The sequence below is a fragment of the Streptomyces taklimakanensis genome (genome assembly GCF_009709575.1).
Taxonomy (GTDB): Bacteria; Actinomycetota; Actinomycetes; order Streptomycetales; family Streptomycetaceae; genus Streptomyces; species Streptomyces taklimakanensis.
The window spans coordinates 4919521-5145632 of sequence record NZ_WIXO01000001.1 but is presented as its reverse complement, the minus strand read 5'-3'; the positions used below and the strand labels follow the sequence as shown (position 1 = coordinate 5145632).

200 protein-coding genes, 1 pseudogene and 1 riboswitch (2 of these 202 only partly in view) are annotated in these 226112 nt (G+C 73.3%); of the genes and pseudogenes, 93 read left to right on the top strand and 108 right to left on the bottom strand.

Translation table 11 applies throughout. From position 1 onward, the window contains the following. Positions 1-1373: the 3' portion of a SulP family inorganic anion transporter gene (locus F0L17_RS22635; protein WP_155072493.1), read on the top strand. Its footprint begins 130 nt before the window's first position; the window shows 1373 of its 1503 coding nt (coding positions 131-1503); the start codon falls outside the window, past its left edge; its stop codon occupies positions 1371-1373. Positions 1374-1562: 189 nt separating this feature from the next. On the opposite strand, the gene F0L17_RS22630 is transcribed toward F0L17_RS22635, so the two are convergent. Next, positions 1563-1985, bottom strand: a complete 423-nt coding sequence (locus tag F0L17_RS22630) for an arsenate reductase ArsC (RefSeq protein WP_155072492.1) — start codon at positions 1983-1985, stop codon at positions 1563-1565. Positions 1986-2055: 70 nt separating this feature from the next. Between F0L17_RS22630 and F0L17_RS22625 the strand changes: the two genes are divergently transcribed. Both F0L17_RS22625 and arsB read left to right on the top strand, forming a co-directional pair. After that, complete coding sequence (locus tag F0L17_RS22625; RefSeq protein WP_155072491.1) at positions 2056-2370, top strand: ArsR/SmtB family transcription factor; 315 nt, start codon at positions 2056-2058, stop codon at positions 2368-2370. Next, positions 2367-3512: an ACR3 family arsenite efflux transporter gene (arsB, locus tag F0L17_RS22620; RefSeq protein WP_162466573.1), complete on the top strand. Its 1146-nt coding sequence runs from the start codon at positions 2367-2369 to the stop codon at positions 3510-3512. The genes F0L17_RS22625 and arsB overlap by 4 nt, the downstream gene beginning before the upstream one ends. Positions 3513-3518: 6 nt before the next feature. Here arsB and F0L17_RS22615 read toward each other — a convergent pair whose 3' ends face one another. Beyond that, entirely contained in the window at positions 3519-3992 is a 474-nt protein-coding gene (locus tag F0L17_RS22615; RefSeq protein WP_155074039.1) for a GNAT family N-acetyltransferase, read from the bottom strand. A gap of 115 nt (positions 3993-4107) precedes the next feature. Next, a complete protein-coding gene (locus F0L17_RS22610; RefSeq protein ID WP_155072490.1) occupies positions 4108-4467 on the bottom strand; it encodes an ArsR/SmtB family transcription factor in 360 nt (119 codons plus the stop codon). A 268-nt stretch (positions 4468-4735) separates the two neighbouring features. Between F0L17_RS22610 and F0L17_RS22605 the strand changes: the two genes are divergently transcribed. Further along, entirely contained in the window at positions 4736-6190 is a 1455-nt protein-coding gene (locus F0L17_RS22605) for an NAD(P)-binding domain-containing protein (RefSeq protein ID WP_162466880.1), read from the top strand. A 96-nt stretch (positions 6191-6286) separates the two neighbouring features. Here F0L17_RS22605 and ectB read toward each other — a convergent pair whose 3' ends face one another. Further along, complete coding sequence (ectB, locus tag F0L17_RS22600) at positions 6287-7555, bottom strand: diaminobutyrate--2-oxoglutarate transaminase (protein WP_155072488.1); 1269 nt, start codon at positions 7553-7555, stop codon at positions 6287-6289. Positions 7556-7620: 65 nt separating this feature from the next. Beyond that, positions 7621-8118 carry a diaminobutyrate acetyltransferase gene (ectA, locus tag F0L17_RS22595; RefSeq protein ID WP_155072487.1) on the bottom strand — a complete coding sequence of 166 codons (498 nt, stop codon included), beginning with the start codon at positions 8116-8118 and terminating at the stop codon, positions 7621-7623. Between the two features lie 650 nt (positions 8119-8768). Here ectA and F0L17_RS22590 point away from each other — a divergent pair. Both F0L17_RS22590 and F0L17_RS22585 read left to right on the top strand, forming a co-directional pair. Next, positions 8769-9662, top strand: a complete 894-nt coding sequence (locus F0L17_RS22590; protein WP_420802445.1) for a lysozyme — start codon at positions 8769-8771, stop codon at positions 9660-9662. Between the two features lie 145 nt (positions 9663-9807). Continuing rightward, a complete protein-coding gene (locus tag F0L17_RS22585; RefSeq protein ID WP_162466572.1) occupies positions 9808-10482 on the top strand; it encodes an N-acetylmuramoyl-L-alanine amidase in 675 nt (224 codons plus the stop codon). Positions 10483-10676: 194 nt separating this feature from the next. Here the strand turns inward: F0L17_RS22585 and F0L17_RS22580 are convergent, their stop codons facing one another. Beyond that, the gene (locus F0L17_RS22580; protein WP_155072485.1) at positions 10677-11843 is read right to left on the bottom strand and encodes a glycoside hydrolase family 12 protein; all 1167 of its coding nucleotides are present in this window, start codon (positions 11841-11843) and stop codon (positions 10677-10679) included. 412 nt (positions 11844-12255) lie between these two features. On the opposite strand from F0L17_RS22580, the gene F0L17_RS28130 reads away from it, so the two are divergent. The 4 genes from F0L17_RS28130 (at position 12256) to F0L17_RS22560 (ending at position 14383) form a co-directional block, all read left to right on the top strand. Further along, on the top strand, positions 12256-12642 hold the full coding sequence (locus F0L17_RS28130) for an anti-sigma factor antagonist (RefSeq protein ID WP_162466571.1): 387 nt from the start codon (positions 12256-12258) through the stop codon (positions 12640-12642). 214 nt (positions 12643-12856) lie between these two features. Further along, complete coding sequence (locus tag F0L17_RS22570; protein WP_162466570.1) at positions 12857-13171, top strand: anti-sigma factor antagonist; 315 nt, start codon at positions 12857-12859, stop codon at positions 13169-13171. 100 nt (positions 13172-13271) lie between these two features. Beyond that, positions 13272-13688: an ATP-binding protein gene (locus F0L17_RS22565; protein ID WP_155072482.1), complete on the top strand. Its 417-nt coding sequence runs from the start codon at positions 13272-13274 to the stop codon at positions 13686-13688. A 398-nt stretch (positions 13689-14086) separates the two neighbouring features. Continuing rightward, positions 14087-14383: a hypothetical protein gene (locus F0L17_RS22560; protein WP_155072481.1), complete on the top strand. Its 297-nt coding sequence runs from the start codon at positions 14087-14089 to the stop codon at positions 14381-14383. Positions 14384-14444: 61 nt separating this feature from the next. Here the strand turns inward: F0L17_RS22560 and F0L17_RS22555 are convergent, their stop codons facing one another. Further along, positions 14445-15005 (bottom strand): NAD(P)H-dependent oxidoreductase, encoded by a 561-nt coding sequence (locus F0L17_RS22555; RefSeq protein ID WP_155072480.1) that lies wholly within the window; start codon positions 15003-15005, stop codon positions 14445-14447. A 213-nt stretch (positions 15006-15218) separates the two neighbouring features. Between F0L17_RS22555 and F0L17_RS22550 the strand changes: the two genes are divergently transcribed. Then, positions 15219-15776, top strand: a complete 558-nt coding sequence (locus tag F0L17_RS22550) for a TetR/AcrR family transcriptional regulator (protein WP_155074037.1) — start codon at positions 15219-15221, stop codon at positions 15774-15776. Positions 15777-16039: 263 nt separating this feature from the next. Beyond that, positions 16040-16651, top strand: coding sequence for a response regulator transcription factor (locus F0L17_RS22545; RefSeq protein ID WP_155072479.1), 612 nt, complete (start codon positions 16040-16042; stop codon positions 16649-16651). Positions 16652-16673: 22 nt separating this feature from the next. Here the strand turns inward: F0L17_RS22545 and rfbB are convergent, their stop codons facing one another. From rfbB to F0L17_RS22470, 15 genes are all read right to left on the bottom strand, one after another. Further along, positions 16674-17750: a dTDP-glucose 4,6-dehydratase gene (gene rfbB / locus F0L17_RS22540; RefSeq protein WP_155072478.1), complete on the bottom strand. Its 1077-nt coding sequence runs from the start codon at positions 17748-17750 to the stop codon at positions 16674-16676. After that, positions 17747-18814 (bottom strand): glucose-1-phosphate thymidylyltransferase, encoded by a 1068-nt coding sequence (locus F0L17_RS22535; RefSeq protein ID WP_155072477.1) that lies wholly within the window; start codon positions 18812-18814, stop codon positions 17747-17749. Before F0L17_RS22535 ends, rfbB begins: the two co-directional genes overlap by 4 nt. Before the next feature lie 88 nt (positions 18815-18902). Continuing rightward, the gene (locus F0L17_RS22530; protein ID WP_155072476.1) at positions 18903-20201 is read right to left on the bottom strand and encodes a YcaO-like family protein; all 1299 of its coding nucleotides are present in this window, start codon (positions 20199-20201) and stop codon (positions 18903-18905) included. Continuing rightward, positions 20198-22777 carry a class III lanthionine synthetase LanKC gene (gene lanKC / locus F0L17_RS22525; protein ID WP_155072475.1) on the bottom strand — a complete coding sequence of 860 codons (2580 nt, stop codon included), beginning with the start codon at positions 22775-22777 and terminating at the stop codon, positions 20198-20200. The genes F0L17_RS22530 and lanKC overlap by 4 nt, the downstream gene beginning before the upstream one ends. Positions 22778-22891: 114 nt before the next feature. Beyond that, positions 22892-24589, bottom strand: coding sequence for a daptide biosynthesis intramembrane metalloprotease (gene mpaP / locus F0L17_RS22520; protein ID WP_238419534.1), 1698 nt, complete (start codon positions 24587-24589; stop codon positions 22892-22894). After that, positions 24586-25329: an ABC transporter permease gene (locus F0L17_RS22515; RefSeq protein WP_155072474.1), complete on the bottom strand. Its 744-nt coding sequence runs from the start codon at positions 25327-25329 to the stop codon at positions 24586-24588. The genes mpaP and F0L17_RS22515 overlap by 4 nt, the downstream gene beginning before the upstream one ends. Then, the gene (locus F0L17_RS22510) at positions 25322-26056 is read right to left on the bottom strand and encodes an ABC transporter ATP-binding protein (protein ID WP_155072473.1); all 735 of its coding nucleotides are present in this window, start codon (positions 26054-26056) and stop codon (positions 25322-25324) included. The genes F0L17_RS22515 and F0L17_RS22510 overlap by 8 nt, the downstream gene beginning before the upstream one ends. Next, positions 26053-26250, bottom strand: a complete 198-nt coding sequence (locus tag F0L17_RS22505) for a hypothetical protein (protein ID WP_155072472.1) — start codon at positions 26248-26250, stop codon at positions 26053-26055. The genes F0L17_RS22510 and F0L17_RS22505 overlap by 4 nt, the downstream gene beginning before the upstream one ends. Positions 26251-26470: 220 nt before the next feature. Then, positions 26471-26656, bottom strand: coding sequence for a daptide-type RiPP (locus F0L17_RS22500; RefSeq protein WP_155072471.1), 186 nt, complete (start codon positions 26654-26656; stop codon positions 26471-26473). A 101-nt stretch (positions 26657-26757) separates the two neighbouring features. Next, the gene (locus F0L17_RS22495; RefSeq protein ID WP_155072470.1) at positions 26758-26937 is read right to left on the bottom strand and encodes a daptide-type RiPP; all 180 of its coding nucleotides are present in this window, start codon (positions 26935-26937) and stop codon (positions 26758-26760) included. An 86-nt stretch (positions 26938-27023) separates the two neighbouring features. Beyond that, positions 27024-28217 carry a daptide-type RiPP biosynthesis dehydogenase gene (gene mpaC / locus F0L17_RS22490; RefSeq protein WP_155072469.1) on the bottom strand — a complete coding sequence of 398 codons (1194 nt, stop codon included), beginning with the start codon at positions 28215-28217 and terminating at the stop codon, positions 27024-27026. Further along, the gene (mpaD, locus tag F0L17_RS22485; RefSeq protein WP_155072468.1) at positions 28214-29521 is read right to left on the bottom strand and encodes a daptide-type RiPP biosynthesis aminotransferase; all 1308 of its coding nucleotides are present in this window, start codon (positions 29519-29521) and stop codon (positions 28214-28216) included. The genes mpaC and mpaD overlap by 4 nt, the downstream gene beginning before the upstream one ends. Continuing rightward, positions 29518-30348, bottom strand: a complete 831-nt coding sequence (gene mpaM, locus F0L17_RS22480; protein WP_155072467.1) for a daptide-type RiPP biosynthesis methyltransferase — start codon at positions 30346-30348, stop codon at positions 29518-29520. Before mpaM ends, mpaD begins: the two co-directional genes overlap by 4 nt. Then, a complete protein-coding gene (gene mpaB, locus F0L17_RS22475) occupies positions 30345-31544 on the bottom strand; it encodes a daptide biosynthesis RiPP recognition protein (RefSeq protein ID WP_202917917.1) in 1200 nt (399 codons plus the stop codon). The genes mpaM and mpaB overlap by 4 nt, the downstream gene beginning before the upstream one ends. Beyond that, a complete protein-coding gene (locus F0L17_RS22470) occupies positions 31525-32469 on the bottom strand; it encodes an LLM class flavin-dependent oxidoreductase (RefSeq protein WP_338018179.1) in 945 nt (314 codons plus the stop codon). Before F0L17_RS22470 ends, mpaB begins: the two co-directional genes overlap by 20 nt. 629 nt (positions 32470-33098) lie before the next feature. Here F0L17_RS22470 and F0L17_RS22465 point away from each other — a divergent pair. From F0L17_RS22465 to F0L17_RS22435, 7 genes are all read left to right on the top strand, one after another. Beyond that, positions 33099-34145 (top strand): glycosyltransferase, encoded by a 1047-nt coding sequence (locus F0L17_RS22465; RefSeq protein ID WP_155072465.1) that lies wholly within the window; start codon positions 33099-33101, stop codon positions 34143-34145. Continuing rightward, positions 34142-35542 (top strand): NDP-hexose 2,3-dehydratase family protein, encoded by a 1401-nt coding sequence (locus tag F0L17_RS22460; RefSeq protein WP_162466569.1) that lies wholly within the window; start codon positions 34142-34144, stop codon positions 35540-35542. Before F0L17_RS22465 ends, F0L17_RS22460 begins: the two co-directional genes overlap by 4 nt. Beyond that, positions 35539-36672 (top strand): NAD-dependent epimerase/dehydratase family protein, encoded by a 1134-nt coding sequence (locus F0L17_RS22455; RefSeq protein ID WP_162466568.1) that lies wholly within the window; start codon positions 35539-35541, stop codon positions 36670-36672. Before F0L17_RS22460 ends, F0L17_RS22455 begins: the two co-directional genes overlap by 4 nt. Next, entirely contained in the window at positions 36669-37778 is a 1110-nt protein-coding gene (locus F0L17_RS22450; RefSeq protein WP_162466567.1) for a DegT/DnrJ/EryC1/StrS family aminotransferase, read from the top strand. The genes F0L17_RS22455 and F0L17_RS22450 overlap by 4 nt, the downstream gene beginning before the upstream one ends. A gap of 11 nt (positions 37779-37789) precedes the next feature. Then, entirely contained in the window at positions 37790-38377 is a 588-nt protein-coding gene (locus F0L17_RS22445) for a dTDP-4-dehydrorhamnose 3,5-epimerase family protein (RefSeq protein WP_155072464.1), read from the top strand. Next, the gene (locus F0L17_RS22440; RefSeq protein ID WP_162466565.1) at positions 38374-39594 is read left to right on the top strand and encodes a methyltransferase domain-containing protein; all 1221 of its coding nucleotides are present in this window, start codon (positions 38374-38376) and stop codon (positions 39592-39594) included. The genes F0L17_RS22445 and F0L17_RS22440 overlap by 4 nt, the downstream gene beginning before the upstream one ends. A 256-nt stretch (positions 39595-39850) precedes the next feature. Further along, complete coding sequence (locus tag F0L17_RS22435; RefSeq protein ID WP_162466564.1) at positions 39851-40684, top strand: putative protein N(5)-glutamine methyltransferase; 834 nt, start codon at positions 39851-39853, stop codon at positions 40682-40684. Positions 40685-40834: 150 nt separating this feature from the next. Here F0L17_RS22435 and F0L17_RS22430 read toward each other — a convergent pair whose 3' ends face one another. From F0L17_RS22430 to F0L17_RS22420, 3 genes are all read right to left on the bottom strand, one after another. Beyond that, complete coding sequence (locus F0L17_RS22430) at positions 40835-43438, bottom strand: glycoside hydrolase family 9 protein (RefSeq protein WP_238420834.1); 2604 nt, start codon at positions 43436-43438, stop codon at positions 40835-40837. A gap of 354 nt (positions 43439-43792) precedes the next feature. Next, positions 43793-45052, bottom strand: a complete 1260-nt coding sequence (locus F0L17_RS22425; protein WP_155072463.1) for an NAD(P)-binding domain-containing protein — start codon at positions 45050-45052, stop codon at positions 43793-43795. Positions 45053-45069: 17 nt separating this feature from the next. Further along, positions 45070-46545 (bottom strand): carboxylate--amine ligase, encoded by a 1476-nt coding sequence (locus F0L17_RS22420; RefSeq protein WP_202917916.1) that lies wholly within the window; start codon positions 46543-46545, stop codon positions 45070-45072. Between the two features lie 258 nt (positions 46546-46803). Between F0L17_RS22420 and F0L17_RS22415 the strand changes: the two genes are divergently transcribed. Beyond that, on the top strand, positions 46804-47970 hold the full coding sequence (locus tag F0L17_RS22415) for a glycoside hydrolase family 26 protein (protein ID WP_155072462.1): 1167 nt from the start codon (positions 46804-46806) through the stop codon (positions 47968-47970). 89 nt (positions 47971-48059) lie between these two features. On the opposite strand, the gene F0L17_RS22410 is transcribed toward F0L17_RS22415, so the two are convergent. The 8 genes from F0L17_RS22410 to F0L17_RS22375 form a co-directional block, all read right to left on the bottom strand. Then, on the bottom strand, positions 48060-48899 hold the full coding sequence (locus F0L17_RS22410; protein WP_202917915.1) for a YveK family protein: 840 nt from the start codon (positions 48897-48899) through the stop codon (positions 48060-48062). A gap of 8 nt (positions 48900-48907) precedes the next feature. After that, entirely contained in the window at positions 48908-50173 is a 1266-nt protein-coding gene (locus F0L17_RS22405) for a glycosyltransferase (RefSeq protein ID WP_155072461.1), read from the bottom strand. A 52-nt stretch (positions 50174-50225) separates the two neighbouring features. Further along, entirely contained in the window at positions 50226-51056 is an 831-nt protein-coding gene (locus F0L17_RS22400; RefSeq protein WP_202917914.1) for a polysaccharide deacetylase family protein, read from the bottom strand. Then, a complete protein-coding gene (locus F0L17_RS22395) occupies positions 51046-52791 on the bottom strand; it encodes a lipid II flippase MurJ (protein WP_338018178.1) in 1746 nt (581 codons plus the stop codon). The genes F0L17_RS22400 and F0L17_RS22395 overlap by 11 nt, the downstream gene beginning before the upstream one ends. A gap of 32 nt (positions 52792-52823) precedes the next feature. Next, a complete protein-coding gene (locus F0L17_RS22390; protein WP_420802444.1) occupies positions 52824-54170 on the bottom strand; it encodes an O-antigen ligase family protein in 1347 nt (448 codons plus the stop codon). A gap of 151 nt (positions 54171-54321) precedes the next feature. Next, positions 54322-55878: an exopolysaccharide biosynthesis polyprenyl glycosylphosphotransferase gene (locus tag F0L17_RS22385; RefSeq protein ID WP_155072460.1), complete on the bottom strand. Its 1557-nt coding sequence runs from the start codon at positions 55876-55878 to the stop codon at positions 54322-54324. After that, positions 55875-57134: a glycosyltransferase gene (locus F0L17_RS22380; RefSeq protein WP_338018177.1), complete on the bottom strand. Its 1260-nt coding sequence runs from the start codon at positions 57132-57134 to the stop codon at positions 55875-55877. Before F0L17_RS22380 ends, F0L17_RS22385 begins: the two co-directional genes overlap by 4 nt. A gap of 88 nt (positions 57135-57222) precedes the next feature. Beyond that, positions 57223-58323: a DUF3344 domain-containing protein gene (locus tag F0L17_RS22375; RefSeq protein WP_202917913.1), complete on the bottom strand. Its 1101-nt coding sequence runs from the start codon at positions 58321-58323 to the stop codon at positions 57223-57225. Positions 58324-58601: 278 nt separating this feature from the next. Here F0L17_RS22375 and F0L17_RS22370 point away from each other — a divergent pair, with 278 nt between their 5' ends. Further along, on the top strand, positions 58602-58841 hold the full coding sequence (locus tag F0L17_RS22370) for a chaplin (RefSeq protein ID WP_155072459.1): 240 nt from the start codon (positions 58602-58604) through the stop codon (positions 58839-58841). Between the two features lie 177 nt (positions 58842-59018). On the opposite strand, the gene F0L17_RS22365 is transcribed toward F0L17_RS22370, so the two are convergent. Further along, positions 59019-59444 carry a hypothetical protein gene (locus F0L17_RS22365; protein ID WP_155072458.1) on the bottom strand — a complete coding sequence of 142 codons (426 nt, stop codon included), beginning with the start codon at positions 59442-59444 and terminating at the stop codon, positions 59019-59021. A gap of 116 nt (positions 59445-59560) precedes the next feature. Here F0L17_RS22365 and F0L17_RS22360 point away from each other — a divergent pair, with 116 nt between their 5' ends. Continuing rightward, positions 59561-60439, top strand: coding sequence for a DUF72 domain-containing protein (locus F0L17_RS22360; protein ID WP_155072457.1), 879 nt, complete (start codon positions 59561-59563; stop codon positions 60437-60439). A gap of 312 nt (positions 60440-60751) precedes the next feature. Beyond that, complete coding sequence (locus F0L17_RS22355) at positions 60752-62176, top strand: transglycosylase family protein (RefSeq protein ID WP_162466561.1); 1425 nt, start codon at positions 60752-60754, stop codon at positions 62174-62176. Positions 62177-62215: 39 nt separating this feature from the next. Here the strand turns inward: F0L17_RS22355 and F0L17_RS22350 are convergent, their stop codons facing one another. After that, the gene (locus F0L17_RS22350; RefSeq protein ID WP_162466560.1) at positions 62216-63757 is read right to left on the bottom strand and encodes an FAD-dependent oxidoreductase; all 1542 of its coding nucleotides are present in this window, start codon (positions 63755-63757) and stop codon (positions 62216-62218) included. After that, positions 63754-64428, bottom strand: coding sequence for a hypothetical protein (locus F0L17_RS27130; protein ID WP_202917912.1), 675 nt, complete (start codon positions 64426-64428; stop codon positions 63754-63756). Before F0L17_RS27130 ends, F0L17_RS22350 begins: the two co-directional genes overlap by 4 nt. A 304-nt stretch (positions 64429-64732) precedes the next feature. On the opposite strand from F0L17_RS27130, the gene F0L17_RS22340 reads away from it, so the two are divergent. After that, a complete protein-coding gene (locus tag F0L17_RS22340; protein ID WP_162466559.1) occupies positions 64733-65941 on the top strand; it encodes a hypothetical protein in 1209 nt (402 codons plus the stop codon). Between the two features lie 194 nt (positions 65942-66135). On the opposite strand, the gene F0L17_RS22335 is transcribed toward F0L17_RS22340, so the two are convergent. Further along, a complete protein-coding gene (locus tag F0L17_RS22335; protein WP_155072456.1) occupies positions 66136-66720 on the bottom strand; it encodes a hemerythrin domain-containing protein in 585 nt (194 codons plus the stop codon). A gap of 228 nt (positions 66721-66948) precedes the next feature. Here F0L17_RS22335 and F0L17_RS22330 point away from each other — a divergent pair, with 228 nt between their 5' ends. Next, positions 66949-68085 (top strand): carboxylate-amine ligase, encoded by a 1137-nt coding sequence (locus tag F0L17_RS22330; protein WP_338018176.1) that lies wholly within the window; start codon positions 66949-66951, stop codon positions 68083-68085. Then, positions 68082-69152, top strand: coding sequence for an iron-containing redox enzyme family protein (locus F0L17_RS22325; protein WP_155072455.1), 1071 nt, complete (start codon positions 68082-68084; stop codon positions 69150-69152). The genes F0L17_RS22330 and F0L17_RS22325 overlap by 4 nt, the downstream gene beginning before the upstream one ends. A gap of 88 nt (positions 69153-69240) precedes the next feature. On the opposite strand, the gene F0L17_RS22320 is transcribed toward F0L17_RS22325, so the two are convergent. Both F0L17_RS22320 and F0L17_RS22315 read right to left on the bottom strand, forming a co-directional pair. Continuing rightward, on the bottom strand, positions 69241-69486 hold the full coding sequence (locus F0L17_RS22320) for a CDGSH iron-sulfur domain-containing protein (protein WP_162466558.1): 246 nt from the start codon (positions 69484-69486) through the stop codon (positions 69241-69243). Further along, complete coding sequence (locus F0L17_RS22315; RefSeq protein ID WP_155072454.1) at positions 69470-70135, bottom strand: HemK2/MTQ2 family protein methyltransferase; 666 nt, start codon at positions 70133-70135, stop codon at positions 69470-69472. The genes F0L17_RS22320 and F0L17_RS22315 overlap by 17 nt, the downstream gene beginning before the upstream one ends. Positions 70136-70275: 140 nt before the next feature. Here F0L17_RS22315 and F0L17_RS22310 point away from each other — a divergent pair, with 140 nt between their 5' ends. Continuing rightward, the gene (locus F0L17_RS22310) at positions 70276-71457 is read left to right on the top strand and encodes a zinc-dependent alcohol dehydrogenase (RefSeq protein ID WP_155072453.1); all 1182 of its coding nucleotides are present in this window, start codon (positions 70276-70278) and stop codon (positions 71455-71457) included. Positions 71458-71543: 86 nt separating this feature from the next. On the opposite strand, the gene F0L17_RS22305 is transcribed toward F0L17_RS22310, so the two are convergent. Then, positions 71544-71867: a DUF6343 family protein gene (locus F0L17_RS22305; protein ID WP_155072452.1), complete on the bottom strand. Its 324-nt coding sequence runs from the start codon at positions 71865-71867 to the stop codon at positions 71544-71546. A gap of 184 nt (positions 71868-72051) precedes the next feature. On the opposite strand from F0L17_RS22305, the gene ggt reads away from it, so the two are divergent. After that, positions 72052-73974 carry a gamma-glutamyltransferase gene (ggt, locus tag F0L17_RS22300; protein WP_155072451.1) on the top strand — a complete coding sequence of 641 codons (1923 nt, stop codon included), beginning with the start codon at positions 72052-72054 and terminating at the stop codon, positions 73972-73974. A 113-nt stretch (positions 73975-74087) separates the two neighbouring features. Here ggt and mnhG read toward each other — a convergent pair whose 3' ends face one another. The 8 genes from mnhG to F0L17_RS22260 all read right to left on the bottom strand — a co-directional run bounded on the left by mnhG (position 74088) and on the right by F0L17_RS22260 (position 81152). Further along, positions 74088-74528, bottom strand: coding sequence for a monovalent cation/H(+) antiporter subunit G (gene mnhG / locus F0L17_RS22295; RefSeq protein ID WP_338018175.1), 441 nt, complete (start codon positions 74526-74528; stop codon positions 74088-74090). Further along, positions 74525-74791, bottom strand: coding sequence for a monovalent cation/H+ antiporter complex subunit F (locus F0L17_RS22290; protein ID WP_162466557.1), 267 nt, complete (start codon positions 74789-74791; stop codon positions 74525-74527). The genes mnhG and F0L17_RS22290 overlap by 4 nt, the downstream gene beginning before the upstream one ends. Next, on the bottom strand, positions 74788-75408 hold the full coding sequence (locus F0L17_RS22285; protein ID WP_155072450.1) for a Na+/H+ antiporter subunit E: 621 nt from the start codon (positions 75406-75408) through the stop codon (positions 74788-74790). Before F0L17_RS22285 ends, F0L17_RS22290 begins: the two co-directional genes overlap by 4 nt. Continuing rightward, positions 75405-76985: a Na+/H+ antiporter subunit D gene (locus F0L17_RS22280; protein ID WP_155072449.1), complete on the bottom strand. Its 1581-nt coding sequence runs from the start codon at positions 76983-76985 to the stop codon at positions 75405-75407. Before F0L17_RS22280 ends, F0L17_RS22285 begins: the two co-directional genes overlap by 4 nt. Then, positions 76982-77353: a Na(+)/H(+) antiporter subunit C gene (locus tag F0L17_RS22275; protein ID WP_155072448.1), complete on the bottom strand. Its 372-nt coding sequence runs from the start codon at positions 77351-77353 to the stop codon at positions 76982-76984. Before F0L17_RS22275 ends, F0L17_RS22280 begins: the two co-directional genes overlap by 4 nt. Next, positions 77350-80313 (bottom strand): Na+/H+ antiporter subunit A, encoded by a 2964-nt coding sequence (locus F0L17_RS22270; protein ID WP_162466556.1) that lies wholly within the window; start codon positions 80311-80313, stop codon positions 77350-77352. The genes F0L17_RS22275 and F0L17_RS22270 overlap by 4 nt, the downstream gene beginning before the upstream one ends. Positions 80314-80562: 249 nt before the next feature. Beyond that, the gene (locus tag F0L17_RS22265; protein WP_155072447.1) at positions 80563-80763 is read right to left on the bottom strand and encodes a DUF2180 family protein; all 201 of its coding nucleotides are present in this window, start codon (positions 80761-80763) and stop codon (positions 80563-80565) included. Further along, positions 80760-81152, bottom strand: a complete 393-nt coding sequence (locus F0L17_RS22260; protein ID WP_155072446.1) for a hypothetical protein — start codon at positions 81150-81152, stop codon at positions 80760-80762. The genes F0L17_RS22265 and F0L17_RS22260 overlap by 4 nt, the downstream gene beginning before the upstream one ends. A 367-nt stretch (positions 81153-81519) precedes the next feature. Here F0L17_RS22260 and F0L17_RS22255 point away from each other — a divergent pair, with 367 nt between their 5' ends. After that, positions 81520-82674, top strand: a complete 1155-nt coding sequence (locus tag F0L17_RS22255; RefSeq protein WP_338018174.1) for an NAD-dependent epimerase/dehydratase family protein — start codon at positions 81520-81522, stop codon at positions 82672-82674. A gap of 151 nt (positions 82675-82825) precedes the next feature. Here F0L17_RS22255 and F0L17_RS22250 read toward each other — a convergent pair whose 3' ends face one another. Both F0L17_RS22250 and F0L17_RS22245 read right to left on the bottom strand, forming a co-directional pair. Further along, positions 82826-83863 (bottom strand): polysaccharide pyruvyl transferase family protein, encoded by a 1038-nt coding sequence (locus F0L17_RS22250; RefSeq protein WP_155072445.1) that lies wholly within the window; start codon positions 83861-83863, stop codon positions 82826-82828. A gap of 14 nt (positions 83864-83877) precedes the next feature. Further along, positions 83878-84114 (bottom strand): DUF6480 family protein, encoded by a 237-nt coding sequence (locus F0L17_RS22245; RefSeq protein ID WP_155072444.1) that lies wholly within the window; start codon positions 84112-84114, stop codon positions 83878-83880. 68 nt (positions 84115-84182) lie between these two features. Between F0L17_RS22245 and F0L17_RS22240 the strand changes: the two genes are divergently transcribed. The 12 genes from F0L17_RS22240 (at position 84183) to F0L17_RS22185 (ending at position 97330) form a co-directional block, all read left to right on the top strand. Continuing rightward, positions 84183-85151 (top strand): UDP-glucuronic acid decarboxylase family protein, encoded by a 969-nt coding sequence (locus F0L17_RS22240; RefSeq protein ID WP_155072443.1) that lies wholly within the window; start codon positions 84183-84185, stop codon positions 85149-85151. Between the two features lie 226 nt (positions 85152-85377). Next, entirely contained in the window at positions 85378-87015 is a 1638-nt protein-coding gene (locus tag F0L17_RS22235; protein ID WP_155072442.1) for a carbamoyltransferase family protein, read from the top strand. Continuing rightward, on the top strand, positions 87012-88175 hold the full coding sequence (locus F0L17_RS22230; protein WP_155072441.1) for a glycosyltransferase family 2 protein: 1164 nt from the start codon (positions 87012-87014) through the stop codon (positions 88173-88175). The genes F0L17_RS22235 and F0L17_RS22230 overlap by 4 nt, the downstream gene beginning before the upstream one ends. Beyond that, positions 88172-88846 carry a D-glycero-alpha-D-manno-heptose-1,7-bisphosphate 7-phosphatase gene (locus F0L17_RS22225; protein WP_155072440.1) on the top strand — a complete coding sequence of 225 codons (675 nt, stop codon included), beginning with the start codon at positions 88172-88174 and terminating at the stop codon, positions 88844-88846. The genes F0L17_RS22230 and F0L17_RS22225 overlap by 4 nt, the downstream gene beginning before the upstream one ends. Beyond that, positions 88843-89955 (top strand): glycosyltransferase family 9 protein, encoded by a 1113-nt coding sequence (locus F0L17_RS22220; RefSeq protein WP_162466555.1) that lies wholly within the window; start codon positions 88843-88845, stop codon positions 89953-89955. The genes F0L17_RS22225 and F0L17_RS22220 overlap by 4 nt, the downstream gene beginning before the upstream one ends. Further along, positions 89952-90917: a glycosyltransferase gene (locus tag F0L17_RS22215; RefSeq protein ID WP_155072439.1), complete on the top strand. Its 966-nt coding sequence runs from the start codon at positions 89952-89954 to the stop codon at positions 90915-90917. The genes F0L17_RS22220 and F0L17_RS22215 overlap by 4 nt, the downstream gene beginning before the upstream one ends. Continuing rightward, complete coding sequence (locus F0L17_RS22210; RefSeq protein ID WP_155072438.1) at positions 90914-92149, top strand: glycosyltransferase; 1236 nt, start codon at positions 90914-90916, stop codon at positions 92147-92149. The genes F0L17_RS22215 and F0L17_RS22210 overlap by 4 nt, the downstream gene beginning before the upstream one ends. Beyond that, positions 92146-92940, top strand: coding sequence for a D-sedoheptulose-7-phosphate isomerase (locus F0L17_RS22205; RefSeq protein ID WP_155072437.1), 795 nt, complete (start codon positions 92146-92148; stop codon positions 92938-92940). The genes F0L17_RS22210 and F0L17_RS22205 overlap by 4 nt, the downstream gene beginning before the upstream one ends. Further along, positions 92937-94472: a D-glycero-beta-D-manno-heptose 1-phosphate adenylyltransferase gene (rfaE2, locus tag F0L17_RS22200; RefSeq protein ID WP_155072436.1), complete on the top strand. Its 1536-nt coding sequence runs from the start codon at positions 92937-92939 to the stop codon at positions 94470-94472. Before F0L17_RS22205 ends, rfaE2 begins: the two co-directional genes overlap by 4 nt. 53 nt (positions 94473-94525) lie before the next feature. Beyond that, positions 94526-95497: a glycosyltransferase family 9 protein gene (locus tag F0L17_RS22195; protein ID WP_338018173.1), complete on the top strand. Its 972-nt coding sequence runs from the start codon at positions 94526-94528 to the stop codon at positions 95495-95497. Further along, on the top strand, positions 95494-96372 hold the full coding sequence (locus tag F0L17_RS22190; protein WP_155072435.1) for a glycosyltransferase family 2 protein: 879 nt from the start codon (positions 95494-95496) through the stop codon (positions 96370-96372). The genes F0L17_RS22195 and F0L17_RS22190 overlap by 4 nt, the downstream gene beginning before the upstream one ends. 85 nt (positions 96373-96457) lie before the next feature. Then, positions 96458-97330: a glycosyltransferase family 2 protein gene (locus tag F0L17_RS22185; RefSeq protein WP_420802479.1), complete on the top strand. Its 873-nt coding sequence runs from the start codon at positions 96458-96460 to the stop codon at positions 97328-97330. A gap of 44 nt (positions 97331-97374) precedes the next feature. Here F0L17_RS22185 and F0L17_RS22180 read toward each other — a convergent pair whose 3' ends face one another. The 4 genes from F0L17_RS22180 to F0L17_RS22165 form a co-directional block, all read right to left on the bottom strand. Next, on the bottom strand, positions 97375-98124 hold the full coding sequence (locus F0L17_RS22180) for an ATP-binding cassette domain-containing protein (RefSeq protein WP_155072434.1): 750 nt from the start codon (positions 98122-98124) through the stop codon (positions 97375-97377). Beyond that, on the bottom strand, positions 98121-98708 hold the full coding sequence (locus F0L17_RS22175; RefSeq protein ID WP_155072433.1) for a hypothetical protein: 588 nt from the start codon (positions 98706-98708) through the stop codon (positions 98121-98123). The genes F0L17_RS22180 and F0L17_RS22175 overlap by 4 nt, the downstream gene beginning before the upstream one ends. Continuing rightward, positions 98708-99991, bottom strand: coding sequence for a magnesium transporter (locus F0L17_RS22170; RefSeq protein WP_202917910.1), 1284 nt, complete (start codon positions 99989-99991; stop codon positions 98708-98710). The genes F0L17_RS22175 and F0L17_RS22170 overlap by 1 nt, the downstream gene beginning before the upstream one ends. An 856-nt stretch (positions 99992-100847) precedes the next feature. Further along, positions 100848-101249: a ChaB family protein gene (locus F0L17_RS22165; protein WP_162466553.1), complete on the bottom strand. Its 402-nt coding sequence runs from the start codon at positions 101247-101249 to the stop codon at positions 100848-100850. A gap of 222 nt (positions 101250-101471) precedes the next feature. Between F0L17_RS22165 and F0L17_RS22160 the strand changes: the two genes are divergently transcribed. Then, complete coding sequence (locus F0L17_RS22160; RefSeq protein WP_155074011.1) at positions 101472-101906, top strand: DUF2267 domain-containing protein; 435 nt, start codon at positions 101472-101474, stop codon at positions 101904-101906. Positions 101907-102041: 135 nt separating this feature from the next. Here F0L17_RS22160 and F0L17_RS22155 read toward each other — a convergent pair whose 3' ends face one another. Beyond that, positions 102042-102389: a DUF8129 domain-containing protein gene (locus tag F0L17_RS22155; protein ID WP_155072432.1), complete on the bottom strand. Its 348-nt coding sequence runs from the start codon at positions 102387-102389 to the stop codon at positions 102042-102044. A 194-nt stretch (positions 102390-102583) separates the two neighbouring features. Between F0L17_RS22155 and F0L17_RS22150 the strand changes: the two genes are divergently transcribed. Continuing rightward, on the top strand, positions 102584-103399 hold the full coding sequence (locus tag F0L17_RS22150; RefSeq protein ID WP_155072431.1) for an SAM-dependent methyltransferase: 816 nt from the start codon (positions 102584-102586) through the stop codon (positions 103397-103399). 89 nt (positions 103400-103488) lie between these two features. After that, complete coding sequence (locus tag F0L17_RS22145; protein ID WP_338018284.1) at positions 103489-105588, top strand: putative bifunctional diguanylate cyclase/phosphodiesterase; 2100 nt, start codon at positions 103489-103491, stop codon at positions 105586-105588. A gap of 72 nt (positions 105589-105660) precedes the next feature. Here the strand turns inward: F0L17_RS22145 and F0L17_RS22140 are convergent, their stop codons facing one another. Together F0L17_RS22140 and soxR are read right to left on the bottom strand one after the other, a co-directional pair. Next, on the bottom strand, positions 105661-106005 hold the full coding sequence (locus tag F0L17_RS22140; protein ID WP_155072430.1) for a DUF3140 domain-containing protein: 345 nt from the start codon (positions 106003-106005) through the stop codon (positions 105661-105663). An 84-nt stretch (positions 106006-106089) separates the two neighbouring features. Further along, positions 106090-106596, bottom strand: a complete 507-nt coding sequence (gene soxR, locus F0L17_RS22135; RefSeq protein WP_155074009.1) for a redox-sensitive transcriptional activator SoxR — start codon at positions 106594-106596, stop codon at positions 106090-106092. A gap of 54 nt (positions 106597-106650) precedes the next feature. Between soxR and F0L17_RS22130 the strand changes: the two genes are divergently transcribed. From F0L17_RS22130 to F0L17_RS22090, 9 genes are all read left to right on the top strand, one after another. After that, a complete protein-coding gene (locus tag F0L17_RS22130; RefSeq protein ID WP_155072429.1) occupies positions 106651-107424 on the top strand; it encodes a thiamine pyrophosphate-dependent enzyme in 774 nt (257 codons plus the stop codon). Between the two features lie 100 nt (positions 107425-107524). Continuing rightward, entirely contained in the window at positions 107525-108454 is a 930-nt protein-coding gene (locus tag F0L17_RS22125; protein ID WP_162466552.1) for a transketolase family protein, read from the top strand. Between the two features lie 462 nt (positions 108455-108916). Further along, positions 108917-110062 carry a sensor histidine kinase gene (locus tag F0L17_RS22120; RefSeq protein WP_155072428.1) on the top strand — a complete coding sequence of 382 codons (1146 nt, stop codon included), beginning with the start codon at positions 108917-108919 and terminating at the stop codon, positions 110060-110062. A 2-nt stretch (positions 110063-110064) separates the two neighbouring features. Then, positions 110065-110466 carry a roadblock/LC7 domain-containing protein gene (locus F0L17_RS22115; protein WP_162466877.1) on the top strand — a complete coding sequence of 134 codons (402 nt, stop codon included), beginning with the start codon at positions 110065-110067 and terminating at the stop codon, positions 110464-110466. After that, entirely contained in the window at positions 110463-110834 is a 372-nt protein-coding gene (locus F0L17_RS22110; RefSeq protein WP_162466551.1) for a DUF742 domain-containing protein, read from the top strand. Before F0L17_RS22115 ends, F0L17_RS22110 begins: the two co-directional genes overlap by 4 nt. Continuing rightward, a complete protein-coding gene (locus F0L17_RS22105; RefSeq protein WP_202917909.1) occupies positions 110809-111399 on the top strand; it encodes a GTP-binding protein in 591 nt (196 codons plus the stop codon). The genes F0L17_RS22110 and F0L17_RS22105 overlap by 26 nt, the downstream gene beginning before the upstream one ends. Before the next feature lie 10 nt (positions 111400-111409). Then, positions 111410-112789: a cytochrome P450 gene (locus F0L17_RS22100; RefSeq protein WP_155072427.1), complete on the top strand. Its 1380-nt coding sequence runs from the start codon at positions 111410-111412 to the stop codon at positions 112787-112789. 108 nt (positions 112790-112897) lie between these two features. Beyond that, the gene (locus F0L17_RS22095) at positions 112898-114157 is read left to right on the top strand and encodes a cytochrome P450 (protein WP_338018172.1); all 1260 of its coding nucleotides are present in this window, start codon (positions 112898-112900) and stop codon (positions 114155-114157) included. Between the two features lie 48 nt (positions 114158-114205). Then, complete coding sequence (locus tag F0L17_RS22090) at positions 114206-115009, top strand: enoyl-CoA hydratase-related protein (RefSeq protein WP_162466550.1); 804 nt, start codon at positions 114206-114208, stop codon at positions 115007-115009. Positions 115010-115046: 37 nt separating this feature from the next. Here the strand turns inward: F0L17_RS22090 and F0L17_RS22085 are convergent, their stop codons facing one another. Next, positions 115047-115724, bottom strand: a complete 678-nt coding sequence (locus F0L17_RS22085; protein ID WP_155072426.1) for an alpha-ketoglutarate-dependent dioxygenase AlkB family protein — start codon at positions 115722-115724, stop codon at positions 115047-115049. A 162-nt stretch (positions 115725-115886) separates the two neighbouring features. Between F0L17_RS22085 and F0L17_RS22080 the strand changes: the two genes are divergently transcribed. Beyond that, on the top strand, positions 115887-116681 hold the full coding sequence (locus F0L17_RS22080) for a tyrosine-protein phosphatase (protein ID WP_162466549.1): 795 nt from the start codon (positions 115887-115889) through the stop codon (positions 116679-116681). 40 nt (positions 116682-116721) lie between these two features. Here the strand turns inward: F0L17_RS22080 and F0L17_RS22075 are convergent, their stop codons facing one another. The 11 genes from F0L17_RS22075 to F0L17_RS22025 all read right to left on the bottom strand — a co-directional run bounded on the left by F0L17_RS22075 (position 116722) and on the right by F0L17_RS22025 (position 129000). Then, the gene (locus tag F0L17_RS22075) at positions 116722-117801 is read right to left on the bottom strand and encodes a polyprenyl synthetase family protein (protein WP_420802443.1); all 1080 of its coding nucleotides are present in this window, start codon (positions 117799-117801) and stop codon (positions 116722-116724) included. A 28-nt stretch (positions 117802-117829) separates the two neighbouring features. After that, complete coding sequence (gene hpnE / locus F0L17_RS22070; RefSeq protein ID WP_162466548.1) at positions 117830-119284, bottom strand: hydroxysqualene dehydroxylase HpnE; 1455 nt, start codon at positions 119282-119284, stop codon at positions 117830-117832. Continuing rightward, positions 119281-120261, bottom strand: a complete 981-nt coding sequence (gene hpnD, locus F0L17_RS27770) for a presqualene diphosphate synthase HpnD (RefSeq protein WP_155072425.1) — start codon at positions 120259-120261, stop codon at positions 119281-119283. The genes hpnE and hpnD overlap by 4 nt, the downstream gene beginning before the upstream one ends. Further along, positions 120258-121181, bottom strand: coding sequence for a squalene synthase HpnC (hpnC, locus tag F0L17_RS22060; RefSeq protein WP_162466547.1), 924 nt, complete (start codon positions 121179-121181; stop codon positions 120258-120260). The genes hpnD and hpnC overlap by 4 nt, the downstream gene beginning before the upstream one ends. A 466-nt stretch (positions 121182-121647) precedes the next feature. Continuing rightward, positions 121648-122475, bottom strand: coding sequence for an ABC transporter ATP-binding protein (locus F0L17_RS22055; protein ID WP_155072423.1), 828 nt, complete (start codon positions 122473-122475; stop codon positions 121648-121650). Beyond that, positions 122462-123409, bottom strand: coding sequence for an ABC transporter permease (locus tag F0L17_RS22050; RefSeq protein WP_162466546.1), 948 nt, complete (start codon positions 123407-123409; stop codon positions 122462-122464). Before F0L17_RS22050 ends, F0L17_RS22055 begins: the two co-directional genes overlap by 14 nt. Before the next feature lie 111 nt (positions 123410-123520). Continuing rightward, positions 123521-124375 carry a glycosyltransferase family 2 protein gene (locus tag F0L17_RS22045; RefSeq protein WP_155073999.1) on the bottom strand — a complete coding sequence of 285 codons (855 nt, stop codon included), beginning with the start codon at positions 124373-124375 and terminating at the stop codon, positions 123521-123523. 138 nt (positions 124376-124513) lie between these two features. Continuing rightward, positions 124514-125299 carry a CDP-alcohol phosphatidyltransferase family protein gene (locus F0L17_RS22040; protein ID WP_155072421.1) on the bottom strand — a complete coding sequence of 262 codons (786 nt, stop codon included), beginning with the start codon at positions 125297-125299 and terminating at the stop codon, positions 124514-124516. Then, entirely contained in the window at positions 125277-126338 is a 1062-nt protein-coding gene (locus F0L17_RS22035; RefSeq protein WP_162466545.1) for an iron-containing alcohol dehydrogenase, read from the bottom strand. Before F0L17_RS22035 ends, F0L17_RS22040 begins: the two co-directional genes overlap by 23 nt. Beyond that, on the bottom strand, positions 126326-127075 hold the full coding sequence (locus F0L17_RS22030) for a phosphocholine cytidylyltransferase family protein (RefSeq protein WP_155072420.1): 750 nt from the start codon (positions 127073-127075) through the stop codon (positions 126326-126328). Before F0L17_RS22030 ends, F0L17_RS22035 begins: the two co-directional genes overlap by 13 nt. Further along, positions 127072-129000, bottom strand: coding sequence for a DUF5941 domain-containing protein (locus F0L17_RS22025; RefSeq protein ID WP_155072419.1), 1929 nt, complete (start codon positions 128998-129000; stop codon positions 127072-127074). The genes F0L17_RS22030 and F0L17_RS22025 overlap by 4 nt, the downstream gene beginning before the upstream one ends. Before the next feature lie 521 nt (positions 129001-129521). Here F0L17_RS22025 and F0L17_RS22020 point away from each other — a divergent pair. Both F0L17_RS22020 and idi read left to right on the top strand, forming a co-directional pair. Further along, positions 129522-130457: a cation diffusion facilitator family transporter gene (locus F0L17_RS22020; RefSeq protein ID WP_155072418.1), complete on the top strand. Its 936-nt coding sequence runs from the start codon at positions 129522-129524 to the stop codon at positions 130455-130457. Positions 130458-130593: 136 nt separating this feature from the next. Continuing rightward, on the top strand, positions 130594-131154 hold the full coding sequence (idi, locus tag F0L17_RS22015) for an isopentenyl-diphosphate Delta-isomerase (RefSeq protein WP_155072417.1): 561 nt from the start codon (positions 130594-130596) through the stop codon (positions 131152-131154). A 14-nt stretch (positions 131155-131168) separates the two neighbouring features. Here idi and F0L17_RS22010 read toward each other — a convergent pair whose 3' ends face one another. Then, entirely contained in the window at positions 131169-131711 is a 543-nt protein-coding gene (locus F0L17_RS22010; RefSeq protein ID WP_155072416.1) for an ATP-binding protein, read from the bottom strand. A 316-nt stretch (positions 131712-132027) separates the two neighbouring features. On the opposite strand from F0L17_RS22010, the gene F0L17_RS22005 reads away from it, so the two are divergent. The 6 genes from F0L17_RS22005 (at position 132028) to F0L17_RS21985 (ending at position 138747) form a co-directional block, all read left to right on the top strand. Continuing rightward, positions 132028-132810, top strand: coding sequence for an enoyl-CoA hydratase/isomerase family protein (locus F0L17_RS22005; RefSeq protein ID WP_155072415.1), 783 nt, complete (start codon positions 132028-132030; stop codon positions 132808-132810). 9 nt (positions 132811-132819) lie between these two features. Beyond that, on the top strand, positions 132820-133692 hold the full coding sequence (locus F0L17_RS22000; RefSeq protein WP_155072414.1) for an SCO6745 family protein: 873 nt from the start codon (positions 132820-132822) through the stop codon (positions 133690-133692). A 60-nt stretch (positions 133693-133752) separates the two neighbouring features. Then, positions 133753-133878, top strand: a complete 126-nt coding sequence (locus tag F0L17_RS28125) for an LPFR motif small protein (RefSeq protein WP_269846161.1) — start codon at positions 133753-133755, stop codon at positions 133876-133878. Between the two features lie 98 nt (positions 133879-133976). After that, positions 133977-136385, top strand: a complete 2409-nt coding sequence (locus F0L17_RS21995) for a Tex family protein (RefSeq protein WP_155073997.1) — start codon at positions 133977-133979, stop codon at positions 136383-136385. A gap of 215 nt (positions 136386-136600) precedes the next feature. Next, positions 136601-137581 carry an acyl-ACP desaturase gene (locus F0L17_RS21990; protein WP_155072413.1) on the top strand — a complete coding sequence of 327 codons (981 nt, stop codon included), beginning with the start codon at positions 136601-136603 and terminating at the stop codon, positions 137579-137581. A 206-nt stretch (positions 137582-137787) separates the two neighbouring features. Continuing rightward, positions 137788-138747, top strand: a complete 960-nt coding sequence (locus F0L17_RS21985; RefSeq protein ID WP_155072412.1) for a glycoside hydrolase family 16 protein — start codon at positions 137788-137790, stop codon at positions 138745-138747. Between the two features lie 98 nt (positions 138748-138845). On the opposite strand, the gene F0L17_RS21980 is transcribed toward F0L17_RS21985, so the two are convergent. Continuing rightward, complete coding sequence (locus F0L17_RS21980; protein ID WP_155073996.1) at positions 138846-140393, bottom strand: MDR family MFS transporter; 1548 nt, start codon at positions 140391-140393, stop codon at positions 138846-138848. Positions 140394-140542: 149 nt separating this feature from the next. Between F0L17_RS21980 and F0L17_RS21975 the strand changes: the two genes are divergently transcribed. After that, on the top strand, positions 140543-141142 hold the full coding sequence (locus tag F0L17_RS21975) for a TetR family transcriptional regulator (protein ID WP_155072411.1): 600 nt from the start codon (positions 140543-140545) through the stop codon (positions 141140-141142). 79 nt (positions 141143-141221) lie between these two features. On the opposite strand, the gene F0L17_RS21970 is transcribed toward F0L17_RS21975, so the two are convergent. Further along, positions 141222-141917 carry an ester cyclase gene (locus F0L17_RS21970; protein ID WP_155072410.1) on the bottom strand — a complete coding sequence of 232 codons (696 nt, stop codon included), beginning with the start codon at positions 141915-141917 and terminating at the stop codon, positions 141222-141224. 214 nt (positions 141918-142131) lie between these two features. Here F0L17_RS21970 and F0L17_RS21965 point away from each other — a divergent pair, with 214 nt between their 5' ends. Continuing rightward, positions 142132-142986 (top strand): DUF1206 domain-containing protein, encoded by an 855-nt coding sequence (locus F0L17_RS21965; RefSeq protein WP_155072409.1) that lies wholly within the window; start codon positions 142132-142134, stop codon positions 142984-142986. A 235-nt stretch (positions 142987-143221) separates the two neighbouring features. Continuing rightward, complete coding sequence (locus F0L17_RS21960; RefSeq protein WP_155072408.1) at positions 143222-144340, top strand: glycoside hydrolase family 43 protein; 1119 nt, start codon at positions 143222-143224, stop codon at positions 144338-144340. A gap of 26 nt (positions 144341-144366) precedes the next feature. Here the strand turns inward: F0L17_RS21960 and F0L17_RS21955 are convergent, their stop codons facing one another. Further along, on the bottom strand, positions 144367-145017 hold the full coding sequence (locus F0L17_RS21955) for a nucleoside/nucleotide kinase family protein (protein ID WP_155072407.1): 651 nt from the start codon (positions 145015-145017) through the stop codon (positions 144367-144369). Between the two features lie 341 nt (positions 145018-145358). On the opposite strand from F0L17_RS21955, the gene F0L17_RS21950 reads away from it, so the two are divergent. Continuing rightward, positions 145359-146975 (top strand): ABC-F family ATP-binding cassette domain-containing protein, encoded by a 1617-nt coding sequence (locus tag F0L17_RS21950; RefSeq protein WP_155072406.1) that lies wholly within the window; start codon positions 145359-145361, stop codon positions 146973-146975. A gap of 255 nt (positions 146976-147230) precedes the next feature. Here the strand turns inward: F0L17_RS21950 and F0L17_RS21945 are convergent, their stop codons facing one another. Beyond that, a complete protein-coding gene (locus F0L17_RS21945; RefSeq protein ID WP_238419529.1) occupies positions 147231-148457 on the bottom strand; it encodes a nitric oxide synthase oxygenase in 1227 nt (408 codons plus the stop codon). A 215-nt stretch (positions 148458-148672) separates the two neighbouring features. On the opposite strand from F0L17_RS21945, the gene F0L17_RS21940 reads away from it, so the two are divergent. Then, entirely contained in the window at positions 148673-149395 is a 723-nt protein-coding gene (locus F0L17_RS21940) for a MerR family transcriptional regulator (protein ID WP_155072405.1), read from the top strand. A 39-nt stretch (positions 149396-149434) separates the two neighbouring features. Here F0L17_RS21940 and F0L17_RS21935 read toward each other — a convergent pair whose 3' ends face one another. The 5 genes from F0L17_RS21935 to F0L17_RS21915 form a co-directional block, all read right to left on the bottom strand. Next, positions 149435-151609: a 3-hydroxyacyl-CoA dehydrogenase NAD-binding domain-containing protein gene (locus F0L17_RS21935; RefSeq protein WP_155072404.1), complete on the bottom strand. Its 2175-nt coding sequence runs from the start codon at positions 151607-151609 to the stop codon at positions 149435-149437. Between the two features lie 69 nt (positions 151610-151678). Continuing rightward, positions 151679-152893: an acetyl-CoA C-acetyltransferase gene (locus F0L17_RS21930; protein WP_162466544.1), complete on the bottom strand. Its 1215-nt coding sequence runs from the start codon at positions 152891-152893 to the stop codon at positions 151679-151681. Beyond that, entirely contained in the window at positions 152883-154097 is a 1215-nt protein-coding gene (locus F0L17_RS21925; RefSeq protein ID WP_155072403.1) for a CaiB/BaiF CoA transferase family protein, read from the bottom strand. Before F0L17_RS21925 ends, F0L17_RS21930 begins: the two co-directional genes overlap by 11 nt. 141 nt (positions 154098-154238) lie before the next feature. Continuing rightward, complete coding sequence (locus tag F0L17_RS21920; RefSeq protein ID WP_155072402.1) at positions 154239-154898, bottom strand: hypothetical protein; 660 nt, start codon at positions 154896-154898, stop codon at positions 154239-154241. Between the two features lie 515 nt (positions 154899-155413). Next, the gene (locus tag F0L17_RS21915; protein WP_202917908.1) at positions 155414-157114 is read right to left on the bottom strand and encodes a glucuronyl esterase domain-containing protein; all 1701 of its coding nucleotides are present in this window, start codon (positions 157112-157114) and stop codon (positions 155414-155416) included. Between the two features lie 531 nt (positions 157115-157645). On the opposite strand from F0L17_RS21915, the gene F0L17_RS21910 reads away from it, so the two are divergent. Beyond that, positions 157646-158836: a saccharopine dehydrogenase NADP-binding domain-containing protein gene (locus tag F0L17_RS21910; protein ID WP_162466543.1), complete on the top strand. Its 1191-nt coding sequence runs from the start codon at positions 157646-157648 to the stop codon at positions 158834-158836. Positions 158837-158978: 142 nt separating this feature from the next. Here the strand turns inward: F0L17_RS21910 and F0L17_RS21905 are convergent, their stop codons facing one another. After that, a complete protein-coding gene (locus tag F0L17_RS21905) occupies positions 158979-159383 on the bottom strand; it encodes a peptidase inhibitor family I36 protein (protein ID WP_238419527.1) in 405 nt (134 codons plus the stop codon). 105 nt (positions 159384-159488) lie between these two features. Beyond that, positions 159489-159644, bottom strand: coding sequence for a morphogenic membrane protein MmpA (gene mmpA, locus F0L17_RS21900; protein WP_155072400.1), 156 nt, complete (start codon positions 159642-159644; stop codon positions 159489-159491). A 158-nt stretch (positions 159645-159802) separates the two neighbouring features. Here mmpA and F0L17_RS21895 point away from each other — a divergent pair, with 158 nt between their 5' ends. Next, positions 159803-161206 carry a CoA transferase gene (locus F0L17_RS21895; protein ID WP_155072399.1) on the top strand — a complete coding sequence of 468 codons (1404 nt, stop codon included), beginning with the start codon at positions 159803-159805 and terminating at the stop codon, positions 161204-161206. A 21-nt stretch (positions 161207-161227) separates the two neighbouring features. On the opposite strand, the gene F0L17_RS21890 is transcribed toward F0L17_RS21895, so the two are convergent. Together F0L17_RS21890 and F0L17_RS21885 are read right to left on the bottom strand one after the other, a co-directional pair. Next, positions 161228-161899, bottom strand: coding sequence for a DUF1707 SHOCT-like domain-containing protein (locus F0L17_RS21890; RefSeq protein ID WP_155072398.1), 672 nt, complete (start codon positions 161897-161899; stop codon positions 161228-161230). Between the two features lie 68 nt (positions 161900-161967). Beyond that, a complete protein-coding gene (locus tag F0L17_RS21885) occupies positions 161968-163452 on the bottom strand; it encodes a glycine hydroxymethyltransferase (RefSeq protein ID WP_155072397.1) in 1485 nt (494 codons plus the stop codon). Positions 163453-163482: 30 nt separating this feature from the next. Next, positions 163483-163589: riboswitch (ZMP/ZTP riboswitch) on the bottom strand. A gap of 84 nt (positions 163590-163673) precedes the next feature. Here F0L17_RS21885 and F0L17_RS21880 point away from each other — a divergent pair. Together F0L17_RS21880 and F0L17_RS21875 are read left to right on the top strand one after the other, a co-directional pair. Beyond that, entirely contained in the window at positions 163674-163889 is a 216-nt protein-coding gene (locus F0L17_RS21880; protein ID WP_155072396.1) for a dodecin, read from the top strand. Positions 163890-164116: 227 nt separating this feature from the next. Further along, on the top strand, positions 164117-164485 hold the full coding sequence (locus F0L17_RS21875) for a GNAT family N-acetyltransferase (protein ID WP_155072395.1): 369 nt from the start codon (positions 164117-164119) through the stop codon (positions 164483-164485). 78 nt (positions 164486-164563) lie between these two features. On the opposite strand, the gene F0L17_RS21870 is transcribed toward F0L17_RS21875, so the two are convergent. Further along, positions 164564-165919, bottom strand: coding sequence for a glycoside hydrolase family 16 protein (locus tag F0L17_RS21870; protein ID WP_155072394.1), 1356 nt, complete (start codon positions 165917-165919; stop codon positions 164564-164566). Between the two features lie 526 nt (positions 165920-166445). On the opposite strand from F0L17_RS21870, the gene F0L17_RS21865 reads away from it, so the two are divergent. From F0L17_RS21865 to F0L17_RS21835, 7 genes are all read left to right on the top strand, one after another. Next, the gene (locus F0L17_RS21865; RefSeq protein ID WP_155072393.1) at positions 166446-167453 is read left to right on the top strand and encodes a LacI family DNA-binding transcriptional regulator; all 1008 of its coding nucleotides are present in this window, start codon (positions 166446-166448) and stop codon (positions 167451-167453) included. A gap of 198 nt (positions 167454-167651) precedes the next feature. Further along, positions 167652-169328: an ABC transporter substrate-binding protein gene (locus F0L17_RS21860; RefSeq protein WP_155072392.1), complete on the top strand. Its 1677-nt coding sequence runs from the start codon at positions 167652-167654 to the stop codon at positions 169326-169328. A 205-nt stretch (positions 169329-169533) separates the two neighbouring features. Continuing rightward, positions 169534-170712, top strand: a complete 1179-nt coding sequence (locus F0L17_RS21855; protein ID WP_155072391.1) for an ABC transporter ATP-binding protein — start codon at positions 169534-169536, stop codon at positions 170710-170712. Further along, a complete protein-coding gene (locus F0L17_RS21850) occupies positions 170709-171689 on the top strand; it encodes an ABC transporter permease subunit (RefSeq protein ID WP_162466542.1) in 981 nt (326 codons plus the stop codon). The genes F0L17_RS21855 and F0L17_RS21850 overlap by 4 nt, the downstream gene beginning before the upstream one ends. A 3-nt stretch (positions 171690-171692) precedes the next feature. After that, positions 171693-172790 (top strand): ABC transporter permease, encoded by a 1098-nt coding sequence (locus F0L17_RS21845; protein WP_155072390.1) that lies wholly within the window; start codon positions 171693-171695, stop codon positions 172788-172790. Then, on the top strand, positions 172787-173833 hold the full coding sequence (locus F0L17_RS21840; protein WP_155072389.1) for an ABC transporter ATP-binding protein: 1047 nt from the start codon (positions 172787-172789) through the stop codon (positions 173831-173833). The genes F0L17_RS21845 and F0L17_RS21840 overlap by 4 nt, the downstream gene beginning before the upstream one ends. After that, positions 173830-175269, top strand: a complete 1440-nt coding sequence (locus tag F0L17_RS21835) for a GH1 family beta-glucosidase (RefSeq protein ID WP_155072388.1) — start codon at positions 173830-173832, stop codon at positions 175267-175269. The genes F0L17_RS21840 and F0L17_RS21835 overlap by 4 nt, the downstream gene beginning before the upstream one ends. On the opposite strand, the gene F0L17_RS21830 is transcribed toward F0L17_RS21835, so the two are convergent. Next, positions 175248-176321 carry a lysophospholipid acyltransferase family protein gene (locus F0L17_RS21830; protein ID WP_338018171.1) on the bottom strand — a complete coding sequence of 358 codons (1074 nt, stop codon included), beginning with the start codon at positions 176319-176321 and terminating at the stop codon, positions 175248-175250. The genes F0L17_RS21835 and F0L17_RS21830 overlap by 22 nt on opposite strands. Beyond that, the gene (locus F0L17_RS21825; protein WP_338018170.1) at positions 176318-177175 is read right to left on the bottom strand and encodes a GNAT family N-acetyltransferase; all 858 of its coding nucleotides are present in this window, start codon (positions 177173-177175) and stop codon (positions 176318-176320) included. Before F0L17_RS21825 ends, F0L17_RS21830 begins: the two co-directional genes overlap by 4 nt. 322 nt (positions 177176-177497) lie before the next feature. On the opposite strand from F0L17_RS21825, the gene F0L17_RS21820 reads away from it, so the two are divergent. Both F0L17_RS21820 and F0L17_RS21815 read left to right on the top strand, forming a co-directional pair. Continuing rightward, positions 177498-178463: a DUF3048 domain-containing protein gene (locus tag F0L17_RS21820; RefSeq protein WP_155072386.1), complete on the top strand. Its 966-nt coding sequence runs from the start codon at positions 177498-177500 to the stop codon at positions 178461-178463. Positions 178464-178530: 67 nt separating this feature from the next. Then, a complete protein-coding gene (locus F0L17_RS21815; protein ID WP_155072385.1) occupies positions 178531-179367 on the top strand; it encodes an alpha/beta fold hydrolase in 837 nt (278 codons plus the stop codon). Positions 179368-179449: 82 nt separating this feature from the next. Here the strand turns inward: F0L17_RS21815 and F0L17_RS21810 are convergent, their stop codons facing one another. Then, on the bottom strand, positions 179450-180247 hold the full coding sequence (locus tag F0L17_RS21810; RefSeq protein WP_155072384.1) for a PaaX family transcriptional regulator C-terminal domain-containing protein: 798 nt from the start codon (positions 180245-180247) through the stop codon (positions 179450-179452). Between the two features lie 305 nt (positions 180248-180552). On the opposite strand from F0L17_RS21810, the gene F0L17_RS21805 reads away from it, so the two are divergent. After that, positions 180553-182226, top strand: a complete 1674-nt coding sequence (locus F0L17_RS21805) for an acyl-CoA dehydrogenase family protein (RefSeq protein WP_162466541.1) — start codon at positions 180553-180555, stop codon at positions 182224-182226. Between the two features lie 89 nt (positions 182227-182315). Here F0L17_RS21805 and F0L17_RS21800 read toward each other — a convergent pair whose 3' ends face one another. The 8 genes from F0L17_RS21800 to F0L17_RS21765 all read right to left on the bottom strand — a co-directional run bounded on the left by F0L17_RS21800 (position 182316) and on the right by F0L17_RS21765 (position 192316). Further along, complete coding sequence (locus tag F0L17_RS21800; RefSeq protein WP_162466540.1) at positions 182316-183155, bottom strand: endo alpha-1,4 polygalactosaminidase; 840 nt, start codon at positions 183153-183155, stop codon at positions 182316-182318. Further along, entirely contained in the window at positions 183152-183841 is a 690-nt protein-coding gene (locus F0L17_RS21795; RefSeq protein ID WP_162466539.1) for a spherulation-specific family 4 protein, read from the bottom strand. The genes F0L17_RS21800 and F0L17_RS21795 overlap by 4 nt, the downstream gene beginning before the upstream one ends. Beyond that, a complete protein-coding gene (locus tag F0L17_RS21790; protein WP_155072383.1) occupies positions 183838-184809 on the bottom strand; it encodes an NAD-dependent epimerase/dehydratase family protein in 972 nt (323 codons plus the stop codon). Before F0L17_RS21790 ends, F0L17_RS21795 begins: the two co-directional genes overlap by 4 nt. 9 nt (positions 184810-184818) lie before the next feature. Continuing rightward, positions 184819-185532, bottom strand: a complete 714-nt coding sequence (locus tag F0L17_RS21785) for a nucleotidyltransferase family protein (protein ID WP_155072382.1) — start codon at positions 185530-185532, stop codon at positions 184819-184821. 140 nt (positions 185533-185672) lie between these two features. Then, positions 185673-186710 (bottom strand): GDP-mannose 4,6-dehydratase, encoded by a 1038-nt coding sequence (locus tag F0L17_RS21780; RefSeq protein WP_155072381.1) that lies wholly within the window; start codon positions 186708-186710, stop codon positions 185673-185675. Positions 186711-186861: 151 nt separating this feature from the next. Continuing rightward, on the bottom strand, positions 186862-188379 hold the full coding sequence (locus F0L17_RS21775) for a hypothetical protein (RefSeq protein ID WP_155072380.1): 1518 nt from the start codon (positions 188377-188379) through the stop codon (positions 186862-186864). Further along, positions 188376-189899 carry a GT4 family glycosyltransferase PelF gene (pelF, locus tag F0L17_RS21770; protein WP_155072379.1) on the bottom strand — a complete coding sequence of 508 codons (1524 nt, stop codon included), beginning with the start codon at positions 189897-189899 and terminating at the stop codon, positions 188376-188378. The genes F0L17_RS21775 and pelF overlap by 4 nt, the downstream gene beginning before the upstream one ends. A gap of 110 nt (positions 189900-190009) precedes the next feature. Next, a complete protein-coding gene (locus F0L17_RS21765; protein ID WP_155072378.1) occupies positions 190010-192316 on the bottom strand; it encodes a hypothetical protein in 2307 nt (768 codons plus the stop codon). Positions 192317-192982: 666 nt separating this feature from the next. Between F0L17_RS21765 and F0L17_RS21760 the strand changes: the two genes are divergently transcribed. The 4 genes from F0L17_RS21760 (at position 192983) to F0L17_RS21745 (ending at position 195846) form a co-directional block, all read left to right on the top strand. Beyond that, entirely contained in the window at positions 192983-193441 is a 459-nt protein-coding gene (locus F0L17_RS21760) for an XRE family transcriptional regulator (RefSeq protein WP_155072377.1), read from the top strand. Continuing rightward, complete coding sequence (locus tag F0L17_RS21755) at positions 193438-193992, top strand: hypothetical protein (RefSeq protein WP_162466538.1); 555 nt, start codon at positions 193438-193440, stop codon at positions 193990-193992. Before F0L17_RS21760 ends, F0L17_RS21755 begins: the two co-directional genes overlap by 4 nt. Beyond that, the gene (locus tag F0L17_RS21750; protein WP_155072376.1) at positions 193989-195152 is read left to right on the top strand and encodes an MAB_1171c family putative transporter; all 1164 of its coding nucleotides are present in this window, start codon (positions 193989-193991) and stop codon (positions 195150-195152) included. Before F0L17_RS21755 ends, F0L17_RS21750 begins: the two co-directional genes overlap by 4 nt. A 331-nt stretch (positions 195153-195483) precedes the next feature. Continuing rightward, a complete protein-coding gene (locus F0L17_RS21745) occupies positions 195484-195846 on the top strand; it encodes a hypothetical protein (RefSeq protein ID WP_162466537.1) in 363 nt (120 codons plus the stop codon). 35 nt (positions 195847-195881) lie between these two features. Here F0L17_RS21745 and F0L17_RS21740 read toward each other — a convergent pair whose 3' ends face one another. Continuing rightward, positions 195882-196127 carry a WhiB family transcriptional regulator gene (locus F0L17_RS21740; protein ID WP_155072375.1) on the bottom strand — a complete coding sequence of 82 codons (246 nt, stop codon included), beginning with the start codon at positions 196125-196127 and terminating at the stop codon, positions 195882-195884. A gap of 361 nt (positions 196128-196488) precedes the next feature. Here F0L17_RS21740 and F0L17_RS21735 point away from each other — a divergent pair, with 361 nt between their 5' ends. The 4 genes from F0L17_RS21735 (at position 196489) to F0L17_RS26850 (ending at position 199773) form a co-directional block, all read left to right on the top strand. Continuing rightward, on the top strand, positions 196489-196971 hold the full coding sequence (locus tag F0L17_RS21735; protein ID WP_155072374.1) for a WapI family immunity protein: 483 nt from the start codon (positions 196489-196491) through the stop codon (positions 196969-196971). Between the two features lie 353 nt (positions 196972-197324). After that, a complete protein-coding gene (locus tag F0L17_RS21730) occupies positions 197325-197765 on the top strand; it encodes a WXG100 family type VII secretion target (RefSeq protein ID WP_338018169.1) in 441 nt (146 codons plus the stop codon). Further along, a complete protein-coding gene (locus F0L17_RS27765; RefSeq protein WP_238419525.1) occupies positions 197765-198979 on the top strand; it encodes a WXG100 family type VII secretion target in 1215 nt (404 codons plus the stop codon). Before F0L17_RS21730 ends, F0L17_RS27765 begins: the two co-directional genes overlap by 1 nt. Positions 198980-199047: 68 nt before the next feature. Continuing rightward, on the top strand, positions 199048-199773 hold the full coding sequence (locus F0L17_RS26850) for a contact-dependent growth inhibition system immunity protein (RefSeq protein ID WP_162466536.1): 726 nt from the start codon (positions 199048-199050) through the stop codon (positions 199771-199773). Between the two features lie 73 nt (positions 199774-199846). Here F0L17_RS26850 and F0L17_RS21715 read toward each other — a convergent pair whose 3' ends face one another. Together F0L17_RS21715 and brxD are read right to left on the bottom strand one after the other, a co-directional pair. Then, positions 199847-201979 (bottom strand): DEAD/DEAH box helicase, encoded by a 2133-nt coding sequence (locus F0L17_RS21715; RefSeq protein WP_155072373.1) that lies wholly within the window; start codon positions 201977-201979, stop codon positions 199847-199849. Continuing rightward, positions 201979-203319, bottom strand: a complete 1341-nt coding sequence (gene brxD, locus F0L17_RS21710; protein WP_162466535.1) for a BREX system ATP-binding protein BrxD — start codon at positions 203317-203319, stop codon at positions 201979-201981. The genes F0L17_RS21715 and brxD overlap by 1 nt, the downstream gene beginning before the upstream one ends. A gap of 422 nt (positions 203320-203741) precedes the next feature. On the opposite strand from brxD, the gene F0L17_RS21705 reads away from it, so the two are divergent. Then, positions 203742-205511 carry a hypothetical protein gene (locus F0L17_RS21705; RefSeq protein ID WP_155072372.1) on the top strand — a complete coding sequence of 590 codons (1770 nt, stop codon included), beginning with the start codon at positions 203742-203744 and terminating at the stop codon, positions 205509-205511. A gap of 344 nt (positions 205512-205855) precedes the next feature. Further along, the gene (locus F0L17_RS21700; RefSeq protein ID WP_155072371.1) at positions 205856-206071 is read left to right on the top strand and encodes a DUF397 domain-containing protein; all 216 of its coding nucleotides are present in this window, start codon (positions 205856-205858) and stop codon (positions 206069-206071) included. 56 nt (positions 206072-206127) lie between these two features. Here F0L17_RS21700 and pglZ read toward each other — a convergent pair whose 3' ends face one another. The 6 genes from pglZ to F0L17_RS21670 all read right to left on the bottom strand — a co-directional run bounded on the left by pglZ (position 206128) and on the right by F0L17_RS21670 (position 216541). Further along, on the bottom strand, positions 206128-209055 hold the full coding sequence (gene pglZ, locus F0L17_RS21695) for a BREX-2 system phosphatase PglZ (protein WP_155072370.1): 2928 nt from the start codon (positions 209053-209055) through the stop codon (positions 206128-206130). After that, on the bottom strand, positions 209052-212942 hold the full coding sequence (pglY, locus tag F0L17_RS21690) for a BREX-2 system ATPase PglY (protein WP_155072369.1): 3891 nt from the start codon (positions 212940-212942) through the stop codon (positions 209052-209054). The genes pglZ and pglY overlap by 4 nt, the downstream gene beginning before the upstream one ends. A 412-nt stretch (positions 212943-213354) precedes the next feature. Next, positions 213355-214011 (bottom strand): class I SAM-dependent methyltransferase, encoded by a 657-nt coding sequence (locus tag F0L17_RS21685; protein ID WP_155072368.1) that lies wholly within the window; start codon positions 214009-214011, stop codon positions 213355-213357. 313 nt (positions 214012-214324) lie between these two features. After that, positions 214325-215200: a hypothetical protein gene (locus F0L17_RS21680; RefSeq protein WP_155072367.1), complete on the bottom strand. Its 876-nt coding sequence runs from the start codon at positions 215198-215200 to the stop codon at positions 214325-214327. 310 nt (positions 215201-215510) lie between these two features. Further along, positions 215511-215714: a DUF397 domain-containing protein gene (locus F0L17_RS21675; protein WP_155072366.1), complete on the bottom strand. Its 204-nt coding sequence runs from the start codon at positions 215712-215714 to the stop codon at positions 215511-215513. Further along, on the bottom strand, positions 215711-216541 hold the full coding sequence (locus F0L17_RS21670) for a Scr1 family TA system antitoxin-like transcriptional regulator (protein ID WP_162466534.1): 831 nt from the start codon (positions 216539-216541) through the stop codon (positions 215711-215713). The genes F0L17_RS21675 and F0L17_RS21670 overlap by 4 nt, the downstream gene beginning before the upstream one ends. Before the next feature lie 227 nt (positions 216542-216768). On the opposite strand from F0L17_RS21670, the gene F0L17_RS21665 reads away from it, so the two are divergent. Beyond that, a complete protein-coding gene (locus F0L17_RS21665; RefSeq protein WP_155073983.1) occupies positions 216769-217293 on the top strand; it encodes an ATP-binding protein in 525 nt (174 codons plus the stop codon). Here F0L17_RS21665 and pglX read toward each other — a convergent pair. The 3 genes from pglX to F0L17_RS28370 form a co-directional block, all read right to left on the bottom strand. Continuing rightward, positions 217220-220822, bottom strand: a complete 3603-nt coding sequence (gene pglX / locus F0L17_RS21660; RefSeq protein ID WP_162466533.1) for a BREX-2 system adenine-specific DNA-methyltransferase PglX — start codon at positions 220820-220822, stop codon at positions 217220-217222. The two genes, F0L17_RS21665 and pglX, sit on opposite strands and share 74 nt — an antisense overlap. After that, a complete protein-coding gene (gene pglW / locus F0L17_RS21655) occupies positions 220819-225498 on the bottom strand; it encodes a BREX system serine/threonine kinase PglW (RefSeq protein ID WP_155072365.1) in 4680 nt (1559 codons plus the stop codon). Before pglW ends, pglX begins: the two co-directional genes overlap by 4 nt. A 173-nt stretch (positions 225499-225671) precedes the next feature. Further along, positions 225672-225764, bottom strand: a complete 93-nt coding sequence (locus tag F0L17_RS28370; RefSeq protein WP_338018167.1) for a DUF397 domain-containing protein — start codon at positions 225762-225764, stop codon at positions 225672-225674. Positions 225765-225788: 24 nt separating this feature from the next. Here F0L17_RS28370 and F0L17_RS21645 point away from each other — a divergent pair. Then, positions 225789-226028: pseudogene (locus tag F0L17_RS21645) on the top strand (transposase family protein); the annotation flags it as partial. A 42-nt stretch (positions 226029-226070) separates the two neighbouring features. On the opposite strand, the gene F0L17_RS21640 reads toward F0L17_RS21645, so the two are convergent. Further along, positions 226071-226112, bottom strand: the 3' end of a protein-coding gene (locus F0L17_RS21640; RefSeq protein WP_155072364.1) for an alpha/beta fold hydrolase. It continues 945 nt past the right edge of the window; the window shows 42 of its 987 coding nt (coding positions 946-987); the start codon falls outside the window, past its right edge; the stop codon is at positions 226071-226073.

The window sequence follows — 226112 nt, the reverse complement described above, 5'->3', positions numbered from 1 at the left end:
TCTCCTTCTCGATCATCGCCGGCGTCGATCCGGCCGTGGGCCTGTTCGCCTCCTTCACCATGGCCGTGGTGATCTCGATCGTGGGCGGTCGCAAGGCGATGATCTCCGCCGCCACCGGCGCCGTCGCCCTGGTCATCGCCCCGCTCAACCACGAGCACGGCCTGGGCCATCTGATCGCCGCCGTCATCCTCGGCGGCCTGATGCAGATCGCCCTGGGCGCGCTCGGGGTGGCCAAACTCATGCGGTTCGTGCCGCGCAGCGTGATGGTCGGCTTCGTCAACGCCCTGGCCATCCTGATCTTCATGGCACAGGTGCCCGAGATCACCGACGTGCCCTGGGCGGTCTACCCGCTGGTGACCGGCGGGCTGGCGCTGATGGTGCTCTTCCCCAAGGTCACCACGGTGGTGCCCGCCCCGCTGGTCTCCATCGTCGTCCTCACCGCCATCACCATCGCCGCCGGCATCGCGGTGCCCACCGTCGGCGACAAGGGCGAGCTTCCCTCGTCCCTGCCCACCCCCGGCCTGCCCGACGTGCCGTTCACGGTGGAGACCCTGACCACCATCGCCCCCTACGCCCTGGCCCTGGCCCTGGTGGGGCTGATGGAGTCGCTGATGACGGCCAAGCTGGTCGACGACATCACCGACACCCACTCGGGCAAGACCCGCGAGTCCATCGGCCAGGGCATCGCCAACGTCGTCACCGGCCTCTTCGGCGGCATGGGCGGCTGCGCGATGATCGGCCAGACCATGATCAACGTCAAGACCTCCGGCGCCCGCACCCGTCTGTCGACCTTCCTCGCCGGCGTCTTCCTGCTCATCCTGGTGGTCACCCTCGGCCCCGTCGTCTCCACCATCCCGATGGCCGCCCTGGTCGCGGTGATGATCCTGGTCTCCTTCGCCACCTTCGACTGGCACTCCATCGCACCGAAGACCCTCAGGCGGATGCCCGTCGGCGAGACCGCCGTGATGGCCGTCACCGTCGCCGTGGTGGTCGCCACCCACAACCTCGCCATCGGCGTCGTCGTCGGCGTCGTCACCGCCATGGTGATCTTCGCCAAGCGGGTCGCCCACCTCGCCGAGGTCTCCGCCGTCGTGGACCCCGACGGCACCCAGGCCGTCTACGCCGTCACCGGCGAACTGTTCTTCGCCTCCTCCAACGATCTGGTCTACCAGTTCGACTACGCCGGCGACCCCGACGACGTCGTCATCGACCTGTCCGACGCCCACATCTGGGACGCCTCCTCGGTGGCCGCGCTGGACGCGATCGAGACCAAGTACGCCGCCCGCGGCAAGAAGGTCACCATCGTCGGCCTGAACAAGCCCAGCGCCGCCATCCACGAACGGCTCGCCGGACAACTCGCCGACAGCCACTGACCCACGCCCCACGGGGAACGCCCCCGACCGCACCGGCCGTCCGGGCCCCGCGCCGACCCGGGCGGCCGGCGGCGTCCGCCGAGGACAAGAGGTCGGCGCGTCCGTCCGCGCGCCACGCCCACCTCGCCCGGGGGTGCCGCCGCGGACGCGGCCCGCTCCCGGTCGAACGGCCGGTCCGGACGGAGGTCCTCACGCCTCCGTCCGGACCGCCCCGGCGTCGATCTCGGCGATCAGTGCCTCGATGCGGGCCTTGATCTCGTCGCGGATGGGGCGGACGGCCGCCACGCCCTGTCCGGCCGGGTCGTCCAGCTTCCAGTCGAGGTAGCGCTTGCCGGGGAAGACCGGGCAGGTGTCGCCGCAGCCCATGGTGATCACGTAGTCGGACGCCTGGACGGCCTCGACGGTGAGCACCTTGGGGGTCTCGGCGGAGATGTCGATGCCGGCCTCCCGCATCGCCTCGACCGCGGCCGGGTTGACCTCGTCGGCCGGAGCGGAGCCGGCGGAGCGGACCTCGATCCGGTCCCCGGCCAGGTGGGTCAGCCAGGCGGCGGCCATCTGGGAGCGGCCGGCATTGTGGACGCAGACGAACAGCACGGACGGTTTCTCGGACATCACGGCTCTCTCTCACCTCTCGACGGAACCGGGATGGCATCACTCCCGGCTGATGTGAAATTATCAGCCCATGCTGACGTCAGTCGACACTGACCTGATCCGGGTGCTCGCCGATCCGCTCAGGATGCGCATCGTGACCCTGCTGGCCACCGAGACCCTGTGCACCACCCACCTGGTGGCCGAGACCGGGGCCAGGCAGACCAACCTCTCCAACCACCTGCGCGTCCTGCGGGAAGCCGGGGTCGTGGAGACCGAGCCGTGCGGCCGGTACACCTACTACCGGCTGCGCCCGGACGTCATCGAAGCCCTGGGCCGCTCCTTCACCGAGCTGGCCCGCACCGCCCGCACCACCCGCGCCGCCGAGACGAAGAGGGCCTGCCCGTGACCACCACCGACCCCACCCCCCGGCCCTCCGCCGCGGGACCCGCCACCGAAGACGCCTCGATCGTCGCCAAACTCTCCACCCTGGACCGGTTCCTGGCGGTGTGGATCCTGGCCGCCATGGCCGCCGGCCTCGGACTGGGCCGGCTGGTCCCCGGCCTGGGCGACGCCCTGAGCAAGGTCGAGATCGGCGGCATCTCGCTGCCCATCGCGCTCGGCCTGCTGGTCATGATGTACCCGGTGCTGGCCAAGGTCCGCTACGACAAACTCGACGCCGTCACCGGCGACAAGCGGCTCATGATCTCCTCCCTGGTGGTCAACTGGATCGTCGGCCCGGCCGTGATGTTCGCCCTGGCCTGGATCTTCCTGCCCGACCTGCCCGAGTACCGCACCGGACTGATCATCGTCGGCCTGGCCCGCTGCATCGCCATGGTCATCATCTGGAACGACCTGGCCTGCGGCGACCGCGAGGCCGCCGCCGTCCTGGTCGCTCTCAACAGCGTCTTCCAGGTCCTCGCCTTCGGCCTGCTGGGCTGGTTCTACCTCGACCTGCTGCCCGGTTGGCTCGGCCTGGGCGACGGCACGGCCCTGGACGTCTCCGCCTGGGAGATCGCCGCCAACGTCGCCGTCTTCCTCGGCGTCCCCCTGGCCGCCGGCTACCTCACCCGCCGCATCGGCGAGCAGAGGATGGGCCGCCGGAACTACGAGCAGCGCTTCCTGCCCAGGATCGGCCCCTGGGCCCTGTACGGGCTGCTGTTCACCATCGTGATCCTCTTCGCCCTCCAGGGGAGGACCATCACCTCCCAGCCACTCGACGTCGCCCGCATCGCCCTGCCGCTGCTGGTGTACTTCGCGCTGATGTTCTTCGGCACCTTCGCCCTGGGCAAGGCCATCGGCCTGGCCTACGAGCGCACCACCACCCTCGCCTTCACCGCCGCGGGCAACAACTTCGAACTGGCCATCGCGGTGGCCATCGCCACCTTCGGCGTCACCTCCGGCCAGGCCCTGGCCGGCGTCGTCGGCCCCCTCATCGAGGTCCCCGTCCTCATCGCCCTGGTCTACGTCGCCCTCGCCTGGCGGCGACGCTTCACCGACCGGTCGACCCCGGCCGCTTCCGGACGGGAGGGACGACGGGCCCGAGTGTGACGCGGATCAGCCGACGACGGGACTGCGGCGCTCGATCAACCACACGTCCCGCCACGTCCCGTGCAGCCGCCCCACCCGCTCACGAGTGCCGATCACCCGGAACCCGGCTCCTCGGTGCAGGGCGAGACTGCCGGTGTTCTCCGGGAAGACGCCGGCCTGGATCGTCCAGACGCCCGCCTGTTCGGTGGCGGTGATCAGTGCGTCCAGCAGGGCGCGGGCGACGCCCCGGCCGCGGTGGTCGGGGTGGACGTAGATCGAGTGCTCGACCACCCCGGCGTACGCCGCTCGGGCCGATACCGGGGAGACGGCCACCCAGCCGACGACCGTGTCGTCGGGCGCGAGGGCGACCAGGCGGTGCTCGGGCAGCTTCGTCCGGTCGAACTCCTCCCAGGAGGGCGCGGCGGTCTCGAAGGTGGCGTTGCCCTCGTCGATCCCGGCCTGGTAGATCGCCAGGACCTGCTCCGCGTGCTCGGGACGCATCGGGGCCAGGGTGAACGGGGTGGGCACGGGCTCTCCCACGGAGGAGTCGACGGGCGGACGGGGGGAATTCTGCCCGCCCGCCCGTGCGGCCCGCGCACCCGGGCCCGGTCGGGGATCAGGAAAGCGGGGCGAGCATGGCGGACATCGCCGCGACCACGGACGGGGCGACCCTGTAGTACACCCAGGTGCCGCGCCGCTCGGAGGTCAACAGCCCGGCCTCCTTGAGCTTCTTCAGGTGGTGGCTGACGGTGGGCTGGGAGACGCCCACGTCGGAGATGTCGCACACGCACGCCTCACCGCCCTCGTGTGAGGCGACCAGGGAGAACAGGCGCAGTCGCACCGGGTCGCCCAGCGCCTTGAACATCGCCGCGGTCCGCTCGGCCTCCTCGGCCGTCAGCGGGCGTTCGGTCAGCGGCGGGCAGCACGGGGCCACGTCCTCGGTCTCCAGGACCGGCAGCACCTTCGTGTTCGACATATGTCTATGTTGGCACGCGCCGACCGGCTCGACGAGGGGCGGAAGCGGCCGGTCGGTCCCGGGCCGCCACCAGGGCGGCCCCGCTCGCACGTTTCCGCCTCACCCCCTCCTCACCCGTGGTCGCGGCGCACGCCCCCGACCACCGGGGCGCCGACAGGCCCCCACCCCACCCATTGATTCGACATGCGTCTATGTTGACGGTCGTCAAAGCAAGTGTCATGCTGGCCGCACAAGCCATCGACGGATGTCGAAGCAGAAGGAGCCGACCGTGCACGCGTCCGCCACCACCGAACCGCCCGTCGTCGTGATCGGAGCCGGTCCCGTCGGCCTGGCCGCCGCCGCCCACCTGATCGACCGCGCCATCGAACCCCTGGTCCTGGAGGCCGGTCCCCGCGCGGCCGCCTCGGTGCGCGAGTGGAGCCACGTGCGGCTGTTCTCCACCTGGGGCGAGGTGATCGACCCGGTCGCCGAGAAACTGCTGGCTCCCACCGGCTGGACCAAGCCCGATCCGGCCGCCTACCCCTCCGGCGGCGACTGGGCCGAGCGCTATCTCCAGCCGCTGGCCGACGCCCTCGGCGAGAAGGTCCGCTACGGCGCCACCGTCACCGGCGTCTCCCGCGCCGGGCGCGACCGCGTCGTGGACGCCGACCGCGAGAGCCGGCCCTTCACCGTCCACCTCCGGTACGTCGACGGCCGCGAGGAACGCCTCCCGGCCCGCGCGGTCATCGACGCCTCCGGCACCTGGACCACTCCCGGCCCGGCCGGCGGCGACGGCCTGCCCGCACTCGGCGAGCGCGCGGCGGCCGACCGCATCGCCTACCGCGTCCCCGACCTCGCCGACCCGGCCGTCCGCGCCCGCTACGCCGGCCGCCGCACCGCCGTCATCGGGTCGGGCGCCTCCGCCTTCACCGCGCTCGCCTACCTGGCCGACCTCGCCCGCTCCGAGGACGGGAAGGGCACCCACGCCACCTGGATCCTGCGCCGCGGCATCTCCGGGAACACCTTCGGCGGCGGCGCCGCCGACCAGCTCCCCGCCCGCGGCGCGCTGGGGCTGGCCGCCAAGGCCGCCGTGGACGACGGTCACGCCGACGCGGTCACCGGCTTCCGCACCCGGGCGATCGAGCGCGACGGCGACGGACGCCTGGTGCCGGTCGGCGAGGGCGGTCGGCGCACCGAGCCGGTGGACCAGATCATCGTCCTCACCGGCTTCCGCCCCGACCTGTCCTTCCTGTCCGAGCTGCGCCTGGGCCTGGACGAGCGCCTCCAGGCACCGGTGGCGCTCGCCCCGCTGATCGACCCCAACGTCCACTCCTGCGGCACCGTCTACCCCCACGGCCACCGCGAGCTCTCCCACCCCGAGCGGGGCGTGTACCTGGTGGGCATGAAGTCCTACGGCCGCGCCCCGACCTTCCTGGCCATGACCGGCTACGAGCAGGTCCGCTCCACCGTCACCGCCCTCGCCGGGGACCTGGAGTCGGCCGACCGGGTGGAGCTGACCCTGCCCGAGACCGGGGTGTGCGGCGGCGCCGGACTCTTCGACACCCCCGAAGCGGCCGAGGACGGCGACCGGGCCGGCGCGGGCTGCTGCGGCGCCCCCGCGCCGGAGGTCGTCCGGCTCGGCGCCACCGCGACCGCCACGGCCCTGGCCACGGCCGAAGCCGCGCAGACCGACCGGAGCGCACCGGCCGACCGGACCCCGGCCGGCGGCTGCTGCGGCGCGTGACCGACCCCCACAGCAGCGGGGCCGCGACCGGATCGGGGGACCGGTCGCGGCCTCGCACCGCGTGCCCCGCCGCTCGGGACGGGGAGGGACACGTCCTCAGACCGTCTCGTCGACGGCTCGGGCCAGGACCCGCAGGCCCTCGTCCAGCTCCTCGGGGGTCGCGGTCAGCGGCGGGAGCAGCTTGACGACCTCGCTCTCGGGACCGGAGGTCTCGACGAGCAGGCCGAGCTCGAAGGCGCGGGAGCAGATCCGGGCGGCGTGCCCCCGGTCGGTGAAGGTCAACCCCCAGGCCAGGCCGCGGCCCCGGTACTCGGCGCCGCGCCGACGGTGTTCGGCGACGATCTCGCGCAACGCCTCCTCCACCTGACGGCCGCGGGCGAGGGTCTGCTCCTCGGTGCCGCCGTCCGCCCAGTAGGTCTCCAGCGCCGCGGTGGCGGTGACGAAGGCGGGGTTGTTGCCGCGGAAGGTGCCGTTGTGCTCGCCCGGCTCCCACACGTCCAGCTCGGGACGGAACAGCGTCAGGGCCATGGGCAGGCCGTAGCCGCTGATCGACTTCGACAGGACGACGACGTCGGGCACGATGCCGGCCTCCTCGAAGGAGAAGAAGGCCCCCGTGCGGCCGCAGCCCATCTGGACGTCGTCGACGATGAGCAGCATGTCCCAGCGGCGGCACAGCTCGGCCAGGGCGCGCAGCCACTCGGCGCGGGCGACGTTGATGCCGCCCTCGCCCTGCACGGTCTCCACGATCACCGCGGCCGGCCGGTTCAGGCCGGAGCCCGGGTCCCGCAGCAGCCGCTCGAACCACAGGAAGTCCTCGACCTTGCCGTCGAGGTAGTTGTCGAACGGCATCGGGGTGCCGTGCACCAGCGGCACGCCGGCGCCGGCGCGCTTGAAGGCGTTGCCGGTCACCGCCAGCGAGCCCAGCGACATGCCGTGGAAGGCGTTGGTGAAGGAGACGATCGCCTCCCGTCCCTTGACCTTGCGGGCCAGCTTCAGGGCGGCCTCGACGGCGTTGGTGCCGGTGGGGCCGGGGAACATCACCTTGTGGTCCAGCCCGCGCGGGGCCAGGATCGTCCGCTGGAAGGTCTCCAGGAACTCGCGCTTGGCGACGGTGTGCGTGTCCAGGCCGTGGGTGACGCCGTCGCGCTCCAGGTAGTCCAGCAGCGCGCGTTTGAGGACCGGGTTGTTGTGGCCGTAGTTCAACGAGCCGGCCCCGGCGAAGAAGTCGAGGTAGGCGTGGCCGTCCTCGTCGTGGAGGTGGCACCCCCGCGCGCTCTCGAAGACGGTGGGCCAGCCACGGCAGTAGCTGCGCACCTCCGATTCCAGGGTCTCGAAGACGGATGTGGCGACCGGGGTGGTGGCCATGGTGCACTCCTCGATGGGTGGGGGACGCCGGGCGGGCGGGCCGCCGGCGGGCCGGGCGGGGAAGGTCAGCGGAGCGGTCCGACGCGGTACAGCACCTCGGGTTCGTGGCCCTCCTCCGGGAACAGCGCGCCGTCGAAGAGGACCTCCCGCTCCAGGGCGGCTCCGTGCCGCCGGGCGAAGAGGGTGAACAGCCGGTCGGAGGCGGTGTTCCCGGGGGTGACGGTGGCCTCCAGGTGTCCGACGCCCCGGGCGCGCAGGCGGCGGACCAGGTGGTCCAGCATGGCGGCGGCCAGTCCACGCCCGCGGTGGTCCCCCTCCACCGCGATCTGCCAGACGACCACCGTGTCGGGTCGGTCGGGCCGCAGGTAACCGGTGGTGAAGCCGATCGGAGTGCCGTCGCCGCCGCGCGCCACCACGGAGGTGGCCGCGAAGTCCCGGAACAACAGCAGGTAGCTGTAGGGGGAGTTGAGGTCGAGCGTCCGGGAGTCGCGGGCGATCCGCCACACGGCGGCACCGTCCTCGATCCCGGGGGGCTCCAACAGGGGTTCCGTCTGCGTCGCCATGGATCACCTCCACCGTGCCCGGTGCCTCGCGGTCCCCGCCGTCCGGGAGCGAACGGGGCGGCGGCCGGGAGACGGGCGCGGGTCGCGCGGTTCGGGGAACCACCGGTCTCACGGGTGGTCGCCCGCCGTACCGGGAGGCGCCCCTCCCCGGGTGCGCTCCGGTGCGGGCGCTCCCCGTCCGGAACCCGTCCGGAACCGGTCCGGAGGAGCCTCCGCCTCCTTTCGGCCTCTCGCCGTGGGGGTTTCCGGCGCTTCCCGGTACCTCTGGAAAGCTACTCCTGCTGTATCCGAGCGACCACCGCAAAAATTTTCGTTTAGCGGGGCACAGGCCGGACGGGTCCGAAAACTCTTCCCTTCCGGGCCCGAGGGCGGAGGAGAAGAGTCACCCGAACGGAGCATCCACGGGGCGGAGCACCGGGCGCGGCCGTTCCCTCCGGCGACGCCGGAACGGTTCCGGTTTCCCGCGGTGAAAGTTCCCTCCGGGTGGGCCTCGTCCTCGCAGCTCACCCACGCCTCCGGAGGTCCAGACCACGGGGAGTGACCGGCAGGTCTTTACATCCCGCCCACCGCATGCGTCACTAATGACGCGTGCACGTCAACAACATCATTCGGACGTTCACCCACCCAGCACTCCCCCCGTCCCTCACGAAGTGCCTGGAGGAGCCATGCTCTCGCACAGACCCTCGACCCCCCGCCGCCCGAAGACCGTCCTGGCCGGAGTGCTCGGCGCGGTCCTGGCGCTGACGGCCGCCACGGCGGGCACCGCCGCCGCGGCGCCCCCGCCGGCCAAGGAACGCCTCACGCCCGGCACCGCGTACATGGGCGTGGGCCAACGCGTCCACGAGGGCACGGCGCCGGAGAACGGCCCTTCGCTGGGCGCGCAGGCGCACACCAGCGGCGTGCAGGGGATCGACGTATCGCACTGGCAGGGCTCCATCAACTGGTCCTCGGTGCGGAACTCGGGCATCCAGTTCGCCTGGATCAAGGCCACCGAGGGCACTTCCTACGAGGATCCGCGGTTCGGCGCCAACTACGTGGGCGCATACAACGCGGGCGTCATCCGCGGCGCGTACCACTTCGCGCTCCCCAACGTCTCCAGCGGCTCCGTCCAGGCGAACTTCTTCGCCTCCAACGGCGGCGCCTGGTCCCGGGACAACCTGACCCTGCCCGGGGTCCTGGACATCGAGCACAACCCCTACGGCGCGATGTGCTACGGCCTGTCCACCACCCAGATGCGCAGCTGGATCAACGACTTCTACACCACCTACAAGGCGCGCACCGGACGTGACGTGGTCATCTACACGACCGCGAGCTGGTGGAACACCTGCACCGGCAACTGGACCGGCATGTACAGCAAGAGCCCGCTGTGGGTGGCGCACTGGACCTCCAGCGAGACCCCGACCATCCCGAACGGCTTCCCCACCTGGACGGTGTGGCAGTACACCAGCACCGGCTCGGTCGGCGGTGTCTCCGGGAACGTCGACCGCAACAAGTTCAACGGCTCCAGGGACCGGCTGCTCGCCCTGGCCAACAACACACCGTGACACGTGACGGTGTGACGGCGTGACACCGCGTCCCGGCGGGGTCTCCCTCCCGCACGGGCACGGCACCGTAGGACGCCGCCCGGTGGGGCCGGCCGTGCGCCGGCCCCACCCCCTCCCCCACCCCGCACGGCCCCGAGGAGTGATCGTGACCGATCGAACCCCCCTCCGTCGCCGCCTGCTGCTCGCCGGGGCGGCCGGTCTCGCCGCCGCCACGGCCGCCGCCACCCTGCCCGGCACCGCGCGGGCCGCCACGTCCGGTGCCGCCGGGACCGTCGAACCCGACATCGACGGGACCGGGGTGTGGGGCGCGCGGGCGCCCGCCGGGAACGTGACCGTCCTGAACCGCCGGCCGAGCCGGCTCGTCGTCCACCACACGGTGAGCGGCAACACCTCCGACTTCTCCCGCGCCCGGGCCCACGCGCACGCCCACTGGGTCCAGGACCTGCACATGGACGACAACGGCTGGATCGACACCGGCTACCACTTCCTCGTCAGCCGGGGCGGCTGGATCACCGAGGGCCGGCACGGCAGTCTGCGGACCCTCCTCGGCGGGAACGGGCTCGTGCTCGGCGCCCACACCGCCGGACAGAACGACCAGGCGATCGGCATCGCCTGCGAGGGCTCCTACCACACCGGCGCCGTACCGCCACCGGCCCAGTGGGAGGTGTTGGTGGTGCTGTGCGCGTACGTGTGCGAGCGCTACGGCGTCCCGCCCTCGCGGATATACGGCCACAAGGACTTCGGCGACACCCTGTGCCCGGGGTCGATCCACGCCATGCTGCCACGCCTGCGCGACGAGGTGGCGGCGCAGTCGGGATAGGACGACCCGCCGCCCGCCCGGCGGCCCGGACGGACGGGCGGACGGGCGGACGGGCGGCGGACACGGCACACGGCGGCGGGGCCCGGACACGTCGAGCGTCCGGGCCCCGCCGCCCCCGTACGACGTCTCCGCCGCATCGTGGGGGCGTCCGAGCGGCCGGGGCCCGGGGCTCTCGCGCCGGGCCCCGGGGCGTGTCACCTCACCGCACAGTCGGTGCCGTTGAGCGCGAACCGGGTCGGCTCCTCGAAGGTGCCGCCCGGGTAGGTGCCCTGGAAGCCGAAGGACCGGGTGCCGCCCGGGGCGATGTGGGCGTTGTGGTCCGTCGGACGGGCCGTCACCGTCCCTCCGGAGGAGGTGACCGTCGCGTTCCAGGCGTTGGTGACCGACTGCCCGGCGGGCAGCGCGAAGGTCAGCTCCCAGCCGTCGACCGCGGTGGAGCCGGTGTTGCGGATGGTGGCGTCGGCGGTGAAGCCGCCCGGCCAGGAGTTGGTGGTGTAGGTGACCTCGCAGCTCCCGGGCTCCCCGCCGGAGGGCGGCTCCTCGCCGTCGTCACCGCCACCGTCACCGCCGCCGTCACCGCCACCGGTGTTGACGGCGGCGGAGAAGGAGTTCACGGCCAGGCCGGCGCCGTTCTGCCAGGGCTCGAAACCGGCCTGGATGCTGGTCAGGTACCAGGAGCGCTGCGCCATGCCGCGGGCGACCGTCTCGTCGACGAAGTCCATGACGTCGAAGCTCATGCTCCCGATCGCCGAGGGGGCGATGAAGGAGATGACGTCGTTGGTGCCGTTGCCGCCGGTCCACACCTCCCAGGTGCGGCCGCCGACGTTGGCGGTACCGACCCGCGAGCCGATGGGCTGGATCGGGCCCACCCGGTTCAGCCAGATCATGATCTCGGTGCGGTTGACCCCGTCGCGCTTGGGCTGCGGGTCCAGCCAGATGTCGTACGAGGCGTTGTAGACGGCGTCGTTCACGTAGCCGTAGGAGATGCTGCTGGGCGCGTCGGCGATCGAGTCGATCCGCATCGGCAGGTTGGTGCCCGGCGAGCAGTTGGTGTAGTGGCAGCCGTAGTAGACCGAGGGGTACGACTTGGGCGCCCCGTTGGTGGGGACGGAGCCGTCGGCCCGGGTGACCCGGAACCCGGTGCCGGTCACGTTGATGCACTGGGTGGCGCTGGTGCCCCAGCGGTTGTTCTGCGCCACGTACCGACCCTGGATGGTGGTGGTCCCGTACTGGTCGCAGATCTGCTCGTCGGCGACGGCCGACGGAGCCGTCGTCGCCAGCGCCGTCAGCGCGCCCGCGACCAGGAGCAGGATCGCGAGGACGGCGCGCAACCGGGGTAGGGCCCGTGAGGGGATCGTCATGGTGTCCCTTTCGACAGAAGCGGGGCGAGGAAGGGCTGGGAGCGCTCCCATTCCACTGCGCGGCGGACTCTAGGCGCATCTCGGGGACATGACAAGACGGGCCGCGTCATCGACCGGTCGTTCCGACCCTCCCCCGGAGACGCCGAGCCGCACGGCCGATCACACGAGCCGTTCCCGTTTCCCCCACGGCCTTCCCGGGCAGCCGTCCTGACTGCGGGACACCGGCGTTCGCCACGGCACGCCGCGCAGGGAGAGTGGGAGCCCGAATGCCACAGCAGGTCACAGCGTTCACGACGACCAGGGGACGCACCGCCGGAGGTCGATCCGACGCCCGACTCCCGGAAGCCGGGCTCCCCCGCCCCCTCCGGCCACCGCGACGCCCGACCCGCCGCCACCCGGAGGTACCGGCACCGTGACCGACGACCTACGGATCACCGTCGAACGGACCCACGGCCCCGCCACCCTGGTGGCCGTGGCCGGTGAACTCGACTACCACACCTCCCCCCGGCTGCGCTCGGACGCCCTGGCCCTGATCGAGGGCGACCGCCCCCACCTGGTGCTGGACCTGTCGGGGGTGTCCTTCTGCGACTCCTCCGGCCTGAGCGTCCTGATCGGCCTCTGGAACCGGGCACAGGCGATCGGTGGGTCGCTCGTCCTGTGCTCCGTCCCCGAGCGACTGATGCGGCTGATCCGGATGACCGGCCTGGACCAGGTGCTGTCCATCACCACCGCCGAGGACTGCCTGACCGACCACCCCGCGCCGGCCCGGGACGAGGGCCCGGCCGGCGACCCCCGCTGACGGCCGACCACCCGTCCACACGCTCCCCCGAAAGGGGAACCGGGAGCGAAGTGGTGGCGCCGTGGGCCCGGATGTGTGACGGTGGTGGGAGCCGCCCCGCCGACCGGCCGGGACGCGCCCTTCTCGCCCGCGCCGCCCGTCGCCCCTGCCCGCCGGCACGGGGCACCACCGGTCGGCGCGAGCCGATCCACCCCGGAAGGGGGGCGAGAGCCCCGTGCACTCCCTGTCCGTAGCCGTCGTCCGCAGACACGACACCGTCGTCCTCCGTCCCCACGGCGACGTCGACCACGACAGCGCACACTCCCTGACCGATGCCCTGAGGGAGTTGGAGCGGCGACCGCTGCGGGGACTGTCCGTGGATCTGTCACGGGTGTCCTTCATGGACTCCGCCGGACTGCACGCCCTCGTCTCCCTGGATCGCCACTGCCGGGACCGCGGCATCCGCCTCGTCCTGACCGGTGTCCCCGAACAGCCCGCCCGACTGCTGGACGTGGTGGGGCTGGCCGGGTTCTTCGCCATCCGCCGTTGACCGGCCGGGACGTCACGGCGGTGTCGGTGCGTCGGCGTATGGTGGTCACACCGGCGGGAAGACGTATGACGAGCACCGCTGTGTTGACTGGGGGCCGGCGATGGAATTGTTGAGCGAGGGGTTGGGCGCCCCTCACCTACGGGCCGACTTCGACGGACACCCCGGCACCATCGCTCGGGCGCGGGACGCCGCCGGCGCCTTCCTGACGTCCCTGGCCCGCTCCACGCCCCCCGCCCGCGAGCGCTCCCGCGACGATGTGCTGCTGGTGGTCTCCGAACTGGTCACCAACGCCGTACGGCACGCCCCGGGCCCGCTCACGCTGTGTCTGACGTTCGTCTCCGGCCTGATCCAGGTCACCGTCCGCGACACCAGCACCGACGCGCCCCGGCCGCGCCGGGCCGATCTGAACAGCGGCACGGGGGGCTTCGGCTGGTCCATCGTCGAACGCGTCGCCGAGCGATTCCAGGTCCGACCCCTGCCGGACGGCAAGGAGATCCACGCCTTCCTGCCCTGGTGAGGGGGCGGCGCCACGGCCGCCGGGGCGGAGCGTCGGACGGTTCGGCGGTGGCCGCGCCCCGTCCTCCCCCCTCGCCGGGAATTCCCCCTCGCCGGCGGGCTTCTCCGCCGAGCGACACGCGCGCATCATGGACATATGGCGTGAAAAGGAGATGGCGCCATGGGGAGGTCGGCCCACGGGCAGGTCGGGCGGGCGACGCCTTCCCTCCCGATCGCCTCGGAGCCCTCTCCACCTCACCGGGCCGGACCCCGCGCCCCGGTCACGTTCGGGCCCGGCCGGCGCCGGCCCGAGCCGGTGGGCCGCCCGCCGGAACGGACGGTTGCCGCACCCGCCACGACGGTCCCGCGGTGGAGGAGACGGGACGCAGGCCGGCCGGACACGGCGGAAGGAGCACCTTCATGACGTTCGTGCAGCTCATCGACTACGAGACGACACACGACGCGGAGATGTCGGCCCTCTGGGAGGAGTGGCTGCGACTGACCGAGGGCAAGCGGACCGTCACCCGCGAGGTGCACGGGCAGGACCGCGAGAACCCGACGCACTACGTGGACATCGTCGAGTTCCCCTCCTACGAGGAGGCGATGAGGAACAACGACCTGCCGGAGACGCGGCGCGTCTCCGAGCGGATCAGCGGTCTGTGCAGCAGCGGACCGCGATTCGTGAACCTCGACGTCGTCGAGGAGGTGACCGGGTAGGAACACCGCGGCGGGGCGCCTCCGGAACACGGGGGCGCCCCGCCGTCACGCGGGGTGGGGATCAGACGGCGGACGGCGCGGCGGCGGCCGCGACCTTGTCCAGGACCCCGACGAGCAGGTCGCCCACCTCGGCGTCGTCGGCCGGGTGGACCTCGGCGAAGCGCCCGGCGGAGTTCGGGATGGACAGCTTGACGTCCTCCAGGACGGTGCCGCCCGCGATGCCCACGGCCTTACGGGTCTCGTCCTGCGCCCACACGCCGCCGTACTGGCCCAGGGCGGTGCCGACCACGGCCACCGGCTTGCCCACCAGGGCGCCGGCGCCGTAGGGACGGGAGAGCCAGTCGATCGCGTTCTTCAGCACGGCCGGAATGGTGCCGTTGTACTCGGGCGAGAACAGCAGGAACGCGTCGGCGGCGGCCGCGGCCTCGCGCAGCCGCCGGGCGGCCTCCGGCACCAGGCCCTCGACGTCGATGTCCTCGTTGTAGAAGGGGACGTCGGCCAGCCCGTCGTACAGGGCCACATCGACCCCCTCGGGGGCGTGCTTGACGGCGGCCTCGGCGAGCTGACGGTTGTGGGAGCCGGAGCGGAGGCTGCCGACGAGACCGAGAATGCGGACGGACATGACGTCTCCAGGGGGATCGGGGGGGTGCCGAACAGACAAACGGACCGTGGTCCGAAAACTTTCTAACACGCCAACCGGACCACGGTCCATTTTCTTCCTCCCGCAAGTACCCTGGTGGGCGTGACGTCCATCGCATCGCTCGACGACGGGCAGGAACAGACAACGGTCCGGGAGACCACGACGACGCTCCCCCTGGCCGGGCAGACACCCCCCATGCGCGCGGACGCGGCCCGCAACCGGACCCGCCTGCTGGAGGCCGCCGCCCGGCTGGTGGCCGAGCACGGCCCGGAGCAGCTGACGATGGAGGCGGTCGCCACCGCGGCATCGGTCGGCAAGGGCACCGTCTTCCGGCGCTTCGGGGACCGCAACGGCCTGCTGATGGCCCTGCTCGACCACTCCGAGCGGCTCTACCAGGAGTCCTTCCTCTCCGGCCCCCCGCCCCTGGGCCCCGGGGCGCCTCCCGTCGAACGCCTCAAGGCGTTCGGCCTGGCCACGCTCGAACACCTGGCCGCCCACCGCGGACTGCTGCTGGAGGCGGAGCCGGAAGCGTGCGAACGGCACCTGGCTCCGCCCCGCCGCCTCCGGGTCGCCCACGTCGTCACCCTGTTGCGCGAGGCCGGCACCGACGGCGACGCCGAACTGCTCGCCCAGACCCTCACGGGCTACCTGGACGTGGCGCTCGTGCACCACCTCACCCGGCAGCGCGGGATGTCGTCAAAGCGCCTGGAGGCGGGCTGGCTGGACCTGGTGGCCCGGATCACCCGCGGCTGACCGGCCCCGCCGGGGCCGACGGCGGAACGACTCCGGGCCTCACGACCGGACCTCCCCTCTGCGGGCCCCCTCCCCCGGCGGCGACGTGCGCCCGACGCCCGCCCCCTGCCGTCGTGTCACGATCGAAACTGCGCACGGCTTCCCAAGCCCATAGGTGTAGGTTAACGTCTTGAAGAATCCGCTGCGGTGAGGGGATTGTCGGGGCGAATAACCCCGATCACACCGCGGACGGAACCTGCTAGACCAGAGCACATCGGGGAAAAATGACACGGGTCGCACTCGTCATCAACACGCCTTCGATCCGCCGAAGAATCATGGGGGTACTGAGTTCGACGGAATGGGAAGTGGTCGATTCACCGGCGAGTGTCCCGGAGGGACCCGCGCCCGCGGACGTGGTCGTCGCCGAGGTCGAGGCGCTGGGAAATGTGTCGGAAACGCGACCGATCGCCCTGGTCGACGGCGTCGACGACCCTTTCTGGCACTCACCGTTCCGGCACCGGGTCGCGGGAGTGGTGGGACGGGACGACCCGGACCACGAGTTCGTCACCGCCGTGCGGGAGGTACTCGGTGGACGGGGGTGGGTTTCTCCGGAACTGGCGTTGATGGTGTTGTGCGGGCCGCGGGATATTTCTCCGGTTTCACCGGGGGCGTCAATACTCGACGAGGCCAGACTGACCCAGCGGGAAAAGGACGTCGTCCTGTTGGTGGCCGAAGGATATTCCAACAATGAAATAGCCATGCGACTCTGCATCGGGGTCAGCACGGTGAAGTTCCACGTCTCCAACGCCCTGCGGAAACTCGAATGCCGGGACCGGGCGCACCTGGCGGTCGTCCTGCACAAGCGCGGTTCCGTGCCGTTGCGTCCCGTGGCCTGACTCCGCACGGCGCGGGTCCCCGTCACCGGTTCCACCCGGAGGAGGAGGGCGTCGCGGCCCCACCGGGCGCGCCGCTCCCCTCCTCCGTCCGGGCGGCCCCGCGCGCCTCCTCCCACCAGTCGCGGTGGTCGCGGTACCAGGCGACGGTCTCGGCCAGCCCGCGGGCGAAGTCCTCACGGGGGCGGTAGCCGAGCTCCTCCCGGGCCCGGGTCCAGTCGACGGAGTAGCGCAGGTCGTGGCCCTTGCGGTCGGCCACCCGCCTCACCCGTTCCCACCCGGCCCCACAGGCCTCCAGGAGGAGTCCGGTCAGTTCCCGGTTGGTGAGTTCGGTGCCGCCCCCGATGTTGTAGGTGCGGCCCGGACGGCCCCGGGTGCGGACCAGTTCCACGGCCCGGCAGTGGTCCTCCACGTGCAACCAGTCCCGGACGTTGCGCCCGTCGCCGTACAGCGGCACGTCCAACCCGTCGAGCAGCCGGGTCACGAAGCGGGGGATGAGCTTCTCGGGGTGCTGGTGCGGCCCGTAGTTGTTGGAGCAGCGGGTGACGCGCACGTCCAGGCCGTACGTGCGGTGGTAGGCCCGGGCCAGCAGGTCCGCGGAGGCCTTGGAGGCGGAGTAGGGGGAGTTGGGCGCCAGGGGCTGCTCCTCGTCCCAGGATCCTTCCGCGATGGAGCCGTACACCTCGTCGGTCGAGACGTGCACGAAGGGGCCGACGCCGTGCCGCACCGCGGCGTCGAGGAGCACCTGCGTACCGAGCGCGTTGGTCCGCACGAAGTCGGTTCCGCCCGCTATGGAGCGGTCCACGTGGGACTCGGCCGCGAAGTGCACCACCTGGTCGTGCCCGGCCAGCAGACCGTCCACCACGGCGGCGTCGCAGATGTCGCCGTGGACGAAGGTCAGGCGCGGGTCGTCCCGCACGGCGGCGAGGTTCCGCAGCGTGCCCGCGTAGGTCAGCTTGTCCAGCACCGTGACGGTGACGTCGGCGCGGTTCGGGGCGAGCAGGCCGCGGACGTAGGTGGAGCCGATGAAGCCGGCCCCACCCGTGACCAGGATCCTCGTGGGGCGGCTGGACCGGTCGGGCCGGTCGGACTGGGTGGTCATGCGCGGATCTGGACCTTGCTGTGGTCGCCGAGGAGGAGCCGGTGCGCGGCGGGGGTGGCCGGAGCGGGCGTGACGGTGGCCTCACGGCCGATGAGCGACGCCTCGATCCGTCCGACCCCGTCGATGCGGGCGCCCTGGAGGACGATCGAGTACTCGATCTCGCTGTCCACGACGCGGCAGTCCTCGGCGATGGAGGTGTACGGGCCGATGACGGAACCGACGACGGTGGCACCGGCGCCGATCGCCGCCGGCCCCATGATACGAGAACGGACGATCCGCGCCCCCGGCCCGACCACGACCGGGCCGACCAGCTCCGACTCCGCGTCCACGGTGCCCTCCACCCGGGTCTCGGCGGTCTCCAGCACCGAGCGGTTGACCTCCAGCATGTCGGCGACGTTGCCGGTGTCCTTCCAGTACCCGGTGATCCGGGTGCAGCGGACGTCGTGCCCGGAGTCGACGAGCCACTGCAGCGCGTCGGTGATCTCCAGCTCGCCACGGGCGGAGGGGGTGATGGCGCGGACCGCGGCGTGCACCGCGGGGGTGAACAGGTAGACGCCGACCAGCGCCAGATCGCTCTTGGGGTACCGCGGCTTCTCCTCCAGGGCCACCACCCGCCCGTCGGCGTCCAGTTCCACCACGCCGAACGCGGTCGGGTCGCTCACCCGGGTGAGGAGGATGCGGGCGTCGGGGCGCCGGCTCCGGAACTCCTCGACGAGCGGGGTGATGCCGCCGATGATGAAGTTGTCGCCCAGGTACATCACGAAGTCGTCGTCACCGAGCCAGTCGCGCGCGATCAGTACGGCGTGCGCGAGGCCCAGCGGCGCCTCCTGGGGGATGTAGGTGACGCGCAGACCGAACCGGGACCCGTCCCCGACCGCGGCGCGGATCTCGGGCGCGGTGGCGCCGACGATGACGCCGACCTCGGTGATCCCGGCCGCGGCGATGGACTCCAGTCCGTAGTAGAGGACCGGTTTGTTGGCGACCGGGACGAGCTGCTTCGCGGAGGTGTGGGTGATGGGGCGCAACCGCGTGCCGCTGCCGCCCGCCAGGACCAGGGCCTTCATACAGTGCCTCCTCCCGCTCCGGATTCCCGGCCCCCGGGGTGGGGAACGGCCGTGCGGAGGGTCGTGCCGAGGGGGGTGCCGTCGGTGTTCACGGCAGTGGGTGGGGTCGGCTCGGACACCGCGAGGCGGGTCCGGCCGGGCAGCCGGTGCGGGCCTGTGCCGTCCGCAGCCGGTGGGCGTTCCAGGTGAAGGGGTGGTCCTCCACCAGCCTGAGCGGCTGGTAGCCCACCGTGATCACCTTCATCGCGGCCCAGCCCATCTCCCGCAGCGGGGCGGGCAGTCGGTGGGTGAGGTCGACGGCGACCGGGTCGGCACCGTCCTCGACGAGGTACCGGACGATCTCCTCCGTCGGGACCTGGACACGGGGACGGGGCTCGCGGGTCCCGGTGAACCCCTCGACCCACTCGGAGACGCACCGGTGGCCGTCCTCGGAGGCCACGTACCGCAGCCTGTCGTCGTCGTTGGCGATGACCGCCGGGGCCCGGCCGCGCTCCCGGTCGTCCCAGGAGTTCACCACGACCGAGCGGATCTGGAGGGCCTCCTGAAGGGCCCCCAACATGCTCCACCACGGGTCGTCGGTGGCATTGCACCCCACGGTCGCCAGGGGGGCGGGGCGTTTCTCGTCCAGGACCACCCCCACGGAGCACGTGATGCCGGGCAGCCCGGTGGGCAGGTCGGCGACGAGGGGCACCAGACCGGCCTGTTCGGCCTTGCGCCACAGCGCCCGCAGGCTCCGCCGTCGGGCGTTCTCCTTCCCGCCCGGCACGTCACCGGCGGCGTCGAGGTCCACCCTCACCCGGGGCAGCCGCAGCCGCCGCTCCCAGGCGACGGTGAACGCGTCGCGCTCCACCGTCTCCAGCAGCGCCGAGCGCAGCGCCATCTCCGCCCCCTGTCCCGAGGCCGCTCCCGAGGGGCTGGGGTCGAAGGCGCCGGCCTCCGCCGAGTGGTCGGGGTAGTCCACCAGCGGGGCCGGGACCAGCACCTCGCCGTCGTCCCTCAAGCGGCGGGCGGGGTACCAGGTCAGGGGTTCGTCGACCGCGTCGGGATCGCCCAGTGCCACGTCGGGGCGGTGGAAGGGCAGGGCGCGGGAGCCGAGTTCGCGCAGGGTGCCGCGGACCGCGCCGGGCGGCGCGCCCCCCTCGGGGAAGAGGGCGTACCGCTCGACGGCCTCACCGACGCCGCGGGCCAGGGTGTCGGTGCGCGAGTGCCCGTACGCCCCGACCACCCGCGGGGTGAGGGCTTCACCGGGGCGCCGGTCGGCATGCCGCCCGGCGGCCATGCGGACGACGACCCGCCACATCAGGTCGACGGGCGGGGACGGCGGCCGGACCTCGAACAGTTCGGCCAGGCCGTTGTCCGGTCGGAGGGTGGCCAGGAAGTCGATCACGCGCCGGCTCCGTTCCCCCCGAAGAACGGCAGCCCGACGCCCTCTTCCCCGTGCGCGGCGCGCAGGGCCAGCAGGACTCCCGCCCCGCCGCCGGCGAGGTCGGCCGATATCCGCAGGGACTCGTGGCCGAGGAAGGCCGGCCGGTCCTCGTACCGCACGGTCTGGAGCGCGAAGTCCTCGGCGTGCCGGCGCAGCCGTCGGGCGTGCTCCTCCCCCTCGCCGTCGGCCGCTCCCAGGTGTCCCAGCGCCAGCACCGTGCCCGCGCGCCCGTGGAACAGCCCGCCCTGGGCGATGAAGTGGTGTCCCGCCAGGTCCCGGACGGTGTCCCGGGCCCGCGCCAGCTCCGGGTCCGGGCGGTGGCGGAGCAGGTCGTGCAGCACCATCCCGGTACCGGCGCATCCCATGCCGAGCAGCGGTGTCCGACCGGGCGCGTCCTCGGGCAGCGGGGCGTCGGGGACCCATCCCAGACGGGCGAGGTCGGTGCGCAGCGCGGTCTCGGCGTGCTCCAGGAGCGCGGTGTCCCCCGTCTCCTCGTACAGCCGCAGCAGCAACAGCGCGCCGCCGGCCGGGCCGCGCAGCAGTCCGAAGCGCGACGGCGCCCCCTCCCGCGGCGAGTCCGGCCCGGCGGCCCGGTCGGTGACGATGCACGCGGTCCGCAGGGCCCGGTCCAGCAGCCCGCGGTCGCCGGTGCGCCGGGCCAGGTGGAGCAGGGTGAGTCCGATACCGGGCACTCCGGTCAGCAGCGAGTCGTCGGCCCCCTCCAGGGCGGCGTCGTCGATCCGGGAGAGGTACTCCAGGGCCGTCTCCGTCCGGCCCAGTCGGTCCAGGGCCAGGGCCACGCCGCACAGCCCGTCGTAGCAGCCCGGACCGGGCCCGTCCAGCCGGTCGGTGGCCGCGACGAGCCAGTCGGCGTGTTCCTCGGGCACCGGCACACCGGCCTCCGCCAGGGACCACAGCACCCCGGCCGCCCCGTGGGCGAGGCTCACGCCGCCCTCGGGGATGAAGAACTGTTCCGGATCGCCGGGGAAGAGGCGGTCCTCCCGCTCCGGGGTGGCGCAGGCGAGGATGCCCTCGCCGATCGCGGCGCGCAGGGCGGGCCAGGCGTCCGGGTCGCCCGCGCGCCGGTCGCCGGACCCGGACGGTGCCGCGCCGGCCCCGGCCGGGGTAGGCGGGCTCCACAGGTCGGCCAGCACCCGGTCGGCGTAGTCGGCCGGGACCGGGAAGCGCGCGGTGACGGCGTCGATCAGATCGGCGGCCTTCCGCGGCCCCCAGGGCAGCAGGGAGGTCAGGGGGATGAAGACCGCCAGCCGCAGGCAGCCCAGGGCGTTGCGGTCGATGTCCTCTCCGGTGCAGCCCTCCGGCGCGGTGAACCCGGCCGCGCCCATGGCCTGGTGGGTCGCCTCCCGGGGCGGTCCGGCCGTCTCGAAGTCGATGAAGCCGACGGTGCCGTCGGGGCGGACGAGGATGTTGGAGGGGTGCAGGTCGCCGAAGACGACGCCCCGCTCGTGCATGGCCGCCACACCGCGCTCGACGTGGTCCAGGACGGTCGTGGCCCACGCGGCGTACTCGGCGTACTCCTCGGCGGACCGGCTGCCGCGCACCAGCGGGTTGCGGCGCAGCATCTCCTTGGCCAGCGGTTCCCCGCGGACGTACTCCCGCACCAGGAAGTAGTGCTCGCGCCCCTTGCGGAAGTCGATCAGGCGCGGGACGCAGTCCAGTCCGGCCAGCCGCCGCAGCGCCTCGTACTCCCTGCGCTGGCGGTACAGGGCGTCTCGACCCTCCACCAGGCCGGCGAACGGGCGGGCCTCCCGCAGCAGGACCTCCTCGCCCGTGCGGGTGTCCGTGCCGCGGTAGATGCCGCCGCCGTTGGAGAAGTGCAGGGCGCCGGTGACCCGGTAGGGGAAGTCCTCCAGGGTGCCCGCGTTGCGCGCGGCCACCGCCTCCTCCAGGCACGCGGGGATCGTCACCCACTGCGGCGGTCTGAAGCCCGGACCCCGGTGGTCGGGGACCAGGCGGCCCTGCGGGTCGGTGATGCAGTGCACCGTCTCGCCGGAGGGGGTCCGCGCGGTGCGCAGGACGAACCCGCCGTACCGCACGTACAGCGGGCCGGAGCGCCACCGCAGGTCGCTGAGGATGTAGGGGCCCTCCTCGCCGTCCAGGAGGTCGCCCAGCTCGCCGAGGATCCTCTCCAGGTGCTTCTCGTCCAGCGGGTAGACGGTGATGAACTTGCCGCTGGCGCTGCGGTCCCCGTACTTGCCGTTGCGGTGTTCCAGGACGGGCAGGCCGCGGAGGAACTTGAAGGCGACGCCGTCGGCGACGCAGTACTTCCAGGTGATGTCGAGGACGCGCTGCGCGTTCTCGGGGGTGGCGGAGACGTGGATCTTCCAGCCCTGCTCCGGCAGGACGAGGTCGGGCGGGTTGACCCCCACCCACTCGGTGTCCTGCCCGCGCGTCCAGCCCGGCGGCAGGTCCTCGTGGACCTGCCGGAAGGCGCCCTCGTCGGGGTTCACCCGGGCGGGCATGTCGAAGAACGGGCTGCCCGGCGGACAGAACCGCAGGTGCTTTCCTACGTCCATGGTGTCTACCCAACCCCCTGGTTCGTGTGCCGTGTCACGGCGACCGCGTGCCGGTGCGGTGTGCTGGTGCTCGTGTGTCGTGTGGTGGCGCCGCCGCCGGTGCGGGACGCCGGGTCAGCGCCAGGTGGGCGCCACGTAGGTGAGGAACAACCACTCCCCCACCGGACGGCTGCCGACCTCCACGTAGGCCATTCCGTAGTTCTCGGACGGGGCCTCCTCCGCGCGCAGCGGGAAACTCACCACCGGCATCGGCAGGTCGTCGACCTCCCGGACCGGCAGGAACGCCGACAGCGGCGCGGTCCCGCTCCGCGGGGTGCCGTCGGTGACGACCCCGGTGCCGACATCGGTGCGCAGCACGACGCCGCGCCGCTGGAGGCGGACCTCCGTGCCCTTCCCGATCACGTCCACGTCGCTGGTCTCGGCCAGCACCAGCTCGATCCGGTCGCCGTCCCGCACGAAACCGCCGACGACGGTGTACGGCACCTTGACGAACGCCGTCAGGGCGATCACGGCGGCGGCGATCAGGACCGAGACCACGCCCGTGCGCCAGGGTCGCGCCCCGGCCCGCCGGGCCTCCTCCAGCAGCCGCCGGGCGCCGAGGCCGAGGCGGTACAGCAGGTAGCAGACGGCCGCGACCACCAGCACCGTGCCCAGCACGCCCAGGCTCTGGAGGATGTCCGCCCACAGGGTGGCGGCGACGCCCACCAGGTAGAGCGGGAAGACCATGCAGACCAGCCCGAACGGGACGGCCCAGGGCAGCCGGGGGAGCTCGCGGGCGTAGGTGCCGCCGAACAGGACCCTGGCGACGGCGCGCCGCGCGTCGGTCATCGCCCGGTCCCGCAGGTGGGAGATGTCCAGGTGGCTCATCAGGGCCAGGTAGCCGTCGAACTTCACGAACGGCACCAGGTTGAGCACGCCGGAGACGTAGGTCGAGACGGCGAACACCACCATGGCGTCGTACAGCGTCGACGCCCCGCCGGCGCGGCCGACGACCAGCGCGGAGACGGCGGCGGTCCCGCCGACGACGAGTTGGACGACGATGCCCGCCAACGCGATGCGGGTGCGCTGTTCCCTGCGCGGGAGCCGCCAGCCGTCCGACACGTCGCAGAAGAAGGCGGGCGTCATGTAGAACAGCATGAAGCCCATGCGGCTGGGACGTCCGCCGTAGTAGGCCAGGGCCGCCCCGTGGCCCAGCTCGTGCAGTCCGGTGGTGGCGAACGTCGCGGCCGTGACCGCGAACAGGATGGCGATGGGCAGCGGCTCGCCCAGCGACCGCGCCAGCGCGGGGGTCTGCAGCGCCAGGGCGATCACTCCGCCCAGGGCCAGGACGGCGGCCGCCACGGCCCCGGCTGGGGTGGCCAACCGTCCGATCAGCGGCATCATCCGGTCCAGCAGCCACTGCGGCTTGAGGACGGTGAACTGCAGCGTCATGGGGGGCACGTACTTGAACCAGGTGCCCTTGGGGCGGTGCTCGCTCCCGTCGTCCAGCAGGCGCGTCCGCTGGAGCTGCGCCACGGCCTTCTCGACGTCGGAGGCCGTCCACGGCGCTCCCAGCCGCCGCGCCAGGCCCTCGTGGTCCCGCTCGCCGTCCAGGGCCTCCAACAGGCGGCCCATGTCCGCCCCGACCCGGAGGTACTTCTGGCCGGCCTGGACGATCCACGGGGTGCCGGCCTCGGCGGGCTCGTGCACCACGACGTGCGGCGCGAGCCGGGGGCGCAGGACGTACTCGGTGTCGGCGGGCGTCGCGGCCGGCGCGGAGCCACCGTCCCGGCCGCGACGTCCCCGGAGTACGAGGGGCTTGGTCGGGCTCATGTGACGTCCCGGGTGACGAGCCGTCTGCGGGCCGCGTAGCCCGCCAGCGCCAGCCAGCCGGTGATCACCAGGAGCGCCCACGGGATGGAGAGCGCCTCCTCCTTGCCGTCCCGGTACACCGAGCCCATGGAGATCTGCATGGTGAACCTGCCCACCTCGGGCAGCAGGGCGAACAGCGTCTCGTCCACGAAGAGCGTCACCACCAGCAGCGTGGCCACCGTGGCGGCCTGGTGGCGGATGACCCAGCCGAGCAGCACGCCCCAGGGCGCGGCCAGCACGATCACGGCGAAGACGCCCACCAGGGTGAGGGTCGCCTCCCGGGTCCACTCGGCCTCCAGGCCGAACATGCCGAAGAACGCCCACAGGGACAGGGGCGCGAGGAGCACGGCGAGCAGCGCGAACAGCACGCCCATGGCCGTACCCACGATCGTCTTGGCCAGCAGCAGCCGGGTCCGTCCCCCGCTGAGCAGCACCGACCGGTTGACGGCGCCGGTTCCGTACTCGCGGCTCACGAAGACACCGCCGAACAGCAGGGAGGCCAGCAGGACGGAGAACCAGGACCGGATCACCTCGGCGGTGGCCGCCGCGTTGTCGGTCATTCCCTCGGCGAGCTGATGGTCCGCGGTCGCGGTGGCGCCGCTGCTGCCCAGCAGGCCCATGAACACGGCGACCGCGGCCATGATCCACCAGGTGCGTCCGCTCCAGGCCTTGAGCCACTCGGCGCCCAACAGGTCACGCATCGTCGCCTCCTCCCGTCGACGAGCCGGCCAGTTCGAAGAAGCGGTCCTCCAAACTGCCGCGGTCCCCGGACACCAGGTCCTCGATGGGGCCGCTGTAGCGCAGCGTGCGCTGCAGGATCACCACGTCGTCCACGGTCTGCTCGACCTCCGCCAACAGGTGGCTGGAGAGCAGGATGGTGCGGCCCTCGTCGGCGAGGGAGCGCAGGAAGGTGCGCAGCCAGCGGATGCCCTCCGGGTCGAGGCCGTTGGCCGGCTCGTCGAGGACCAGCAGTTCGGGGTCGGCCAGCAGGGCGGCGGCCAGCGCGTGGCGCTGACGCATGCCGGTCGAGTAGCCGCCGATCTTCCGGTTCGCGCTGTCGGCGATCCCCACCTGTTCCAGCACCTCGTCGACCCGCTTCGCCGGCAGGCCCAGCATCCTGGCCCAGATCCGCAGGTCGCGGCGGCCGGTGGTGCCGGGTATCGGGGCGATGCCGTCCATGCTGACGCCGATCCGGTGCGCGGCGTCCGGCAGTTCGTCGTAGGGCTCCCCGAAGACGGTGGCCGTGCCCACGCTGGGCCGCGCGAGGCCCAGGAGCATCCGCAAGGTGGTGGTCTTGCCCGCGCCGTTGCGGCCGAGGAGCCCCACGATGCGGCCCGGCCGCACCTCGAAGGAGACGTCCTCCACCGCGGTGACCTCGCCGAAGCGTTTGGTGACGCCGTGGAAGGCGGCTACCGCTGCGGTGCTCAACGCTGCCCCGCGGCACGGTTGTTGAGGTGGATCTGGTGGGCGCACAGGAACAGCACGCCCACGCCCAGGCCCAGCAGGATCCACTGCGCCGCCCCGTCGAGCATGGCGCCGACGGGCATCAGGACCATCGCGATGAGCGCGAGGAGCATCGCGATCGACTTGTTCGACGGCTTTCCGGCTGTGGAGTCCGGCATGTGATTCTCCGTTTTCCGAGGTACGTGTCGTGGGGGGAGGGTCCGGTCCGAGCGGTTCGCCGCTGTCGCCGGCCGGGTTCCGCCCGGGCCCGGAGGGATTCTCCCGGTCCGGGCCCGGGCGTCGTCACGGTGTTCCCGCGACGGACGCCGGGAACACCGGGGCGGTGGGGTGCCGGGAGGACCGCCGAGGCGGCCCTCCCGACCCCCGGGCCCGAGGGGCTCAGGTGACGGCGATCGCGCCGACGCTGAGCGTGCTGACGGCCAGGCTGAAGGTCAGGCCGTCCTTGAAGCCGGTGTAGAAACCGGGGGCCTCCATGGCCTCCAGCTCCTGCATCCCCAGCTCCAGGGCGGGAACGGAGTTATCCTGCTTGGCCAGGGCCGCCGAGGACTCGACGATCGTCTGCATCTCTTCTCCTCCTTCCGCTGCGGTCGTAGGGGCGGTTCCGCCGGGCCGGCGCCCGGGCCGCGGTGCGTGCGGCCTGGGCGCCTCCGAGCCGGAGCACCGGCTCAGGTGATGGCGGCACCGCTGACGGCGACGTACACGCTCGCGTAGCCGATCGCGCTGGTGACGACGGTGCCGGTACCGAACCCGGCCCAGGTCGCCCAGCCGGGGGCCTCCATGGCCTCCAGCTCCTGCATGTCGAGCTCGAGCTCCGGGCCGAAGCCCGCGTCGATGGTTCCCTGCATTGCGTTCCCTCCTTCCAAGGGGTGATCCGCTTGTGGTCCTCCGGCCGCCCGATGGGGTCGGGAGCCGGAAGTCTGTGGTGGGCCGGTCAACAGGCGACCGGCTCCGGTTCGACGGCCGCGGCCAGGACCCGGCGCACGTCGGCGGCCCCCAGGTCGCCGAGCATCGGCAGCCCCGCGCCCCAGGCGCGCATCGTGCGCCGGACCGTGGCGGCCAGCGCCTCCTCGCCGACGGCGATCCGCCGCCGCACCAGCCAGGTGTCGAGCAGCGCGGTGACACCGGCGACCGGGTCGTCGGGCAGGGCGTCGGGGTCCGTCGCCCGCAGGGTCCGCCAGATCCGGTCGAGCCGGCGTGCCGACCCCCACCGTTCGTCCCCCTCCGCCGCGGCCCGCCACAGCGGGGGCAGCAGGGCGGCCACGGCGGTCATCTTGCGCACGCCCAGCTCCCAGGAGAGCTCGTTGGCCAGGTACCAGCCCTTGGCGCCGAACCGGTTGCGGCCCACGTTGGTCCAGCCCAGGTGGCTGAGGCCGCTGAGCTTGGCGATCTCCAGGCGGAGCCCGTCGCCGGGGGGACGGCCGGCCAGCCGGTCGTCGCGCACCCGGTGGCCCAGTTCGGCCAGCCGCCGGACCAGGACCTCGGTCAGGGCGTCCTCCGTGGGCAGGTCGTGGTGGTCGCCGATGTACAGGCTGACCAGTCGGAACAACGCCTCCAGCACGCCCTCGGCCAGGAGTTCGTCCGGCAGCGTGGCCGTGGCCAACGGGTCGATGACGGCGACGTCCGGGTGGAGCCCCTCGCCCAGGACCAGCCGTCTGCCCTGGGGGGTCGCCAGGCAGGCGGCTCCGCTCAGCTCGGCCCCGGTGCCGACCGTGGTGGGCACGGCGACCAGCGGAACGTCGTGCCCGGCCGCGGCGGGGAGCATGACCAGCCCGCCCCGCTGCGGCAGCGCGACCCGGGCGCGCTGGGCCGGGTCGCGCAGGACGACGGCCAGTTTGGCCTGGTCCAGCAGGGCGCCCCCGCCGACGCCGACCACCAGCTCCGCCTCGGCCAGCCGGTCCGCCAGCGCCAGCACGTCCTCCAGGTTCCCCGGCCCGCTGCGGACGACCGACTCGACCCGGCGACCGCCCTCCCGGAGCCGGGACCGCAGCCGTGCCGTCAACGCGCCGTCCGCGACCCGGGCGTCCGCCAGTACCGCCACGTTCCGCTCGGGACGGGTGGCGAGCCAGTCGTCGAGCCCGTCGCACCCGAACAGCGTCCGGGTCGGGCAGTGCCACGCCAGGCTCATCCGCGCGCTCCGGAGGGGACGGGCCGGTCGGGGGCGGCGGCGCGGGCGGCGAGGCCGGCGGCGTGGGCGGCGAGGCCGGCGCGCACCCGTTCCATCAGCTCCGCCAGGTCGGCCTCGGTGTAGGTCAGGGCGGGGAAGAGCTGGACGCAGTGCGGGCCCGGGTGCACGATGGCGCCCGCCTCCCTGATCGCGGCGACCACCTTCGGCACCTCGGCGTGGGGCAGTGGCGCCCCGTCGGGGCCCGCCAGCCGGACGGCCCGGAAGCACCCGACGCCGGTGGTCCCCGTCACCTCGGGACGCTCGGCGACCAGCGACTCCAGTTCCCGGTCGAGCCGCTCGGCCAGGTTCCGCCCCAGCGCCACGGCGTCCAGCCTGCGCATCTCCTCGATGGTGGCCAGGATCGCCGCGCAGGTCGCGGGGGCGCCCGCCTGGGTCTCGCCGTGGGTGAGCACCGTGCCGGGGCCGTCGAACGCCGCCGCCACCCCTCGGGAGACGACGACCGTCGCCGCCGCCATCGTGCCGTTGGTCAGCCCCTTGGAGGCCACCAGCAGATCGGGGGGTTCGGGCCAGCGCTGGGAGGCGAAGAGCGAACCGGTGCGGCCGAAGCCCGTGGCCACCTCGTCCGCGACCAGCAGGAAGCCGTGTTCCTCCCGCAGGCGCAGCAGTTCGGCGACGTACTCGGCCTCCAGCGGGATCGCGCCGGAGCCGAGGACGGGTTCGACGACGACCGCCGCGATCCGGTCGGCCTGCCGCCCCAGCAGCGTGGCCAGTTCGGCGGTGTCGTTCGGGGTGACGTGCCGTACCAGTCGCTGGTCCACCCCGTACACCGGCTGGCCCAGGTCCTCGCCGGTGAGGGCGAAGCTGCCGAAGGTCAGCCCGTGGTAGCCGCCGCGCAGCCCCACGACCACCTTGCGCCGGGGCTCGCCGCGCAGCGCGTGGTACAGCCGTGCCACCTTCATGACCAGGTCGTTGGCGGCCCCGCCGGAGGTGGAGAAGAGGACCCGTCCGTAGTGCTCGGCGCCGCACAGGTCGACCAGGGCGTCGGCGGCCTGCCGTGCGCAGGCGCTCTCGTAGCGGAAGAGCGTGAGGTAGGACGCCTCCCGCAGGGCGGTGGCGACGGCGTCGGCGATCGCGGGATTGCCGTAGCCGAGGTTGCAGTTCCACAGTCCGCTGGTGCCGCAGAGCAGTTCGCGCCCGTCGGCGAACCGGACCCTGACGCCCTCGGCCGAGACCGCGCACAGGCTGTCGTCGCCCTGGAGTTCGGGCGGCAGCAGGGAGGGCCACAGCGCCTGTCGCGTGCTCATCGCGCCACCTCCGCTTCCAGCAGTACGTCCTCGTGCCGCCCGCCGGTGGTCGGGAGCACGTGCCGGTCCCGTACCCGGAAGCCGGCCTCGGACAGTTCGTCCGTCAGCCGCCGGGCGGGCAGCACGGCGACGGTGGAGACCGCGGCGTACACCGGCCCCTCGTCCGGGCCGCCGGGGTCGGCGGGGAGGATGGTGACGGTGCGCGTGCCGGCCGCCGGGTCCCAGAACTCGTGCAGGTGGTAGGCCCGTCCGCCGGCGCCCACGCCGTCGATCCGGGTCTCCGTGGGGGTGTCCGCGCCAGAGGCCATGTCGACGGTCGACAGCAGGAAGGTCCCGCCGGGCGCCAGGTGGGCGCGCACCGAGCGGTAGAGCCCGGCCCGGCCGTCCTCGTCCAGCAGCGACACGGAGGTGGTGCCCAGGACGACCGATCCGAACGTGCGGCCCAGACAGAAGTCGCTCATGTCCGCCCGCACCGGTGTGCAGCGCTCCCGCAGCCGCGCGGGCGCCTCGGCCAACCGCGCGGCCAGCAGCTCCAGCATGGGGGCGGACAGCTCCAGCGCGGTGACCTCCCTGCCCGCGGCGAGCAGCGGCATCGTCAGCCGGCCGGAACCGGCGGCGAGTTCCAGGACCGGTCCACGGGTGCGGCGGACCAGGGTGACCAGCTCGCGCACCTCGAAGGTGTCGTGGCGGCACAGGTCGTCGTAGACGGGCGCGCCGAACTCGCCGTACACGTCGCACAGCACCACCCGGTCGCCGAGCCGGGCCAGTGTCCTGCCGGCCTCCCCGGGGACGGCGCGCGGCGCACCGTCGACGGTCCGCGCCGTCATCGCTCCGCCCCCGCCGGCTCCACCAGCCGCACGCCCGCACTCCCGAAGGAGGTCGCGACCTTGTCGAGCACCGCGCGGTCCGCGTAGGCGGCCGCCTCCCGCGCGGAGCCGCAGACCAGGAGGGCCTCGATCACCTTGGCCGCCTCGATGCCGACCTGGAAGAACCTGCCGCCGTCGGGGACGTGCACATAGGCCGCCTCCTCCGTCCACAGCAGCAGGGGCACCCGGACACCGGCCGCGTCGGCGGCGGTTCCGTCGGCGTCCCGTTCGGCGAGGGCCGGCGCCAGCCGTCCGCCGAAGCCGGAGACCCTCAGGCCCGCGACGCCGCGGGACCGCAGTTCGCGCACGGCGTCCAGGGCGGCCAGGTACCGGCCCGACCAGGGCCGTTCGGCGAGGGCGGCCAGGCGGGCCCGCTCGGGCACGGCCTCGGCCAGGCAGACGGCGCACGGGTGGGGGGAGTCGGCGTTGAGCCGCTCCCACTCGGCCTCCAGCGCGTCGAGGTCGAGGCCGTCGGCGACCTCGCCCAGCCGGCGCCCGCCGGGGGAGACGGAGATCCGGCCGTCCGCGGCCACGTACAGCCGGGTGCGCGGGCCGTCGCCGTCGGGTCCGGCGCCCAGGGCGGACACGTCGGCCAGCCGTACGGCCGGGTCGGTGGCGAAGGTCGCGAACTCGCCCTTCTCCCGGGCCCGGTCGGCGTCGGCCAGGTACGCCTGGAGGTCGGTCTCCTCGGTGATCCTCACCAGGGTCGGGCCGATCACCGACATGTACTCGCTGGTGCCGTAGTCCTGGACCTGCAGGAAGAAGGAGTCGCCGACGGAGAGTTCGTCGCCGGGTTCGGCCAGGGAGCCCTCGTACTCCAGGACGAGGGGGGTCGCCCCTCCCCCGGCGGGCGCGTCCGGCTCTGCGCCGTCCACCGCGCCGTCCACCGCGCCGTCCACCGTCTGCGGGACGAACACCGCGCTGTCGGCGTCGACGAGCCCGGAGGCGAGCAGGGGGCCGAGGTGGTCGGCGTTCTCCAGCACGACGGTGTGGACGTTCCGCTGCTCGCGCCGTCCGCCGCCGGGGCGCGTCCGGCCCGTCCCCCAGGACGCCAGATGCCGCTTCGCCCGGCTCATACGGCCCTGTTCCATCTTCCCGTCCTCCTCGTCACCGACTGTCCCGTCACGTGCCGTGCCGTCACCGGCCGCTGTCTTCACCGGCTGCTCCCTCCGCGTCGGCGACGGCCGCCAGGATCGCCTTGAGGTTGGACATCGCCACCTTCGGGCCGTGCAGGTTGTACACACCGGTCAGGTTGAGGACCAGTTCGTCCACCCCGGCGGCGCGGAACTCCGCGAACCGGCCGAGGAGTTCGTCCATGTCGCCGTGGAGGAAGCCGCCGCCCTCCACCAGCCGCTCGGCGCTCAGCACGGGATCGTCGGCCACGACCTCGATGCCCGCCTTGCCGAGCATGTCCACGTAGTGGGGGGCCGCCAGGTGCGCCGCGTTGCTCGCGAGGGCCACCTCGGCGGGCCCGTGCCCGGAGCGGCGCAGCGCGACCGGCACCATCGCCGTCAGGTGGGGCACCGGCCGGCCGGCCGCCGCCGCGCCCTCCCGCAGCGCGGGAAGCACCGTCTCCCGCAGGTGCTTCGCGGGGGTGAGCCAGGTGACGGCGGCGTCGGCGACCTCGCCGGCGAGCCGTGCCATGCCCGCCCGCAGCACTCCGAGGCCCACGCGCACCGGTGGCGCCGACGCCGGCGGGAGGGCTCCGTGGCAGGAGAAGTACTCGCCCTCGTGCCGCACGGTCCCGCCCGTCAGCAGCCCGCGCACGATCGTGAGGTACTCGCGGGACGCCGTCAGCGGACTGGCGTAGGGGAAACCCAGCAGACTCCGTTGGAAGGACTTCCCGCCGGGACCGAAGCCCGCCAGTACCGGCCGGCCCGTCGCCATGGCCAGCGAGCGCGCCTGTTGGGCGGCCTCGAAGGGGTGCCGCAACGGCATCAGGGTGACGCCCAGTCCGGTGGGGACGCGGAATCCCGCTCCGGCGGCGGCGGCGAACCCCTGGAAGGGCTCGACCATCATGGCCTGGCCCTGCCACAGTCGTTCGGCGTGCGTCCACTCGACCAGAGCGGCGTACGGCAACACCTGTTCCGGCCTTCTCGGCAGAAACGGTATGAGCACCGAATACTTCACGCGCCAACTCCCCCGAAAACGTGCGCGTCCGTGGAATACCCAGGACGCACCCGTACAACATTTCCACGGCCGGATCATCGACGCTCGAAGCGTCGCCGTTCTCGGACGGAACCGTGAACCGCACTCACCCGGCAGTCCTCCCCGGCGCCGAGCGCGATCGTCAATCTAGTCACGGTGCCTCAGGTTCCGCTCCCGTCCCGAGAACAGTTGTCCGCCCCCGTCCCGAGACGGGGAAAACGGCGCCCCGACCGGTTGTCCCCGCCCTGGGACGGAGCCGGTTGACACTGGTCAGCGCTTCGTTCACCCTGTTCGCGGGCGCCCCGTGGTGGGGCGGCTCGGCCCCGGGGGGCTCATCGGTGGGCCGGTACGGCGGCGTTGGACGGCGGTGTCGAACGGCGGCGTCGAACGGGGGCATCCCGGTTCCGTGCGTCCGCGGCACCGCGTCCGGTGCGCGGCGGGCGCATCGGCTCGACTCTCCATCACGCTGCCACGACTGTGCGCGGGCGAACTCCCTCGGCCCGGAAAGGTTGTCCCGGCCAGGAGAATTCACGAACCCACCGGCCGCACGAGAGGAATTGCCGATGCCCCGTTTCTCCGTCATCTGCCCGACCTACAACCGCGGTCCGGCGATTCTCTCCACCCTGGAATCCGTCCGGGCCCAGACGGTGGAGGACTGGGAGCTGATCGTGGCCTCCGACGGCAGTGACGACGACACGGACGAGGTGGTGGCCGAGGTCGCGGCGCGGGACGGCCGGGTCCGCCTGCTGCGCACCCCGCGCTTCGGGTTCCAGGCCGGGCCGACGAACCTGGCGCTCAAGGAGGTGTCGGGCGAGGTCGTCGCCTACCTCGACCACGACGACCGGTGGGATCCCCACCACCTCGCCCTGCTGGCCGAGGTGTTCGACGAGGGCGCCTCGTTCGCGGCCACCCGGGCGCGCAAGGTGACCGCGGCGGGCGAGGTCGTCTCCGTCGCGGACCCGCTGACCATGTGCTGGCACCCCGAACTCCAGTTGATGAACCCGCTGTTCGAGAACAGTTGCGCGGCGCACCGGGTGGAGCTGGCCGAACGGGTCGGCGGCTGGACGGAGTCCCCCATCGGGCTCGAGGACTGGGACCTGTGGGTGCGGCTGACGGACACGGGCGCCCGCTGCACCACCCTCCTGGACGTCTCCGTCAGCATGCTGGAGGACCCGAGCACCCGGCAGCACCGGCTGCCGTGCGCGTACGAGCACGAGATCGCGCGCTTCCCCGACGCGCGCGGCGCCCGCGCCGCCTACCGCGCCCTGACCCACCCGCGCCACTTCGAGGCCGGGTACGAGGCGGCGACCCGGGACCTGCTGGAGTGGTACGGGTCGCTGGCGGACCGCGGGGAACTGGTCTACCCGCGCGGCTGGCAGGGGGGCCGCGCGGCCCTGGAGCGGGCGGTGCGCCGGCACGTACGGGCGGTCCGCCCCGTCTGGCACAACCTGATCATCGAACCCCGGGACGGTCACCACGCGCTGGCCATGGTGCTGGGCACGATGTCCGCCGCGCACGCCGAGCGCTACAGCGCGTACTTCCGCCGGACCATGCGCCACCAGCAGGCGTTCTTCGAGGAGGTCCTGCCGGAGGGGAGCGTGCTGCGGTGAGGCTCCCTTCGGAACTCGACCGTCTGCTGAGGGAGGCGCGGGGCCGCGTGTACACGCGGACCGAGCGGGTTCCCCTCGCCGGTCTGGACGGCTGGCACGAGGATCCCGCGACCGGCTCGATCCGGCACCGCAGCGGCGGGTTCTTCTCCGTGGAGGGCGTGGGGGTGCGGCGCCCGGGGCACCCCGTGCCGCACTGGGAGCAGCCGATCATCAACCAGCCCGAGATCGGTCTCCTGGGGCTGCTGGTCAAGGACTTCGGCGGAGTGCCGCACTGCCTGGTCCAGCTCAAGGCCGAGCCGGGCAACCGCAACGGCATCCAGCTCTCGCCCACGGTGCAGGCGACGGCGAGCAACTACCGCCGGGTGCACGGTGGTTCGCCGGTGCCGTACCTGGAGTACTTCGCCGGCGCCTCCCCCGTCTCCCCCGCCTCCCCGCGTCGGCGCGTGGTGGCCGACGTCCGCCAGTCGGAACAGGGCGCGTGGTTCCTCCGCAAGAGGAACCGCAACATGGTCGTGGAGGTCACCGAGGAGGTCGAGGTCCGGGAGGGCTTCCTGTGGCTGACCCTGACCGAGCTGCACGGCCTGTTGGCCGTGGAGGACCTGGTCAACATGGACACCCGGTCGGTCCTGGCCTGCCTGCCGTCCGGTCCGGCGGTCGCGGCCGGGCCGGCCGCGACCGCCGGACCGGACGACTTCGCCGCCTCGGTGGTCCGCTCCGGCCGCGGCGATCCGCCCGCCCTGCACCCCACCGAGGCCGTGCTGAGCTGGATCACCGACGCCCGGGTGCGGACGGAGCTGGAGGTGCGGCCCCGACGGCTCGACGAACTGGCGCGGTGGCGGTACGACGAGGAGGGCGTCAGCCACGACAGCGGGCGGTTCTTCAGCGTCATCGGGGTGCGGGTGGAGGCCTCCGGCCGCGAGGTGAACGGCTGGAGCCAGCCGATGCTCGCCCCGCACGGCACCGGGATCGTGGCCTTCCTCGTCACCCGGGTGGCAGGAGTGCTGCACGTTCTGGCGCAGGTGCGCGCCGAGCCCGGGTACGCGGACGTCGCCGAGCTGGCGCCGACCGTGCAGTGCGTGCCGGAGAACTACGACGTCCTGCCGCCCGCCGCCCGTCCCGCCTTCCTGGACGACGTGCTGGGGGCCGACCCGGCGGACGTCCGCTTCGACACGGTGCTGTCGGAGGAGGGCGGGCGCTTCTACCACGCGCGCACCCGCCACCTGGTCGTGGAGACCCCGCACCTGCCCGAGCCCCCCGACTTCCGCTGGTTGACGCTGCGCCAGTTCTCCGACCTGCTGCGCCACAGCCACTACGTCAGCATGGAGGCCCGCAGCCTGCTGGCGTGCCTGCGTTCCCTGGCCGTGGCGGCGCGGGAACCGGACGGGGTGCCCTCGTGAGCCGCCCCGCGGAGCGTGCCCCGCGTCCGCTGGTCACCGTGCTCGGGGCCGCCGGCTTCATCGGTTCCGCCGTGACCGCCCTGTTGGCCCGGCGCCCCGTCCGGCTGCGTGCCGTCGTCCGCCGGCCGGTCGCCGTGCCCGGCCCGGGACCGGCCGAGCTGGAGGTCCGACCGGCCGACGTCACCGACCGCGCGGCCCTGGCCGACGCGGTGGCCGGCTCCGACGCGGTGATCCACCTCCTGGCGCACCGCGCGCCGAGCGGAAGCTGGCGGGTGCCGGAGGGCGACCGGACCGCCGAGCGGGTGAACGTCACCGTCATGCGCGACCTGGTCGACATCCTGGGGGCCGCGCGGGGCGACGGGCCGCCTCCGGTGGTCGTCTTCGCCGGCACCGTGGGCACCGACGGCGGCGCGGCCTCCGACGCGTCCGCCCCGGCCAACGCCTACCAGCGGCAGAAGCTCGCCGCCGAGGAGCTGTTGCACACCGCGTCGGCACGCGGCGCGCTGTGCGGGACGACACTGCGGCTGCCCACCGTCTTCGGTCCGCCGACGGCTCCCGGCCGCGAGGACCGGGGCGTGGTCACGGCCATGGCCCGCCGGGCGCTCGCGGGCGAGCCGCTGCCCCTGTGGCACGACGGCTCGGTGCGGCGGGACCTGCTGTACGTCCGGGACGCGGCGCGCGCCTTCGTGGCCGCGCTGGACCACGCCCCCGAACTCGCCGGCCGGGCCTGGACGGTGGGCACCGGTCACGGTGTGCCCGTCGGCGAGCTGTTCCGCACGATCGCCGCGCTCGTCGGTGCCCGCACCGGCCGCCCCCCGGTGCCGGTGGTCACCGTCGACCCGCCCGACTCCGCCGTCGGGGCGGACCTGCGCGGTGTGACGGCGGACCCGTCGGCGTTCCGCGCCGCCACCGGCTGGCGGCCCCTGGCACAGCCGCGGGCCGCGTTGGAGGAGACCGTGGCCGCGTTGGCCGCGGCGGACGGAACCGTCGCGTTGGCCGCGGCGGACGGAACTGCCGCGTTGGCCGCGGCGGACGGAACTGCCGCGTTGGCCGCGGCGGACGGAACCGCCGCGCCGGCCGCGGCGGACGGATCGTACGGGAACGCGTACGACGAGAGGAGCCAACTGTGACCACCCGTGTCTGGGACTACCGCGCGGAGTACCACCAGGAACGCGAGGACATCCTCGACGCCGTGGAGACGGTCTTCGAGTCCGGCCGGCTGATCCTCGGCGAGAGCGTGCGCGGCTTCGAGCGGGAGTTCGCCGCCTACCACGGTGTCGAGTGCTGCGTGGGGGTCGACAACGGCACCAACGCGGTCAAGCTGGCCCTCCAGGCGCTGGGCGTCGAAGCGGGCGACGAGGTGATCACGGTGTCCAACACCGCGGCGCCCACGGTGGTCGCCATCGACGCGATCGGCGCGGTCCCCGTCTTCGTGGACGTCCGCGAGGACACGTACCTGATGGACACCGACCTGGTCGAGGCGGCCGTCACCCCCCGCACCAAGGCCCTGCTGCCGGTCCACCTGTACGGCCAGTGCGTCGACATGGCGCCGCTGCGCGAGATCGCCGAGCGGCACGGGCTGGTGGTCCTGGAGGACTGCGCCCAGGCCCACGGCGCCCGCCACCACGGCCGGCTCGCCGGGACCATGGGCGACGCGGCCGCCTTCTCCTTCTACCCCACCAAGGTGCTCGGCGCCTACGGGGACGGCGGAGCCGTCATCACCCGTGACGAGGAGGTGGACCGGCGGCTGCGACGGCTGCGGTACTACGGCATGGAGGACCGCTACTACGTCGTCGAGACGCCGGGCCACAACAGCCGCCTGGACGAGGTGCAGGCCGAGATCCTGCGACGCAAGCTCACCCGGCTGGACCGGTACACCGCAGGCCGCCGGGCGATCGCCGACCGCTACGCCGAGGCGCTGGGCGACACGTCCCTGGTGCTGCCGCGGACGGCGGACGGCAACGAGCACGTCCACTACGTGTACGTGGTGCGGCACCCCCGGCGCGACGACATCCTGGCCGCCCTGCGGCACCACGGCATCGAGTTGAACGTCAGCTATCCCTGGCCGGTGCACACCATGTCCGGTTTCGCGCACCTGGGCTACGCCGAGGGGTCCCTGCCGGTCACCGAGGCCCTGGCGCGGGAGATCTTCTCCCTGCCGATGTACCCGTCGCTGTCGCCCGACGTCCAGGACGAGGTCGTCTCGGCCCTCCGCACGGTGTTGGCGGAGCTGTGAGGGTGCGGCGGATGGAGGTGGACGGCGCGCTGGAGTTCACTCCCGTCGTCCACCACGACGACCGCGGGCTGTTCGTCTCGCCCTTCCAGGAGACGGCCTTCGCCCGGGCGCAGGGGGGGCCGCTCTTCCCCGTGGCGCAGGCCAGCCACAGCAGGTCCCGACGCGGTGTGGTGCGGGGTGTGCACTTCACCTCCCCGCCCGCGAGCGTCGCCAAGTACGTCTCCTGTCCCCAGGGGGAGGTGCTGGACATCGTGGTGGACGTCCGGGAGGGCTCGCCGACGTTCGGCTACTGGGAGGCCGTGCGCCTGGACCAGCACACGTCGCGCGCCCTGTACCTGCCGCCCGGGGTGGGACACGCGTTCGTCGCCCTGCGGGACGACACCGTCGTGTCCTACCTGCTGTCCGCCGAGTACGTCGCCGAGCACGAACGGGCGATCTCCGTGTGGGACCCGCAGCTCGGCCTGCCGATCCCCACGGACACGGAACCGGTGCTGTCGGCCCGGGACCGGGCCGCACCCACTCTCGCCGAGGCCAGGGCGGCCGGGATCCTCCCCCGGTACACCCCTGGCACGACCCCTTCCGGAGGTAGGAGAACGTGACGACAAGCTGCCGTGTCTGCAAGGGTCCGGTGCGGGAGTTCCTGGACCTGGGGCGCCAGCCCCTGTCCGACGCGTTCCCCGTGCCCGGCCGTACCGAGGAGGAGTTCTTCTTCCAACTGGCGGTGGGCCGGTGCGAGGAGTGCACGATGGTGCAGCTCCTGGAGGAGGTGCCCCGGGAGCGGATGTTCCGCGAGGACTACCCCTACCACTCGTCCGGTTCGTCGGTGATGCGCGCGCACTTCGAGGAGACCGCGCGCCGGCTGTTGGCCACGGAGCTGAGCGGTGACGACCCGTTCGTCGTCGAGATCGGCTGCAACGACGGCGTCATGCTCGCCACCGTGAGCGAGGCGGGGGTGCGGCACCTGGGGGTAGACCCCTCCGGTGGGGTCGGCGAGGTCGCCCGCGACAAGGGCGTGCGGGTGCGCACCGCCTTCTTCGAGGAGTCCACGGCGCTGGACATCGCCGCCGGCGAGGGCCCGGCCGACGTCGTCTACGCCGCCAACACCATCTGCCACATCCCCTACCTGGAGTCCGTCTTCCGTGGGCTGGACGCCCTGCTGAAACCCACGGGAGTCTTCGTCTTCGAGGACCCCTACCTGGGCGACATCGTCCGGCGCACCTCCTACGACCAGATCTACGACGAGCACTTCTACCTGTTCACGGCCCGCTCGGTGCGTGCCATGGCGCGGGGCTTCGGCTACGAGCTGGTGGACGTCGAGCGTCTCCCCGTCCACGGCGGCGAGGTCCGCTACACCATCGCCCGCCGGGGCGCGCGCACCCCCTCGCCGGCCGTCGCCGAGCTGCTGGCGGAGGAGGAGCGCACCCGCCTGGCCGACCTCGACACCCTGCGGGGCTTCGCCTCCGCGGTGCGCCGCAACCGGGACGACCTGCTCGCCCTGCTGCGCCGGCTGCGCGACGAGGGGCGCCGCGTGGTGGCCTACGGGGCCACCGCGAAGAGCGCCACCGTCGCCAACTACTGCGGCATCGGACCGGAGCTGGTGTCCTTCGTCTGCGACACCACCCCGGCCAAACAGGGCCGTCTGACGCCCGGCTCGCACATCCCCGTCCGCGGCCCTGAGGCGTTCCGTGATCCCTATCCGGACTACGCGCTGCTGTTCGCGTGGAACCACGCCGAGGAGATCATGGCCAAGGAGGAGGGTTTCCGGGCGGCGGGCGGTCGCTGGATCCTCTACGTGCCCGACGTCCGCCTGGTCTGATCCGCGGCCCCTCCCGATCGGTGCGGTGCCCGGTCGGGAGGGGCCGTGTAGTGTTCGTCCTCCCCGATGTGGTGCGTGAGGAGGTGGGATCGATCAACGCCAGGTCAGGTCGGGCGCTCCCGTCCCACGGTCCCGTGAAGCCGGCGGTGTCGTCGCGCGGGTGACCGTGGGGGCGCCCTTCGGCTCTCCGGAGGCTCCCGTGTCACTCCCCGTTCCCTCGGCTTCCTCCCTTCCTTCCGTCTCCCCCCTCTCCCCCGTGGCCCCCTCGCCGTCCTTCCCCGCGCTGTCGGCCGTCGCCGCCGGGCTGCGTGCCGCCGGTTGCGTCTTCGCCGAGGACGAGGCACGGCTGGTCCTCTCCGCCGCCCGCACCCCGGACGACGTCGCCGCCATGGTGGAACGGCGTGCGGCCGGCCTGCCGTTGGAGCACGTCCTGGGCTGGGCGGAGTTCCGCGGGCTGCGGATCTCCGTCGGCGCCGGGGTGTTCGTACCGCGCCGCCGCACCGAGTTCCTCGCCGATCGAGCGGTGGCCGCCGCCCTCCGGGTGGTGCGGCGGGAGGGCCGTCCACCGGTGGTCGTCGATCTGTGCTGCGGCTCGGGCGCGGTCGGCGCGGCGCTCGCCGCGGCCGTGCGCCGGGCGGGTTCCCCCGTCGAACTGCACGCCGCCGACGTCGATCCCGAGGCGGTGCGCTGCGCCCGGCGCAACGTCGCCGACGTGGGCGGTCTGGTGCACGAAGGGGACCTGTACGGGCCGCTGCCCGTCGCGCTGCGCGGCCGCGTCGACGTCCTCGCCGTCAACGCCCCCTACGTGCCCACCGGGGAGATCGGCCTGTTGCCGGCGGAGGCCCGCGACCACGAGCCGGCGGTGGCGCTCGACGGCGGGTCGGACGGGCTGGACGTCCAGCGCCGGGTGATCGCGGGGGCGCCGGAGTGGTTGGCGGCGGACGGGACGCTGCTGGTGGAGACGGGACGCCGGCAGGCGCCGCTGACGGCGGAGGCGGTGGTCCGCGCCGGGTTGGTGCCGGAGGTGGCCGTCCACGAGGAGTTGGAGGCCACCGTCGTCGTCGGCGTCCGCCCGGCTCCCGAGCGGTGAGCCGGGGCGTGGCTCCCGGCGCCTCGATCCCGCGGCCGTCGCGCCGCTCGAAGACCGCCCGCGCCGTCCCGTGACGCGCCCCGGGGCCGGGACGTCCCGTCGGGATGTCCCGGCCCCGGGTGGGAGCCGTGGTCACGGCCGTGCGTCAGGTCACCGGACCGTGCACGCGCTCCCGTTCAGGGACACGGCGGTCGGGTTGGACGCCTGCCCGCCGGAGGTGCCGTTGAAGCCGAAGCTCACGGTGCCGTTCGTCGGGATGGTGCCGTTCCACTGGACGGGCTTGGCGACGACGTTCCGCCCCGTCTGGGTCACCTGGGCGTTCCATGCCTGGGTGATCCTCTGGTCGTCCGCGAAGGACCAGGTCAGCTCCCAGCCGTTGAGCGTGGTGGTGCCGGTGTTCTTCACCGTCACGTTGCTGCTGAAGCCACCGTTCCACCGGTGCGAGGTGTAGGTGACCTCGCAGGAGGCGTCCTCGCCCGGCTCCTCGCCCGGGTCCTCGCCGCCCTCGCCGCCCGAGCCGAGGTCGTCGGCGTAGGAGGCGATCCAGGCCAGCGGGGCGTTCCAGTTGATGGTGATCTCGTTGGTGGCCCAGGACTCGATGTCGTCGATGTAGCACATCGCCGGGGCGCAGCCCTGGAGCTTGTCCTGGGCGACCGGGTCCTGGATGTCGACGTTCGGGCCGCCGGCGACCGAGCCCGGGGCGGGGTTGGGCAGGTCGGGGTCGAGCTGGTTCGCCCAGAACCGGTGGTGCTGGTTGCGGGAGTCGCGCTCGCCGTAGCCGGTGACGTAGGACTGGTTGAGCGGGTTGCGGCCCAGCAGGTAGTCCAGACCGCGCAGCACCGCGTCGCGGTAGGCGGCCTCGCCGGTCAGGTCGTGCGCCGTGGCCAGGACGACCATGTTGTTGAGCACCTGGCTGTTGGAGCCCCACACGTAGTGGTTGTCCTGGGGGGCGTAGGGCACGCCGTAGGCGGCGCCGCGGGAGTCGGCGGCGTAGCCGTCGGCGGCCTCGGTGACCATCTCGCGCACCGCCCGGAGCTGGGCGTCGGTCAGGTCGTTGGGCACGGTGGCCAGGCTGAGCGCGCCCAGACCGGCGGTGGCGCCCCAGGAGAGTCCGCCGCGCGGGAAGACGGCGTCGGTGTCGCCGTGCAGCGGGGAGTTCAGGACCTCCTGGCGGTAGGTGTCCTCACCGGTGGTGACGAACAGCTCGGCCGCGGCCCAGTAGAACTCGTCGCGCACGTCGTTGTCGCTGTAGGCCCCGCCGCCGACGCCGTCGTTCGGGTCGGCGAGGATGTCCGGGTGTGCCTTGGCGGCGGCCCAGGCGGTCTCGGCGGCGTCCAGGCAGCGGGCGGCGAAGTCCGCGTCGTGGTCCTCGAAGAGACGGGCGCACTGGGCGGCGCCGGCGGCCACGTTCAAGGTGGCGGCCGTCGTCGGCGGGTGGAGTTCACGCGGCTGCGGATCCTGGTGCGGCAGCATCGGCAGCCCCGTCCACGCACGGTCGTGGATCTTGTGGTGCGCCATGCCGGCGAGCTCCTCGCCCTCGGGCACCATCATCCTCATCAGGAAGTCCATCTGCCAGCGGGCCTCGTCCAGGATGTCCGGGACGCCGTTGCCGCGCTCGGGCACCCGCAGCTCGCCGTCGCCGAGTTCGCCGCCGTCGGCGCCCTCGGCGGTCAGGGTGCGCTCGTAGGTGGACATCACCTGGGCGGCGGAGATGCCGCCGTTGACGACGTACTTGCCGTGGTCGCCGGCGTCGTACCAGCCGCCGGAGACGTCCAGGGTGTAGTCGCAGGTGTCCTGCCAGCAGGGGACCTCGGTGTCGCCCTGGTTGGGCGCGACGCCCACGTGGCCGGCGGGGCGGGCGTACTCCTCGCCGACGAGGTCGGCGTCGATCTCGATGCCGCTGCGGTTGTGGTAGAAGTACGCGAGCGCGTCCGAGCGCAGCGAGTCGTACAGGTCGTCGCCGATGGCGAAGGGCTCGCTGGTCTCACCGGCGATGGTGATCGTGTAGCCCTCTCCGGCCTCGGTGAAGTCGCCGAAGTCGAAGGTGTGGACGTTCTGCCGCGAGGTGGGGTCCACGCCCTTGGGGGTGGTGGTGCCGGACGCCCGCTCGGTGCCGTCGGCGTCCTTGAGCGTCCAGGTCAGGGCCGAGGTCTCCTCGGTGACGAAGGTGCCGTTCTTGGGACCCTCGGTGAGGTAGCCGACCTGGTTGACGCGCACGGGCGAGCCGGTGTCGGGCTCGTACACGGGCGGCTCGGCGCCGCCGGTCAGCGAGACGTCGTCCAGGCAGAAGGTGTACGCCTCGTCGCTGCCGCCGATCTGGAAGGCGAGCTGGGCGGCCTCGTGGTCGCCGCCGGAGGTGAACACGTGGGTGAGGGTGGTGGCCTCCTCGGTGACCTGGTCGGCCGAGGAGTGCTCGGTGGTCCACGGTTCGGTGGCCATCTGCACGTTGGTGCGGATGGTGATCGGCACCGTGGCGCTGGCGGTGAAGCTCAGCTCGTAGCCCTCGCCCGCGGCGAGCGGGATGCCGTTCTGCCCGACGATGGCGTCCCACGGGTTCTCGGTGCCCGCGGGTACCTCGGCGCAGAGACGGCCGTCCACGACCGAGCCGGGGCTGTTCTCCGTCCACCACCAGCCGGTGGTGTCGTCGGAGAAGTCGCCGTTGGTTATCAGCTCGGGGCCGTCGGCGGCCTCGGCGGCGAAGACGGGGGCGGACAGGGCTCCGGCCAACAGCCCGGCCGCGGCCAGTGCGCCCAGCGCGCGCCGTCTTCCACGACGGGGGCGGCCCGACGCCTGGGGCGGGTGGGACGGATGAGGTGTCACTGTTCGGTCCTTCCGGCGGGGTGTATCGGATGTGGACGACGCGACGGCATGACGTGACAGCGCCCCGACGGAGACTTGGGAGCGCTCCCATGCATCGTGGGGTGCATGACAGGAGGCGTCAAGACATGTGACACCACGAACGGTCGCCCCACACGCCTCCCCAAAGCCGCCCGCCCGACCCGCGACGCCCCGACGGGGCTTCGGCGGTCACCGCGCGGCGATCACCGCGCGGCGCGCCCCTCACCCGCCGGCTCCCCGCGAAAACCGCCCGCCCCTCACCGGACCGGATCAGCCCAGGGAGGCGGTGGCACGGGCTCGGGAGACCCGCCGGCTGCGGGGCACCACGGCGGAGCGGCGCCCCGCCGTACGCCGCAGCACACCGCGCACCAGGCGCTCCGCCGTGAACGCGGCCCCGTAGACGAAACGCATCGACGGGCCGAACGAGGGGGCGGTGAGCAGCCCCGCGAAGAACAGCCCCGACACCGAGGACTCGAAGCGGCCGTCCACCTCCGGCGCCCGGCTGGTCCCCGCCAGACGCAGGTGGTTGCGGACCGACGGGTCCAGCAGGTCCAGCCGCGCGACGTCCGGGACGAAACCGGTGGCGGCCACCACGTGGTCGGTGTCCAAGGTGGTGGCCCCCCGGGAGTTCTCCAGGGTCAGCCGTACGCCGCCGCCCGAGGGGACGGCCACCCGCAGCCGGTGCCCGAGCAGTACCGGAACCCTGCTCTCCACCCGGTCGCGCAGCCACCAGGCACCGGCCGGCCCCAACGCCGTGGCCGCGATCCGCGCCCGCGCGGAACCGGGCAGTCGACGCACCGCCCAGGGGGCCTCGGCCCACATCCAGCTCGGCCAGCCGGTGCCCAGCCCGCAGTGCGGGTCGCGCAGCGAACGCAGCAGGGGACGCTCCAGGGGCTGTGGCGGGGTGTTCCAGGCGACGCGGCCGGCGCGGGCCACCACCCGGGGGTGGGCGCCGCACTCGGCCAGCAGCGCGGCCGTCTCCAGGGCGGCCTGCCCGGCGCCGATCACCGTGACGTCCCGCCCCCGGAAGCCCGACAGGTCCCGGTGGTGGCTGCTGTGCGAGACCAGACCGCGGGGCAGGGCGCGCAGCGGCTCGGGGCGGTGGACGAACGGCATCACCCCGATCGCCAGGGCGACGGTCCTCGCCGCGATCAGCTCGCCGCCCTCGGTCTCCACCAAGAAGCCCTCGGCCCGCGGTCGTACGGCGGTGACCCGCTCCTCCTCCACCTTCGGTACGGCCGTCCGCCCGAACCACATCCCGTACTCGGTGAAGATGTCGATCGGCAGCGGCACGCCGTGCTCGGCCCGCAGTCCGTGGGAGGCGCAGTAGGCCGCCAGGGTGTGCTCGCCACAGGGGTCCGAGAGGTTGGACGCCCACGGCTCGGACTTCAGGAACATCCCCTCGGGCATGTGGTCGCGCCAGGAGGCCATGGGTCTGCCGAACGTGCGCAGCCTGAGCCCGGCGGCGGCCGCGTGGGAGGCGATCGACAGTCCGTAGGGGCCCGCGCCCACCACTACCAGGTCGTACATGGTCGGTTCCCGCTCTCTCATCGTCGTGGGGTCGTCGCGCCGTCGGGGTGTCCGCAGGCGTCGATCGGATCGGTGTGCCGCTCGGGCCGCTCGGGCCGCTCGGCGCGGAGGTCCCGCTCGACGGGTCCGGTCCCACCCTCCGAGCGCCACTGCCGGGACGGGCGCGGCATCCGCTCCCGCGAACGCCGCAACGCCTTCCGCCCGCCCTGCCCGAGCCAGGTGGCCGCCATGGCCAGGAACGGACCCGGGTCGTCGGCGGCGAACCAGGCGGTCTCGGTGTTCCGCCGCCTCCTCCACCGGACCCGCCCGCCCTCCTCGGGGTCCGTCCGGATCTCGGGCACGGCACGGGCGCGCCGGGCCGCGGTGAACGGCAGCGGGAGGGAGGACGGTTCGACCAGCGAGGACGCCAGGGCGTAGTTCTCCGCGCGGAAGACCCTGCCCAGGGCCGGCTCGGAGGGGGTGACGGGGCGTCCGGTGAGGTCCAGGTGCAGAGCCCGTACGACGTCCAGGCCGCGGCGGTCGGTGAAGAGCCTGAACTGCGCACCGGGGCGCGGGTTGAAGTCGAGCAGTCGGTAGCTGCCGGCGGCGGCGTCGTACCGGAAGTCCAGGTCGAGGATGCCTCGGTAGTCCAGGTGTTTGGCCAGCCGGTGGGCGGCCTCCTCCACGTCGGGGTTGGGCAGCCAGCGGCCGACGGCCGTCAGCCCGGCGCCCACCGGCCAGGAGCGGTCCTTGCGTCCCGCGCCGCCGACCAGACAGGCGGCCCCGTCGGCGTAACACCCGTGGAAGAACCAGTCGGTCCCCGGACCGCCGGGCACGCACCGCTGGAGGAGCAGCGGGCTGCCCGCCTCCCCGGTGCGCGCGTACAGGGCGCGCGCCTCCTCGGCCGAGCCGACCAGGGTGGTACTGCGCAGTCCGCTGCCCTGGGGCAGCAACCAGGGCCGGCTCCACTTGGCCACCAGCGGCAGCCCCAGCTCGCGCACCGCCTCCTCCACCTCCGCCACACCGCGCGGAACCACGGTCGGCGGGTGCGGGACGTCCAGCTCCCGGCAGAGCTCGGCGAGTTCGGCCTTGTCGGCCACCCGGCTCGGCAGTCCGGGCGGCTGGGCCGGCAACAGGAAACGGCCGGAGAGGCGCCCGGAGAGGCGGGCCGCCGCGATGGCGCCCATGTCGTCCATGGGGATCAGGACGGCCGGTCGCCCGATGCGGTCGGAGATCTGGCGGAGCGTCCGCTCCAGGCGTTCGTCCGAGGTTCCGTCGGCGTCGACCGTCTCGCCCGTGCGGTGCGTGCCGAACACGCCGTCGGCCGGCAGGTGGTGCCCCTGGTGCAGGTACCGGGAGCGGCCGATGGGGCTCAACGGGGACTCCACCACGGCGTGGACCTCGATCCCGGCGCGCCCCAGGGACCTGACGGCCCCCAACGTGCCGTGGTGGAAGGGATTCCGGTCGACCCGGAACAGCAGTGCGGGCACATCGGTGTCGAAAGGTGGCGGCATGTCAGCGGTCCTCGGTTTTTCCGTTGGTTTTCTCTGAGGTCTTGCCTTCGGCCTCGACAGGTATCGACTCATTGACTCTCCCGCCATCCGAGCATTTCCCCCCGCCCACTGGTCCGAGTGAGCGAGGAAAACAGCGAACGGGTTATCAGAAAGCAGTCGGGCAGCTCATTCGAGAGATTCTCCGATTAGTGTCGAGAAGAACTGGGGCAGGGCCGGGGAGGCGACGGACCGTTCCGGCGACGAAGTCGAGGAGGCACGATGCCCGGACGACACCGCAGACCGGGGAGAGGCGGGTGGCGCCGCGGACCGGCACCGCCCGCCCGCCGCCGCAAGCTGACGACCGCCTGCGTGGGGGCCGTCACGGCCGGGGCGCTCGTCGCGGGGGGCGCCATGGCCACCGACACCTTCACGGACGACCGGACCGGGGCGGCGCCCCCGAGGGCGTCGGTGCGCCACGTGGCCATGGGCGCCTTCCTGGGATCGGGCTCCGACGGGGCGCGGCGGATAGCCGGTCTGAGCAAGTGGCTCGGGGGCGCGGAGGTACGGGTGGGCCACACCTACCTGCCCGGGGACACCTGGGAGCGCATCGAGAGCGACCGGTACTTCCTGCGTCCCTGGGCCGAGTGGCGGCGCGCCGACCCCGACCGCCTGTTCGTGCTGAACGTGCCGATGCAGGCGCGCAACGAGGCCGGGATCTCCGACGGCGAGGTGCGCGAACTGCTCGCCCGGGGCGTCGACGGGCACTTCGACCACCACTTCCGGACGCTGGCCGGGCACCTCGTCGCCGAAGGACTGAACGACGCGGTGATCGTGTTGGGCTGGGAGATGAACGGCACCACCTACACCCACCGTTGCGCGCCCGACCCGCAGGCGTGGAAGACGTACTGGAGGCGCATCGTCGCCGCCATGCGGTCGGTCTCCGGACAGGAGTTCCGTTTCGATTTCGCCCCCAGTCGCGGAAGGGACGCGATCCCCTGGACCGAGTGCTACCCGGGCGACGACGTGGTGGACATCATCGGAATGGACTCCTACGACCAGCCGCCGGGCGAAACCTTCGACGACCAGGTGAACCAGCCCTACGGACTGAAACACCAGGTGGAATTCGCCGCCGAGCGCGGAAAACCCATTTCCTACCCCGAGTGGGGGTTGTTCCGCAGGGGTGACAACGCCGAGTACGTGCGGCGGATGCTGGAGTGGATCGGACGGCAGAGGCCGCTCTACCACACCATCAGCGACTACTGTCCGCACGGCGTCTGGCGGTGTTCGGAGAATCCGAGGTCCTCGGCCGTCTTCCGGGCGATGCTCTCGGCCGGCGGTCGCCCCGGACGCTTCCCCGAGTTCTGCCTCGACCTGGGCGACTGGCTGGGCGGCTGGTTCCGCGACCGCCGGGTCTGCGTCAGTTTCCCCCGGAACCGCGGGGCCTAGCCGCTCCGGGACGCGGACCGTTCCGTGGTCCAAAGCGGGCGCCGGCGGGGGACCGGTCCCCCGCCGGCGGGGCGCCGGTCCGTCGACCGTCACCGCGGGGACCGCCGGCCACCGCGCCTTTGGTCGTCCCGCTCCCGGCTCGCGCCGGCGGGCGCGCCGACCGACGCCGTCTCCGGCGCGGTGCGCCCCGCCGGCACCGGTTCGGGGCCGGCCTCCTCGGCGCTCCGGGGGTCACCGGTGCTCCCGGTGCCCGCGGTGTCCTCGGCGCTGCCCGCCGGTGCGGGCACCCCGGGGAAGGCCGGCTCCTCACGCCGTCCGCGCGGGGCGGCCAGGAGCACGAGACCGCCGGTGAGCCCCCCGGCACAGGCGCCCACGGCGGCGGCGAGCGGGAGCGAGGGCGAGGTGGGCTCGGTGGGGGCGACCGCCGGGGAGAACAGCGTCAGTCGCACTCCGGTGCTGGTGGTGGCCCGGTTGCCGGCCCTGGTCAGGGCGTCGGCCACCGCGTTGGAGACGTCGGCGGCGCGCTCGGGGCTCGGCGCGGAGCCGGTGATCTCCACCATGGGGGCGTCCGGGGAGGTGGCCGCCCGCACGGTGTCGCGCAGCCTCTCCACCGTCGTCCCGGCCTCGCTCCCCGCCTCGGCCAGGACGGCGCCGCCACCGGCGACGCGTCCGTACGCCTGGGCGAACCCGAGGGCCGTCGCCGAGTCCGTCGCGGCGCCCGGCACCACGGCCACGTAGCTGGTCGCGGTGTACTGGGGGGTGGCGAGCAGGCCGTACGCCGCCCCACCGGTCAGTCCCAGCAGGACGCCCAGGGCCGGTGGCCACCAGGAGGGCAGGGGAACGGGCCGGCGCCGGCCGAGGGCGCGGAGCCGTGCCAGGTGGGAGGGGCGGGGCTCGGAGCGGGGCGGGGGCGCGGGCGTCTTGCTCAAGGCGTTGCTCACCTCTTCGTCGTGGCGGTTGCCGAAACGGACGGGAACGGCGGGGGTGCCGCGGGAGTGGGCGGCGCGCCGGCGGTGCGCGCCGTCACCACGCGCCACGCGGCGGCGCGGGTGGCGGCGCGGACGGAGGCCCGTGCGGGGGCGCGCTCGTGGAGTTCCTCGTAGAGGGCCATGAGCCGGTCGGCGCTGCGGGCGACGTCGTAACGACGCACGGCCTCGCACACCGGGGCACGGCGTCTGCCGGCCGGCACCGACGACGGCTCCCGCAGCGCGGTGACCAGGCTCCGCACGTCCGGTGCGATCCGGCGCGCGCCGGGAGCGTGGTCGTGGGGCAGCTCGTCGATCGCCGGGCAGGTCACGTGGAGCACCGGCAGCCCGGCGGCCAACGCCTCCAGCACGGCCAGGCCGAAGGACTCCTCGACCGAGGGGGAGACGAACACGTCCATGGCGCTGAGCAGCCCGGGAATGTCCGGGGCGGCGCCGGGGTCGTCCCCCGCCGCCCCGCCGCACTCCCCCAGGAACCGGACGCGGTCGGCCACCCCGAGCCCGACGGCCAGCTCGCGCAGCCGGCCCCGTTCCGGGCCGTCCCCGGCCAGCACCAGGTGGGTGCCGGGCAGTTGGGCGACGGCCCGCACCGCGACGTCGAACCGCTTGCCGGGCACCAGCCGTCCCACCCCACCGACCACCAGGGAGTGGGCGGGCAGCCCCAGCCGGGTGCGCACGGACGCGCGCACCACGGGGTCGAAGCGGAACCGGGCGGCGTCGATGCCGTTGGGGATGACGCGGATCCGGGAGCCGGGGACGCCCCAACGGCGCAGTCGGGCGGCGACGGTGGTGGAGACCGCCACCGTCGCGGAGCCCAGGCGTTCGGTGGTCAGGTACAGGGCGCGGTTGCCCGGGGTGAGCGGGCGGCCCTCGATCATCCGCTCGCCGATGGAGTGCTCGGTGGCGACCACGGTCCGCGTCCCGGCCAGCCTGGCGGCGATCCGCCCGTAGACGCAGGCCCGGTACAGGTGGGTGTGGACGACGTCGTAGCGCCCGCCCCGGACGAGGTCCACCAGCCGGGGCAGGGCGGACAGGTCGCGGTTGCCGTGCATGCCCAGGTGGGTGACGGCCGTGCCGTCGGCCTCGATCCCGTCGGCGACCGCGCCGGGGTTGGTGAGGGTGACGACGTCGCAGCAGAGCGGCAGGTGCCGCAACAACAACCGGAGTTGCTGTTCGGCCCCGCCGGCGCCGAGACCGGTGATGACGTGCAGTACCCTCATCGGCCCTCCCCCGCCGTCGGCGCCGCGGCGGGGCGCCCCGCGGGTGTCTCCCTCACCGTCCGGCCCCGATCGGGAAGGGGCCGGCGGCCGGGGTGGTGGGCCCGCTGGGCAGGGCGCGCCGGCGCAGCGGGTGCAGCAGCCGCTTGGCGTGCAGCCGCCAGGAGGTGTCGGTCTCGCCGACGTGGACGCGGGGCAGGGCGTGCACCGACGTCAGCGGGCCGGGATCGATGGCGCAGGCGTACGCGTATCCCGCCGCGCGTACGGCCTTCACCACGCGGTGGTCGATCGTGCCGTAGGGGTAGCAGAAGCCCCGGACCGGCCGGCCGGTGATCTCCTCCAGGAGCAGGCGGCTGCCCTCGGTCTCCCGGTGCAGGGTGTCGTCGTCGGTGCCGGTGAGATCCAGGTGGAGCATCCCGTGGGAGCCGATCTCCATGCCGGCGCCGAGGGCGGCGCGGATCCCGGCCTCGGTCAACAGCGGCTTGCGGGGACCGAGCGGGTCCCACTCGTTGGTGCCGCCGAGCCTGCCGGGCAGGGCGAACACGGTCGCGGTGCAGCCGTGGTGGCGCAGCAGGGGGACGGCCTCCTCGATGAAGTCGGCGTAGCCGTCGTCGAAGGTCAGGCCCACCAGGTGGGCGCCCCGTCCGGCGGCGCGCTCGCGCAGCAGCTCGCCCACGCCCACGCCGCGCAGCCCGCGCCGGCGCAACCAACGCAGTTGGCGGCCCAGTCGTCCCGGCGAGACGGTGACGTTGTAGGGGTCCTCGGTGTGCTCGGCCACCGAGTGGTACATCAGCACCCAGGGGCGCACCGGGCGGTGCCGGGGCAGCGAGGCGGTCGCGGCGCCGGGAGCGGCGGGCGCGGGGACATGGGCCGGGTCAACGGACATGGCGGAACCTTCGTGTGACGGCGGTGAGCAACTGCGGTACCTCCGGGGCGCGGACGGCGAGCGCCGCGCCCGTGAAGGCGGCCGGGACGATCACGCCCCCGGCCAGGGCGGTGGGCAGCGGGGAGGGCAGCAGCGGCGCGGCGGCCCAACCGGCCGCGCCGGCGACGGCGGCGGCCAGGACCAGACGTCCGAGGCCGGCGGTCACCGCGCCCACCCGGATGGGCAGGACGCGGGTGCGCAGGCCGCCCAGGAGCAGCAGCGCGGTGGTGGTGATCCCGACGGCGTTGGCGGCCGCGATGCCGTGGACGCCCCAGCGCGGGGCGGCGAGCGCCCCCGCCGCGACGGTGAGCAGCAGCCCGACGGCCATCGCGCCGGCCGGGTACCAGGTGGGCCGGGAGGTGGAGAAGAACGGCCGCACCAGGGCGCCGGCCAGACAGTGGCCGAGCAGCCCGACCGCGTAGACGCGCATGACCGAGGCGGTGGCGGCGGTGTCGCCCGCGCCGAACGCGCCGCGCTGGAAGAGGAGTTCGACGATCTGGGGGGCGTAGGCGATGACGTACGCGGCACCGAGCAGCACCACCACGGCGGCCAGCAGCAGATCGCGTTCCACCCGCCGCCTGGCCCGCTCCGGTCGGCCGTCCGCCATGGCACGGGCGACCAGCGGGAAGGTGACCGTGCACAGCAGCAGGGAGAACGTCATGGGCAGTTGGGCGATCTTCTGCGCGTAGTTCAGGTGCGAGATGGCTCCGGGCGGCAGTTCGGAGGCCAGGAAGCGCTCGACGAGCACCTGGGACTGGCGGGAGAGGGCGAAGACGGCCACGGGCGCGAGCACGGCTCCGCCCACCAGGGCCGCGGCGGCGCTCGGGCCGGTACGGCGGCCTCCGCCGTGCCGCACCGTCCGTTCCCGCCGCCACCGGGGACGGCCGGTGCGGGCGGTGCGTTCGGTGCGGGCGGTGCGTTCGGTGCCGGACGCACCGGCGGACAGGTGCCGCCGGAAGGCCGGGAGTTGGACGAGGACCATCGCCAGGCTCCCCGCCGCCACCCCGAACGCGGCGGCGCGCACGCCCCACCGGGCGTACAGGGTCAGCATGGCGGCGATGACGACGAGGTTGTAGGAGAGGTAGATCGTCGCCGGCGGCACGAAGCTGCGGTGGGCGCGCAGGGCCGCGCTGAAGTACCCGGCGGTGCCGAAGCCCAGCACCGTCAGCGCGGTCAGCCGGGTGCACTCCACCGCCAGGGCGGGGTCGGCCAGTCCGGGCGCGAGGACGTCCACCAGGTGGGGCGCGAGGAGCGCGGCGACGCCGGCGGTGCCCGCCAGTGCCAACAGCAGCCGGGGGAGGGTGGCCGCGAGCAGGGCCCGCACCGGGTCGTCGGCGCCCGCGGACGCGTCGCCTCCTCCCTCGGTGCCGTCGGGGCGGGCGGCCGACGCGGCGCGGCGGGACAGGGCGAGGCTGAACGCCGGTACCAGCACCAGCGCCATGGCGTCCTCGATGAGGAGCGTGGCGGCGAACTCCGGGATCGTCCAGGAGACCAGGAAGGCGTCGGTGTCGCTGCCCGCACCGAAGAGGTGGGCGATGGTCTGGTCGCGCACGAGGCCGAAGAAGGAGCCCGCCGCGGTCAGTACGGCGGTGACGGCCGCTGCCCGGGCGACGAACCGCCCGCCCGGCGCGGGCTCCCGTGCCCCGGCGGGGGCGGGGGGCCCGGGACGCGTCGGACGGCCGGGCGACGGAGTCACCGTGGATGCCGTGGATGCCGTGGGTGCCGTGGTCACCGTCGACACACGTCCTTCCGGTGGAGGGTCGTGGCGGCCCCCTCGTCCGGCACCGCGGGCGACAGCGCCCACCAGGCGGCCAGTCCGAGGGCCAGGGCGGTCAGGACGGTGGAGGGGCCGCCGATGTCGGCGTAGAGGAAGTCGACGCAGACGAGGACGAGAAGGCCCACGGCGGCCAGTCCGCAGTCCGTCGCGGGGTCGGTGCCGTGGGGCGCGTCGCGCCGGGCGCGACGCGCCGCCGCCCGCGCGGCGCGCAGCCGCCGTACGCCCAGCACCAGCAGCGCCGCCCAGCCGCCGGTGAACGCGACGGCACCCACCGTGCCCTGCTCGGCGAGGAGGAGCAGGTACATGTTGTGCGGGGAGAGCAGCGGCTGGCGGTGGAAGGCGTGGCCGGCGCCGGCGGTGTCGCTCGCCGCGGAGAGGGCGAGGGAGGCGTGGGTGTCGCGGTGGTCGGGGAAGCCCTTGGGCCCCACCCCGGTGACCGGGTCCTCGCGCCACATCGCCAGGGCCGCGGCCCACATGGCGTAGCGGTCGGTGACCGACTGGTCGGGCGCCTCGGTGACCTCGGTGATGCTGCTCGCCCGCTCGGCGACGAGCTTCCCGCCCACCCCGACCCCGCCGACCAGCACGACGGCGGCGGCCGCCAGGACGGCCAGAACGCGCAGCGCCGTCCGCGCGCCCGCCAGGAACAGCACGGCGGTGCAGGCCACGGCGGTGGAGAGCCACGCCCCGCGGCTGAAGGAGAGGACCAGGGGGACCAGCAGGACGACGGCCGTCGCCGACGCGGCGATCCGCAGCCGGCGGGACGCACCGGGAGGCGGCGCCAGGCCCACCGCCAGGGCGACCACGACACCGCAGGAGACCGCCGAGGACATCCCCATGACGTCCAGCGGGCCGAAGGTGCCCACGGCCCGGATGTTCTCCCCCTGGTAGGAGGCGCCGGTTCCGGTGACGAACTGGTGGACGCCGACCGCGCCCTGGAACAGCGCGACCCCCACCAGGGCGGCCGCGAGCAGCCGGGCGTGCCGTCGCGAGCGCAGCGCGAGCAGCACGGCGAGCGGAACCAGGACGAAGACCTGGAGCAGCCGGACGAACCCGGCGAGCGAGGCGGCCGGGTCGCGGGACGCGACGGTGGCCAGGGCGAGCGCCACGGCGGGGGCCGCCGTCACGACGACGGCCGGGACGCCCAGCGGACGTCTCCGGGCGCGCAGGACCGACACGGCGCAGCAGCCCACCAGGACGGCCGACGCGACGTCCGCGACGGTGACGCCCCCGCCCCCGACCAGGTCGCCGGGGGTGCGGGCGGGGACGGGCACGCACACCAGCAGGGCGGTGGCGAGCACCAGCGGCACCGTCGGGTGTCCGGCCGCCGGCCCGCCGAACCGGCCGGCGCCCCTCCGCCCCGCGTCCCGTCCCGCCCGAGCCGTCGGGAGGGGACGGGGCACGGGGCGGGGGGAACGGGGAGCGGTGGTCGCCGTGGTGGCCTCGGTCACCTCAGCTGCCTCCGAGTCGGAAGAGGGAGCCGGCGGTGTGGAGCAGGATGCGGACGTCCTGCCACAGGGACCAGGTGTCGATGTAGTGGTTGTCGAACCGCGCGCGGTCCTCGATGGAGGTGTCGCCGCGCAGGCCGTGCACCTGGGCCAGCCCGGTGATCCCGGCGGGCATCCGGTGGCGGGCCGCGTAGCCGGGGTGGAGTCCGCTGAACCGCTGCACGAAGTAGGGGCGTTCGGGACGCGGACCGACCAGGCTCATGTCGCCGCGCAGGACGTTCCACAGTTGGGGCAGCTCGTCCAGCGAGGTGCGCCGCAGCAGGTGGCCGACCGTGCTCATCCGCCGGTCGTCGGCGACGTTCCAGCGCGTCGCCGACTCGTGTTCGTCGCGGGGGCGCAGGGTGCGGAACTTCAGCACGGTGAAGGGGCGCCCGCCCAGACCGATCCGCTCCTGACGGAAGATCACGCCGGGGCCGTCGGCGATCCGGACGGCGAGGGCGCAGGCCAGCAGCACGGGGGCGGCGAGCACCAGGGCCACGGCCGCGACCGCCACGTCCAACGCCCGCTTGCAGCGCAGTTCGACGGGGCGGCGTCGGGGGGCGGTGGCCAGCCGACGGCAGGCGAAGCCCCACAGGTGGTCGCCCTCCCGGGGCCGGGGGGCGCCGGCCGCGGAAGCGGCGGCGCCGCGGGCCGCCTCGCCGACGAGCCAGACCGTGCAGTCCAGGTCCTCGAAGAGCGGTACGAGCGCCGCGGTCTCCGGGTCGAGGGCCGGATCGCGGGTGAACACCGCGTCCCGCACGGCGTTCTGGATGACGGCGCGGACGATCTCCTCGTGCCGGGTGAGGACGGGGACGGGAACGGCAGGCCCCTCGACGGCCTCGTCCCCGGCCCCGGCCCCGGTTCCGGTGGTCTCGCCGGGCTCGACCATCCCGACCGGGCGCATCCCGTACTCGGACCGCTCCTGGAGCGCCGTGGTGATCCGACGTCCGGCCGGTCCGGTGCCCACCACCAGGGCGGAGCGCGGTCGGCGGCGTCCCACCAGCCGCCGGCCGAGGTGGACGGCGCCCCGCGCGGCGCAGGCCAGCAGCGTGTGGGCCGCCACGACGACCGGCAGGGTCGTCCATCCCAGCGCGCCGCCCGGGTGGAGGGCGGCGAGCACCGCCGCCGCCGCGCACCAGGCCGTCGCGGTGCGGCCGAGCAGGGCGGGCAGTTCGTCGAGTGCCGAGGCGGTCAGGGCGGTGCGGTACAGGCCGCCTCGGGCGTTGAGCGGCAGCAGGACGAGCGGCAGCAGGACGGCGAACAGTGCCAGGGCGAGGGGGTCCGGTCCCCCGCCGGACGGGGCGGCCGCCGGGACCGCCACCGTGAGCGCCACGAGACCGTCGGCGGCCACCAGCACGCCCACGGCGCGGCGGCGGTACGGGTTCCTCCTCGGGCGCGGTGGCAGGAGTCGGGACGCCGCGCCGCGCGGCGGGCCGACGACGTGGACGGCCGCGCGGGGTCTGGACTCCGGCGGGGGAAGGACCTGACTCGGGTTGGCTGTCCCGGCGTTCTCCGTGGTCATCGCCTGGTGCGCTCCCTGGAATCGGGGTGGGGAAGGACGGGCTGGTGGGTGAAGGGGTGGAGGGGGAGGTGGAACGGCGTGGCGGCGGGGCCCGCCGCGGGCGCCGCCGCCCGCTCGGCCAGCACCTCGCCGTACAGCTCCGCGACCCGTTCCGCCGTCCGCCGCACGTCGTGGGCGGCCACGACGTGGTCGCGGGACCGTCGCCCCAGCTCGTGCCGCAGCCGCGGGTCGACGAGCAGGGCGGTCAGCGCGTGGGCCAGCGCGGCGGGGTCCTCCGGCGGTACCGCGAAGTCGGCGGCGCGTCCCGGGGGGAGGCTCTCGGCCGCGCCGGTCACCTCGGTGACCACCACGGGGCGGCCACAGGCCATCGCCTCCAGCGGGACCAGCGCCATGCCCTCCCAGCGGGAGGGCAGCACGACCGCGTCGGCCGCCGCGTACCAGGGCGCCGTGTCCTCGACCGCCCCCGCGAACAGCACCCTGCCGCGGGCCGCGGCGCCCAGTTCGCGCCGCCGGGGGCCGTCGCCGACCAGGACCAGCCAGGCCTCGGGGACGCGGGCGGCGACCGAGGGCCAGGCCCGCAGCAGTACGTCCTGGCCCTTCTGGCGGCACAGCCGGCCGACGCAGACGACCAGGGGGGCGTGCGGGGGCACGCCGTCGAGCGCGGGGAGGGCGGCGCGGGCACGGGCGCGGGCCGCCTCGTCCGCCGGGCGGAAGCGGTCGGTGTCCACGCCGTTGCGGACCACCGCCCAGCGGGCGCGCACACCGGCCCGTACGCCGCGGCGGCGCTCGTCCTCGGCGACGCACAGCACACGGTCCGCCCACCGCGCGCCCAGCCGTTCCCAGGACCGGGCGAGGCGGGCGGCGGTCCCGTCGACGGCGTCGAAGGACCAGGCGTGCGGCTGGTGGACGGTGGGCACCCCGCCGCGCAGGGCGAGCCGGCCGGCCAGCCCGGCCTTGGCGCTGTGGGTGTGCACCAGGTCGGGTGCGACCCGCCGGACCAGCCGGGCGGCGCGCACGGTCTCGCCGCACAGGCCCGCTCCCGGCTCGCGCCGCGCGGACCAGTCGACCACTTCGGCGCCGGCCGCCGCGGCGGCGCGACCCAGCGTCCCGCCGGACGGACAGGCCACCACGGCGCGGACTCCCGCCGCGGTCTGGGCCCGCACCAGGTCGGTGACGACCCTGGCGACACCGCCCTCGACGGGCTGCGCCAGGTGCAGCACCGTGGTGGGGCACGCTTCTTCGTCGGTTCGAGGCACGCGGAACTCCCCTGTACGCCAACACACGGAACGGCTCGGTCTCGCGCCGGGGCCGCGACCGCGCCGGCCGCGGCCCCGTGCGGGTCGGTCAGCGGCGCGCGTCGACCTGGAGGAACAGGGCGCCCACCTGGTAGCCCTCGCTGCGGGTGGTGGTGAACCGGAACGTCACCGAGTCGCCGCCGCGCGCGAACGCGGGCGTGACGCCGTGGACGTCGGAGTCGTAGCCCAGGGTGTTGGGGTAGGACGGGAGACGGCCTGTGGTGGGGCGCCCGTGGTCGGTGATCGTGGAGTTGAAGGGGTCGTCGGCGGGGTTGGCCGCGTCGCGCACCCGGTACGCCGGGGAGCCTTCGACCCGCACCGTCATCGCCTCGCCGCTCCGGCCGCGGTCGCCGTCGTAGGCCACCACGCCCGCCGATCCGGTGGCTCCGGGGGCCACGGGCAGGTTCCGTACGGTGTGGCCGACCGACCGCCGGGCGGAGTGGAGCGGCTCGTAGCCGTCCACGAGGACCACGTGCCGCAGGGGCTCGTCGGGGTGCTCGTAGGCGGCCACCAGCGTCCAGCCGCCCCAGGCCCCCGCGGCGCTGTGGCCCTTGGCGACGTTGAGCTGGCCGACGGTGTAGGTGCCGCCGCCGGAGTGCGCGACGATGTGGGTGACGTCGGCCGAGGCGGAGTAGCCGTCCATGACGTCGGTGCGGCGGTGCCCGACGACGGTGTCGGCGAGGACCTCCTTGTACCGGCCGCCCTCCTCCGCGAGCAGCACCCGTCCGTTGTCCTGCGGGTCCTTCTGTTCGCCGACCCGGAGGTTGCCGCCCCAGTACAGCCTGGCGTGGGTGACGCGTGCCCCGGCGGGCAGACGCAGTTCGGCGCGGCTGGAGTTGTAGGTGTTGGGGTCGTCGTCGACGTCGACGTACGTCATCTCGTAGTCGCCGTTGTCCCCCGTCGCGGTGCCGCCGCGGGCCGCGGCGCAGGACGGCGCGGCGGCGGTGGCGGGCTCCAGACAGGTGGCGGCGGAGTTGGCGGCGCGCGCGACGCCACCGTGCAAGGTGGCGCGGTAGCGCTCCGCGAACGGGACGCGCGGCGCCTCGCCGGGAGCCGGCGCGGCCGCGGTCGGCGGCAGCGTCATCGCCAGGGTCGCTGACGCCAGGGCGCACAGCACTCCTCGGCCGGTGAGCCCCAGGGAAACACGCATGGATCTTCTCCGATCGACACCAACCAAGCCAACCAAACCGGAGCAAACCATGACAGACGGGCGAGCCCCCTCCGTGGGAGACGCGCGGGGGGTTGCGCCGAGTGTGTGATCGACAAGGGGGACACCGGGGCGGGGCGCCACCGGCACGGAGCCGTCCGGCCCAGGAAGAACGCCGGAACGGTGATCCGGATAAGCCTATCGAGTGATCATGCGTATCCGGTGTCCGCCGGTGTCGTTGGGACAGGGTGATCCACTCACGACCCGAAAGGAGAACGGCGATGAGCCGTATCGCCAAGGCCACCGCCCTCGCCGCCGTCGGCTGCACCATGGTCCTCGGTGGCGCGGGGATCGCGTCGGCCGACAGCGGTGCCAGGGGCACGGCCGTCGGTTCCCCTGGCGTCCTGAGCGGCAACGTGGTCCAGGTTCCGATCCACGTGCCGGTCAACGTCTGCGGCAACAGCATCAACGTCATCGGTGCGCTGAACCCGGCCTTCGGGAACATCTGCGTCAACCGCTGACCCACGACCTGCTCGGACGGCGGCGGAGCCCTTCCCCCGACCGTCGCCGTCCGGCGGGAACCGGCCCGGGGCCGGCGGAGCCTCCTCTCCGCCGGCCCCGGCTCCGTCCCCCTCCCGCCGCTCCCGGTCGTTCCTCCGCCCCACCGTGCGCGGGGCCGACCGGCTGCCAAAGGACGGTCAGGGGCCGCCCTCCTCCTTCTGCCGGCGCACCGCTTCCGGCTCCCCCGCCGCGTCACGGGGCAGATCGCCGCCCTTCGGCGGATCCACCTCCACCGGCGGGATCCAGGGACCGCGTTCCACCGTCTCGCCCGGCTGCATCCCGGCGGTCGGTCCCGCGGCGATCTCCGGCTGTTCCACGTCGTCACTGGCCACCGCGTGGGTGTCGCCCTTGCCCAGCGGGGACGGGGCGGGGTCCTCGGCGCTGCCGGGTTTCCAGTGGTCCTCGCCCGTCCCCATGTCCTCGCCGCTCTCGGGCAGTTCGTCGCCGGGGCCGTACGTGGCGTTCCCGGGGTTCCGGGTCCGCTCCGCCTCCTCCGCGATCTCGCGGGCCCGTCGTTCCCTGTCCGAACCGTCGCCCGTGGTGCCGATGTCCTCTCCGGCCATGGCCGCGCTCCTCTCCTGAGTGCTTCCGGGGCCCCGGGAGCCTCCGAGCGCTCCGGGACCCCCGCCGCCGGCGATCCGGGACGGATCCGGCGACGTCGCGCGGGTACCCCTCGGACATGGGAAGCATTCTGGTGGGCACCTGCTCGTGGACGGACTCCGCGCTGGTCGCCGGCGGTTGGTACCCCCCTTCCGCCAGGGGGGCCGAGGGCCGGCTCCGGCACTACGCCGGACGGTTCCCGCTGGTGGAGGTCGACGCCACCTACTACGGACTGCCCAGCAGACGCAACAGCGCACTGTGGGCGGAGCGCACGCCCCCCGGCTTCGTCTTCGACGTCAAGGCGTTCTCCCTGCTCACCGGTCACCCCACCCGGATCGGATCGCTGCCCGCGCCGCTGCGCCCGGCCGGGCCGCCGAACGCGCGGGTGCGGGCCGACTCGCTGCCGCCCACCACCGTGGACGAGGTGTGGCGGCGCTTCTCGGAGGCGCTGGAGCCGTTGCGGACGGCGGGACGGCTGGGCGCGGTGCTGACGCAGTTCCCGCCGACGCTCCGCCCCGGCCCCGCGGCGGAGGAGTTCGTGTCGGACTGTCTGGAACGCGCGGGCGCGCTCGGTCTGCGCACGGCGGTGGAGTTCCGGGACCCACGGTGGTACGCGTCCGAACGGCGCGCCGGCACGGCCGCGCTCGCCGAGCGGCACGGGGCCGCGCTGGTGGCGGTGGACACCGCCCGGGACCTGCCGTCCTCCGTGCCGCCGGTGGCCGTCGCGACCACACCGGAACTGTCGGTCGTCCGGTTCCACGGACGCAGCCCGCACTGGGGCACGGGCGGGAAGGAGGACGCCTACCGGCACCGCTACACCAAGGAGGAACTGACCGAGTGGGTTCCGCGGATCCGGGCTCTGGCGGAGCGGACCGGACGGGTCCACGTGCTGTTCAACAACTGCTGCGGCGACGCGGCGGTCTCCGCGGCCGAGGCCATGGAGGCGCTGCTGGGGTGAGGCGGCACGGACCGGACCGACGCACGACGGGGACCGGGCGGGGCACCACCGCGACGGAATCCCGAGTTCCTTTCCGTTTCCGGCCGTTTCTCCGGCTTCCCGCCGCTTCCCGTGGCGTTCTCTCCGTTTCCACGTCCCGTGCGCCTCCGTGCGCCGGGGCGCGCCGCCGCCCGGCTTCCCACCGTGAACGACAAAGGCCGACCCTTGCCGGAATGTGACGGGCGCGTCTATCTTTGGCGCGCTCGCCAACGGAATTCTCTGAATGCTCAACTGACGGAGCGCCGGCTTACGGCGTAAGGGGAGGGACCGGCCGTGGCCGGACGAGGACGTCATCGCCGCTACAAACCCAACGCGGTCTCGCGCGCATCGCTGTCCGTCACCGCGGGAGGCGCGGGAATCGCCCTCCCGTTGATCGGCGCCGGCGCCGCCCACGCCACGCCGGAGGAGATCTGGAACAAGGTCGCGGCCTGCGAGAGCAGCGGAAACTGGAATATCAACACCGGAAACGGTTTCTACGGCGGATTACAGTTCAAACAGAGCACCTGGCAGGAATTCGGCGGCACGGAGTACGCCCCGCGCGCCGACCTCGCCACCAAGGACGAGCAGGTGGCCGTCGCCGAGCGCGTCCTGGACGGCCAGGGCCCCACGGCCTGGCCGGTGTGTTCCACCCGGGCCGGGCTGACCTGGAAGCACCAGGGCACGGGGGCGCACACCGCTTCCCCGACCGTCGAACAGGCCGACGTTCCCCGTGGGACCCCCCGTACCGAGAAGGCCGCGGGGAAGACGAGCGGGAAGCACGCCGCCCCGGCCGCGAACGGATCGGAGGGGCCCGACGAACGCCCCGACGACTCGGCCCGGACACACGTGGTGGCCAGTGGCGACACGCTCTTCGGGATCGCCGACGACCACGACCTCCGCGGCGGATGGCAGTCCCTGTACGAGCGCAACCGCACGGTCGTGGGCGAGGACCCGGACCTGATCTTCCCCGGTCAGCGGCTCCGGCTGCAGGACGGCGGAGCGGCGCGGACGGAACCGGACCGACGGGCCGCCGCCGGTACGGAGGCCGAGACCAAGCCCCAGCCCAAGGCCGAACCGAAGGCCGAGCCGAAGGCCGAACCGAAGGCCGAACCGAAGGCCGAGGCCGAGCCCAAGGTCGAGGCGAAGCCCAAGGCCGAGACGAAGCCCAAGGCCGAGACGGAGGGAGCCCCCGAGCCCCGGGAGAAGATCCGCGCCCAGGCCGACGCCAAGCCCAAGCCCGAGGCCAAGCCCAAGCCCGAACCAAAGGCCGAACCGAAGGCCGAGGCCCGGTCGCAGGAGAAGGCGGCCTCACCGGTCTACACCGCGCCCGTCAGCGGCGTCGGCCCCAGCACCGCGTACCGGCAGTCGGGCGGCAGTTGGTCCAGCGGTTACCACACGGGCGTCGACTTCCCCGTGTCCACCGGCACCTCGGTGCAGGCCGTCGCTCGCGGACAGGTGGTCTCGGCCGGTTGGGGCGGCGCGTACGGGTACCAGGTCGTCGTCCGGCACACCGATGGCCGCTACAGCCAGTACGCCCACCTGTCCGCGATCTCGGTGCGGCCGGGACAGCAGGTCAACGCGGGCCAGCGGCTGGGACGTTCGGGCTCCACCGGCAACAGCACCGGCCCGCACCTGCACTTCGAGGTCCGCACCGGTCCCGGCTACGGCTCCGACATCGACCCGTTGGCCTACCTGCGGGGCAAGGGCGTCCGCATCTGAGTCCGCGGCGGCCGCCTCACCGGGCGGTGGGAGCGGTGGTCACCCGAGGTCGCGCGGCTCCAGCGGGCGGTTCGCCGGCCCCTGGAGCACCGTGCCGTCGGGCGCGAAGCGCGAACCGTGGCACGGGCACTCCCAGGCCCGCTCCGCGTGGTTGAAGTGCACCAGGCACCCCAGGTGCGTGCAGCGGGCGGAGACGGCGTGCAGCCGACCCTCGTCGTCGCGGTGCACGGCGCAGCGGCGTCCGCCGACCCGTACGACCGCGCCGCTGCCGGGGTCGATGTCGTCGGTGGAGTCGACGTGGGAGGGGCGCAGTCGGTCGCCGACGAAGTGCCTGGCCACGGTCGCCTGGAGCCCGAACAGTGAGGGCGCCTCGCGGAAGCCGGGCGTCCGCCGGGGGTCGTACAGCTTCGCCCAGGCCGGGAGTTCACCGCCGGTGGCGTACCGGGCCAGCAGCCGGCCCGCGAGCACACCGCTGCTCATCCCCCAGCCGCCGAAGCCGGTGGCGACGTAGGTGTGCCGCGCGCCGGGGTGGAAGGGGCCGATGTAGGGGACGCGGTCGGTGGTGCTGTTGTCCTGGGTGGCCCAGCGGTGCACGACGTGGGCGTCGGGGAAGCGCTCGGCCACCCAGGCCGCCAGTCGGGCGAAGCGCTCGGGGACGTCGGCGGTGCCGGGGAGGAACTTCTCGCCGGTGACGATGAGCAGCCGCCGGCCGTCGCCGTAGGGCGCGGTGCGCACCGAGCGGGTGTTGTCCTCCGGAGTGATGTACATGCCGGCCGGGTCCTGGTCGGCGGGGACGGCCGCGGCGACGACGAGTTCGCGGTGCGGTTCCAGGCGGGAGAAGAGCAGGGCCCGGTCGAAGACGGGGTAGTGGGTGGCGACGACGACGGCGCGCGCGGTGACGGTCGCGCCGTTCTCGGCGGTCACCTTGCACGGTTCGCCCTCCTCCAGGCCGACCACCCGGGTGCGCTCGGCGATCCGCCCGCCGCGCCGCACCAGGTCCTCGGCGAGGGCCAGCAGGTACTTGCGCGGGTGGAACTGGAGTTGGTCCTCCACCCGCACCGCGCCGCGCACCGGGAAGGGCAGTCCGGTCTCGGTCACGTAGGAGGCGGGCAGTCCGGCCTCGGCGGCGGCCTCGGCCTCGGCACGGACCTTGGCGTCCTGCTCCTCGGACTCGGCCCAGGTGTAGGCCGGGACACGCTCCAGCTCGCAGTCGACGCCCAACTCCTCGGCCGTGGCCGCCAGGTGCCCGATGGCGTCCTGTTGGGAGAGCGCGTACATCCGGGCGCCGTCGGCGCCGTGCTCGCGCCGCAGGTCGTCGTAGATCAGGGCGTGCTGGGCGGTCACCTTGGCGGTGGTGTGCCCCGTCACCCCGGCGGCGATCCGGTCGGCCTCCACGACGGTGACCCGGTGCCCGGCGCGGGCGATCTCCCAGGCGGTGCTCAGGCCTGCGATGCCGCCGCCGACGACCACCACGTCGGTGTCGGTCTCGCTGTCGGACTCCAGCGGCGGGTGGGTCACCGAGGGGGTGACGGGGGCGGTGGCCAGCCAGTACGACTCGTGGTCGGAGGGAAGTTCGCTCACCGGCCGCCACCCCTCTCCGGGCGCTCCGGGCGCTCCGGGCGCACGCCCGTCCCCTCGCCCTCTCCGGACTCCCCGACCTCGCCCACGCCCTCGGGCGGACCGGTCTGTTCCAGGTCGTCCTCTCCCCTGAGTTGGCCGATGTCGCGGTCCTCCTCGACGGTGTGGACGGCCGTCTCCTCCGGGCCCAGTCCCTCGGCCCGGGACTCGTGGGAGAACACGTCCTGGTTGGCGGGCCGGTCGTCGAGGGGGTCGTCGCTGAGCTGGCCGGTCTCCTGTTCCGGAGGGCCCGGGGACTCCCCCACGTCGGGCACCTCCTCGGCCAGCCGGTCGCCCAGGGGCTTGCCCTCGACCTGCTCGGAGTAGGTGGTGCCCCATTCCTCCGCGGCCACCGGACGCTCGCCGGGGACGGGCATCTGCTGCGGGTCGTTCATCCACTCCTGCTCGGGCATGCCGTCCTGCAGGTCGGGGATGCCCTCGTCCTCCGGCCGCCCGCCCGGGTCGTCCGCGCCGTCCAGCGCCGAGTCGCCGGGGCTGGGGCCGGTGGCGGGCTCGTCGTCGGGCGGCAGACCGGGGGTCTCGTCGTCGTTGACGGTGGCGCCCTCGTCCACCAGCTCGGGCCTGCTGTCGTCCGCTCCGGCGGTCCGGCTCCGGTCGGACCTCTCGTCGGCCATGGTCGGTCTCCTTCCGGGTTCCGGTGTCGGTCGTGTCGATGAGGGGGCGCACGCGTCGGCGATCCGGTCGCTTCCCATCGACCCGCCGGTACCCGCCGCCACCCGGCGGAAACGCGACCCGTGCCCCGGCCCGCGCGGCGAGGAGACGGTTTCGGGTGCGGGGGCGGGGGTACTTCGGCGGACCGCGTCCGGTGCCCGGCGGACGGAGGCGGACGGCGGACAGCGCCCTCGTCCCCGCACCGGACGCGCAGACGGCACACCCCTTTGGACGTCGTACCCGAGTGGCACGAGCAGGAGGACCCAGGTGACCTTCAATCCTCTGGAACACCGCGGCATTCCGCTGGACAGGCAGATCCGCAACTGGCGCGAGCTGGACGTCGAACCCGTCGATCCGAACCACACCGATCCCTACACCCGCTGCCGGATCATCACGATGAACGGCATCGAGGTCGAGGCGATCATGTTCAGCCACCACTTCGCCCGGGTCTGTCCGGACATGGAGGTGAAGCGGAAGCTCGCCGAGGTGCGCTACACGGAGCAGCAGCAGCAGAAGACCGTCAACTGGCTGCTCCCGGGGCTCTCCTCCGTCCTGGAGACGACGATCGCCTACGAACAGGTGGCCGTCGACCTGACCGCGTGGGTCGCCCGGATGGAGCCGGACCCGTACCTGAAGCAGGCGTACCAGTTCGGCGTCCTGGAGGACTTCGACCACCTGTACCGGTACTCGAACCTGTACGAGATGATCGAGCACCGCAAGGCGGAGAAGATCGTCGACCAGGTCACCGAGGTCATCCCGGGCCGGCCCACCAAGTACCACCACCGCCACCCGGCCGACAACGTCCGCGACCCCTACGACAAGGACCGGGCGAACCCGCTCTCCAAGCTGCACGCGCTGACGATCATGGCGGCCGAGCAGCAGACGATGAACTTCTACATGAACGTCGGCCCGCAGTACATGGAGCCGATCGCCCGGCAGCTCTACCAGGAGATCGGGCTCATCGAGGAGGAGCACGTCACCCACTACGAGTCGCTGGTCGACCCGGGCGAGACCTGGTGGGAGCGGCTGGTCAACCACGAGTACAACGAGTGCTACCTGTACTACTCGTTCATGCAGCAGGAGAGCGACCCGAAGGTCAAGGCCATCTGGGAGCTGCACCTGAACATGGAGCTGGAGCACCTGCGCATCGCCTGCGACCTGATGCGGCGGCACGACGGCCGCGAGCCGGAGGAGGTGCTGGCGCCCGAGCTGCCCAACGTGCTGACGTTCGAGCCCAACAAGGGCTACATCCGTGAGCTGCTGGCCACCCAGCTGGACCTGACCACACTGGGCGCCGGGTACGTGCGCGAGGCCCACGAGCGCTTCGAGCGGATGCAGGAGCAGATCCACGGCGGAGAGGCCCCGCCGAGCGAGCGGGTGATCGACCAGCACCGGGAGATGTTCGGCCACGAGTACCGGCTGAACACCGAGGGCGAGCACCCGGACCCGTCGCTGCGCGAGCACCAGCGGGCCTGACCTCCGCCCGGTCCGTCCTCCCTCCCGTCCCCGCCGCCGGGCCGCCGTCCCCCCGTGGGGCGACGGCCCGGTCGCACGTCCGGGGGCCGCGCCCGGTGCCCGGGGCGCGCGGCCGGTCCTCCTCCGCGCCGGGTGGGCGGCACCTCCCGCCCACCCGGCGCGGCACCTCCCGTCCACCCGACCCCTGGGGGGTCTCAGCTCTTGCCCATGGCCTTGCGCACGGCGTCACGGGCACGGTCGGCCACGGCGGCCATCGGGCCGACGGCCAGGTTCTCCGCGGCCGTCTCCGTCCCCGGGTGCGGGCGGGTGGGCGCGGTCGCCTCCGCCGCCTTCAGCGCCCGCGCCATGGCGCGCAGCCGCTCGGGTTCGGTGTCGCGCTCGATCTGGGCGAACTCGTAGCGCTCCTCCGCGCGGGCGTGCGACTCCACGTCGTGCCTCAGCGCCTCCAGCCGGGGCATGAACTCCGGATCGGCCGGGTCCATGTCCTCCATCTCCTTCAGGACCTCCTTGGCCTTCTTCTCCTCCGCCAGGCGGTCCTCCACCACGCCCTCACCGCCGTCGACGGCGCGTCGGGCGTAGGGGTGGACGACCTCCTCCTCGGCGGTCTCGTGCACCGCCAACATCCTCGTCAGACGGTGGAAGGCGTCGCGCCGCGCGTCTCCCTCGGCCGCCTCCACCTCGTCGAAGAGGTTGCGGATCTCGCCGTGTTGCCGCATGAGCAGCGCCACGACGTTGTCGTCGCCGCTGATCCCGCCCGTCGCCTTCCGCTCTTCCGCCATGTGGGATCCTTTCCTCGCGTGGACTGCGTGAACCGTCCGAGGGCCGCCCGGGCGCGCCGTCGCGCCGACCGGTGCCGTCCGGCGTCCCCTCGGCGCTCCGACCGTGTCCGCTCGGTCGCCGTTCGGTGCCGTTCGGTGTCGTTCGGTGCGGTCGCTCGCTGTACCCGCGGCCTCGCGGAGAAAACCCCGTTTCGTTTCACCGGGCGGGCCGGGGGTACCCACACTGCCGTGACCAGGGATGGAACCGCCGGGGGACTGACCATGGGGGTCGAGGAGGAATTCCTCCTGGCCGACCCGACCACCGCCCGTACCGTGCCCGGCGCGGAGGCGGTGCTGCGCCGCGCCCACCACGAGGCGTCCGCCACCGACGGCTCCGGCTACAAGGCGGAGTTCCTCACCAGCCAGGTGGAGTCCGCCACCGGGGTGTGCACCACGCTCGACGAGGTGCGCAGGGACCTCGCGGAGGACCGTGCCCGGCTGGTGGACGCCGCCCGGGGGGAGGGCCTGCTGCTGCTGTCGTCCGGAGCCGCCGTACTGAGCGAGGGGCGCCCCCCGGTCGCCGCGGGGGAGCGCTTCCGGCGCATCTCGGAGCTCTTCGCCGACATCGTGGACGACTACCAGGTGTGCGGCTGCCACGTCCACGTCGGCGTGCCCGACCGGGAGACCGCGGTCGCCGTGGTCAACCGGGTGCGCCGCTGGCTGCCGACGCTGCTGGCGCTGTCGGTGAACTCCCCCTTCTGCCAGGGACGCGACCGCGGCTACGCCAGTTGGCGCATGATGGAGCAACTGCGCTTCCCCGCCGCCGGCATGCCTCCCCGCTTCCCCGACGCCGCCTTCTACGACGCGGAGGTGGAGCGGCTGGTGTCCTACGGCGCGCTGATCGACGACCGGATGAGCTTCTGGCTGATGCGTCCCTCGCCGTGGTTGCCCACGGTCGAGTTCCGGGTCGCGGACGCGGCGGCCACCGTCGACGACGCGGTGCTCCAGGCCGCGCTCGGGCGGGCCCTGGTGCGCCGGGCCCTGGCGGATCTGGCGGCGGGAGTGCCGGAGCCGGAGCTGGACGACCGGGCGGCCAGGGCCGCGGTGTGGGCCGCGGCGCGGTACGGGCTGCGGGGCGACGGCATCGACCCGGTCACCCGCGCCCGCGTGCCGGCCGGCGAGTTGCTGGCGGCGCTGCTGCGGCACGTCGCGCCCGCGCTGGAGGAGACCGGCGACACCGAGGCCGTACGGCGGCTGCTGGAGACGGTGCGGGAGGAAGGCACCGGGGCCGATCGGCAGCGGCGCGCCTGGGCGCGGGGCGGCCCCCGGGCGGTGGTGGACCTGCTGGCCGCCCAGACCGACGCGAGGGAGCACAAGCGAGCATGACGACCACCACCGGTACGACCACCGGCACGGCCGACTCCGCGACCGGCGCCCCCTCGGGCGCCGTGACCGCCGAACTCCCCTCCCCCCGAGGAGAGTTGAGCGCCGCGGTGCTGAAGGCCCTGGCCGCCCCGCCGCCCGCGCGGCTGCCGTCGTCCCTGGGGGCGGCGCTGGAGGGGGCCGACCCGTACGGCGACGACCTCCAACTGGCCCTGTACGTCTGCTACGAGCTGCACTACCGGGGCTTCGCGGGCGTCTCCTCCGAGTGGGAGTGGGATCCGGACCTGCTGCGGCTGCGCGCCGGGCTGGAACGGGTCTTCCTGACCGCGCTGCGCCGCGACACCCGCACCGGAACCGACTCCGACACGGACGTCACCGCCGCGCTGGACCCGCTGCTGGTGGAGCCCGCCGAGGGCTGCGGCGTCTCGGACTTCCTGCTGCGCGAGGGCCGGTGGTGGCAGATGCGCGAGTACCTCGCGCACCGTTCGATCTACCACCTCAAGGAGGCCGACCCGCACGCCTGGGTCATCCCCCGCCTCGACGGTCAGGCCAAGGCGTCGCTGGTGGCGGTGGAGTACGACGAGTTCGGCGGGGGCCGCGGCGAGCGGGTGCACGCGCGCCTGTTCGCGGACCTGATGGCGGGCGCGGGCCTGGACCCGTCCTACCTGCGCTACCTCGACGACGTGCCCGCCCCGATCGTCGCCGGGGTGAACCTGATGTCGCTGTGCGGACTGCACCGGGCCCTGCGCGGCGCGCTGGTGGGTCACTTCGCGGCGGCCGAGATCAGCACCGCGCCCAGCGCCCGGAAGATGGCCAGGGCGCTGGAGCGGATGGGCGCCGAGGCGCGGTGCGTGCTGTTCTTCACCGAGCACATCGAGGCGGACGCCGTCCACGAGCAGGTGATGCGCCGGGACGTCATCGGGGACCTGTTGGCGCGCGAACCGGAGCTCGCCGCCGACGTGGTGTTCGGGATCCGGGCCACGGAACTGCTGGAGGGCCGCCTGGCGGACCACCTGCTGGGCGCCTGGCGCGCCGGCACCACCTCGCTGCGGCGCCCGCTGGACCCCTGACCGGAAGTCGTCCCCCGGGGACGCTTCCGACGCCTCCCCGTTCCTCCCGCCACCGCCGCGACCGGCGGTGGCGGGAGGAACGGGCCCGTCAGTCCCCGTCCGCGCCGGCGGTCCGGGTTCGGCGCTCCTTGCGGCGGTGGCTGGTGTCGCACCACGGGAAGCGCCGGCTCCGGCGGCAGGTGCACAGGGCGACCACGAAGCGGTCCGAGCGGACGGTGCGACCGTCGGGGAGATCGACCTCCACCGGGCCCTCCACCAACACCGGGCCCTCGGGATCGATCACCACGCGCCGGGCGACGCGGCCGTCCTCGGCGGGTTCAGGGACGGTCGGCACGGACCACCACCAGTTCCTCCGTACGCTGTCCGGGAGCTATCAGGCCCCGCTCCTCCAGCCAGGCGGCGCGCGAGCGCAGCACCGGGCCGAACGGGATGGTGGTGCGGGCCACCACCGAGGACTTCAGCCCCTCCGCGCGCAGCGACTCCAGCGTCGTCGGGACTCCGCACAGTTCGGAGTGGACCATCAGCAGGGTGCCGCCGGGCTCCAGCAGCGCCGGGGCGCGCGCGCAGAGCCGGTCCAGCACGGCGCGCCCGTCCGGGCCGCCGTCCCAGCACATCGCCGCCCCGCGGCGGGGCAGCTCCTCCCCGGGGGAGGGCACGTACGGGGGGTTGGCGAGCACCACGTCGAAACCCCGGCCGTCCCGCGCCTCGGCGACGGCGTCGGCGAGGTCGCCGCGCCGCACCGTCAGCGGCAACCGGTGCAGCCGCGCGTTGCAGCGCGCGGCCAGCACGGCCCTGGGCGAGGCGTCCAGCGCCACCGCTTCGGCGGCGCCCATCCGCAGGGCGGCCATGGCGAGCACTCCGGTGCCCGCGCACAGGTCCAGGACGCGGGCGCCGCGGGCCAGCGCGGCGTCCTCCAGCGCCTGCCGCAGCAACCAGGTGTCGTCCTGCGGTGCGTACACCCCGGGGGGCCTGAGCAGCAACATGCACACCGGATACCTCGTTCGTCGCTTCCCTAACGTCCTCCCTCCCCCGCGGACCCGCGTGGGGGCGTCGGATCCACCGTCCCCGACTAGCGGATCCGCTCCGGGGTACCCGTTCGGCCCCCTACCGGAGGTGAGGACAGATGAAGGCAGTGGTCTGGCACGGGCGGCGCGACGTACGGGTGGACGAGGTCCCCGATCCGACGGTGCGCGAGCCCACCGACGCGGTGGTGCGGATCACCTCGTCCGGGCTGTGCGGTTCGGACCTGCACCTGTACGACGTGCTGACCCCGTTCATGACCGAGGGCGACATCCTCGGCCACGAACCGATGGGGGTGGTGGAGGAGGTCGGCCCCGAGGTGACGAACCTGTCGCCCGGCGACCGGGTGGTGATGCCGTTCCAGATCGCCTGCGGCACCTGCTTCATGTGCTCGCAGGACCTCCAGACCCAGTGCGAGACGACCCAGAACCGCGAGTTCGGCACCGGTGGTTCCCTCTTCGGCTACACCAAGCTCTACGGGCGGGTGCCCGGCGGCCAGGCGCAGTACCTGCGGGTGCCGCAGGCGCAGTACGGGCCGATCAAGGTGCCCGAGGGGCCGCCGGACGACCGTTTCCTGTACCTGTCGGACGTGTTGCCCACGGCCTGGCAGGCGGTGGCGTACGCGGACGTCCCCAAGGGCGGCACGCTGACCGTGCTGGGGCTGGGGCCCATCGGCGACATGTGCTGCCGGATCGCCCTGCACCTGGGCGTGGAGAAGGTGATCGGCGTCGATCTGGTGCCCGACCGGCTGGAGCGGGCCCGGGCGCGCGGCGTGGACGTGCTGGACCTCACCGAGCACGACGACCTCGGCGACGTCGTCCGGGAGAAGACCGGCGGACGCGGCACCGACGCGGTGATCGACGCGGTGGGCATGGAGGCGCACGGCAGCGCGGTGGCCCAGGTGGCGCAGAAGTCGACCGGGCTGCTGCCGAAGAAGCTGGCCGAGAAGCTGATGACGACCGCCGGCGTGGACCGGCTGGCGGCCCTGCACCTGGCCATCGACGCGGTGCGGCGCGGCGGCACGATCTCGATCATCGGGGTCTACGGCGGGATGACCGATCCGCTGCCGATGCTCACCCTCTTCGACAAGCAGATCCAGTTGCGCATGGGCCAGGCCAACGTGCGGCGCTGGGTGCCGGAGATCATGCCGCTGCTGACGGACGAGGACGTGCTGGGCGTGGACGACTTCGCCACCCACCGGGTGCCCCTGGAGCAGGCGTCGGAGGCGTACGAGATGTTCCAGAAGAAGGCCGACGGCGCGGTGAAGGTCGTCCTGCGGCCCTGAGCCGGCCCGCCTCCCCCGGGCCCGGGGGCGTTCCCTTCCCTCCCGGGCCCGTCCGGGACGGGGTGGTGCGGGCGCCGACCGGACCCTCAGGGCCCGCGCCACCCCTCGTCGTCCTCCCGCCCCGACGGCCCCTCCCGTCGCCGGGCGCGCTCGCCCCTGCGCCGGAGAAGGACGACGACCAGGTCGATCAGGCCCAGCACCGCGAGGGCCGCGCAGATCCAGGCGACGGTGCGCAGCGAGTCCGGGCCGGGGGCCTCGTCCGGCTCGGCCCGGGACGCCCAGACGGCGAAGAACACCGTCGCGGCGAGGAAGACCGGGGTGTACAGGACGGACAGCAGCAGCCGCAGGCCGAGGGCGCTGCGGGCCGTCACGGGTTCGGTGCCGGTGCGCGACCGGCCGGGGATACGCATGTCACACCTCCGCTGGGCCGGCCCTGTCCGGTACCCCGGTGCGGTGCCCGTCATGCACCGCGCCGCCGCCCGCCACACCGCCGGCCGCCCGGCTCCGGCCGGCCGGCGCGGTGCCGTTGCCCCGGGCGCGGGCGGCTGTCAGGGTTTCGGCGTCCGAGCGTTCCCGGGAGACCACGGAGGCTCCATGCCCGTCCGATCGTCCCGCACCTCCTCCCGCCACCTCGTCCGCTCCCGCTTCCGCCGTCCCGCCGCTCCTCGCCCCACCGCCCCTCGCCCCGCGCGCCGTCGCGCCGGAGCCGTCGCGGTGGTCGCCTCGTCACTGCTTCCCCTGGCGGCGCCGTCCGCCGCCGAGGTCGACTCCGGCCGGAAGCCGCCCGCCAAGGCGCCCGTCGCCGTCGGGTACGGCGGGGCCGTCGCCAGTGTCGACCCGTACGCCTCGCACGCCGGTCTGGAGGTGCTGCGCGCGGGCGGCAACGCCGTGGACGCGGCCGTGGCCACCGCGGCGGCCCTCGGTGTCGTCGAGCCCTACTCGGCGGGGGTCGGAGGCGGCGGTTACCTCGTCGTCCACGACGCGCGCACCGGCGGGACGCACACGCTGGACGGCCGCGAGACCGCGCCCGCCGCGATGCGCCCGGACTCCTTCACCGACCCCGCCACCGGCGCCCCGATCCCCTTCCGGGACGCCGTCACCTCCGGCCTGTCGGTGGGCGTGCCGGGCACCCCGGCCACCTGGGAGAAGGCCCTGGCGGAGTGGGGCACGATCTCCCTGGCGAAGGCGCTGCGGCCCGCGGTCCGGCTGGCCGAGCGCGGCTTCGTCGTCGACGAGGAGTTCCGCGCGCAGACGGAACTCAACGAGGACCGCTTCCGGGACTTCACGCCCACCGCCGACCTGTTCCTGCCCGGCGGCGAACTCCCCGAGGTGGGGTCGGTGTTCCGCAACCCCGATCTGGCCGGCACCTACCGGCTGCTGGCCCGGGAGGGCACCGACGCGCTCTACCGGGGACGGCTGGGACGCGAGGTGGTGCGCACCGTCCGGCGTCCGCCCGTGGTGCCGGGCGCCGACCGCACCGTCCGGCCGGGCCTGATGGCCACCGGCGACCTGGACCGGTACCGCGCGCCGTACCGGAAGCCGACGAGGGTGGAGTACCGGGGCGTGGAGGTGTACTCCATGGCCCCCTCCTCCTCCGGCGGCACCACCGTCGGCGAGGCCCTCAACATCCTGGAGGAGTCCGACCCGGCCGGCATGGGCCGCGTCCAGACCCTCCACCACTACCTGGAGGCGAGCCGCCTGGCCTACGCCGACCGCGACCGGTGGGTGGGCGACCCGGCCTTCTCCGACGTACCGACCGAGGAGCTGCTGTCGCGGCGCTTCGCGCGGGAACGGGCCTGTCTGATCGACCCCGACCGCGCCATGACCGGCCCGGTCGCCCCCGCCGATCCGCGCGACCCGCGGTCCGGGGAGTGCGTGGCGGGCGAGGGCGGCGACGAACCGTACGAAGGCACCTCCACCACCCATCTGGTGACCGCGGACCGCTGGGGCACCGTGGTGTCGTACACGCTCACCATCGAGCAGACCGGCGGCTCGGCCATCACCGTGCCCGGCCGGGGCTTCCTGCTCAACAACGAGCTGACGGACTTCGACTTCACCCCCCTGTCCGAGGCGGTGGACGGCCCCAACCTGCCCGGTCCGGGCAAGCGACCGCGCAGCAGCATGGCTCCCACGATCGTGCTCCGGGACGGCCGGCCGCTGCTGGCGCTGGGGTCGCCGGGCGGCTCCACCATCATCACCACCGTGCTCCAGACCCTGGTGAACCGGCTCGACCTGGGCATGACGCTGCCCCGGGCGGTCGCCGCGCCCCGGTTGTCGCAGCGCAACACCGCCACCACGCAGGCGGAGCCGGAGTTCCTGGAATCGGCGGCCGAACGGGCCCCGCTGGAGCGACTGGGCCACCGGTTCGTCCCGCCGCCCGCCACCTTCACGCCGTCGCCGGAGATCGGGGCGGTCGCCGCGCTGGAGGTCCTGGCCGACGGGAGGCTGTTGGCCGTCGCCGAGCCCGAACGGCGCGGCGGGGGCTCGGCGATGGTGTCGCGTCCGACCCGGCGCTGAGGGTCCGGTCGGGCCTCCGGCGGGCCCGGGGAGCCGTCGCGGGTCCGAGCGGCGGGAGCCACGGTGTCCACCGGCACGGGCGTGGACGGGCGGCGTGGACGGGGCGCGGGCGGTCAGCCGGCGCGCCCTCCGTCCACGCCGCCCGCGTCCCCGCCCTCGTCCGTGCCGGTGCCGGTGTCGTCCGGATCGGCGGACGCCTCGGCGTCCGGGGAGGCCAGCCGATCGGCCAGTTCGTCGATGGTGAGGGTGTTCGGGTCGACCGCGCCCGTGCGGTAGGCGACCCGGCCGATGACCTGCCCGGCGACGGGCACGGTGAACAGTTGGAACAGGGCGATGAGCAGCAGCAGCCCGGCGTAGGGGAACGACACCCGCACGGCCGCGCCGACCAGGGTCAGCAGCACGCCGAGGGTCTGCGCCTTGGAGGAGGCGTGGAGTCGGGTGGGGATGTCGGGGAAGCGCACCAACCCCACCGCCCCCAGCAGGCAGAAGGCGGCTCCGGTCAGCAGCAGGACGGCCGACACCACCTCCAGCGCGGCATCCAGTGCCGGCCTCACCGCAGGTCCTCCCTCTCCTCGACGAGCCGCGCCGCCGTCATCGCCCCGATGAAGCCGAGCAGCGCCAGCACGATCAGCACCGGCACGAACATGGTGTACCGCCACACCGCGATGGCCACACAGATACCGGCGAGGACCAGCGTCACCAGGACCTCCACGGCCACGATCCGGTCCAGGACGCGCGGGCCGCGCACCAGGCGGACCAGGACCAGCAGCGCGGCGGCCGACAGCAGGGCCAGGGCGACGACACCGACCGCGCTCACCGGCGCCTCCCCTCTCCCTCTCCGCTTCCCTCCGGCCCGCCCGGTCCCCGGCCGAGCAGCCGCTGCCGCACCCCGGCGGTGCCGAGGGCCCGCGCCACCCGGCGCTCGGCACCCGCGACCTCACGGCGCCGCTTCCCGGCCTCCGCCACGTCGCGCACCGGCAGCGCGTGGACGTAGAACCGCCGTCGTCCGCGGTCGATCTCCAGCACCAGCGTGCCCGGCGTCAGCGTGGTCATGTGGGCCGTGGCGGTGATCAGCAGATCGGTGTCGACGTCCAGCCGCTGCTCCAGCACCGCCGCCCTGGCCCTCGGCCCGCGCAGCAGCGCCTCCCGGGCGACGGTGAGGGCCGAGACGACCAGGTCCGCCAACAGGTGCCCGGCCATCACGGCCACCCCCACCGGGTGGGCGGCCACCCGGTGGGTGATCGGGGGCAGCGGGAACAGCACCGTCACCGACACCGCCACCACCGCCCCGGCCAGCAGCACGACCGGTCCGACCGATCCCCACAGCACGATCCACAGCAGCCACAGCCACAGGAGCACCGGCCACCGGCGGGCGGTCTGCCGCAGCAGGCCGCCGGCCGGGGCACGGTGGGCGGAGGTGTCCGTCGGAGTCATCGGTTCTCCTGTTCCTCGCGGTCGGCGTCGGTTCCGACGTCGGCGGTTCCGTTCCCGGCCCCGGCCCCGTCCTCGGAGCGCGGCCCGAGGACGGCCTCCTGATAGGCGTCACGTTCGATCAGGTCCCGCGCGGCGCGCTCGCCGACCCGGGCCACCGGTCCGGCGCCCACCGCCACCAGCACGCCGATCAACACCGACCCGACGGTGGCGCCGACCATCAGCCGCACCCCCGCGCCACGCGGTCGCACGGCGGGCGGCCGTCCGGAGCCGGTGGCGAACACCGCTCGCCACACCCTGGCCATCGCGTACAGCGTCAGCAGACTGGTGAGCAGGGCCGCGGCCAACAGGGTGAAAGCGGCCGCCCCGCCCTGCTCCGCCCCGGCCTGGAGCAGGACGAGTTTGGCCACGAACCCGGACAGCGGTGGAATGCCGGAGAGGCTGAGCGCGGCGATCAGGAACACTCCGGCCAGCCATCCGGGCGGCGGCGCGGCCCGCGCCAGCCTCGGCAGCTTCGCGCTGCCGCTCCAGCCCACCACCAGCCCGGCGATCAGGAACAGCGCGGCCTGGACGGCGATGTGGTGCACGGCGTAGAGGACGGTGCCGGCCAGGCCGGTGACGGAGTAGAGGGAGAGCCCGAAGAGCATGTAGCCGATGTGGCCCACCAGCACGAAGGAGAGCAGCCGGTTGAGGTCCTGTTGGGCGACGGCGCCCAGCACTCCCACCAACAGGGTGACGGCGGCGGCCACCAGGAGCGGGGTCCAGGGCTCGGTGCGCGGGAAGAGGAGGGTCTGAGTGCGGACCATCGCGTACAGGCCGACCTTGGTCAGCAGGGCGGCGAGCACGGCGGTGATGGGCGCCGGGGCGGTGGGATAGCTGTCGGGCAGCCAGAAGTGCAACGGCACCATGGCCGCCTTGATCCCGAACACGATCAGCAGGAGCAGGCTGAACACGGTCCGCAGGCCCTCGGGGAGGTCGGGCACCCGGTTGCCCAGGTCGGCCAGGTTGACCGTGCCCGTGGCCCCGTAGATCAGCCCGACGGCGGTGAGGAAGAGCAGGGAGGAGAGCAGGCTGGTGATGGTGTAGGTCATCCCGGCCCGGATGCGGTTCTCGTCGGCGTCCAGGTTGATCAACACGTAGGAGGCGGCGAGCATCAGCTCGAAGGCCACGAAGAGGTTGAACAGGTCCCCGGCGAGGAACGCCAGGGAGACGCCCGCCGCCAGCAGCAGGTAGGACGGGTGGAAGGGCGCCTGCACGGTGCCCCGCCCCTCCGCCGAGCCCTGCCCCACGGCGAAGACCAGGACGGCGAGCGCCACCGCCAGCGCCACGGTCAGCAGCAGCGCGGAGAGCCTGTCGGCCACCACGGTGATGCCCGCCGGAGCCGGCCAGTCGCCGACGTCGAGGACCAGCGGGCCACGCCGGTCGGTGAGGAACAGCAGGGCGACGGCGTCCACCAGTACCGCGGTGAGCGCCCCGACGCCCAACAGGCGTTGCGCTCCGGGACTGCGCCACACGGTCAGGGAGAGGCCCGCCACCAGGACGGGCAGCAGGACGGGGGCGGTCAGCAGCCAGTCGATCATCGCCGCCCGGTCTCCTCTCCCAGCCTGCGGTCCTCGACGTCGTCACGGACCTCGTCGTCCCCCAGCAGCCGCCAGCTCCGGTAGACCATGGCGAGCAACAGGACGGTGATGCCGAAGGTGATGACGATCGCGGTGAGGGCCATGGCCTGGGGCAGTGGGTCCGCGAACGCGGCCGGGTCCTGTCCCTCCCCGGTGATCGGCGGTTCCCCCGGCGGTCCGGCGGCCAGCAGCACCAGCAGGTTGGCCCCGTGCCCGAGGACGAGGAAGCCGAACAGCAACCGGGTGAGGGAGCGTTGCAGCAGCAGGTGGAGACCGACGGCGAAGAGTCCGCCCACCACCACGGCCGTCGTCAGGTCCGGTGTCGTCATCGGTGGTCGCTCCCGTGGTCGTCGGACGTGGTGGGCGCTCGGCCGCCGGGCGCGCCGGCCGCCTCGGGCCGCGCGGAGGCCCCGCCGGGACCGGTGTCCTCGCGGACCGCCTCCCCGGCGGGCGCCTGCGCCGGCCCCACCGCGGACAGCAGCTTCAGGCAGACCCCGACGACCAACAGGTAGACCCCGGTGTCGAAGACCACGCTGGTGGCCACCTCGACGTGGCCGAGCACCGGCAGGTCCCGGCTCAGCGGCACGGTGGCCAGCGGCGATCCTCCGAAGAGGGCCGGGGCCAGCCCGGCGGCCGCGGCCAGGGCCAGCCCCGCCCCGGCGATGACGCGGGGGTCGACCGGTCCGGCGAACGCGGTGTCGGCCCGGCCGCCCACCAGGTAGCGCAGGGCGAAGGCCTGACCGGCCACCAGTCCTCCGGCGAAACCGCCCCCGGGGCGCAGGTGGCCCGAGTAGAGCAGGTAGACCGAGAGCACCAGGACGGCCGGGAACAGCACCCGGGTGACGACCTCCAGCAGCATCGAGCGGTCGTGGTCGGGCATCCTCTCCGCCTCCGGCAGCCACCGCTCCCGGGGCACGCCCCAACGGGCGGTGCTCGGATACCGGTCGGCGGCCGGGGGCCGGGCCCGGATGCCCTTCCTGGCCCCCGTGCCGGAGCCGTCGCTCGGCAGGGCGATCAGAGCGGCCACCCCGATGGCCGTCACCAGCAGCACGGAGATCTCGACGAGGGTGTCCATGGCCCGGAAGTCGACGATGATCGCGTTGACGACGTTGTGGGAGCCCGCCTCCTTGACGTGCTCGACGTAGTACGCCGACACCGCCGGATCCCGCCGGGCCGCGGAGGCGACCACGGCGAGCAGGCCGACGAGCGCACCGCCGGCCAGGGACAGCGTCAGCCGCAGCCGACGGGCCCGCCGCGAGCCGGGACGGGCGCCGAACTCGGCGGGCAGCCCGCGCAGCACCAGCACGATGATCACCAACGTCAGCGTCTCGACGAGGAACTGGGCGAGCGCCAGGTCCGGCGCCCCCTGCACCAGGAAGAACCCGGCCACCCCGTAGCCGACCGCACCGGCCAGCAGGGCGGCGGACAGCCTGCGGCGCACCCGGGCGAGGACGCCCGCGGCGGTCAGGACCACCACGCCCAGCGGCACCTGGACGGCGGAGGCCCACAGGGGCGGGGTGGGCAGCGGGGCGTCGCGCAGCAGCAGGGCGACGCCGGGCACCACCAGGACCGACACCAACAGCACGGTGAGGTAGGCGGGCAGGGAACCGACCTGGGTGCGGCGCGTGAACCACACCGCCGCCCCCTCCAGTCCGCCGCTCGCCCTCCGGTAGCCCTCCTGCGCGTCGGGGGCGCGGGGCGAGCGGTCGCGCAGCGCGGCCAGGGCGGGGCGCGCCGCGTGGAGGGCGAGACCGACGGCCAGGGCGGCGACGGAGAGCGCGAGGGCGGGGGTCACCCCGTGCCAGAGGGCGAGGTGGTAGGGCTTCTCGCCCTGGAGCGGCAACCGTTGGGCGTAGGGCTCGGTGAGGGCCTCGGTCCCGGGGTACCACACGCCCAGTGTCAAGGTGGCCGCCACCAGGACCACGATCGGCGCCGCCATGCCCGGGGCCCGGTCCCGGGAGGGGTCGCCGGCCGGGGTGGGGGCTACTCCCGGCCTGTTCCCGAAGGCGCCCCACAGGAACCGGGCCGCGTAGGTGACGGTGAGCGTCGAGCCCACGATCAGGGCGGCCAGGGTCCACCGCTCGCCCGTGCCCGCGCCGTGGCGGGCCGCCTCCCAGAAGGTGTCGAAGTACGCCTCGTGCCCCAGGTAGCCCGCCAGGGGCGGCAGCCCGGCCATGGAGGCGGCGGCGAGGGCGGCCAGAGCCAGCAGGACCGGTCTGCTGCGGCCCAACCCGCTCAGCCGGTCGATGTCGCGGGTGCCGGTGTGGTGTTCCACCAGCCCGGCGGTCATGAACAGCGCGGACTTGAAGGTGGCGTGCGCCAGCAGCATCACCTCGCCGGCGAGCGCGGCGTTGCGGGACCCGTAGCCGAACAGCACCAGCAGCAGGCCGAGTTCGCTGATGGTGCCGTACGCCAGGATCCGTTTGAGGTCGCTCTCCCACAGCGCGCGCCAGGCACCGAACAGCAGCGACACCAGGCCGAAGGCGAGGACGACGGGCCGCCAGGGGGCGACGTCGGCGAAGCCGGGCGCCAGTCGGGCCGTCAGGTAGACGCCGGCCTTGACCATGGCCGCCGCGTGGAGGTAGGCGCTCACCGTGGTCGGCGCCACCATCGCGGCGGGCAGCCAGCCGTGCAGGGGCATCTGGGCCGACTTGGTGAGGACGCCGACCAGGACGAGCACCACCGCCGCGGACACGTGACCGTCCGTCGGTGGGTCGGCGACCAGTTCCGAGATCCGGTAGGTACCGGCCGTCTCGCCCAGCATGACGAAGCCGAGCAGCATCGCCAGGCCGCCACCGGTGGTGACGATCAGGGCCTGTTGGGCGGCGGCGCGGTGCTCCTCGGTCCGGCCGCGGCCCGCGATGAGCAGGAACGACACCACGGTGGTCAGTTCCCAGAAGACGTACAGCAGCAGCAGGTTGTCGGCGGTGACCAGGCCGAGCATCGCCCCGGCGAAGGCGAGCAGGAGCGCGGACTCACGGCCGTGCCCCTCGGAGGTGTAGCGGGCTCCGTAGCACAGGACGGCGGCGCCGACGCCGCTGACGACACAGACCATCAGCAGCGAGAGCGCGTCCAGCCGCAGGACGACCTCCAGGCCCAGGGAGGGGGCCCAGTCGAAGTGCTCGACGGTCTCCTCGCCCTCCAGGACGGCGGGGGTGAGCGCCACGGCCCAGATCAGCGCGGCCGCCGGCACCAGCGCGGCGACCCACCACACGGCACGGCCGAGGCGCGGGGCGAGGGCGGGAAGGAGGGCGGCCACGGCGGCGTGAGCGGCGATCAGAACCAGCACGGACACTCCTGGGTTGGCCACGCGTGAGGGAACAGAGCGTACATAACGGTACGTATGCCGCGTGGCCGGTTGTCCGTCCGCGGCGCGGTCCCGCCTAGCCCGTCGGGGTGTTCGTGATCCCGGCCGGGGTCGGGACCGGGGTCGGGATCAGGGCTCTGGGGGGCTCGTGGGGCCGCCGGCCGCCGGCCGGGACGCCGGGCGACGGCGCGTCGGCCGGGCGGGGTGTCGGGCCGTCGTCCCGGCGGCCCGTCACCCCTCCGCCCGCGCGCACACCTCGCACAGCGCCCGACGGGCCTCGGGGTCCTGGGTGACCCGTCCCATGCCCCGGGGCTCGGTGACCGTCCGCGCCTCGATCCGAAGGTGGGTGGGGCACAGCCCGACGTGGCAGCGCGAGCACACCGCGACGGCCGGGGTGGCGCGGTCCTGGGTGTGGCACTCGTAGCAGTTCATGACAGTGGTCCGTTCTCGTCCAGCGCGCGACCCCGCAGCCCCAGCGACTCCTCCAGCTCACGGATGCGCGTGTCGAGCCGCTCGGCGCGCCGGGCGCGCTCGTACGGGGTGGGCGGCGGCCTCCTCGTGATCACCAGGGCGGCGCAGCGGTAGAAGAAGTACGTCGGCACCACGAGCGGCCAGGCCAGGCCGTACAGGAAGCCCGTCAGCGCGGCGCTCGACTGGCCCTGCTCACGGAAGCGTTGGACCGGGTCCTCGTCGGCGTGCCAGTCGCGTTCCACCTCGATGATCCGGGCGCGCTCCATGCCGTACGCCACCCGGGCGGTCACCAGAGCCGCCGCCAGATAGCCCAGTAACCCCAGAGACAGCGCCAGGAAACCGACCAGCATGCCGCACCATCCCTCCTTCCGCATCTCGCGCAGTACCCCCCGAGCGGGTGCGGAAACACCACCTGTGTGGGGGTTTGGACGATTCTCGTGGCCCGGTGGTGTCGTGCCCGCGGCACCGTCGCGCGCCCTCGTCCGGACCGTGTGAATGTCCGTTTTCCCGCCGACCGGGCGGGTACTCCGCGTCCCACCATCTCCGTGCCCGTCCCGCCCCGGGGACGGGCGGACCGAGCGGTACGGCGCCCGACGCCGCCCCGAGCGAGGAGGAACGCGTGAAGGTCGAGGAGCGGTACGAGGTCCCGCGACCGGCGGACGGGGGCCCGCCGGCAGGACGCCGGGCGACGGCACCGACCGGGCGGGGGGCCCGGTGGTGAGCGCCGCGACGGACGGCGCGGGCGGCGCCGCGCGCGCCGGCCTGCGGGTGGTGGTGCTGGGAGCCACCGGCAACGTCGGCACCGCGGTGGTGCGGAGGTTGGGCGACGACCCGCACATCGCCTCGGTGGTGGGCGTCGTCCGACGCGTCCCGTCGTGGACACCGCCGAAGACCGAGTGGGCGAGCGCCGACATCGGGGGCGGGGACGCGGGCGCGGCGGCCCGGAGCGACACCGAGGACCCGGCCGAGCGGGCCGTCGAGGAGCGGCTGACCGAGCTGTTCCGGGGCGCCGACGCCGTGGTCCACCTGGCCTGGCTGATGCAGCCCATGCGGGATCCGCTGGCCACGTGGCGCACCAATGTGCTGGGCACCCTCCGGGTGCTGCGGGCGGTGGCGGCGGCCGAGGTGCCGGCGCTGGTGTACGCCTCGTCGGTGGGCGCCTACGCCCCCGGCCCGCACGACCGCTTCGTGGACGAGTCGTGGCCGACCCACGGCGGCCGGCCGGACGCCGCGTACTGCCGGGAGAAGGCGTACGTGGAACGGCTGCTGGACGGCTTCGAGCACGACCACCCCGGAGTGCGGGTGGTGCGGATGCGTCCGGGCTTCCTCTTCCGGCGGGAGTCGGCCGGTGAGCAGCGGCGGCTGTTCGGCGGCCCCTTCGTGCCGCAGCGGCTGGTGCGGCCGGGCGTGGTGCCCGTCGTGCCGGACCTGCCGGGACTGCGCTTCCAGGCGCTGCACACCGAGGACGCGGCCGAGGCCTACCGGCTGGCGGTGCTCCGTCCGGTGCGCGGCGCCTTCAACCTCACCGCGGACCCGGTGGTGGACGCCTCCGTGCTGGCCGACGTGCTGGGCGCCCGGGTGGTGCGACTCCCGCCGGGGCCGGTGCGGGCGGCGGCGGGCGCCGCGTGGCGGCTGCGCCTGGTGCCCGCGCCGCCGGAGCTGTTGGACGCGTTCCTGCGGCTGCCGCTGATGGACCGGGGTCGGGCGGAGCGGGAGCTGGGCTGGACCCCGCGCCACTCGTCGGCCGAGGCCCTGCGGGAGCTGCTGCGCGGACTGCGCGAGGTGGCGGGCGGGCCGACCCCGCCGCTGGCGGCCACCACCGACGGCGGGCGGGCCCACGAGATCGCCACGGGCGTGGGCAGGCGGCCCTGAGACGGGCGCGGGAGGGGGGCGGTTCCCGGCCCGTGCGTCCGACCGTTCCCAAAGCCGCCCCGCCCGCGCCCGTCGCTCCCGCGCCGCATCGCCCACCGACGCGCGCCCCTTCGGGTTCGGGGCGTCTCTCTCGGGTCACGCCTCCCTCGGGTCACGCCTCCGTCGGAGCCGGCCCCGTTCGCGCGCCGGTGGGCATCGTCCGCAGGATCTCCACCAACGCCCCGCTCTGCTCCCATCCGGGGGCGTGCCGGAAAGCGTGCCTCCTGCGCCGCGCCGCCGCCCGGCCGGAGACCAGGCACCACCGCCACCAGCGGCCCAGTTCCCGCTCCGTCAGCCGTTCGGCGGGCACCAGGGCGGGCCACCGGTGGACGCGGGCCTGAGCGGTCACCTTCGCACCGCCGGCCACCGGGTCGACGGCCAGGGCCGGAACCCCGGCGCGCAGGGCCAGCACCAGGCCGTGCAGCCGATCGGTGACCACCACGTCGAGCCGGGCCAGGACGGACTGGAGCTGGTCCGGGGTGGCGCACAGCCGCCAGTCGTCACGGGCCAGCCGGGTGTCGAGCTCCACCCGGGCGCAGTCCAGGCCGGCCAACCAGCCGGTCACCCGTTCGGCGACCTCCCCGTGACGGCGACGGCCGCCGTACTCGCCCTGCCCGTGGGTGAGCACCACCCCGGCCACCGGGGTGGCGGACAGCGGCGGGGCGGCGGCGGCCAGGTCGGCGGTCGGGCGCGCGCCGTCCGCGTCGCGCGGCAGCACGCGGTGGAAGCCCCGCACGGCCGGCTCGTCGGGATCGATGACGGACACGCCGACCGCGACGCGCACGCAGTGGGCGTAGCGCTCGTGCAGGGCCGCCACCTGGGGGCCGTGCAGGGGACCGCAGACGAAGACCACATGGGTGTACCGCGCCGGGTCGGCGTCCTCCAGACTGAGCTCCCCCGGCCGGAACCCGGGGCTCCAGGCGGTCTCGTGGGGGATGCCGGAGTCCTCCAGTATCTCCTGGAGACGGTGCAGCGCCAGTACGTCACCGGCGGTCGCCTCACCGTGCAGGAAGCTGAACCAGCCGGTGAGCAGGGCCCGGGGCGCGGTGGGACCGCCCGGGGAGCCGGCGGCCGGAGCGGGGGCGTCCGTCCGCGGTGTCGTCGGTGTCGTGGGGGCCGTGGGGGCCGTGGGTGTTTTCCGTTCTGTCATGCGGGGACTCGGCCTCACAGTGCCACTGCGTAGGCGAGGAAGAACGCAGCGATGAGAACGACCAGGACCAGCAGCGCGATCATCGGGGCCGGCCCCCAGCCGCTCGGCGTGTTGGCGTTCTGGTCGGGAGCCCCCGCGGGGGTGCTGCTCTCGCCGGGCGGTGTCTCGCCCGGCGGTACTGAACTGCCGCCGTCGCCGCCTTCGAGGCCGGGAGTTCGACGGGGATCCGGATCCGGGTGCGATTCGCTCATGACCTTCGGGTACGCAGCGGACCGCTCCCTTACACCAACAAGAGGGAACCAAAGGGAAGAGGTTGCTGATGACGGGTGAACGTGACCGGCGGCGGGCCGTGGTGACCGGCGGCGCCGGGTTCGTGGGCTCGCACCTGTGCGAACGGCTGCTGACGGACGGCTGCGAGGTGGTGGCCGTGGACAACCTGCTCTCGGGCACCGAGAGCAATGTCGCGCATCTGCTCGGCCGGCCGGACTTCGCCTTCGTGCGACGGGACGTGTGCGCTCCGAACGCCCTGGCCGACCTGTCCGGCGGCCCGTTCGACCTGGTGTTCCACCTGGCCTGTCCCGCCTCCCCGGCCGACTACCTGCGGATGCCGCTGGAGACCCTGGAGACCGGCAGCAGCGGCACGCGCAACGCCCTGGAGCTGGCGGCCCGCGACGGTGCCCGGATGGTGCTGGCCTCCACCTCCGAGGTGTACGGCGACCCACAGGTCCATCCGCAGCGCGAGGACTACTGGGGGCACGTCAACCCCGTTGGCCCGCGCAGCGTCTACGACGAGGCCAAGCGGTACGCGGAGGCGCTGGTCACGGCGCACCGGCAGGTGCACGACACCGACACCGCGATCGTGCGGATCTTCAACTCCTACGGACCCCGGATGCGCGCGGGGGACGGACGGGCGGTGCCCACCTTCGTGCGGCAGGCCCTGGCGGGCGAACCGCTGACGGTGGCCGGGGACGGCGGCCAGACCCGCTCGCTGTGCTACGTCGACGACACCGTGGCGGGCATCGTGGCGCTCGCCGAGAGCGGTCTCACGGGCCCGGTCAACATCGGGGGCGAGGAGGAGACCACGGTTCTCGACATCGCCCGCCGGATCGTCAAGCTCACCGGCTCCGCGTCGCCGATCACCTTCGTCGAGCGCCCCGGCGACGACCCCGCCCGCCGCTGCCCGGACACCACCCTGGCCAGGGAGAAGCTGGGCTGGGAGCCGCGCGTGGGCTGGCAGGAGGGGCTGGAGCGGACCATCGAGTGGTTCGCTCGTCGCGTCGCCGCCTGAGCGCCCCCGCCGCGTGGATCCGGTGGATCCCGTGGATTCCGGGTACCCCCGTCGGGCCCCGGCACATGGCCGAAAACGGCCGCGTGCCGGGGCCCGCTCCGTCACTCTCGGGAGTCACTTCCCCCTTAAAGAGTCGACCAAGTGAGTTTGGTTCCACTGCGGTGGGCAACTACGGAGGCCACGGCATCTCCCCTGCCATCGGGACAACACGACGGAGGCACCCTTCATGCGCATCCTGGGCATCAACGCCGTCTTTCACGACCCGGCGGCGGCGCTCGTGATCGACGGCCGCACGGTCGCGGCGGCCGAGGAGGAGCGGTTCAGCAGGCGCAAGCACGGCAAGCGACCGGTGCCCTTCTCCGCGTGGGAGATGCCCGAGCTGTCAGCGGCCTGGTGTCTGAAACAAGCCGGCCTCACCCCCGCCGATCTGGACGCCGTCGCCTACTCCTTCGACCCCGACCTGGCGGCCCCGGCCGACTCCCTGGGGCTGAACGACCCGTGGGACCACCTGCGCCAGGAGTACGCCCGCCGGGCCCCCTCCTTCCTGGCCGAGGCGCTGCCGGGGCTGGACCCGTCGATCGTCCGCTTCGTCCCCCACCACATGGCGCACGCCGCCTCCGCCGGGATCGCCGGGCCGCACCGCGACACCGCCGTGCTGGTCCTCGACGGGCGCGGCGAGTCCGCCTCGCACCTGTCCGGCCGCTACCACGGCGACCAACTGGAGGTGCTGGCCGCGCAGCGGCTGCCGCACTCCCTCGGACTGGTCTACGAGGAGCTGACCGAACACCTGGGCTTCCTGCGCTCCAGCGACGAGTACAAGGTGATGGCGCTCGCCTCCTACGGCAAGCCGCGCTTCCTCCCCGAGCTGCGGCAGTGGGTGCACAGCGACGGGAAGGGCGGCTTCGCCGCCCACGGCGTGGAGTGGGCGGCGCTGGCTCCGGCCCGACGGCCGGGCACCGACTGGACCCAGGACCACGCCGACCTGGCCGCCAGCGCCCAGGCCGTCCTGGAGGAGACCCTGCTGGACCTCACCCGTTGGCTGCACGCCGAGGCCGGTGGTCGGGAGCTGACCATGGCCGGCGGCGTGGCGCTCAACTGCGTGGCCAACTCCCGGATCGCCGCCGAGGGCCCCTACGAGCGGGTGTGGGTGCAGCCGGCGGCCGGCGACGCGGGCACCGCGCTGGGCGCGGCCCTGCACCTGGCCGCCGCACACGACGAGTCGCCGCGGCCGATGCCCGGCGCCGACCTGGGTCGGGGCTGGTCGGACGAGGAGATCGAGGCTCTCCTGAAGGACGCGGCCGTCCCCTACGAGCGGCCGGCCGACATCGCCGAGGAGGTCGCCGAGGCGCTGGCCGCCGACGGCATCGTGGCCTGGTTCCAGGGCCGCAGCGAGTACGGGCCGCGGGCGCTGGGCCACCGCTCGCTGCTGGCCCACCCGGGCCGGGCGGAGAACCTGGACCGGCTCAACCGGGTCAAGGGGCGCGAGGAGTTCCGGCCGGTGGCCCCCATGGTCGCCGAACGCCGCGCGGCGGAGATCTTCGACGGGCCGGTGCCCAGCCCGTACATGCTGTTCGTGCACGACGTGGCCCGCGAGTGGCGGGACCGCATCCCGGCCGTGGTGCACGTCGACGGCACGGCCCGCATCCAGACCGTCGATCCCGGCTCCGAGCCGCTGGTGGCGCGGATGCTGGACGCCTTCGAGCGCCGCACCGGGCTGCCGGTGGTGGTCAACACCAGCCTCAACACCGCCGGGCGCCCGATGGTGGACTCCCCGCGCGACGCGTTGGAGTGCTTCGGTTCCTCGCCCGTGGACCTGCTGGCCATCGGCCCGTTCGCGGTCCGCCGCGGGAAGGCGTTCGCATGAGTGCCCCGCACACGACCGCCACCGACTACTCGGTGGTCATACCCACCGTCGGCCGTCCCTGCCTGGCCGACTGTCTGGCGACACTGGGCTCCTCGATCGGGCCCGAGCCACGCGAGATCGTGATCGTCGACGACCGGCCCCAGCCGGAGCCGCTCCGCGAGGGGCTGCCGCTGGAGGAGTTGGGGCCGCTGCGGGAGCGCGCCACGGTGGTGCAGACCGGCGGGCTCGGCCCGGCCGGCGCCCGCAACGTCGGATGGCGCCTGGTCACCGCGCCCTGGGTGGCCTTCCTCGACGACGACGTGCGGGTCGGCGCCCGCTGGCGCGAGTCCCTGGCCCGTGACCTGGCCGAGGCGGACCCCACCGTCGCCGGGGTGCAGGGCGTGCTGGACGTACCGCTGTCCACCGGGCGGCGGCCCACCGACTGGGAGCGCAACACCGCCGGGCTGGCCCGTGCCCAGTGGGCGACGGCCGACATGGCCTACCGCACCGAGGCGCTCAAGGCCGTCGACGGCTTCGACGAGCGCTTCCCCCGGGCCTTCCGGGAGGACGCCGACCTGGCGCTGCGGATGCTGGAGGACGGTTGGCGCATCCGGCGCGGCAGCCGGCTGACCACCCATCCGGTGCGGCCCGCCGACCGCTGGGTGTCGCTGCGGACGCAGCGGGGCAACGCCGACGACGCGCTGATGCTGCGGCTGCACGGCCCCACCTGGTGGCGGCGGGCCGCCGCGCCGAGGGGGCGCATCCGCCGCCACGCGGCCGTCACCGCCGCCGGCGTCTCGGCCCTCGTCCTGGCAGTGGCCGGGCGGCGCCGCGCCGCCGCCGTGGCCGGGGCGGGGTGGCTGTTGGGCACGGCCGAGTTCGCCTGGGCCCGGATCGCTCCGGGGCCCCGGACCCGCGAGGAGGTCACCACCATGGTGGCGACGAGCGCGCTGATACCGCCGTTGGCGGTCTACCACCGACTGGCCGGGACGCTGCGCCACCGCGGCGCCGCGCCGTGGAACGGCGCCGGCGCGACCGCCGTCGGCCCGGGGGCGGACGGCGAGGGCGGCGGCGCCGCGTCGGGGTCCGGCGCGGACGCCGACGCGGGCGACGGCGTCGGGGCGGGCGCCGCGAACGGGAGCGGGGCCGAGGGCCCCGCCGGGCGGGACGGTCGCGCATGACGGCGGGCACGACGGTGGTACGCGCGGTGCTCCTGGACCGGGACGGCACCCTCGTGGAGGACGTCCCCTACAACGGCGACCCCGACCTGGTGCGCCCGATGCCGGGCGCGGCCGAGGCGATGGAGCTGCTGCGCTCCCGGGGGGTGCCCACCGCCGTGGTCACCAACCAGTCCGGCATCGCCCGCGGGCTGATCGGCTGGAGCGACATGGGCCGGGTGCACGCCCGGATCGACGAGCTGCTCGGCCCGGTGAACGTCTGGGCCGTCTGCCCGCACGGCCCCGACGACGGCTGCGGCTGCCGCAAGCCCGCCCCCGGACTGGTGCTGGACGCCGCCCGACGGTTGGGGGTGGCCCCCGCCGAGTGCGTCGTCATCGGCGACATCGGCTCCGACATGGGCGCCGCGCGGGCCGCCGGCGCCCGCGGCGTGCTCGTCCCCACCCCCGTGACGCTCCCGGAGGAGGTCGAGGAGGCGCCGACCGTCGCCCCGGACCTGCTCACCGCGGTGTGCGTCGCCCTGGACGGTCCGCGGCCGGCGGACGGCCCCCCTCCGCCGCCGGACGCGGGCTGGGTGCCGGGCCGTGCCCGGGGACGGAACCGGGGCCGGACGTTGGTGTCCGCTCCCGCCGCCGACCTCCCACCCATCCGCACAACCGCCCGGAGGCCGTCGTGAGAGCACTGGTGGCACGCCTGGACAGCTTCGGTGACGTGTTGCTGGCCGGTCCGGCGGTACGGGCCGTGGCCGCGCGCGCCGAGCATGTGACGCTGCTGTGCGGACCGCGCGGCGCGCCCGCCGGCCGGATGCTGCCCGGGGTGGACGAGGTCCTGGTCTGGGACGCCCCCTGGGTGGGCTTCGACCCGCCTCCCACCGACCGTGCCGGAATCGACAAGGCCGTCGAGGAGATCGCGGCCCGGCGCTGCGACACCGCCCTGGTGCTGGCCTCGGCCCACCAGAGCCCCCTGCCGACCGCGCTGGTGCTGCGGATGGCGGGCGTGGGGCGCGTCGCCGCCGACAGCGTCCACTACCCCGGCTCCCTGCTGGACGTCCGCCACCGACGGGACCCGCACGCGCACGAGGCCGAGGCCGCCCTCGCCCTGGCCGAGGCGGCGGGCTTCCCCCTGCCGGCCGGCGACGACGGACGGCTGCGGGTGGTGCCGCCGCCGGACGCCGTCGAGGTGGCCGGTCCGCCGGGCTACGTCGTCCTGCATCCGGGGGCGAGCGTGCCGGCCCGCCGCTGGAGCCCCGGGCGGTCGGCCGAGGCGGTGTCCGCCCTGGCCGCGGCCGGGCACCGGGTGGTGGTCACCGGGGTGCCCGAGGAGCGCGAGCTGACCGCGTACGTGGCCGGGGCGGACGGGCTCGACCTGGGCGGACGCACCTCGCCGGAGCTTCTGGCCGGGGTGCTGGCGGGAGCGAAGGCCGTGGTCACCGGCAACACCGGGCCGGCCCATCTGGCCGCAGCCGTCGGAGCGCCGGTGGTCTCGCTCTTCTCTCCCGTCGTGCCCGCCGAGCGCTGGGCGCCCTTCCGGGTGCCGTTGGTGCTGTTGGGCGACCAGCGGGCGCCGTGTGCGGGCACCCGGGCCCGTACCTGCCCGGTCCCCGGGCACCCCTGTCTGGACCAGGTGACGCCGGAGGACGTGGTCGCTGCCGTGGAGAAGGTCGGTGCCGAAGGCGCCCGACAGAACACCGCTGCCGAAGGCGCCCGACAGAACACCGCCGCCGCCGAAGGCGGCCGTCGGGGACGTGGAGAGGCCGCCGGGAGCGGTCGGGAAGGAGCCGCATGAGGATTCTGCTGTGGCACGTGCACGGCTCGTGGACCACCGCGTTCGTCCGGGGACCGCACACCTACCTGGTGCCCGTCACCCCCGACCGGGGCCCCGACGGGCTGGGCCGCGCCGTCACCTTCGACTGGCCCGACAACGTGGTGGAGCTGACGCCCGAGCAGCTGCGGGAGACCGACGTCGACCTGGTGGTGCTCCAGCGCCCCCACGAACTCGCGCTCGCCGAGGAGTGGCTGGGCGGCAGGCGGCCGGGCCGCGACGTGCCCGCCGTCTACCTGGAGCACAACGCGCCGAACGGGAACGTGCCCGACACCCGTCATCCGATGGCCGACCGCACGGACCTGACGGTCGTCCACGTCACCCACTTCAACCGGCTGTTCTGGGACTGCGGGCGGGCGCCCACCACCGTCATCGAGCACGGGATCGTCGATCCCGGGCCGCTGTGGACGGGCGAGCTGGACCGGGCCGCGGTGGTGGTCAACGAGCCGTTGCGGCGCGGGCGCACCACCGGCACCGATCTGTTGCCGCTCTTCGCCGAGGCCGCCCCGTTGGACGTCTTCGGCATGCGGACCGAGCGGCTTCCCGAGCGGCTCGGCATCCCGCCGGAGCGCTGCCGCTGCCAGGACCTCCCCCAGCGGGACATGCACCGGGCCATGGCCAGGCGTCGGGTGTACGTGCACCCGATCCGCTGGACCTCGCTCGGTCTGTCCCTGCTGGAGGCCATGCACCTGGGCATGCCCGTGGTCGCCCTCGACACCACCGAGGCGTCCGAGGCCGTGCCCGAGGGAGCCGGGGTGCTCTCCAACCGGCTCGACGTACTGACCGACGCCGTCCGCGGCTTCGTCGCCGACCCCGCCCACGCACGGCACGTCGGCGAGCGGGCGCGGAGAGCGGCCCTGGCCCGTTACGGGCTGCCGCGCTTCCTGGACGACTGGGAGCGGCTGATCAAGGAGGTGGCCCGATGAGGATCGCCATGGTGTCCGAGCACGCGAGTCCGCTCGCCGAGCTCGGCGGCCCCGACGCGGGGGGACAGAACGTGTACGTCGCGCAGTTGTCGAAGGAGTTGGCCCGGCGCGGTCACGACGTCACCGTCCACACCCGCCGCGACTCCCCCGACCTGCCCGACCGGGTCCCCCTCGTGCCGGGCGTCACCGTCGAGCACGTGCCCGCCGGCCCGCCGCGTCCGGTGCCCAAGGACGACCTGCTGCCGCACATGCCCGCGTTCGGCGCCCACCTGGCGCGGCGGTGGGCCGGTCCGCGGCCGCACGTGGTGCACGCGCACTTCTGGATGTCGGGCCTGGCGGCGCTGGCCGGGGCGCACGGGTCGGGCGTCCCGGTCGTGCAGACGTTCCACGCGCTGGGCACCGTCAAGCGACGGCACCAGGGCGCGGACGACACCAGCCCGCCCGAGCGGATCGAGGCGGAGCGGCGGATCGGTCTGGAGTGCGACCGGATCCTGGCGACCTGCTCGGACGAGGTGTTCGAGCTGGGCGCCATGGGCGTGCCGCCGGAGCGGGCGTCGGTGGTGCCGTGCGGTGTGGACACCGAGGAGTTCGCCCCCTGCCCCGGTGGAGGGTCGGGGCGACGGGACCGGCACGGGGCCTCCGGGCACCGGCCGCGGTTGCTGGCCATCGGACGGCTGGTGCCGCGCAAGGGCTTCGACCAGGCCGTCGCGGCGCTGACCCGCGTCCCCGACGCCGAGTTGCTGATCGCCGGCGGCCCCGACGCCGCGCTGTTGGACGCCGATCCCGAGGCCGAGCGGCTGCGACGGCTGGCCCGGGAGTCGGGCGTCGCGGACCGGGTGCGGCTGTTGGGCGCCGTGCCGCACGAGCGGATGCCCGAGCTGATCCGCGGCGCCGATCTGGTGCTGTCCACGCCCCGGTACGAGCCGTTCGGCATCGTCCCGCTGGAGGCCATGGCCTGCGGGGTCCCGGTCGTCGCCACCGGTGTGGGCGGCCATCTGGACTCGGTGGCCGACCGGGTGACCGGGCGTCTGGTACCGCCCGGCGACCCCGACGCGCTCGCCCACGCCGTGAAGGAGCTGATCGGCTCGCCGGAGCTGCTGCGGCGCTACGGCGAGGCCGGACGGAAACGCGCCCTGGCCCGCTTCTCCTGGGAGCGGGTCGCCGACGGCGCGGAGCAGGTGTACGCCCAGGTGGTCTCCGGCCACCGCGTTCCCGCGGGGGCTGCCCGATGACGACTCCCAAGACCGCGTCCACGACCACGTCCGCGCCCCTCCCCGAGACCGTGTCCGGCGCCGCCGGACACGCCGCCGGGCTGCGGGACGCGGCGTCCCTCCTGCCGCCGGACGCCGTCGCCGGCCACTGCGACGAGCTGCTGCGCGCGCTGGCGCCCTTCCGCGACCAGGCGGGCACCGCCCAGCACTGGGGCGAGCGCCTGGCCCGGGTGCTGTCGGGCGGCGGGCGGCTGCTGGCGGCCGGGAACGGCGGCAGCGCCGCCCAGGCCCAGCACCTGACGGCCGAGCTGGTGGGCCGCTACCGCGACGACCGGCCGCCGTTCTCCGCCATCGCCCTGCACGCCGACACCTCCTCCACCACCGCCATCGCCAACGACTACGGCGTGGACGAGCTGTTCGCCCGCCAGGTGCGGGCCCACGGCCGGGAGGGCGACGTGCTGATGCTGCTGTCGACCAGCGGTGCCAGTGCCAACCTGCTGTCGGCCGCCGAGGCCGGGCGCGAGGCGGGCATGGCGGTGTGGGCGCTCACCGGTCCCGCCCCCAACCCGCTGGCGGCCGGCAGCGACGAGTCGCTGTGCGTCCGCGCGGACTCCACCGCGACGGTCCAGGAGCTGCACCTGGTCGCGGTGCACATGGTGTGTGCCGCCTTCGACGCGGCCCTGGAGGCCGCGGCGGACGGCGGACGGGCCGACCGGCCGGCGGGCGCGCGGAGGAGCGCGCCCGGGAGGGCCTCCGGAAGCGCCGGAAAGGCCGGCCGGACCGGTAAGGCCGGTAAGGGGGGCGCCGGATGACGCCGCCGACCCCGCCCACCCCACCGTTCCCGGCGCCGGACCCGGACGGACGGGGCCGGCGCTCCCCCGCCACCCCGCTGGTGGTCGTCGGGGACGCCCTGCTCGACCGCGACCTGGCCGGCCACGCCGAGCGGCTGGCCCCCGACGCCCCCGTGCCGGTGCTGGAGGACTGCGAGGAACGGCTGCGTCCGGGCGGTGCCGCCCTGGCCGCCTACGTGGCGGCGCTGGGCGGCCGCGAGGTCACCCTGGTGACCGCCCTGGGCGACGACCCGGCCGGTGCCCGGCTGCGCGAGCTGTTGTCCCCCTGGGTCACCGTGGCCGCGCTGCCGATGGAGGGCACCCTGTCGGAGAAGACCCGGGTGCTGGCCGGAGGCCGTCCGGTGGTCCGCATGGACCGCGGTGACGGACGGGCCGCGCCGGTCCCCGCCAAGGCGCTGCCCGGGGAGGTCCGCGCGGCGATCGGCACCGCCCGCGCCCTGCTGGTCTCCGACTACGGTCGGGGCACCGCGGACGTCGTGCGCGACCTGCTGGCCGAACGGGCCCTGCGGGTGCCGCTGGTGTGGGACCCGCACCCGCGCGGCCGGGAGCCGGTGCCCGGCACCCGGCTGGTGACCCCGACCGCGAAGGAGGCCCGTCTCTTCGCCGCCCGGCGGGCCGAGGCGGAAGCCGGGGCCAAAAGCGCGCCGAAGGGCGCGCGGCCCGCGTCCGGCGTCCCCTCCGGCGAGCCGGAGAACCTCCACACGGCGGCCCGGCTCGCGCGGGAGCTGGCCGACGCCTGGGGCGCGGCCTCGGTGGCCATCACCCTCGGCGAGCGCGGTGCCCTGCTCTCCTACGGCGACCACCCCCTGCTGGTGCCCGCCCCGGCCCGGCACAGCGGTGACTCCTGCGGCGCCGGCGACCAGTTCGCGGCCAGCGCCGCCGGGCTGCTCGCCGACGGGGCGCTGCCCGAGACGGCCGTGCGGGGCGCGGTGGCGGCCGCCACCGGCTACGTGGCGGCGGGCGGCGCGGGGGCGTTGGCCTTCCCCGACCGGGCCGCTCCCCCGCCGTCGGCCGACGAGGACGCCGAGCAGTTGGTGGCCCGGGTGCGGGCGGCGGGCGGCACCGTGGTGGCCACCGGCGGCTGCTTCGACCTGCTGCACGCCGGGCACGTCGGACTGCTCCAGGCGGCCCGGCGCACCGGTGACTGCCTGGTGGTCTGTCTGAACTCCGACGCGTCCGTGCGCCGCCGCAAGGGGCCCGGACGCCCCATCAACCCGCTGGCCGACCGCGTCCGGGTGCTGCGTGCCCTGGAGTGCGTGGACGCGGTGGCGGTGTTCGACGAGGACACCCCCGAGGAGCTGCTGAAGCGGCTGCGCCCGGACGTGTGGGTCAAGGGCGGCGACTACGCGCTCGCCGACCTGCCCGAGGCGTCGCTGGTGGAGAGCTGGGGCGGTCAGGCGGTGCTGTTGCCGTACCTGGACGGCCGGTCCAGCAGTCGGATCGCCGCCCGTGCGGCGGTGTCGGTCTCCGCGACCCGGGACGGAGCACGGTGAGCGGGCACGTGTCGAGGGGAGGGGACGGCGCGCGGGCGGGCACGCCCGGAGCGGTGAGCGTGCCGGTGAACGGTTCGGCGGGCGCTCCTCGACCGCCCCGGCTGCTGGTGCTGCGCGCGCTGGGCCTGGGCGACCTGCTGGCGGGGGTGCCCGCGCTGCGGGCGCTGCGCCGGGAGTTCCCGCGGTACGAGATCGTGCTCGCCGCTCCCCCGGAGCTGGCCGTCCCCGCCGAGTCGAGCGGTGCGGTGGACACCCTGCTGCCCGCCGCCGCGCCCGGCCGCGCCGTCCCGGAGATCACCAACTGGCAGGGGCCGCCGCCGCAGGTGGCCGTCGACCTGCACGGCAAGGGGCCGGAGAGCATGCGGGCCCTCCGGGCGCCGGCGCCGGACCGGTTGCTGGCCTTCGCCGCGCCCGACGGCCCCGAGTGGTACGCCGAGGAACACGAACGGGACCGCTGGTGCCGCTTCCTGGAGTGGTACGGCATCCCCGCCGACCCCTCCGACCTGCGGCTGCCGCCGCCCGCCGCGCCCTCCCCCGCCCCCGGTGCCGTGGTGCTCCACCCGGGCGCCGGTTCCCCGGCCCGGTGCTGGCCCGTGGAGCGGTACGCGGAGGTCGCCGTCGAGCTGCGGCGCGCCGGACGACACGTGGTGGCCACCGGCGGGCCGCGGGAGTACGAGTTGCTGGCACGGCTGGCCAAACTGGCCCGCCTCCCGGACTCCGACGTGTACGGCGCCCCGCCGATGGAGCGGCTGGCCGCGCTGGTGGCCGGGGCCTCGGCCGTGGTCAGCGGCGACACCGGGCCGGCCCATCTGGCGGTGGCCTACGGGAGCCCGTCCGTCACCCTCTTCGGCCCGGTCTCGCCCGAGCTGTGGGGGCCGCCGCCGTCGGAGCGCCACCAGGTGCTGTGGCACCCGGGGCCGCCCGGCGATCCCCACGGCCGACGTCCCGACCCGCGGTTGATGCGCGTCCGGCCGGAGGAGGTGCTGGCCGCGCTGTCGCGTCTGCCGGAGGTGCCCGCCGTATGAGCGGTCCGCCGATAGGGGTGGTCATAGCCACCCGCGATCGCGCCGACAGCCTCGTGCGGACCCTGCGCCGGCTGACGAGCCTGCCCGAGCGTCCGCCGATCCTGGTCGTCGACAACGCCTCGACCGATCACACCCGCACCATGGTGCGCACCCTCTTCCCGCAGGTGGCGCTGATGCCGCTGCCCGAGAACCGCGGCGCGCTCGCCCGCAACCTGGGGGTGTCGGCGATGGAGACCCCCTACGTGGCCTTCAGCGACGACGACTCCTGGTGGGCGCCGGGCTCGTTGGGCACGGCCGCCGACCTCATGGCGCGGCACCCCCGGCTGGGGCTGGTGGCGGCCTCCACCCGGGTGGGCCCGCAGGAGGAGCCCGACCCGCTCGACGAGGTCATGGCCGACTCGCCGCTGGGCGTGGCGGGCGATCTGCCCGGACCCCAGGTGCTGGGGTTCCTGGCCTGTGCCTCGGTGGTGCGGCGCTCGGCGTTCCTGGAGGTCGGGGGGTTCCATCCGCTGCTGTTCTTCGGCGCCGAGGAGACCCTGCTGGCCTACGACCTGTCCGCCCGGGGCTGGGGGGTCAGCCACTGCCCGGAGGTGGTGGCGCACCACCATCCGGACCCCGGGGCGGCCCGGCCCGGCCGCGACGTCCGGCAGCTCCGCAACGAGTTGCTCACCGTCTGGCTGCGCCGGCCGCTGCCGACGGTGGTGCGCCGCACCCGCGCGCTGGCCGCCGAGGCGCCGCGCGATCCGGCGGCCCGTCGCGCGCTGTTGGGGGCGTTGGCCCGGCTGCCCGCCGCGCTGCGCGCCCGCCGACCCCTGCCGCCGTACGTCGAGGAAGCCGCCCGCCGTCTGGAAGGACAGGACCACCGTGGCCCCTGAGTCCGAGACCGTTGAACCCGAGGCCGTCCGGGAGGAGGCCCCCGCCGTCCGGGGCCCCGACGAGCCCGACACCCGGGTCTCGGTCGTGGTGATCACCCACAACCGCCGGGAGGAGCTGCTGCGCACCCTCGGCCGGCTGGCCGAGCTGCCCGAACGTCCCCCGGTGTTCGTGGTCGACAACGCCTCGACGGACGGCACCTGCGACACCGTCGCCCGCGTCCACCCCTGGGTGCGGCTGCTGCGGGCGGAGCGGAACCTGGGGGCGGTGGGCCGCAACGTCGCGGTGGAGCGCGTCACCACGCCCTACGTGGCCTTCTGCGACGACGACTCCTGGTGGGAGCCGGGGTCGTTGGGCGCGGCCGCGGACCTGCTGGACGCGCGGCCGCGGCTGGCGGCGGTCACCGCGCGGATCGTGGTGGAGCCGGACGGCACCGAGGATCCGATCGTGGCCGAGCTGCGCCACTCGCCGCTGACCGGCCCCGCGTGGCTGCCCGGCCCGCCGCTGGGGTCGTTCCTCGCCGCGGCGACGGTGCTGCGCGCGGACGCCTTCCGCGAGGTGGGCGGTTTCTCACCGCGTCTGTGGCTGGGCGGCGAGGAGGAGCTGATGGCCACCGACCTGATGGCGCGCGGCTGGTGGTTGGCGTACGCGGAGGAGCTGACGGTGCACCACGCCCCCTCGGCCGCCCGGGACGCGACCGGGCGGCGGGAGGACGGGCTGCGCAACACCCTGTGGTTCGGCTGGCTGCGCCGGCCGCTGCCCGCCGCGGTGCGCCGCACCTGGTACCTGGCCCGTACGGTGCCGCGCGACGCGACGTCGGCGCGGGCCTTCGGGCGGGCCCTGGCGGGGCTGCCGTGGGTGTTGCGGGAGCGCCGGGTGGTGCCCCGTGAGGTGGAGGAGCGGCTTCGGCTGCTGGAGGCGGAACAGCGTCGCTCCACCGCCCGCCGGTACGTCGGCTGACGGGACCGAGGGTGCCGCGAGACCACCGCGAGATCGCCGCGAGGTCACCGCGCGCCGTCCAGTCGCATGAGGACGGAGTACGCCGACTCGGCCCGGCGGGCCGGTACGGCTTCGGGGTGCGCGTGGTCGAGGAAGCTCCGGGTCCCGCCGTGGTGGAGGATGTGACCGCGGTCCATGAGGGTGACGGTGTCGGCTTCGTCGGCGAGATCGGCGACGTCGTGCGTCGACATGAGCACCGGGGTCTTTGCCGCGATCTCCCTCAGCACGTCGCGGAAGACCGTGCGCTGGTGGGGGTCGAGCCCGGCCGTCGGCTCGTCCAGCAGGACGACGCGCGCGTCGTGGGCGAGGGCGCAGGCGATGCCGACACGGCGGAGTTGCCCCCCGGAGAGTCCGGCCGTCTTCCGTCCCGCCTGCTCGGCGAGGCCGACCCGGTCCAGGGCGGCCGCGGCGCGCTCCCAGGCGCGGGCGCGGCTCTCGCCCTTCAGCCAGGCGACGTACGCCACGTACTCGCGGGCGGTCAACTGCCGGGAGGTGGGCACCCGCTGCGGCAGCCAGGCGACGTGGCGACGGTACTCGCGGCTCGCGGAGGTGAGGTCCGAGCCGCTGAATCGGACCCTGCCCGCCTTCGGCTCGATCGTGCCGGCGAGGAGGGCCATGGTGGTGGACTTGCCCGCCCCGTTGGGGCCGAGCAGGATCGTCAGGCCCTGCCCGGGGACCTCGTAGGTGAGGCGGTTCAGGACGGGGCGGACCCAGCGGTGGTAGCCGAAGGTGACGCGGTCGAGCAGCAGAGTCATCGTTCGGTCCTTGGTGTGAGGCAGACGAGGGAGAGAACCCCGGCCAGGAAGACGGCGACGGCGCCCACGGCGGCGTGTGCGACACGGGCTTCCTCCGTGACGATCACCCAGGGGTAGGGGTCGTTGTGACCGCGCCCCCCGAGGAACATGGAGTGGATCATCCAGAAGACGGGGAGCAGGGTCGCGCGGTGTCCGAGCAGTGGCCAGGCGCCCAGGGCGAGTCCGCAGAAGAGCAGGTTGTTCCGCGCCGCCGTCCACATCGCTTCCGGGCCGAGGAAGGACATCGCCGAGGCCACCGCCGTCGCCAGGAGCGCGAAGCCGGACACCAGCGTGATGTCCCTCGCGTCGAGTCGGCGGACGGCGGACCGCTCCACCGAGGGCATCCGTCTTTCGAGGCAGACGATCAGGCCGATGGAGGGGATGAGGCAGAGGAAGTTGCTGAGCTCCGTCGCCATCGCGTAGTTCCCCAGGAACGAGGGGAAGACGAAGATCACGTTCAGGGTGAGCCCGATACCCAGGGCGAAACCGAGCAACACACCGGGCAGCAGGCCGAAGGCGCCCCGCCGGCGCAGCCACCAGATCATCACCGGCCTGCCCGGCAGGCCTGCCGAAGCCGCTCGGCGTACCGGTCTTCCTGCTCCCGAGGCGAAAGATCACTCACTCTGTCCGCCTCTGCGAGGAGTTGCCGCTTGCTCTGTCCCTGAGCGAACCCCTGGGTCTCCCGGGAGAGCCAGGCGAGGTACTCGCGCTCCACACCGATCGTCCGGGCGACCCAGAGGGTGTTGTGATGCAGGGTGTTCCAGTCCGGTTCCTCGCAGGGCATCCCGACGACGGCGATGGGGATGTTCTCCCGGAGGACCTCGTCCGCGTCGCCGGGCACGAGGTCGAGCGTCCAGTGTTCCCCATCGGTGTCGGTCTGCCGAACGTCGGCCACGGTGAGGTCGGTGATGCGGGTCGGCTTCTCGGCGATGATCCCCCCGGCCCGCAGTCGATCTGTCATCTCGGCGAGTCGGTCCTGAATCTCCCCGATGTGCTCGGCGCCGGCCGACGGCAGACAGACCTCGGGCCTGCTCCCCTCGCAGGTGACCGGGGCCAACCCCCTGGCGGCCGGGGCGATCGAACGCCAGTCCTTGGTGATGCCGTACGCGCCGAGCAGACCACCGGCCGCGATCGCGAGGGAAGCGACGACGGAGGCGACACGGACCCGCCGGGGCCCCGCCAGTACGACGCAGGCGAGTGCCAGGCAGACCGTCGGCAGAACCGCGGCTGCCGTCATGGCCGGTGAGTACGCCTCACCGAACCCCACCCAGGCGATGGACCCGGTGACATGGTGCGCCCAGTGGCTGTCCGTCCCCAAGGGGAAGCTGATGCCGACGAAGACGACCACGGCCACCAGCGGCGCGGCGTAGAGCGCGTGGAGTCGGCGTCCGATGACGAATCCGATGACCGCGTGCGCGGTGAGCAGGACGACGACGATCCCCATCAGGTGCAGCACGTACGGATCGGGAAGGACTCCGACCACCCACAGCCCACCCGCCATGACACCGGCGGTCGGGATCGACAGGGCCAGCACGGAGACGAGGACGGGCCGAACCGCGATGCGCCACGTGGCGCGTGCGGCGCCCAGGTCCCATGTGCCGAGGGACCGAAGCCGGGTCGCTTCCACCGCGGTCAGGGCCGCCACGGCCGCGGCGGCCATCGGGACCGGGGCGTGCACGGCGTACGACGCCGCCTGCCCGGGCCAGGGAACGGCGATGAGCCGTTCGATGTTCCGGGTGCTCGTGAGGAACACGTAGGCGAAGAAAAGGCCGATCACGGGGAATGCCGGCACGGCCGGATGCGTGCGCAGAGCGGCGGGGAAACGCATGGAGCCTCGCAGGGAGAGCAGAACCGGACCGCCGCGCGCACAGCGCGCGGCGGTCCGGCGTGATCGGTCGGCCTTGTCGTGTCCACATTGGCCTCGCCGGCCACTTCCGTGCAAGTTCCGTGCCCCGTACCGGGTTTCTCGGTTTCGAGGTGTCAGCTGTCGTAGGGCGGACCCGACCGGGTTTCCGTGCTCGTGCGTCCATTCCCCCGACGCAGTCGGCCCGGGGCGGCGTGCCGTACCTCCTGTCGTACCTCCGGTCGATCCGCCGCCGAAGCGCCGGCGCGCCACCGTTCGTGCTTCCCGCCTGGTGGCGGCCGGTGAGGCGAGAATCGTTGCGCTGTTCATCGAGCCATTGCCGGCAGTCGGCTCCTCGAACCGGACCGAGATTCGCCTTGCTCCACTCGGCCCCCGCACCCGTGGTGACCGTCAAAGCGGCGGTGGTTCCCGCGACGGCACAGGGGTTGCGCGGGCGCCACACCGACAGAGCGAATTCCCCCGTCTTCTCGGCCGTCGAGTTTCCCTGGAACCGGAGACCGAAATACCGGACGACCCTACCGGAACCGCCACCACCCACAGGAAGGAAGGAGTCGCGTGAAGTGCGGTTTCGCAGGGCCTTTGTCCCCCCTTGGCCGCCACGGCCCGACGCGGCCGGACCACGACGCCGGAATCACGCGACGGAGCGGTTCTTCCCCGTATTCGCGGAGACCTCGCGGGCCCCTTAGGACGCCGTCCGATGGATCGCACAGAAGTGGAATATAAATTCCGGATAGGCCGTCCCCGGCAGGTTCGTCGGCACGGCCGACACATGGCGGAGCCCACCACCCGGGTGGTGGGCTCCGCCATGTGTCGGACAGGGTCAGGAGCGCGCCTGCCGGGTCTCGGAGCGGTTCGCCTTGCGGATGGCCCTCAGCAGCTCGTCCTTGGTCATCCGGGAGCGGCCCCCGATGTCCAGGCGTCGGGCGATCGAGTACAGGTGTTCCTTGCTCGCGTTCTCGTCGACGCCCTCACCACTGCGCCCGCCCTTGCCGCGCGGACGTGCCGCCCGCTCGTCGGAGGGGCCCTTGCGGCCGCCCTCCTTGCGCTCCCAGTGGTCGCCCACCTTCTCGAACTTGTGCTTGAGGGCGCTGAAGGCGGTCTGGTGGGCGCGGCGTCCCTCCCCGTACTCCTCGACGGCGGAGTCGTGGGCCTTGATCCAGGTGCGTTGCGCCTCCTTGGGGGAGCGCTCCAGGGTCGAGGGGAGCTCCTTCCGTCCTGGCACGTTTCTCACCTCCGAATGGTCGGATCCGTAACGGATGCCCCGCTGTGCGACGCGGAAACGGGGGCGCCGACGGCGGTCCGGAACCGGCGGGGGAGGTGGAAACGGCAGGTGTCGGCACCCGGCACGGGGGTCACCCGTGGAAGGGCGGCGCCCCTCCGCCCGCGCCCGACGGCGGCGGGACGCCGCGGTGATCCCAGCGACCGAGGAGAGGTGCCGACGACCATGCGTTACGAGGAGCTGACCGGCCAGGTCCAGAAGCACGCCGACCTGCCCGACCGGCAGGCGGCGGAGCGGGCGCTGCGCGCCACGCTGGAGACCCTGGCCGAGCGGATGCCCGACGGGGTGGCCGACCACCTGGCCGCCCAACTGCCCGACGAGGCCGCCGAGTCGCTGCGCCGGGTGGTCGCCGAGCACGAGGCCTCGCCGCGGCAGCGGGAGCACGCTCGCACGCACGGCGAGGCCTTCGACCTGACCACCTTCGCCGGGCGGGTGGCCTGGCGCTCCAGGACGTCGGAGGACACGGCGGTGCGGGAGGCGACGGCCGTGTTGGAGGTGCTGGACGCCGCGGTCTCCCCGGAGCTGATGAACAAGGTGGGCCATGTCCTGCCGCCGGACATCCGCGAGCTGCTGCCGTCCGCCCGGGCCGAGGAGTCCTGATCCGGACCGGTCCCGTCCGCGACCTGGTCGCGGCGCCGGGACACCGGGACACGCCGAGCCGGGGGCGGACGGGTTCGTCCGCCCCCGGCTCGGGGTCCGCGCCCGGCCCGGGGACAGGGGGCCGGGCGGTCGGCCCTAGAAGCGGTCGCCCTTGGGCTTGGCCGCCTGGTCGGGAGTGCCGTGCGGCGGCGGGTGGTAGGGCTGCGGCGAGGTTGCGGGCGTGACGCGCGACCCGCCGGACTCGCCGGGCGGTCCCGCGGGGGGTTCGGCGCTTCCGGGGGACCGGGGGCTGCCCTCCTGGAGCTGGTGCAGACGGGCCGTCAGCAGGGTCACCATGTGTGCACGGTTGCCGTGTTCGCGTTCGTGACGGAGCAGCCGATCCAGATCCTCCTGCGAGAGGGACCGGATGCGGTGCTCCAGTTCCCCCGCGGACAGGTGGTCGTAGTCCGGGAACGGGAGTTCGCCGTGTTCGGTGTTGCTCATTCACCCCGGGTATCCGGTCGTGCTGGGCGAAAACCCGTCGGCCGCGACGATTATCCGGACGGAGGAACCGGGGCAAGCTATACGTAGCGGGTTGCCGCCGCAATGTCAGTCCCTCGTATCCGTGTACCTGTTCGTCTGGGATCAGTAGCCTCAGGAGTCCCAGTGTCATATTCAGCGACCAGTTGGAGACTTTGATGGAGCGTCCCGCCTGGGCTCCGCAGGGCATCGACCTGTCCGTGCCGAGCGTTTCCCGCATCTATGACTACTACCTGGGCGGATCGCACAACTTCGAGGCCGACCGCGAGGCGGCCCGGCGGGCCATGGAGGTGTTCCCGGGACTCCCGAAGATCATGCAGGCCAACCGGGCCTTCATGCGTCGGGCCGTCCGCTGGGCCGTGGACCAGGGGGTGACCCAGTTCCTGGACATCGGCTCGGGCATACCCACCTTCGGCAACGTCCACCAGGTCGCCCACGCCGCCAGCGGGGAGGCGAGGGTGGTCTACGTCGACAACGACCCGGTCGCCGTCGCGCACAGCCGGGCCGTGCTGGAGGGCGAGGAGCACCGCACCGGCGTCGTCTCCGCCGACTTCCGCACCCCCGGGGACATCCTCGGCCACGAGGAGGTCGGCCGGCTGCTCGACCTGAAGCGTCCGGTGGCCCTGCTGCTGGTGGCCCTGCTGCACTTCCTGGAGGACTCCGACGACCCGTGGGGGAAGGTCGCCGAACTGCGCGACGCCCTCGCCCCCGGCAGCCTGCTGGTCCTCACCCACGCTTCGGTCGAGGGCGGCCCGCGCAAGCCGGAGGAGGGCGCCGAGGTGGAGAACGTCTACCGTGACATCGGCTCGCCGCTGGTCCTGCGTTCCCGGCGCGCGGTGGAGCGCTTCTTCGACGGGTTCGAGCTGGTCGAACCCGGTCTGGTGGCCATGCCGGACTGGCGTCCGGACGGCCCGGCGGACCAGGAGGACCCGGTGGTCTTCACCGGATTCGCCGGGGTGGGACGAAAGGCGTGACCCCCTCGTCCCGGGGGCCCGCCTCCGACCACGCCCCCGCCCCGGGGGACCCCGGCGGGCGAGGCGACGGCCACCGCCGCTTCGCCCGCATCTGGAGCCGCGCGGTCTACCCCGCCACCGCCACCTCCATGACCCGCGCCGAGTTCGAGGAGTACCTCCTCCCCCGGGTGCGGGTGCTCGCCGAGGCGCTGCACGCCCGTCCCTTCGACCCCTCGCCCGGACGCGAGGTGGGGGCGGCGCTCGTCGAGGCGCACTGCACGGTTCCCGAGTCGCTGCCGCAGGTGCTCGGCGTGGTGGACGCCTACCTGCTGCTGTACTGCGGCGACCCGGCGGTGCTGCCCACCGAGGAGGGCCGGGCCCGCTGCGCACGGCTCCAACACGCCATCGCGGCCGGCTTCGCCCGTGCCCTGCAGGAGCGCACCCGCTGCGAGCAGGAGGCCCTCTCCCGGGCGGCGCTCGCCGCCCGGGACATCGCCGAGAAGGCCCTCCACGAGAGCGAGACCCGCTTCCGCGCGGTCTTCGAGGGAGCCGCGATCGGCATCGGGATCGCGGACATGGACGGCAACGTCCTCGACATCAACAACGCGCTCGCCCGGATGTTCGGCGGCTCCGAGCACCACGTGCGCAGCCGCCGGGTCTCCGACTGGGTGCACCCCGACGACGCGCCGGGCCTGTGGCGGATCCACGAGGAGTTGGTGCGCGGCGAGCGCGACCACTACCGGGCGGAGAAGCCGTACACGCGCAGCGACGGCACCGTGCTGTGGACCAACCTGACCGTCTCGCTGCTGCGCGCCCCCTCCGGCGAGCCCCGCTACATGCTGGCACTGATCGAGGACATCACCGAGCGCCGGCTGCTGAACCTGCGGCTGCGCTACGAGGCCACCCACGACGCGCTGACGGACCTGCCCAACCGCGCCCTGTTCTTCGAGCGTCTGGAGCACGTCCTGTCCTCCGAGTCCGACGTCTCCCGGATCGGGCTGTGCTACCTGGACGTGGACGGCTTCAAGACCGTCAACGACAGCCTGGGGCACACGGTGGGCGACCAGTTGCTGGTGCGGGTGGCCGAGCGGCTGCAGGGCTGTGTGACCTCCCAGCGCCACATGGTGGCGCGGATCGGCGGCGACGAGTTCGTCGCCCTGGTCAGCGACCCGGTGTCGCGCTCGGAGGTGACGGACCTGGCCCGACGGGCCCTGGAGGCGCTGGCCACCCCGATCCCGCTGGCCGGTCGCGAGCTGCCGGTGCGCGCCAGCATCGGCATCGTCGAGGGCCCGGTCGCCGAGCTGACCCCGGCCGAGGTGCTGCGCAGCGCCGACATCACCATGTACCGGGCCAAGGCCCTGGGCGGCAACCGCTACGAGTGGGCGGACCCCGATTCCGACGCGCTCACCATCAGCCGGCACACGTTGACCACCCACCTGCCCGCCGCGTTGGAGAACGAGGAGTTCTTCATCGAGTACCAGCCGCTGGTGCGGATGGAGGACGGCAGCGTGGAGGGCGCCGAGGCCCTGGTCCGCTGGGCCCATCCCCGCCACGGGGTGCTCGGTCCGGACCGTTTCATCCCACTGGCCGAGCACACCGGGCTGATCGTGCCGCTCGGCCGCTGGGTGCTGGAGCAGGCGGTGCGGCAGGCGTGCGAGTGGCAGGTGCGCGGCATCGGCGGGGCCAGACCGCTGCGGGTGAACGTCAACCTCTCACCCCGACAGCTACGTCACCCGGAACTGGTCTCCGAGACCGTGGCGGTACTGCGGGACGCCGGTCTGGATCCGTCCTCGCTCTGCCTGGAGGTCACCGAGAGCGCCCTGATCCGCGCCGACGACGCCGAGCTCAAGCCCTTACGACAGCTCGCCGACCTGGGGGTGCGGATCGCCCTGGACGACTTCGGCACCGGTTACTCCAACCTGGCCAGCCTGCGCAGGCTGCCCGCCGGCACGCTGAAGCTGGACCGGTCCTTCACCCGCGGTCTCCAACAGGACCCGGCCGACCCCGTCGACCTCCGGGTCGTCGAGGGCATCGTCTCCCTGGCCCACGTCCTCGGGCTGACCGTGACGGTGGAGGGCGTGGAGACCGCCTCCCAGGCGGAGCAGTTGCGGAAGCTGGGCTGCGACTCCGCCCAGGGCTGGTACTACGCCCGGCCCGGCCCGCCGGAGCACCTGTCGGACGTGACGATGCCCCTGGCGGCGGGGCAGTGAGACGGGCGGGGTCCCCCGGCCGCCCCCGCCCACCGGGGGCGGCCGGGAGACGCCCGCACGGGGCGGCCGGCGTCAGGCCGCCTTGACCGGGTCGTGGCCCAGGGACATCATCCGGTGCCGCCAGTCGGGGTCCCGCACCGCGTCCGCGACCCGCACGCGCTCGCGTTCGGCGGTCACGGTGTCCACCACCTCGCGCATCAGCGCGACGTCGTCGTCGGTGAGGTCCACGCGACGCTTGCGCAGGACGGCCAGCACGTGCCGCCCCCGGTCGTCACCCGCCTCCTCGGGCAGGTCCTCGCCACGTTCCCCGGCCGTGCTCGTCCTGAGCCAGGCCTCCAGCTCGTTCGACGTCATGTTGACCACGCCGTGGAACTCGTTCCACAGGGCGTCCAGCTCCAACTCGGAGATGTCGGCCATCGTTCGTCCTCCGGTCCGGCCTGCGGATGTCCTCCGCGCGAGTGCCCGGGCGCCGGCCGGGGAAACCCCCGGAAGGCGGTCGGGTCAGCGCTCCCCTCCCCCGGCACCGGCGGCGGACGCGTGGGCCTCGCCGGGCTCCGGCTTCTCCTCCTCCAGCAGGTAGCGGGCACCGGAACCGTGGGTGCCCGCGACGTCGCCCGGGTTGTACAGGGAGCACTTGCGCAGGCTGAGGCAGCCGCAGCCGATGCAACCGGTCAGCCGCTCCTTGAGCCGCTCCAGATCGGCGATCTGCCGGTCGATCCGCCGCTGCCAGGTACGGGCCACGGTGTTCCACTCGGCCGCCTTGGGGGCCCGGTCCGCGGGCAGCCGGTCCAGGGCGGCGCGGGCCTCCTCCAGGGAGAGGCCGACCCGTTGGGCGGCCCGCACGAAGGCGACCCGGCGCAGCGTCGGACGGGCGTACCGGCGCTGGTTCCCCGTGGTCCGCTCGGAGTGGATCAGCCCCATCTGCTCGTAGTAGCGCAGAGCGGAGGGAGCGAGCCCGGAGCGGGCGGCCAGCTCTCCGATGGTGAGTCGTCCGTCTCGGTCGGTCATGGTGCCGAGCATAGCGCTTGACTTCAAGGGCGCTTTAAGTCGCAACCTCTGCACATGACGATCACGACGACTCCCCGCCCCTTCCCGCCCGCGCCCGGCGGCGGACCCGGGTACGCCGACCTGCCGGCGCTGATGTCGCTGATGACCGGCGACGAGAAGCACGACGTGGCCGCCACCTCCGTCCTGGACGCCCTGTGGGTGCTCTACGACCGGGTGCTGCGGATCTCCCCCGACACCGTCGACGCCCCCGACCGGGACCGCTTCCTGCTCTCCAAGGGACACGGCCCGATGGCGTACTACGCCGTGCTCGCCGCCAAGGGGTTCGTCCCCGTCGAGTGGCTGTCCGGCTTCGGCTCCCACGACTCCCCGCTGGGCCACCATCCGGACCGGACCCTGGTGCCCGGCGTCGAGATCGGCAGCGGCTCGCTCGGGCACGGGCTGCCCCTGGCCGTGGGGACCGTGCTCGGGCTGCGCGCCCGGGGGGTGGCGGACGCCCGGGTGTGGGTGCTGACCGGTGACGCCGAGTCGGACGAGGGCAGCAACCACGAGGCGATCGAGTTCGCCGGCGCCCGCGGACTGGACCGGCTGCACGTCCTGGTGGTCGACAACTCCTCGGCCACCCACACCACACCCGGCGGTCTCGCGGCCCGCTTCGAGGTGGCGGGCTGGTCGACGGAGACGGTGGACGGCCGTGACCACGAGGCGTTGTACGCCGCGTACACCCGGCCGCACCCCGGCCGGCCACGCGCGGTGGTGGCCCGGGTCGAGCCCAAGCCCGGCGCCCGGCCCGCCTCCGCCCGACCCGCCTCCGCCCACCGTGGTGCCTGACGCTCCGCACCCGTCCGCCCCACCACCGCACCCACCGCACCCACCGCACCCACCGCACCCACCGCACCCACCACACCCACCGCACCGAGAGGGAAGTCCCGTGGACACCATGCGCGAACGCTTCGCCGCCGTCACCTCCCGACTCCTGGACGAGGACCCCCGGTTGGCCGTGGTCCTCGCCGACATCGGCGTGGACGGATTCCGCCGAGCCGCCGAACGCCACCCGAACCGGGTGGTCAACGTCGGCATCCGGGAACAGTTGCTGATCGGGGTGGGCGGCGGGCTGGCCCTGACGGGGATGCGCCCGGTGCTGCACACCTTCGCGTCCTTCCTGGTCGAGCGCCCCTTCGAGCAGGTGAAGCTGGACTTCGGCCACCAGGGCGTGGGCGGGGTGCTGGTGAGCGCCGGAGGTTCCTACGACCACCCCGCCGCCGGGTTCACCCACATGGCGCCCGGCGACGTGGCGCTGCTGGACACCCTGGACGGCTGGACCGTCCAGGTACCCGGCCATCCCGACGAGGCCGAGGTCCTGCTGCGGCACGCCTGCGCCGCCGGCGACGACAAGGTGTACGTGCGGCTCTCGACACAGGCCAACGCCCGCCCACGACCGGTCACCGGCTCCGGCTTCCTCCCCGTGCGGCACGGGCGCCCCGGCGCGCCGGCGGTGGTGGCCGTCGGCCCCCTGCTGGACTCCGTGCTCACCGCCACCGAGGGACTGGACGTCACCGTGCTGTACGCCGCCACCGTCCGTCCCTTCGACGGCGCGACGCTGCGGGCGGCCGTCGAGGGAGCGGACGCGGCCGAGGTCGTCCTCGTCGAGCCGTACCTGGCGGGCACCTCCACGGCCTCGGTCGCCGAGGCGCTCGTCGACGTGCCGCACCGCGTCCTGGGGTTGGGCACCGCGCGGGCCGAGACGCGCCGCTACGGGACGGTCGAGGAACACCTGGTGGACCACGGCCTGGACCCGAGGTCGCTGCGGGAGCGGATCACCGCCTTCGTCGGGCGTGCCGACCGGTCCGGTTCCGCGTGAGCGCGTCGCCGGATGTCCGCGACTTGCCGGAAAAACCCTACGTGAAAATCGTGGACGGATAGTTGAATCATCCTGACGATTTCTCCCCCGGACTCTCACGGGGCGCGTCCGTCCGATCCGAAACCGCCCCAGCGGCGATTAAAGGGTCGAAATCCGACGGTACGTCAGAAAGAACCTGACGGGCAATATTCCGGACAGATCACCCACTCCATGCCGTCAAACGCCGGCCAAAGCTTGGTGTTAAGATCACCGCGCCCACGGGTTCGGTGTCCGCGGACCGAAAAGCGGGCACGCAAGCACATTCGCCAGTAATATGCAACGAGGGGCTCACCGACTCGACATCCCTAGTAGCATCCGGATCGAGGAGCGTGAATCGGCCACCGTCACCCCGCATGCCCTCGACGTCTTTCCGCGTGCGGCTGCCGTCCGGTCCTCCCGTAGCCCCTTGTCAGAAGAGAGCTCATGACACAGCACTTGCAGGACCCCGTTTTCTGGATCCTGGTCACTGTAGCGCTCGCGGCCTCAGCGGTGATCGTCCTCGACAGACGGAAGGCCGCGCGACGCAGCGGCGAGTTAAGGGAACTCCAAGCCCACTGCACCGAACTGGAACAGCGGAAGGACGAGGCGGTCCGGGAGGCGCTGGAGGGCGCCGACGCCAGAACCGCCGCCGTGCTGAAGTCCGCCATGCGCACCCTCCAGGGTCTCGCGGGCGAGCAGCAGGTCATGCTGGACGCCCTCCAGCGGGAGTACGGCGGTCACCGCATCCTGCAGTCGCTGCTGGACGTCAACCACGCCAACGCCCAGTTCGCCCGGCGCGCCCAGGGCATCGCCGTGCTCTGCGGCGGCTTCTCCGGACGCCGCAAGGAGCCCGCCTCCGTCTACGACGTGGTGCGCAGCGCGCAGGGCCAGATCCGCCACTTCGAGCGCGTCAAGATCCGCTCCCAGAGCAGCTTCGCCGTCGTGCCCGGAGCCGTCAGCGGTGTGGCACTGGCCGTGGCCGAGCTGTTGGCCAACGCCGCGAGCTACTCGCCGCCCGGAACCACCATCGAGGTGAACCTCCAGCCCGTCCCCCGCGGATTGTGCATCGTCATCGACGACGCGGGCGTCGGCATGAGCGACGAGGAGAAGCGCAGGGCCTACGAGCTGTTCTCCGGCACCTACCGGCCCGACCTCTCCGACCTCGGCAACCCCCCGCAGTTCGGCTTCCCCGTGGTGGCCGAGCTGGCGAACCGCTTCGGTTTCAGCGTGGACGTCAGCTCCACCTCCCCCTACGGCGGCGTGCGAGCGGTCGTGCGCCTCCCCGAAGAACTCCTGACCACGGAGAACACCGAGCGGAGGAGCAGCCCGGCCGTGACCGCCACCCCCCAGGCCGCCGACGGTGGATCCAGGCCTTCCGGCCGCACCGCCAACGGCCTGCCCAAGAGGGCCGCGCGCCAAGCCCCGATAGCCGTCGTGCGGACGACCGAGGGCCGGGGCGCCGGCACCGACGTCTCCGGCGCCACCGAGCAGGACGGTCAGACGGCCGCCGCCCGGATGGCCGCGTTCCAGCGAGGCACGCAGACCGGCCGACGACCCGCCGCCGCGAATCACGAAGGAACAGAATCGTGATGATCACCCAGGATCTGTCATGGATGCTTGAGGACGTCCTCAACGTCCCCGGAGCGCGCCACGCGATCCTCCTCTCCGCCGACGGACTGCGCCGGGGGAAGACGGAGAACGTCAGCCCCGACCTGGCCGACACCGTGTCCGCCGCGATGAGCGCCCTGCAGTCCCTCAGTCGCACCACGGCCGAGTTCGCCGGCCCCGAACAGCCTGCGCAGTGGCGTCAGACGGTGGTGGAGTTCTCCCACGGCTGGGTCTTCCTCATCGCGGCCGGCGAGGGCGCCTACCTCGCCGTGTCCGCCGCGGCCGACGTCGACATGGGGGACATCACGTTCCGCATGCAGCAACTGGTGCAGCGACTCGGCAAGGAACTGACCTCACCGCCCCGCGAGATTGTCGACGACAAGTGACCGAAGAGTCGGACTTTGAACTGGTCGGCGAATTAGTACGCCCGTACGTGATGACGAGCGGCCGAGAACTCCCACCCGACCGCGAGTTCTCGGTGACGACATTGGTGACCGCCGTCGAGGGAGCCCTCGAAAGCAGGATTCTGGAGCCGGAGAGCCGCCGGATCCTGGAGTTGTGCTCGGGGGGGTTCCTCTCGGTCGTGGAGATCGCCGGACACACCGGACTCCCCCTGGGAGTGGTCCGTGTTCTCCTCGCCGACCTCGCGGAAGGCGGACTTGTCCACACCCGTGCGCCGGTGCCGATCGCCGAACGTGCCGACAGGAAACTCCTTGAGGATGTGCTGAATGGCCTCCGAACTCGTTTCGCATGACAACCTGTATGTGGGGGCTTCGGTACAGACCGCGGTGAAGATCCTCGTGGTCGGTCATTTCGGAGTCGGAAAGACGACGTTCGTCGGCAACATCTCCGAGATTCCACCGCTGCGCACGGAGGAGCTGATAACGCAGGCCAGCGTGGGGGTCGACGACCTGTCGAGCACCCCGGAGAAGACCACGACCACGGTCGCCATGGACTTCGGACGCCTGACCCTCAGCGAGTCGCTGGTCCTGTACCTGTTCGGCACCCCCGGCCAGGAACGCTTCAAACAACTGTGGGAGGACCTCTCCCTCGGCGCCCTGGGCGCGCTCGTGCTCGTCGATCCGGAGCGACTGGACGAGTCCTTCCCGGTGTTGGACCTGGTGGAGCAGTACGGCCTGCCGTACACGGTGGCCGTGAACCGCTTCGAGGGGGCACGGTCCTACTCCCTGGAGGAGATCCGGGAAGCCCTCAACCTCCCCGACGACACACCCGTCGTCCCCTGCGACGTCCGCGACCAGAAGTCCGCGGCCGACGCGCTGATCACCCTCGTGGGACACCTCCACTCCCGCCTCGACTAGGAGCGCAGACATGCAGCAGCACGCAGGAAGCCCGGAACCCCCGCCGGGCTGCCCCGCGCACGGCAGAGTTCCGCTGTACACCGCGGAGTTCGGAGCCGACCCGGAGAGCTACTACGCCCATCTGCGGCGGTTCGGTTCCAGCGCGCCGGTGGAGATGGCGCCCGGCGTGGAGGCCGAGTTGGTGACGAGCTACTCGGCCGCCCTGCGGATCCTCCAGGACCCGGGCACCTTCGTCCGCGACGCGCGACGCTGGCGCGCTCTGAACGAGGGCCGGGTGCCGGCCGACAGCCCCGCCCTGCCGATGATGGCGTACCGGCCGAACGCCCTGTTCTCCGACGGCGCCGACCACGCGCGGCTGCGACAGGCCGTGACCGACAGCCTGGCCACCGTGGACCCGCACCGGCTCGGCCGCCACGTCGAGCAGGTCGCCGACTACCTCATCAGCCGGTTCGCCGACCGGCCCGGGGGCCGGGCCGACCTGGTGACGGACTACGCGCAGCAGCTTCCCCTGCTGGTCTACAGCAACCTGTTCGGCTGCCCCGCCGACATCGGCGACCGGGTGATCTTCGGCATCTCGGGGATCTTCGAGGGCGTGGACGCCGAGAAGGCCAACGAGGTGCTGGCGACGGCGCTCTACGAGCTGGTGGCGCTCAAGCGGACCTCCCCCGGCGACGACGTCACCTCCCACATGATGCGGCACCCGGCCGGTCTCGACGACGACGAGATGGTCAACCAGCTCGTCACCCTGCTCTCGGGCGGGACGGCCCCCCTGATGTCCCTCATCAGCACCGGGTCCGCCCTCATGCTCGGCGACGAGAAGTACTCGGGGACCCAGTACACCACCGGGCTGTTGGTCGAGGACGCGGTCAACGAGGTGCTGTGGAAGTACGCTCCCATCGCCAACTACGCCGTCCACTACCCGGTGCAGGACGTGGAGCTGGACGGCAGGCTGCTGGAGGCCGACCAGCCGGTGGTGATCAGCTTCGCCGCGGCCAACACCGATCCCGCCCTGGTCGACGACACCGCCGCCCTCCGAGGCCGGGCGCACCTGGCGTTCGGCGCCGGCCCGCACGTCTGCCCGGCCAAGGACCCGGCCGTCCTGATCGCGGTCGCGGCCATCGAGAGGCTGCTCAACCGGGTGACGGACATCGACCTGGCCCTCGACCTCGCGGACCTGACCTGGCAGCCGACCCCGTGGAGCCGGACACCGGCCACGCTGCCGGTCCGCTTCACCCCGATATCGCCGTCCGCCCGACAGGCCACCGGTTCCTTCGGCTCCGTCTCCGCCACCGGTCCGGGTGACGGCGCGGCGGCGGCCGCGCGGAAGCAGGCCCAGCCGGGACGGGGCAATCGTTGGAGCACCTTCCTGGCATGGCTGAAAGGCATGTGACAGACGCAACACCGGCGGGTCGCTCCCGATCGCATGTGCGCATGAACGCATGGGTAGTCACGACAGGTTGCTTCCCAGTGATCATGAGCATGCGAAGGAGCCTCCGTCGTGGAGCCTGCGATAGCCCTGCCCGTCGACCGACGTCGCGCCGTGGTGTCGCTCCTCTCCCGGCTACGGACGTCGACCGGGCAGGCGAATCCTTTCCCCTATTACGCGCAACTGCGGTCGATGGGGGAGGTGGTGCCGGCTCCCTGGGGTGGGCACCTCGTCACCTCCTTCGAACTGTGCGACCGGTTACTGCGCGACAGGCAGTGGTTGGTCCCGGACGGCGCGTGGCGCGCCCGCCAGGGCGAGGCCACCCGTTGGAGCGCGGACTCCTCCCGTGAGATGAGCAAGACGCTGCCCGGACTCAACCCGCCGGAGCACACCCGCGTCCGCAGGGCGGCGGGCAACATGTTCGACCGCAGATCGCTGGAGGACATCCGGCTGTCGGTCGCGGAGGTCACCGAGGGGCTGCTCGACCGCCTCGTCGACCGCCTGACGGCGGACGGCGAGGCCGACTTCGGCGAACTGGTCAGCGAGGAGCTGCCGGTGATCGTCATCGGTCGCTGGCTGGGGCTGCCCTCCGCCGACTACCCCCGACTGCGCGAACTGACGCACGACCAGGTGTTCGCCCAGGAACTGCTCCCCTCCGCCAGCCAGTTGGCCCTCTCCGACGCCGCGACGGCCGAGCTGCGCGAGTACTTCACCGATCTGGTGCGGCAGCGGCGCCGCGCCCCCGGCGACGATCCCGTCTCCGGGTGGATCCGGGTCTGGGACGGGATCGAACCCGACCGGGGCGCCGCCGACGAGGCCGTCTACCACCTCTCCCTGTTCGTCCTGCTGGCCGCCCTGGAGACCACCTCGACCCTGCTGTCCACCGCGGTGCGGCTCCTCCTGGAACACCCCGGGCAGTGGGCGCGGCTCCGCGCGGCCCCCGAGCGGGTGCCCGCGGCGGTCGAGGAGGCCCTGCGCTACGACGCGCCCACCCACGTGGTGAGCCGGGTGGCGAGCCGGGACACCACCGTCGCCGGCGTCGAGGTCCGCGAGGACGAGATGGTGCACCTGATGGTGGGCGCCGCCAATCGGGACCCGGCCCACCACCTCGACCCCGAGGTGTTCGACGTGGGACGCAGGGCCACCCACCTGAGCTTCAGCGGCGGCATCCACTACTGCCTCGGTGCCCCCCTGGCCCGGCTGGAGGCCACCACGCTGCTGGAGGCCCTGCTCCGCCGGCTCCCCGACCTCCGTCTCGTCCGCGCGCCGGAGTGGGCCCCCCGAGTGGCCTTCCGCCGCATGCTGACCCTGCCGGTGACCACTCGTCCCTGACCCGCTCCCGGGGCCCGCGCCACCCGTGTCCCGACCATCTCGATTCCCGTGGAGGAATCAGTGACCACCTCCGTTCCCGGCCACCTCAAGACGGTCCTCGTCGAGCAGCGGGGTCCCGTCCTGAAGGTCCGTCTGAACAGCCCGGAGACGGGCAACACCCTCTCCGCCGACCTCCTGGACGAACTCCTCTCCGTCCTCGCCCCCCTGAACGACCGTCCGGAGACACGGGTGGTCGTCCTGTCCGGGGAGGGCGACGACTTCTGCCTGGGGGCGGACCGCGAGGAGTTCGCGGCGTCCCTGGGCACCGACCCCACGGGCGCCGAACTCCGGGCGATCATGGACCGGGCCCGGCGGGTCTGCGAGGCCCTGGACACCGCGAACGCGATCACCGTCGCACGCCTGCACGGCCGGGTCGTCGGCGCCGGTCTCGCGCTCGCGGTCTTCTGCGACCTGAGGGTCGGTGCCGACACCTGTCGCTTCCGGCTCCCCGAGGTCGCCCTCGGCGTGGCACCGGCGTGGGGCGGTGTCCTGCCCCGGCTGCTGAACGAGGCGGGCGCGGCCGCGGTCCGTGAACTGATCCTGACCTGCGCTCCCTTCGACGCGGCGCGGGCCCGGCGGATGTCCCTCCTCCACAAGGTGGTGCCGGCCGACGAACTGGACGCGGCCGTGGAGGCGTGGACCGGCCCGCTGCTGCGCCGCCCACCGGGCGCGCTGCCGCTGGCCAAGCACCTGCTCGGCGCCTACTCCCGGGGCGGGCGGCTGGCCGACGGCGGTCTCCTCGACGCACACCTGCTCTCCGCGACGGCGGCGGCGGCAGCGGGCGCCGCCGCTCGCGGGGGGACGTCGGGCTGACCCTCCCTCCGCGAGGGCGCCCCGCACCGTTTCCGTGTCACAGGGCCCGGACCGTCACGTTGAGCCGGCCCCGCAGGCCCGACTCCGGCGGTGCCGTGCCCGGCAGGGTGCGCGGGACCCCGTGGTGGGCGAGGCGGGAGGGGCCTCCGAAGACGAAGGCGTCGCCGCTGCGCAACTCGACGTCCCTCCAGGGCCGGCCGCGCCCCTCGGTGGTGCCGAACCGGAAGACGCAGGCGTCGCCGAGGCTGAACGAGACCACGGGGGCGTCCGTCCTCTCGTCCTCGTCGCGGTGCATCCCCATGCGGGCCCCGGCCCCGTAGAAGTTGACGAGGGCGACGTCGTAGCGGACGTCGCACGGCTCCCCGTAGGCCGCCTCCACCGCCCGCCGCGCCCACTCCCCCAGCCACCGGGGGAACGGCTTGACCGGCGCCCCGTCGCCGTCCACCACGGTGCGGGCGTAGCCGTAGGGGTACCAGTGCCACCCGAGGCAGACCTGGCGCACCGACATCTCGCCGCCCCGGGGCATCCGCACGGTGCGCAGCCCGGCGGGCGGACGGGCCCACCCGCGGCAGGCGTCCAGCAGCTCGCGCTGCTCGGCCGGTCCCAGGTGTCCGGGCAGGTGCACCGCTCCCGGCGCCGGTTCGGTCGCCGGGAACCGGAAGAGGCCCCCGTCCGTCGGCGCCCCCGTGCTCCCCGTGTTCCCCGTGGTCTCCATGGACCCCAGCATCCCACCGGGCCGGCTCCCGTTCCGGTTCCGTGGGGTTCCCGGCGGACGGCGGACCGCCGGTCGGGCGTCGATGTCGTATCGTCGCAGGAACCGGCTCGGGCCCGTCCGCCGCGGGCCGCGCACCGAGACCGCCGACCACGAGGAGTGTCCGTGACGTCCGAGACCGTCGAGCCCGTCCTGACCGGGGTGCGCAACTTCCGCGAGGTCGGTGGGGTGCCGACCGTCGACGGACGCCGGGTGCGGCAGGGCGTGCTCTACCGCAGCGGACACCTGGCGCACGCCACCGAGGAGGACGCCGCGTTCCTCTCCCGACTGGGGCTGCACACGGTCTTCGACTTCCGCAACTCCGCCGACCAGGCGCTGGAGGGCCCCGACGTGGAGCTGCCGGGCGTGCGGAACCTGAACATCCCGCTGTCGGACCCGGCCGAGGGCGCCGAGTTCTGGACGATGGTCCGCGAGGGCGACCTGGCGCAGTTGCGCGCCGCGCTCGGCGACGGGCAGGCGGCGGCCCGGATGGTCGCCACCTACCGCCTGATGGTCACCGAACGCACCGCCGAGCACGGCCGGGTGCTGCGCGAGCTGGCCCGCGGCAGCGTCCCCGCGTTGATGCACTGCGCGGCGGGCAAGGACCGGGCCGGACTGTCGATCGCCGTGACGCTGTTGGCCCTGGGCGTGGAGCGGGACGCGATCGAGGCCGACTACCTGGAGTCCAACTCCCCGCGGCACCGCTACCGCATCCACCGCTCCCCCGACGCCGCCGAGGGGCTCTCGCCGGAGGTCATGGAGCTGATCGGCCCCCTCTTCGAGGTCCGCCCCGCCTACCTGCACGCGGCCTTCGACACCATCGAGCGCGTCTGGGGCGGGACGGACGCCTACCTGGCCGAGGGGCTCGGCCTCACCCCGGAGCTCCGCGAGCGCCTGCGAGACCGCTTCCTGACGCCCTGACGCCCGACGGCGCGGGCGCGAGCGCGGAGGCGGGGGCTCCTCAGCCCTCGCGCACGACGACGAAGTCCGCGAGCGCCGCGAACCGGTCCCGCACGTCACCGGGCATGGCGACGCCCTCCAGCGCCTCCAGCGCGGTGGCGTGCCGGCGGCGTGCCTCCTGCGAGGTCCACTCGCGGCCCCCGGCCTCCTCGATCAGCGCGGCCCGGGTGGCGAACTCCTCCTCGCTGAAGTCCTCGAACTCCCGCTGGCTCTTGGTGGCGTCCGCGGCCAGCAGGTCGGCCAGTCGCCGGGCGGCCGGCCCACCGCCGGCCAGGGCGGCGACGACCGGCAGGGACTTCTTGCGCTGCCGCAGGTCGCTCCAGGTCCGTTTGCCGGTGGCCTCCGGGTCGCCCCAGATGCCCAGCAGGTCGTCGACGGCCTGGAAGGCCAGGCCCAGGTGGTAGCCGTACGCCTCCAGGGCGTCGGCGGTGGCGTCGTCGGCGCCGCCGAGCACCGCGCCGACGGAGCTGGCGCAGGCCAGCAGGGCCCCGGTCTTGTTGCCCTCCATCTCCAGGCACTCGGCGACGGTGACCTTCTCGCGGTGCTCGTAGGAGATGTCCTGGGCCTGTCCGTCGATGAGCTTGCGGCTGGCCAGGGTCAGGCGACGGGCGGCCCGCGCGGCCTCGGCGGTGCCCAGCTCCAGCAGCACCTCGCCCGCCAGGGCGAACAGGGCGTCGCCGACGAGGATCGCCTGCGCGGGGCCGTGCACCTTCCAGACGGTGTCGCGGTGGCGCCGCTGCTCGTCGCCGTCCATGAGGTCGTCGTGGAGGAGGGAGAAGTTGTGGACCAGTTCGACGGCGACCGCGCCGGGGACTCCGGTGGTGGGCTCGGCGCCGGCCGCCTCGGCCGACAACAGCGCGAGCGCGGGACGCACCGCCTTGCCGCCGTCGCCGACGGTCGGGCGTCCCTGGGCGTCGGTCCAGCCGAAGTGGTAGGCGGCGACGGCGTCCATGGGCGGGGCGAGTCGGGCCACGGCGGAGCGCAGCCCCGGCGTGGCGAGCGTGCGGCCGCGCTCCAGCAGCGCGATGACACCGGCGGTGTCGGTGGCCACGTCCGTCAGGGTCCTCGGGGCCGGGGTCACGGGGTCTCCTCTGCGTTTGTTGTCGTGCTCACGCCGCCTCCGGGAAGACGTCGTCGTGCGGGCGCCCGAGGGCGGCCAGCGCCTCCCGGGCTGCGGTCAACCCACTGCGCACGGCGCCCTCCATCGTCGCCGGCCAGCCGGTGGCGGTCCACGCCCCGGCCAGCCACACCCCGGGCGCACCGGTGCGGGCGGCGGGGCGCAGACGTCCGACGCCGGGCGCGGGGGCGAAGGTGGCGGTGCGCTCCCGGGTGACGAAGAAGTCGCGCACCCGGGCGCTCCGGGCCGCGGGCATCAGTCGGGCCAGTTCGGGAAGGTACCGCTCCCGCAGGACGGCGACCGGCCGGTCGATCTCCTCCCCCGCCGCGGACTGGGACACCGTCAGGTACTGACCGGCCGCCTCGCCCCGCGCTCCGCCCGGACCGCCCAGCCCGGACGCCTCGGTGCGGTCGAAGACCCACTGCACCGGGGTGCCGAGCGCGGCGAGGAAGGGCCGGTGCAGCACCTTGCGGTCGTAGACCACGTGGATGCCCAGGATGGGCGCGGTGCCGATGCGCAGCAGCCGCTCCGGCTCCGCCACCGCTCCCTCGGGCAGCAGTCGGTGGGCCTCCTTCTGGGGAACGGCGAGGACGACCGTGCCGGCCGTCAGCGTCTCGCCGCCCGCAAAGCCGCGTGCCCCGGTGTCCACCTCGACGCGCCAGGTGCCGTCCGGCTCCGGCCGCAGCGTCCGGGCGCGCCCCTGCCGCACCACGCGCACCCCGGCCTTCTCCAGCACGGCACCGGCGAGCGTGTCGTGCAGGTGCCCCAGCGGGACCCGGGACCAGCCGATGTCGGCGGCACCGGGCTCGGTGAGCAGCCCGGTGGTGAGGACCATCGCGGCCAGCCCGAGCGAGACGTCGGGGGCGCGGGCGTTGAGGGTGGCGACGCCGACGAGGTCCCACAGGGCCCGCACCGCGCGCGGCGACTGGCCGTGGCGACGCAGCCAGCCGGCGAAGTCCTGCCCGTCCAGGGCCGGGTCGTTCGGGTCGATCCGGCCCAGGCGCCTGAGGGCGAGCGCGGCCCGTCCGGCCCGGATCCGCTCGACCGGGGACAGGTGCGGATAGCTCGCCAGGGAGGCCGCCAGGTGCAGGGGGACGGGCAGGGCCGTCCGGCGCAACCGGCCCAGCCTGCGCCGCTCGACGTCGTAGACGGGGATGTCCAGACGCGGCTGGAGCGGGGCGAGGTCGCGCGCGCCGACGCGCTCCAGGAACCACCGGTAGGCGGTACAGCACCGCAGGTGGACGTGGTGGCCGTTGTCGACGGTCAACCCCCCCGCGCCGCCGGTGCGGTGGAAGGAGAAGGCCAGTCCGCCCAGCCGGGGCCGGGTCTCCACCAAGGTGGTGTCGAGCCCGGCGTCGGCCAGCCGCAGCGCCGCGGTGATGCCGGCCAGTCCGCCGCCGACGACGACGGCCCGGGAGCGGTCGGGCGCCTCCCCGGGGGCGCTCACCGCGCCTCCCCGGGGCCGACGGCCGGGCGGGCGGCCCGCCGGGTGTCGAGTCCGGACAGGCCGCGCAGGGCGACGTACGCCTTCTCCCGGGCGGGCAGGGAGACCCTGCCGCGCAGCACCGCGGCGGGGTCGCGGGCGATGCGGAACAGCAGGCGGTGGTAGATCCCCGCCATGGCCGCCGTGCAGGCCGCCGAGCGCCGGTCGAGCAGCGGCAGCAGCTTCAGCCCCTCGGCGAACAGGGCGCGGGCGCGCCGCACCTCGAAGCGGACCAGCCCGGTGAAGTCGGCGCCCGGCTCCGGAACGGCGCGGTCGAGGCCGCCGGTGCAACCGAACGCGGCCAGGTCCTCGCGGGGGAGGTAGACGCGGCCCCCGGCGGCGTCCTCGCGCACGTCGCGCAGGATGTTGGTCAGCTGGAGGGCCAGGCCCAGGGTGTCGGCGTAGTGGGCGGCGCGCCCGGTGTCGGGAGCGCCCGGCACGGTGCCGAAGACGCCGAGGGAGAGCCGCCCGATGGCGCCGGCGACGCAGCGGCAGTACTCCTTCAGCTCCTCCCAGGTCTCGTAGGTGCGGCCGCGGACGTCCATCAGGACGCCGTCGATCAGTTCGTCGAGCCCGTCGAGGGGGACGGGGAAGCGGCGCGCGGTGTCGGAGAGGGCGACGGCGACCGGGTCGGTGGCGTCCTCGGGGATCTTCCCGGCGCGGACGAGGTCGAGCAGCTCGCGGGTCTCCTCCAGCCGGGCCCGCTTGACGGCCGGGTCCAGCGGGCCGTCGCCGATGTCGTCCACGCGCCGGGAGAAGGCGTAGAGGGCGGACATCGCGCGGCGGCGGTCGGCGGGCAGCAGCCGGATGCCGTAGGCGAAGTTGCGGGCCTGCCGCGCGGTGACGGCCTCGCAGTAGCGGTAGGCGGCGAAGGACTGGGGGGTCAGGGGCGCGGGCCGCGTCGCCGGGCGCGCCGCGGCCCGTCGTGTCGTGCGGATCATCTCGCCCGCCCCAGGACCACGGCCGCCTCGCGCAGCACCCCGGTGCGGGTCGGGCGCGGGGTCGAGGCCAGGACGTCGTACCGGGCGGAGCGGACGGCGCGCAGGGCCGCCCGTCCGCCGCCGACGAACCCGGCGAGGAGGACTTTCAGCATCCCCGGGACACTCGCCACCAGCGGGACTCCTTCGTTCAGCAGTTCGTGTGCGCGTTCCGCCTCCCGGGCGACCAGCGCCCGCACCGAGGCGTTCGCCGTGGGAGCGGCGAGGTCGTCCTCGGTGACGCGGAAGCGTTCCAGGTCCTCGGCGGGAAGGTAGACGCGGTCGCGCAGCGTCAGGTCCTCGGCGACGTCCTGGAGGTGTTCGGTGATCTGCAGGGCGGTGCAGACGGCGTCCGAGCGGCGGACGCGTTCGGGGGTGGTGGTGCCGGTGACGGCCAGGACGAGCCGGCCGATGGGGTTGGCGGACAGTTCGCAGTAGCCCAGCAGTTCCTCCCAGGTGCCGTACCGGCGGACCTTCTGGTCCCTCCGGTTGGCCTCGACCAGGGCGAGGAACGGGTCGGGGGACAGGGCGTGGCGGCGCACGGTCGGCACCAGGGCGCGCAGCAGGGGGTGCCGGGGGCTCTCCTCCCCGTCCGCCCCCCGGCCGGCGGCGGCGCGGAAGACGCGGCCGAGGTCGGCCTCGAAGGCGTCGAGCAGGGCGGCCCGATCATCGGGGCCACCGGGAGGGACGCCGAGCGATTCGGCGTCCCGGTCGCCGGGGGCGAGATCGCCGTCGCCGATGTCGTCCAGGAGGCGGACGCAGCCGTACAGGGCCATGAGGTCGTCCCGCCAGGCGCGGGGCAGGAAGCGGGGGGCCACGGGGAAGTTCTCGCGGGCGGCCTTGTCGAGGACGGCGCGCGCCTCCGCGCCCGCCGGCGGGGTCACCGAGGACCGCCCACAGCCATCGCCGTCATCTCCGTGTCTCTCCAACCGACAGTCCGTCCCTCTCCACCGGTGGCGTCCGCGACCTCCGCGGCGCCCATGGCACGTGTGCCACCGGACGCGCCCGTGACACCCGGAGATCCGAAAGGACCCGCGGCACCGGACGCCCACGGCACGACGGTGCCGCTCGTACCGGACACCGTCGGAGCGCCCGCGGCGCGAACCATCCTATTTCGAGCTCGCCCGGAGGATGATCCGCTGATCGCCCGACCGGGGGCCGGGCCGCCGGTACGCCGGACGATCGCCGTCGGCGCCGGCTCAGCTTACGTCGTGCGCCGGTCCGCCCCGTCACTCGGGCACCCCGGGAACGTCCGACCGCGGCCCGGCGTTCCCGGACACGGCCCGGCCCCCGACGCCCGTCTTCGGGTGTCGGGGGCCGAACGCGGGACCGGCACCCGGGCCGGTCCGCCTACTTGCCGGTGAACTCCTCGTACGCCTTCATCACGGTCTCGGTCGGGCCGTCCATCCGCAGCTCGCCGCGCTCCAGCCACAGCACCCGGTCGCAGGTGTCCCGGATGGACTTGTTGTTGTGACTGACCAGGAAGACCGTCCCGGCCTCCTTGCGCAGCTCGCGGATGCGGGCCTCCGAGCGCTTCTGGAACTTCTTGTCGCCCGTCGCCAACGCCTCGTCGATCATCAACACGTCGTGGTCCTTGGCGGCGGCGATGGAGAACCGCAGCCGGGCCGCCATGCCGGAGGAGTACGTCCGCATCGGCAGGCTGATGAAGTCGCCCTTCTCGTTGATGCCGGAGAAGTCGACGATGTCCTGGTAGCGCTCCTCGACCTGGGCCTTGGTCATGCCCATCGCGAGGCCGCCCAGTATGACGTTGCGCTCGCCGGTCAGGTCGTTCATCAGCGCGGCGTTGACGCCCAACAGCGAGGGCTGGCCGTCGGTGTAGACCTTGCCGCGCTCGGCCGGCAGCAACCCCGCGATGGCCTTGAGCAGGGTGGACTTGCCCGAACCGTTGGAACCGATCAGACCGATCGCCTCGCCCCGGTAGGCGACGAAGCTCACGCCCTTGACCGCGCGCACCTCGCGCATGCCCGCCGGGGGCTTGCGGCGCAGGATGCGGTTCAGGGCCGCCGTGGCGCTGCCCCGTCCGCCGCCACCACCGTTGACGCGGTAGACGACGTGCAGGTCCTCCGCGATCACGGTCGGGATCCGGGGCTCCCCGGACTGCTCGCCGGCACCGTCCTGCCCGTTCTTCCGGGTGCTCTCGACCTCAGCCACGGCCATAACGCTCCTCCGCCTTCCAGAAGAACACGAATCCGCCGACGCCGACGAGGACGGCCCAGCCCGCGGCCAGCGCCCAGGAGTACGGCGGGAGGTCGGCGACGGTGTACCCGTCGATGAGCGCGAAGCGCATCAGGTCCATGAAGACGGCCGCCGGGTTGGCCTGGGCGGCCGTGATCAGCCACTCCGGAGCGCTGGTCCGGTCCCTGAGCATGTACTCCAGGGGGAACATCACGCCGGAGGCGTACATCCACGTGCGCATCACGAAGGGCATCAACTGGGCCAGGTCCGGGGTCTTGCTCCCCAGCCGGGCCATGATCATCGCCAGGCCCGTGTTGAAGACCAGTTGCAGGGCCAGGACCGGCACCACCAGCAGCCACGACAAGTCCGGAAAGTGCCGGAAGCCGAAGAGGATGACCACGAGGACGACCATCGAGTACAGCAGTTGCTGGAGCTGCTGGAGCGAGAAGGCGATGGGAAGCGAGGCCCTGGGGAAGTGCAGGGCCCTCACCAGTCCCAGGTTGCCGGAGATCGCCCGCACTCCGGAGAGGACCGAGGTCTGCGTGAAGGTGAACACGAAGACGCCCGTGACCAGGAAGGGGATGTAGTTCTCCTTGCCGCCCGGTGTCCCCTCACGGCCTCCCAGCAGGATGCCGAAGACGAAGAAGTACACCGCCGCGTTCAGCAAGGGAGTGGCGACCTGCCACAGCTGGCCGAGCTTGGCCTGACTGTACTGCGCCACGAGTTTGGCCTGGGAGAAGGCGAGGATGAAGTGCCGGCGCTCCCACAGTTGCCGTACGTATCCCGTCAGGGAGGGCCGTGCCCCGCTCACCGTCAGGCCGTACTTGGCCGCGAGTTCGGCCGGGGACAGGCCGTCGTCGGGTGAACGCGGGTGCTCGCTCGCCGCGATCGCACCGCCGTGCGTTGTCTCGCTCACGTTGAAACTTTCGTCCTCACAGTGCACAGCCGGGTCGGATTCGAGTGCAGCGGACTCCGGCCCCGTCACCGCCACCGGACCCGATGCCCTCACGGACAGAGCTTGTCAGATTCAGATGACGGGCGGTCGACCGAGTCGGGTCAGACGCCACACCGTACGCCACTTCATCGGTCGACGCGGACCGCACGGAGAGGTCCAGCCCTCCCGGAAGCCTCCCAGCCAGGCGCGCAGCGCGGGACGCGAGGGACGCCGGGCGAGGGTCAGCACCAGCCAGACCCCCAGGTAGAGGGGGATCAGCACGGCGGGGAGGTTGCGGCGGGCCAGCCAGACCCGGTTGCGGGCGACCATCCGGTGGTAGACCGCGTGGCGGCTGGGGAGGGTGGTGGGGTGGTGGAGCACCATGTCGGAGCGGTAGTCGATCATCCACCCGGCGTCCAGGGCCCGCCAGGCCAGGTCGGTCTCCTCGTGGGCGTAGAAGAACTCGTCCGGCAGCCCGCCGACCTCCTGGAAGACCTTGGTGCGCACCGCGTTGGCACCACCGAGGAAGGTCGTCACCCGTGAGGAGCGCATCGGGTCCGACGCCCGCAGCCTGGGCACGTGGCGGCGCTGGGTGACGCCGGTGTCCGGGTCGGCGATGCGGAAGCTGACGATGCCCAGCTCCGGGTCGGTCTCGAAGGCCCGCCGGACCAGTTCGGCGGTGTCGGTGTTCGGCAGCAGCCCGTCGTCGTCGAGGAAGAGCAGGACGTCCACCTCGCGCCCGCCCGGCCCGAACGCCTCGATGCCGACGTTGCGGCCGCCGGGGATGCCGAGGTTCTCCGGCAGCTCCACCGTCCGCACTCCGCCGGGCAGGTCCGGCAGCTCCGGCAGGGGGGCGCCGTTGCCGACGACCACGACCCGGATCGGATCGCCCTCCTGCTTGGCGACCGAGTCCAGCAGGGCGCGCAGTTCCTCGGGCCGGTTGCCCATGGTCAGCACGACGGCGCCCAGCGCCAACGGCCTGCGGGACCCGTCGAAGCCGCGGGGCGCCGCGCTCCGCTCGGTGCCCCCGTCCGTCTCCGGCGCGCCGTGCGTCCCGTCCGTCCGCGCCAACTCACTCACCGTCCCTCACCGCAGCCGGCTCGACGCCAGGATGGACACCAGGTGCAGCACCGTCTGCAGGACGGCGATCGCCGCCAGGACAGCGACGCCCAGACGGGTGAAGAACAGGTCGCCGCGGACCGCGTCCGCCACGGCCACCGCCAGGATCACCAAGGACGCCTCGACCCCGCCGACCAGTCGGTGGAACTTCAGCGCCGCGGCGGCCCGGCGGGCCAGCGCCAGCTTCGAGGAGCGGGGCACCGCCGCCTCGTCCTTGACGGCGGGCAGCCCGCTGCGGGAGCGGGCCACGTCCACCAGGTCCGTCTCGGCCTTGATCAGGATGGCGCCCAGCGCGGCCACCGTGCCCAGGAAGGCCCACAGCCACCCCGTGGCGGCCCCCTCGACGTGGAAGACGTCCGCGGCCCGTACGCCGAAGCCGACCAGGAGGGCGGCCTCGGCCAGGTAGTGGCCCACCCGGTCCAGGTAGACGCCGGTGATGGAGGTCTGCTTCCGCCAGCGGGCGACCTCGCCGTCCACGCAGTCCAGCAGCAGGTAGAGCTGGATCAGCAGGGCGGCGAGCACGGCCCCGACCGGGCCCGGCACCAGCAGGACCCCGCCGGCCGCCACGCCGGCGACGACCATCAGGTGGGTGAGCTGGTTGGGTGTGATCCGGGTGCCCACCAGGTGGCGGGTCCAGCGCAGCGAGATCTCCCGCATGTACAGGCGTCCGGCCCAGTGCTCGCCGCTGCGCCGGTCCTTCACCCCGGCGGGGTGCACGACCGGCCGGAGTTCAGCTACTGATGGCTTTGACATAGTCGCCGTACGCGTCCCTGATCTGGTCGGTGGACAGGTCCAGGTGCTCGATGATCGTGTAGCGCCCGGGCCGGGTCTGCGGCGCGTACTCCACCGCCCGCACGAACTCCTCCTCGCTGAAGCCGATCTCGCCGGGCAGCACGGGCAGGCCGTGGCGGCGCAGCACGTCGACGATCAGCAGCGTCTGCTCCTCGGCGCCGCGCAGGTGCATCGCGAAGGCGGCGCCGAGCCCGCACTGCTCGCCGTGGGCGGCGGCGCGCTTGGGGTAGAGGAGGTCGAAGGCGTGGTTGATCTCGTGGCAGGCGCCGGAGGCGGGGCGGCTGTCGCCGGCCACCGACATGGAGATGCCGGTGAGCACCAGCCCCTCGGCCAGCACGGTGAGGAACTCGTCGTCGCCGCAGCCGCCGGGGTGGCGCAGCACCGCCTCGCCGGCCTGGCGGGCCATGGCGGCGGCCAGCCCGTCGATCTGCTCGCCGGTCTCGCGGTGGGAGAGTTCCCAGTCGGCGACGGCGGAGATGTTGGAGATCACGTCGCCGACACCGGAGCGGACGAAGCGGATCGGGGCCTCGCGGATGACGTCGAGGTCGATGACGATCGCGATGGGGTTCGGCACGCCGTACGAGCCGCGGCCCGCGTCGTTGTCGAGCGTGGCCACCGGGGAGCACAGGCCGTCGTGACTGAGGTTGGTGGCGACGGCGACCAGCGGCAGGCCGATGCGGGCCGCGGCGAACTTGGCACAGTCGATGATCTTGCCGCCGCCCATCCCGACCACCGCGTCGTAGTGGCCGGACTTCATGGCGTCGGCCAGCTTGATCGCCTCGTCCAGGGTGCCGCCGCCGACCTCGTACCAGTCGGCGCTCGGCAGCGCGGGCGCGAACCGCTCGCGCAGGGCCGCGCCCGAACCGCCGCTGATGGCGATGGCGAGCTTGCCCGAGGCCGAGATGCGCTGGTCGACCAGGAGGGTGGCGAGGTCGTCCAGGGCACCGGGCCTGATGTCGACGACGACCGGCGACGGGATGAGCCGGGTCAGTACTGGCACGCGATCTCCCGCGCCTTGTTCAGGTCGTCGTGGTTGTCGATCTCCACCCACTTCACCTCGCCGATCGGGGCGACGTCGACGGTGCGGCCGCGGTCCACCAGCTCCTGGTAGCCGTCCTCGTAGTAGAGCTGCGGGTCGCGCTCGTAGGTGGCCTTCAGGGCGTCGGCCAGGTCGGCGGCGGCCTCGCCCTCGATGAGGGTCACGCCGATGTACTCGCCGGTGGCGTCGGCCGGGTCCATCAGCTTGGTGATGCGGCGCATCCCCCTGCCGGGCTCGGTGACGACCTTCATCTCCTCGTCGGCCAGCTTCTTGACCGTGTCGAGGGCGAGGATGATCCGCTTCCCGTCGCCGCGGGCGTCCAGGAGGGTCTGCTCGACGGAGACGGGGTGGACGGTGTCGCCGTTGGCCAGGATGACGCCCTCGGCGATGACCTCGCGGGCGCACCACAGGGAGTAGGCGTTGTTCCACTCCTCGGCCTTGTCGTTCTCCACCAGGTGGAGCGTGACGCCGTACTTCTTCTCCAGGGCGGCCTTGCGCTCGTACACGGCCTCCTTGCGGTACCCGACGACCACGGCGACGTCGGTGAGGCCGACCTCGCGGAAGTTCCCGAGGGTCAGGTCGAGCACGGTGGTCGTGCCCTGGCCCTCCGGGTCCACCGGCACCAGGGCCTTGGGGAGGGTGTCGGTGTAGGGGCGCAGACGCCGTCCGGCGCCGGCCGCCAGCACGAGGCCGATCATGCGGGTTCTCCTGTTTCGTCGTGTACGGCGGGTGCTTGGGAGGACACCCAGAAGCGGACGCTCTCGGTGACGACCGTGAGCGCCAGGGCCCCGGCCAGGACCGTGAGCGCGATCGTGAAGCCCTGCCCCGCGGCCCACAGGGCGGCGGCGGCCGTGACCACCGCGACACGTCCCTCGTGCCCGCCGATCGCCCGCACCAGCCGGCGCGGAGGGGCACCGGTGCCACCGCGGATGCGGTACACCGTGTCGTAGTGATGGTAGGCGACGGCCGCCACCAGCCCGAATGCGGCGGGCAGCGCGCCCTCCGCGTCCGCTCGGGCGGCCAGCACCAGCACCGTCGTGTACTCCGCCGCGCGGAAGAAGGGCGGCACCAACCAGTCCAGCGCGCCCTTCGGCGGCCGGGCGACGGCGATCCCCGCCAGGAGGACGTAACCGAGTGCGGCCGCGAGCGGCCAGGGGCCGCCCTCGGGCGTCCACAGCGCGCAGGCCACCAGCCCCGCCGTGCCGAGCAGGGCCGAGGCGGGGGCGGCGAACGCCGGGAGCCGGACGCGCCGGAAGGCCGCTGCCAGGCCCTCGGCGAGGGGGCCGGAGTCGGCCAGGTCGGCCAGGGCGCGGGCGGCGCGGTCGGTGCGGTCGGCCTTCCTGGCGAGCGAGCGCAGCACCCGTCCGGCCGTGGTGTAGCAGGCGGCGAACGCGCAGCCGGCCAACAGCACGGTGAAGGTGGTGCGGGGGGTGGTGAGGGCGGTGAGGACGGCGATCAGCGCCCAGCGCTCGCCGATCGGCAGCACGATCATGCGTCGCACCCAGACCGTCCAGCCGACGCTGTCGAGCCGTCCGGAGAGGGCGGCGGTGGGGCCGGTGTTGCCGCTCGCGTCGTGATTGGCCTCGTTGAAGGAGAAGTCCACCACGTGCCGGCAGGTCTGGAGGACCATCGCGCCCAGCGCCAGGGCCCACACGTCGTCGCCGCCGCGGGCCGCGCCCAGCGCCAGGCCCGCGTAGTACGCGTACTCCTTGGCCCGGTCGAAGGTGGCGTCCAGCCAGGCGCCGAGGGTGGAGTACCTCAGGGCGTAGCGGGCGAGCTGCCCGTCGGCGCAGTCCAGGACGAAGGAGGCGATCAGCAGCGCCCCGGCGGCGACGAAGCCGCCGCGCGTACCGGTGGCGGCGCAGGCGGCCGCGACCAGCGCGGTGAGCAGCGAGGCGGTGGTGACCTGGTTGGGGGTGAGTCCGCGTCGGGCGCACCAGCGGGCGATGTGGCGGGAGTAGGGGCTGACGAAGAAGGTGGTGAAGAAGCCGTCCCGGGACTTCACCGCCGAGCGCAGCCGCACGGACTCCTCGTCCACGGCCGCCACGGCCCGCCGGGCCTCCTCGCGGGCCGCCGCGTCGCCGGGCACGGTGGCCACGAGCACGCCCAGCTCGGGGCGGTGGACGTCGGGCGCCCCGGCGTCGGCCTCCAGGGCGGCGGCGACCCGGTCGGGCAGCCCCGTGGGGGGCGCGCCCGCCTCGTCCTCGGGGGCGTCGGTCCCGGTGGCTGCGGTGTCGGAGGCTGCGGTGGTGTCGGCGGTGTCGGTGGTGTCGGTGGCGGGGCCGGTCCCCGTCCGTCCGGCGGCGACCGGCGGCGTGCTCCGCCGCGCGGCGACCGCCAGGGCCCTGCGCAGGGCGGCGCGCGCCTCGGCGCGGACGGTGACGGCGCCCGGCACGGCGGCGGCGGGGAACCGGGGGTCGGTCAGGGCCAGCCGCAGGCTGTGCAGGTGTCCGACGAAGCGGGGATCGACGAGGGCGACGCGCTCGCCCACCGGAACGGCGGCCAGCGCCTCCTCCGCTTCGGCGGCGTCGTCCACCACCCGCACGTCGAAGCCCAGTGTCCGCAGGTCGCCCTCCAGGGGAGCCCCCGCGACCGGCGGACCGGTGAGAATGGCGGTCGACAAGAACGAACTCACTCCTTGGAAGGCCGGGCTGTCCGCGGCGCGGTCCGCGAGGCGGCGTCCGGGCAGCGGTCACCGTGCGCCATCACCCGTTCGGGGCGGGCGGCACGTGGCCAGAGGTTATCGGATCGCCGGAAGGGGCAGTTCACCCCGCATTCACCGGGGAGGGACCGTCCGGCCATCACGGAACACCACGAACCGCCACGGACCGCCACGGACCGCGGCCCAGCATCCTCGATCCGCCGGCCCCGCACAAGGACCGCCCCCCGGCCGCCCGCCTCCGCCGGGCGGTCGGGGGGAGCTGCCCAAGCGGGGGCCACGGCCCGGGGCGCATCGGTCGGCGGCGCCGCTCCGAAGGCGGGCCGCGCCCCTCGCCCCTTGTCCGCATGACGGGTGAATTCGCAGGTCAAGGGGATGACAACGGTGTTCAGTGCCGCGTTGCCCCATACCCCCCACCCGTAGTTCACTGGGGGGCGTCCGCACGGTCGGCCGCGAGATCGGTCGCGACACGGGAGGCATCACCGATGGGCGCAGGGCACAACCACGGCGGGCCGCGGCCCGCCGGGCCGGGAACGGCCGGGGCCGCGTATCGGGGGCGACTGCTCGCCGCGCTGGCGATCGCGGTCATCCTGCTGGTCTCCCAGGCCGTGGGCGCGGTGCTGACCGGCTCGCTGGCCCTGCTGGCGGACGCCGGACACGTGGCCGGCGACGTGATCGGGGTGGGCATGGCGCTGCTGGCCATCCACGTCGCCAACCGGCCCGGCGACGAGCGGCGCACCTTCGGCCTGGCGCGGGCCGAGATACTCGCCGCGTTGTTGAACTGCCTGCTCCTGCTCGGGGTCGGCGGCTACATCCTGGTGGAGGCCGTCGACCGGCTGCGGCACCCGACGGAGGTGCCGGGCGGGGCGACCGTCGCCTTCGGTGTGGTCGGCCTGGCCCTCAACGGGCTGTCCATGGCGCTGCTGATGCGTGGGCAGCGGGAGAGCCTGAACGTGCGCGGCGCCTTTCTGGAGGTGGCCGCGGACGCCCTGGGATCCCTGGCGGTGATCGTGGCGGCGCTGGTGATCGTCGTCACCGGCTGGGAGCGGGCCGACTCGATCGCCTCGCTGCTGATCGCGGTCCTGATCGTGCCGCGCACGGTGAAGCTGGCCCGCGAGGCGCTCGACGTGCTGTTGGAGGCCGCCCCCCGGAACGTGGACCTGGGCGAGGTTCGGGCGCACATCCTGGGCGTGCCCGGCGTGGCGGACCTGCACGACCTGCACGTGTGGACCATCACCTCCGGCATGCCGGTGCTCTCCGCGCACGTGGTGGTGGACCGGGAGACGCTGGAGTCGGCCGGCCACGACCGGATCCTGCGCGACCTCCACCGGTGCCTGGGCCGACACTTCGAGGTCGAGCACTGCACCTTCCAGTTGGAGCCGCACGGGCACGCGGCGCGCGAGCGCGGGCTGTGCCACTGACCCGACCGCGCCCCCGCCCCGGCCGCCCGACCGTCCGGGTGCCGACGAGCGGTGCCGTCCGACGTACGGCACACTGGTGGGCGAGGTCGGAACATCGGAGAACTGCCGTTCCGGCGCATTCTGGTGAAGGGCGGACATGACGAACAGCGCGGCGGGCCCGATCATGCTCGAACTGGTCGACGAGGACGGCACGACGATCGGGACCGCGGAGAAGCTGTCCGCCCACCGCGCCCCCGGGCGGCTGCACCGGGCCTTCTCGGTCTTCCTCCTCGACGACACCGGGCGGCTGCTGCTCCAGCGCAGGGCGCTGGGGAAGTACCACTCCCCCGGTGTGTGGTCCAACACCTGCTGCGGCCACCCCTACCCCGGCGAGCCGCCCTTCGCGGCCGCCGCGCGTCGGGTGGGCGAGGAGCTGGGCGTGTCGCCCTGGCTGATGCGGGAGGCGGGCACGGTGCGCTACAACCACCCGGATCCGGCCTCCGGTCTGGTGGAACAGGAGTACAACCACCTCTTCGCCGGGCTGGTGCGGGACACCCCGCGGCCGGATCCGGCGGAGATCGCCGAGACGGCGTTCGTGACGCCCGAGGAGCTGCTCAAGCGGCACGAGGCGGAGCCGTTCTCGGCCTGGTTCATGACGGTGCTGGACGCCGCCCGCGGTGGCATCCGCGAGGTGGTCGGGGGCGCCTCGGGCTGGTGAGTCCAGGGGCTCGGTCAGCCCACGCCGGGCACCGGCCCCGACGCCGGGGGCACGGGCGACGGCAGGGGCAGCGTGGCCCACACCACCTTCCCGCCGGACGCGGTCTGCTCCACCTCGCAGCTCCCTCCCACCTCGGCGACGGTGGCCTTGACCAGGAGCAGCCCGCGCCCTCCGAGGTGTTCCTGGGAGGGGGCGAAGGCCAGCGCGGCGGGGCGGTAGGGGTGGCCGTCCTCGACGCCGACGCGCACCCGGTCCGCGCCGACGGCGACCTCGACGCCGATCTCGGTCGAGAGCAGGGCCGCGTGCCGCACGGCGTTGGTGACCAGCTCCGACACGATCAGCATCAGCCCGTGGAGGACGTCGCCGGAGAGCGGGACGCGTCTGCGCAGGAGGAGGTCGCGCACGGCGTGGCGCACCTGGGGCACGGAGACATCGCGGACCGGGACGGTGAACCGCCAGGTGCCCTCGTACGGCCGGGGCCGCGCGAGCCGGCGGTCCGGCGCCGGCATCGGTGTCCGTCCGGCCTGTTCTGGGGAGACGTCCCCGCGGATCTCCATTGCCGCACCCCGTCCTCGGCTCTCGCCGGCCGCTCCCGCCCGGCCCGGTTGCCGGACCGGTTCTTCCGTCGAGTGTTGGCCCGCGGAGCGGGCGCTCCGGCCCGCTGACTGCAAGTCGGCACTTATCGATGGCAATTGACAGAAGACTTACGCCCCGTTTGCGGCCGTGACTGATCTTGCACGATCGGTTCTGCGGCCCCGGGAACTCCGCCGTCGCCCCGCCCCGAACCACCGTCGTCCGGCCGTCGTCCGGCCGTCGGTCCACCGCCGCACCCGCACGGCGCGCCCCGCACCGGCGGCGGCTACGATCCGGCCCATGCCCCAGGACACCGAGCCGGCCCTGCTCACCTCCGTCGAGGGCGGTGTGGCCACCCTCGTCATCCGCAATCCGGCCAAGCGCAACGCGATGACGCCCGCGATGTGGCGCCGGATGCCCGAGGTGCTGGGGCGGCTGGCCGGCGACCCCACCGTACGGGCCCTCGTCCTCACCGGCGAGGGCGACACCTTCTGCGCGGGCGCGGACATCTCCGCCCTGCGCGACGGAGGGGAGGAGTCGCGGGGGCTGGCGGTGGCCGCGGAGGAGGCACTGGCGGCCTTCCCCCGCCCCACCCTGGCGGCCGTGCGCGGTCACTGCGTGGGCGGCGGCTGCCAGCTCGCCGCCGCCTGCGACCTCCGCTTCGCCGCCGAGGGGGCCCTTTTCGGCATCACTCCCGCGAAGCTCGGCATCGTCTACGCGGCCTCCGCCACCCGGCGTCTGGTCTCCCTGGTGGGTCCGGCCACCGCCAAGTACCTGCTGTTCTCCGGCGAGTTGATCGGCACCGAGCGGGCCCTGCGCGCCGGCCTGGTCGACGAGGTGCTCCCGCGGGACGAACTCGACGGCAGGGTGGTGGAGTTCACCCGCCTGCTGGTGTCGCGCTCACAGCTCACGCAGGCGGCGGCCAAGGAGTTCGCGGACGGCCTCGCGCACGGTCCCGTCGCCCCGGAGCGGGTCGCCCACTGGGACCGCCGGGCCCGGGAGAGCGGCGAGACCGCCGAGGGGGTCGCCGCCTTCCTGGAGCGCCGCTCCCCGGCCTTCACCTGGCCCCTTACCGGCGGGTAACGTGCGGGCATGACGTCCCTTCCCGCACGCGCCGGACGACGCTGCCACAACGTCGTCAACCCCCTCCACTCGGCCGTCTACTTCACTCCCGACCTGGCCCGGGAGCTGGCCCCGTACGGCATCGAGGACCCGTCCGCGGTCTACTTCGCGGGACGCGCCGCCTCCCTGGGCCGGGTCGGCCCGGGAGTCGTCACCGCGACCTTCCACAACTTCCACCCCGATCTCGTCGCCCGCCACCTGCCGGGCGTGTGGGATTCGGCGTCGCCCGAGACGGTGCTCGAGGCGCGGCTGCGCGCCGCCGACTCGATGCTGCGTCGACTGCTGGGCGAGGAGGCGGTGGACTCGAAGGAGATGGCCGAGGCCGCCGGCCTGGCGCTGCGCGCCACCGAGGCGTGCTCCCGGCCGGGCCGCCCGCTGTACGCCTCCCTGGCCGACCTCCCGGTGCCCCAGGCGCCGCACCTGGCCCTGTGGCACGCGGCCTCGCTGCTGCGCGAGCACCGCGGCGACGCCCATGTGGCCGTCCTGCTGCACGCCGGGCTGGACCCGCTGGAGGCGCTGGTCAGCCACACCGCCGGCGGCCGCGGGATGAGTCCCGCGTGGGTGCTGGCCACCCGCGGTTGGAGCCGTCGGGACTGGGAGGCGACCCAGGAACGGCTGCGCGGACGCGGGCTGCTGGCCGGCGCCCCCTCGGGGGCCGAGCTGACCGAGGCCGGTGTCGCCCTGCGCAAGGAGTTGGAGGAGGAGACCGACCGGCTCGACTCCGCCCCGTACGAGCACCTGGGCGCGGCGGGCACCGAGCGACTGACCGAGCTGTGCGGCGCCTTCACCGGCGCGCTCCTGAGCGCGGGCGCCTTCCCGGCGGACGCGTTCGGAAGGGGCTGAGCGGAACGGCCCCGGCTCCGGGGGGGTTTACCCGGAACGTCGGCGGTCATCCGATATCACATGTTCCGAGCCATCGCAGACGCACTCCGTACCGTCGGCGGCGCCATCGCAACCGTGGTGACGCTGCCCTTCCGCCTCCTCGCCCGCCTCTTCGGCGGCGCTTCACACGCCGGCCGCCGCGTCTGACCGTCCGCCCGCCGGTGCGGCCTGCCAGAATGCGGGCTACCGGGGGAGCCCCAAGCACCGAGAAGGCGGAACGGATCGTGACACAGTCCATCGGAGAGATGCCCGTCGAGGAAACGGCACCGGCCGACCAGGCCGGAGCGGTCTCCGTCGAGGGCAGGATCGCCGAGGAACTCGGCGTACGGGAACGGCAGGTCAGGGCCGCCGTCGAACTGCTCGACGGCGGCTCGACCGTGCCGTTCGTCGCGCGCTACCGCAAGGAGGCCACCGGCGGCCTCGACGACGCGCAACTGCGCACGCTGGAGGAGCGGCTGCGCTACCTGCGGGAGCTGGAGGAGCGTCGGACGGCGATCCTGGAGTCCGTGCGCGCCCAGGGCAGGCTCGACGCGGAGTTGGAGGCCCGCATCCGGGCGGCCGACTCCAAGGCGCGCCTGGAGGACATCTACCTGCCGTACAAGCCCAAGCGGCGCACCAAGGCGCAGATCGCCCGCGAGGCGGGGCTGGAACCGCTGGCCGACGGCCTGCTGGCCGACCCGACCGTGGAACCGAGCGTTGCCGCCGCGGCGTTCGTGGCCCCGGACCGGGGCGTCGCGAACACCGCCGCCGCGCTGGAGGGCGCCCGCGCGATCCTCACCGAACGGTTCGCCGAGGACGCCGACCTGATCGGCGAGCTGCGCGAGCGGATGTGGCGACGCGGCCGGCTCGTGGCGAAGGTGCGGGAGGGCAAGGAGGAGCAGGGCGCCAAGTTCGCCGACTACTTCGACTTCTCCGAGCCCTTCACCGAACTGCCCTCGCACCGGGTGTTGGCGATGTTCCGCGGCGAGAAGGAGGAGGTGCTCGACCTCACCCTGGACCCGGAGCCGGAACCGGCGGACGAGACGGCGCCCGCGGGCCCCACCGAGTACGAGCGCGCCATCGCCCACCGGTTCGGCGTCCAGGACCGCGGCCGTCCCGCCGACAGATGGCTGACCGACACCGTGCGCTGGGCCTGGCGGACCCGTGTCCTGGTCCATCTGGGCATCGACCTGCGGCTTCGGCTGCGCACGGCCGCCGAGGACGAGGCGGTGGCGGTATTCGCCGCCAACCTGCGCGACCTGCTGCTGGCCGCCCCGGCCGGCACCCGCGCCACCATGGGTCTGGACCCGGGCTTCCGCACGGGTGTGAAGGTCGCCGTCGTCGACGCCACCGGCAAGGTCGCCGCCACCGACACGATCCACCCGCACGTCCCGCACAACCGCTGGAAGGAGTCGCTGGCGACCCTGGCCCGGCTGGCGCGGGAGCACCGGGTGGAGCTGATCGCCATCGGCAACGGCACCGCCTCCCGCGAGACGGACCGGCTGGCCGCCGAACTGTGCGCGGCGCACCCGGAGTTGAAGCTGACCAAGGTGATGGTCTCCGAGGCGGGCGCCTCGGTGTACTCCGCCTCCGCCTTCGCCTCCCGCGAACTGCCGGACCTGGACGTCTCGCTGCGCGGCGCGGTCTCCATCGCCCGCCGTCTCCAGGACCCGCTGGCCGAGCTGGTCAAGATCGACCCCAAGTCGATCGGCGTCGGCCAGTACCAGCACGACGTCTCCGAGGTGAAGCTGTCGCGCTCGCTGGACGCGGTCGTCGAGGACTGCGTGAACGGCGTCGGCGTGGACGTCAACACCGCTTCGGCGCCGCTGCTGTCGCGGGTGTCGGGCATCGGGCCGGGCCTGGCCGAGAACATCGTCGCCCACCGCGACGCCAACGGCCCCTTCCGCAGCCGCAAGGCGCTCAAGGACGTCCCCCGGCTCGGCCCCAAGGCCTACGAGCAGTGCGCGGGCTTCCTGCGCATCCGCGGCGGCGACGACCCGCTGGACGCCTCCGCCGTCCACCCCGAGGCGTACCCGGTGGTGCGCCGGATGGTGAAGACCACCGGCGAGGAGGTGGCGGCGCTCATCGGCAACACGACGGTGCTGCGCTCGCTGCGTCCGCAGGAGTTCGTGGACGACACCTTCGGCCTGCCCACGGTCACCGACATCCTGAAGGAGCTGGAGAAGCCCGGCCGCGACCCGCGTCCGGCCTTCCGCACGGCCACCTTCAAGGAGGGCGTGGAGAAGATCGGCGACCTGGCGCCGGGCATGGTCCTGGAGGGCGTGGTCACCAACGTCGCCGCGTTCGGCGCCTTCGTCGACATCGGTGTCCACCAGGACGGACTGGTCCACGTCTCGGCGATGTCGAAAGCGTTCGTGAAGGACCCGCGCGAGGTGGTCAAGTCCGGTGACGTCGTCAGGGTCAAGGTCCTGGACGTGGACGTGCCGCGCAAGCGGATCTCGCTGACGCTGCGGCTGGACGACGAGGCCGGTCCGGCCGCGGACGGCGGTCGCGACGGTCGCCCCGCGCGCGGGCGGCGCGGCGGCGCGCCGCGTCAGCGCACCGGCGAACGACGCGGCGAGGGAGGCCGGCGGGACGGCGGCGGACAGCGCCGCGCCCCCGCCCCGGCCAACAGCGAGATGGCCGAGGCGCTGCGCCGCGCGGGCCTGCTCTGAGGCGTTCCCACGGAGGCTCCCGCGGTGGCGGAACCGAACCGGGTCCGCCACCGCGGGAGCGCACCGGCAAGACCGTCGCCTCGTCGACGGCCGGACACGCACCGTTCGCGTCCGTCACCGGATCGATCTTGCCTCGTGCCGCCCCCATAACCTACGGTGTCGTAACCTACGACATCGTAGGTACGTTTCCCCGTCCCCTTCCCCGTGGAGCTCCCATGACCCTCGCCACCCCTCGTGTCTCCGGCTCGGCGCAGTGGACGGACGCCCGTCTGCTCCACGCCCTGGAGGAGGTGGTGGCGAAGGAACTCGACCGTCATCTGAAGGTCGCCAAGGACTGGATGCCGCACGAGTACGTGCCCTGGAGCGACGGCCGCAACTTCGACGGGCCGCTGGACGGCGAGCCCTGGGCCCCCGAGCAGTCCAAGGTCACCGACATCGGCCGCATCGCCCTGGTGGTGAATCTGCTGACCGAGGACAACCTCCCCAGCTACCACCACGAGATCGCCACCCTCTTCGGCCGTGACGGCGCCTGGGGCACCTGGGTCCACCGCTGGACCGCCGAGGAGGGGCGGCACGGCATCGTGATGCGCGACTACCTGCTGACCTCCCGCGCCGTGGACCCGGTGCAGTTGGAGAACTTCCGGATGGCCCACATGTCGGAGGGCTTCGAGTCCGACAACCGGCACTCGATGCTCCACTCGGTGGCCTACGTCGCCTTCCAGGAGCTGGCCACCCGCATCTCCCACCGCAACACCGGCCACCAGTCCGGCGATCCGGTCTGCGACCGCATGCTGGCGCGCATCGCCACCGACGAGAACCTGCACATGGTCTTCTACCGCAATCTGCTGCGGGCCGCCTTCGAGCTGGCTCCGGACCAGACGATGCGCGCGGTGCGCGACGTGGTGGTGGGCTTCCGGATGCCGGGCCACGGCATGCCCGGCTTCGAGCGGGCCGCCGCGCAGATGGCGATCGGTGGGATCTACAACCTGCGCATCCACCACGACGACGTGCTCCAGCCGGTGCTGCGCTTCCTGAAGGTCCTGGAGATCGACGGCCTCGGTCCCGAGGGGCTGCGCGCCCAGGAGGAGTTGGGGATGTACCTGGAGGGGTTGGACGGCGAGGCCCGCAAGCTCGACGAGCGCCTGGCCGCCCGTCGGGCCCGTATCGAGGCCCGCAAGGCGGCCGCCGGATCCTGATCCCTCCTCCGGTGATCCCTCCGGCTCCGCGCCGCGCCGCCCGGTTCCCGGCACCGCGGTCGGTATGGACCATTGACACGACGGCCTCCCCGGTCGATTCTGAGAGCGCTCTCTGACCGTCTGTCGCGCTCGGCCCCGATCCGACCTCCCCTCAGCAGGCCCTCGCGGCAGGCGGCTTCCGTACGAGCCCGCACCGGGAGAGATCCGTGCAGCAGACGCCACCCCCACCCTCCTCCCCGTCCCCCACCCGCCGCCGGCTCCGGCGGCTCCGGCGGCTCCGATGGCCCACGGCCGTCGTCGCCGCCGCCATGTCCGGCGTCCTCTTCGCCAACTCGGCCTCGGCCGCGCCCGTCACCGAGCACTGGACGGGCGATTCCCCCCACTTCTCGCAGACTTCCGCCTCCGGCGGCACCGTCGGCGTGGTGTCGATGGACGGCCCGCGCGACGGCCGGGCGCTCCGGCTCACCCTCGGCGCCCACCCCGGCGTCGGTCCGGGCAACGGCGTGGAGATCTCCAGCGACGACCGCACCTACCGCTACGGCACCTACGGCACCCGCATCAGAACGGCCGACTGCACCGGCCAGGGCCGCCTCGGCGTCGTCACCGGCACCTTCACCTACTCCACCGACCACGGGGACGACGACGGCGACGGACTGCCGGACAACCACGAGATCGACATCGAGGTGCTCTGCGCCCAACCCCACGTCGTCTGGCTGACCATCTGGACCGACTACGACGGCTCGGTGGCGCCGGGGCAGCCGATCCCCGTCCGCAAGATCTCCCGCGCGATCGACATGCGCACCGGACGGGTCCTGCACAACTGCTACATGGTCGTGCTCGGCGGCGCGTGCCAACCGGAGCAGCCGGGCGAGAACAGCCCCGCGAGCGTCACCCCCGTCCCGAACTTCGACTCCTCCACCCAGTTCCGCACCTTCATGTTCGACTGGCAGCCGGACTCGGTGACCTTCTGGGGCTACGACGACAACGGGCGGAAGAACGTCCTGTGGGACTACCGCGGTCCGGCGTCCCGCATCCCCGACAAGCCGTCGGCCTTCATGCAGAACGTCTGGCACACCAACGAGTGGGACCCGTTGGACGGCCCGGCCCGTGAACAGCCCCGGACCGACATCTCCGCCTACGTCGACTCCACCACGCTCCCCCGCTGACCCGGGCGGCCGGGAGGACGACGAGGGGGTCGGGCCCGGTGGGACCGTCCACCGGGCCCGACCCCGCGCTCCGTGCTCCGCGTTCCCGGGGCGCGGCGTCAGCCCGCCTTGACCGCCTCGGCCGACTCGCCCGAGGTGGCGGACGGCTCCAGGTCGACGCTGTCGCGCAGCTTCACGGGGGTGAGGAACGACGCGGCGATCACGCTCACCACGGCGATGGCGGTGGAGACCAGGAAGATGTGTCCGGTGGCCTCGCCGTAGGCGGTCCGGACGACCTCCCGCACCGCAGGCGGCATGCCCGCCAGGTCCAGCGTGGCCCCGCCGCCCGTGCCGCCGCCCGCGTCGATCCCCAGCCGGGCGAGACCGTCGGCGATGTCCGTCGCCACCTGGTTGGCCAGCACCGCGCCGAGCACCGAGACGCCCACGGTGCCGCCGAGGGAGCGGAAGAAGGTGATCGCTCCGCTGGCCGCGCCCAACTCGCTCAGCGGGACGGTGTTCTGGACGACGAGCACCAGGTTCTGCATCGACATGCCGACACCGGTGCCGACCGCGAACATGCCGAGGCCGACGACGACGAGGGAGGTGCGGTGGTCGATGGTCGCCAGCACCGTGAACCCCAGGGTGAGGACCACGGTGCCGGTGACGATGTACGGCTTGACGTGGCCGCTCCTGGAGACCATGCGTCCGGAGATCGAGGAGGAGAGCAGCACGCCCAGCATCATCGGGATGGTGAGCAGACCCGCCTCGGTGGGCGTGTGGCCGCGGCCGATCTGGAAGTACTGACCGAGGAAGACCGCCCCGCCGAACATGGCCATGCCGACGGCGAGGCTGGCGAGGATGGCCAGGGCCGGGTCGCGGCGCCTGACGGTGTGCAGCGGCACGATCGGCTGGGCGACCCTGGCCTCCACGACGACCGCGGCGGCCAGGAGCACCAGGCTGCCGCCGAGCATGGTCCCGGTCTGCCAGGAGATCCAGGCGAAGTCGCTGTCGACGAAGGTGACCCACAGCAGCAGCAGGCTGACGCCGGCGGCGATGAGGGAGGCGCCGGCGTAGTCGATCCGCACGTCGGGGCGGCGCTTCTCGGCCAGGTGCAGGGTGCGCGCGAGCATGACCATCGCCGGCAGGGTGAACGGGACGGCGATGAAGAAGCACCAGCGCCACCCCAGCCACGAGACGTCGGCGATGGCGCCGCCCAGCAGCGGTCCGCCGACGGTGGCGACGGCCATGACGCCGCCGAGGTAGCCGTTGTACCGGCCGCGTTCCTTGGGGCTGATCATCGCGCCGATGATCACCTGCACCAGGGTCTGGAGCGCGCCCATGCCCAGGCCCTGGACGGCGCGGAAGGCGATCAGCTGACCGGTGTCCTGGGCGAAACCGCAGCCCAGCGACGCGACGACGAAGATGCCGATCGCGATCTGGAGCAGCAGCTTCTTGCTGAACAGGTCGGCCAGCCGGCCCCAGATCGGGGTGGACGCCGTGGACGTCAGCAGCATCGCGGTGACGACCCAGGTGTACTGCGACTGGGAGCCCTGGAGCGAGCCGACGATCTGCGGGAGCGCCACCGACACGACGGTGCTGCTGGTCATCGCCACGAACAGCACCACGAGCAGTCCGCTCAGCGCTCGCATCACATGACGGTGGTCCATCGGCGCGGCCTCGGTGGGCGCGGCGGTGGGTGGTGCGCTCACGCGCGACCTCCGGGAGGGGTGGGACGGAAAGGACCCATCCACAATACATGCCCATCAGGCAAGTTTTCTCATTGGGAAATTTTTACCGTCCGTAGGATGATGGCCCCATGGAGAACACCGTGCGCACCGTGGGACTGCGCGAGCGCAAGAAGGCCGCCACCCGACAGGCGGTGCACGAGGCCGCACTGCGCCTGACCGTCGAGCACGGCTTCGACCAGGTCACGGTCGAAGCCGTCGCGGACGCGGCCGGGATCTCCCGCAGGACGTTCTCCAACTACTTCGCCGGCAAGGAGGACGCCCTCCTCTACGGCGAGGAGCAGCAGATCCACGCCCTCGTCCAGGCCGTGCGCGACCGCCCCGTCACCGAACCCGCCTGGGAGGCGCTGCGGGCCGCGCTGGAGACCCTGTCCCGGCGGGAGGATCCACCGAACCGCGAGTGGGCCGTCCGCACCCGCCTGGCCAAACGGCATCCCTCACTGTTGGCCCGGCAGCTCGCCAACCACGCCGCGCTCGAACGGGAACTCGCCCTCGCCCTCGCCGTCGCCGAGCGGCCCGGTCCGAAGGGAGTGCGGCCCCGGGTGTTGGCCGCGACCTTCCTCACCGCCGTCCGGATCGGCATGCACCTGTGGATCGAGGAGGAGCAGACGAGGGAACCCGCCGAGGTGATCGGCGAGATCCTCACCGAGATGGCGGCTCCGTTCGTCTGAGCTCTCCCGAGCCGGGCTCCCGGTGCCCCCGGCCGCGCGGGGTGCCGCCCCGTCCGTCACCGGGGGCGGGAGCGCGGTGTCACAGCCCCACGGCGCCGATCTGCCGCAGCAGACCGAGGTCGTCCCAGTTCCACCAACCCTCCGCGATCCTCCCGTTCTCGCAGCGGAAGGTGACGTGACCGGTGCCCTCGACCTCCCGGTCGGTGGGGGCCATCCCCTTGAACGGCCCGACGTGGCGGCCCGTGTAGGTCAGCCGCGCGCACACCAGGTCCCCTTCGGCGATCATGCTCTCGACGGTGATCGTGGGCCGGAACGCCTCCAGAACCTCCCGGTTCTCCTCCTTGGCCCGCGCGAGCCCGAGGCCGTAGGAGGAGAGGGCCGGATCGTGCTCCCGGTAGTCGGGGGTGCACAGCGCGTCCGCCACGTCGTAATTCCTGCGGTTGATCACCTCTTCGACGAAGGTGCGCGCCACACCGGTGTTGAGCTGCTCGTCCCGGGAGACGTCCAGGTCCGTGAAGGTGGGCGCCTCGTCGCAGACCTCCAGCACCTCCCGGAAGATCCGGTCCGTCTCGGGCAGCCGCGAGTTCCTCACCGCCTCCTCGTAGGAGGGGAACTCCACGATCTCCACCACGTGCGCGGAGTCGGAGCGGTCCCGGCCGACGATCGAGTGGGTCGCCGTGCGCTTGCCCTGGGTCGCCCTGACCCAGTTGTCCATCAGCCTGTCCAGCTTGTCGGCCTGGTGGGTCCTGCAGTCGATGACCTGGATGAACGTCATGATGTCGCTCCCCACTGGGGAATTCCGAGGCACTTCCAGGCTACGCCCGGCACGGGGCGCACACGATTCCCGCCGGAACCGTCCTCGCCCGGGACCGGACTCGGCCCCGGGCCGGGCGCGGGCACGGAACGGACGGATCCCGCCGTCGACATCCCGCCGTCGATCGTCGGGCGCCGGGTGCGTCGCTTCGCCCGCACGGGGCAGACGGCGCGGCATGAGGACACCGACACGGACACCGACACGGACATCGACGCGGACATCGGTCTCGGCCCGCCGAGGCGCCAGACGAGCCGCGAACAGTTCCGCCGCGGGCACCGCCGCCCGGTGGGGGCTGGTCGCCTACGGCGTGGTCCACCTGCTGATCGGCTTACTGGCCCTGCGGGTGGCCCTCGGCGACCCCGAGCGCCAGGCGGACAGCGGCGGCGCGTTGCGAGAGCTGGCGCGGCAGCCGTTCGGGCAGGCCCTGGTGTGGGCGGTGGGCGTGGGGCTCGCGGCGCTGGCCCTGTGGCGGCTCTCGGAAGCCTTCCTGGGCGCGGCGCGGCCGGGCGGGCGACGGCCGAAGGAACGGCTGCGATCGGCCGCGCGGTCCGCGGTGCTCGCCGTGTTGTCGGCGTCCGCGATCACTCTGGCCGTGGGGTCCGGGAGCGGCGGGTCGACCGACGAGCGGTCCCGCGACCTCACCGCCCGGGTGCTCGACCTGCCGGCGGGCCGTTGGCTGGTCGGCGCGGCGGGCCTGGCGGTGATCGGGGTCGGCGTGTGGAGCGGCGTGCGAGCGCTGCGCCACGCCTACCGCGAGGAGTTGGGTCCGGTATCGGCTCGTGTGCGGCGCGTCGTGGACGTGCTGGGGGTGACGGGCGGCGTCTCGCGCGGCCTGGTCTTCGCGGTGGCGGGCGGCTTCGTGGTGCAGGCGGCCGTGCGGTACGACCCCGACGAGGCGAAGGGTCTGGACGACTCCCTGCGCGCCCTGGCATCGACCCCGGCGGGTCCGTGGCTGCTGGCGGCGGTCGCCGTGGGGCTGGCGCTGTACGGGCTGCTGCTCTTCGCCCTGGCCCACCGGCACAGGGGCTGACACGGCCGCCCGGGGTGCGTCCGTCCCCCGTCCCCGTTCTCCCTCGCCTCGGCCCGGAGCGTCGAGTTCCTTCCCCGGACACCACACGAGGGGGCGGCCTCGTCTCGAATCGGTGTCTCGAAAGCGCTCCCGCCTCCCGGGTCACGCGTGCCCGAAGGCTTGACGGCCCCGGGTGGCGGCTCTACGTTCGCCCGGAATTCCGAATACTGTTCGAAATTTCGAACTGGAGCCGCGTATGCCCCCCACACGCACCCGCCTCCGCACTCATCCCCTGCCGCTCCTGGCGGCGGCGCTCCTCGCCCTCCTCGCCACCCTGGTGCCGGGCGCCCCCACGGTCCGCGCCACGAACGCCCCGGCCTCGGCCCCGGCCGCCGCCCCGGCCGCCGGGACCTTCACCAACCCCGTGGTCACGCGGAACGGCGCGGACCCGACGATCATCCGCTACAACGGCTACTACTACCACCTGGGCACCACCTGGGCCTCCCACTGGGAGATGCGCCGCTCCCCCACCGTCGGCGGCCTGCGGAACGCGACCCCCACCACGGTCTACCGCGAGACGGTCGCCTCCCGCTGCTGCAACTTCTGGGCGCCCGAACTCCACCGGCTGAACGGCCCGAACGGCCTGCGCTGGTACCTGACCTACAGCGCGGGCGTCTCCGGGAACATCGACCACCAGCACGTCCACGTCCTGGAGAGCGCCGGCAACGACCCCATGGGCCCGTACACCTACAAGGGCCAGGTCGACCCGTACGGCGACAACCGCTGGATGATCGACAGCACCTATCTGACCACGCCCGACGGCCGCCTCCACCTCCTCTACTCCTTCTGGGAGGGCGGCACGCAGAACCTGTACGCGGTCCGGATGAGCAACCCCTGGACCCCCACCGGCCGCGCGGTGCGCATCTCCACCCCCACCCACTCCTGGGAGAGGCAGGGCGCGAGCGTCAACGAGGCCCCCGTCGTCCTCCACCACGGCGGACGGATCTTCCTCACCTACTCCGCCTCGTACTGCGACACCCCCGACTACAAGCTGGGGCTGATGGAGCTGACCGGCGACCCGCTGAACCCGAGCGCCTGGCGGAAGTTCCCCACCCCGGTCTTCCAGCGCAACGACGCGAACGGGGTGTACGGACCGGGCCACAACTTCTTCTTCCCCTCCCCCGACGGCCGGGAGGTCTGGATGGCCTACCACGCCAACTCCAGCCCCTCGGACGGGTGCGGCGGCACCCGCACCACCCGGGTGCAGAAGGTGAACTGGAACGCCGACGGCACCCCGAACCTCGGCACCCCGGTCTCCACCTCCACCGTCCTGCCCGAGCCCTCCGGCACCCCGGCCGGCACCGACCGCGAGTGATTCCGGGCCCCGCCGGCCGGTCCGGGTCAGCCGCTCCAGGCCGGCCGGCGGGGGTCGTCGACGCGGACGACCACGTCCGCCGTCTCCTGCGGACGTGTCTCGTCCTCGTAGCGGGCCAGGGCGGGCAGCGTCCAGCGCTCCTCCTCGGGGGTGCGGCGGGCCAGGGCGGCCGGGGTGAGCCGCAGGTGGACGGTCAGGTCCAGCGGAAGGCCCCGTCCGAGCAGCAGCGGTCCGTCCAGCAGCAGGACGCCGCCGGGCGCAAGGGTGGTGTACGGGCTGCGGGTGGCGCGGTCGGCGACCGGGTCCCACAGATCGGGCAGGACGCGGCCGGTGCCGCCGGGACCGAGGGGAGCGAACACCTCCCGCCACAGGGCCCCGTCGTCCAGCCACAGGTCGTGGTACGCGTCCGGGTCCCGCCGGCCGTACTCCAGCCGCAGCGACGCCGGGCGCAGGAAGCCGCTCGCGCTCACCCGGTGCACCGGGCGGCCGCGCAGCCGCAGCGCCTCGGCGAGTTCGTCGGCCCACCGCCCCGGCCGGGCGGCGTCCGCTCCGTCGATCGCCGCCCGTGTCCAGGGCGAGCCGTCGGCGGGCACGGTCTCCACCAGACGGTCGGCGACCGCCTCGGTCAGCCGGGGCCAGGTGACGGGACGGACGTCGCGGCGGGCACGGTCGGTCATGGACCGCAGCACAACACATCCTCCGCGGGGCGCGGTAGCCGCCACGGGCGGCGGTCGAAAAACCGTTTGCGGCCCCCCGGTCCGCCCCGTACGGTTCCGATCGGCCCTGTTGTCGTCGATCGGAGAGGCCGTTGCTCGTCTGAGGTCACAAGGCACCGGGTGCGCGGGTGGTGTCCCGCGCGGTTCTCCTCGTGTGACGACCTCGGGCTGTGAGCCGCCCTCCGGACCGGACGTGTCCGGGGCTTCGTGTTCCCCCTCCCCGTCTTCCGTCATCGCACGGTGTTCCCGGTGCCTCCGCGTGTCGCCCCTTCCGCACATCACGAGAGCAACCGGAGGCCCGTATGCCACCGTCCGCACCGTCCGCCGCGTCCATCGTCTGCTCCGGGCTGCGTTTCGCCTGGCCGGACGGCACGCCCGTCCTGGAGGACTTCCACCTGACCGTCGGCCCCGGCCGCACCGGTCTGGTGGGGCTCAACGGCTCCGGGAAGTCCACGCTGTTGAAGCTGATCACGGGCGAGCTGACCCCCTCGGAGGGATCCGTGCGCACCACCGGTGAGGTCGGCCACCTGCCGCAGACCGTTCACCTGGACACCGCCCTGCGCGTGGACGAGGCCCTGGGCGTCGCGGCGGCCAGGGCCGCGCTGCACGCCATCGAGGCCGGGGACGCGAGCGAGGAGAACTTCACGGCCGTCGGCGACGACTGGGACGTCGAGGAGCGCTCCCGCGCCGTCCTCGACCAGCTCGGCCTGGAACACGTCGGCCTGGACCGCACCATCGGCGAGGTCTCCGGCGGCGAGGCGGTCCTGCTGCGGCTGGCCGCGCTGCTGCTGGCCCGGCCGGAGATCCTGCTGCTGGACGAGCCCACCAACAACCTCGACCTGGCCGCGCGCCGCCGGCTGTACGACGCCGTCGCCTCGTGGCACGGGGTGCTGGTCGTGGTCAGCCACGACCGCGAACTCCTCCGGCGCGTCGACCGGATCGCCGACCTCCGCGACGGCGAGGTCCACTGGTACGGCGGAAACCTCGACGCCTACGAGGAGGCCCTGGCCGCGGAGCAGGAGGCGGCCGAACGGATGGTCCGCGCGGCCGAGGCCGACGTGCGGCGCCAGAAGCGCGAACTGGCCGAGGCGCACGACAAGCTCGCCAGGCGGGTGCGCTACGGCAACAAGATGTACGCCACCAAGCGGGAACCCAAGATCGTGATGAACTCCCGCAAACGCACCGCCCAGGAGTCGGCGGGCCGGCACCGCATCCTGCACGAGGAACGGTTGAGGGAGGCGAGGGAACGGTTGGACGAGGCCGCCGAGGCGGTCCGGGACGACGACGAGATCCGCGTCGACCTGCCGCACACCGCCGTGCCGCGCGGCCGGACGGTGCTGTCCCTGGACGGGGTGGAGCTGCGCTGCGGGGCCCGCGCCGAGCTGCACGTGCACGGCCCGGAGCGGATCGCCCTGGTCGGGCGGAACGGGGCGGGCAAGACCACGCTGCTGCGCACGATCGCCGGGGAGGTGGAGCCGGTGGCGGGCGAGGCGGTGACCCACGTCGCGACGCGGTACCTGCCGCAGCGGCTGGACGTGCTGGACGGTGGACTGTCCGTCGCGGCGAACGTGGCCCGCCTCGCGCCGCAGGCGACCGACAACCACGTCCGGGCACGGCTGGCCCGCTTCCTGTTCCGGGGCGCGCGGGCGGACCGGCGGGCCGGGACCCTCTCGGGCGGCGAGCGGTTCCGGGCCACGCTGGCGGCGCTGATGCTGGCCGAGCCCGCGCCGCAGTTGCTGATGCTGGACGAGCCGACCAACAACCTGGACATGGCGAGCGTGCGGCAGTTGGTCTCCGCGCTGGAGAACTACCGGGGCGCGCTGGTGGTGGCCGGCCACGACCTCCCGTTCCTGCGGGAGATCGGGATCACTCGGTGGCTGCTGCTGGACGGCGAGTTGGCGGACGTCGACCCGATGTGACGGGCCGGCGCGGAGGGCCGGGGCGGCGCGGAGGGCCGGGGCGGCGCGGAGGGCCGGGGCGGCGCGGGCACGGCGCGGGCCTCGGGGACCGGGACCGGGACCGGGACCGGCCGAGGGTGACGTCGCCCTCGGTCCCTCCCGGCCCGGACCGCCGGGCCGTGCGCCGCGCTCCCGGTGACGCCGCCGTGGACCTGCGCCCTCCACGCGGAGCGCCGCCCGGTGGGTCTCGGCCCGGTCGCACGGCCGGCCCCTCCGTCAGGTCCCGTGGGGGCACCGTCCCCGACCCAGGGCCCGGGCACGGTCGTCGAGGTGGAAGGCGGGACGCAGGTCGGCCTCGTCGTAGTAGCGGTGGAAGACGGGGGTGACGCCGCCGGAGACCGGCGGGACGATCCAGCTCCAGTCCGCCGGTACGATCCGGCCCCGACTCTCCTCCCTGGCCAGGTGGGTGAGGAAGCGGCGGGACTCGGTGTGGTGGTCGGTGATCCGCACGCCCGCGGCCTCGAAGGAGTGCAGCACCGCGATGTTGATCTCCACCAGGGCCCGGTCGCGCCACAGGGTGGTCTCGCTGCCGGTGTCCAGGCCCAGTCGTTCGGCGATGGTGGGGAGCAGGTTGTAGCGATCGGTGTCGACCAGGGTGCGGGCTCCGATCTCGGTCCCCATGTACCAGCCGTTGAACGGGGCGAGGGGGTAGTCGACGCCGCCGATGCGCAGGCGCATGTTGGAGATCGCCGGAACCGCGTGCCAGCGCAGGCCCAGCTCCGCGAACCACGGATGCTCGGGGTGGGTGAGCGGGACCTCCAGCACGAGGTCGCGGGGCACCTCGAACAGCCTCGGTTTGTCGTCGGGGGCGTCGACGACCAGGGGCAGGACGTCGAAGGGGCCTCCCGGGGGCTGCCAACCCATCTCCCGCACGACGTCGGTGAAACCGACGTACGCGGGGTCACCGGTGACCCCGCCGTCCGGCCGGCGGTGGCCGGCGTAGCGGACGAGCTGGTCGTTCCAGACCCTGGGGCCCGGCCGGTCGGGGGTGTCGGGGGCGAAGACGGAGACGACGGGGCGGATGCGCCCGCCGTTGGTGGCCTGGCGCAGGTGCTCGCACAGGTGGTGGTGGATCTCCTCGGGGGCGGTGACGTGGCGCCGGTCCAGCACGCGCAGGCTGTTCCAGTACAGGCGGCCGATGCAGCGGGCCGCGTTGCGCCAGGCGACCCGGGCCCCGAAGGCGAGTTCCTCGGGAGTGTGGACGTAGGTGCCGGTCGCCTCGATCTCCGCACGGACCTGGTGCAGGCGCCGCGCGAAGGTGACGGGCTGTTCCGGGGCCTCGGTGTGGAACAGGCGCAGGAACTCCTCCGCCTCCTCCGGGTCGGCGAATCCCCCCGGCCGGCCGGCCGGGGGCGGGGGGTCGGGCGGGGGCGAGGACGCGCCCGCGCCGGGGCCGGCGGGGTCGAAGGGACGGGAGCGCATCCATATGTCGTGGGATTCCATCAACTGCCTTGCGTACGAGGGGGCTTGCTCGGTCTCCGTCTCCGGTGGGCCTCCCAGTATCCGGAACGGCGCGGCCCGGCCGTGACCGGGGGCGGCGCCCGCCCCGTGCCCCGCCCGGACACGTCCGTCCGCCCCTGCCTCGGCCCGGCACGGGAGCGCCGGGGCACCGTGGTCCCGAGGTTCCACAACACTGGTGAGACAGCAATACTGTCCCAATGGACCCGGCAGCCTCCCTGACCGTCGACGAACTGGCCGCGCGCGCCGGCGTGACCGTCCGCACCATCCGCTTCTACTCCACCCGGGGACTGCTGCCACCGCCCGAGATCGGGCCCCGGCGGGTGGGGCGGTACGGGCCCGGGCACCTGTCCCGGCTGGCGCTGATCGAGGAGCTCCAGCACCAGGGCATGACCCTGGCGGCCATCGAGCGCTATCTGCGGCAGCTCCCTCCCGACCTCGGCCCCGAGGAACTCGCCCTGCACCGCGCCCTGGTGGCCTCCTGGGCACCGGACACCGAGGAGGAGACCACCCGGGAGAAGCTCCGGCGGCGGGCCGGTCGGGAGCTGACGGAGGAGGACATCGACCGGCTGGCGGCGATGAGCGTCCTCGCCCGTACCGACGACCCCGACGTCTTCCGCGTCGACCCCGGCCTCCTGCACCTGGGGGTGCGGCTGCTGGAGCTGCCCGTCTCGCTGAAGACGCTGCTGGCGGCGCGTGAGGTCGTCCTGGAGCACAGCCGTGCGACGGCCCGCGAGCTGAGCAGGATGTTCAAGGAGGAGGTCTGGGACCCCTACCGGCGGCGGGAGGACGATCCGGAGCAGGTGGAGACGGTGCGAGCGCTGTCGGCGCACATGCAGCCGCTGATCGTGCAGGCGCTGGTGACGGCGTTCCAGCGGTCGATGCGCGAGGAGCTGCGGGCCTCCTTCCCCGAGGAGGGGTGAGGGGCTCGCGGCTCCCCGCGCGTCACGGTTCCGGCGGCCTCACCCGTCGGTGAAGGTCTCGCCCTTCTCGGCCTTCTCCACCAGCAGCGCGGGCGGCGCGAACCGGTCGCCGTAGAGCGTCTGCAGCTCGCGGGCCCGCGCCACGAAACCGGGCAGGCCGCCTTCGTAGCCGTTGACGTACTGGAGCACGCCGCCGGTCCAGCCGGGGAAGCCGATGCCCAGGAGGGAGCCGATGTTGGCGTCGGCCACCGAGCTCAGCACGCCCTCCTGGAGGCAGCGGACGCCGTCGAGCGCCTCGGCGAAGAGCATCCGCTCCTTCATGTCCTCGAAGGGGACGGCGGCGTCGGGACGGGTGAAGTGCTCGCGCAGCCCCGGCCACAGGCCCGTGCGCTTCCCGTCCGCGTCGTAGTCGTAGAAGCCGGCCCCACCGCTGCGGCCGGTGCGGCCGAACTCCTCGACCATCCGGTCGAGGACGGCGTCGGCCGGGTGCGGCCGCCAGGTGCCGCCGGCGGCCTCCACCGCGCGCCGCGCCTCGTTCCGGATCCTGCGCGGCAGGGTCAGGGTCAGCTCGTCCACCAGGGAGAGCACCTTGGCCGGGTAGCCGGCCTGGGCGGCGGCCTGCTCGACGGAGGCCGGGTCGACGCCCTCGGCCACCAGCGCCACGCCCTCGTTGATGAACCGCCCGATCACGCGGGAGGTGAAGAAGCCGCGCGAGTCCCCCACCACGATGGGGGTCTTGTCGATCTGCCGCACCAGGTCGAAGGCGCGGGCGACCGCCTCGTCGCCGGTCCGCTCGCCCCGGACGATCTCCACCAGCGGCATCTTGTCGACGGGCGAGAAGAAGTGCAGGCCGATGAAGTCCCGCTGTCGCTCGACGCCCTCGGCCAGCGAGGTGATGGGGAGGGTGGAGGTGTTGGAGCACAGCAGCGCGTCGGGGGCGACGACGTCCTGGACCTCGGCGAGGACCTTGTGCTTGAGGGCGGTGTCCTCGAAGACCGCCTCGATCACCGCGTCGCACCCGGCGAGCGCGGCCACCTCGGCGGTGGGGGTGATGCGTCCCAGCAGCGCGTCGCGCTTCTCCGGCGTCGTGCGGCCCCTGGCCAGGGCCTTGTCCAGCAGACCGGCGGAGTACGCCTTGCCCTTCTCGGCGGCCTCCGCCGTCACGTCCTTGAGGACGACCTCGATGCCGGCCCTGGCGCAGGCGTAGGCGATGCCCGCGCCCATCATGCCCGCGCCGAGGACGCCGACCTTCCGCACCGTCCGGGGCTCGACGTCCCGAGGGCGGCTGCGGCCGGAGTTGACGGCCTGGAGGTCGAAGAAGAACGCCTGGATCATGTTCTTCGCCGTCTGTCCGACCGCCAGCTCGGTGAAGTGGCGGGACTCGATCTCCTGGGCGGTGTCGAAGTCGACCTGGGCGCTCTCGACGGCCGCGGCCAGGATGTTGCGCTGGGCCGGGTAGGGGGCGCCGCCGAGCTGCTTGGCGAGGTTGGCGGGGAACGCCGGGAGGTCGGCGGCGAACTTCGGATCGGCGGGGGTGCCGCCGGGGATCCGGTACCCCTTGACGTCCCAGGGCTGGACGGAGGTGGGGTGGGCGTCGACGAACGCCCGCGCCCGCGCCAGCATCTCCTCGGGGCTCTCCACGACCTCGTGGACCAGACCCTTCTCCATGGCCTGGCGGGGACGGTACTGCCGCCCCTGGAGCAGGACGTTCAGCAGGGCGTCGGCGATGCCCAGCAGCCGCACGGTGCGGACCACTCCCCCGCCGCCGGGCAGCAGACCGAGGGTGGCCTCGGGCAGGCCGATCTTCGACCCCTTCGCGTCGAGGGCGACGCGGTGGTGGCAGGCGAGCGCGATCTCCAGGCCGCCGCCGAGGGCGGCGCCGTTGGTCGCGGCGACGACGGGCTTGCCGAGGGTCTCGATGCGGCGCAGGTCGCGCTTGACGGCCATGCCGCGGTCGAAGAGTTCCCGGGCCTGTTCGGGCCTGACGGCGAGCAGGTCGTTGAGGTCGCCGCCGGCGAAGAAGGTCCTCTTGGCGGAGGTGACGATGACGCCGCGGACGGTGTCGCGCTCGGCCTCCAGGCGGTCGGCGACGGCCGCCAGGGAGGCGGCGAAGGCGGCGTTCATGGTGTTGGCGGACTGGTTCGGGTCGTCCAGGGTGAGGGTGACGACACCGGTGTCGTCCTGCTCCCAGCGGATGGTGGAGGGGGCTGCCATGGTGGGTTCTCGGTCTCCGTTGAGGTGTGCTGCGGCGGGCGCGTCGGACAGGGGCGGGTGCGCCGTCGGTCAGAGGCGTTCGACGACGGTGGCGATGCCCATGCCGCCGCCGACGCAGAGGGTGGCCAGGCCGTACCGGAGGTCGCGGCGCTCCAGTTCGTCGACGAGGGTGCCCAGGATCATCGCACCGGTGGCCCCCAGCGGGTGGCCCATGGCGATGGCGCCGCCGTTGACGTTGACCTTGTCCATCGGCAGGCCCATGTCCTTCACGAAGCGCAGGACCACGGCCGCGAAGGCCTCGTTGATCTCCACCAGGTCGATGTCGTCGATGGTCAGGCCCGCCTTGGCCAACGCCTTGCGGGAGGCCGGGGCCGGGCCGGTGAGCATGATCGTCGGGTCGGAGCCGGAGACGGCGGCCGAGACGATCCGGGCGCGGGGGGCGAGGCCGTAGCGCTCCCCCACCTCGCGGTTGCCGATGGCCACCAGCGCCGAGCCGTCCACGATGCCGGAGGAGTTGCCCGCGTGGTGGACGTGGTCGATCCGCTCGACCCAGTGGTACTTCTGCAGCGCCACCGCGTCGAAGCCGCCCGCCTCGCCGATCGTCGCGAAGGACGGCTTGAGGGCGGCCAGGGAGTCGGCGGTGGTGCCGGGCCGCATGTGCTCGTCGCGGTCCAGGACGACCAGGCCGCTGCGGTCGGTGACGGGGACGACCGAGCGGTCGAAGCGGCCCTCCTTCCAGGCGGTCGCGGCGCGTTCCTGGGACAGGGCGGCGTACTCGTCCACGTCGCGGCGGCTGAAGCCCTCGATGGTGGCGATGAGGTCGGCGCCGATGCCCTGCGGGACGAAACCGGTCTCGAAGCTGGTCATCGGGTCCATGGCCCAGGCTCCGCCGTCGGAGCCCATCGGCACCCGCGACATCGATTCCACGCCGCCGGCCAGGACGAGGTCCTCCCAGCCGGAGCGGACCTTGGCGGCGGCCAGGTTGACCGCCTCCAGGCCCGAGGCGCAGAAGCGGTTCTCCTGGACGCCGGCCACCGTGTCCGGCAGCCCGGCGGCCACGGCGGCGGTCCGGGCGATGTCGGCGCCCTGGTCGCCGATGGGGGTGACGACGCCGAGCACGATGTCGTCGATCGCCGCCGGGTCCAGGTCGGGGAAGCGGCGGCGCAGTTCGTGGATCAGGCCGACGACGAGGTCGATCGGTTTGGTGCCGTGCAGGGCGCCACTGGCCTTGCCGCGCCCGCGCGGGGTGCGGACGGCGTCGTAGATGTACGCGTCACAGGTCACGGTCTGGGAGCCTTTCGGGAGTTTCTCGGGGCGGCGGGTCGGGAGTCGTTCGGGGCGGGGCGAGGGTCGGCAACCCCCAGTCGTGGGCCACCTCGGCGGCGTCCGCGCCGGGCACGGCGGGCGGGCGGCGCACCGCGCCGGGGGTGGTGGAGAAGCGGGGCGCGGGGGCGGGCTGGGTGACGCCCGCGTGGGTGACGAAGGTGGCGCGGGCGGCCAGGTGGGGATGGGAGGGGGCCTCGCGCAGGGAGAGGACGGGGGCGACGCAGGCGTCGGTGCCGGCGAAGACCGCCGTCCACTCGTCACGGGTGCGGGTGCGGAAGCGGGCGGCGACGGCCTCGCGCAACTCGCCCCAGCGGGCGGGGTCGTCGCGGTCGGGCACGGCGTCGGCCACACCGCCGTCCCCGCCCTCGGACAGGCCCAACAGCCGGACGAACAGGTCGTAGAAGGGCCGCTCCAGGGCGCCGACGGCCATCCAGCCGCCGTCGGAGGTCTCGTAGACGCCGTAGAAGGGGCAGCCGCCGTCCAACAGGTTGACGCCCCGGCGGTCCTGCCAGACACCGGCGGCCACCATGCCGTGGATCATGGCGGTCAGATGGCTGGTGCCGTCGACGACCGCGGCGTCGACGACCTGACCGCGCCCGCCTGCGGCGCGGGCGTGGTGGAGGGCGGCGAGGACGCCGACGACCAGGTAGAGGGAGCCGCCCGCGTAGTCGCCCAGGAGGTTGGCGGGGATCGCGGGCGGGCCGTCGGCCGGGCCGACCAGGCCCAGTGCGCCGGTGACGGCGGTGTAGCCGACGTCGTGCCCGGCGCTGTGCGCCAGGGGGCCCTCCTGGCCCCAGCCCGTCATCCGTCCGTAGACGAGCCTGGGGTTGCGGGCCAGGCACTCCGTCGGGCCGACCCCGAGGCGTTCGGCGACGCCGGGGCGGTAGCCCTCGATCAGGACGTCGGCGCGTTCGGCGAGGTCCAGGACGGTGGCGGCGCCCCGCTCGGTCTTGAGGTCGACCACCACCGAGCGCTTGTTGCGGCCCGTGACGTCGAGGGCGGGGTCGATGCCCAGGGTCTGGCCACCGGGACGGTCGACGCGGACCACGTCGGCGCCGAGGTCGCCCAGGAGCATGGCGGCGAACGGGCCGGGGCCGATGCCCGCCAGCTCCACCACCCGCACTCCGGCGAGCGGGCCGTGGCCGCCGTCTGCCGCCGTCATGGGGGCTCCCAACCGTCCCGGTCGCCGCGTCGCGACCGTATGACACCGGTGATGTAACACTGGCGATGCTAAGAACGTGTTCCACTTTCCACAAGCCCCCGCGGCGCCGGTCGCCGCCTTCCCACGGTCGGGGGGTCGCGGTTACCTGAGGGCCTCCTCCGCCCGACCGGTGTCCTCGACGCAGTCGGGGACGTCGCCGCTGTGCTCCACCGGGCTGGTGAAGTAGGACAGGATCCATCCCGCGTGCGGGCTGTCCGGGGTGCTTTCCAGTTCCGGGTCGCCCTTCCGCCAGATCCGGTCGGTCGGCCACGCGACTTTCAACCAGGTGTCCTCGGCGCCGTAGTTGGCCCACCCGGCGGTGAACCCGGTGTTCCGCTGCCGGCAGAGAACCCACAGGGTGCGAGCCTTGAAGACGTGGCCGACGCGATCACAGCCTTTCTCCCAGGGGCAGCTTCGAACGAACACCCCCAGATCCTGGCCTTCCGACACCGTCTTGACGGTGGTGTAGGGCCACGGACCTTCCCCACCGGGGGCCTCGTCGCCGGAGAAGTCGTCGGGAGGCGTGGGGGAGGTGTCGAACTCGCAGACGACGTTGGAGTCGCCGTCGCCTTCTCCCGAACCGCCGACGGTGACACCGCAGGCCCTCTCGAAGGTGCCGTCGACGGAACGCGTGTTGTCCTCCCCCTTTCCCCCGTCGTCGCCCCTCGTCATGTCGGCCGCGATGATCGTCGCCGCCCCTCCGATGACGGCGGCGGAGATCGCCGCGGCGAGCACTATTCGCTGGTTCTTGGTCAGGGCCACGACTTTCCTCCGCGGAGTCCCGAAAACCCCTGCCCCGGCATGACCGAAATGAATATGCCAAAAGACAGGGTGACGATCGGTGGGAAATGGCGGCCGCGGTTTCCCGCCTCGCTCGCCATTTCGAACTTCTCACGGTTTCCGGCGCCTTGGGACGTGTAACGCGTCGTCATGGCTTTCGTGTGACAGAGGTCACTTCTCCTGACAAGATCGTCAAAAGGTGCAGATACCTTTCTGTTGGCCGTCGGCAACACATCGGACACGCCATGCGACATGTCGCGCTCTCCGTGGACCGGCGGATCCCGGGGTCGGCGAGGTCGCGGAAGCCGCGGACGAGTCCTTCCCCCGACTCGGTCGCTCGGTCGCCGATCTCGGAACGTCTCGCTCCGTCTCCCCTCGCGCCGCGCCGTGGCTCCGGGCGCCGCGAGGCGGTTCGTCCGGGCTCGTCCGCGAGAGGGCGCGGCCCCGGCGGTCCCGCCCCGGCGGGACGGGACCGTCGGGGCGCGGACGCGCGGGAATCAGGGACTGGTGCAGGTGATGTCGCCCGGTGCCGCCGAGGAACCGCCGGTGACGGTGAAGCCGAACGTGACGGTGCCGTTGGCCGCGACGGTGCCGTTCCAGGGGGCGTTGCTCACCGTGATGGTTCCGCTGGTCCCACTGTTCCGGCCGTTCCAGACGCTGCCGATGGACTGACCGGGGGCCAGGGTCATGCCGACGGTCCATCCGTTGAGCGCGTCGACGCCGGCGTTGCGGACCGACACCTCGCCCTGGAAGCCGCCGGACCAACTGTTGACCGTGCGGTAGCCGGCGGTGCAGGCCCCGTTCGTGCCGCCGGTGGTTCCTCCGGTGGTACCGGCGTTGGTGCCGCCGGTGTCACCGCCACCGGTGTCACCACCCGTGGCACCGCCGGTGTCACCACCGGTGTCACCACCCGTGGCGCCGCCCGTGGTGCCGGTGTCGGGGAGGTTCGGGGTCTGCCAGTTCCTCCACTCGGAGAGGTTGCCGGACTTCGCGGGGGAGGTCCTGAACACGCCGGAGGTGTTGCCCGTCTTCAGCAGGAACTTCTGGATGTTCTGCTGGAGGGGAGTCCTCCATTCGGACCTGACGGCGCAGTGGCTGCCGTCCCGGACGTCGGACCAGTAGGTGATGTTGTCCCCCGCGCCGAGCGCCTTGTAGATCTCCGCTCCGCCCAGGGCCGCCACGTTCCCGGACCTGGCGCCCAGCCAGTCGATGTGGGGGTTGTCCATGACGAACAGCCCTCGCGGCGCGATCATGCCCACGATCTGGTGCGTGTCCACCGGCAGCGAGTTCGGATTGCCCGTGTAGGAGCCGAACGCGTCGCCCAGCCACGGTTGCTCGGAGTAGGCGCTGCTCAGCGGCTGCGCGCCGTTCTCCCTGGCGATCGACCGGAAGGCGCCGACACCGCCGCTGCCCGACTCGATCGGCATGGTCAGGGCGATGCGCTGGTCGAACGCACCGGCCACGAAGGCGCCCTTGCCGTACCGCGAGCAGCCGGTGACGCCGGTCGCGTCCGCCGTGAGGAGGTTGCCGCCCGACTGCTCGATGACGTCGATGATCCGGCTCACGCCCCAGGCCCAGGCCGTCAGCAGCCCCGTGCCGCTGGAGGAGCCGTAGATGCTGTAGAACGCGCCTTGCTTGTTGTTCCGCGGCGTGCCCTCCCGCCCGACCGTGAAGGGGTCGTAGCTGATGACGGCGGCACCGGAGGCCTTGATGGTGGCCGTGTCCGCTCCGAGTCCCCCGTAGACGACGACGGCCGGGAAGGGCCCGGAACCGCTGGGCAGTTCGACGTTCGCCGAGAAACCGGCGCTCCTGCCCTGGTGCGTCACGTTCACGGTGATACCGGTCCTCGACACCGTTCCCGTGACGCTCTCCGGTTTTCCGGGCTTCTCGCCGTAGACGGTCCGCTCCGCCAGTTCCTTGATCTCCGCCCGTCGGCACCGCCAGTCGGACCTGGTGGTGACGCGCGTGCCGTTCAGCTTCGTGAAGGGGTCGGGGAGCATGGAGGTGCCGGTCGAGCCGCCCGGCTCGGGCACCGGGCAGTCGGCACCGTCGTACTCGACGGCGGGGGCGGCCTGCGCGACGGTGGGGAGGTCGTCGGCGGCGCCCGCCTGCGCGCCGAGGGCGGTGGCGGCCAGAGTCGCGGCGGCCGCGAAGACCGCGGCTGCCCACACCCGGGGTCGATGTCGTTGGAAGCGCATGGGGTCCTCCAGAGGAGGGCGCGCGGTCGGCGGACCGGCCCCTGTCGGGTGACGCGGGGTCACGTGGCCGCCGGTGCGCGCCGGATGGTGGGGAGTGCGCCGGTCCGGACGGGCAGGGGCGCCGCCACGAGCGCGGTCGAGAAGGTCCGTGCGGACTTCCCGGCGGGTCCGCGCGAGCCGCGGGACGCCGAACCGGACCCGGGAGCGCTCCCAGACTAGGAAGGAGTCCGGGACATGACAACGGGACGGCACGGGCCGCTCCAGGTCGGCCGTTTCCGCGCCCCCCTCGGCGGGCCCACCGTCCACCGCCTGCCGACGAAACGGGAGAAACCACTGCACAACCCGCCCCTCGCCCCGGCGTTCGTCAGAATTTTTCGGCCATATTCCGGTAGGCAAGCTCATTTTTTTCGGAAATTTTCGGGTCCGGCGCCCGTCCCCACACCCCGTCGCGCGTGCGTCCGTGTCCCGCCGTAGGGTCGGGCACCGACGGAGGATCCCGTCCGCTTCCCCCCGCTCACCCAGGAGGCAGAAGTGTCCCGGAACGACCGCGAGCACGATCTGGTGTTGTTCGGCGCGACCGGTTTCACCGGCGGACTGACGGCCGAGTACCTGGCCGCCCACGCCCCCGACGGCTTTCGATGGGCGCTGGCGGGCCGCAACCGCGACAAGCTGCTGCGGTTGCGCGAGCGCCTGGCGGAGACCGACCCGGCCTGCGCCGGCCTGCCTCTGCTGCACGCCGACGCCTTCGACCCCGACTCGCTGCGCGCCGTCGCGGGGAGCACCCGTGTGGTCGCCACCACCGTGGGTCCCTACGTCCGGCACGGCGAGCCCCTGGTGGCCGCGTGCGCCGAGGCCGGGACGGACTACGCGGATCTCACCGGGGAGCCGGAGTTCGTCGACCGGATGTACCTGCGTCACCACGAGCGGGCCCGCGAGAGCGGGGCACGGCTGGTGCATGCCTGCGGCTTCGACTCCGTGCCGCACGACCTGGGCGTGCTGTTCACCGTGGAGCGGCTGCCCGAGGGCGTGCCGCTGCGGATCGACGGGTACGTGCGCGCGTCCGGCGCCTTCTCCGGCGGAACGTTCGCCTCCGCGCTGACGGCGTTCTCCCGGCGGCGGCAGGCGGAGGCCGCGGCGCGAGAGCGGCGACGGGTGGAACCCCGTCCGGCCGGGCGGCGGATCGGCGCTCCCCTGGACCGGCCGCGCCGCAGCGGCAAGGCGGGCGCGTGGGCGGTGCCGCTGCCCACCGTCGACCCGCAGGTCGTGGCACGGTCGGCCGCCGCGCTGGAACGGTACGGTCCGGACTTCCGTTACCGGCACTACGCGGCCGTCCGTCGGTTGCCCGTCGCCGTGGGCGGCGTCGTGGGGGCCGGTGCGCTGTTCGCGCTCGCCCGGTTCCCGACCGCCCGCCGGGCGTTGTCGGCCCGCTGGGCGCCGGGCGAGGGCCCGGATCCGGGGCGACGCGCGAGGAGCTGGTTCACGGTCCGCTTCTTCGGCGAGGGCGGGGGCCGGCGCGTGGTCACGGAGGTCTCCGGCGGCGATCCGGGGTACGGCGAGACGGCGAAGATGCTGGCGGAGTCGGCGATGTGCCTGGCCCTCGACGACCTGCCCGAGACCTCGGGGCAGGTCACCACGGCCGTCGCGATGGGGAACGCGCTGACGGAGCGCCTGGTCGGGGCGGGGATCTCGTTCCGGGTGGTCTCCCGCCCGGACCGCCCCTGAGGAGGAGTCCGGGCGGCCCGCGCCCCCACGCGACGCCCGAGGGCCGTCCGACCCGCGGATCGGACGGCCTTCGGCGAGCGGTTCGGACGTGTCCCGGAACGGGGAGGCCGCGCGTGCCGTGCGGCGGTGGGAGCGGTGGTCGTCAGCAGGCCCACTTGTGGGAGCGGAGGAAGTGGCCCGTGCCGTTGTTGCCCACGAAGTTGCCGCGTCCGCCCTTCGCGGTGCAGCCCGCGCGGCCCTTGTAGTCGGCGCCCGTGTAGTACGACACCGAGGCGCCGGAGGTTCCGTTGTTGTAGACGGACTGTGCCCTGGTCGTCCCGGACCAGGAGCAGCGGATGGCGCCACCGCGCCAGTCGGGGTCGTCACCGGGCCAGGCGCACATCCGGCCGGTGCCGTTGTCCCCCGTCCAGAAGCAGACGTGCCGGCTCGGGCAGTCGCTCCAACCGGCGGGCGCGGCCTGCGCGCCGCTCGGCAGGCTCAGCCCGGCGGCGGCCGCGATCGTCGCGAAGCCGACGAGCGCCCTCCTCCGGAATGTGGTCCTCCGCATCATGTTCTCCTCTCGGTCGCCCTCGTTGGCGACCGCATCGTCCCACCGCCGGAAGCAGGAGAAACGGCAGAGAACCCGTCATTCCACCCAATGCGTCACGATGTGTCAGCTTCCCGTCGCCCAGGAGGCTATGACGTAGACCATGGCGATCACCCACCCCAGGGCGAGTGTCCCCGCCAGACCGAACGCCAGGGCGGGCCCTCGTCCGAACTCCGAGGCCAGGGTGGGGGACAGTTCCGGGGTGCCGTGCGTGTGCTCCATGATCCGTTCCATACTTCTCAGCGTGCCGTCCGCGACGGAGTCCAAACATCCGTACGGGTACTCAGTTCCGTTGTCGATCAACGTAGTTGCCGGCACCGACAAGGGGACGGGGCCGGGACCGGGCCGGGACGGGGTCGGCCGTACGGCACACTGCGGGCATGGAACAACGCTCCTGGGCCCGGCTGTGGGCCGCGCTGGGCGGTGACCCGGCCCTGGTCGAACACGTCCGCCTCGTCCCGCGCGGCCTCCCCGCGCCCGTCCTGCCCGCGCGGCTGCCGGTGCGGGAGCTGGGCCGGGCCACCGTCGCGGTGTGTGCCCTGGCGGCGGCCGAGTGGGCGGCCCGGCGCGCGGGCGCCCCCGTCCCGGCCGCGCGGGTGGACGACGGCGCGGTGGCCACCGCGTTCACCAGCGAGCGCCACCTGCGCGTCGACGGGCGTCCGGCGGCCACCTTCGCGCCGCTGTCGCGCTTCTGGCGCACCGCCGACGGCTGGGTGCGCACCCACGCCAACTACCCGCACCACCGTGCCCGGCTGCTGACCGCGCTCGGCGTTCCCGACCCCGGTGACGACGGCGACGAGGGGGCGGCGGCCGACGCCGTCGCCGCCGAACTGGCCGACCGCCGCGCGGAGGACGTCGAGGAGGCGGTGTACGCGGCGGGGGGCCTGGCCGTCGCCGTCCGCACCCCCGAACGGTGGGCGGCGCACCCCCAGGGCACGGCCGTGGCCGGGCTCCCCCTGGTGGGACGCGAACGCCTGGACGACGCTCCACCACCGCCGCTGCCGCCGTCCGGTCCGCGCGTGCTGGACCTCACCCGGGTCATCGCCGGCCCGGTGGCCACCCGGACGCTGGCGCTGCTGGGCGCCGACGTGCTGCGGATCGACCCTCCCGACATGCCCGAGAGCGCGGACGCCCACGCCGACACCGGCTTCGGCAAGCGTTCGACCCTGCTGGACCTCGCCTCCCGCTCCGGCCGCGCGACCTTCGAGGAGTTGCTGGCCGAGGCCCACGTGGTGGTCACCGGCTACCGGCCCGGCGCTCTGGACCGCTTCGGCCTGTCGGCCCGGGAGCTGGCCGAGCGGCGGCCCGGCCTGGTGGTCGCGGAGCTGAACGCGTGGGGCGGCGCCGTGGGGCCGTGGGGCGGACGACGGGGGTTCGACAGCCTGGTGCAGGCGGCGAGCGGCATCGCGGTGGCCGAGGGGAAGGAGGACGGCCGCCCCGGCGCGCTCCCCGCACAGGCCCTGGACCACGGCACGGGCTATCTGCTGGCGGCCGCCGTGCTGCGGTCGCTCACCGAGCAGCACGGCGACGGGGACGGCGGCACCCGGCACGCGCGCCTGTCCCTGGCCCGGACGGCGCACTGGCTGCAACACGAGCTGAGCGGCGCCCCGGAGACGGTGGCCGGGGCGCGGGAGCCGTACGACCCGGCCGACTGGCTCACCGAGACCGTCGGCCCGCTGGGGCGGCTGCGCCACGCCGTCCCCCCGGTGGCGTACGAGGGCGGGCCCGACGGCTGGGCGCGTCCGCCGGGCCCGGTGGGCGCCGACAGACCCGAGTGGCCCTGACGGCCGGCGCCTCGCTCCGGCTCACCCGTCCGCGCCGTGCCCCAGGTGCTTCCCGTGGTCGCCGAGGTGACCGCGCCCGGTCTTCCCGCCCTCGCCGCCCTTGGGGTCGCGGGACTTGCGTTCCACCGCGACCCCGCCCCAGAAGGCGAGGCCGGTGACCACCACGCGCGGCGCGGCGGGCTCTCCCTCGCCGACGGCGCCGTGGTCGAAGCCGCCCATGATGCCGACGCCGTTCACCTCGACCTCCACTCCCGGCGGGACGACGATGTGGAGACCGCCCATGATCGCGAAGCAGCGGATCTCCACCTCGCGGTCCTCGAAGCGCGCCTCGCGCAGGTCGATCTCGCCTCCGCCCCAGAAGGCGAAACCGGTGAAGCGACGCGGGACCGTCCAGCGGCCCCTGCGCAGGAAACCGCCCATGATCGCCACGCCACCGCGCGAGGTGGGCGTGCCGCCGACCCGATCCGCCCACCGGCGGTGTCCCTCCGCGGGCTCCGCCGGGGTGCCGGTCCGGGGCAGGTCCCTGATCAACGGTGCCAGCTCCCCCTGGGTGCGGGCGGCGTAGGCGGAGTCCAGCCGATCCTGGAACTCCGCCATGTCCAGCCGGCCTTCGGCCACCGCTTCCCGGAGCACTTCGGCCACGCGCTCCCGGTCGGCGTCGGAGGCCCTCATCTCGGGCAGGTCGTCGGTCATGACGGCAGGTTACGCGCCTTCGGCGCCCGGTCCGAGGCGGCCCTCGGGCCGGGCGACCCGTCGGCCCCTCAGACCAGGTCGATGCCCGGGTACAGCGGGTGCCCGGCCAGCAGGTCGGCGGCGCGGGCGGCGACGGACTCGGCGGTCTCCTCCGCCAGGACGTACCGGGCCTTGGAGGGGGCACCGGCGGCGGTGGTGCCGGGCTCGGCGGCGGTGAGCACGGTGTGGATCAGGTCGGCGACCTCGTCCATCTCCGCCGTGCCCAGTCCGCGGGTGGTGAGCGCGGGGGTGCCGAGGCGGATGCCGGAGGTGTACCAGGCGCCGTTGGGGTCGCGCGGCACGGCGTTGCGGTTGGTGACGATTCCGGCGGCCAGCAGGGCGTCCTCGGCCTGGCGGCCGGTGAGGCCGTAACCGGAGACGTCCACCAGGGCGAGGTGGTTGTCGGTGCCGCCGGTGACGAGGGCGGCGCCGCGTCGCATCAGGCCCTCGGCGAGCGCGGCGGCGTTCTCCACCACCTGCCGGGCGTAGTCGCCGAAGGCGGGCCGGCGGGCCTCGGCCAGGGCCACGGCCTTGGCCGCCATGACGTTGGGCAGCGGGCCGCCGAGCACCATGGGACAGCCGCGGTCGACGTGCTCGGTCAGCGCCTCGTCGCACAGCACCATGCCGCCGCGCGGGCCGCGCAGGGACTTGTGGGTCGTGGTGGTGACGATGTCGGCGTGCGGCACGGGGTCGAAGTCGCCGGTGAGGACCTTGCCCGCGACCAGGCCGGCGAAGTGGGCCATGTCGACCATCAGGGTGGCGCCGACCTCGTCGGCGATCTCCCGCATGATCCGGAAGTTCACCTTCCGGGGGTAGGCGGAGTAGCCGGCGATCAGGATGAGCGGGCGGAACTCGCGGGCGGCGGCGCGCACCGCGTCGTAGTCGAGCAGGCCGGTGTCCGGGTCGGTGCCGTAACTGCGCTGCGCGAACATCTTGCCGGAGATGTTGGGACGGAAGCCGTGGGTGAGATGGCCACCGGCGTCCAGGGACATGCCCAGCATCCGCTGGTCGCCCAGCTCGCGCCGGAGGGCCTCCCAGTCCTCGTCGGTCAGGTCGTTGACGTGCTTCGCGCCGGCGCGCCGAAGGGCCGGGCTCTCCACCCGCTGGGCGAGGACGGCCCAGAAGGCGACGAGGTTGGCGTCGATGCCGGAGTGCGGCTGGACGTAGGCGTGGTCGGCGCCGAACAGCTCGCGGGCGTGCTCGGCGGCGAGCGCCTCGACGGCGTCGACGTTGCGGCAGCCGGCGTAGAAGCGACGGCCGACGGTGCCCTCGGCGTACTTGTCGCTGAGCCAGTTGCCCATGGCCAGCAGCACGGCCGGGGAGGCGTAGTTCTCGCTGGCGATCAGCTTGAGGGAGGCGCGCTGGTCGGCGATCTCGGCGCCGATGGCGTCGGCGACGCGCGGCTCGACCGCGCGGATGACCTCCAGGGCGCTGGTGAAGGCCGTGGAGGCAGTGGCTGTGGTGGCTGTGGTGGCCACGGTGGCCGCGGTGCTCGGGGTGGGGTCGGTGGCCATGGGCCCTCTCCTTGGCGTCTTGACGACGGTCCGGGCGGCCCAGGCGCGCGGCTCTTGTCCGCACGTGACGCGGCACGTGCGCAGGGCCGCTCCCCGATGGTCGGTTCCATCCGAATGCGCCAGTCACGGCCCGCCGCCGAGCCTAGCACTCGCGCGCCGACCGGCCCTGGGGCACGGTGGAACGAGAACCGAACGCGCCCCCACCACCGCAGGAGGCCACCATGACCGACCACACCTACCGGGTGACCGAGATCGTCGGCACCTCGCACGAGGGCGTCGACCAGGCGATCCGCAACGGGCTCGACCGTGCCTCGCAGACCCTGCGGCACCTGGACTGGTTCGAGGTGACGCAGGTCCGGGGCAACATCGCGGACGGTGCGGTCGAGCACTACCAGGTCTGCCTGAAGGTCGGCTTCCGCCTGGAGGAGGGGGAGTAGGACGCGAGCACCGCGGGGCCCCGTGCGGCCCCGCGTCCGTCCCCGCCCCCTTTCACCCCCCTTTCACCCCTTCGATCACCCTCGGCCCCCTTCGGTCCTTCACGGCTCCCGACCCGACCGCTCGGCGCGGCCCGGCCGGGAGGGGTAGGAACGCCGTGGCGTGGCACTCGGACGTCCGGGAATCCCATGATTCCGGTCGTTTCCGGCCATTCCGGGAGGAATGCAGCATGCCCACGGCAGCCACCAACCGTCCCGTGTCGATCATCGACGCACCGGCCCACAGTCGGTTCGAGGCCCGGGTCGGCACGACGCTCACCGGTTTCGTCGACTACGTGCGCACCGACGACCTGGTGTCCTACCCCCGGGTCGTGGTGTCCCGACCCTTCCGCGGGCAGGGCATCGGCGACCGGCTGCTGCGGACCGCCGTGGAGGACGCGCGGCGACGCGGCCTGCGGATCCGTCCGGCCTGTGCCTTCGTCGAGCAGTGGCTGGAGCTGAACCCCGAGTACCGGGAGCTGGTGTCCGGAGGTCCGGGGGACGAAGAGGAGGAGACGGAAGGGGGGCACGGACGGGGTCCGGCCGGCGGACGGCGCTGACGCACGTCCACCGGCCGGATGTCGGCTCGACGCCGAAGAGGGCCCGGGCCCCCGGCCGTCCGGGGGCCCGGGCCGCGCTCACGGCGTGTTCCACTTCTGGTTGGCGGCTCCCGTGCAGGTCCAGATCTGCGTCTTGGTGCCGTTGGCGGAGTTGTTGTCCCGCACGTCCAGGCACTTGTTCGCGTTGGGGTTGACGATGTCCCGCGCCGGGGTGACCACCCACTGTTGGGCGGCCGTGCCGTTGCAGTCCCATATCTGGACCGGTGTGCCGTCGGCCGTTCCCGCGCCGGAGACGTCCAGGCACTTGCCCAGGGCCCGGATGGTGCCGTCCGTGCCGACGGTCCACTGCTGCGCGGCGTTGCCGTTGCAGTCGTGGATCTGCACCGGGGTGCCGTTGGCGCTGTTCGCCCAGGCCACGTCCAGGCACTTGCCCGCCAGGCCGGTGATGGTGCCGGTGCGCCCGCTCCCGCCGCCGCTGTCACCGCCGGTGACGCGGACGTAGTCGACGACCATCCGCTGCGGGAAGACGGTGCTGCCGTCGGGCAGGCCGGGCCAGTCGCCGCCCACGGCGAGGTTGAGGATCAGGAAGAACGGCTTGTCGAACACCCAGCGGTCGCCGCCCAGGTCGGCGGGGGTGCGACGCTGGTAGACCTGACCGTCCACCGACCAGGTGATGGAGTTCGGCGACCAGTCGACGGCGAAGGTGTGGAAGTCGTCGGCGAACGCCCGACCGCCCGGCAGGGTGTAGGAGGCGCCGATGCCCTCGCCGCCGGAGTAGCCGGGGCCGTGGATGGTGCCGTGCACGGTGCTCGGTTCGTAGCCGACGTTCTCCATGACGTCGATCTCGCCGCTGTTGGGCCAGCCGACGCCGGGCTCGCCGATGTCGGCGCCGAGCATCCAGAACGCGGGCCACATGCCCTGGCCGCGCGGGATCTTGATGCGGGCCTCGACGTGCCCGTACGTGGTGGTGAACCTGCCGGCGGTGTTCATCCGGGCGGAGGTGTACTCGCACCGCCCGTACCAGCACTGGTAGTTGCCGGGGTTCTCCCTGCGCGCGGTGATCACCAGGTTGCCGTTGCCGTCGAGGGCGGCGTTGGCGTTGCCCGGGGTGTAGTACTGCCGCTCGTGGTTGTTGCCGCTGTTGTCGCCGACCTCCAACTGCCACTTGGAGCCGTCGACGGCCGATCCGGCGGGTCCGTCGAAGGTGTCCTCGAAGAGCACCGCCGCGGGACGGGCCTCGGCGACCTCCTCCGCCTTCGCGGCGGGCGCGCCGCCGTCGGCCGGTCCGGCCGTCGCCGTGCCGGTGACGGCCAGGGTCAGGGCCAGGCCCAGCAGGGTCGCCGCGGACGCCCAGCGACGGGTCCGGCGGGGTCTGTCGCGGCCCGGCTCCGGTGGTGCCTCGGCGGCGCCGGGGGTGTGGGGGGTGGGGTTCATGGCCACATCGCTTCCGTCTGTCGTCGGAGGTTCCGGTGGACGGGGTGACGCTCCCCCGCGCGCGGCGGTCCGTCACGGCGGCGGCCGGCTCCCCGGGTGGGGCGGGAGGAGCCGGGGAAGCGTCGTGGCGACACGGGTTCACCTCGTGCGGGACAGGGCGACACGTCGGCGGGGGTGGGCGGACGGCGCTCGACGCGTCGATCGCCCGCTCCCCGCGCTTGTTTCGAGGCGTGAGTCAACTCCCGCCGGAAGCAGGACGTCAAGGGCTTGGACGAGACCAATTCAACTTCAAGAAGTGAACATGAGAGCGCTCTTGAGAGCGCTCTCAAACAATCTTCATCAATTCTGACGTGAAGTCTTGACGGTCCGCCCGACTGCCGTTTGACTCCCTGCCCATGCCCGGCACCGGTCCCGGAACCGGTGCCGCCCCGTCTGTCGACCGCCCGCCGCACGGGCTCGACCCCGCCGCCGGCCGAACCGTGCCGGACTGCCCGACCGACGAACCGCCGAACCGCCGAGGAGTGCCATGCGCGTCACCATCGCCGACGTCGCCCGCGCCGCCGGCGTCAGCAAGTCGACGGTCTCCCGGGTGCTCAACTCCAAGGGCGAGGTCGACGTCCGGACCGCCGAGCGGGTGCGCCACGTCATCGACCGGCTGGGGTACGTGCCCAGTTCGCGCGCCGTCGGCCTGGCCCGGGGCCGCAGCCGCACCCTCGCCGTGCTCACGCCCTCGCTCTCCTGGCCCTGGACGGTCGAGGTGCTCCAGGGCGCGGTGGACGTCGTCGAGGCCGCCGGGTACGGGCTGTTGCTGTTCACCCGCGGCCGCGGCCGGGAGTCGATGGCCCGGTTCGTCGGGCAGGTCTCGGCCAACGCCTTCGACGGGCTGCTGGTGATCGAACCGGAGGGAGAGGTCGAGGCCGCCGCCGCGCTGCACCGCGCGGGCCTGCCCGTGGTGCTGGTCGGCGACCGCGCCCACCATCCGGTCTTCCCCTCCGTCACCACCACCAACGCCCTCGGCGGCGCGGCGGCGGCGCGTCATCTGCTCGCCCTGGGACGCCGCGCCCCGCTGGTGGTCACCGGCCCGCGCCGGTTCGGCTCCGTGCGCGAGCGGCTGGACGGCTTCGTCAGCGCCCTGGAGGCGCACGGCGTCGAGCACGACCCGCGGCGCGTCGTGGAGGGCGACTTCACCGAGCGCTCCGGTGTGGAGGCGGTGGAGAAGCTCCTGGCCGACGACCTGGAGCTGGACGCCGTCTTCGCGCACAACGACCTCGGCGCGGCCGGCGCCCTGCGGGCCCTGCGCGCCGCCGGACGGCGGGTGCCCGAGGACGTCGCGGTGGTCGGCTTCGACGACGTACCGCTCGCCCGCTGCACCGACCCTCCCCTGACCACCGTCCGCCAACCCCTGCGGGCGATGGGCACGGCCGCGGCGAACCTGCTGCTGTCCCGGTTGGGCGAAGCGCCACCCCCCGCGGAACCCGCCGTCCTGCCCACCGAACTGGTGATCCGGGACTCGGCTCCGAGGCCGGCTCCCTAGCCGGCACCCCGAACCCGACCCCGGCCGCACCCCCGGCCCACCGCCCGACCCGCCCGACCCACCAGGACCCCACACCGACCCCACACCGCCGCAGAGTCCTCGTGAGAGCGCTCTCAGAAGCATGAGAGCGCTCTCACAAAGCCGCGGCCCCCTCACCCACCGCGACCCCCGGAAAGACCCACGGAGGAGAGACACACCATGAGAGTCCGGTCCCGGACCAGAGCCGCCGCCGTGGCGGCCCTGGGCACCACCGTCCTGCTCGCCGGCTGTACCGCCGGAGCCCCCGGCACGGGCGGCTCGCAGGCCAAGGGCGAGGAGGGCGTGCTGACCGTCGGCATGCCCAACGGCCCGCAGACCAACAACAGCAACCCGTTCCTGGGCACCTCCGCGGGCGCCTCCCTGGGCTACCGCCACATGATCTACGAGCCGCTGGTCATGGTGAACGGCGTCCGCCCCGCCGAGAAGGGCAAGCCCTGGCTGGCCAGCGAGTGGGAGTGGTCGGACAACTACAGGAAGCTCACCCTCACCGTGCAGGACGGGCCCACCTGGTCCGACGGCGAGAAGTTCACCGCCGAGGACGTGGAGTTCACCTTCGAACTGATCAAGAAGAACGAGGCGCTGAACACCAACGCCATCCCCTACGACGGCATCAGCCGCAAGGGGAACACCATCGAACTGACCTTCCCCGAGTCGCAGTTCGTCAACCAGAGCAAGATCCTGACGACCTTCGTCGTGCCCGAACACATCTGGTCGACGGTGAAGAACCCGGAGACCTGGCCCAACAAGGAGCCCGTCGGCACCGGCCCCTACACCCTGGAGAGCTTCACCCCGCAGACCATCACCCTCACCGCCCGCGACAGCTACTGGCAGGAGGAGCCGAAGGTCAAGGAGCTGCGCTACACCTCCTACAACGACAACAACGCGCAGACCACGGCCCTGGCCAACGGATCCTGCGAGTGGTCCTTCGTCTTCACCCCCGACTACAAGAAGATCTACGTCGCCAAGGACCCGGAGCACCACAAGCTCTGGTTCCCCTCCGGACTGGGCGTCCACGGCCTGTGGTTCAACACCGCCAAGAAGCCCTTCGACGACCCGGCGCTGCGCCGCGCGATCAACCACGTGGTCGACCGCGAGGCCATCCACGTGCGGGCGCAGGCCACGCTCTACCCGAAGATCGAGAGCGTCACCGGCATGCCGCTGCCGGCCGGTGAACCCTTCCTCGCCCCCGAGTACAAGGGCGAGAAGCAGACCGTCGACGTCGAGGCGGCCAAGAAGGAGCTGCGGGAGGCCGGCTACACCCTGGCCGACGGCGTCCTGAAGGACCCCTCGGGCAAGCCGGTGACGATGACCCTCACCGACCCGGCCGGCTGGTCGGACTACCTCACCGGCCTGTCGATCATCAAGGACAACGTCAAGAAGATCGGCATCGAGGCCACGGTCAAGACCCAGACCGTGGACGCCTGGACGACCGCGATGAACGAGGGCGACTTCGACGCCAGCCTGCACTGGACCAACAGCGGCGCCACCCCGTACGACATGTACCAGCACGTCATGGACGGCGAGCTGTACCAGCCGCTCGGCAAGCCCTCCCCCGGCGGCAACTTCGGCCGCTTCCGCGACGAGGAGGCCACGAAGGCCCTGCAGGAGTACGCGAGCGCGAGCGACGAGTCCACCCGGACCGAGGCGCTGCACGAGCTCCAGCGGATCATGGTCGAGAAGGTGCCCATGGTGGCCACCGCCGCCGCTCCGATCGGTGCCGAGTACAGCACCCGCAACTGGGTCGGCTGGCCCACCGAGAAGGACCCGTACGCGCCCCCGCAGCCCACCCAGCCCAACTCGCTGGACGTCGTCCTGCACCTGCGGCCCGCCTCCTGACGGGACCGCCCGCCGACCGCCCGCCCCGCCACACCACCGACGACGGTCCCCGCCGCCACGGCGGGGCGGGCACCGCGGGCCCGTGAGGAACCGACCGAACCACCCGCCCGGACGCCCGCCGGGCCCCGCCCGCCGGCCCCGCCCGGTCCGGCACGGGCCCGACCGGGGCGTCGGGGACGACCCGACAGGGATGACAGGAACAGCCATGTCCGAAGAACACACCGCACCACCCCCCGGCCCCGACGCCGGCGGAGAGCGCGACGAGCGCGTGGTGCTGGAGGCCCGCGCGGTGAGCAAGCACTTCCCCGTGCGGCGCGGCGCGCGGTCGCTGCTCGGTGGCCCCCGGCTCGCCGTCCACGCCGTGGACGACGTCTCGTTGCGGCTGCGCAGCGGCTCGGTCACCGCGCTGGTGGGCGAGTCCGGCTCCGGCAAGTCCACCGTCGCCCGGCTCCTCGCCCAGCTCTACCCGGCGACGTCCGGCGAGATCCTGCTGGACGGCCGGCCCGTGCGGGCGGCTCGGGGGCGGGCGCTGCGCGCGTACTGCCGACACGTCCAGATGGTCTTCCAGGACCCCTTCGCCTCGCTCAACCCCGTGCACACCGTCCGCTACCACCTGACCCGCGCGCTGCGCATCCACGACCGGGCGGGAAGCGGCCGGCAGGACCTGGAGCGGGCGCTGACGGAGTTGTTGGAGCGGGTACAGCTCACCCCGGCCGGCCGCTACCTGGAGTCCTTCCCGCACGAGCTGTCCGGCGGGCAGCGGCAGCGGGTGGCCATCGCCCGCGCCATGGCCGCCGACCCCCGGGTGCTGCTGGCCGACGAACCGGTGTCGATGCTGGACGTGTCCATCCGGCTGGGCGTGCTCAACCTGCTGCGCGACCTCAAGGAGCGGCTGGACCTGGCGATCCTCTACATCACCCACGACATCGCCTCCGCCCGCTACTTCGCCGACGAGACGCTGGTGATGTACGCGGGCCGCATGGTGGAGGGCGGCGACAGCGAGACCGTCACCCAGCGCCCCGCCCACCCCTACACCCGACTGCTGCTGGCCTCCGCGCCCGACCCGGACCGGGTCACGGACGGCGGCGGCGAGGACGACCGAGGCGGCGACGCGACGGTCCCCGAGGAGGTCGATCCGTCCTCCGTGGAGCCGCCCAGCCTGATATCGCCCCCGCCCGGGTGCCGCTTCCACCCCCGCTGCCCGATGGCGATGGAGCGCTGCCGTACCCAGACCCCGCCGCGCTTCGACCTCGACGGCGGGCAGTGGGCGGCCTGCTGGCTGTACGACACCCCGGCCGGCGCGCCCGGCGCGCAGCCCGCCGGGGCGACGGGGACGGCACGGTCCTCGCAGGACTCCGGCACCGGATCGGAGGCGGCGTCGTGAAGTTCGTCCTCCAACGCCTGGCCTTCTACCTGTTGACCGCGTGGGCGGCCATCACCATCAACTTCCTGATCCCCCGCCTGATGCCGGGCGATCCGGTGCAGTCGCTGATCGCCCGCTACCAGGGGCAGCTCTCCAGCAAGTCCATCGCCTCCCTGGAGACCCTCTTCGGCCTCGACCGGGACAGCTCGCTGTGGCAGCAGTACCTGGACTACTGGGCCAATCTGGCGCGCGGCGACCTGGGGCTGTCGTTCACCTTCTTCCCCACCCCGGTGTCGGAGGTGATGGCCCAGAGCCTGCCGTGGACCGTGGCCCTGGTCGGCACCACCACCCTGCTCAGCTTCCTGATCGGCACCGGCATCGGCATCTTCGCCGGCTGGAAGCGCGGGTCCTGGCTCGACGGGCTGCTGCCGGTGACCACGTTCATCTCGGCCATCCCGTACTTCTGGCTGGGCCTGATCGCCATCGCCCTGTTCGCCGTGCAGTGGCCGATCTTCCCGGCCGCCGGCGGCTACGACACCGGCCTGGTCCCCGGCCTCAGCGGCGAGTTCCTCGGCAGCGCCCTCTACCACGCGGTGCTGCCCGGCGTGACCGTCGTGCTCAGCGCGATGGCGGGCTGGATCCTGGGGATGCGGAACATGATGGTGACCGTCTCCTCCGAGGACTACGTGACGGTCGCCCACGCCAAGGGCCTGCCCGAGCGTCGGGTGATGTTCTCCTACGCCGCCCGCAACGCGATCCTGCCGAACGTCTCCGGCTTCGCGCTCTCCCTCGGCTTCATCGTCGGCGGCACGCTGCTGGTGGAGATGGTCTTCTCCTACCCCGGCATCGGCTACGTCCTCTTCCAGGGCGTGAACGCCAAGGACTACCCGCTGATGCAGGGCGTGTTCCTGATCATCACCCTCGCCGTGCTGGCCGCGAACCTGCTGGCCGACCTCCTCTACATGCTCCTCGACCCGCGTACCCGGAAGGAGGGCTGACCGATGGCCGCACAGACGACCGGCGGCGCCGGCGGCGCCCTCACGGAAACCGCCACGCCCCCCGCCGCCCGCCGCGACCGGCTGCGCTTCCTGCGCAACGGCAAGACCGCGACGGGACTGGCGATCCTGGGCCTGTTCGTCCTGCTCGCCGTGGCCGGGGAGTGGCTGGCACCCCACGACCCGTCCGCGATGAGCGACGACATCCTCCAGCCGCCGTCCCTGGAACACCCGTTCGGCACCACCCAGACCGGGCAGGACATCTTCTCCCAGGTGCTGGTGGGCACCCGGGGCGTGCTGGTGGTGGGCTTCGTGGCGGGCTTCTTCGCCACGTTGCTGTCGGTGCTGATCGGAGTGAGTTCGGGCTTCCTCGGCGGGATCGCCGACGAGCTGCTCTCCGTGCTCAGCAACATCTTCCTGGTCATCCCCGGGCTGCCGCTGATCATCATCATCGCCAGCTTCCTGCCGGACTCCGGCGACGTGGTGATCGCGGTGGTCATCAGCCTCACCGCGTGGGCCTGGGGGGCACGGGTGCTGCGGGCCCAGACCATGTCGCTGCGCAACCGGGACTACGTCCAGGCCGCGCGCGCCACCGGCGAGTCCACCTGGCGGATCATCGTCTTCGAGATCCTGCCGAACCTGACGGCCGTCATCACCTCCGGCTTCATCGGCACGGTGATCTTCGCGGTGCTCTCGGAGATCACCCTCGCCTTCATCGGCGTGGCCGACATCTCCCACTGGAACTGGGGGACGATCCTGTTCTGGGCGCAGAGCAACCAGGCCCTCGGCCAGGGCGCCTGGTGGTGGTTCGTGCCCGCCGGACTGTGCATCGCGCTGCTCGGCACGGCCCTGTCCCTGATCAACTTCGGCATCGACGAGTTCGTCAACCCCCGGCTGCGCACCTCCGCCCGCGTCCGCGGCGCGGCCCGGATGCGGGTCGGCTTCACCCCCGTCGCCCGCGCTCCGCGCGAGCGCGCGGACGGCCCCGAGCGGCGGACGGCGGGCGACCGGGCGGAGCAGGCCCAGGACCGGGCCCGGAACCGGACGGAGAAGACGCCGGACGCACCGCCGGCCACGGAGAAGACGGAGGACACCCCCGCATGAGCACGTCCGCCACCCCCGCCGTGGCCACCCCCGTCACCACGGCGCCGCCCGTACTGGAGATCGGCTCCCTGTCCGTCGACTACGGCGTCGGGGAGGGTGCCGTCCGCGCCCTGCACGACGTCGACCTGACCCTGCGCCGCGGCGAGGTGCTGGGACTGGCCGGCGAGTCCGGCTCGGGCAAGTCCACCCTGGCCTACGCCGTCACCCGACTGCTCTCCCCGCCCGGGGTGATCACCGGCGGGGACGTCCGCTACCACCCCCGCGAGGGCGAGCCGGTGGACGTGCTGGCCATGACCCCGCGGGAACTGCGCGCCTTCCGCTGGCAGGAGATCTCCATCGTCTTCCAGGGGGCGATGAACTCCCTCAACCCCGTGCACACCGTCCGCACCCAGCTCACCGACGTGATCGCGGCCCACCGGCCGCAGACGTCCCGCGCCGAGCGCGTCGAGCGGGCGAGGGAGTTGCTGTCCCTGGTGGGGATCTCCGTCGACCGGCTGGGCGCCTACCCGCATCAGCTCTCGGGCGGGATGCGGCAGCGGGTGATGATCGCGATGGCGCTGGCCCTGGAGCCGGAGATCGTCATCATGGACGAGCCCACCACCGCGCTGGACGTGGTGATGCAGCGGCAGATCCTGCGACAGCTGGTCCGACTCCGCGAGGAGCTGGACTTCTCGGTCGTCTTCATCACCCACGACATCTCGCTGCTGATCGAGTTCTCCGACCGGATCGCCATCATGTACGGCGGCCGGATCGTGGAACAGGCCGGAGCCTCCGAGATCTACCGCGACCCCCGCCACCCCTACAGCGACGGACTGCTGCACTCCTTCCCCGCGCTGCGCGGTCCGCGCCGGGAGCTGACCGGCATACCCGGCTCACCGCCCGACTTGAGGGCCATGCCGCCCGGCTGCGCCTTCCACCCCCGCTGCCCCAAGGCCTTCGACCCCTGCGACCGACAGGTGCCCCGTCTGGCGCCCGTCGGCGCGGACACCGACCGCAGCGTCGCCTGCTGGCTGACCGACGACCGCCGATCTGGAGAAGCATGACCGCCACCGCATCCCCGTCCTCCCCGCCCTCTTCGTCCTCCTCGGCCGCTCCCGCCGCCGAGCCCGTCGCCGAACTGCCCGCGGACTTCCGCTGGGGCGTGGCCACCTCCTCGTACCAGATCGAGGGCGCCGTCGACGAGGACGGCCGCTCCCCCTCCATCTGGGACACCTTCTGCCGCGTCCCCGGCGCCGTGGTCGGCGGCGAGAACGGCGACACCGCCTGCGACCACTACCACCGGATGCCGCAGGACGTGGAGCTGATCGCCTCCCTGGGCGTCGACACCTACCGCTTCTCCCTGGCGTGGCCGCGCATCCAGCCGGGCGGGCGCGGCAAGGGCAACCCGCGCGGCATCGCCTTCTACGACCGGCTCGTCGACGAGCTGTTGGCGAAGGGCATCACCCCGTGGGTCACCCTCTACCACTGGGACCTCCCCCAGGAGCTGGAGGACGCCGGGGGCTGGCCGGCGCGCGACACCGCGTACCGGTTCGCCGACTACGCCGAGATCGCCCACGAGGCGCTGGGCGACCGCGTCCGGCACTGGACGACGCTGAACGAGCCGTGGTGCTCGGCGGTCCTCGGCTACGAGCAGGGAGTGCACGCCCCCGGCCGCCGTGACTTCGGCGACGCCATGCGCGCCGTCCACCACCTGCTGTTGGGGCACGGACTGGCCGCGCGGCGGCTGCGGGCCGCCGGACACCCGCCCGAGGAGCTGGGCATCACCCTGAACCTGGGCACCGCCACCCCCGCGAGCGACGACGAGGCCGACCGGGCCGCCGCCCGCCGCGCCGACGGCATGGGCACCCGGCTCTACCTGGACCCGCTGGTGCACGGCCGCTATCCACAGGACGTGCTGGACGACCTGTCCGCCAGGGGAGCGACCCTGCCCGTGGAGGACGGCGACCTGGAGACGATCTCCACACCGCTGGACGTGCTCGGTGTCAACTTCTACTCGGGACACGTCTTCTCCGGCGTCTCCGAGGACGGCTCGACCACCGACGAAAACGGCCTGCCGGTGACCCGGATCGTGCCCCGGGGCAGGCCGCGCACCGCGATGGACTGGGAGATCGTTCCCGAGTGCCTGACCGAGCTGCTGGTGCGGATCCAGAAGGACTACGGCCTGCCCACGGTGATCACCGAGAACGGCGCGGCCTTCGACGACGCGCCGGCCGACGACGGCTCGGTGCACGACGCCGACCGCACCGCCTACCTGTCCGACCACATCCGCGCGGTGGCGGCGGCCCGCGCCGCCGGCGCCGACGTGCGCGGTTACTTCGCCTGGTCGCTGATGGACAACTTCGAGTGGGCCTACGGGTACGCCAAGCGGTTCGGCCTGGTCCACGTCGACTACGCCACGCAGCGCCGGACGGTGAAGGACAGCGGGCTGTGGTACCGGGACACCGTCCGGCTCACCCGTCAGGCCGCCGCCGAGGGCTGACCGGAGGAGGGCTCCGTCCGGGACGGGACGGGAGACGCGGTGGGGGCGGGTACCGGCGGGTGCCCGCCCCCACCGTCGGGCCCGGCCCCGGCAGCGACACCGGCAGCGACACCCGTCGCCGGCTCGACCGCGCCCACCGCGCCCACCGCGCCCACCACGCTCGTCCTGTCCGCCGACTCCACCGATCCCACCGACTCCCGTGCCGCACGGGCCAGGACACGGCGGCCGGGGAAACCGGAGCACCCCGGGCGGATGCCGTGCCGCAGCGGCGGCAGGACGGTCACCTCGGCGACCAGTCCACGGGCGGCGACCACCCGGCGCAGCGAGGCCACCAGCGTGTCGTCGCCGACGAAGGCCGCCGAGGTGGCCTCCGCGTCCCGCCCGTGTGGCGCGCGGGGGTGCCCGTCCGTCCGGTAACGGACCGCCACCGGCTGGACGGGCACCCCCGCGTCCAGCGCGGCCTGGAACACCGCCCTCCGGAAGGCGCCCCGTTCCCTGCCGCACCAGGTGCTGCCCTCGGGGAAGGCCACCACGGTCGACCCGGCGCGCAGGGCCGCCGCGATCTCCCCGACCGTCCCCGGCAGGGCCCGCAGCCGTTCCCGGTCGATGAACAGGGTGCCGCCACGGGCGGCCAACCGTCCCACCACCGGGTAGTCGCCGACCTCCCGCTTGGCCAGCATCCGACCGGGCGTGACGGAGGCCAGCAGCGGGACGTCCAGCCAGGAGACGTGGGGGGCCACCACCAGCGCCGGGCCGGACACGGGCGCGCCGGTGACACGGACCCGCACGCCGAGCGCGGTGACGACCGCGTCCGCCCAGCGCCGCACCAGCCTCCTCCTCCACCGCGGGGCGAGCCGGCGCACGACGGGCGACAGCGCCACCCCGATCGACGCCACGGCGGCCAGGGCGGCCCAGCGCCACGCGCGCCGCAGCGGCCCCACCACGGCCGGACGGCCGGGCAGGCAGCCGGCGACGGTGCACGGCGAGAAGGGGAGCCACGGGGTGCCGCCCTCCGCCCCCGGGCGGCCCGCACCCGTCACCGTGCCGGTCACCGCGGGACGAGCGAGAGGAAGTGGCGGAGGTAGCGGGGGTTGGTGTCGCGCAGCGACAGCAACACGTACAGGTCGGCGACGCCGAACTCCGGATCGTGGGCGGGCTCCCCACAGACCTTGGCGCCCAGCCGCAGATAGCCGCGCAGCAGCGGCGGCAGCACGGTGCGCGGGGAGCGCGGTACGCCCTCGTGGCGCCAGGGCCGCCGGGGCCGCACCCGGTGTTCGGCGGGTGCGAGGTGCCGTTCGGCGACGGCGTCCCACACCCCGGCGGCCAGAGCGCCGCCGTCGGCCAGCGGCAGCGAGCAGCAGCCACCGAGCCAGTCGTGTCCGGTGTCCACCAGGTAGCGGGCGATGCCGGCCCACATCAGGGCGATGACGGCGCCGTCGCGGTGGTCGGGGTGGACGCAGGAGCGGCCCGCCTCCACCAGGTCGCCGCGGAGCCCGGCACCGTCCAGCAGCCCGTCCATCTCGAACTCGCCCTCGGAGTAGAGCCGTCCGGCGACGCGGGCCCGCTCCGGCGGCAGCAGCCGGTAGGTGCCCACCACCCGGCCGCCCGTCCGCTCACGGACCAGCAGGTGGTCGCAGTGGGCGTCGAAGGGGTCGATGTCCAGGCCCGGTTCGGGGCCGGCGAGTCGGGCGCCCAGCTCCCCGGCGAAGACCTCGTGCCGCAGGCGCTGCGCGGCCCGTACGTCGGCCTCGTCCCGGGCGAGGTGGACGGTGTAGGGGCCGTCGTCGTGCTCCGCGGCCGGTGCGGGCGCGGGCCGGGGAACGCCCGGGACCGCCGGCGCGGTCGTGGTGCGGGTGGGTGCGGCGGGGACGGGTGCGGCGGGGACGGGTGCGGCGGGGACGGACACGGCGGGCCCTCCTGGTCCGGCTGCGGACGGTTCGCCGTGCCGCCGTCGGGCGGCCCGGCTCACCTCCTTCATCGCCGTGCCGGACGGACTCGGCGTGACCGTTGCGGAGAGCCGGGGTGTGCGCCGGTTGAACACACGCCCCGGTGGCCCCCCTCCGGGTCCGACCCCACCGGCTCCCGCGCTCCGCCCCGCGTCGAGGGGGTGGTGTTCCCTCCGGGAAACCGAGGGACGAAACGCACATGAAAGCCCTCATCCCGGTCAATGATGGGAGGGAAGGAATCAGGCGGCGCCTGGGCGCGCCCGGCCGGAGGGCGGCGAACGGATGGGAAGCGGACAGCGGCCGGGGCGGATCGCGAGGGCGCTGGTGTCGCTGGTGGTGCCGGCGGCCGTGCTGGCGGGCTGCCAGACCGGGGGCGAGGGCGAGGAGGGACGCTCGCCGTTCACCGGCGAGAGCGTCGCGGACCCGTCGGCGCCGGTGCTGGCGGTGAAGGTCGACAACGTGCCGGCCGCCCGACCCCCCACGGGCCTGGAACGGGCCGACATCGTGTACGTGGAGCAGGTCGAGGCGGGCCTGACCCGACTGGTGGCCGTCTACTCCTCCGACCTGCCGCCCTCGGTCGGCCCGGTGCGCAGCGCCCGGGAGTCCGACCTCGAACTGCTGCGGCAGTTCGGCGAGCCCGCGCTGGCCTACTCCGGGGCGCAGTCCAAGCTGATCCCCGTGCTGGAGGACTCCCCGGTGCACCTGTTGCCGCCCGGCGAGGCACCGGGGGCGTACTCCCGCGACCCGGGTCGCTCCGCGCCGCACAACATGTACCTGGATCCCGGCGCGGTGCTGGAGGCCGCGCCCGACGGGGTGAGCGGCGCCGCCGACATCGGGTTCCGCTTCGGTGTGGCGCCGGAGGGCGGCCGGGCCGACACCGAGGAGACCGTCCGCTTCCCGAACGCCACCGTCTCCTTCGCCTGGTCCGACGAGGACGACCGGTGGCTGGTGTCCATGGACGGCAGGGCTGCGACCACCTCCGACGGCGACCGGCTCGGCGCCCCGACGGTCGTCGTCCAGCGCGTCACGGTCCGCGACTCCCGCTTCCGGGACAGCGGCGACAACGTCACCCCCTACTCGGAGACCACCGGTTCCGGCCGGGCGACGGTGCTGCGCGGCGGTCGGGCGTACGAGGCGCGCTGGTCGCGGCCGTCCGCGGAGGGCGGCACGGAGTTCACCACCCCGCAGGGCGACCCGGTCGACTTCGCCCAGGGGCAGGTGTGGGTGGTTCTCGCCCCGAAGTCGTGACGGCGCGGACAACGCCCCGTAAGGTCGTGCACGGAAGACGCGCCTTACAGATCGGGAGGTCGGACCGTTGCGCGACTGGCAGTTGACCGAGACCTTCACCGCCTCCTCCGGCGAGGTCCGCTGGGAACGCCTCGGCGAGGCGGACGCGCCTGCGGTGGTCCTGTCGCACGGCACGCCGTTCTCCTCCTACGTGTGGCGCGCCGTCGCGCGTGCGCTCGCCGAACGCCATCGGGTCTTCGTCTGGGACATGCCCGGCTACGGAGCCTCGGCGAAGCACGACGGGCAGGACGTCTCACTGGCCGCCCAGGGGCGGGTCTTCGCCGAGCTGCTGGACCACTGGGGGCTGGCCGAACCGGGCGCCGAACCGGATGTCGTCGCCCACGACTTCGGCGGTGCCGTGGCACTGCGGGCCCACCTGTTGCACGGCCGCCGCTACCGGCGGCTCGCCCTGGTGGACCCGGTCGCGTTGGCCCCCTGGGGCTCCCCCTTCTTCCGTCTGGTGCACGAGCACGCCCCGGTGTTCGAGCGGCTGCCGCCCCCTCTGCACCGCGCCCTGGTGCGCGAGTACGTGTCCTCGGTCGGTGGCCCCGGTCTCCACCCGGCCGTGCTGGACCGCCTGGTGGAGCCGTGGCTCGGCGAGGAGGGGCAGCCCGCCTTCTACCGCCAGATCGCCCAGGCCGACCAGCGGTTCACCGACGAGATCGAGGACCGGTACGGTTCGCTGGACCTCCCCGTCCTGGTGTGCTGGGGCGAGGCCGACGCATGGATCCCGGTGGAGAGGGGACGACGGCTGGCGGACCGTGTCCCCGGTGCCCGACTGCGGACGTTCCCCGAGGCCGGGCACCTGGTCCAGGAGGACGCGCCGGCCGAGCTCGCCGCCGTCCTGCTGGGCTTCCTCGCCTGACGGAGCGCGCCCGCCCGACCCGTCTTCCGCCCCGGTCGCCGGGCGACAGCACCGCGCCGGCGCGCCGCCGGAACCGGTGGTGTCAGAGCGCGGCCCGGCGCCGGAGGACGGCTCGCAGGTCGGCCTCGAAGGCGGTGTAGCGGGCGCGCAGCGCGGCACCCGGCCAGTCGTCGGGCAGCAGGTCGGCGGGGAGGAGGGGGTCGGCGAGCAGGTGGCGCAGGGCCGCCGCCGCGACGGTGAAGCGTCGGGCCGGGTCGTCGGCCTCCTCGGCGGCGTCGGCCGCCGCCACCAGGGCACGGGCACGTTCCGCCCAGCCGTCCAGGTCCCACAGGGCGGCGGCCAGCGCCGCCGGGTCGCCCTCGGGCGCGCCGGTGAACAGGGTGCACTGTTCGGTGACGACGGCCGGGCGGTCGCGGACCAGGTTGGCCGGGCGCAGCCAGGTCCCCTCGCGCAGCTCGGCCAGGCGCAGGACGGCCATGGCCCGACGCAGGGCGCCCCGGTCGGCGGCGGCACGGCGTTCGGCGGTGACGACGGCGACCTCCCACTCGCCCCGCCAGTCGCGGGTGCGGGGCGCGCGGCTGTCGTCCTGGCGGGCCTGGCGGGCGAGCAGGCGTTCGGTGAGGGCGTAGGAGCCGTCGGCGCGCTGGGCGAGGTCACCGGCCGCGACCATCCGCGACAGCGCCACCCGCACCGTGCCCTCCGCGATCCCGAACAGTTCCCCCACCCTCACCAGGGCCCTGGCGGGCAGGGCGGGCGGATGGTGGCCGAGGAGGGTGCTCAGGACGATCGACCGGGCCGTCAGGGGCCGAAGGAGGGGCGAGTCGCCGCCGTCCGGGGTGCCCCGGACGGCGGCGCCGTGGGTGCCGTGGGTGCCGTTCATGGGCGGGTCATTCTAGGCACCGTCCGACGAACGACCACCGGTCGGCGACGCGCCGAGGCCGAGGTCACGACGGGCACGCCGGGACAGGACGCTCCTCACCTCGTCCGCACGGACAGTCGGGACCGGTGTCGGTCAGCCGGTGCCGGGGGCCGGCCAGAGGCCGACGATGGCGTCGGTGAGGCGGTCGGCGAGATCGTTCCGGGTGAACCGCCGAGGCCATTACAACCTTCCGTCACGCGTTCCGAATCTGTAATGTCGAGGTGCGGGCACCGCCGCCCCACCGCCTTCTGCCTCCGGAGGTAGCCGTGAGCGCCACCCACGAAGTGACCAACCAGCCCCCTCCCCTGACGCCCTTCACCGCCGCCGACGATCCCGCCGTCGTCGAGGCGCTGCGCCGCCACGGCGCGGAGTGGGGCGAGGCCGAGGTGCGGGAGCTGGGCGCGCTGGCCGGCTCCCCCGAGGTCGAGGACTGGGCCCGGATGGCCGAGGAGACCCCGCCGAGGCTGCGCACCCACGACCGCTGGGGCCGGCGCGTGGACGAGGTGGAGTTCCACCCCGCCTGGCACCGCCTGATGGCGACCGCCGTGGAACACGGCCTACACGCCGCTCCCTGGGCCGACTCCCGCCCCGGCGCCCACCTGGTGCGCGCCGCCAAGTTCTACCTGTGGTCCCAGGCCGAGGCCGGGCACGGCTGCCCGATCTCGATGACCTACGCCGCCGTCCCCGCGCTGCGCGCCCAGCCGGAGCTGGCCGCCGTCCACGAGCCGCTGCTGACCGCCCGTGCCTACGACTTCGGACTACGGCCCCCGCGCGAGAAGTCCGGGCTGATCGCCGGCATGTCGATGACGGAGAAGCAGGGCGGCTCGGACGTGCGGACCAACACCACCCGTGCGGTTCCGGTGGGCGACGGCAGCCACCGGCTCACCGGCCACAAGTGGTTCACCTCCGCGCCGATGAGCGACGTCTTCCTGGTGCTGGCGCGGACCGAGGAGGGGCCGTCCTGCTTCCTGCTGCCGCGCGTGCTGCCCGACGGCACCCGCAACGCCATGCACCTCCAGCGCCTCAAGGACAAGTTGGGCAACCGTTCCAACGCCTCCGCCGAGGTGGAGTACGACGGGGCCGTGGCCTGGCCGGTCGGGGAGCTCGGGCGTGGGGTGCGCACCATCGTGGAGATGGTCAACACGACCCGGCTGGACTGCGTCCTGGGCACCGCGGCCGGCATGCGCGCCGGGCTGCGGCAGGCCCTGCACCACGCCACCCACCGGCGGGCCTTCGGCGCCGCGCTGGTCGACCAGCCGCTGATGCGTACGGTCCTGGCCGACCTGGCGATCGAGTCGGAGGCCGCCACCGTCCTCGGACTGCGGCTGGCGGCGGCCGTGGACGCCGCGCACGCGGGCGACGAGCGGGAGGCGGCCTTCCGTCGGCTGGCGCCGGCGGTGGCCAAGTACTGGGTGTGCAAGCGTGGCAGCGCCCACGCGGCCGAGGCGCTGGAGTGCCTGGGTGGCAACGGCTACGTCGAGGAGTCGGGCATGCCGCGCCTGTACCGCGAGGCGCCGCTGCTGTCCGTCTGGGAGGGCTCGGGCAACGTCGTGGCCCTCGACGTGCTGCGCGCCCTGGCCAAGGAGCCCGCCTCGCTGGACGCCGTCCTGGCCGAGGTGGACGCCGCCGCCGGCGCCGACGCCCGGCTGGACGCGGCGGTCGCGCGCGTGCGGGCCATGCTGCCGGAGCTGAAGGACCCGGTGGGCGCCCAGCTCCAGGCCCGGCTGCTGGCCGAGCGACTGGCGCTGGTCCTCCAGGGCAGCCTGCTGGTGCGCCACGGTCACCCGGCCGTCGCCGACGCGTTCTGCGCCTCCCGGCTGGGCGGCGCGTGGGGCCACGCCTTCGGCACGCTCCCGGCCGGCGCGGACCTCGCGGCGATCCTGGAACGCGCCCGCCCGGAGGGCGACGCTTTCGGCGCCTCCGGGGCCGCGACACGGTGAGTGACGCGCCGCGGCCCCTCGACCGCCCGGAGCCGCCGGGGCCGGCGTGAGCCCGCGGTCCGTCCCCGCGGCCGCCGGGAGCCGTTCCGTCAGCAGGCGCGGCGCCAGGCGTCCAGGGCGAGCCTCTTGCGGATCGAGCTGAGGCCCAGCTTCCGCGCGGTGCCGCAGAACTCCCCGGTGGGCAGGGCGTACTCGGCGTGGAAGACGGCCTTGCCGCGCTCGACGAACGGGGCGAGCCTCGCGCACTCGCCGAACTCGGCGCACTCCTCGTTGACCGCGAAGTCGAAGTCGTCCACCAGTTCCGGGATCTGGTCGAGGTCGTTCTTCAACCCGACCGACATTCCCCGCTCGTGGGCGAGGTCGGCGACCATGCGGTTGAACGCCATCTGGTCGGCGGCGGTGAGGGGGAAGCCGGTGTCGTTGCGGTAACCGTCGAGGAGGTCGGGCTCGACGGCGTCGAAGCCCTTCTCCGCGCACATGTCCATCCGGGCGGCCAGGATCGGGCGCAACGCGTCCAGCCGGCGGACGTCCACCCAGCGCTCGCCCGGCCAGCCGTTGCTCCGGCCCAGGACGGCGGGCGGGTAGGCGTCGCGGTCGGGCCGGAAGTCCTCCCAGGCACCGGCGTTGAGGTAGCAGATCACCTTCCGGCCCCGGGCGTGCAGCTCGGCGACCGTTCCGGCACCGTTCTCGAAGCCGTCGATGTCGAAGACCTCCGCGTCCACCTCCGGGTCGACGGGGCCCTGGAGCTGCCACTGCCAGGTGGTGCCGGGCTCCGGCCGCCACCGGGCGTCCCCGCCCCGGCGGTCGGGCCCCTCCGGCCCGCTCCCGCCCGCGAGGCAGGCCGTCACCAGCAGCGGCAGAACGAGGAGGGCACGGAGGGCGCGGGACGGGCGGGACGGGCGGACGGCGCGGGACGGGCGGCGGGTCACGGGGCGATCCTCCCGCAGCCGGGCGCGGGCAGGGGGACGGACCGCCAGGGGTTGGCGCCCTCCCCCGGCACCGCGCAGTGCACCGCCGCGCCCCGCTCGTGCGCGGTGCGGGCCGCTTCGGCGCCCATCCCTCCGGGGACGGCGTACACCAGATGGCAGAAGCGGTGCGGCGGGTGCTCCCGGACCCACGCGGGCACGGTGATGCCCCGGTAGTCCTCCCAGCGCCCCTCGAAGGTGACCAGGACGTCGGCCGCCGCCGCGTACCCGGGAGCGGGGTGGGTGCCCGGGTTGAGGACGGCGGTGGACGCGCCCAGCAGCCGGGCTCCCCGCACGAGGCGGCGGTAGTGGGACAGGGAGTCCGCCCCGGGGGCGGCGCGGTCCAGGAAGACGCCGCCGACGCCGTACCAACGGCGGTGGCGGCGGACGTCCCGGAGCACGGCACGCGCGGGACGCGCGCCGTAGGCGGTGTCCACGTACCCCAGCAGCGGCACCCCGGCGCGCCCCAGTCGGGCGGCGGCCGAGGCGAGGGCGGGGTCGGGGTACGGTCCGGGCCCGTCGGCGGAGTTGACGACCACCCCGTACAGTCCGCCCGGTTCCCGGGCGAGCACCTCCCAGGGCTCGGGGTCCACGGACGGGTGGACGTACAGCGGTACGAGCAGGTGCCCCCGCTGCCGCGACGCGCTCACCTCGGTGTCTCCTCCTCCTCGGCCCCCGGTCCGGTCTCCGCCGCCTTCCACAGATCGGCGAGGGACTCCCCCAGGGTGTGGTGGGGCCGCCAGTCCAGGGCCTCGCCCGCGGCGGTGATGTCGGCCTGCTGCCAGGCCACGGCGGCCGAGCGGGCCGGGCCCGCTCCCCGCTCCTCGATCCGGCCGCCGAAGCCGGCGGCCCGGGCCAGCCCCTCGGCGACGTCCCGCACCGGGCGGGCGTGTCCCCGGGCGATGTTGAGGACCTTCGGCAGCCGCCGCGGGGCGAGGGCGGCGGCGGCCGCGGCACGGGCCACGTCGCGGGCGTCGACGAAGTCGCGGTGCGCGGACAGGTCGCCGACGCGCACCACCCCGTCGGGCAGTGCCCGGCGCAGCTCGGCGGCGAACCGGCCGGGCAGCGAGGTGGGCGGGGCGCCGGGGCCGACGGGGTTGAACACCCGCAGGACGACGGCGTTCAGGCCGGAGTCGGTGACGGCCAGGGTCCCGGCCAGCTTGGCGGCTCCGTACAGGCCGACCGGGCGGGTGGGGTGGTCCTCGGCCACGGGGTGGCCGGGCTCGCCCGGCCCGTACTCGGCCGCCGAGCCCAGGTGGACCAGTCGGACGTCGGGGACGGCCTCGCGCAGGGCCGCGCAGAGGACGGCCGGGCCGCGGGCGTTCACCTCGGTCTGCCGCAGGGCGTCGCCGCCGACCGCGCCCGCGCAGTTGACGACGGCGTCGGGGCTCAGCTCCCACAGGAGCGTGGCCAGTTCGGACGGGTCGACGGTGGCGAGGTCCACGGCCGGATCGGGCTCCTCGGCGGCGGGCGGAGCGGCGGACGGTCCGGGCGTGGGGCGGGGGCGGGACCTGTCCCCCCGCCCCGCGCGGAGCACCCACACGCCCGGCAGGGCGCGCAGGTGCTCCACGATGTGCCCGCCCAGATAGCCGGTGGCTCCCAGGACGAGTACGCGCATGGCGTGCGGTCACGCTCCCTTGATCAGTTGGCCGCGGCGGGCGGTGAACTCGGCGTTGGCCCGGTCGTAGTCGTCGGGCCGCCCGATGTCGAGCCAGTACCCGTCGAACTCGTAGGCGTGCGGCGGCGTCTCGGCCGCCAGCAGGTCGAGCACCACCTCGTCGAAGCCCAGCGGCAGTCCGGGGGTGTAGCGGGCGAGGGTGGCGCGCGAGACGCCGTAGACGCCCATGGAGACGCGGTAGTCCATGCTGGGCTTCTCGGCGAAGCCGGTGACCCGCCCGGACTCGGTGTCGAGCACACCGAAGTCGATGTCCACGGTGCGGGCGTGGGTGGCGATGGTCAGGGGCGCTCCGGTCTCGCGGTGGGCGCGCAGCACGTCGCCGAAGTCGAGGTCGGTGAGGATGTCGCCGTTCATCGCCAGGAAGTGCTCCGGAAGCCGGTCGAGCATCGTCAGCAGCGGCCCCATGGTGCCCAGCGGGCTCTCCTCGGTGGCGTAGTCGACGCGCAGGCCCCACTGGGTGCCGTCGCCGACGTAGGCGCGGATGATGTGGCCCAGGTGGCCGATGGCCAGGGTGCAGCTGGTGAACCCGGCGCCGGCGAGCTGCCGCATCACGATCTCCAGGATCGCGTGCCGGTCGCCGATGGGCACCAGGGGCTTGGGCAGGGCGGTGGTGTAGGGGCGGAGCCGGACTCCCTTGCCTCCGGCCATGATGACTGCGTGCATCGGTGCTGTCCTCTCCACGGGGGTGGGTGACGGTCGCGGGACGGCGCGCGGACGCGCGGCGGGTGGAACGGTTCGCGTCGTCCGGACGGTCCGGGTGGGCGGGCCGGTCGGCCGCCGGTCAGACGCCGGTCGGCCGCCGGTCAGACGTTGTAGAGGTCCGTCTTGTAGCGGGCCAGGTTGGCCGGGTCGCGGAAGAACGCCACGGTGTGGGCCAGGCCCTCCGCCAGGTCGTGGCGCGGAGCCCAGCCGGTGGCGGCGCGCAGCCGGGAGGCGTCGCAGACCAGGCGCATCACCTCGGAGTCGGCGGGGCGTACGCGCTCGGTGTCCTGGAGGACCTCCACGTCGGTCTCCATGACCTTGCCGATGAGGGCGGCCAGGTCCCCGACGGAGATCTCGCCGCCCGTCCCGGCGTTGAAGGTGCGTCCGACGACGGCCTCGGCGGGCGCGGTGCCGACGGCGAGGAAGGCGGCGACGGTGTCCTCGACGTAGGTGAAGTCGCGGGTGGGGCGCAGGTCGCCGAGGGTGATGGTGCGGCGGCCGGCGGCGATCTGGCCGATCACGGTGGGGATGACGGCGCGCATGGACTGGCGCGGCCCGTAGGTGTTGAACGGCCGCAGGGTGACCACGGGGGTGCCGAAGGCGGCGTGGTAGCTGTCGGCGAGCCGGTCGCCGCCGGCCTTGGAGGCGGCGTACGGGGACTGGGTGTTGATGGGGTGGTCCTCGGTGATGGGCACCGTCCGGGCGGTGCCGTAGGTCTCGCTGGTGGAGGTGTGCACCAGGCGCGGGACGTCCAGGTGCCGTACGGCCTCCAGCACGTTGAGGGTGCCGGTGACGTTGGTCTCCACGTAGCTGTGCGGGGCGCGGTAGGAGTAGGGGATCGCGATGAGCGCGGCCAGGTGGTAGACGGTCTCGGTGCCCTTGACCAGTCCGTTGACCGAGCCGGGGTCGCGGACGTCGCCGAGGACGATCTCGGTGGCGTCCAGCACCTCCTTCGGCAGGGTCTCCAGCCAGCCGAAGGAGGAGAAGGAGTTGTACTGCACCATCGCGCGCACCCGGTGGCCGGCGGCGACGAGCGCCTCGACCAGGTGCGAGCCGATGAACCCCTCGGCGCCGGTGACGGCGACCGTCGTCCCGGCCGACGTTCGCGACGTCGACGGTTCCGGTGCTGCTGCGGTCATGGGCGTGACTCCGTTTCCGCCGGCTGTGGCGCCGGCTGGTGGTCGGTCCTGTTCGCTGTGGTGCCGTTGTCGTTGCGGTCCGCCCGGCGGTCGGCCGTCGCCGTGCCGGTGGGGTGCCGGTGGGGTACCGACGGGGTTCCGATGGGGCGGGTCAGCGGTGGGAGGTGATCCGGCCGAGTCGTGCGGTGGCGGCGGCGACCAGGACGGCGGCCGCCGCACCGCAGACGACGAGGTGGATGCCGGCCGGTCCGCCCGGCCCGGGCAGGTGCCACGCGATCGCGGCGGTGTCGGCCGCGGCGGCGACCAGGACCACCGCGGCGGGGAGCCGTGCGGCGCCGAACGCCTGGAGCAGCAGGCCCGTCCACAGCACCGCGCCCAGGGCGAGGACCGCGGGCAGTCGGACCCGGTCGGGCGGCGGGCCGTCGCTCCACAGCATGTCGGCGCTCAGGACGAGGACGGTCAGAGCCGCGAGGTACCCGGCCAGACACACCCCCAGGGCCCGCCCGGCCCGCCACGGCAGCCCCGTGACGGTGGTGCCGGCCGTCAGCGCGGCCAGCGCCAGGGAGCGGCAGCGGTACAGCGACCACTCGGCCGCGCCCATGCTGAGGGTGAGGGCGACGACCACGGACCCGGCCATCGCCGCGCCCGCGCCGTGCCACAGCACGTCCCCCAGGGCGGCCAGGGTCGTGAGCACGCCGCAGCCCAGGCCGAACAGCCCGTACGGCAGGGACGCCCGCCGCGCGGGCCCCGCCCCACGGGGGTCCCCCCTCGCCCCCGCCTCCCCGACGGCCCGGACGGTCTCCCGTGCCGCGATCACCGACACCCCGCAGACGGTGAGGACCAGGACGGCGGTGCGGGCCGCCGCGTCCGCTCCGGCGCCGGCCCCGATGGCGGAACCGGCGGCTGAGCCGGGCAGCAGCAGCGCCGCGCCCACCGTCGACGGCAGCAGGGCGAGCAACAGCAGCCGTTCGCGTCCCAGTACCAGCAGGGCGGTGGCCCCGACCAGGTACACCGCCTGTCCGACGGCGAAGGCGAGCGCCGCGCCGGGTGCGGGCGCCCCGGGCAGCGCGGCCTCCGCCGCCGGCGCCACCACCGGCGCCACCGCCGCGCCCAGCGGAGCGCCCGTCCGCAGCACGCGTCCGGCCGCCGCGCGTCCGCCCGTCGCCGACGCGGCGTACGCGCGGTGCGCCAGACCTTGGTTCCACGCCCAGGCGGCGAGCGCGGAGGCGACCAGCGCTCCCGTGCCGGAGGGCAGACCGAGTGGGCCGGGAGCCCCGGTGAGGAAGGGCGCGCCCAGCGCGTAGCCGAGTCCGGGGAGGGTGAACACCAGCCCGCGCAGCAGCGCGTTGACCGGATCGGCCCGCCAGGGGTCGGGGGTGGGCGGGGGCTCGGGGTGGGCGCGCGGCACCCTGGCGAAGAGTTCGGCGGCGACCTCGAAGGTGTCCCGCCGTCCGTAGCGGCGCTCGATCTGCTCGTTCGTCAGTCCCTGGGCCTCCAGGTGGGCGGCGATCTCGTCGGGGTGGACGGCCGCCGCGCACACCTCCGCCGTCTCGCGCGCCAGTTCGTCCAGCGGGTCGACGGACCGGCTCGGCCGCCGCCGCGGCCGGGGCGTCGCCCGCCCGCCCTCCGGCCGGGGGGCGCCGGGAACGAGCCTGAGCGTGCCGCTCATCCGGCACCTCCCGCGGCCCGGGCCAGAACGAGGGGGTGGGTCCGCTCCGCCCGGTCGGGCCGTCCCCCGGCTCCGGTCCGCCCGGCGGCGAGTTCGTGGTATATGTCGCGGAAGGCCCCGATGGTCTGTCGGAGCGTGAACTGTTCGATCACCCGTAGTCGGGCGCCCTCCCCCATCCGGGCTCGCGTCCCCGCGTCGCCCAGGAGCCGCAGCGCCGCCCGTGCCATGGCCTCCGGGTCGCGGGGCGGCACCACGAGCCCGCACTCCCCCACCGCCTCGCGCACACCGCCCACGTCCGTGGAGACGGTGGCGCGTCCACAGGACATGGCCTCGATCAGGGTGAAGGGGAAGCCCTCGCTGACGCTGGAGAGCATCACCACGTTCCCGGCGGCGTAGGCGTCCCGGATGTCCTCCACGCGTCCCTCGAAGGCGACGCCGTCGCCGACGCCCAGTTCGGCGGCGAGTTCCGCCACCTCCGCGCGGTAGCCCTCCGCGCCGCGCGGAGTGCCTCCGAAGATCCGCAGCCGGGCCTCGGGCACCTCCTTCCGCACCAGCGCGAAGGCGCGGACGAGGGTCGCCAGGTCCTTGATCGGGTCGATGCGTCCGGCCCAACTGAGCGTCGGCGTCTCCGGTTCGGGCCCGGCGGGCGGGAACGCGGCGGGGTCGACGCCGTTGTAGACGGTGCGTATTCGCTCGGGCGGGGCGCCGCCGTGCTCCTCCCAGCGGCGGTTGTAGCGGTTGCCGGGAGTGACCAGCGCGGCGCACCGGTAGCCCTCCCGCGCCAACAGCCGGAAGAAGCCCAGCATCAGCGCCTTGACCGGCCACCGGTGGGGGTCGGCCCGGCTGCCCAAGTAGCGCTCGCGCAGGTAGACGCCGTGCTCGGTGAGCAGGAACGGGACGCCGTGGCGGCGGTGGGCGACCAGCGCCGGCAAGGTGGCCAGTCCTCCGCTGACCGCGTGGGTGACCCCGTCGACGACCGGTGGCGCGGCCAGCGGACGCAGGGCGTGTTCCAGCAGGTCGATGGCGGTCAGCGCGTCGTGGAGGGTGGGCCGGGCGGCGGCGGTGGGCAGGGCGGGTCGGTTCCACAGGTGGACGAGGGCGCGGACGGCGCCCTCGGTGCGCAGGGCCGGCGAGAGCTCGCCCCGGTCCGCGTGGTCGGCCAGGTCGTGGAGGCCGGCGGTGAAGAGGTGCTCCTGCCCCGGGTCGAGGAGGGCGGTCAGGAACCCCTCCAGACGGGTGAGGAAGCGGCGCAGGGTCCGGCCGCGCGGGGCCCTCCCGGACGGTGGCGGACCCCACATGGGCACGGTGTGGACGGCGCGCACGTGGGCGGGGACCTCCCAGACGGGAGCCTCTCGTCCGGTCGCGGTGACGGCGACGACGCGGAAGTCCACGTCGGGCATGCCGCGCACCATCTGGTCGCACCAGACGCTGACGCCGCCGTGGCCGTGGGGGTAGGTCCCCTCGGTGAGCAGGGTCACCGAGGGCGTGCCGGGGCTCGGTTCGGCCGACGGTCCGTACATGGCGGTTCGCTGTCTCCTGGGTACGGGAGCGGGTACGACCGGCGGATGGTCCGGTCGGTTCCGTTCTGTTCGGTCGTTTCCCGTCGGTCCCTGCCGGGCCCCGACACGGGTCAGCCGCCGGTGCGGACGGTGGTGTCCCCCGGGCCGTACGGCACCGGTTCGAGGACGCCCACGGGTGTGCGCGGTTTCCCGTCCGGGGTGGTGAACCGCTCGGCCTCCGCCGTGAGCCGGCCGCACAGCTCCTCCAGGAGGTCCAGGAGGTCCACGAGCTCCGGGAAGCGCGGGAGTTCGGGAAGGCACCGGTCCACGGGCCCCTCCGGCCCCTCCGGCTCCTTTGGCCCCTCGGGGTTCGGGGGAGGCGTGGGGGCGCCGCCCAGGTCGAAGGTCACCCGCTGTTCACCGGCGTCGGCGTCGACCCAGCCGGTGCGCAGGCCCGCGTACGCCTCGCCGACGCTCCGTCCGGTTCCGTCGACCCGCCGGGTGGTGCCCTCGGGCACGGTGACGGGAACGTCCACCCCGGCGGGCGCGACGACGGTCACGGTGTCGCCGGTGCGGTGGGCGGTGACGTTCCCGCCGTCCAGGGCCCCGCGCCAGGCCGTGCGCCGTGCCATCTCCTCGCCGATGTCCCTCATCGGCAGGTTGACCAGCGGGGCGTTGTCGGCGAACAGATCGTCGTAGTCGTCCAGGATCCGGTTCAGCGCCGGGTAGGCGATGCGGTCCTCGGCCAGGTTGGACTGGTGGACGAAGTGCGGGCGCGGATCGTTGGACAGCACGTGGCGGAGGGCGATTCGGGCCTCCAGCGGCACGATGTGGGACTCGTAGCCGGCCGGGACGTCCAGCGGGGCGTCCAGGCAGGTGGTGTTGGGGGCGGTCTCGCAGATCCCGCTGCCGCCGTCGGAGGCGCGGGTGTAGATCCAGTTGTACTCGTCGACCTGCTCGACGGTCCGGCCGGCGTTGTAGAAGATGTTCATCGGGTGGCGCGGCACGGTGAGGGCCGGTCCGACGGCGCGCTGGCGGCTCTCCCGGGAGGAGTCCGAGGCCAGCCAGGCGACCCCGTTGTCGGCGAGCGCGGGCGCGAGGTCGGGGTTGTCGACGGGCTGTTGCGGCAGGGTGACCAGGCCGGAGTGCTCGCCGGTGACCAGTTCGGAGGGGTCGACCTCCAGGTGGTGGGCGGTGGCCCAGACGAGGTTGTCCTCGATCTGCGCGGCGATGAACTCCCGGCTCGTCCAGACGGTGTTCCCGTCCTCGTCGGTCGCGCACCGCCACGGCACCACGGTCGTGTCCTGGACGCACCCCAGGAAGGGGTGGTCGTAGGTGTGGTTGATCCAGCGGTGGTCGTCCCGGTCGGCCAGGAGCCGGTCGGCGAGCGGATCGGCGCCGCCGTTCTCGGCCCGGTGGGCCACGCTGCCGCCGCCGTTGAAGGCCAGGTCCAGGGTGAGGCCGCGGTCGGCGGACCACCGGGCGGCGTACTCGGCGTCCGCGGCGGTCATCCGGATCGGGTCGCTCTCCACGCCCTCGCCGGCCTCGCCGCAGTCGACGTCGCCGGGGGTGCAGTTCAGTTCGGTGTTCCAGCGGTCGTCGGCGGCGAGGACGTCGTCGACGTGGACGGCGAAGTGGTTGCGGTCCACGCCCAGGTGGACGCCCCCGGTCAGCCAGGCCACGATGCCCCGGGCCAGCAGCCGGTACTGCGTCTGGTACCGGTTGTAGGCGAACGTGACGACCAGTTCGCTGCGACCGTCGTGGACGTACTCGCCGACCAGTGAGCCCTTCGCCTCGGTGCCCGGGACGGTCATCTCGACGTACGGGGTGAACACGGCGCCCTCGGGCGGGTCGGCGAGGGGGACGGCCAGGTAGCCGTAGCTCTCGTCGATCCGCGGGTCGTTGTCCTCGAAGGGCACCCCGCCTTCCAGGTAGCCGAACGGTCCGGCCTTCCCGGCGGCGGTGACCCGGGCGGTCCTGCCGTCCAGGGGGCCCGCGTAGCCCGGGTCCCGGGCCCAGTTCAGACCGACGGCGGGGTTGGCGTAGGTGTAGGCGTCGACCTGCCGGACGCCGAACTCCCGCTCGTACGCGGCGAGCGCGGCCGTCTCCGGCGAGTCGGCGCCGAACGGGTTCTCGCCCGGCAGCACCACGCCCTGGTACCTGGCGCGCGGACGGCCGTCCACGGTGTCGCCGAGGAAGTCCGCGTCCACGGTGGGGCGTCCGGCGTCGGTCAGGTCGACCGTGGTGTACGGGGTACCGGCGTCGTCGAGCGCGGAGCCGATGGCGTCGACGGCGGGCCCGCCGTCGTCGACGACCAGGACGCGCAGGTCGACGCGTGGTGCGGGCGGTTCCTCGGCGCCGGCCTGGGCGACCGGCACGAGGACCGCCGTCAGGGCCGCGGCCAGGCCGGCCGCGGCGGTGCGGATCACATGCCTCATCGGTTGGTGACTCCCCCCGGACGGTACGCGCGAGCGCACGGTGCCGTCCCATGCCCGGAAGCCGCGGACGCCGTCGCCGGTCCGTCGCGCGGACTTCGTCTCCCCTTGCGGTGGTGTCGCGGTACCCGGGGCTCCCCTCCCCGGAGGTGTACGGCGGCACCGTGGGCGGCCGGCTCGGACCCCGTCGCGTCAACCGCTCCGGGCCTGCCGGCTCCCGAGTTCATGGTGCGCCATTCGGGGCTCTCGCGAACGTCCTCCCGCCAAGACGTCGACGCCTGTTCGCCTTTGCGTGACCGGAATCAACCGGAGCGTAATCACTTTCTCACGCCCCGGCGTGCACCCCTGGAGCCCGGGGTCTCGCCCACACGCTGCCGGTACAATGGTGTAAACCACTCGCCCGACCGCCTCTACCAGCCGGTACGACGAGACGACCGCCGCGCGGTCCCCTTGGCAACTCGACCGAATAGCGCCGGTTCCTTTTGCCGGTAATACCACCTGTCAGGCGGTTTCCGGCCTCCCCGTGCCCGCCCCGCCCCCGACCTTCGCGCACCGCCCCGCCGCACGACTGGACTCGCCTCCCCGCTCCTGCCACCCTTCTGTGCCTACCACGGCCGGCGCGGCGCGACGCGAGGCGGCGCCCGGTCCGACGCGCGTGGAGGTGCGGGAGTGAGGTCCGACGCGGGAGGTCCGGCGGCGCCCGGTGAGCGGCTCGACCGGCTCTTCGACGAGGTGCGCCCGTACGGCCCGACGGGGCGCCGGTACACCAACGAGGAAGTGGCCTCGGCCGTCCGGAGGGCGAATCCCGGCGTACGCGTGAGCGGCGCCTACCTCTCGGCCCTGCGCAAGGGCACCAAGCGCCACCCGTCCACCGAGCTGCTGACCGCCCTGGCCCGCTTCTTCGCCGTCCCCGCCTCCTCCTTCCTGGACGGGGGTCGCGCCACGGAGGCCACCCGCGCCGCGGAGGCCGAACTGGCCCGCGTGGCCGAGAACACGGGCGTCCGCGACCTGGCGCTGCGCGCCCTGGAACTCTCCCCGGAAGCCCTGGCCGCGACCGTGGAGATCGTCGAACACGTCCTGGAGCTGGACCGCCGGCACCGCACCGACGAGGGGGAACGGTCACCGTGAGGGAACGCGAACTGCGCCGCCGCTGCCGGCGGCTCCTCAAGGAACTGGACATCCGGCCGCCCCTGGACGTGGCCGAGCTGTGCCGACGGGTGGAACGACGGCGCGGCAGGCCCCTGCGGCTGGTCCCCTACCCCATCCCCGTCCCGGGGCCGTTCGGCATGTGGGTGGGGGCGCCCGGGGCCGACTACATCGTCTTCCAGAAGGAGACCAGCCGCGCCCACCAACGACACATCGTCCTGCACGAACTGGGCCACGTCCTGGCCGACCACCGCGGCGGCGGCCACGACGACGAACCGCCGATCCGACTGCACCGCGGCACCCGGGAGGCCGCGCCGGGTGAGCCGTCGACGTTCGACCTCGACCCGGGCGCCGTGCGACGGGCCCTGCGGCGCACGGGCTACGACGACCGGCAGGAGTGGGAGGCGGAGACGGTGGCCACGATCATCCTGGAGTGGGCGTCGGTGCTGGACCACGTGGCGCCCCGGTCCTCCGCCGACGCGGCGGCGGACCGCATGGGGGCCTCCCTGGGCGACCGGTTGGGGTGGCTGTGAGCCTGCTGCTGACCCTGTACGGCGCCGGTTCCCTGCTGGTGTCGGCGTGGATGGTCCACCGGCTGGCGCGCGCGCCGCGCGACGTGCCGCTGTGGTCGGTCACCGGACTGATCGTCTGTTGGGCGGCGGCCTACCCCTTCGGACTCGCGGCCGACCGCGACGAGGTGTTCCTGGGCCTGGCCCCCATGACCTCCCGCCTGGTCCAGCACGTCCTGGTGCTGTCCGCGGTCAACTGCATGGTCTACTTCTACCTCTTCTCCACGCTGGAGCCCGACCGGGCCCGCAGGCGGGCCTCCTGGTACGGCCTGGCGCTGTTGGCCGGGGTGGCCGCGCTGACCGCCGCCACGGCCGCGACGCCCGACGGGGTCCGCACCCGGGACCACACCGTCACCAGCGTGGCCGCGTTCCACGTGACGGCCGACCTCTACCTGGCCGCCGGCTTCGCCCTGGGATGGCTGTGGACCCGGCGTTACGCGCGCGTCGCCGAACCCCGGCTGGCGCGCGGGCTGCGGATCACCTCCTTCGGCATGGCGGCGATCGTGGTGGCCGACGCGCTCTTCGTGCCCGCGGTGCTGCTGCGCTGGGCCGGTGGCGACCGGGTCGACGCGTCGCTGGACACCGCCGGGGCCGCCGAGACGACGCTGGGGTGGTTCGGGGCGGTGTTCTTCCTGCTGCCGGGCATCGTGCTGATCCTGGTCGGCGTCACCTACCCGGCCGCGGTGATGCGGCTGACCGCGCTGCGCGTGTGGTGGCGGCACCTGCGGGCCTATCGGCTGTTGGCGCCGCTGTGGACGGCGCTGCACCGGAACTTCCCCGAGGACGCGCTCCACCGGGTGCCGGCGCGCCCGTGGCGCGACGCGCTGCGCCCGCGCGGGGTGCACCGCCGCTACTACCGCCGGGTCATCGAGTGCCGGGACGGCCTGGTGCGTGTCAGCCCCTACCTCGCGGCGCTCGACGAGGAGGGCGGCGGCCCGGCCGACGTCTCGCCGGGGGAGTTGGCGCCGCGCCTGCGGGAGGCGCTGCGGGCGCACGCCGAGGGGCGTCCCGCGACCGGTTCCGCCGTTCCCGTCGTCGTGCCCGACGAGGGCGACCTGGACGCCGACGTGCGGCAGTTGGTGGCGCTGTCGCGGGCGCTGCGGTCCGGATCGGCCGCACCGTGACGGGCGGCGCGTGACGGACGTGACGGGAGGACGCGGCGGCGGCGCGGACCGTCAGCCGCAGACCTCCCGGAGCCAGGGGTCTCCTCGGGCAGGCCGTCCACGACCCACTGGATCCGTTCCAGCAGTCGACGGGGATCCTGCCGCGGCTCGGCGAGGAACTCCAACGCCTTCCCGCGGAAGATCCGTCGGATCGTGGGCGGCACGACGTCCGAGGCGTCCGGGCACAGCCGCTCGGCCCGGTGGAACTCCCGGGACATCGCCGCGAAGTCCCGGACACCTCGCGGACCACCTCGCCGCCGGCGCCCCGGTCCCGCTCGTCGAGGGCGACACGGTGCTGCTCTACACGACCCGCGGCTGCTTCCGGAACCCCACCCGCGGCCTCGGCCGGATCATGGCGCGGGCGCGAGTCGCCGCCCCGGTCCGCGTCCTGCCCGAACCCGTGCGGTTCGGTGACCGCGAGTTCACCGAGGGCTGCGCGTTGGAGATCGAGGCCCTGGCACCGTTCCGCGCGGGCCGGGTGTTGCGCGACCTCGTGCCGCGCCTGTCGGTCTTCCCCGACCCGGCGTCCCGGAGCGTCCGCCTGCGCCGCACCGCCCTGACCGTCCCCGAGCGGGACGCCGAGCTGATCGAGCGGGAACTCGCCCCGCACCTGGTCCCGTACGCGGACGCGATCGACGGCTACCGCGCCGTCTGATCCCCCTCGACGGCGCGCCACCTCCCACCGTCGCCTCAGGCGCGCTTGAGCCTGCGGCGTTCCTCCTCCGAGAGCCCGCCCCACACGCCGTAGCGCTCGTCGTGGGTGAGGGCGTACTCCAGGCACTCGACGCGCCCTTCGCACGACTGACAGATCTTCTTGGCGTCCACCGGGGTTCTGCCCGGCTCGGGGAAGAAGGGCTCGGAGCCGATCTGCGCGCACAGCGCGCGCTCCCACCAACCGGTTGTCTGCCGCACCGGACCGGAGTAGTCGATTGCCATGCGGGGAAGCCTGCCCGCCACGAATCAATGAACGATCAACAGCACATCAACGCACGGCGGTTCGCCGCCCGCGGGCCTCACCCGACCCTCCCGCCGGGAGACGCCGTCCATTCCGCCCGAACGGTACCGCCCGCCACCGTCACCTCCGGTCACACGCCCACCCTTCCAGCTCCCACCCCCGTTTCCCTCGGGGTTTCGCAACCGGGCGTGTCCCGCCCCGGGCCTCGTGTGACCACTCCTGGACGGTGGGGACGAATCGGGGTGTCACAGCCCGACGGCGGGCAGCGACGACCTCGACCCACGTCTCCCCCACCTGGCGTTCGACATCCGGGGTATCCGCGGGATGTGGCATCCTCCGGCCATGCGACTTACCGACCGAGCAGGCGGCATCGTCCTGCGGCCGCTCCGCTACCAGTTCTCAGGAGCCAGGGGCGACCGTTGGGACGACAACTGGCTCGTCATCGGGGCCGAAGTCACCACACCGGCGACCAGTTGGTCCTTCGCCGACCCGTGCCTGCTGGTCGACGAGGCTCATGAGGTATCCGCATGGTTGCGTGCTGTCGCGGACGGGCGTAGGCCGGATGCGAAGCCGGATCCGGAGGGACACCTCCTCCCGGACCTTTCCTTCCTCGAACCGGTCCTCGCTTTCAGCCAGGTCCGGTGGCACGACGGCACGGGAGCGCTACGAGTCCACCTCTCGTTTGAGGCCGCGCCTCCGCGACACCGGCACGACGAGGATCCGGATCTCCGTCAATACGTGATCGATGTCGAGACGGACCGGGCCGAACTGATGCGGGCAGCGCAGGAGTGGGACCGGCACCTTGCGCGGTTTCCCCCGCGCTGAGGCAGCGGTTCCCCTGTGCGTCGAGGTTTGGTCCCGACGTTGTGGAGGGCGGGGCGGATGTGGGGCCGACCGGTGGCGAGGGCCCGTCCGACATCGTGGCGGGGTCCGGGGGTCGATTCTTCGGCCCGCCCGGCCGGCCGGCCGGGCGGGTCTGGACGGTTTCGGCGCACCGGTCGGTGCCCATGGGTCGGCCCGACGCGTTCGCATACGAACACTCGGGTATTCGAACCGGGTTGCCCGTCGCTGTTGTGCCGGGCCGTGCGACTGCTGCTGTCCGGCCGGCTCCGGACGGCCTGTCGTTTCCGGCCGCTAGTGTGACGTCGACTGTGACTTCGGTACGGGGAGGGGATTCTGTGAGCGACGGCAAGAGGGTGCTGGACATATCGACGGCGGACCTGAAAGCCTCCGCGCCGACGTTCCACACACAGAGCGAGAAGTTACGCCAGGCCGCGTCCACTCTGAAGGAGAAGCTGGATGCGCTGGGCGCCCCCTGGGGTGGGGACGAGCAGGGCCGGACGTTCGGGGACTCCTACGAACCGCACCGCACCACCATCGAACGCTCCGTGGGCATCCTGGTGGCCGGACTGGCCAGCATCCACGGGGCGATGGAGGACATGGCCGACGGACACGTGGACAACGAGGCCGCCATCAAGGGCATGTTCACCAGGGCTCCCGCCCCCTACGGCCCCTTCCCGCCCCAGCCCCCCGCCGACCAGCAGCCCTACGGCCCCTACGCGCCGCCCGCCCCGCAACCCTCCGCCCACCATCAAGAGTCAGGACAGGAAATGCCCTGATGGGGGCGTTCGAAGAGGCCAAGGAGTGGCTCGTCGAGACGATGGGCATGTGGTGGCCCGACGCCGACGAGGGCAAGTTACGCGATGCCGCGACCGCCTGGCGGGACTTCGCCGACACCGTCCAAGACGTACGCCAGGCCACAGGCGGCAAGGCCGGCGCCCTCATCGAGAACAACCGGGGCGAGGCGATCGACGCCTTCGAGGTTTTCTGGCACCGCTACTGCCACGGCGGCCGAGGCTGGCTCAACGACCTGGAGCAGGCCGCCCGCGACATGGCCACCGCCCTGGACGACTTCGCGAACGACATCGAGGACGTCAAGAACGAGATCGACACCCACATCGCGATCTCCGCCGCGACCATCGTCGCCGGGATCGGGCTGGCCGTCGTCACCGCCGGAGCAGCATCGGGCGCGGCGGTGGCCGCCGCGACGACCATCACCCGACTCGCCGCGTCCCTGGGTGTGGCCGTCTCCGCCAACGCCGCCCGCATCGCCGCCACCACCCTGACCGGTGCCGCCTTCGGCGGTGTGGAGTCCGTGGCGGTCAACCTCGCCGTCGCCCAGCCCATGCGCATCCACGCCGGCCTCCAGGACGGCTTCAACCTCAACCAGGTCGGTGACGCCGCCAAGGACGGCATGTTTTTTGGCGGTGCCTTCGGTGCGGGGTACGGCACGGTGCGGAGTTTCACGGGCGTCCCGTGGTCTCCTCGGTACGCCGAACTCATGGGGACGCGTCGATCGGCGGCGGCGAGGAACTCCCCGGAGTCGAAGATCCCGGTGCCACCGAAGACACCCGGCGACGCCGTCCTGTGGACCGGCGACCATGTGTACTACCGGCAAGGCTCCACGACCGTCGGCTATGACAGGAACACAACCCTCAACACGAATCTGGTGGGTCCGCGAGAGGGCTACCATGACGTAGTGGTCCACGGGAACAACAAGGGGTATTTCATGCCCGGGCGCACCAATCAAGCAGGTGTCGACTTCCCGCCGGGTGAGGTCAACCCCACGCACATCGCCGAGGCCGTCAAAAGTAATCCACATTACAATGGAGAACCCATCCGCCTCGTATCATGTCACTCCGGAACCGTGGCCCAGGGGAGTGGAGAGATACCTGCCGCCCAGGCTTTGGCGAATCGACTCGGCGTTCCCGTCCAGGCCCCCACGGACGAAGTGGGCGTGTTCCCCAAACTGCCCCCGGACAGGAACCGGTGATCCTCCACGACGGCTATTGGAGGACCTTCCTCCCCGTCACAGAATGACGATTGAGAGACGCGTTGTCGATGAAGATTCTCGGCTGCTACGAAGAGCTCTGGCCGACGGGCGCAGGGAAACCCGCCGGATCGATACGGGACTTCTTGACGGACGAACCCGGAATTCTGGAGGACAAGGCCGCCGACTACTTGAGGAGAGGACACGAGATCTTCTCCTCCATGGGGGTCGCCGAAGACGTCCTCGGTTCCGGGGAGGTCGTCCTCGGGGGTGGCTCCATCCACACCGACGGCGAATGGATCTGGCGGAGGGACCTCGAGTTCTATCTGCTCAGGTACCACCTTCGCCTTCCGGAGGAATTCACGGAGAAGGTTCGCACGGCGACGGCCGACACCTTCGACGTCGATGACGAGAGGCTTGTGGAAGTGACCTACGAGGTCATGCGCATCCTCAACAGCCCAAAGCGGACGGCTTCATCGACCAGAGCGGAGCCGGTGGATTGGAAGGCACGATTCCCTGCCGTACACAGGCTGCTGAGCGTACATCTCCACCAATCCCTCACGCATAAACACTCGCCACACAAGGAAGCCATTGACGATTACATCGCGACGACGAGCAAGGAGGAGCAGCGGCAACTCGTCGACGAGCTGAGGATCCTCCTGCGCCTCGCGGAGAGCGACGAACGCTTGGCCGAAGCAACCGATTCCCTGGGGCTGACGGCCGAGCCGCCGACGGGCGTAACGCCACGCCAGTGGATCCGGGACATCGGTGACATCGTCGCCCGAGCCTCCGCGTGAACGCCGAGCGAGGCGAACCGCTGCCCGCAGGCCCTCGCCTTGAAGGCGCGGAGGCACACGGCCTCCGGCCGGCTCAGCCCGGGTGGTGGAAGCGCACCGGCTCGGCGAGCACCGCCCGCGCACCGTCGAAGTCCGCCAGGCGGGCGGCGACCGTGGCGACGGCGAGGTGTTCGGGGAGGGCGGCGGAGAACTTCAGTCCGCGCACGGCCCGGGGGTCCACGTCGGGGAAGACGAGGTGCTCGCCCACGCTGTCGAAGGCCGCGCGCCACATCTCGGGGGTCAGGTCCTCACGCAGTCGGACGCTGCGGTCGTCCGGCCGCTGCACCGGATCGGCGATCGACGGGAGGGTGGCGGCCAGCGTGGCGTTGGCCCGGTATCCGGCCCAGGTCCACCAGCGCGTGTCGTTTCCGGCCCGGGTGACCAGTGTTCCGCCCGGGTGCACCCTGTCCGGGGCATCGGCCTCGCGCGCCTCGGACAGCCGGGCCTCGGCTCGACGTGTCAGCGACACCGGCGGGTCGACGCCGAGCAGCACCTCGCGCATGGCTCGTGTCAGTTCGTAGGAGAGCCCGGCGATGCCGCCGCCGGTCCACTTGGCGACGCCGCCGCCGTCGGCTGGTTCGACGAAGACCCGTCTGCGTTTCCAGTCGACGAAGGTGACCTGCCAGCTCCGTCCGGCCAGCAGCAGTCGTCTGGGGCCGGGGCGTTCCTCGGTCAGGACGGACGGGTCGGTCCGGCCGATCTCCTGGCGCCCGGCGAGCACGGTGAACTGCGGCGGCGCGGTGAAGGAGGCGGTCAACTCCATGAAGTGGCGTCGCCCGAAGCGTCGTTCGGCCTCCGGCCCGACGAACAGCATCCCGCCGTCCCGATCGAGGTAGCCCTCCTCCAGCAGGTGCCGCAGGACGGGGGCGGCCGAGCGGTCGAAGGGGGCGAGACCGTTCCACTGCTCGGGCCAGAGCCGGTCACCGAGTCTGTGCTGCTGCAGGGTGACGGCGAGGAGTTGCTGGGCGACGAGGTGGCTCGGCTCGGGCGGCGCGGTCACCGGTTCGACCCAGCCGCGTCCCCACAGCAGGAGGAGCCCGGCCGCCTGGAGCAGGGACTCCTCGCGCGTGGTCAGGAACAGGCAGTTGCGTACGGTGTCGGCGCGGCGGCCGGTGCGTCCGATGCGTTGGAGGAACGAGGCGACGGTGGCGGGCGAGTCGATCTGGACGACGCGGTCCAGGTCGCCGACGTCGATGCCGAGTTCCAGGGTGGACGTGGAGACGATGACGCAGTCCCGTGCCTCGGCGAACGCCTGCTCGGAGCGGGTGCGTTCGTCGACGGAGAGGGAGGCGTGGGAGAGGAAGACGGTCACCCCGCGCGCCCGCAGGGCCGCTCCGAGCTGTTCGACCTGGCTGCGCGAGTCGCAGAAGACCAGTCGCTTCTCGCCCCGGTGGAGTGCGGCGATCAGTTTGGCCGCGTTCTCCAGCGAGCCCACGTAGTCCAGCTCGACCTCGCCGGCGGGCCGTGACCCGCCGGGTGTGGCCGGAGCCTCGGGAGCGACGACCCGACCAAGGCGCGTCCCCCTGCCCGATCCCTGCAGCCACTCCAGCAGGTGGTGCGGGTTGCCGACCGTGGCCGACAGACCGACGCGCTGGACGGGGCGTCCGGTGATCCGCTCCAGCCGCTCCAGCACGGCGAGCAGGTGCCAGCCGCGGTCGTCGCCGGCGAAGGCGTGCACCTCGTCGACGACGACCGCCCGTAGGGTGCCCAACAGGTGTGCGTGATCGGTTGTGAAACCGATCAGCATCGCTTCCAGGGACTCCGGCGTGGTGAGCAGGATGTCCGGTGGGTCGGTGCGGATGCGCTGTCGTTGGGATTCCGTGGTGTCGCCGTGCCAGAGCGCGGCCCGTCGCCCCAACCACCGGGCATAGGAATCGACACGGGTGACGAGGTTGTTGAGCAGCGCCTTGAGCGGGCACAGGTACAGCACCGAGGTGCCGGTCCACTTCCTCTCCGCCATCGCGGACAACAGCGGGAAGCAGGCCGCCTCGGTTTTGCCGCCGGCGGTCGGGGCCAGCAGAACAGCGTCCTCGCCGTCCATCAACGGTGGGATCGCCGCCTTCTGCAAAGGCCGTAGGTCGGGCCAGCCGAGGGTGTTGACGATGTGGTGGAGCACGACGGGATCGAGCCGCTCCGCCGGGTCGGCCGTGCCACCGGCCGCCGTCATCACAGCTCCAGGTCGACGTCGTCGGCGGAGGAGGTGCCCGACACCGCCAGGTTCCGCTCCACATCGGTGAGTTCCCGACTCGCGACGGTCAGACGGTAGTGCTGCCGGGGGTCGAAATCGTCGAACTGGTCGACGCGGTCGAGGACGTCGCCGACGAGCTTCTTCAGGAACAACCGGGGCGCCACCCCGACCTTCCCGCCCAGCGCCCCGCCTACGGCCCGCGCGAGGTCGGCGACGTAGGCGTCGTCGACGACCGCCCCGATCCGCTCCGGCGCCGCGGCTCCTGCCGCGTACAGGTCGCGGATGGTGACGCCGAGGCCGACCAGGGACTCCTGGTTGAATCCGGGCAACCGGATCTGCACCGCGCGGGGGTTGTCGAAACGCGGATCGGTGGTGAAGTCGGTGGCGAGTCGCTGGGCGAGCGGGGCCAAGCGCTGGACGCCCTGCTGCCCGTCGTAGAAAGCAGGCGTGCCGGTGATCACCAGATACAGGCCGGGGAAGCGCCCGGAGTGCACCTCGTCGATGAGCTGCCGCAGCGCGTTGAGCGCCTTGTCGCGGGCGTCGGAACGGACCCGCTGCAGCGTCTCCACCTCGTCGAGGACGACGAAGAGACCGGCGTGCCCGGAGTCGCGCAGCACGGTGAGCAGTCCCTGGAGGAAGCCCAGGGCTCCGAAGTGGTCGAGGTCGCCGCGCACCCCGGCGGCCCTGCGGGCGGAGGCCGCGACGTGCGGCTGGCCGCCGAGCCACGCCAGGACGGCCGCGGCGGTCGCCTCGTCGCCGTCGGCGAGGGCGGACCGGTAGCCGCGCAGGGCGGTGGCGAAGGACGGGGCGTGCCGGGACACCTCCGCGAGGCGCGCGACGAGCAGTTTCTCCACGTCGCCGGGTAGTTCCTCCTCGGTCGCGCCGGCGGCGAGGGCGTCCTCCTCCAGTGCGTAGAACCAGGCGTCGACCACCGGGCGCAGCGCGCTGGGCGGGAAGCTGGAGGTGGTGAGGCGTTCGGTGAGTCGCCGGTAGACGGTCTCCAGCTTGTGCAGCGGGGTCTCGTTCTCCGAGATCTGGATCTCGGCCACGGCGAAGTTGCGGCGCTTGGCCCGTTCCCCCAGCCAGCGGGTGAAGAAGGTCTTGCCGGATCCGTACTCGCCGCGCACGGCCTTGAACACGGACCCGCCGGACGCCACCGCGTCCAGTTCCGCGTCCAAGGCCGCCTCGAACCGGTCGAGTCCGGTGGCCAGCAGGTCGAGTCCGCTCTCGGGCACGGCGCCGCGCCGCAGCGCGTCGATGACGGTGCGGCGGCGGGCGGCACTGACCTGGGCGGGGCGCGTGGGTCCGACGGTGTTCACGGGGACCAGTCTTCCATTCCCCGGGACGCCAACACCTCGGTGGAGTACCAATGGGTCCAGGCTTCCTTGCGGTGTGGGATCGCCTTGAACCCTTTCCAACCTGACGCGCGGGCTCGGCAGTAGGGCTGACAACGTGGTGAAGCCCTGGTGAACGGGTTTTCGACCCAGAGGACCGTCTCCTCAGAGGTTCCATGTGCTTGTTCGCCCGTCCGGCGTCGACGTGTCCGGCTCTGCCCGGCGCCGTCCACGACGTCCGGGCCACCCGGATCACCAGCCTCGTCCAAGCCACCCCCACCCTCCATCTGACCAGCCCAGACCGGGGGTGGGGAATCCGCGCCGGACCACAGGGCTCGAGCCGTAGACTTCGACACCGAACGCCGACGACGTCTGGCCGTTGCGCGCCCTCGCGGGGAGGAAGCCACATGCAGGACCCTTCGGACTCGATGGGAACCGCCGATCCTGTGGAGAACGGTCAGAGCGATACCGCCGATTCACCTGTTGTGGGCGACCCGACACCCGAATCGGACATCGACTCGATGACGGCATCGACGATCCTGGCGGAGGTGCTCCCGGGGGTTGCCGTCGTCTTCGGCGAGGTCCCGGCGGAACTCAAGCCCGATCTGATCGACTTCGGGCTCGTGCCGACCGCCGACCGCAAGCAGATCTCCACAGTCCTCGCCTCGATCGGGGACACGGCGACCGCGGCCGGCAACCTCGGAAACGCCTTCGCCGGCGTGCAGGGCCTCTACAGAATCAGCGACACGACACAGGCCCTGTTGAAGTCCGGCGCGACACTCGCAGTCAAGGACGGTGCGAATCTCGGAGCAGTGATGCTTCCAGGCCGCATCATCGGTCAGGCTCGCTTCATCCCCGTAACCGCGGTAAGCGCGGCGCAGACCGCGGCCGCACTCGGGCCGGCGCTGGCCATGGTCGCCCTTCAGATGCAGCTCAGTGAGGTCACGAGCCTTGTCAGGACCAACGTCGCACTGACAAGCCAGGTGCTCACCACCATTCGCAAGGAGCAGTGGGCCGAACTGACGGGGCTCGTCGCCAACATCGACCGCGCAGTCGAGCAGGCGCGAGAGATCGAATCGGTCACAACCTCCTTGTGGGAGGACGTCGCGGGTAGTGGGGCGTCACTGCTCAAGCAGCTTGAGCTCTACCGGGGGAACGTCCGCGACCACGTCGGGGAGATCGGTCGACCCGATACACGCAGCCGCCACGAGTACCTTCGGACGAATGCCGAGGCAATCGTCTTCGACGCCTACGCCCTTCTCTCCTCCGTCAAGGCATGGACCGGGTATCAGGCGCTTCGTGCCGGAAAGGCCAGAGTCGCTGGGCGTGAAGACGCTGCCGAGGCACGGCTCGCCGACGTCATCGCGCGCGACACTCGTACGGAACTCGACTCCGCTCTCGCCGAGACGAAGAGCCTCGTCGACGCGCTGACGCGGGAGCTGCGAATCATCGCCGAGCTCCCCGGACCCGACGCACGGCCACTGACGGGAAAACGGAAGGACCTGAAGGCGGCCCGCCAGACCTCCGCCCGTCTTCTGGAGGCGATCGAGCCTCTTGCCGATGCTCTCCGGCCGCCGGTTCCTCCGCTCGGCACTCCGGGTGTCGTCTGCGCACCCGAATCGCTGGATCTCGATCCGTACCTTCGCATCCTGCGGTGGTTCCTGGAGAGAGGTGAAATCCTGCGTGTCCTCGGCTTCCCCGAACAGCTCGATGCCCATGGCCCAGTCTCTGCGATTCTCGGTGGGGCGAGGGAGAAGCTGGCAGCGGTGGTGGACAAGGCCGCGACAAGGACACTGGTCGCCGTCACGGATCGCCGCATCATCACGGCCAGGACGAACGCTTTCCTCGAACAAGGCGAGATCCGCCAGGACATCCCGATCGACCGGGTGCGATACGTCCGCGCAGCGACCGCACAGGACGGAAGCACACGTTCGGCGATCGACCTCATCACGCGCGACGAAAACGTTCGGTGGCTCTTCCGCGCCGACATCGACAACACTCAAGTGGACGCGCTCGCCGCCGTGCTCGCCGAGTCGATGGCGATCCCGGACGTTGAACGCGATGCGCTTCAACGGCGGCGCCACGCTTCCGTCGAGGTCGGCAAGAAGAGCGAAAGCACTGGCACGAGGTCTACAGGACCGGCTGGGTCCGATGCCATGACCTGCGATGCAGAGTAGGCACCGGACCAGCTGCCGTACGGGACTCTCCGAGTCTCCGGTTGCTGGACCGCGAGACGCCGGGTGAGGCGCGCCCCGCGTCCGGTATTGCCGAGATTGATGGTGAACCGTGGGATGTCCGGGGGCGTCCCGGTCTGCGTGTCGACCGACTTCATGGAATGACCGTCTCGTCGCGCGGACGGTCCGAGTCAGATCGGACGGCCTTACCCGGTGGCGCGGTACGGCCGCGGTACGGGTCGGTATGGGTCGGTACGGCATCTTGCGGTATGGCAAGCCCGCTCGCAGGCACTGAGCCCTGAGGAGTCCGCACGTTTGCCCCGGAGATTGGCAGGAGAGGCCGCAGCATGATCGTTGAACTGGGCCCCGGAAACGGTGAAGCCGAACTGAGTTGGCGCAAGAGCGGCCACAGCGGCTCGGGGGGCGGCGACTGCGTGGAGGTCGCCCTCGCGCCCGGCGCCGTCCATGTCCGGGACTCGAAGGCACAGGCGGAAGCGGTGCCGGCCTTTCCCCGGGAGCAGTGGGCCGCGTTCACCGCCTACGCGCGGGAGAACGCCGTCTGACGACGGACCAGCCGGGGTGCCTCGGACCAAGGTCCGAGGCACCCCGGGTCGTGTCGTCAGCCCGCTCCGAGAGCGAACTGCTCGCGCAGCAGCGCCTCATGGAGCCGCAGGGTGCGGCCGTCCGGCAGGGTCTCCAGGACCTGCACGCCGTCGTAGTTGAGCAGTTGCCGCAGGACGGCGGCGAAACCGTCGCCCCGGCTGGTGGGCATGCCCGCGCGCTGGGCGAGGGCGGTGACGGGCAGGGTGCCGCCGGCGTCGAGCAGCGCGGCGAGCGCCTTGTGGACCTGCTCCTGTTGCGGCTTGCGGGCCAGTCCGCCGAGCTGCGCCCGGTACGTCTCCGAGTCGAGCAGCGCCTTCACGAGCGCCTCGGCCCGTGAGACGACCGTCGGCGTGAGCAGGGCGTCGTCTCCCCCGGCGGCCGGCTCCACCTCGAAGAGCGCTTCGTGCGTCCGCGCGAGTTCCGCCTGCTTCCTCTGGGGCTTCCCCGCCGGCTTCCTGGGAGCGGTAGGGGTCGCCGCGCCGACCGCCGGCTGGGCGGTGTGCCCACTCGACAGCGGTGTCCTCCCGGCCTCCTCCGGTGCCCACCAGACCGGCCGCTGGTCGCCCAGCTCCCGCCAGCCCCTGGGGGGTTCCGCCCCGAACGGCAGGAAGGCGAGGACCGGGATGGTGAACTCGGCGAGGGAGGCCCCGCCGTGGTAGCCGGCCTTGAGGGCGGTGTAGCGGGAGTCGGCGTCCCACAGGGCGACGATGGACGCGCCGGGCTCGGGCCACACCACGCGCGGCCCGGTGAGGGCGATCTCCCGTTCGGCGAGCGGTCCGCCGCCGGGCAGGCGGTGGCGGGCGGAGGCGGGGGCGGCGGCGGGGTCGACCCTGGTGCCGTGCCGGTCGACGACGTGGCCGTGGTCGCTGGTGAGGAGGACGGCCATGCCCTGGGCCGCCGCCACCCGCAGCAGGTCGCGCAGTCCGGGCACGTCGTCGACCCGCCAGGCGCCGTCGCCGAGCTTCTGCTCCCTGGCGAGCCGGTCGTCGATGGCGTTGAGGACGACGGCGACGTGGGTCCGGCCGTCGTTGAGGGCCTCCGTGAGCGCCGGACCGAAGGTGTCGCCCGCGGTCTCGGTGCGCAGGTCGTCCTTGTGGAACACGGCGGCCGGGGCCCCGCCCCACAGCTTCAGTGTGGGGAAGAGCCGCTTCTCGTCGGCCTGGGTGCCCTTCGTCAGGGTGCCCATGAGGAGCGAGGTGCGGGACACGGAGGTCACGGTGGGCAGGGCGGCGGCCATTGCCCGCCGGTGCGGGGCGCCACCCTCGGGCAGCGGATCGAACTCCGCCCAGAAGCGGCGCAGTTCCTCGCCGAGTTCGTTCGCGATGGCCGCGCTCATGCCGTCGAGCACGAGCAGTAGCACCCGCCGTTCCTCACCGCGCCGGACGATCGGTCCGACCACGCGGTCGAGGAAGGTCTCGACGGTGAGCATGGAGCCGGGCTGGGTGCCGGCCTTCGTCCAGGTCGCCAGGGAGCGGGCGAAGGAGGCGTCGATCCGTCGGCGCCGGTCCCTGACGCGGGTGCCGAGGGTGTCGTAGGCGGCCTTGAGGACGGGGTCCGGGTCGCCACCTGCCTCGATGTGCTCCAGGGCGAGGTCGGCCCAGCCGGTCTCGGCGATGTGCCGCTGTATCGCGTCGGCGACGGTGGGCGTGTCGGCGGCCGGGTCGGTGGCGAGCCAGCCGGCGAGGCGCTGCCCCATGCGGGCGCGTTCGACGCGGGCGGACTCCTCCGGTTCGGCGGCGAGCCGGTGGCTCTCCAGTTTCCGTACGGCGTCCGCCACCGCGGCCGGGTCGCCGGCGGCGAGAGCCCGGCCGACGGCAGTGAACCGGGCCTCCAGTCCGCCGCGCAGGACGGGGCTCGCCGTGACGGCCTGCTCGGCGCCGAACTGGCGGGCCAGCGCGGCGGCCCGGTCGAGCACGGTGCCGGTGGTGCGGCGTGCCTCGCGGGCCCGGTCGGCGTCGGCGCCGCCGGTGCGGTGTCCGGCCGCCAGCAGTGTGGTGACGTACTCCTCGGCGGCCCGGCCGAAGACGGTCACCAGGGCGTCGAGCTGGTCGCCGAGCGCCGGGGGTTGGTCGCCGAAGTAGCGCTCGGCGCGGCCCCGCGCCCGGTACGTGTCGGGGGCGGGCTCGGCGTGTTGCCACAGGGCCGCGCACACCAGGCCGAAGGCGGCGGCGTCCGCGCCGCGTTCGGCGTCGACGAGGGCGAGCAGGGCGCGTCCGGCGAGGCCCGCCTGGTCTTCCTCGCCGAGGAAGGCGGTCAGTCCGGCGCGTTCGGGGCCGCGCAGGCCCAGCAGCCGTTCGGGGGCGCCGGGGCGGGTCGACCAGTGCAGCAGGGCCTGCGCGTCGAGCCGGTCGTCGCCGGGTCGGTGGGTGCCGCCCTCGGTGTCGTGGCGGCCGAGGCGCAGGCGGCGCTGGGCGAGCGCGGTGAGGGCGTACTGCCTCGACAGCCAGCCGCCGGGCACGGACGGCCAGCCGCCGGGCGGAGTGGCGTCGAGCAGAGCCTCGGCGGCCCAGTTGACGTCCTTGAGCCGGGGGTCGATCTGCCGGGCGCCGAACGCCTCACCCACGACCTCCCAGCTGTCGACCGTGTCGATGCGCAGTTTGTGGACGCGGGCGAGGATCGCCGGGTCGAGTTCGTGCTGCTCGCGGTCGGTGAGGACGACCAGCACGGCGGGGCCGGGGCGGCGGCCCGCCAGGTGGTCGAGGACGAGTTCGTGGACGGCGAGCGGGGACGGCGCCACCGCGACGCCGGCCGTGCGGCCCTCGCCCCAGACGGGTTCGGCGGGGCCGTCCCACCGGGGTGCGGACCGCAGCAGCACGACCCGGCGCCTGCCCCCGCCGTCTCCCGTCAGGGAGGCGGCGAGGTGCGTCTGGGAGGACAGGTACTGGGTGACGGTCGCGGTGTTCAGCCGGACCGCGCCCGGTGCGGCGGTGGCGGTGTCCGTCATTCGACGACCTGCCAGGTGATCTCGATGGTCGCGTCGGGGTGGCGGGTCGCCAGTTCGGAGAGTTCCGCCTGGAGTTCGGCGGCGGCCCGGCGCACGGTCGTACTGCGGCGTCCGGACTTCCGCGCCGTGCCGCCGCTCGCCGGGGAGGGCGAGGGGGTCTCCCGCGTCTGGGTGTACGGGATCCGCGGGTCGCTGGACGGGGTGCTCAGGGGCTGGTCGTCGGCCCTGTCCTGGGGCCTGGCGGGCGGGGGCTGCGGGGCGACCGCGGCCTGGCTGCGCTTGATGAGGGCGACGACCTCGCGCTGGGTGCGGATGAGGGCGTCGCGCAGATCGGCGGTGCGCTGGTCGTCGCGGGCGATGCCGCGCAGCGAGTCGAGCAACGCCTCGCCCTCGGGGCCGAGTCCCGCGGCCAGTTCCAGGGTGTCCCAGGGCGCGGAGGCGATGGCCTCCGCGACGGCGCGGGCCTGCACGATGGACGTGCCGTACCGGTCGGCGCTGGTCTCGCCCAGGTCGAACGAGGCGAGGGCTTCCACGGTCTTCTTCGCCCCGGCCGCGCCCTTGCCGGCCTCCGCCGTGAGCGCGTCCAGCAGGTGCAGACAGCGGCGGGCGAGGGCGAGTCGGCCGGTGTCGGCGGTCTGGTCGAGGCCGAGGAAGGAGGCGTGGGTCTCCAGTTGGTGCACCAGGTCGGCCGCGTGCTCCCGGTGGGCGCGGGCGACGTCGATGATCTGGCGGGCGAACTGGTTGACCATCCGGCCGCGCCGCAGCGCGGGCGGCTTCTCCCCGAAGATCACTTCGAAGCGCCGGCGTGCGGTGTCCCAGTCGGACTCGGCGGGCAGTGGCTGGCTGCGCAGCGCGTCGTGGTCCTTGATCGCGGACAGTTCGGGCGCGGGGTCGAGGACGGTGCCGCCGCGCACCCACACCCGGTCGTCCATCTCGGCGAAGGAGGCGACGACGAGCCGGGCGAGGAAGTCGGGCAGGCCGCGCGGGTCGGGCTTGTCCGTCCAGTCGGTGAGCGTGATCAGGGACAGGTCTCCGGTGACGCCCTGGGAGCTGGCGAGCTGCCGGAAGTGGTCGGCCCAGTAGCGGGACAGCTCGAAGTACGCCTCCTTCTGCTGCCCGAGACGCAGCGGCCCGGCGATGCGCTGCATGAGCCCGCGGTCGGCGGCCGGGACCTCGATGCGCCCGTCGCGGGCCTCGGCGGCGGCCCGGACGTGGGTGAACACCTTCTTGGCGTCGACGGGCCTGACGGCGGTGCCGGTGGCGCCGGGGTCGAGGTCGGGGTGGGCCGGGTACTGGTGGGCGAGCAGCGTGCCCGCGATGTGCCGGATGCCGTCGCGCAGGCTCTGACCGAAGGACAGGGTGAGGCCGTCGACGTCGGGCAGCGCGACGAGGTGGTCGTCGAAGTCGGGCACGACGTCGGCGGCCTGTTTCCGGGCGAGGCCGTACGCCTGCTTGAAGGCGCCCTTGACCTGCTTGAGCAGAGCTTCGCGCTGGGTCTCCAGGAGGCCCTTGGCGCGGCTGCGGTTGTCGGCGTTGAGGTGGCCGGCGTACTGGGTGTCGAAGCGGTGCTCGTCGGCGAGCGCCTTGTCGATGACGACGAGGCGCCGGAAGTCGGCGAAGCGCTGCGCGGACAGGTGGGCGGGCAGCCAGGCGACGGTGCGGGACCGCTCGCCCTGTTGGCGCTCGCGCAGCCGCTGGATCCGGTTGGCGTCCTCGACCGGGCCCCACTCGCCCTCGTCGAAGGGGAGGTCTATGGCGATGCGCCAGCGGCCCTCCTCCTGCGGCATCAGGTCGTGGTCGGGCAGTTCGTCCTCGTCGGCGACGTTGCCGAAGACGATCTCCGCGGTGCGGGCGGTGCCGCGCCAGGTGAAGTGGAGCTGGTCGCTCAACTGACCGTGCTCGACGCCCAGTTCCTTCGAGAGCAGACGGCGGGCGAGCGCGACGCGGTTGCCGGGGTTGTCGTTGACCTGGGCGTTGGCGATGACGGAGTCCACGTCGACGCCGGACAGCTCCAGCCGCACGCCCGGGTTGGCGTCGGTCCCGGTCTCCTTGATCTCGGGGAACCGGGCCGCCCACTCGGCGACCTTGTTCTTGATGATGCCGACCTCGGCGCCCGGAATGGGGGCGAGGACCGAGCCGTGGTTGAGCGCGCCGAGCCGACGGATGGTCAGGTCGGACAGGGCGGGCACGCTGGGCGCGAGCGCGGACAGCAGCAGGGTGCACACGAGCCGGTTGTCGCCGACGAACATGCGGCAGCCGCCCAGCCGCTTGGGGTCGGTGATGGACTCGGGCCGGTTGCGGTACTGCTCGATGTCGTCCTCGGTGACGTCGTACGAGCTGAGCAGGTAGGGCCGCAGCTTGGTCCGGTAGAGCTTGTCGGCGGCCTCGAAGACGACCTTCAGGCTGTCGGTGAACGGCTTGTCGCCGCCTTGCGCGATCACCGGGTAGAGGTCGCCGACGGGGATGAGCTGCCCGAGGCGTATCTCGTTGCGGTGGTCGGCGAGGAGCTGGCCCATCAGCTTCAGACCCGTGCGGGAGCGCTGCAGCGCGGAGGATATGTGGACGAGGGTGTCCATGAACGCCGGCGAGAACGGGTACGTCAGCCGGAACGACTCCGCGTCCGCGCCGGTGGTGCCCTTCTCCGAGCCCAGGAGGGTGTCCCAGACCTGGGTGCCGACCCGCTTGGTCTGCTCGAAGGCCGCGTCGACGAGCCGTTCCGCCTCGGCGTCCCTGGGCTTGAGGAGGCGGGCGTGGGCGATCTGCGGGAGGTTGCGGTCCTCCAGGGTGATCTTGTCGAACCGGCCGGAGGCCAGGTTCAGGGTGTCCTGGATGGACGACTCGGCCGCGCCGGACACCTCCTCGCCGACCAGTTCGCGCAGGTCGCGCTGGCGGGCGATGAACGACACGACGGGGATGGCGCGGCGGGCGTCGCCGCCCTCCACGAAGTTCGTGATCTTGCTGGCCTCGCGCGCCACGAACTTCTGGTCGTGGATGAGGGTGGCCAGCCACAGGATCAGCTCGTCCATGAACAGGATCAGCCCGTCGTAGCCGAGCGACTTGGCGTGCTCGGCGATGACCGACAGACCGGCGTCCAGGGAGATGAAACCGTGCTCGTCCTCGGCGGCGTTCCTGGCGAAGCCGGGCAGGAGGTTCGTACTGGCGTCGTTGACCAGCTTGGCCCGCAGCTCGGCCGGGGTGGAGGGGTTGCGGAGGTTGAGCGGGACGTCCGCCTCGTGGCTCTCCTCGGCGGCGAGCGCGGTGTCCAGGAGCTGCGGGGTCCAGGCGAAGCCCTCGCCCCACTCGTCCTCGTCGTCATCCTCCGCGTCGCTGCCACCCAGGCCGCGGATGACGGCCTCATCGCCTGTGCTGGCGCGGAGCGCGCGGATGTCGGCGAAGAGGGAGTCGGTCCGGTACACCTGCGGGGTCGGGGCGTCCGGGTGCAGCTTCTTGACGTGGTGCACGTACCCGCCGAGGACGCGCTGCTCCAGGGCCTTCGCGCCGAGCATGTGGTACGGCACGAGCAGGAACTTCTTGCCGTCCGACTGCAGCCACTCGTGCCTGGTCAGCACCGGGTCGAACTCGGTGCGGGCGCGGGCGGCCTGGTGACCGCTGAGCAGCGCGTACAGCACGGCCATGAAGTGCGACTTACCGGAACCGAACGAGCCGTGCAGGTACGCCGCCTTGGAGCGGTGCCCGTCCAGCGCGGACTTGATGAGGGCCAGCGCCTCGTCGAAGTTCTCCAGCAGCCGCTCGGTGACGACGTAGTCCTTGAGCGCGTGCTGAGCACCCTCGGGTGTCGTGGCCTCGGCGAGGGACAGCACGAAGTCCGAGGTGGAGATGGACTCCTTGATGTCGATGACATCGCGGAGGAGGGGCTGCTGGGCCATTGCAGGTTCTCGCTCTCCCTGACGGTGGTCGGTGCTGCTGCTCGTACACGGTGTCGTGCCGGATCCGCCCCCCGGACCCGAAGCCGGTCCGGGGGTGGGACGGGGCTCGGAGGTAGGGATGGCCGGTGCGGTGGGCCGGCCGTCCTCGCCGGTGGCGAGAACGGATCCGGTCGTGCGGCGACCGGACGGGAACGACGCTCACGGCATCGGCCGGTTCGGGTCAAACGGGTTCGCGGCGTCTGCAGTCCTCGTCCCCCTCGTACCGAACGTCACCCGTACGGCCTGCGCACAGCACCCTACATCGGTACTCCCAACACCCCTATGCCGTACGTATTTTCGCCCACCGGCCCTCCGTGCACCGCGCCTTCGAACGCGTCGAGGGTCAGCTGCCAGGGCAGGGCGGGCGGGCCCGTCACGGAGCGACCGCGCGCACGAGGAGCGTCCCGATGTGCCCCGGGTGAGGTGCGTCGAGCACCCGTGCGTCGGCCGTGACGAACCCGGCTCGGGTGAGCAGGCGCTCCCAGACGGCCGGCCGGTAGCTGTAGCGGTAGGTGAACATCGCCTTTCCGGCGAAGCCTCCCTTGTACATGCCCTGCGGCCCGTACGCGCCGGGGATGGCCGGCGGCTGCGAGAACACGAAGACGCCACTGGGCCGGAGCCTCCGGCGGACCAGGGGGAAGAGACGGCCCGGGTCGGTGAACCAGGCGGCTCCGAAGATCGAGTAGATCGCGTCGTACACCTCCTCGTGCTCGCTCAGGTACTCCAGCACCTCGGAGCACACGAACTCCGCGCCGGTGCCGTGCCACTTGGCCGTGCTCTTTTCCACCATGACGGGAGACAGGTCGACACCCCGAGCGGCGACGCCGCGCTCGGCGAGGTGGGCGAGGGCGCGGCCTGTGCCGCAGCCGATCTCCAGCACGCGGCGCGGGTCGCCCAGCAGCTCCGGGCCGGGTCCGTGACCGGCGTACTGGGTCCAGCAGAAGCTCGGCTCCGTGTCCTCCCTGAAGGCGGAAGCGGCGAACGTGTCCCACAGCTCCGTCTCGGCGGCGATGTCGTGTTGTGCGGGCAAGGCGATTCCTCTTCGCGGGGGCCGGCCCCCTGTCCTCCCAGGGCACTGACGACAGGGGCCAGGGTGGGGCCGTTCAGTGACTGTCGGGGACCTTGTTGTCACACGGTGAGCAGTCCGTGCCGTCGATCGCCCACAGCTCCTCGTCGATGTCGAAACCGATCGACTTCAGGAAGTCCGCCGAGCGCAGGCACGGGCCGTCACGACGGCGCTCGACGAACGGGGCATGGTGCTTGTAGCGCCGGCGGACCCGGCCCGCGCCTCCGTCGAAGGCGGAAGGCCGCTCCCTTGAGCCGCCAGGAGGGTACGCGCGGCGTCAGGACCTGGGACCCTCCAGCCTGGGGGCAGTGGTGTCCGCGCCGTGCTGCTCAGCGTGTGCTGCGGCGAAGGTCTCGTGCTCTTCCACGACTTCGCCGTCCATGACGTCTCCCTCCGTCACTCGGCGTGACGGTTCCGCCAGTGGCAGGCCGGCGAGGTGCTTCTTGAGCCTCTTGGCCATCGGAAGGTAGGTCGCGAAGGTGAGCCCGCCGGAAACGGCAGCCCCTACGAGAGGGATGGCCTTCGAGACGGTCGTCGCGAAGGACTGTGTCGTCATCCTGACACCGAGATAACCCGCGACCCTTTTCACCAGGGGGTAGACGACCCCATGGGTGAGTGCCTTCTGAGGTAGCTTCTTGGCGACCTGCTCCGCCATCAGCCCCGCGACTTTCCCCACCCCAACGTTCGCCGATTTGGTGCCGAACATCACGCCGAAGAACAGAGTGAGCACCCCCTTGGTCGCGTCATCGACGCCATCGCCCTCGTCGGAGAACAGATCGGGCCAGCTGTAGAGATAGGCGAGCTTCTGCGCGATACGCAGCATGTGGCCGACGTACTGGGCCGTGTCGGCGGGCACCGTGGCGGGAAGGGCGAGGATGCCGGGTATCCCGGCGGCGGCGGAGAGGGCGCTGACCTTGGCCGTCTCGTAGCGGATGGAGTCGTTGGCCGCTTTCTCCAGAACGTCGACGGCGATACCCGCCGCCGCGGGGGTCTCTTCGATCGCCCGGCGGATCTCGTCCTCGGTACAGTGGCGCGCCAGCGCCGTGCGGAGGTACGCCTCCCGCTGGATACGCACACCGGGGAGCTTGGCCGCCGCCACCAGCACTGCGAAGAAGCGCGACTCGGGATTCTCGATGTCTTTGCCCTGTTTCATGGCAGGAACCTACAACAGCCCCGCTTTCCATGGGCCGGACCGAACCAACTGCGGTGACGCCTCGTCGGGTGCGGGCCGGTGGCGTGCGGGCCGGGTCCACCACGCTGCCGGTCGCCACCCGTTGAGGCGCCCCCGTCGTCGGGAAGCGAGCGGCTGTGGGAGGACGTTGGTCGGTGTGGCGGCCCACGCCGACGCGGGCACCCGGCGAGCAGGGCGCCGGGGCCGCTGAAGGTGTTGCGGGAGCGGACATGCGCAGGGCCCTCGGCAAGCACACGCCCGCCGGAGGGCCCTGCTATCGGCGCCATCTCCGTCAGCGTGCCGCGAACTCCAAAAAGGCGACCCACGCCGCGGGTTCCACGGCCAGTGCGGCACGGGCTATGTCCTTCGAATCACGGACGTGAACTTTGCCAGGGCAGACGGCGACCTCGACACACTGACCGCCCTCAGCGCCGCTGTAGCTGCTCTTGACCCAGACAAGCGCAGGCGCGGGACCGCGCTTTGCTTCAGCGTTCATCTCTCTCCCAACAGCTTCTCGATGAAGGCCAGGGACTCACTCGGGGTGAGAGCCTGCGCTCGGATAATCCCATAACGCGCGGACAGCGCATTGACCGCATCTCGCTCCGTGACCAGTGTGCTCCGTCCTTGCGCCTCCATGTAACCGACCTGTTGCCCCTGCCTTGGAACCAGCAAGGTAAACGCGCCGTCCACACCAGCATTGTCCTGACGGTCAAGCGGCATCATCTGAAGCTCGACGTTCCGCTTCTGTCCGAGCAGCAGCAGTTGCTCAAGCTGTCCACGCCACACCTGCTCACCGCCGAGCGGTCGCCGTACAACCGGCTCCTCCATGACGAAGCTCAGCAACGGGGCGGGCCACCTGTCGAAGATTTCCTGTCGTGCGAGCCGCGCCGCAACGCGCTGTTCGATAGTCGCCTCGTCGAGCAGCGGACGCCGCATCTCCAGCAGAGCCCGCGTGTACTCCTCTGTCTGCAACAGGCCGTTCACCACGTGGGTGTCGTACACGAATAGCTCGCCGGCCTCGGCCTCCAACTTGGCCGCGTCCCGGAAGAACGCCGGATACTGAGCCCGAGCCACCTCCTCCTTGCTCGCGCTCAACACTCCACCTGCTTGCAGCACTTCATCCGCCTGGTCGATGAACTTCGGCGGCGGAATGCGTCTCGCCTGCTCGAACGACGCGATCGTCGAGGCCGAGTACCCGGTCAGCGACCCGAGCCTCGCGCGGTCCAGGCCCGCCCGCTCCCGGAACAACTTCAACTGCCGCCCGAACACGCACAGCATGCCCCTCCCGACCTCGTACTCCGGCTGCTGAACCTCGTCGTCCACGCCGCAGCTCCTCTCGTACAACCGCCCAGTCGGCCAACTCGGGGCCCGGGGATCGGTCACGCCCACCACCATGTACAAGCGCACCGACAGCGTGTACAGCTCCTGCCCGTCAGCGCATCACTCCTGGTCAACGCTACGCAGAGTCCGACACCGTTGGCCCTGTGAATCCAGCGACTCCCCCGAACGGGCATATCCCGCAGCGTCCCGCACCCGAACGCGAGTTCACCATGCGCTTCACGTCAACGTCGCGCGGCGCCCGCCTCGCCCGCCGGCTCGTCTCGCACCGCTTGAACGACTGGGGCCACGACTACACGACCCAGGTCAACGAGACGCTCACCCTCATCACGGCGGAACTCGCCGCTAATGCCGTACGTCACGGCCACGTCCCCGGCCGGGACTTCCACGTCCGGCTCACCCTGGCCGAGGGCACCTTCCGCATCGAGGTGACCGACACCCGCGCCGAGAAACAGCCTCCGACCAACCCCCCGGCCATCGACTCGCTTTCCGAGTCCGGCCGGGGCATGCTTCTGGTCGCCACCCTCGCGGACAACTGGGGCGTCAGCCCCCGCCGGACCGCCCCGGGCAAGACCGTGTGGGCCGAGTTGCACGCGCCGCCCCAAGGCCACCCGCTTACGCACCGGGTGGCCCCTGAACCGACGGATATCGATCTACTCCTGGCTACTGCTTCGCTGTTGCACGGCGTCCCCGGGTCGCGGCCGGGGGCCGCCAGGCGCGGAGGTCGTCGTCGGTGAGTCCGTGCTCGCCCTGCATCTGCTGGCGATAGCCGGCGAAGAAGTCCGCCGGGGAGCCGCTGTAGAGCATGTCGAACTCGTTGTGCCACTGGTACAACCACGGCTGGAGTTCCAGCAGGCCGGCGAGGAACGGGGTGATTTCCTCGGTGGACAGCGCGGTGTTGGTGAAGTACGTCGCCAGCGCTTGGGCCTGCTCGCGGTGGTCCCAGCCGGCCCAGCCGTAGAGGTCCGGAGTGGCGGCGTTGGTCTGCCCGTAGGAGATGAACCGCTCCTTGGGCACGTCCAGCTTGCCGCGTGCCCGCCAGTAGGAGGGGCGGAGGAAGTCGGCCGAGGTGTACTTCGGCGGCACGGGTATGGAGTCCCGGATCTTCCGCTTCGTCTGTTCGTCGGGCTCGGCGTCCTCCTTGCGCTGGAGGTCCCACACGTGCTCCCAGTCGGCGCGCTTCTTCAGGCCGGAGGGCTTGTAGCGCAGGGCGGCGAGGAACGGCACGTGCTCCTCGGTGATCAGCTCGGCGACGACCTTGGGCAGGTCCTTACGGGGCGCGTAGAGCTTGGCGACGGAGACGAAGTCCTCGTCACGGGAGAGGGCGTCGGTGAGGCGGGCCAGGGTGAGGATGGTGGGCTGGCCGTTCTCGTCGAACCAGAGCTCGCGCTTCTCCATCCGGTCGAGCAGCCAGGAGCGGAGGGCCTTCTCCTGGAGTGCGTCCCACCCCTCGGTGGCCCAGCGGCGCTTGTACTCGGGACGCTCGATCATACCGATGGCACGGTTCGACTCGATGGCGTCGATGCGCTTCTGGACGACCTCCCGGTAGGGGGCGGGCCAGTGAGCGGGGATCTCGGTGACAGGGGTGAACCGGTGATTGTAGTGCTCGAACCAGGTTGTGGTGACCTCGCCGCGTTCGATTTTGCGTGCCAGCACGATCGCGAAGGCACGCTCAGCGGGAGCGATCTCCGGGATCTCCTCGACGGGTGCTGTGATCTCCTCGTCCAAGAGTCCGTAGAGGGCATAGACCTGCCAGTCCAGCTCCTCCTGCAACGCGATCATCCGTGCTCGGGTGGATTCCCACTTCTCGCGCCCAGCGCGCAAGGCAGCCACAGTGGGTACAGCAACGGACACGATGGCGGAAGGAGCAGTAGAGGCAAGTTTTTGGGCAAGGCCATCCAGTGAGGCGCCGAGCTCTGCAGGGAATTCGACCGGGATCGGGAATTCTTCGAGCTTGGTTCCGGTGAACTCGAAACGGTGCTCCCACGGTTCGTCGGCGCCCGCCACATCCGCGCCGGGGCGCCCCTTGTCATGACTGACCTGCCGAAGCCAGAACCCAGCCGTGGAACTGTTGAGCAGCCCGAGCAACCGCAGGTGCTCCTCCTCACTCGCACCCTCCCGCAGCTTGATCACCGGCGCAGTTCGAATGAAACCGCTTAGATCGCGACGCAAAGTAAACTGGTTGTGCGTGGCAACGAAGGAGAAGGCGATCAAGAAGGGCGACCAATAACGCCTACGATTAAAGCTAGAGAATTCGAACCATGTCAGCCCTTGCTCTTCTTGCGTACCAGAAAGAGCCTTACGCCGACGAAGAAGCACGCGGTTGCGCCAGAGGATACGCTCAGTCGCATTATCGATCTGCGCAGTTTGCGTCGCGTCTTCATAGGGAAACAAAGTGCCGATGCCATCTTGGACACCCCATTCCCTGACGGACGCACCCCCATAGAACGGTCGAATGTGCCTGGTAGGGACGCCCAATCGCCGTGCGGCGGCCTCTCCAATCATGTAGGCATCGTCTTCTCGGGTTACAGCACAGAACCCAATGCTTTCTGCCTCAGACGAAAGTTTGGTTACTTGCGCGTCCTCGATTTTAGCGTTCAACTCCAGGCCGCCGTCAGTTAGAACCCAGGGCTGGCGCGCGAAGTATTGCATTCGATCGAGATCATCCACAGATACCCACTGACTCACAGAGCCAGGCTTGTCAATCTGTTCAATGATCGCCTGCCAGACCAATCCCTTTTCGGCATCCTTCGGCGCAGAGGGCTCGCCCTGCACACTGCGAACCGTACGAATCGCCGTCGATCGACCACTTCCAGCACGACGCTTGCCAATCAGGATGACCGTCGGTGTACCGTGACCGGGAATGTAGGCACCAGACGTGTCAATTACCTCGGTGAGCTCAATCTCGTGAGCGAAATAGTTTTCGATGAGCTTGGTACCGAACTCCCGCTTCATGAACGAATTTGCAGTGATCTGCCCGACCATACCGTAGCCGTTGCCATCAGCATCACCGCTCTTAGCCAACTCGAAGAACCGTTGAGCAAATGGCACCGACAGCGCATATTGCATAGCGCACGCATTGTACAAACCCTTGTACAATGAATTAAGCTGCTTATCTTTCACCGTGATGTATGGCGGATTGCCCACGACCACGTGATACCGCCCCTGCTGCAGGATACCAGGATGCTCTTGCATGTCCTCGGTGGCGTATGCGAAGGTAGCCAACTCATCGGCATCCTGGCCATCTAGGCCGTCAAAAAGGCCCATCTGGCGGGACTTAATTAGTGAATCACCGATCGCCAAATGCATCGGCCACTCGTACTTCGCCGCCTCCGCCAGCGTGCGAAGGTCACTCGCCGCCATAGCCGCAACCAGCAGCCGGAACCGGGCAATGGCCACCGCAAACGGGTTGATGTCCACTCCGTGCACCGAGTCCAGCGCGGCCCGCACCCGCTCGTGCACGTCCTTGCCCGGATGGCCCTCGGCCCACAGCCGCACCAGCCGCCGGAACGCCCCCAGCACGAAGTGCCCCGACCCGCACGTGGGGTCGATCATCTTCAGTTCCTCGTACCCGAACTCCCGCACCGCCGGGTTCATCGTGCGGTCGAGGATGAACTCCTCCACGAACTCCGGTGTCTGGAGCAGCGCGTACGTCTTCCGGGCGGATTCGCTCAGGTCCTGGTACAGGTCGCCCAGGAACCGGGTGTCCCAGCCCTCGGTGCCGTCCTCGTTCAGCGGGTCGGTGAAGTCGTGGACGAGGACGCCCGCCTCATCCCTCTGCCGCCAGAACTCGACCAGCTCGCGCGCACCGTCGTGCGAGAGCGGGATCTGGTAGAGCGGGTTGTGCCGTTTGTCGAAGAGGAGCCGGCCCGCCTGGCCCTGGCCCAACTCGTCGAAGGCCTTCTCCAGCCAGCCGCGGTAGGTCGGGTCCTCGTCCGACTCCACGTAGGCGTCGTACCGCGCCTCCGCCAGCTCGCGCCGGTCACCGTCCGGCCCGGTCAGGTAGGGCTCGGGGATCAGCCGGTTGTCCTCGCAGAACCGCACGAAGACCGTACCCAGCACCCACGCCACCGCGACCTGCGTGACCCGCTCGTCCAGCCACGAGTTCCAGGTCGCCGCCGTGCGCCCGAGCTTGCGGGCCCGGTCGTACTCGGTCCGCAGCCGGACCTCGACCTCGGATAATCCCTTCACCTGCTTGCCCAGGTCGGCCTCGACCGCCTTGACCTGCCGCTTCAGGTCGTCCAACAGTGCCTTGCGGTCGATCACTTCGCGTCCCCCTCGACACCACTCGCCACGTTCTCGCCGGACCCGCGGTGGCGGTTGCCCACCCACGTGTCCGGAAGCTGGATCCACTCCCCCAGGCCGGCCTGGTACGGCACGGCCACCTGCCCGAGCCTCGGCTCGCGTGAGGGGTCGCTCTGCGGGACCAGGAGCCACAGCCCCCGTCCGCCCCGCCGGGCCGCCGACGCCAGCCGGTCCAGGACGCCCATCGCGTCGTACCGGGCGAACGCTCCGGCCTCCGTCAGCAGCACCGGACCGCTGCCACCGTTGCCCAGCAGCTCGGCGATGTGGGGCTCGACCGAGCCCCACGCCGTGCGCGCGTACTCCGTGAACCGCACCGCGCCCTTCGAGCCCGGCTCGGCGGCGTCCGCCTTGAGCAGGGTCTCCCAGGTGGGCTTGGTGCCCGGCGTGACCTGTGCGCGCAGGGCGTCGAGGAACAGTTCGGTCACCGAGACCGCCTCCGCTCCCAGGCGCTCGCTGCGCAGCCCGTTCACGGCCTCCCGCACCGACCGCTGCCCCACTGTCAGCACCCGGAATCCGTCCCGGCGGGCCGAGGCGAGGAGCCGTTCCTCCGCGCGTACCGCGCCCGCGAGCTGCGGGTCGTCGGCGTACCGGGTCACCGCGCCCGTACGTGTCGAGTGCCGCCACACGCCTGTGGTGAGGTAGCTGGAGGCGTCGTCCACCCGCGTCGGCAGATAGCGGAGCGTGCCCGTGTCCTCGCGCGTGCCGAGCGACAGCTCGAAGCCCGCGTCGCGCAGGGCCTTGGTGAGCGGGCCGCCGGTCGGCAGCTCGTGGCTGGTGCCGCCGCGCCCGTCCGGGACGACCAGTTCGGGGAAGCGGGCGCGGACCCGCTCGTGTACGTCCTCGGCGGTCAGGCCGGGCTGGCGGCCCTCGGGTACGCCCGGGATCCAGCGGACCAGGCCGGCCTGGGTGAGGCGCAGTGCGCGGACGAGCGGCAGGTCGCGCGGGTAGATCTCCAGGCGCGGGGTGGCAGCGGCGTTCGCGGACGCGGCGGCGGCCAGTTCGACCATGCGCCGCTCGTCCCAGTCGATCGTGCCGGGCGGCACGGTCAGCGCGCCCAGTTCGGCCAGCACGGTGGCCGCCGTCGGCAGGGTGTCCAGTTTGGCGAGCCGGTCGGCCGTCCTGCCGAGGCGGGTGGCGTACTCCAGCAGGCCGGGGGCGGTCGGGGTGTCCGGGCCGTCGTTCTCGCGCACGTCGAGGGCGAGCAGGCCGGCGCCCAGCGACGCGTCGGTCGCCTTGCGGTTCGGCTGGTGCTGGAACTCGGCCTCCTGCGGCACCAGTTGCTCGGCCTCGACGACGGCCCGCACCGCCGCCAGGGCCATCGCGCGCCGCTGCTCGCGTCCGGCGAGGTGGGTGCCGCGCCGCACCGCGAGGGCGTCGGCGATCTCCACGGCGGAGGCGACGCGCCCCATGCCCACCAGCAGGTCGATGATCTCCTCGCGCAGCGCCCGGACGGCGGGCTCCGCCTTCCAGCGCTTGCGTTCCTCCTTGAGCATCTGCGGGATGCGGCCGTGGCTGAGGCCGAGCGCTTCGGCGACGTCCTTCTGCTTGGGCCAGACGCCGATGTCGGGCAGGGCGCCGTGCTCGTCGGGCAGGCGCAGCAGCAGCCGCACCATCTCCGCCTTGTTGCGGTTTGAGCCGTTGTTGTTGACGGCGGGCACGAAGACGGTGGCGAGGGTGTCGAGGCTGACCGAGCGCAGGGTGCGGGGGGACAGCGCGCCCGCCGGCCCGTCCGTCGCGAGCTGCCCGGTGAGGGCCGACTCGGCGGCGGTGAGCTGCTCCAGTTCCTCCTTGGCCTCCGCCCGCCCCTGCGGGGTGAGCGGTGAGACGGGGGCCTCGCGCAGTCGCTCGCCCCACTCGCGCTGCCGCCGCTGGACCTCGTTGCGGGTCTTGGCGCCGAGGCCGGGGGCGTTGACGAGCTTGCGGCGGCTGTAGTCCAGGAGTTCGCCGACCGTCGTGATGCCCAGGCCGTAGAGGAAGGACTGGGCGGCGGGGCTGAGGCCGGAGACGGTCAGCGGGGTGTCGAGGGCGGCCTCGGCGGCGAGGCGGTCGCGCTGCTGCTCGGCGGTCTCCGGCTCGGCGTCGGCGATCCCCGCGGCGGTGCCCTCGGCGGGCGCCCCCTGCCCGGTGGCCGCGACGGCCGGGTGGCGGGTGCGGTGGCTGGAGGGGACGGTCCGCGAGGCGTCGAGGAAGACCTTGCGCCAGGCGTCCCGCATCGGCTTCAGCTCGGGGTACCGCTTGGCCGCGTCGCGGTGCAGGGCCTTCTGGAAGAAGGCGACGAGTCCGTCCCGCACGGCCGGGTCGAACGCCTCGGCCGCTATGGTCGGGTACGGCCACTCCTTCGCGTCGGTCATGCGGGGCGGGACGCTGCCGTCGCCCCACTTGGGCAGCTCGCCGGAGGCCATCTGGTGGAGGGTGACGGCGACGGCGTACCGCTCGGCGTGCGAGTCGTAGGAGCCGCGCGTGATGACGTCGACGAAGGGGTCGAGGTAGCCCTCGGTGCCCGCGTCGGTGTTCTTCGCCGGGTAGCCGGCGAGCGAGAAGTCGATGAGGACGAGCTCGCGGGTGCGGTTGGGGCGGATGCGGACGGCGATGTTGTCCGGCTTGATGTCGCGGTGCCAGATGCCCTCGCCCTCCAGGAAGTCGACGGCGCCGAAGAGGTAGTCGCCGTACGCCTCCAATTGGTCGACCGGGAGGCGGCCGTGCTCGCGGAGCTGGCGGGCGACGGTCTCCTCGCGGCGGCGCGGGCGGCCCGTGCCCTCGGTGCCCTGGCCGGCGTCGTCGCGCTCGTCGCCGACGTACTCCAGCGCCAGGACGGTGCGGCCGCCGATGTGCAGCGGCTCGGGCTCGACGAGGCGGATGATGCCGGAGTGGGGGCGCAGGCGCCCCATGGCCTCGGCCTCGCGGACGAGGATCTCGCCGCGGCTGTCGGAGAGGGCGACCTTCAACACGGCCAGCGGGCGGGTCCTGCGGGCCTCGGCCTGAAGGTCGCGGACGAGGAAGGCGCGGCTGGTGGAACCGGTGCCCAGGCGGCGGCGGACCTCCCAGCGGCCGGCGAGCACGTCGCCGGCAACGGCCTCCAGCGGGTCCTTGTCGGCGGCCGTCTCCTCATCGCCCTGCCCGTCGGGGCCGGTGGCCGTCGCCGTGGCGGGGGCGGTCAGGGAATCCTCGACGACCTCCAGCAGCTCCAGGAACTCGTCGACGCTGGAGAGGCGCCGGCCGGGCCGGTAGGCGGTGGCGGCCTGCACCAGCTCGTCCACGTCCTCGGAGAGTCCGTCCACCAGGGAGCTGGGGCGCAGGCCCTCCCCCGCCTCCAGGCGGGCCAGCAGCTCGGCCTGGCCGGCGGCCGGCGCCTTGCCGGTCACCAGCAGGTAGGTGAGGACGCCCAGCCCGTACACGTCGAGGTAGACCGGGTCGGGGTTGAGGGCGGTGAGCTCGGGCGCGAGGTAAGGGTCGGCGTCGTCGGCCAGGTGCATCGCGGACAGCGCGGTGGGCGCGAACCGGGTCATGCCCTGGCCCTGCGAGGAGTCGCCGCTGCGCTGGGTGGCGATCTGCCAGTCGGAGATCTGCAATTGCGGGGTGAGCCAGGCGGCCTCCTCCCCGACGGCCCGGCCCTTGCCGCCGCGCGGCCGGGGGACGACGAGCACGGAGCGGGCGGCGAGCGCCCGGTGGTGGATGCGGCTGGCGTGCGCGGAGCGGACGGTCTCGGCGAGCTGGCGCACCAGCGCCATCCGGCCGAGGATGTCCAGCTTCTCGCCGTACTGGACCAGGTACTCGTCCAGCTTCAACGTGTGCGGGTGGTGGTCGAAGATCAGGGCGGGCCCGGCGGCGTGACCGGAGGGGAAGTACTGCTTGAGCTGGACGGCGCCCGGATGCCGGAAGCGGCCCAGCACGGCGGCCTCGCGGCGGGCGGCGTTCTCGACGGACCGGCGCAGGGAGGCGTCGGAGCCGCGCTCGCTGAGGTAGATCCGGACGCGCGCGGCCTCGGGCAGGTCGCTGTGGCGGGCGAGGTAGTCCGCCCAGGTGGGGCCGGAGTCGAATGACTTCCGCTCCAGCTCGTAGGGGCCGACCTTGTACTGCGCGTCGCTCTTGCGGATGCCGATGTTCTTCAGGGCCGCCGCGATCTCGCGGGAGCCGGTCGCGGTGATGCGGCGGCGCTCGTCGCGCGGGGGCTGCTTGAGCATCTCGACCAGCTCGTCGACGGTGTGGACGCCGTTCCGGTCGTGGGCGGGCAGCCGTACGCGCAGGCCGTCGTCCGTGAAGCAGACGGCCTCGGCGACCCACACCCGCTTGCCGCCGGTCTGCGCGAGCAGGCCGGCCAGCTCCTTGGCCTTGCGGTTGACCAGGTGCAGCGGGTTGCCGTGGGTGCGGCGCCGGCCGCCGGGCGTGGTCTGCACCCAGGTGCCGTTCTCGGAGGTGACCGAGCCGTGCCAGTCCTTCAGCTCGACCATGCACACGCCGCCGGGCGCGACGACCAGCAGGTCGACCTCGCGGACGTGACCGGTGTTCGCGGTGAAGGTGAAGTTGGACCAGGCCCGCCAGGGGTCGGCGTCCGGTAACCGCTCCCGGATCGCCTCCAAGCCGCGTCGTTCGTGATCGAACTCGGACTCGGTGACCGTGACCCACCGGCCTTCCCGCATGTGCCGTCCCCGCCTGTCGATCCACTCGCTCGGCCTGCCGGCGATCACTCACCGTGGGCAGGCCAACGCGCCCCTGAATCATGCTAGTTGATGATCTGACAAAGAGTGAACAAGCGCGGACGGGCTCCGCAGGGAGGGCCGGCTCTCTCCGCGGACCCCTGCGTCGGCGGACCTCAGCGGGCGGTGTGGGTGAGGAAGTTCGTCCAGGCGGCCGGGGAGACGGAGAGGATGGGACCGTCCTGCTCCTTGGAGTCGCGGACATACACGGTCTCCGGCCGGTACGCGACCTCAAGGGCTACCGGGGCGTCGGCCGCACGGTCCGCACCCCGTGCTGGGGGCGGTGGGAGACTCTTTCCACCGGTCAACAGGCGGTCAACCGGTCCCACGCGAAGATCCGCGCCCTCGTCGAGCAGGCCATGGCCACCCTCAAGTCCTGGCGCCTCCTGCGCAGGCTCCGGTGCTCGACCACCCGCATCACCGGCCTCGTTCAGGCCGTCCTCACCCTGCATCTGGCTAGCTCAGAACGATGATGGAAAAGCCTCACTGCCAACTGTCCTGCTGACCCGCCCGGTTCAGCCGTGGATGGTGGCGAGCCAGTCGGTCAGCACTCTGTT

What these genes read in the sequence shown, in the direction of transcription:
- F0L17_RS22630 (WP_155072492.1), bottom strand. Translation starts at nt 1,985, where the DNA reads ATGTCCGAGAAACCGTCCGTGCTGTTCGTCTGCGTCCACAATGCCGGC.
- F0L17_RS22625 (WP_155072491.1), top strand. Translation starts at nt 2,056, where the DNA reads ATGCTGACGTCAGTCGACACTGACCTGATCCGGGTGCTCGCCGATCCG.
- F0L17_RS22615 (WP_155074039.1), bottom strand. Translation starts at nt 3,992, where the DNA reads ATGCGTCCCGAGCACGCGGAGCAGGTCCTGGCGATCTACCAGGCCGGG.
- F0L17_RS22610 (WP_155072490.1), bottom strand. Translation starts at nt 4,467, where the DNA reads ATGTCGAACACGAAGGTGCTGCCGGTCCTGGAGACCGAGGACGTGGCC.
- ectB (WP_155072488.1), bottom strand. Translation starts at nt 7,555, where the DNA reads ATGGCCACCACCCCGGTCGCCACATCCGTCTTCGAGACCCTGGAATCG.
- ectA (WP_155072487.1), bottom strand. Translation starts at nt 8,118, where the DNA reads ATGGCGACGCAGACGGAACCCCTGTTGGAGCCCCCCGGGATCGAGGAC.
- F0L17_RS22580 (WP_155072485.1), bottom strand. Translation starts at nt 11,843, where the DNA reads ATGACGATCCCCTCACGGGCCCTACCCCGGTTGCGCGCCGTCCTCGCG.
- F0L17_RS22565 (WP_155072482.1), top strand. Translation starts at nt 13,272, where the DNA reads ATGGAATTGTTGAGCGAGGGGTTGGGCGCCCCTCACCTACGGGCCGAC.
- F0L17_RS22560 (WP_155072481.1), top strand. Translation starts at nt 14,087, where the DNA reads ATGACGTTCGTGCAGCTCATCGACTACGAGACGACACACGACGCGGAG.
- F0L17_RS22555 (WP_155072480.1), bottom strand. Translation starts at nt 15,005, where the DNA reads ATGTCCGTCCGCATTCTCGGTCTCGTCGGCAGCCTCCGCTCCGGCTCC.
- F0L17_RS22550 (WP_155074037.1), top strand. Translation starts at nt 15,219, where the DNA reads ATGCGCGCGGACGCGGCCCGCAACCGGACCCGCCTGCTGGAGGCCGCC.
- F0L17_RS22545 (WP_155072479.1), top strand. Translation starts at nt 16,040, where the DNA reads ATGACACGGGTCGCACTCGTCATCAACACGCCTTCGATCCGCCGAAGA.
- rfbB (WP_155072478.1), bottom strand. Translation starts at nt 17,750, where the DNA reads ATGACCACCCAGTCCGACCGGCCCGACCGGTCCAGCCGCCCCACGAGG.
- F0L17_RS22535 (WP_155072477.1), bottom strand. Translation starts at nt 18,814, where the DNA reads ATGAAGGCCCTGGTCCTGGCGGGCGGCAGCGGCACGCGGTTGCGCCCC.
- lanKC (WP_155072475.1), bottom strand. Translation starts at nt 22,777, where the DNA reads ATGGACGTAGGAAAGCACCTGCGGTTCTGTCCGCCGGGCAGCCCGTTC.
- mpaP (WP_238419534.1), bottom strand. Translation starts at nt 24,589, where the DNA reads ATGAGCCCGACCAAGCCCCTCGTACTCCGGGGACGTCGCGGCCGGGAC.
- F0L17_RS22515 (WP_155072474.1), bottom strand. Translation starts at nt 25,329, where the DNA reads ATGCGTGACCTGTTGGGCGCCGAGTGGCTCAAGGCCTGGAGCGGACGC.
- F0L17_RS22505 (WP_155072472.1), bottom strand. Translation starts at nt 26,250, where the DNA reads ATGCCGGACTCCACAGCCGGAAAGCCGTCGAACAAGTCGATCGCGATG.
- F0L17_RS22500 (WP_155072471.1), bottom strand. Translation starts at nt 26,656, where the DNA reads ATGCAGACGATCGTCGAGTCCTCGGCGGCCCTGGCCAAGCAGGATAAC.
- F0L17_RS22495 (WP_155072470.1), bottom strand. Translation starts at nt 26,937, where the DNA reads ATGCAGGGAACCATCGACGCGGGCTTCGGCCCGGAGCTCGAGCTCGAC.
- mpaC (WP_155072469.1), bottom strand. Translation starts at nt 28,217, where the DNA reads ATGAGCCTGGCGTGGCACTGCCCGACCCGGACGCTGTTCGGGTGCGAC.
- mpaD (WP_155072468.1), bottom strand. Translation starts at nt 29,521, where the DNA reads ATGAGCACGCGACAGGCGCTGTGGCCCTCCCTGCTGCCGCCCGAACTC.
- mpaM (WP_155072467.1), bottom strand. Translation starts at nt 30,348, where the DNA reads ATGACGGCGCGGACCGTCGACGGTGCGCCGCGCGCCGTCCCCGGGGAG.
- F0L17_RS22465 (WP_155072465.1), top strand. Translation starts at nt 33,099, where the DNA reads ATGCCCCGTTTCTCCGTCATCTGCCCGACCTACAACCGCGGTCCGGCG.
- F0L17_RS22445 (WP_155072464.1), top strand. Translation starts at nt 37,790, where the DNA reads ATGGAGGTGGACGGCGCGCTGGAGTTCACTCCCGTCGTCCACCACGAC.
- F0L17_RS22425 (WP_155072463.1), bottom strand. Translation starts at nt 45,052, where the DNA reads ATGTACGACCTGGTAGTGGTGGGCGCGGGCCCCTACGGACTGTCGATC.
- F0L17_RS22420 (WP_202917916.1), bottom strand. Translation starts at nt 46,545, where the DNA reads ATGCCGCCACCTTTCGACACCGATGTGCCCGCACTGCTGTTCCGGGTC.
- F0L17_RS22415 (WP_155072462.1), top strand. Translation starts at nt 46,804, where the DNA reads ATGCCCGGACGACACCGCAGACCGGGGAGAGGCGGGTGGCGCCGCGGA.
- F0L17_RS22405 (WP_155072461.1), bottom strand. Translation starts at nt 50,173, where the DNA reads ATGAGGGTACTGCACGTCATCACCGGTCTCGGCGCCGGCGGGGCCGAA.
- F0L17_RS22400 (WP_202917914.1), bottom strand. Translation starts at nt 51,056, where the DNA reads ATGTCCGTTGACCCGGCCCATGTCCCCGCGCCCGCCGCTCCCGGCGCC.
- F0L17_RS22385 (WP_155072460.1), bottom strand. Translation starts at nt 55,878, where the DNA reads ATGACCACGGAGAACGCCGGGACAGCCAACCCGAGTCAGGTCCTTCCC.
- F0L17_RS22375 (WP_202917913.1), bottom strand. Translation starts at nt 58,323, where the DNA reads ATGCGTGTTTCCCTGGGGCTCACCGGCCGAGGAGTGCTGTGCGCCCTG.
- F0L17_RS22370 (WP_155072459.1), top strand. Translation starts at nt 58,602, where the DNA reads ATGAGCCGTATCGCCAAGGCCACCGCCCTCGCCGCCGTCGGCTGCACC.
- F0L17_RS22365 (WP_155072458.1), bottom strand. Translation starts at nt 59,444, where the DNA reads ATGGCCGGAGAGGACATCGGCACCACGGGCGACGGTTCGGACAGGGAA.
- F0L17_RS22360 (WP_155072457.1), top strand. Translation starts at nt 59,561, where the DNA reads ATGGGAAGCATTCTGGTGGGCACCTGCTCGTGGACGGACTCCGCGCTG.
- F0L17_RS27130 (WP_202917912.1), bottom strand. Translation starts at nt 64,428, where the DNA reads ATGGCCGACGAGAGGTCCGACCGGAGCCGGACCGCCGGAGCGGACGAC.
- F0L17_RS22335 (WP_155072456.1), bottom strand. Translation starts at nt 66,720, where the DNA reads ATGGCGGAAGAGCGGAAGGCGACGGGCGGGATCAGCGGCGACGACAAC.
- F0L17_RS22325 (WP_155072455.1), top strand. Translation starts at nt 68,082, where the DNA reads ATGACGACCACCACCGGTACGACCACCGGCACGGCCGACTCCGCGACC.
- F0L17_RS22315 (WP_155072454.1), bottom strand. Translation starts at nt 70,135, where the DNA reads ATGTTGCTGCTCAGGCCCCCCGGGGTGTACGCACCGCAGGACGACACC.
- F0L17_RS22310 (WP_155072453.1), top strand. Translation starts at nt 70,276, where the DNA reads ATGAAGGCAGTGGTCTGGCACGGGCGGCGCGACGTACGGGTGGACGAG.
- F0L17_RS22305 (WP_155072452.1), bottom strand. Translation starts at nt 71,867, where the DNA reads ATGCGTATCCCCGGCCGGTCGCGCACCGGCACCGAACCCGTGACGGCC.
- ggt (WP_155072451.1), top strand. Translation starts at nt 72,052, where the DNA reads ATGCCCGTCCGATCGTCCCGCACCTCCTCCCGCCACCTCGTCCGCTCC.
- F0L17_RS22285 (WP_155072450.1), bottom strand. Translation starts at nt 75,408, where the DNA reads ATGACTCCGACGGACACCTCCGCCCACCGTGCCCCGGCCGGCGGCCTG.
- F0L17_RS22280 (WP_155072449.1), bottom strand. Translation starts at nt 76,985, where the DNA reads ATGATCGACTGGCTGCTGACCGCCCCCGTCCTGCTGCCCGTCCTGGTG.
- F0L17_RS22275 (WP_155072448.1), bottom strand. Translation starts at nt 77,353, where the DNA reads ATGACGACACCGGACCTGACGACGGCCGTGGTGGTGGGCGGACTCTTC.
- F0L17_RS22265 (WP_155072447.1), bottom strand. Translation starts at nt 80,763, where the DNA reads ATGAACTGCTACGAGTGCCACACCCAGGACCGCGCCACCCCGGCCGTC.
- F0L17_RS22260 (WP_155072446.1), bottom strand. Translation starts at nt 81,152, where the DNA reads ATGCTGGTCGGTTTCCTGGCGCTGTCTCTGGGGTTACTGGGCTATCTG.
- F0L17_RS22250 (WP_155072445.1), bottom strand. Translation starts at nt 83,863, where the DNA reads ATGACAGAACGGAAAACACCCACGGCCCCCACGGCCCCCACGACACCG.
- F0L17_RS22245 (WP_155072444.1), bottom strand. Translation starts at nt 84,114, where the DNA reads ATGAGCGAATCGCACCCGGATCCGGATCCCCGTCGAACTCCCGGCCTC.
- F0L17_RS22240 (WP_155072443.1), top strand. Translation starts at nt 84,183, where the DNA reads ATGACGGGTGAACGTGACCGGCGGCGGGCCGTGGTGACCGGCGGCGCC.
- F0L17_RS22235 (WP_155072442.1), top strand. Translation starts at nt 85,378, where the DNA reads ATGCGCATCCTGGGCATCAACGCCGTCTTTCACGACCCGGCGGCGGCG.
- F0L17_RS22230 (WP_155072441.1), top strand. Translation starts at nt 87,012, where the DNA reads ATGAGTGCCCCGCACACGACCGCCACCGACTACTCGGTGGTCATACCC.
- F0L17_RS22225 (WP_155072440.1), top strand. Translation starts at nt 88,172, where the DNA reads ATGACGGCGGGCACGACGGTGGTACGCGCGGTGCTCCTGGACCGGGAC.
- F0L17_RS22215 (WP_155072439.1), top strand. Translation starts at nt 89,952, where the DNA reads ATGAGGATTCTGCTGTGGCACGTGCACGGCTCGTGGACCACCGCGTTC.
- F0L17_RS22210 (WP_155072438.1), top strand. Translation starts at nt 90,914, where the DNA reads ATGAGGATCGCCATGGTGTCCGAGCACGCGAGTCCGCTCGCCGAGCTC.
- F0L17_RS22205 (WP_155072437.1), top strand. Translation starts at nt 92,146, where the DNA reads ATGACGACTCCCAAGACCGCGTCCACGACCACGTCCGCGCCCCTCCCC.
- rfaE2 (WP_155072436.1), top strand. Translation starts at nt 92,937, where the DNA reads ATGACGCCGCCGACCCCGCCCACCCCACCGTTCCCGGCGCCGGACCCG.
- F0L17_RS22190 (WP_155072435.1), top strand. Translation starts at nt 95,494, where the DNA reads ATGAGCGGTCCGCCGATAGGGGTGGTCATAGCCACCCGCGATCGCGCC.
- F0L17_RS22180 (WP_155072434.1), bottom strand. Translation starts at nt 98,124, where the DNA reads ATGACTCTGCTGCTCGACCGCGTCACCTTCGGCTACCACCGCTGGGTC.
- F0L17_RS22175 (WP_155072433.1), bottom strand. Translation starts at nt 98,708, where the DNA reads ATGATCTGGTGGCTGCGCCGGCGGGGCGCCTTCGGCCTGCTGCCCGGT.
- F0L17_RS22170 (WP_202917910.1), bottom strand. Translation starts at nt 99,991, where the DNA reads ATGCGTTTCCCCGCCGCTCTGCGCACGCATCCGGCCGTGCCGGCATTC.
- F0L17_RS22160 (WP_155074011.1), top strand. Translation starts at nt 101,472, where the DNA reads ATGCGTTACGAGGAGCTGACCGGCCAGGTCCAGAAGCACGCCGACCTG.
- F0L17_RS22155 (WP_155072432.1), bottom strand. Translation starts at nt 102,389, where the DNA reads ATGAGCAACACCGAACACGGCGAACTCCCGTTCCCGGACTACGACCAC.
- F0L17_RS22150 (WP_155072431.1), top strand. Translation starts at nt 102,584, where the DNA reads ATGGAGCGTCCCGCCTGGGCTCCGCAGGGCATCGACCTGTCCGTGCCG.
- F0L17_RS22140 (WP_155072430.1), bottom strand. Translation starts at nt 106,005, where the DNA reads ATGGCCGACATCTCCGAGTTGGAGCTGGACGCCCTGTGGAACGAGTTC.
- soxR (WP_155074009.1), bottom strand. Translation starts at nt 106,596, where the DNA reads ATGACCGACCGAGACGGACGACTCACCATCGGAGAGCTGGCCGCCCGC.
- F0L17_RS22130 (WP_155072429.1), top strand. Translation starts at nt 106,651, where the DNA reads ATGACGATCACGACGACTCCCCGCCCCTTCCCGCCCGCGCCCGGCGGC.
- F0L17_RS22120 (WP_155072428.1), top strand. Translation starts at nt 108,917, where the DNA reads ATGACACAGCACTTGCAGGACCCCGTTTTCTGGATCCTGGTCACTGTA.
- F0L17_RS22105 (WP_202917909.1), top strand. Translation starts at nt 110,809, where the DNA reads ATGGCCTCCGAACTCGTTTCGCATGACAACCTGTATGTGGGGGCTTCG.
- F0L17_RS22100 (WP_155072427.1), top strand. Translation starts at nt 111,410, where the DNA reads ATGCAGCAGCACGCAGGAAGCCCGGAACCCCCGCCGGGCTGCCCCGCG.
- F0L17_RS22085 (WP_155072426.1), bottom strand. Translation starts at nt 115,724, where the DNA reads ATGGAGACCACGGGGAACACGGGGAGCACGGGGGCGCCGACGGACGGG.
- hpnD (WP_155072425.1), bottom strand. Translation starts at nt 120,261, where the DNA reads ATGATCCGCACGACACGACGGGCCGCGGCGCGCCCGGCGACGCGGCCC.
- F0L17_RS22055 (WP_155072423.1), bottom strand. Translation starts at nt 122,475, where the DNA reads ATGGCCGTGGCTGAGGTCGAGAGCACCCGGAAGAACGGGCAGGACGGT.
- F0L17_RS22045 (WP_155073999.1), bottom strand. Translation starts at nt 124,375, where the DNA reads ATGGGCAACCGGCCCGAGGAACTGCGCGCCCTGCTGGACTCGGTCGCC.
- F0L17_RS22040 (WP_155072421.1), bottom strand. Translation starts at nt 125,299, where the DNA reads ATGTCAAAGCCATCAGTAGCTGAACTCCGGCCGGTCGTGCACCCCGCC.
- F0L17_RS22030 (WP_155072420.1), bottom strand. Translation starts at nt 127,075, where the DNA reads ATGATCGGCCTCGTGCTGGCGGCCGGCGCCGGACGGCGTCTGCGCCCC.
- F0L17_RS22020 (WP_155072418.1), top strand. Translation starts at nt 129,522, where the DNA reads ATGGGCGCAGGGCACAACCACGGCGGGCCGCGGCCCGCCGGGCCGGGA.
- idi (WP_155072417.1), top strand. Translation starts at nt 130,594, where the DNA reads ATGACGAACAGCGCGGCGGGCCCGATCATGCTCGAACTGGTCGACGAG.
- F0L17_RS22010 (WP_155072416.1), bottom strand. Translation starts at nt 131,711, where the DNA reads ATGGAGATCCGCGGGGACGTCTCCCCAGAACAGGCCGGACGGACACCG.
- F0L17_RS22005 (WP_155072415.1), top strand. Translation starts at nt 132,028, where the DNA reads ATGCCCCAGGACACCGAGCCGGCCCTGCTCACCTCCGTCGAGGGCGGT.
- F0L17_RS22000 (WP_155072414.1), top strand. Translation starts at nt 132,820, where the DNA reads ATGACGTCCCTTCCCGCACGCGCCGGACGACGCTGCCACAACGTCGTC.
- F0L17_RS28125 (WP_269846161.1), top strand. Translation starts at nt 133,753, where the DNA reads ATGTTCCGAGCCATCGCAGACGCACTCCGTACCGTCGGCGGCGCCATC.
- F0L17_RS21995 (WP_155073997.1), top strand. Translation starts at nt 133,977, where the DNA reads ATGCCCGTCGAGGAAACGGCACCGGCCGACCAGGCCGGAGCGGTCTCC.
- F0L17_RS21990 (WP_155072413.1), top strand. Translation starts at nt 136,601, where the DNA reads ATGACCCTCGCCACCCCTCGTGTCTCCGGCTCGGCGCAGTGGACGGAC.
- F0L17_RS21980 (WP_155073996.1), bottom strand. Translation starts at nt 140,393, where the DNA reads ATGGACCACCGTCATGTGATGCGAGCGCTGAGCGGACTGCTCGTGGTG.
- F0L17_RS21975 (WP_155072411.1), top strand. Translation starts at nt 140,543, where the DNA reads ATGGAGAACACCGTGCGCACCGTGGGACTGCGCGAGCGCAAGAAGGCC.
- F0L17_RS21970 (WP_155072410.1), bottom strand. Translation starts at nt 141,917, where the DNA reads ATGACGTTCATCCAGGTCATCGACTGCAGGACCCACCAGGCCGACAAG.
- F0L17_RS21965 (WP_155072409.1), top strand. Translation starts at nt 142,132, where the DNA reads ATGAGGACACCGACACGGACACCGACACGGACATCGACGCGGACATCG.
- F0L17_RS21960 (WP_155072408.1), top strand. Translation starts at nt 143,222, where the DNA reads ATGCCCCCCACACGCACCCGCCTCCGCACTCATCCCCTGCCGCTCCTG.
- F0L17_RS21955 (WP_155072407.1), bottom strand. Translation starts at nt 145,017, where the DNA reads ATGACCGACCGTGCCCGCCGCGACGTCCGTCCCGTCACCTGGCCCCGG.
- F0L17_RS21950 (WP_155072406.1), top strand. Translation starts at nt 145,359, where the DNA reads ATGCCACCGTCCGCACCGTCCGCCGCGTCCATCGTCTGCTCCGGGCTG.
- F0L17_RS21945 (WP_238419529.1), bottom strand. Translation starts at nt 148,457, where the DNA reads ATGGAATCCCACGACATATGGATGCGCTCCCGTCCCTTCGACCCCGCC.
- F0L17_RS21940 (WP_155072405.1), top strand. Translation starts at nt 148,673, where the DNA reads ATGGACCCGGCAGCCTCCCTGACCGTCGACGAACTGGCCGCGCGCGCC.
- F0L17_RS21935 (WP_155072404.1), bottom strand. Translation starts at nt 151,609, where the DNA reads ATGGCAGCCCCCTCCACCATCCGCTGGGAGCAGGACGACACCGGTGTC.
- F0L17_RS21925 (WP_155072403.1), bottom strand. Translation starts at nt 154,097, where the DNA reads ATGACGGCGGCAGACGGCGGCCACGGCCCGCTCGCCGGAGTGCGGGTG.
- F0L17_RS21915 (WP_202917908.1), bottom strand. Translation starts at nt 157,114, where the DNA reads ATGCGCTTCCAACGACATCGACCCCGGGTGTGGGCAGCCGCGGTCTTC.
- F0L17_RS21905 (WP_238419527.1), bottom strand. Translation starts at nt 159,383, where the DNA reads ATGCGGAGGACCACATTCCGGAGGAGGGCGCTCGTCGGCTTCGCGACG.
- mmpA (WP_155072400.1), bottom strand. Translation starts at nt 159,644, where the DNA reads ATGGAGCACACGCACGGCACCCCGGAACTGTCCCCCACCCTGGCCTCG.
- F0L17_RS21895 (WP_155072399.1), top strand. Translation starts at nt 159,803, where the DNA reads ATGGAACAACGCTCCTGGGCCCGGCTGTGGGCCGCGCTGGGCGGTGAC.
- F0L17_RS21890 (WP_155072398.1), bottom strand. Translation starts at nt 161,899, where the DNA reads ATGACCGACGACCTGCCCGAGATGAGGGCCTCCGACGCCGACCGGGAG.
- F0L17_RS21885 (WP_155072397.1), bottom strand. Translation starts at nt 163,452, where the DNA reads ATGGCCACCGACCCCACCCCGAGCACCGCGGCCACCGTGGCCACCACA.
- F0L17_RS21880 (WP_155072396.1), top strand. Translation starts at nt 163,674, where the DNA reads ATGACCGACCACACCTACCGGGTGACCGAGATCGTCGGCACCTCGCAC.
- F0L17_RS21875 (WP_155072395.1), top strand. Translation starts at nt 164,117, where the DNA reads ATGCCCACGGCAGCCACCAACCGTCCCGTGTCGATCATCGACGCACCG.
- F0L17_RS21870 (WP_155072394.1), bottom strand. Translation starts at nt 165,919, where the DNA reads ATGAACCCCACCCCCCACACCCCCGGCGCCGCCGAGGCACCACCGGAG.
- F0L17_RS21865 (WP_155072393.1), top strand. Translation starts at nt 166,446, where the DNA reads ATGCGCGTCACCATCGCCGACGTCGCCCGCGCCGCCGGCGTCAGCAAG.
- F0L17_RS21860 (WP_155072392.1), top strand. Translation starts at nt 167,652, where the DNA reads ATGAGAGTCCGGTCCCGGACCAGAGCCGCCGCCGTGGCGGCCCTGGGC.
- F0L17_RS21855 (WP_155072391.1), top strand. Translation starts at nt 169,534, where the DNA reads ATGTCCGAAGAACACACCGCACCACCCCCCGGCCCCGACGCCGGCGGA.
- F0L17_RS21845 (WP_155072390.1), top strand. Translation starts at nt 171,693, where the DNA reads ATGGCCGCACAGACGACCGGCGGCGCCGGCGGCGCCCTCACGGAAACC.
- F0L17_RS21840 (WP_155072389.1), top strand. Translation starts at nt 172,787, where the DNA reads ATGAGCACGTCCGCCACCCCCGCCGTGGCCACCCCCGTCACCACGGCG.
- F0L17_RS21835 (WP_155072388.1), top strand. Translation starts at nt 173,830, where the DNA reads ATGACCGCCACCGCATCCCCGTCCTCCCCGCCCTCTTCGTCCTCCTCG.
- F0L17_RS21820 (WP_155072386.1), top strand. Translation starts at nt 177,498, where the DNA reads ATGGGAAGCGGACAGCGGCCGGGGCGGATCGCGAGGGCGCTGGTGTCG.
- F0L17_RS21810 (WP_155072384.1), bottom strand. Translation starts at nt 180,247, where the DNA reads ATGAACGGCACCCACGGCACCCACGGCGCCGCCGTCCGGGGCACCCCG.
- F0L17_RS21790 (WP_155072383.1), bottom strand. Translation starts at nt 184,809, where the DNA reads ATGCGCGTACTCGTCCTGGGAGCCACCGGCTATCTGGGCGGGCACATC.
- F0L17_RS21785 (WP_155072382.1), bottom strand. Translation starts at nt 185,532, where the DNA reads ATGCACGCAGTCATCATGGCCGGAGGCAAGGGAGTCCGGCTCCGCCCC.
- F0L17_RS21780 (WP_155072381.1), bottom strand. Translation starts at nt 186,710, where the DNA reads ATGACCGCAGCAGCACCGGAACCGTCGACGTCGCGAACGTCGGCCGGG.
- F0L17_RS21775 (WP_155072380.1), bottom strand. Translation starts at nt 188,379, where the DNA reads ATGAGCGGCACGCTCAGGCTCGTTCCCGGCGCCCCCCGGCCGGAGGGC.
- pelF (WP_155072379.1), bottom strand. Translation starts at nt 189,899, where the DNA reads ATGTACGGACCGTCGGCCGAACCGAGCCCCGGCACGCCCTCGGTGACC.
- F0L17_RS21765 (WP_155072378.1), bottom strand. Translation starts at nt 192,316, where the DNA reads ATGAGGCATGTGATCCGCACCGCCGCGGCCGGCCTGGCCGCGGCCCTG.
- F0L17_RS21740 (WP_155072375.1), bottom strand. Translation starts at nt 196,127, where the DNA reads ATGGCAATCGACTACTCCGGTCCGGTGCGGCAGACAACCGGTTGGTGG.
- F0L17_RS21735 (WP_155072374.1), top strand. Translation starts at nt 196,489, where the DNA reads ATGCGACTTACCGACCGAGCAGGCGGCATCGTCCTGCGGCCGCTCCGC.
- F0L17_RS27765 (WP_238419525.1), top strand. Translation starts at nt 197,765, where the DNA reads ATGGGGGCGTTCGAAGAGGCCAAGGAGTGGCTCGTCGAGACGATGGGC.
- F0L17_RS26850 (WP_162466536.1), top strand. Translation starts at nt 199,048, where the DNA reads ATGAAGATTCTCGGCTGCTACGAAGAGCTCTGGCCGACGGGCGCAGGG.
- F0L17_RS21715 (WP_155072373.1), bottom strand. Translation starts at nt 201,979, where the DNA reads ATGACGGCGGCCGGTGGCACGGCCGACCCGGCGGAGCGGCTCGATCCC.
- F0L17_RS21705 (WP_155072372.1), top strand. Translation starts at nt 203,742, where the DNA reads ATGCAGGACCCTTCGGACTCGATGGGAACCGCCGATCCTGTGGAGAAC.
- F0L17_RS21700 (WP_155072371.1), top strand. Translation starts at nt 205,856, where the DNA reads ATGATCGTTGAACTGGGCCCCGGAAACGGTGAAGCCGAACTGAGTTGG.
- pglZ (WP_155072370.1), bottom strand. Translation starts at nt 209,055, where the DNA reads ATGACGGACACCGCCACCGCCGCACCGGGCGCGGTCCGGCTGAACACC.
- pglY (WP_155072369.1), bottom strand. Translation starts at nt 212,942, where the DNA reads ATGGCCCAGCAGCCCCTCCTCCGCGATGTCATCGACATCAAGGAGTCC.
- F0L17_RS21680 (WP_155072367.1), bottom strand. Translation starts at nt 215,200, where the DNA reads ATGAAACAGGGCAAAGACATCGAGAATCCCGAGTCGCGCTTCTTCGCA.
- F0L17_RS21675 (WP_155072366.1), bottom strand. Translation starts at nt 215,714, where the DNA reads ATGAACGCTGAAGCAAAGCGCGGTCCCGCGCCTGCGCTTGTCTGGGTC.
- F0L17_RS21665 (WP_155073983.1), top strand. Translation starts at nt 216,769, where the DNA reads ATGCGCTTCACGTCAACGTCGCGCGGCGCCCGCCTCGCCCGCCGGCTC.
- pglW (WP_155072365.1), bottom strand. Translation starts at nt 225,498, where the DNA reads ATGCGGGAAGGCCGGTGGGTCACGGTCACCGAGTCCGAGTTCGATCAC.